This is a genomic window from Saccharibacter floricola DSM 15669, from assembly GCF_000378165.1.
GTDB classification, from domain to species: Bacteria; Pseudomonadota; Alphaproteobacteria; order Acetobacterales; family Acetobacteraceae; genus Saccharibacter; species Saccharibacter floricola.
The window spans coordinates 115,343-346,028 of the sequence record NZ_KB899333.1 but is presented as its reverse complement, the minus strand read 5'-3'; the positions used below and the strand labels follow the sequence as shown (position 1 = coordinate 346,028).

The window sequence follows — 230,686 nt, the reverse complement described above, 5'->3', positions numbered from 1 at the left end:
TCGGTGTTGCCGCAGTGGCATCAAGCTGGTCTGGCTATGGGGCCTCCTTGCTGAAAAGCTGGGGGATCATGCTTGACCCCCGGCTTCTCGCACCACCAATGACACCCGTTACATTACTGGACGGTCGCCATGCTCACGCTTGGTTTAACGTGCCAAGCGTCCTTATTCTTGCTTTTGTCACCCTTATGCTCATGCGCGGCATGACAGAATCATCACGCCTTAATACGATCGTCGTTGCCATTAAGACCTTTGTTATTATTGCTATGATTATAGCCTGTGTGCCGTTTGTCTCATCATCGCATTTCCACCCCTTTATTCCTGCGAACACTGGCACTTTTGGAAGCTTTGGTTTTAGTGGTGTGATGCGCGCTGCTGGTATGGCCTTTATGGCGTATATCGGTTTCGATATCGTCTCGACCGCTGCACAAGACACCAAAAACCCACAACGCACTATGCCCATCTGCATCCTCAGCAGCCAAGCTATTTGCGCTGTTATTTATGTGATCTTTTCTGCTGTTCTCATCGGTGTGGTGGACTATCGCACAATGGCTAATGACCCCAGTCCGGTCGCAACAGCGATGGATGCTGTGCATATTCCGTGGCTTGGAGCGCTCGTTAAAGCCGGTATTACCTTTGGTTACATCGCTGTCGTTTACGGCCTCCTCATGGGGCAAAGCCGCATCGTCATGGCCATGTCCAATGATGGGCTCTTACCGTCTTGCTTTGGTCGTCTCTCCAAACGCAGCAAAACACCAAACATGACCCACCTTCTGACCTTCTTAGTCGGTGCTCTCATGGCCGGCTGTCTGCCCATTGGGGTTCTCGCAAACATGGCGTCTATTGGTACACTTACAGCATTTGTCATTGTATGTGCTGGCGTGACAGCCCTGCGGCACAAAGCCCCAGAAGCATCACGTTATTTCCGTGTTCCTGGTGGGCCCTACGTTATCCCAGCGCTTGGGGTGCTCTCATGTGGTGGGGTGATGTTCTCCATGGGAGGGCTCACTTGGCTACGTCTTTTCATCTGGCTCGCCATCGGTGCTGTCATTTACGTCACCTACAGCATGCAGCATAGTCACCTTAGAGCGCACGATCACTCCTGATTAACCTTACCCTCATTAATCCTTCCATGGTGGAGACCGTCTCATGACAACGCCCTTCTGGCGCACAAAGCCAATCGCAGCCGAAGAAAAAAACCAAACTGGTTTGCGGCGTGTTCTGGGCCCTTGGCAACTGATTGCTCTTGGGATCGGGGTTACAATCGGGGCTGGCCTCTTCTCCGTAACCGGTGTTGCGGCTGGGCAATATGCTGGCCCTGCCGTAACATTGTCTTTTCTCATTGCAGCCCTCGCCTGTACCTTTGCTGGGCTCTGCTATGCGGAACTCGCGGGCATGATCCCTGCAGCTGGTTCCGCCTATACCTACGCTTATACCGCAATGGGCGAAGGCATTGCTTGGATCATCGGCTGGGACTTGATCTTAGAATATACCGTTAACGCATCAACAGTGGCCTCAAGCTGGTCGGGATATTTTGCCTCTCTTTTACAAGGCTGTGGGATAAGCCTTGATCCACGCCTCCTCTACGCAACAGGAACCCCTGTTACCCTTCCCGATGGGCACACAGCCTCTGCTTGGCTTAATGCACCAAGTATTTTTATTATGTTTGCCGTCACCTTTCTGCTGATGCGTGGAACGAGTGAATCTAGCAAAATTAATGCCATTGTCGTGGTGCTCAAACTTCTGATTATTGCTGGGGTTACGATTGTATGCCTGCCCCATATTCAGATGAGCCATTTCCATCCCTTTATTCCCCCCAATAACGGGACATTTGGTCATTTCGGCCCAAGTGGTGTTATGCGCGCTGCAGGGATGATTTTCTTTGCCTATATCGGCTTTGATATTGTCTCAACCGCCGCTCAAGATAGCCAAAACCCACAACGCAACATTCCGATTGGAATCCTTGGCAGTTTGGCCCTTTGCGCTGTGATCTACGCTATTTTCTCATGCGTTATTGTTGGCGTCGTGGATTACCGTCAGATGGCCCATGATGCCAATCCTGTCGCTACCGTTATGGACAGCATCCATCTTCCTTGGTTTTCAAGCCTCATTAAACTCGGCATCACCTTGGGGTATATGTCGGTCATTTATGGGCTGCTCATGGGGCAAAGCCGCGTCTCTCTTGCAATGGCTCAGGATGGTCTTATTCCCGCCTGTTTCAAACGCCTTAACCCGCGCTCTAAGACGCCTTGGATTTCCCATATTATTACCGCCATCATTGGGAGTGCACTGTCTGCCTGCTTACCAATTGATATTCTCGGGAAAATGACCTCTATCGGCACTCTCCTTGCCTTCATTCTTGTCTGTGCTGGAGTCATGGTGCTGCGCATTCGGGCTCCTCATGCCCCTCGGCGTTTCCGTGCCCCCGGGGGTATGGTGACTGTTCCTTTGCTCGGTATTCTCTCCTGTGGTGCCGTCATTCTTTCAATGGACGGAATGACATGGATCCGCCTGATTTGCTGGCTCATCATCGGTATGGTGATCTATGTGTTTTATGGTGCACGTCGGAGCACCCTCAATACGCAGAACCGCTCTTAAAGTCTTCTGCTCTGCTAGCTTTGTCCCTCCTTCTTTCTTAGGAGGGACAAAAAAACAGTTCACAAAACATTATCCATGCGTAAAAGTAATATCTGACATGATGTTTTCGCATTTATAGTCGAACTGTACACTCCCTCCAGCTAGCGGAGCCTTTTATATGACGACATCTTTTTGGCGCATTAAGCCCATTACAGCAGACACAAAACCAACAACAGGCCTCAAGCCGGTTATGGGGCCTTGGCAACTTATGGCTCTTGGCATTGGCGTCACGGTTGGTGCAGGGCTTTTTTCCCTCACAGGGGTCGCTGCAGGCCAGCATGCGGGCCCGGCTGTCGTTCTCTCCTTTATCATTGCTGCGATTGCCTGTGGTTTTGCAGGGCTTTGCTATGCTGAACTTGCGGGTATGCTTCCCGTTGCAGGCTCCGCCTATTCCTATGCCTATAGCTCAATGGGGGAGCTCGTAGCATGGATTATCGGATGGGATCTCATCTTAGAATACACCGTTGCTGCAGCTGCCGTGGCTTCCAGTTGGTCGGGATATTTCTCATCTCTTCTTCGCGGCTGGGGTCTTTATATTGACCCTCGTTTGTTAGCCCCTCCGATGACCCCCGTTACCTTGAGCGATGGGCAGGTCGTGCATGCGTGGTTTAATGCGCCAAGTGTATTTATCCTCTTTATTGTGACAGCTCTTCTCATGCGTGGAACGAGTGAGTCCAGTACTGTTAATGCCATCATTGTTGCTATTAAGCTTCTCATCGTTGCCATCGTCACGATCGTTTGCCTCCCGCATATCCATGCGACAAACTTTCAGCCTTTTGTGCCGCATAATACTGGGCATTTCGGACATTTTGGCTTCAGCGGCATCATGCAAGCCGCTAGCATGATTTTCTTTGCTTATATTGGGTTTGATACCGTCTCCACAGCGGCGCAGGATTCACGCAATCCCCAACGTGACCTCCCCATTAGCCTGATCGGTAGCTTACTCATCTGTGCTGTCATTTACGTGGTCTTCTCATCTGTTCTCGTCGGTGTTGTCAATTATAAAGACCTCGCCCATGACCCCAATCCAGTCGCTACTGTTATGGACAGCATCCATATGCCGGCTCTCTCTGCCTTCGTTAAGCTGGGGATCGCTCTTGGTTATATGTCCGTTATTTACGGCATGATGCTTGGGCAAAGCCGTGTATCGCTTGCTCTCGCCCATGACGGGCTTCTCCCGCCTTGTTTTGCCAAGCTGAATGCACGCTGCAAAACACCTTGGACTTCTCATATCATCACAGCTCTTGCGAGTTCTATACTCGCCGCCTGCCTTCCAATCGGTATCCTTGGGGCTATGACCTCCATTGGCACATTGTTGGCTTTTGTGATCGTCAGTGTGGGTGTCATGATCCTACGTTACAAAGCACCCAATGCCCCTCGTCGCTTTCGCGTTCCTGGTGGTAATATCTTGATCCCTTCACTCGGTGCCCTCGCTTGCCTGATTGTCATGCTCTCAATGGATGGGCTGACATGGGGCCGTCTCGTGATCTGGCTCCTCATTGGTGGGGTGGTCTATGGCCTGTATGGACGTCATCACAGTTTGTTGAAGAACAACACTCCACATTAACCACCCTCTGGTCAGAAAGACCGATGAGAGTCATGATGGGGAAATGATACATACGTCTTTCCCCACGACCCGCCTACGCCGCAATCGGCATGATGACTTTACCCGCCGTATGGTGGCCGAAAACCGCCTTCATGTTGATGACCTCATCTGGCCTATTTTTGTTTGTGAAGGGCACGACCAACGCCAAGCTGTCGATGCCATGCCGGGTGTTGAGCGTGCGAGTGTTGATCGGCTCATCCAGCATGTGCAGCCTGCTGTCGATCTTGGCATTCCTGCTGTTGCCATATTCCCCGTCACACCGATGGCCTTGCGCGATGAAAAAGGCACCGAAGCTCTCAACCCTGACAACCTCATGTGCAAAGCTGCACGCACACTAAAAAATGCTTTCCCTCAGCTGGGCCTTATCGGGGATGTTGCACTGGACCCCTACACCAATCATGGTCATGATGGTCTTGTCCAAGACGGAAAAATCCTCAATGACGACACGGTGCAAATCCTCTGTCAGCAGGCACTTAATCAAGCACGCGCTGGGATTGATATCATCGCACCATCGGACATGATGGATGGTCGGGTTCATGCTATTCGCACAATGTTGGATCAGCACGACTTTACCGAAACGCGCATTATGGCCTATGCCGCAAAATATGCTTCAGCTTTTTATGGCCCTTTCCGCGATGCACTGGGTTCTGACGCCCTACTCAGCGGGGATAAAAGCACATACCAGATGAGCGCCAGTAACTCCGATGAGGCATTGCGTGAAGTCGCTCATGACATCGCAGAAGGTGCAGATATGGTGATGGTTAAGCCAGGGATGCCTTATCTCGACATTATCCGCCGCGTTCGCGATGAATTCTCTATGCCGACCTTCGCTTATCAGGTCTCTGGTGAATATGCAATGATAATGGCCGCTATTCAAAATGGTTGGCTAGACCGTGAGAAGACCATTATGGAAAGTCTTATGGCTTTCAAACGAGCAGGCTGTAACGGCGTTTTAACGTATTTTGCTCTTGAAGCAGCACAGCTGCTCAGAAAATAGGGGTAAGAAATGACGCGCCCATCCCCGTCTCGTCGGAGACGGGGAAGCCATGCTTATCGCGATGGCCTTCACGCTGAAAAACTGGCTCTTTCATTCCTAACAGAGCAGGGCTTCAGCGCGTTTGCCCAACGCCTCAAAACACCTCACGGTGAGATTGATCTGATTGTTGGTAATGACGACTGGCTCATCGCTGTAGAAGTCAAATACCGACAACGCTCGGCAGACTGTGCATATGCACTGACCACGCGCCAATCCCAACGCCTACTCGCCGCTTTTTCTTATGTACTGGAGTGCTATCCTCACTGGCAAAAGCCTAATACACGCTTTGATGTGATCCTTACTGATCACGCTCAGCATATCCGGCATATAGAAGATGCTCTACGCTTAATGTAAGAAACTAGATGCCTTCCAGCCTCTAGCCAAAAGCTCCCCTAGTAGCTCCTGACTTGAACGCTCTTCCTACGACTTCGCTGAAAGCTACTTTTCTAAACGATCTAGATAATGACGTCCTGCAAAAAAAGCATCTTTAACATTGTAATATCCCTCTTCCATTACCAATTTCACGACCATAAAAGGTCCTTCTTTAGGACAAGAAATAAGGTAAGAGATATCTTCATGGTCAAGACGATGATCTGTATTTTCAATAATATAAGAAATAAAATCGGTAATTGTGTCAAAACCAGCTTTTCGAATTTCCTCTCCATGATGAGCTTCAATATATCGGCGGCCAAACCCATCTCCCTGTGCAGAATAAAGAGCACGAACCGCATTTTGCATACCATCGAAGAACGTAGTATAGGGGAAACATATATTTTCTTCGAGATGAACACAAAGAACATCATCACAAGAAAGGAATCCAATCACATGATGATTTAAATCAGTATCATTAAATTCAATCTCACACACATTATTCCTAAAATCAGGATAAGATAATATGCGATATGTAAAAAATTTCTGGTCTGTTGTCATATAAAAATCTCTTAGTCTCTCTGAAATTTCCTCTTAGAGTGTCCCCCAGAAATTACCCCCGGCGATGGTGGGTATTGCGCTTATGGCGCGAAATAACATGCCCACGGTAAGCCACCGTACGAATGGCAGTTCCTTTACGATGAAGACGTGCAAGACGCGTCGTCGTCGTTTTCTTACGTTTTTGCGTTGCGTGATAATAATGCGAAGGTGGAGCGATAAGAGCACTAAATGTCAATTTACTGGCTTCATAATCCGTCAGCACACGGTCAGCACGCGCTGAAGAACCAACAACACAGGCGATCCCCATCATACCGAGGAACACCCCCCCTTTCCAGTAACGCGACATTTACACCCCTCCAGCCACTACGGGACAGCTTTATTCGGATAGCCCCTTCTATAAAACAGGATTTTCCTCCCATGACCAGAGGAAACAGCCTAAAAAACAAAAAGAGGGGATTCCCCCTTCATAGGAGCATCCCCTCTTCGCTTCTGATAAAAGCAACGAATGTCGTTAATCAGTATTTTTCACAATATTTTTTTCGGCCAAAAGACTCTCTAGCTCACCGCTTTGATACATATCGGTGATAATGTCACAACCACCAACAAATTCACCCTTCACATACAATTGGGGAACCGTTGGCCATTGTGAGAAGTCTTTAATCCCTTGGCGCAGCTCGGGGCTTTCTAACACATTGGCCGTTTCAAACGGTGCGTCCAAATGGGTTAAAATCTGCACAACACGCGCAGAAAAGCCGCATTGTGGGAAGAGTTTATCGCCCTTCATAAACAGCATCACAGGATGCGTGTCGATCAGGCTTTGAATGGTTTGGAAGATTTCGTCACTCATTTGACAGATCCTTCTGACTCCTCATGAAAGAGAAGCACGTATAAAAAGGGGAAGATATCTCGCATACAAATGGGCTCACCATCTGCAATGTCAAGAGAACCACCCCTTGGTCATCATAGGAGGTTACTCAGGCGTGCGCGTTTTAACAGCGAGCGCGTGTAGCTCTGTGCCAACACGTCCACCAAAAGCCGCGTAAACCATCTGATGCTGCTTTACACGTGGCACACCACGGAAAGCCTCACTAACAACCTCACAGGCATAGTGATCACCATCACCCGCTAGATCCTGCACAGTAATCTGCGCATCCGGAAACGCGTCGCGAATGGTGCGCTCAATTTCAGTTGCGGGCATGGGCATGATCAGCCTTCTCCCATAAAACGTGAAAAGAAAGCGTTGTTAAGCGCTTTTAAATGACTCACGTCAAGACGGGTACCATAAGCAAAGCGAAGGTCAGAACCACCAATATGTCCCAAACGGCGGATCGGCACACCTGCTTTTTCAGCCTCTTCCATCAGTTTTTCGGCGTGAGACGTCGCAATCACATACCGTGCTTGGTCTTCTCCGAACCAGTAAGCATGCAGTGACAGCTCACGTGGATGCGACTGTAAGTGACACCCAACGCCACTCGCCATAGCCATTTCAGCGATGGCCACAAGCAACCCACCGTCTGACACATCATGGCACGCTTTAATCGCCCCTTGACGAATCTTCTGGCGGACAAAGTCCCCATTCCGGCGCTCGGCAACGAGGTTAATCCGTGGTGGCGCCCCTTCTTCGCGACCGCAAATTTCACGCAGCCACAAAGACTGACCAAGCTCACCCCATGTCTCACCGACAAGAAGCAGCTCACCCTCTTCAGGCATCGCTAAACCAACGGCCTGCGCGATATCATCCAGCACACCCACAGCACCGATCACTGGTGAGGGAAGAATAGCCGATGTCAGCCCTGTATCAGAGCGTGTCTCGTTATAAAGCGAGACGTTGCCGCTCACGATGGGGAAATCAAGCGCACGGCCCCCTTCGCCCATCCCTTTAATCGCTTGGACAAACTGCCCCATGATATAAGGATTTTCAGGGCTACCGAAATTCAGGTTATCGGTCATCGCTAGAGGCTGTGCTCCGGTTGCCGTCACATTGCGCCATGCTTCAACAACCGCCTGCAAACCACCCACATACGGGTCAGCCTGCCCATAACGTGGAGTGCAGTCCGTGGTCATCGCAAGACCGCGAGATGTGCCTTCAACGCGAACAATCGCCGCATCAGCTGCCCCAGGCCGCTTCACCGTTTGCCCTAGAACCGTACTGTCATACTGATTCCAGATCCATGACCGTGATGCGAGGTCTGGCGACGCAATCAGTGTTTCAAGCGCCTTTTCAATCCCAACTGGGTCTGCCGGCGGTGTCAGATACGCGGGGGGTTCTTTATTGAGCGCTGGACGATCATAGATCGGCGCTTCGTCGGCTAACGGACCAAGCGGAATATCAGCCTCAACGTTCCCCTTATGGCGCACGGTAATCCGCCCAGTATCGCTCAGATGACCGATAACAGCGAAGTCTAGCTCCCATTTCTCGAAAATCTTGCGAGCCTGCTCTGTCCGATCAGGACGCAGGACCATCAACATCCGCTCCTGACTTTCCGACAGCATCATCTCATAGGCAAGCATATTCGCTTCACGCTGCGGAACTTCGTCAAGCTCCAGATCAATCCCGACCTCGCCCTTACTGGCCATTTCCACAGCCGAAGAAGTCAGCCCAGCGGCCCCCATATCTTGGATGGAGATCACCGCATCTGTCGCCATTAGCTCCAAGCATGCTTCCACCAACAGCTTTTCAGTGAACGGGTCGCCTACTTGGACGGTTGGCCGTTTGGAGCTTGATTCATCATCAAACTCAGCCGAAGACATCGTCGCACCGTGGATCCCGTCTCGCCCGGTCTTCGACCCGACATAGACAACAGGATTACCAATCCCTGCCGCTGCTGAAAGGAAGATACGGTCTTTCTGAGCGATCCCCACCGTCATCGCATTAACAAGCGGATTGCCGTTATACGCACGGTGGAAGTTGGTTTCTCCCCCAACGGTCGGCACGCCCATGCAGTTCCCATAACCGCCAATACCACGCACAACGCCATCAACAACGCGCCGTGTATCGACATTTTCCGCATCCCCAAAACGCAAAGCATTAAGGTTTGCAACAGGACGGGCCCCCATCGTGAAGACATCACGCATGATGCCGCCCACGCCTGTGGCTGCCCCTTGGTACGGCTCAATAAAGGATGGGTGATTGTGGCTTTCCATCTTAAAGACGGCAGCCAACCCATCACCAATATCAATCACACCGGCATTTTCACCGGGCCCATGAATAACCCAAGGCGCCTTAGTTGGGAGGGTTTTAAGATGCTTCCGTGATGATTTGTAAGAGCAATGCTCCGACCACATCACCGAGAAAATCCCGAGTTCTGTTAGACTTGGTGTCCGCCCCATAATGGCCAGCACCTTGTCATATTCCTCTGCCGTCAGCCCGAAGGAGCGCGCCAGTTCACCATCAACGGTCAGACTCATACGCCAAAAGCCTCCACAATCGCTTTAAAGAGGGGCAAACCATCCGTTCCCCCGATGGCCGGGTCCGTCAGATTTTCAGGATGAGGCATCATACCGCAAATACGGCGATTCTCGCTCAACACACCCGCAATCGCCCGTGCACTACCATTGAGGTTAATGTGCGGATCATCAGCCTGCACATGGCCGTCTTCACGGCAATAACGGAACGCAACGCGCCCCTCGCCTTCTAAGCGATCCAGCATCTCAGGACTCGCCGTATAATTACCATCGCCATGAGCCATCGGCGTGCGGAACACATCTCCAGCGGACCAACCTTTGGTATAGATGCTATCGCGCCCTTCTACCTTGAGATGACAGTCTTGGGACAGGAACCGCATCCCTGCATTACGCAATAAAGCGCCGGGAAGAAGCTGCGCCTCCGTCAAAATCTGAAAGCCGTTACACACTCCGAGAATATACCCACCTTTTTCAGCAAAACGCCGAACAGCGGTCATAATGGGGGAATGAGCCGCCATCGCACCGCTGCGTAGATAATCCCCAAAGCTGAAACCACCGGGAATGATGACAAGATCCAACCCATCAACGCTCTCCTCCTGATGCCACAGCATCTTAGGAGCTTGGCCAGAAGCCAGCGTCAGGGCATGGGCCATGTCGCGTTCCCGGTTTGTCCCTGGGAAGACAACGACACCTGCTTTCATTTCTTCCCTCCTGACGTCGCCGGTGTGTTCACAGTAGAACCACACGGATAATTCTCATGAAGGGCGCGATAAACGCCTTTTCCCGCAGGCTGGGACAGAGCATCTGTATGCGCTCCCAACCACGCCACAACAACATTCCGCACCTGCGGGGTCTTCTGCTCTTTAGGCACGCAGAATGCTGTTGGTGCACCGTCATGGTTGAGCGCAGCATAGTCATGAGACCACACTTCACTATCCATCACGCCAGAAAGATACGCATCACACAGGGCAACGCCCTTCTTCTGTGAGCACATCGCCCCAAGCGTTTTTCCCGTCACGGTAGAGACACGCTGTGCATGTGCCGCCTGCCCTAAAGAGAAGAACGCAACACCGGACGCCAAAAAGAGGCCCGCACGGGTCATCTTACTCATGCGACCACCTCTACCTTAAAGTCCTCAATGACCTCATTAGCCAGCAGAGCCTTGGCCATTGCTTCGCCTTCTTTACGGGCTTCATCGGCTGTTTCTGCTGCCACGTCGAGATCAACAACGCGACTAATACGCACATCACCAACATTCTTAAAGCCAAGCGACGCCAATGCATGGCCAACAGCTTTGCCCTGCGGGTCCAGAACGCCTTCCTTCAAGGACACAAAAACCCGAACCTTCATTGCATGCTCTCCACTGTCACATTCTCTCCGTTGCCCGTTTCTGGCAAAATGCCCAAACGACGCGCCACATCTTGATAGGCTTCTTCTACGCGTCCCATGTCACGGCGAAAACGGTCTTTATCCATCTTCTCATTCGTCCGTGCATCCCACAGACGGCAATTATCGGGAGAAATTTCATCTGCCAACACAAGCCGCATCTCATCGCCTTCCCACTGACGACCAAACTCCAGCTTAAAGTCCACCAAGGTAATACCCACGGCAGCGAACAACCCACACAGAAAGTCATTCACGCGCAAAGCAAGAGCCTGCATATCCTCTAATTCCTGAGGATGAGCCCACTGGAATGTCTCAATATGATTCTCAGAGACAAGTGGATCATTAAGCTCATCATTCTTGTAGTAATATTCCACCAAAGTGCGTGGAAGACGTTCCCCTTCTGGGAGACCAAAACGTTTGGATAAGGAGCCTGCCACGACGTTGCGAACCACAACTTCCAAGGGCACAATTTCAACTTCTTTAACCAACTGCTCACGCATATTGAGGCGGCGGATAAAGTGCGTTGGAATGCCAACATCCTTCAAGCGCAGCATAAGATGCTCGCTAATCCGGTTATTAAGCACACCTTTGCCAATAATTGTGCCACTCTTCGCACCATTACCAGCTGTAGCGTCATCCTTAAAATACTGGACGACAGTTCCGGGCTCGGGGCCTTCGAAGATAATCTTCGCTTTTCCCTCATAAATCTGACGACGGCGGGCCATGATGGGTTCCATCCTTACTTGAGATGCAGTCAGAAATGACCTGCCCATTCTAAAAGAAAATGAGCAGGTGCAACAACGCGATAATTTAAGAGAGGCGAACAACCCCAAACTTATTCAGCAAAAACGCGATCGAAAATTTGATCAACAGCGCGAAGGTGCCGTGCCGGGTCAAGCGCATCATCCAGCACTTTCTTATCAATTCGCCCAGCGATATCAGGATCAGCTTCCAGATTCTCACGGAAGGTCTTCCCTTCCTCTGTCCCAAGCTTCGTCCATGTGGCCATCGCGGTGCGCTGAACGATCTTATACGCATCTTCACGCGAGATACCGGCACGTGCGAGCACCAGCAGCACCTCGCCTGAATGAACAACCCCACCGAGGCTCTCTACATTGGCGAGCATCTGGTCGGGATAGATCACCAATTTTTCCATCATGGAAGCAAGGCGGCCCAACGCAAAATCCAGCGTGACCGTGCCATCTGGGCAGATATTACGCTCAACGGAAGAATGGCTGATGTCACGCTCATGCCATAGAGCCACGTTCTCCAGTGCTGGCGTCACATATGAGCGAATCAAACGAGCCAAACCGGTCAGATTTTCAGACAAAACCGGGTTCCGCTTATGCGGCATGGCTGAGCTTCCCTTTTGCCCAGCATGGAAGAACTCTTCCGCTTCACGCACCTCTGAACGCTGAAGATGGCGCACTTCCACAGCCAAACGCTCAATGCTGCTTGCAATCACACCAAGTGTGCAGAAAAAGGCGGCATGACGGTCACGTGGGATGACCTGCGATGAAATCGTTTCCGCCTTCACACCCAAATGCTCAGCAACATACTGCTCAATTTCGGGATCAATATGAGCGTATGTGCCTACCGCACCAGAAATGGCACAAACGGCAATCTCTTCACGCGCTGCAACAAGGCGGCGGCGATTACGTGCAAATTCAGCGTAATGTCCTGCCAATTTCAAACCAAAGCTCGTAGGCTCTGCATGGATGGCGTGACTACGGCCAATCGTAACCGTCTGCTTATGCTCATAGGCCCGCTTCTTCAGCGCTGCCAACACCGTGTCCATATCCTCAAGGAGGATATCAGCAGCCTGCGTCAACTGAACAGCAAGGCAGCTATCAAGCACATCCGATGACGTCATGCCCAAATGAACAAAGCGGCTTTCAGGCCCGACTTTCTCAGCAAGCCATGTCAAAAACGCGATGACATCATGACGTGTTTCAGCTTCGATCTCGTCAATGCGCGCAAGGTCAGCATCGGAAAAGGCAGCAAGGGCAGCATCACCTTTTGTGCGGATAATTTCCGCAGCTTCTTTGGGGATATCTCCCCGACGGGCCATCGCTTCACAGGCAAGAGCTTCAATCTCAAACCAAATGCGATAGCGATTAACAGGCGACCAAATGGCCGTCATCCGGGGGCGAGAATAGCGGGGAACCATGAGTAACTCCGGCAGAAAAAGCGATCAACGTCTGCTTAACCAACTTACACTCTTTTGCCCAGAGCTTATCAAAAAACACATGCTTTGTTCGCTTTTTTTGCCACAGTTTTACGCTTTTTAACGCATAGGTTTTTACGGTAGGATTTTAGCGATATATCTATGTTATACGGCCCCGTAAGCGCTCTTTCGTCTTTCCTGAACCTCATCTTTGATGGGCAATGACAGCGCACGGTTCTACTGAGAGCAATCGCGATGAAAGGAACAGGTTGTGGCTCTTCCGATGTTTTTACAAGAGGGCCTCCGGCTCACTGGGACTATTCTCATCGACCTCGCTCTTGCCGGCAACAATGTTATTGTCATCGCTCTTGCCGCCCGAAACTTACCCTCTAAACAACAACGAGCCTTGGCAATCGCGTTCGGCATTGGCTTTGCCGCCATCATGCGAATAAGCCTTACGCTGATTGCGAGCCACCTCCTCACGACAATCGGCCTGACCCTCCTCGGGGGAATTCTGCTCTTATGGGTTTGCTGGAAGATTCTACGACGCCTCCAAAACCCCAATTACCTAGAAGGAGTAAGAGGCTCGGCTTACTTAGGCGAAGCTATTTTAAACATTGTCATTGCTGACTTTGCTGTAAGCTTCGACAACATCATCGCTATTGCAGGCGTATCCATTGAGCACCCGTGGATACTCTCCCTTGGAGTTGCGCTGTCTGTTCTCATTATGATCATCGCTTCCATTAGTGCGATCCGTCTTCTCAGACGTTTCCCTTGGCTCAGCTGGATGGGATTAGCCGTTCTTTTTTGCGTTAGCATCAGACTGATCGTCCATGGTTGCCATGCTCTTTGGCCTTATATTGCCCACTAAAAGCGTTGCCGACTACACCGGCAACGCTAAACGGCTTCAGCACTCAGCCAAAATGCTTCCGAATAGTGAAGAACACCATGCGTGGTGCTGCCGCTTGGAGAGTTTGAAAGGTTCCTTGAGGGTCACTATTGACAAAGCCATTGCTCCCAACAGTGGCCACATAGCGCTTGTTCAACAAGTTCGTAACATTCACTTGCAGCTCTAAACCACGCATCCATGGGACATTGCCGTGGAAACGATACCCCATATTCAAGTTAAACACGTAATTAGCAGGGACAGAACGGTCATTCGTATAGGTATAATAGCGCTTATCTTGAAACTGCATTAACGCATTGCCCCAGATGCTTCCATCGTCGTACCCAAGCTGCACATTTGCAAGGTTACGCGGGGTATTCACCACCTTCTTCCCTCGGATAGCAGCGCTCATCTGCCCATTTGCATAAACATTATTATCATAGCGTGAATCATTAAAAGCATAGGACATAAAGAGCGACCAATTATCCGCAAAACGCCAATTATAAGCCGCTTCAACTCCACGGGTTGTCACACCACCCGCATTTGTCAACACAGAAGCATTCCCCTGGATACCAACCCCTTGCGTGACAGAGAGAAGGCGGTTCTGAAATTCCACGTAATACCCTGTAATAGAGGCTTGTATTGTTTTATTTTGAAAACGATACCCCAGCTCTTCCGTGTGAGACATTTCAGGATGGATACGGTTCTTTAAATATGCGAACCCCGCTGCCGTTGTCGAAAAAGGCCCTGATGTTTGTGCACTATCATAGGAAGCCATATTTCGTGCATAATCAGCGAAAATTTCATGATGACGATTTAAACGATACCGCACGCCAATCTGCGGTAAAAAGCCATTAGAAGCACTCAATGATCCCGATGGGTACACTGTGCCTGTTGGTGTGCCACGATCATTCCCGCTCATCGCCTTCGCTTGGTTATCAACAATGAGGGACTTAAACCCATAGGTCAGGTTAAGCTTTTTGATAATCGTCCACACATCCCCCAAATGCACTTGGTATGTTTTGGTATTAAAACTACTTTCCCACTGCGTTTTAAAGGAATTACCGTTATACCAATGCAACGAAGATGGTGCACCCAGCTCTGACAACGGATAAAAACGGCGCGCTTGTTCAAAAGAGTTATTTTCAAACCAAAAACCACCTTCAATATGGTGATTAGCGATATGATACTGGAGCGAGCCAATAAAACCTGTGCGATGAATATCATATTCCGTCGTACGCGTTGACATAGACGAGCCACCAAGATCTGCAGGCGTTGCGACATAGGGCGTTGGCCATACACCCTCACCAGAGTTGATATGACCATAACCCGTGATGGAGCCTTTTAAACGTGAGGTAAAATCAATGTCTAACTTGCCATAACCCAACGCATCTTGACGCAACCCAGCAGAATTAAAATACGCATCGTCTTGGCTCCCAAACCCAACCGGAAATGATGTGCCATTTTGGTAAGCACGTGCGATATCCTGAGCGAGAGCATAATTCTTGGTGATATTATCCCACCGATAGCCATGCTTCTGGATCAACGATAATGATAAATCCTGATAGTCGTTTTCTTTCCGTTTAGACCAATCCCCAAAAAGCGTCAGCTTTACGTGATTACCCAGAGGCTGAATATATTTAACGTTAACCTGATCTTGTATCTGCTGACCATTCCCTTTCCATTTATTCGCACCCTGATGATTATATGAAACGTAGAACCGCCCTCCACCAGGTAAATCACCACTATTGACCCGCATAAAAGAACGCCATGTGGAGGCCGAACCAACAGAACCTGCAACATCGACACCAAATTTATGGGAAGGATCAATAGAGGTAAATTGCAACGCCCCACCAAGGTCATTCGAAGCCGCAACCGATACAGACCCAGCCCCTTGAGCAAGCGTTGACGGGCCGTTATTTTCTGTTTGCAGTGCCCGCCCAATGGAGAGCCCATTTGTGTTTCCATAAGCTTGGTTCCCCAGTGGTATCCCATCCATCGTGAAACCAAGGCGACTTTGGTCAAAACCGCGGATAACAATCTGCTGAGACCACTCATATGATCCTAGGGGATCTGAACTCGTAAACATCACACCTGGCAGCTTAGAAAGCGCCTTCATCGGATTTGTACCCGGTGGGTTTTCCGTCAATGCTAAACGCGACAATGTTTGTGTTTGACGCGCTTGCCCCCCACCCAAAACGAGAAGCGTTTCGTTATGATGAGCTTGCATAGAGCGCGGATGCCTAGGGCGTTTCGCTGGACGCTGCGTTTTTGTACGAGCGGTGTGCGCGGAAGCATAGGCATGCTGCTTCTCGACAACGGGTTGTGACAACGCTGAGAGAGGAAGGCAGCACGCACTAACGAGGCCTGTTGTGAAGGCCATCTTACCGTTTATAGACATCATAACCTTATCAAAAGATGAAGAAACGCAACGATCAGCACCGTAATCTTCATCAATGGAAAAGGGTGTGAACTTCTAATGAAGCTTCCATGACATACTTATGACAATGATAGTATTTAAAGAAATCACATTTTATATATCATTATTATGACAGTTTTGTACCTATCTTCCTTCCTAAATGCCTTCTGCCGATTAGTCAGGAATAGAGACAGTGAGCGATCTATCTCTGACCAACAATATCTTGCCTTGTCTATAAATGCGGACAGCTAGCTAACCGTCTGACTGACACCAGCTCTCCAATAGTCGCTCACACAAGCTGATGAAGAACTCTCATACAGGCTTCTGCCTTTGCTAAAACATCTTCAAAAACTTACGAAAGTCTCCAGCTCTCCCAGTCTAACCTTCTATGCTTTGACAAACATCTCATGCTATCTCTCAATAGTGAGTATTGGGGAAGGCTAAGAGTGAGGTCTCATCATCTATGTCCATTTTGATCTCTGGCCCTATAGCCGCTTTTGCTAGGCGCCATTTACCTCTCCTATTCTTAGGGGCATCTCTATCTCTCGTCCCCACGACCCAAGCGGCAGATACCGTTGATACCCAAACTATCGCCACACGACTGCACGAATGGCAACTTCTGACAGGTTCTGATGGCTCCAACCTTCCAGCCAAACGTTATGCCTCTTTTCTCCAAAACCCTCAGATCTGGCCTCTTCAAAACCGTCTATCATGGCGCTATCAAAATGCTCTGCTCAGTGATGACGCAGCCGCAGACCGCCCAGCTCTCTGCCCTTCTCTCCCCATCACTCAATGGCAAACGCTGACCGTTTGCGCTCCTTTTTTAAAAGACGTGACAGCACGCGCTCGCGCTTTATGGGTGTCCTCTGTCAATGGTAATGATGAACATGCTTTCCTCCACCAGTATGGCACATTATTGACCCCGTCCGATCAATGGAACCGCTACGTTCACCTTGAAACAAGCGGCCAAAAGACCAGCGCCCAACGGCAAATTGACCGTCTAACACCGTCCGAACAAAAGCAAGCACGCGCACGGTTTGCCCTACGTTTTAATCAAGACAACGCAGACGATTTATACGCCCAAGCGACACAATCTTATGAACCAACCTTATTGCTCTTACGGCTGAAATATCTTCGCCGTCAGAACCGCTATGATGAAGCTGTTCAGCTCTGGCAAAGCGTCGGTTTACTGATTGAGCAACAGCAAGCACTCGCAAAACACACAGCCTGGATCAATGAGCGATTGGCCCTAGCCCGGTGCCTTCTGCGCCAATCAGGCGGAAACAATCCCACTCAAGCTTTGCTCCTTATCTCAGCAGAAACACGCTCTGTTCCGACAGTCGCCGAGCAAGAAGAACATCTGTTAGGAGCCTATATCCACCTTGTTCTGCTTAATGAACCTGCGAGCGCCTCTACACTCTTGCAGCCACTTCTTAGCGCTCCGACACTCACAGCACGTGCAGCCGGCGCTTATTGGAGCGCACGGAGCGAGGAAGCTCTGCATCACGGACAAGCTGCCCAAAAGCTTTATGAAAAAGCAAGCGCATTCCCAACGACCTTTTACGGCCAGATTGCCCTAGCACGATTAACGCACTCCCCTTTTCTGAACCAATCCACACGCTCCGATGCCTTTCTCATTGCTCTTCAACAGCATCTAGACGCCCTTCCGACTGTCTCGACAGGGGAAATTATACGTCCCGACCTCGCTGAAGCCGCTCGCCTCTTGCATGACCAAGGCGATGATACACAATCCACGCTGTTTTTAAGCTTTCTTCAAGGACAAACACGAAAAGACGCTGATCAAAAAGCTGTTGCCGACCTCGCTCACGCTCTCCAACTTCCTCAGCCTGCTATTTTAGCAACGCGTGCCTTAGCCCGTCATGGGATAGCCCTGTACCCGACAGGGTATCCATCACCCGCCCAGCTCACATCACTCCCCTTTATACAACTTCCTTCTGGGCTAACAGCGGCACTTATCCGGCAAGAAAGTAGTGCGAACCCTACCGTCATGAGCCCACGCCAAGCTGTCGGCCTCATGCAACTCCTTCCCGGTACCGCCCGGCTGACAGCCCGCCGTCATAACATCAGCACCTCAGTAGTAACCGCACAAAGCCTTACGAACCCGTCACTTAATATGACATTGGGCCAATTTTATCTTCAGGAATTGCTCCAACGTTTCGACAATATCCTTCCCTATGCCCTTGCCGCTTATAATGCTGGGCCGGGTCGCGTTCATCAGTGGAATAATGACCCTATCATCCCCCTGCCCGAACACGAGCATACTGAGACAGATGACGACCAGTTACTACACTGGGTCATGTTAGTGCCTTATCAAGAAACACGTTTTTATATTGAGCATATTGAAACAGATATGGCGCTCTACGCCTTATCCTCTCGTCCTTAACTAAGCGAAGGACTCATCAAAAAAGGGCGGCTCCAAAGAACCGCCCTTTCTCTTCCTCTTCACGAAAATCGTAAAGATTAGTTCGCCTGTGGCGCCGCTGGCATGCTAGGAGCCTGTGGTGCAGCAGGAGCTGCTGGCGCGCTAGGAGCCTGTGGTGCTGAAGGTGTCTGAGCTTTCTGCAAAGAAGAAGCGTTCAGATCTTCAGAAGACTTGTTGTCACCCGCAGTGTTCTGAGCAGCCTTACCAGCACCCTTCTTACCATGATGCATCGCACATTTTTTGTGATGATGGTGACCATGGTGAGCAGCAAGAGCTGGAGCAGCAGCAGCGGTCAGACCCATCAGCGCAATAGCGGACAGAGATAGCTTTTTCATAAATCCTCCTCAATCATCTTCTTCTAACAAGACAGTTTCACCTTAAAGCGAGAACCTTATTAAAACAATAACCTAAAGCATTACATCCTAGACATGTTTAAGACAGCTCACTTTAAGATCTGCATTTATTTGCCCTCAGATCTGTTAAAATTTAGAGGATTACTGGTCTTTTCTATGTCTCACTAATAAGCACGGTGTGACCTACTACTTCTAGCGCAACCTAACCAGCTCCCTTGTTTTTGGCCAAAGCAGGAAAATCTAAGAATAAAACAGCTCTTCCCCATCCCTATAAACCCAATCATCTCCAGAGCCCAATATAATCTAGTGAGATGAAGAATCGGAGAAGATGCACCTGTGATAACGTCTGGACTAGCCGAAAAAAACCATGAACCCTTCTCCGCGCGAAGAGCCAAGTTCTTAACTCTCGCACCTTCCTCTTTGAGGGATACTTACCATTTCCTTAGCGCTTCCCGTCGAGAGAGCTCATGCTTCAGGAAGAGTGTTTCTTCTCTAAAGCGAGATCAAAGCATATTCTATATTCCCTGCTTCGGCCTACCTATGAACAACTACACGACCAACCACCATGCCCGCGGCCTTTGAGCCCATTTCCCATCATAGTTGTTGGATAGAAATAGTTGCCTCATTTCTGGAGTCCGCTTCTGCGTCTCGGACAATCTATCGTAACGCAATAAACACGTCACCTTCTCTGGGTAAAATTTCAAGCGCTACCTAGGAATGAACTATGATTTTACTGACCCGCATAGAACCATCATGTTTGGATTCTTTAAAATGCCGGCTAAAAACTAATTATCCTGACGCCTACTATGAGCACTGCTTACCTTCCTAATTGTTTTCAAAAGGTGATGGCCCATAAATAGCACGAGCGCGTGTAGTAAACGCTTTGACCATACGTTTCACGGCTTCACCAAAAACCATCCCAATCGCATTACGAAGCAAGAGCGAGCGGAACTCGAAAGTAACATGAAGCCCAACGCGGCACCCGCCCTCATCGGGCTCAAATATCCATTGATTACTCAGATATTTAAACGGCCCTCTCTCAGCACGCACAACGATGCGATGAGCCCGCTCTAAGGTGACGCGGCTTGTATACGTCTCACGAAAAGGGCCAAAACCTACGGTTAAATCAGCCAGCATTTCCTGCTCTGTGCGTAAACGGACAGACGCACGAATGCACCATGGCAGGAATTCTGGGTAACGTTCAATGTCAGCAACAAGATCAAAAAGCTGTTCTGGCGTGTAGGGAATAACACGCTTTTCGTTATGTGACGGCATTAATCCTGCCCTTTCAAGCGACGTAGCCGTGTCTCTCTCAATTCAGCAAAATCACGGTCAGCATGATAGGATGATCGTGTGAGTGGTGATGCACTAATCTGCAAAAAACCCTTTACCCGTGCCCATGCTGCATAATCTGCAAATTCATTGGGCGTCACAAAATGACGTACGGGTGCATGTTTCACAGAAGGCTGCAAATACTGCCCTAAGGTAATAAAATCGACATCCGCAATGCGGAAATCATCCATTACCTGTCCAACTTCTGCCTTTTCTTCCCCCAGCCCTAGCATAAGCCCTGACTTGGTAAATAAAGACGGATCAAGCCGCTTTGCTTCATCCAATAAGCGAATAGACTGATAATAACGTGCCCCAGGCCGAATACCGGGATAAAGCCGCGGCACGGTCTCGATGTTATGATTAAACACGTCCGGCCGCGCCTGAACGACAACCTCAAGAGCCCCATCTTTACGGAGAAAATCTGGGGTTAGAATTTCAATCGTCGTTCCTGGTGAGGTCTCTCTAATCGCCTCAATCACACGTGCAAAATGCTGTGCCCCACCATCAGGAAGATCATCACGATCAACAGATGTCAGCACAACATGCTTTAAGCCCAACGTCGCAACCGCTTCAGCAACGCGCTGCGGTTCATCATGATCAAGCGGATGAGGGCGCCCTGTCGTCACATTGCAGAACGCACAGGCCCGCGTGCAAATCTCCCCCATAATCATCATGGTGGCATGACGCTTAGACCAGCATTCCCCAATATTAGGGCAAGCCGCCTCTTCACACACTGTCGTCAATTTGTGCTCGCGCATCAACGCCCGCGTTTCGTGATAAGCGGGGTTCCCCCCCGGTGCCTTCACGCGTATCCAGTCCGGCTTCCGCTGGATAGGGTTATCGGGACGATGCGCCTTTTCAGGATGGCGCATCGCCGCTTCTCGCTCACGCTGATGGTTGATCACAATACGTTGGGCCATAAGACTTAGATGTGCAAAGCACCCTCATAGGCGGCAAGAACCGCTTCATGCATCGTTTCCGAGATCGTCGGATGGGGAAAAACGGTCTCACTCAACTCGGCTTCGGTCAACTCCCCCGTGCGAGCAATCACATAGCCTTGGATCATTTCCGTCACCTCAGGGCCGATCATATGCGCACCAAGCAGCTCGCCTGTTTCCGCATCGAACACCGTTTTGGTCATACCGTCAGGCTCACCCATCGCAACGGCTTTTCCGTTTGCAAGGAATGGGAAGCGTCCCACCTTAACGCGATAGCCTGCTGCACGAGCCTTCTCTTCACTCAGCCCAACAGACGCTACTTGTGGATGAGAATAAGTGCAGCCTGGAATATTGAGCGCATGCAGAGGCTCTGGAGAGCGGCCACTGATCTTTTCGACGCAAATAACCCCCTCATGGCTCGCTTTATGAGCCAACCATGGCGCCCCTGCGACATCACCAATCGCATAAAGACCCGGTTCATCCGTCCGACAGAACTCATCGGTGAGGATATGTGTGCGGTCAACCTTGGCCCGTGTTTTCTCAAGGCCTAGCTCTTCCACATTACCAACAATGCCCACAGCACAGATAACGCGATCCACTGTCAGATCAACCGTTCCATCAGGCGTTTCGAGCGTTGTCGAGACACTGTCCTCCCCCTTCTGTAGCGGCCCAACTTTCGTGTTGGTATGGATCGTCATTCCACGCTTTTCAAAGGCTTTGCGCGCTTGAGCACTGATCTCCGGGTCTTCTGCCACCATGATGCGATCAGCCACTTCGGCAATCGTGACCTCGCATCCGAGATCACGATAGAAAGACGCGAACTCAACACCAATAGCGCCCGAGCCAATAACCAAAAGCTTTTTAGGCAGCACATCAGGGGTCATCGCCTCACGCGCTCCCCAGATGTGCTTACCATCCGTTTCCAGCCCTGGGAGCTGACGCGCCCGCGCACCCGTTGCCAAAATAACATGAGGGGCCTGAATCTCTGCCGTTTTCTGGCCATCCTTCATGACAGCAACTTTATGAGCATCCCCCTGCCGGCCAGCGAGCTGAGCACGACCATCAAAAGTGCTAACTTTCGCTTTTTTGAGCAAGTGCGCCACACCACGGCCCATACGGGTCGCAACACCACGGGAACGCTTGACGACACTTGGCAGATCAAATGATGGGTTCTCAGCCGAAAGACCATAGTCCTTCAGATGATGCAGCGTATGGTAAAGGTCAGCCGAACGCAGCAGTGCCTTGGTCGGGATACATCCCCAATTAAGGCACACCCCCCCCATATGCGTGCTCTCAACCAGAGCGACATTCATACCAAGCTGGCTGGCGCGCAGAGCGGCCACATAGCCCCCCGGCCCACCACCAATCACAATCAGATCAAATAGGTCAGACATGGCTTAGATCACCAGGGAATAAGGGTTTTGAACAAGGTCGCGCAGCGTGTTGAGCCATTGTGCACCCAATGCCCCATCAACAGCACGATGATCGACAGACAAGGTAACGGTCATGACCGTTGCAATCGCCAGCTCACCATCACGCACGACAGGGCGTTTTTGACCAGAAGCGATCGCTAAAATAGCTGCCTGAGGTGGGTTGAGAATAGCTGCGAAATCCTTCACGCCAAACATGCCCATGTTGGAGATAGAGAATGTACCGCCTTGGAACTCTTCTGGAGCGAGCTTCCCTGCACGCGCACGTCCTGCTAAATCGCGTGCCTCCACACTAATTTGCCGCAACGACTTCTTATCCGCTTGCCGGATAATCGGTGTTACTAAGCCGTCTGGCACAGAAACGGCCATCGCAATATCTGCATCATCAAAATGCAGCATTTCCGTCTCAGTAAACTGCACATTAAGCCCCGGCTGCTTCTTAAGCGCTAAAGCAACCGCACGGATCATCATATCGTTCACTGATAGCTTGAGGCCTTCAGCCTCTAGGCTCGCATTCAGCTTGCTTCGCAGCGCCAACAGCGCATCCAGCTCAATATCAACCGAGACATAGAAATGCGGAACGTGTGTTTTCGATTCCGTCAGGCGGCGCGCAATGACCTTCCGCATGGTTGAATGGGACACCGACTGAACGGCCCCACTCTTGGCGGACGGCTCTTCCAACGCTGCCGGCGCAGGAGCCGGTGCTTTGACGGCTCCATTGTCGATATCACGACGGAGAATACGCCCATTGGGCCCCGTCCCCTTCAAGGTCGCAATATCAAGGCCGCGCTCTTTGGCCAGACGTCGTGCAAGCGGGGAAATGAAGATCCGCTTCCCCTTCTCCACCATCGGCGCGGCGGGGCTACTCTTCTCTTGAGCTGGTGCTGCCGGAGTTTCAGGAGCCGAGGCTTTTGGAGCAGGAGACGCCTCTGCTGAGGGCTCGCCTCCACCCACCGGCTTATCAGGCACGGCCTCACCCTCTTCAACCAAAATGGCGATCGGCGTGTTTACAGCAATATCAGGCGTGCCCTCAGAAACGAGCAAGCGACCGATGATCCCCTCATCAACCGCTTCCACTTCCATCGTTGCTTTGTCAGTCTCAATCTCAGCGATCAGGTCACCAGCTGCAACTGTCTCGCCTTCTTTCTTCAACCAACGCGCCAGCGTCCCCGTCTTCATTGTGGGGGACAGAGCGGGCATCAAAATATCAGTCGCCATGAAAGATCAGTCCCCTAATTGCTTGCGCACAGCATCAACCACCCATTCTGGTTTGGGCAGTGCCAGCTTTTCAAGATTAGCCGCATAAGGCAGTGGAATATCAAGCCCGCACACGCGAGACGGCGGTGCATCAAGCCAATCAAAGGCTTGCTCAACGGCAACCGTGCAAATTTCAGCACCGATTCCCGCAGCTGGCCAGCCTTCCTCAACAGAAACAATGCGATTCGTTTTCTTAACACTGTTCACAATGGTTTCTGTATCCAACGGACGCAGAGAGCGCAGATTGATGACTTCTGCCTCAATCCCCTGCTTGGAAAGCTCCTCGGCTGCCTCTAGCGCCACACCAACCATGATGGAGAACGCCACAAGCGTTACGTCACTTCCCTCACGCTCAATACGCGCTTTACCAATCGGAAGAACGAAATCATCTGCTACCGGGCATGGGAATTTCTGCCCGTAGAGAATCTCATTTTCCAACACAACAACTGGGTTCGGGTCACGGATAGCGGCCCGTAGAAGCCCCTTCGCGTCAGCGGAAGACCATGGTGCCACAACCTTCAAGCCCGGAATATGCGCGTACCAGCTTGCAAAACATTGTGAATGTTGCGCCCCAACGCGCGCTGCCGCCCCATTAGGGCCACGGAACACGATTGGGCAAGCCATCTGACCGCCTGACATATAACGCGTCTTCGCAGCAGAATTGATAATGTGATCCACGGCCTGAAGAGAGAAGTTCATGGTCATGAACTCGACAATCGGCTTTAATCCCGTTAGGGCCGCCCCGGTCGCCATCCCTGTAAAGCCATGTTCAGTAATGGGCATATCAATTACGCGTTTGCTGCCGAATTCATCCAGCAAACCTTGGCTGACCTTATAAGCCCCCTGATACTGAGCAACCTCTTCCCCCAGCAGGAAGACGTCACCATCACGGCGCATCTCGGCACCCATCGCATCACGCAATGCTTCACGCACAGTGATTTCTTCTGTCTCACCCCATTCTGGTTCTGCAACCGGAGAAGGCGCTGCAACAGGCGCTGTGGGCGCTGAAGAGGAGGACGTTTCTGAAGCGGGCGCGGTTTTATCGTCACCGCCCTCAGCAAGGTTCACAGTATCAGCCGCCGACGCATCCTCACCTTCTTCAAGCAAGACGCCGATTGGCGTATTCACCGCGACATGCTCAGCACCATCATGCACGAGGATACGACCAAGAACACCGTCCTCAATCGCCTCTAATTCCATCGTCGCTTTATCGGTTTCGATCTCCGCAAGAACGTCACCAGAGCTTACCTGATCACCTTCTTTTTTGATCCAGCGAGCGAGGGTTCCTTCTGTCATTGTGGGGGACAGAGCCGGCATTAAAATCGAAGAAGCCATGATGATTATTCCCCCACCAACACATCAGTCCATAGCTCAGATTCATCTGGCTCTGGGCTCGTTACGGCAAAGTCAGCGGCATCTTTCACAACCGCCTTCACATCGGCATCTACGGCCTTAAAGAAGGCATCATCAATCCCGTGCTTAGTCATTTCCGCTTTCAAAGTTTCAATGGGATCACGCGTGCGGCGCATCTCGTCCACTTCGGAACGCTGGCGATATTTAGCCGGATCCGACATGGAGTGCCCACGATAACGATAGGTCTCCATCTCCAACAAGAACGGCCCCTTGCCAGAGCGACAATGCTCAAGCGCTTCCTGGGCAGCCAGATACACAGCAGCAACATCCATGCCATCTACTTTGCGAGACGGAATGCCCCAAGGTGCCGCATTTTTGGAAAGGTCTTTGGATGCTGAAGCACGCTCAATCGCTGTCCCCATTCCGTAGCGATTATTTTCAATCACATACAGACATGGAAGCTTGTGCAACGCAGCTAGGTTAAAACTTTCAAAAGTCTGACCTTGGCTACTCGCCCCCTCACCCATATAGACGATCGAGACGCGGTCTTCATTACGATACGCACTTGCAAAGGCCAGCCCTGTTCCCAAAGAAACCTGCGCCCCCACAATACCGTGACCGCCATAGAATTCTTTCTCACGGGAGAACATATGCATGGAGCCACCCTTACCGTGAGAATAGCCGCCTGATCGTCCGGTGAGCTCTGCCATGACGCCACGGGCTGTCATGCCCGCAACAAGCATTTGGCCGTGGTCACGATATGACGTGATGGAAGGGTCACCCTCTTTCATCGCTAAGCCAATACCGACAACGACAGCCTCCTGTCCGATATAGAGATGGCAAAAACCGCCAATTTCCCCCATACCGTAAAGCTGTCCAGCCCTTTCTTCAAAACGACGGACAAGAAGCATCTCCCTGTAGGCACGCTCCATCTCTTCCTGTGATAGCGCCGGTCCATTCTGCGGAATAGGCGCATCCGCCGTGACACCCATGGCAGTCTCCTAGGGTTAGTAAACTCTGATAATGATGTAGTCTTACCTTCTGAGGTCATGGAATACTAGAGCACCGATATCCCATGACCACGACCAAACGGGCAGACCACTGCTTATGAAAATAGTAACGGTGGCTTAAAAACCAAGCAAACGTCGTGCTGCTGCGCCTGGGTCAACATCTTTCAACAAAGATTCTCCAACCAAGACGGCGCTGCATCCAGCCTCACCTACCTTCTCAAGGTCTTCTTGTACACGGATACCGCTTTCTGACACAACCAAACGATCCGGCGGAACATTAGGAGCGAGATCCAATGTCGTTTGAATGTCCGTTTTCAGTGTTTTGAGATCACGGTTATTAATGCCAATGAGGAAGCTATCATAAGCCAACGCACGTGTGAGTTCGTCTTCATTATGGACTTCCAACAGGACATCCATATCCAGACCACGTGCCAATGCAATAAGCTCAGCTGCCTGATTTTCCTCAAGAGCTGCCATAATGAGCAAAATGCAATCAGCCCCGATGAGGCGGCTCTCATGCACTTGCCATGGATGAAGGATGAAATCCTTCCGCAAAATCGGCAAGCTGCACGCCTCACGCACGGCCTTTAGATCATCCGTACTCCCGTGGAAGCAAGACCCTTCAGTTAGAACAGAGATGCAGCTCGCGCCAGCAGCTTGGTAGGATCTTGCAATTGCAGCAGGATCATAATCAGGCCGCAAAACACCGGCCGAAGGCGACGCCTTCTTTACCTCAGCAATCAACCCCACGCGCCGATCGGCAGTGATATGTTGAAGCGCCTGCCCAAACCCACGCGTCGGGGTCGTAACCTCGCGCGCTTTCGCGGCAATCTCTTTGAGTGACATCACCTGTAAGCGCTGCTCAACATCAAGAAGCGTCCGCGCACAAATGCGCTTAAGCACGTCAGGGGTTTTGTCACCCTCACCTTCAGCATTCTTTGAAGGCGCGTTTCCTTCATTGGAGCCGGCCTCGCCGTGATCGGCTGCAACCGTTTCGGCTTTCTCGGCTTCCGGTTTTTGCTCGGGAGCCGCATCAGAAACCGCAGACTGTCCGTCAGACTCTGATGGAGCAAAGGCAGTCATCGGCCGCTGTGGCAAGAAAATCATGATCGTCCTGAAACTCTAACTTGAAAACATGTAAGCGGGATACCGCCGTCACTGTGCCCTTACACCTCTTTGCGCGCGCGTCAAAGCCTCCAAAGCAAAACCATCGTCTAATGAGCGCGCAGCTTGGGCAATAAGGTGCTGCAATGATCGCGAGGAAACCTGCTCTCCGGCCCATAAAGAGCCACGCCCAGCGACGTGGAGAGCCACAGCTGCATTAAGCAACACAGTATCGCGATAACAGCTTTTTTCGCCTTTAAATAACGCTTCCATACGCTGTGCATTCTCTTGAGGCGCTCCTCCACGAACTTCACGCACAGGTTGCACAGAAAAACCCGCCATTTCCGGTGTGATCGTCACCTCACGTCTCTGGTCTTGTTCCCACACAGAAATATGACTTGGCCCAGCAAGGGTCAGCTCATCAATCGGGCCTTCATCAGTCTCGCCTTGAACAACCCAAATCGATTCTCCGCCAAGTTGCCCCAGCACATCCGCTACGGGAGCACACCAGCGTTGGTCAAAGACACCGACAAGCTGCCGCTTTACTCCTGCTGGGTTACAAAGAGGGCCTAGCAAATTAAATAAAGTCCGAAAGCCCAGATCCTTGCGCACGGAGGCCGCTTTTTTCATCGCTGTATGATGATACGGCGCAGCTAGAAAAGCCAGATGATCGCGTTGCAAGCGTTGTTCCTGACGCGCTACGTCCCCGTCTGCCGGAATACCCAGAGCCTCCAGCACGTCCGTCGCCCCTGCCTTTGATGACAAGGCACGCCCACCATGCTTGGCAACCTCCACCCCCAACCCAGCCAGCACGAAAGCTGTCGCTGTCGAGACATTTAACGTGCCAAGACCATCACCTCCCGTCCCGCACACATCAATCGCATTTGGTGGAACATGACGAAGAGGCGCCATATGACGCCGTACTGTACGGACAGCCCCGAGAAGCTCTTCAGGCGTTTCCCCCCGCATATGCAGAACTGTCAAAAAAGACGCCAGTTGAACCTCAGATACAGCGCCGCTCATAATCGCGTCAAAAGCTTCTTCTGCCTTTTCGGCCGACAACGAAGCCCCCGATAGCACCGTTTTCAACATGCTCGGGAAAGAAGATGCGCTGCCTTTCTCACTCGTCAAGTCAGCTAGAATAAGCTCTATACGTGAGAAACAAGACAGCGAACGAAAATCCTCACCTCTTCCCCCACGTACATAAAGAGCGGTTAGAAAGGCTACGCGTTGTGCATCAGATAAAGAGGGTTCACATACACCCCCTTCATCTAACGAACGTGCCTCTTCTGCTGAAAAGGGCTCAGCTGACACCGCCTTTCTCAACAAAGCTTTCACAGAAGGTATCTGCCCCTTCTCACCCATCAGGCTTTTTCCTTCACGACACCGGCAAGACGCAAGAAATTCGCGAGAAGTGCACGCCCAGAATCGGACGCAATGCTTTCTGGATGAAACTGCACACCATGAATCGGGTAATCACGATGCCGAAGCCCCATAACGACTCCATCTTCTGTGCGCGCATTAACAATGAGAGGTTCTGTAATGCTCTCCGGTTTTACCGTAAGACTGTGATAGCGCACCATATTCACAGGCTCCGGTAGCCCTTCAAACACACCGCTTCCATCATGATGCATCGCGCTAATTTTGCCGTGCATTGGCTCAGGAGCGCGCACAACATCAGCCCCGAAAACCTGTCCGATAGCCTGATGACCTAAACATACGCCTAAGACAGGGATCTTCCCCGCAGCCAAACGGATCACATCACAACAAATACCAGCCTCATCAGGAGAGCACGGCCCTGGAGACAGCACGATTGCTTCCGGCTTTAAAGCAATCGCCTCTTCCGCAGAGAGAGCGTCGTTACGTTTGACGAGGCATTCAATGCCCAGCGCCCCAAAATGATGGACGAGGTTAAAGGTAAAGCTATCGTAATTATCAATCAGAAGAATCATCAGACCTCTACCCCTTTTTCTCATCAGTTACTGACTGAGGATGGGCATTGTTCGTCGGCTTTCCAACCCGTATAGCCATTTCCACCGCATGTTCAGCCGCGGAGAAAAGGGCCCGTGCCTTCGCGCGCGTCTCCTGATATTCCGCTTCTGGCTCAGAATCAGCCACCACGCCACAGCCTGCCTGCACATACATCTGGCCGTCTTTTAACAGCGCCATCCGCAGACCAATGCACGTATCCATCTCACCATCAGCGCCAAAATACCCCACACAGCCCGCATAAGGCCCTCGGCGCGTTGGCTCAAGTTCGTCGATAATTTCCATGGTGCGGATTTTAGGAGCCCCCGTTAACGTCCCTGCTGGGAAGGCGGCCGAAAGAGCGTCTAACGCCCCAAGCTCCGGCTTAATCTGCCCCGTTACCGTGGAGGAAATATGCATCACATGGCTATAGCGCTCAATCACAAATTGGTCAGGCACCGCAACAGAGCCAGGCTGTGAGACACGCCCCACATCGTTCCGTCCCAGATCAATCAGCATTAAATGCTCAGCAAGCTCTTTTGCATCAGAAAGCAGTTCTTTCTCCAAAGCCTGATCCTGTGCACGATCCTTGCCGCGCGGCCTCGTGCCGGCCAATGGACGTACTGTTACCTGTCCCCGCCGCAAACGCACCAAGATCTCCGGTGATGAGCCCACGAGCGTAAAAGCCCCCAGCTCCATCAGAAACAAGAAAGGCGCTGGGTTAATGCGGCGCAAACTGCGATACAAAGCGAGAGGTGAGAGCGGAAAAGCCGTTTGAAAACGCTGACTAGGCACAACCTGGAACGCATCCCCAGCAGCAATATAGTCTTTCGCCCGCAACACATTCGATAGAAACTGATCAGGCGTTACATTGGACTGCGGTTCATGGAGCTGCGTTCCCTCTGGCAGCCCCTCAGCCTCGTAAGAGAGAGGCTGACGCAGTGCCTCACGCGCTTTTTCCAACAGCTCAGCAGCTGCTTCACGTCCATCCTTATGACGCACAGGAGCTGCCAGAATGAGCTCGTCGCGCACCGTATCAAAAACAGCAAAAAGACGTGGGCGAATCATCACGCCTTCTGGAAGGTCTAAGTCATTTTCTGGTGCATGAGGCAAAACCTCCATCTGACGCACCATATCGTAGCCCAACACCCCAAAGACCCCACCAATCATGGGTGGGAGCTCTTCAGGAAGCTCCATACGACTTTCCGTAATCAGCTTATTGAGCGAGGGAAGCGGCCCTTCTTCTTGCACAACGCCATCGCGCTTCGCCTGGCCATCCTGACAGACCCAAACCGTATCAGGCATCAACGCGATGATAGAATAACGACCGCGCGCCTCTCCACCCTCAACGCTTTCAAAAAACAGACGATAAGGGTCATCAGGCAATTCTGCCAACCGTAGAAACACGGATAACGGCGTCAGCAGGTCTGCTGCCTCAACACTATAAAGAATATCGTTCATTACTGACCTTGCCCTGCACCGCCAACAAGGCGGCCCAAAATTTGCTCACTGACTTGATGAAAAAGCTCTGTATTCAAAGCGCGATGGGACGTTTCGTGCTGATAGCTACTACCTAGGCTTTCGATAAGATCACCTTGCAACCCTTGGAGAAGCTGTTGTTCAACACGTTGGCGCACAGCCTCCTGCTCACCCGTGGCAGGAGCCGCACTTCCCGTCACCTGAACCAACCAAAAACTATTCCCCTCTTGGAGCATTGCCGTCTGGCCAACATTTTGGTTTAGAGCCGCACGATTGATGAGCTCAGGCATGTCGCTCCGCTTTTGCAAGCGAGAAAAACGCTCGTCCTTACGAAGACTTGCTTCTTCAGGCTGACCAGATAAGGCGTGCTGTAGCCCGTCTTTCTTTGCGCTCTGATATAAAGCAGTCGCACGTGCTTCCTGCGCGCGCTTTTGCTGCTCTCCCTGCCATGCAGTCGTTACATCCGCACGTACCGTATCAAACGCTTTTTGCTGTCCAGGCTGAACATTTGCCACCACAACAGCAAAGCCGCCTCCGTTAGGAAGAGAGACAACGTGCGGATAGTCCCCCTTTGCCTGTGAGAAAACCTGTTGCACAATCGCCTTGCGCGTTGCCTCATCCCCTGGGAGAGGAGCTGGGGAGCCCCCGGCCGTCATCCCCTGCGCATCAAGCGTGCCTTCGACGGGAACGGCGCCAATATCTGCTGGGATTTTATCAAGCTCTGTTGAGCCAGCAACAGCTTCCTGAAACGCCTGCATATGCTGAGACGGCACAACAGAAGGCTCAGCCTTCTGAACCTCTGCACGAATCTCCGGTGCTGCCTGCTCAAAACTAACCTGATGAGGTGCCGTAATGCTTGTGACATGCACAACACTCCACCCCATAGCCGTTTTAACCGGCGCCATAACTTGACCCGAATGCGCCAAAAAAGCCGCTTTCGACAACGCTTCATCGGGCAGATCCTCTGGGCGAGCATTGGGAAGCGTCGCCGGAATAGCCTGCGGGAAAGTTTTTTGAATACTCTCCCATGTCGCTCCATCCTGCCAGCTATGCGCTGCCTGCTGTGCTGTAGCCTCATTATCGAAGCCCAGCACCTCTACGCTGCGCGTTTCTGGCTGATTATAGTCACGTGCACGCTGCTTATAGATCGCGCGTACCACATCATCCGTGACCGCTACCTTACTCGGCAAAAGCACAACAATACGTGCATGACGGTATTCTGGCTCCTTAAACAACCATGGATGATTGTCATAAAAACGCTTCAACTGTGCGTCACTTGGTTGAGAGGAAACTTTCCCTGCAGAAAAGGGAAGCTGTATCAGATCAACTTTGCGAGCCTCAGTATAAAAGCGAACCATTTGGTCGAGTTCCGCTTTAGGCACTGTGACATTTTGAGCCAGCCCAAACATCGTTGCTTGAGCTGTTTTTGACTGGCGAACCTGCTCAATTAAATCCTGATGCTGCAATCCATTACTCTGGAGCAGCTGGTTCATTTTGTCCGCACTAAAATGCCCCTGAGCATCACGGAACTCCGGCATTGAAAAAACCGTTTGGCGGATTAGCTCATCGCTCGGTGTCACCCCGTTCCGCTCCCCGGCAAGCTGTGCACCTTTGAGCGTAAGAAGGTCACGTAAGGATTCAAAACTGACTTCCTGCTGGGCTGCTGGCGAGCGCAAGGCACTAAGAGGCACACCACTTTGTTGCAAATACCCCAAACGCTGCTGAATGCTACGAGCAAAGTCACGTGGTGTAATCTTATAGTGGCCAATTTGCGTTATATCGCCAGATGACATTCCTCCTAGGCCACCAGAAAGCCCCATAAAACTGCCACTAAGGCCAATAAACGCAACAAAGATAGCGAGGGCAATGACCCGACCTATCCAAGTGTCAACAACAAAATGACGCAGAGCAGTAATCATAGAATCGAATATCACTTAATCCGGAGGCAGGATGGTATTAACGGGCAAACCCCGCTAGAGTGTTTGGCAGCATAATGATGCTGAGACAAATTGACCAGCACCACCTCCCTTTCTAGGTGGAGGGGGAGATGTCGATGGGGGGAAAGCACTATGAGCACAGCACCCAAATTTGTGATTGGGAACTGGAAAATGCAGGCCCAACACGAGCGCGGCCTGACACTCGCTGGGGACGTTACAAAAGCCTTGGAGGAAAATCCTCCTCCCTCCCATATACGAACTGTTATCTGCCCGCCTTATACGCAGCTTTCAGGCGTCAATCACATTCTTCGCAAGCATGACTTGCCAGCAGAGCGTATCTCTCTTGGCGCGCAAGATTGTTATCCGGCTCCTTCCGGGCCCTTTACTGGTGACATATCTGCAAAAATGCTTACAGAGCTTGGCGCCCGTTACGTTATTCTCGGCCACTCAGAGCGCCGTCAAAATCATGGCGAGACAGATGCTGTTATTCGTCAAAAGGTTAAGGCAGCTACGGCTGCAGGGCTCATCCCGATCGTCTGTATTGGTGAGCATCTTGCAGAACGCAATGAAGGCCGCGCGGCAAGTGTTTTAGCCGGTCAAATTGAAGGCTCTCTTACGCGCGGATTTAGAGGAATCGTCGCGTATGAGCCTGTATGGGCCATTGGGAGCGGCATTACACCGTCCCATGAAGAGCTTCAAAGAAAGCTTTCTTTGATCCGTGCTTTATTGCCTATGCGCTTGATGACGGATGACATTCGTGTGCCGGTTCTGTATGGCGGGTCGGTCACTTCTGTCCAAACCCCTTCTCTTCTTTCTATTGACGGGTTAGATGGGGTTCTCGTTGGAAGTGCCAGTTTGGAAGCTCAGAGTTTCCTCGATATTATCCGGGCTGCAACGGAGGTTCCCTCCTCTTCGCCTTCATAAACTTATTGGACCCTTTTGTTCATGACCACTTTTTTGCTTGTCGTCACTGTCTTAGTTGCTCTTGCCTTGATCGGCATTATCCTGATCCAGCGCAGTGAAGGGGGTGGATTAGGTATAGGGAGCGGCCAAGGGGTCGGCGCTTTTATGACAGGACGGGGCACAGCTACTCTGCTTACCCGCGGAACTGGCGTTTTAGCTGCTCTGTTTATGATTCTGTGCCTTACGCTAGATGTCCTTAATCGCGGCGCATCAACAGGCGCTACGGGGCATGATATCCTCTCCCAACCTCCTGCTGCTGCGCAGGATACAGCGTCTTCGCACAAGGCAAATGCCCCTTCGGCACCAGCTCAGCACAAGCCATAAGGCCTCGCCTCGCCTTAGCTGCATCATCTCTTCCTCTACTTTATGTGAAAACATTGTAGAATTGATGCAGTTGCTGCTTCCCTCTGAAGGGGTCTTCAGTGTATGAAGACCTCCCATGACGCGCTTTGTATTTGTCACCGGTGGGGTAGTTTCCTCTCTCGGTAAAGGTATCGCCTCGGCGGCTTTGGCCGCCCTCCTTCAAGCCCGTGGGCACAAGGTCCGGATACGGAAGCTTGACCCCTACCTGAACGTTGATCCTGGCACGATGAGTCCGTATCAGCACGGTGAAGTTTTCATCACCGATGATGGCGCTGAGACGGACCTTGATCTTGGCCATTATGAACGTTTTACAGGGGTTCACGCTCGCCGTTCTGACAACACCACGACGGGACGACTCTATTCAGATGTTATCGCTCGCGAACGACGCGGTGACTATCTTGGGGCCACCGTGCAGGTCATCCCCCATATTACCGATGCGATCAAAGAGGCCGTGGTCTCTGAGACAGACGGCTATGATTTTGTCCTAGTCGAGATTGGTGGAACCGTTGGCGATATTGAAAGCCTTCCTTTCTTGGAAGCGATTCGTCAGCTACGTAATGACCTCGGTTACGACCAGACTATTTCCGTCCATCTTACTCTTCTTCCTTTCATCCCCTCCGCTGGGGAGCTCAAAACAAAACCAACCCAGCATTCTGTTAAAGAGCTCCAAAATGTTGGGCTCCAACCACAGATTCTTCTGTGCCGTTCAGATCGCCCTATTCCGCAAACTGAACGCCGCAAGATTGCTAGCTTCTGCAATGTACGCTCTGAAGCCGTTATTGCAGCAATGGATGTCGATACAATTTACGCGTGCCCTATCGCGTATCATCAGCAGGGAATGGATCGCGAAGTACTCCGTTATTTCGGCCTTCCTCATGACGATTCGCCGGATCTCTCACGTTGGGAGAATATTGTCCGAGGCATTCGTGAACCAAAGGGTGAAGTACGAGTCGCTGTCGTAGGAAAATATACGGCCCTTCTCGATAGCTACAAATCTCTTGCCGAAGCACTATTACATGGTGGAATCGCCAACAATGTCCGTGTTCGTATGGACTGGATCGATTCGGAAGAACTGGAGAAACCAGGACAAATTGATAAGCTCCTCCGCGGCGCAAACGCCATCTTAGTCCCCGGTGGATTTGGAGAACGTGGTGCGGAAGGCAAAATCAGCGCTGTTCGCTACGCGCGTGAAAATCATGTCCCCTTCCTTGGTATTTGCTTTGGTATGCAAATGGCTGTCATTGAATGTGCACGTTCGCTCGCAGGCCTGCCTAAAGCATCCTCCACAGAGTTTGGCCCAACAGATGAGCCTCTCGTTGGCCTCATGACAGAATGGGCCCAAGGGACGGAGCTCCTGCGCCGGCGTGAAGGGGGTGACCTTGGTGGAACCATGCGCCTTGGTGCTTACCCTGCGACACTCACACCTGGGTCTCGTGTCGCGGAGGTTTACGGACGCACCGACATTCGTGAGCGTCATCGCCATCGTTGGGAAGTTAACGTCCATTACCGCGAGGCACTTGAGAAAACGTCGTTGCGCTTCTCAGGTATGTCTCCTGACGGGGTTCTGCCGGAAGTTGTGGAATACCCAGATCATCCGTGGTTCATTGGGGTTCAATACCATCCAGAGCTTCTCTCGAAGCCTTTTGACCCTCATCCGCTTTTTGTTGGTTTGGTCAAAGCAGCCAAAGAGCAACAAAAACATGCACAACAGGATGCCGACGCGTGAGCTTCCAGCTGAGAGACCTGACGATTGGGCAAGACCAACCTTTCACCTTGATTGCTGGTCCATGCCAGATCGAGTCACGTGATCATGCTTTCTTTATGGCTGAGGCGCTTACGCGCCTCTGTCATGAGCTTGATATTGGCTTGATCTATAAAAGCAGCTTCGACAAAGCGAATCGCAGTTCTCTCCATAGTGCCCGCGGCGTGGGAATTGATGCAGGCCTCTCTATTTTGGCTGATATTCGGCAGGAATTTAATGTTCCTGTACTAACGGATGTTCACTCACCCGAGCAATGCGCCATTGCCGCTGAAGCCGTTGATGTCTTGCAGATCCCTGCCTTCCTATGTCGTCAAACGGATTTACTGCTCGCAGCAGGACGCACGGGCCGCGCGATCAATGTCAAAAAAGGACAGTTCCTCGCTCCTGGCGATATGCGCAATATCGTCGATAAAATCACGTCAACAGGGAATGAACGCATTCTTCTCTGTGATCGTGGAACCAGCTTTGGCTACAACACCCTCATCAACGATATGCGGGCCCTACCTATCATGGCCCAAACCGGTCACGCTGTGGTCTTTGATGCAACACATTCTGTGCAGCAACCAGGAGGCCTAGGAAATGCAACCGGTGGTCAACGCGAGTTCGTAGAGCCCCTCGCTCGTGCAGCGCTTGCTGTTGGCGTTGCTGCCCTCTTTATAGAAACGCACGAAGACCCCGACAATGCGCCAAGTGATGGCCCTACCATGGTGCCCTTAGACGAGATGAAAGCGTTACTTCAGCGCCTTAAAGCGATTGACAGTTTGGTTAAGTCCTATGCGGTTAAATAAGGAGTAGATGAGAAGAAACTTAACATTCTTCTCATCCTTTTTATGGGAAATCCTTTGATAAAAATTGCCTTCTCAAAGGATTTAATAAATACTCCCCATCTAAGAGATTTATATTGGCAGAGACGTTTTATTTCACCTGGATATTATGAAAGATTTCAAGTGAAACACAATAAATATTATTTATATTGAATGAGTATAATTATACAATACACAGGATATATCAAAAGTAATTCCTTATTCCTCTATCTATACTATTTTCTTCCTGAAAATACGCACGTCTATTAGGGCGTAAGTAAGAGAAAAAACCATCCTCACTGTTCATCATGAACATGATACAGTCAGTTTTTTCTGATCACATTGAATTTTTCTGGGAGCTACTCATTGAGGCAGTCCGTCCAAAAAAAAATGCCCTCGCCAAAACAGCTGAGACGGACGATGTTCGCTATTTTCTGGCGTCATCACAGAACGCGGTGCGACATGTGACGCCCCTACCTTCTGAGTGTAACCTTTAGTGTATGGAAACACCTTTTTGACTTGGTCAGCAAGGACACGACCCTAGGTATGGTCTTTCTTGAGAACACAACGATCCGCACCCATCACAAGGAAACAGGAATAACCAGAACACCCATGAAGCTCTTGGCTGCTCACGTAGGATACCGCTGACGGGCACGGTAGGGATCAGACACCGTGGATCGGCATCCTATCATGTCATCACGGCGAAACGATCCTGAAGTCACTTGCCCAATATGAACTTACAGGCACCGTCATCTAGTTGAAAATCTATAGGCAAGGCTCAAGGGAGAGCGAACTGTCGCAACCTGATACGATAAAACCGTATCATCCTTTCTCCCTCACCCTCGTCGTCACTAACAGTAAACACTTTCCAAATCTAACAGACCACAGGCATCCCACCTACAGACATGGCAGTGAATCTGCTCACAAAACGATGTAGACTTTAAAAGAGAATGCTATCACTGTTTTGGCTAAACACGTTCAGCAAAGTCGCACCCCAAAAGTGGCACCATCAAGACGCCGCTTTTTCAGAAAATACGACTTTGCGCTGATCGTTAGAAATGCCCCTGTGGGGACATCAAAGCGGCTAGGAAGCCTAAGATGACCAAAGTGGTTAGAACACCCTTAATCAGCAAGAAACCCTGAGGCAATTCACCACGACGTGCTGCGACTCGTTCGAGAGAAAATCCACCGATAAACCCGATGATGATCATCGCGTAACCGCTTTGTATTGTGCATAGCAGACCTACGCACAGCGCAACCCACCCCCAAAGGAAAAAAGCGAGTCCCAGGAAGATACGTCGCCTCTCAACAGCGCCAGTCCCCTGAGGAGGAATAATCTCTGGTTTCTCAACCGTTAATCCCCAATGAACAGCCCCCTGAAACGCAAGAAGACAACCGCCATAAAGCAGCATCACCACACTAAGATGAGGCAATGGGACAAGAACACCAGCCAGAAATAGCCACCCTCCCATTAAAAAGCAAAAAATACCGCCCAGCAAAAGAAACATGGCAGCTACAACAGGAAAAGGCTTCATATCAATTGACCTCGGGCTCCGATTTTGAGACTGAAATATAGTGTTAGCGGGGTAACCCGGGCCTAATCATAGGCCGGGCGAACCTCCCCGCATAGAGTCAGGAGAATTCCCTTGAGCGCTATTGTTGATATTACCGCCCGTGAAATCGTAGACAGCCGTGGCAATCCAACGGTTGAAGTGGATGTCGAACTGGCTTCCGGTGTAACGGGTCGCGCTGCTGTTCCGTCTGGTGCTTCTACCGGCGTTCATGAAGCCGTCGAATTGCGTGACGGTGACAAGAAACGCTTCCTCGGTAAAGGGGTTCTAAAAGCTGTTAACGCCGTCAACACGGAAATTGTTGAAAAACTGCGTGGCATGGAATCTGAAGAACAGATCGCCATTGACCAAGCAATGATTGATCTTGACGGCACCCCTAACAAGGGCCGCTTGGGTGCAAATGCTATCTTGGGTGTGTCCCTCGCTGTAGCACGCGCTACTGCCGAAGAGCTGGATCTGCCACTATACCGTTATGTTGGCGGCACGTTCGCCCATGTCATGCCTGTCCCAATGATGAACATCATCAATGGTGGTGAGCATGCTGATAACGGGATCGACTTCCAAGAATTCATGATTCAGCCAGTCGGTGCATCCACCATTGCTGAAGCCATCCGTATGGGTTCCGAAATCTTCCACCACCTGAAAAAAGACCTTGCTGCTAACGGTCTGAGCACGGGTGTTGGTGATGAAGGTGGCTTTGCCCCTAACCTGAAAACGACCGAAGAAGGCCTAGAATACATTTCTAAGGCTGTTAAGGATGCAGGCTATCGCTTGGGTGAAGACATCACCTTCGCGCTCGACTGTGCCTCTTCAGAGTTCTACAAGAACGGCCGTTATGAAATGACAGGCGAAGGCAAGAGCTTCTCCTCCAGCGAGATGATTTCTTACCTTGATGACCTGAGCCAGCGCTTCCCGATCGTGTCCATCGAAGATGGTCTGAGCGAAGATGACTGGGAAGGTTGGGCTGAGCTGACGAAGCGTCTGGGCCATCGTCTGCAACTAGTCGGTGACGATCTGTTTGTGACGAACCCAACACGTCTGGAACGCGGCATTAAGAACCATGTTGCAAACTCCCTGCTCGTGAAGGTGAACCAGATCGGCACATTGACCGAAACACTGCGTGCTGTCGAAATGGCACAACGTGCTGGTTACACAACAGTGATGAGCCATCGTTCTGGTGAAACAGAAGACACCACGATTGCTGATCTTGCTGTTGCTGTGAACACAGGGCAGATTAAAACGGGGTCTATGTCCCGCTCTGACCGGATGGCAAAATACAACCAGTTGATCCGTATTGAGCAGAACTTGGGTGCCAGTGCTGAATATGCTGGTCGTAGCATTCTGAAAGCCTAAGTGACGTAGATAGTTTCTATCTATTCTCTTAGCGAAAGCCTTCGTCTCTTTTCCTAGGGGCGGAGGCTTTTTCTTTGGTAAAAATTCCGATAGGGTACTTCCCTGCCATTTCTCTATACGCATAGAGGCACCACGGGAGGACGGAAGAATGAGTGCTACCAGCCTAATGCAACGCGGGCTTCGGGCTACGCTGCCTCCTTGCATATTTCTTGCACTCACTGCTTATTTCATATGGAACGCTCTCCATGGAGCACATGGTATAGAAGCCTACCAACAGCGCAGCTCGCTGTTCTCTCAGGCTCAGCAGGCTCTACACGACGCTCATCAAGAACAAGACATCTGGCATCGCCGTGTCACAGCTTTAGGCGAGCAAGCTCTTGATCCTGATATGCTCGATGAACGCAGCCGCACAATGCTCAACAACACGCGTGAGGGTGATATTGTGGTTCCTTACGGCGATCATGAGCATCTTTACTAATTTATAGCTTAGTCCCCCAAAAACTCATTGAGCGCGCATAAAAAAAGCGGCCTTAAGGCCGCTTTTTTTAATCACGTCAGCAAAGTGATTACTTGATCTTTGCTTCACGGAAAAGAACGTGTTTACGAGCCACTGGGTCGTATTTACGTACTTCCATTTTCCCTGTCGCAGAGCGTGCATTCTTCTTCGTGACGTAGAAATAACCCGTATCTGCGGAAGAAACGAGACGAATCTTGATAACGTTTGTCTTGGCCATAATACCCTTCGGACTGCTGCCGTGTTAAGGGACACCGCTTTTTTGTCCAAGCAGCATACCCCACCTTTGGGTGGGAACAATGATGTGTTGTGCTCTTCAGGTCAAGTCTTTCTCTTCCTTGAAGAGGTTTCTATCACTAAAAAAATGCAATCCCGTTATATTATGTGCCCAAAAGCTTGTGATGATGCTTCTTGTGAGCAGAATGTTTGTGATTCTCACGCTTCTTCTTCGACGAAGCATCGCTATGTTTATGGCGCTTCTTATGATGTGCTGTATCAGCATGCTTCTTAGACGGCACAGCTGAGTGCTGAGAGGGATGCTGCATCGCTACTGTAGGATCACCCCGGACAACACGCACAGTGCCATCAGGCCCCACTAATGTGGTCGTACCATCGCCATTTGGAATAGCAACACTCTTCCGGTTAGGCCCCTCTAAATAGTTTTTGGCACGATCAGGAACATGAGAAGGCAAACTCCCAGGTTCTGAAGCACTACTCCGACGTTGCACCCCTTTTTCGGTCGCGACATTCTCACCAAGAGCCAATGTTTCACCATTAGCCAGCTGTTGCTGGTCAAGATCGCTATTAAGCCCTTTGATTGAACGCTGAAAGGAGCGACTAAAGCGACTGTTAGGATTATTCATATCCTTGACGGTTGGTACAGCATCAGGCTGCCCCGGCCATACATCCCCTTGCTGAGCCACAAGAGGCTGTTCCGCTACATACTCACCACGAACACGGCGAAAGTTTTCACTCTCACTTTTAGGAGCATTTGGATCGCCAAAAGGCCAGAAAGTATCTTCTGAATGTTTCTTGAGGCCCGCACATCCGCTCGCCGCAAGACACAGCATCAGAACGGCGACCTTTTTCATTCAACCTCTCTCTTGCCTTAATTAGGGCCTCAAAGCATACGTTGTCATAACATAGCCACACAAACGGCTCGACACGCCCCGGGAATGACCTTGGCGCAACTCTTCCATCAAGGATAGAGCTCCTTCGCACATCACTCATTCGATGCGACATATTTATAACAGAAAAAACAAATGACTGTCCTCTCTGCAGATTCTCATACTCCCATACGAGAGAAGCCGGCACGAAGATACCCCCAACCGCTCACAAGAGTAGGCACCACAGAGACCCATAGCAGAACACTCCCTATGATCGTTAGTGGTAACCAAGAAAGATGGAGCATCGCCCCCCCTTTGTCGCCCAAAACGAGAAAACCAATTGCAAACATCTGTATGGCGGTTTTCCACTTCGCAAGGCGCGTAGACGGCACTGTTTCACGACGAGATGCCATAAACTCTCTCAAACCGCTAATGGCAATTTCACGCAGCATAATGATAATCGCTGCATAAAGAGCACAAAGCCGCAATTGCTGTGTACCCGCAAGCACTAGCAACATAGCTCCAACCAGAAGCTTATCAGCGATAGGATCCATCATACGCCCTAGATCCGACGTTTGCTTACGTGATCGCGCCAAAGCACCATCGAAGTAATCTGTAATACATGCTGCAATATAGAGACCAAAAGCCACAACGCAGGCTACTTGATTCTGAGTAGCCACAAGCCCCACTAAAGCGGGGATGGCGGCAATCCGCAGAAGCGTCAAAAGATTGGGAAGATCTGTCAGCATCTGCTTACATCCAAGAGGGAAAAATAATGGTCATCATCTCGTCAAAGGAGCTCTCTTACAACCGACAATGTTTTTAATCATGCAGCTCCTTCAGGGCACTCTGCTGTCTTACCCATTCTGGATGAAAATATCCATAAATGACCTGCGCCATTTCGTGATTAATTCCAGGCACATGCCCTAATTCTTCTATCGACGCCAACTTAATATTCCTTAACGAGCCAAAACGCGTCATGAGCGCTTTCTTCCGCACAGCTCCAATGCCCGGCACGTCATCAAGCCCAGACTTCACCAATTTTTTAGAACGTCCTGCCCGATGCGTTGTAATCGCGAAGCGGTGGGATTCGTCACGCAACCGTTGAAGATAATAGAGAACAGGATCCTGCGGAGGCAGCTGAAATGGCTCTTTCCCCTGCACTAAAAACCATTCTCGCCCTGCGTTACGGTCTTCCCCCTTGGCTATCCCAACAATCGGTACATCCGTGACGCCCAGCTCTTCAAGAATTTCACGAACAGCGCTGACCTGCCCTTTTCCCCCGTCAATCAGCAACAAATCAGGCCATTGGTCACGCTCCCCTTCCAAGCCCTCTTTTTGACGCGCTGGGGAGAAACGCCGCGTCATAACCTCACGCATCATCCCAAAATCATCCCCCGGTGTGACGGGCCCCCGAATAGCGTATTTACGGTATGCCCGTTTCACGAACCCCTCTGGGCCACCAACAACCATAACACCATAAGGACATTGCCCCATGATGTGAGAGTTATCGTACACCTCAATCCGTGACGGTGGTTTTGGAAGGTCAAACAGCTCAGCAACACCTTCTAGAAGCTTCTTCTGCCCGGCGCTTTCCGCAAGCTTACGCTCAAGTGCCTCTTTCGCGTTCAGAAGTGCGTGGTCTAATACCGCCTTCTTGTCCCCGCGTTGTGGTTGCAAAATCTGAACTTTCCGCCCTTTTTGAAGCGATAATGCCTCTTCAAGCAGCTCCTGCTCTGACAAGGAAACATGAGTAATTATCTGCGCTGGCGGTGGCTTATCGTCATAAAACTGGATCAAAAACGCACTCAACACCGATTCGGCTGTTTCATCCTGATCGTGCTGCGGATAAAAGGCGCGATTACCGTTATTACGCCCGCCACGGATGAAAAAGACCTGTATCCCTGTGCGCCCTGCCTCTTGCCACAACGCAATCACATCTGCTTCATCAATAGTGGCAGGGTTAATGACATTCGAGGAACGAAGATTAGCAAATCCGCGAATACGATCACGAATCAGTGCGGCTCGCTCAAAGGCCATCGCTTCTGCTGCCTCTTCCATTTCTTGGGTGAGCTGCTGCTGTAGCTCACGGCCGCCTCCGGCTAAGAAAGCCCGAGCTTGGGTAACAAGATCCGCATAGTCGCCACGTGAGATACGATCTACACACGGAGCCGAACAGCGCTTTATTTGATATTGCAAACAGGGGCGTGTGCGCGACGCGAAGTCAGAATCACTACATGTCCTGAGTAAAAAAGCCCGTTGAAGCACCTGCATCGTCTGCTCAACGGCCTTAGACGACGCGAATGGCCCCCAATAGACAGCATTTTTTTGCGGCTTCCCACGCTGACGCGTTAACCGTGGGAAGTTATGATTTCCAGTAAGAAGTAGCCATGGGTAGCTCTTATCGTCACGAAGTAGAATATTAAACCGCGGTTGCATCCGCCGAATATAATTAGCCTCCAGCAGCAGAGCTTCAGCCTCCGTCTGCGTCACAACGATTTCCATATCCGCCGTCAATGACACCATAAGGCGCAAACGCTCAGGCAAACGAGCAACATGCGTATAGGACACAACACGCTTTTTAAGGTTCAGAGCCTTTCCAACGTATAGAACCTCTCCTTTAGCTCCTAACATGCGATAGACACCGGGGCGGTCAGGAATCAATTTAAGAGTCTTCCTAATGACCGCTACACCTTTAACGGTGCCCGCTTCCTCTCCATCGCTATGATTTTCCATCGTTTCATTCCCTCGACACGGCACTCTGTGCACTCATCCACTATTCCTGTGGATAACCCTGTGAATACAACGAGAGCAAACGCCCGCACAGCAGGAGTTCTCTTCTCTGCCTTCAAATTGCCTATTTTTTAATCAATTCATATAACATGCTGAAAAATAAAGTTTCCTTCTGCTTTTAAGTTTCCTCAAGAAATCATAGATGGCTTTTAAAGAGAAGCATTATGTCAATCCCTTATGGTGAAAAAATAGTGGACAATTTTGATCATTATTACACAAAAGCCCGTACATTTCCCCTTGACACCCTATTGCAATGCAACATTTTCAGCCTGTTTTAAAAGGCGCATCATATTCTCACCACATAGAGCACGCCGTTCACTCTCATCGAAACCAGCATGTTTAAGACGCTCAATAACAGAAGCTGTTTGAGAGGCATCTTCCCAGCCATCTATCCCGCCTCCACCATCAAAGTCTGACGAAAATCCAACATGCTCCACTCCTATGCGCTCCACCGTATAGGTAATATGGTCAATCAGCGTCTCTAGCGTTCCACCTCCGCCTCGTTTTAGGAACGCCCCCATCGCCGTGACTTGAAGCAACCCACCCGTATCACGCAAACGATCCAGCTGCTCATCGTCCAAATTGCGCGGATGATCGCATAAAGCGCGCACGCATGAATGACTCGCCAACACAGGAGCGCGCGACAGCTCCGTTGCCTGCATCATGCTTTGCTTGGACGTATGAGACACATCAACCACCATTGCATGACGGTTCATCTCCGCGATCACCTCTCGCCCCAGCGTAGAAAGTCCTCCATATTTTTTCTCGGCCTCTCCCCGCGCCACAGCCGCATCAGCAAGCTGATTATGGCCATTATGAGTGAGCGTCATATAACGCACCCCATACTGCTGGGCGAGCCAGGCAATACGTGAGGGGTCCTCTCCAATCGCGTAACCATTCTCAACCACAGGGACGATCGCCACCATCCCCTTCTCAACGGCTTCACGGATTTCATGTTCCGTTACGCACAGACGTGCCTGATTCTTTTTTGGAGCAGACGCAACACTTGTGTGAATGGCCTCTAACATTGCCTGAACACGCTTCCACGCGGCTTCATACCCTTCTGGGGTCAGCAAAAATTGCGGAATATAGGCGGCCAAACAAGCGGCAGTTAGCTTCCCCTCTTGCGCTTTTGGCACGGTAAAGCGACGCGTTGTCTCTCGCTTCCACAGATCCTCTTGCGTGTCTCCCACCCATGCGGGCAGCCCTTCTGCCGTCCGCTCAGGCCACGGAATATCAATATGCGTATCAAATGTGATAAGAGGCTTCTGTGTCATGATCTTCCCTGAATGCTTGATATCCTTTACATCGCGATGTCAGAGCATAGTCACAAGACCCCTCCACCAAAAAGCCCACTGAAGGATCGACATTGCATGCGCCTCATCACTTGGAACATGAATTCTCTCCGCTTGCGTTTACCTCTCCTTCAACGTCTTGCAGAAGAGCATTCTCCTGATGTTATTTGCGTGCAAGAGACAAAAGTTCCTGATCCGCTTTTCCCTAAGGAAGCCCTCGCAGAACTTGGCTTTACCCATCAACTCTACAAAGGCATGAAAAGCTATAATGGCGTGGCTATTCTTTCACGCCTTCCGCTCCGCCTCCGCGAAGATACACCGCGCTGGTGCGAACGCGATGATTGCCGCCATGTTGCCGCTTTTGTAGAGACTGAGAGCGGGCCTGTTCAGATACATAACTTCTACGTACCTGCAGGCGGCGACATCCCTGATCCAGATGAGAATGATAAATTTGCTCATAAGCTGTCATTTGTTGATGAAGCGACCCAATGGTTTCGTCAACACCCTCCAACACGCAGCATTTTAGTTGGTGATCTCAACATTGCTCCGTTTGAGAATGACGTGTGGAGCCATAAACAACTCTTAAAGATCGTCAGCCACACACCTGCCGAAACCTCTCGTTTACAGGACTGGTGCCACGCCGGCTTTCAAGACGCTATGCGCCATCAAACCCCCGAACCCGAAAAACTCTATACATGGTGGTCGTACCGCAACCGCGACTGGAAAAAATCCAATCGTGGCCGCCGCCTTGATCATATTTGGCTCACGGCAGACATCCTTCCTTGCCTCCAAAACATCACAGTCCTAAAAGAAGCGCGCGACTGGGAGCGTCCATCTGATCACGTGCCTGTCATGGCCGATATTTTACTTTAAGAGTTCATTGGAGAAGTAGCATGCGTTATTTAGTGACCGGCGGAGCGGGCTTTGTTGGGAGCCATCTTGTTCTTGCGTTACGTGACCGCGGACATGAAGTCGTCGTTCTAGATAATCTCAGCACAGGCCATCATCAGGCTATACCTGATGGTGTGACCCTCCGTCAGGTTGACCTTATGGACCTCTCCGCGACGCAGAAGTGTGTTGTAGATGGCCCTTGGGATGGCGTGTTTCACTTTGCTGCTCTCTCCCTCGTGGGGGACAGTATGCGCAATCCCTTGCATTATATTCATTACAACACGCAAACCGCACTAAACCTCATACAAGCATGTATTGAACACAATGTTCGTAAGATTGTTTTTTCGTCCACAGCTGCCTTATTCGGTGGGCCCGAACGCAGCACACCAATCCCTGATGACGCTTTAATCCAACCCGGTTCTCCCTACGGAGAAAGCAAACTCATGATTGAGCGTACGCTGTATTGGGCAGACCAAATCCACCAACTTCGCAGTGGCTGTTTGCGCTATTTCAACGCCGCCGGCTCCGATCCGCAGGGTAGAGCCGGCGAGGATCATCGCCCAGAGACGCACCTCATCCCCCTCACTATTGACGCGGCCCTCGGACGGCGACCTGCATTGCAACTCTTTGGAACAGACTATCCGACAGCGGACGGGTCATGCATTCGCGACTACATCCATGTAACAGACCTTGCTGATGCGCATATCCGTCTGCTTGACCAGATTGATAATCGCAGTGTCCGTTACAATGTTGGCACAGGGCACGGCTACTCTAACCTAGAGGTTATCCGAAGCGTAGAACGCGTCACGGGTCACACGGTGCCTTGGGAAGCCGCACCAAGACGCGCTGGAGACCCCGCAATGCTCGTTGCTGATGCTTCAACACTACGACGCGACACAGGATGGACGCCGCAATTTACAGACTTAGACGTAATTATTGAGACAGTCTTTAAATGGCGCTCTGCCCATCCTCACGGTTACAGCGACTAAACTAACGTGACAATGCTGGCATTATGACTGTACCGCCTCTTAGCGATGCTCCGAAACCGGAGCATACGCATTGAGGCGATACCCACCCCCTTCCGTCACCACAAGAGCATTACGCTGTGCGTTCGGCTCAATCTTTTGGCGAAGACGGTAAATATGCGTCTCAAGCGTATGGGTCGTCACGCCCGCATTATAGCCCCAGACTTCATTAAGAAGCACTTCACGGCTCACAGACTTGTGCCCCACACGGTAAAGATACTTCAAAATAGACGTTTCTTTTTCTGTCAAATGAATCCGCCGCCCCCGGCCAGGGTCTACCAACTGCTTATGTGCAGGCCTAAAAATATAAGGGCCGACATCCAGCATGACATCTTCACTATTCTCAAACGTGCGCAATTGGGCCCGAAGACGCGCCATAAGTTCCCGAGCACGAAGCGGCTTGATGACATAATCATTCGCCCCTGCATCCAGCCCAGTGACAATAACCTCTTCTTCTTGAGACGTCGTCATCATCAAAATCGGTATTTTGATCTTTCGCTGCCGTAATTCCATGCAAAATTCAACGCTGTCGCCATCTGGGAGCGCCTCATCAAGAAGAAGCGCATCAACGCGCATATCACCGGCCGTCACCTTCTGCCGTGCTTCACTTAATGCAGTAGCCTCAATAACGTCCAACGACGGTTCACGATGAATATGCTCAGCCAGCTCACGCCGCACGTCTGCATCATTATCCACAACTAAAACGAAGTGGTGCCCCGTCATACGCTTGTACCCTCATATATCACAGTATGTATTACCATATTAACGTGCTCTTATCCTGAAAATGCCTCAGCTGGGATCTCCACTGTCGGTTCTTTCTCTTCACTTTGTGGAGCAGCGGGCTTCATTCCCACAATGAGATCACCAACCATGGGTGCAACCCGCGTCGCATCTTCGACAGAACGAATGAAAATACCCTGCCCTTTCCTGACAAGCAGGAGATCGAGCCGGTTATCATCTTTGCCAAAAACAGCGTCGTCCTCATTCTCAACGCGCCGGCTCACAAAACGCCATCCCCGGCTAAAGAGCGTATCAAAAAACGAATAGTTCCACGATGGTTCACCCAACACTTTACCACGCGCATCACGTGACAACCCACGGTAAAGATCAAGCCGCGCGACACCGGGACTTACTTGAAAAACACGCTGCCGCCCCATATCAGGCGCAAGATGGCCGCATACCATCCCATTATAAATGCCATCACCTGTTGTAGCGATAAAGTAATCGGCCGGCCGCTCCTCTAGAAGCTCCTTCCCATGCTCCGAAAGAAGCTCAGCCTTCATCACCGGCACACCCTCGCGGGCTCCAGCCATTAAGTCCCGTGCCCGTTGATCGATCAACACGACCGGAACCTTGGCGCGATGTAAGCAAACCGCCAAATCGGTAGACCAAGAGCTCGCCCCTAAAATCGCCATGGCCGATTCATCAGAAAGCGTAAGCTTCAGTTTCTTTGCCAGCGGCCCTAGGGAGAAACCATGACAGAGCATCGTTACTGCAATAACAGCGAAAACAGCGGGCATCACCATATCTGCTGACGTATAGCCCGCAGCACTCAATCGAATTCCCGCAGCACCGGCAACAGCAGCGGCCACAATCCCGCGCGGCGCAATCCACCCTACAAATAAACGCTCTTGCCAAGACATTGTCGTACCGAGCGTGGACAGAAAGATACCCAACGGGCGCACAACAAACATGACAACCAAAGTGAGTAAGACGATCGGGATCGTCAAACGGGCCAGAACGGCACGATGAAGGTCTGCCGTTAGTAAGATAAACAGCACAGACACCATGAGAACGACGAGTGATTCTTTCGTCCGTCGTAGATCGTTCAATCCAGGAATATGAAGGTTCGTCAGTGCCATCCCAAAGACGGTCACCGCAATAAGACCAGCCCCTTCCATCTCCAAATTACACAACTCGAAAATGACCAAAGCCAGCGTGAGAAGAACCGGCACTTTCAACAGTTCCGGCATCAGATCACGCGTAAAAAGATAACGGATCAGATAGGCTGGTAAAATTCCTGCAGCTGTTGACGCAGCCCCCGCAACAAGTAGATCAGGAAGCGTTTTTGTAAAAAACAATGTCGTGTGAAGGTTCACATGCAGGATCATCACCTGCATCACCACAGCCGCTAAGATAGCACCCAGCGGATCGTTAACAATCGCTTCCCACCGCAAAAAAGCAGCAACACGCGGCCTTAATTTTGCACTGCGCAAAAGGGGCAACACCACCGTTGGGCCTGTCACAACGATAATTGCCCCAAACAGAAACGACGTCCCCCACTCAAAATGGGCAACATAATGCGCGGCAAGGGCCCCAAGCACCCAATTGATCGGCAAGGCCAGCATCGTCAGCCGCGCTACACCCTCGCCAGCTTCACGCAACTGGCGAATATCAAGCGCCATCCCGCCTTCAAAAACGATTAAAGCCACCAGCATGGAAACAAGTGGGCGAAATATCCAACCCAATGTTTCAGAAGGATGAAGCCAGCCAAGAACCGGGCCTAAAAGAAGACCAAGTGCAAAAAGCAAAACAATGGCCGGAAGTTTCAGACGCCACGCAATCCACTGAGCCAACATCCCTGCACCAAAAGTCGATGCGACCCCAAAAAGAATGTCATATTGCTGCATAGAAGCGCCTCACTCTCCTTATGACCAAAACTACATCCCTCTTTTCGCACGCCGCACTGATGTCGATACTTCTTTTAGTGCATCGACAGTGCAGCAATGTGCCTAGCTAACATTAGCGTGAACTTTAAAACTTAAAAGCGGCAGAAAAGCGAACAAATCTGGTCTGTCTAAGCATTTTACATACACTCTCCCAAAAAGAAAGGAACACCGACCTATCAGTGTTCCTTTTCTTAAAGGCAGTATTGTCAGGCTTTTCTCTGTAGCACAGCAATAAAGAACCCATCCGTTCCATCACTATGTGGGGTCAACGCAAAACAGGACTCATGACGTAGCTTTTGAGGAAGCAACTCAGAGCGCTCTTCAGGGGCAATCAGAGCATAGTCAGGATGACGCTCTAAAAACTTCTCAACCTGCTGACGATTTTCCACACTCAATAACGAACATGTCGCATAGACAAAGCGCCCACCTGGACGAACAAGCCGCGCAGCAATATCCATAATATGCGCCTGCTTGGGAAGAAGCTCGTCAATATCCCGTTGGTTAAGCCGAAGGCGAGCATCAGGATTACGGCGCCATGTTCCCGTCCCTGAGCAGGGCGCATCAACGAGCACTGTATCAAAACGTCCTTCACGACGTTTGGCCCATTTATCCCCTGCGACCAAAAGATGACGCGTTACATTATGTACCCCCGCACGCCGCAAGCGCTTAACAGCACCCTCTAAACGAGAACGTGAGACATCGCAGGCCGTGACTTGCCCGCGATTTTCCATCGTCATCGCCAAAGCAAGCGTTTTACCCGCTGCTCCCGCACAATAATCCAACAGACGCTGCCCTGGGCGCGCATCAACTGCCGCCGCGATAAGCTGACTACCTTCATCTTGGATTTCCACCAAACCATTACGAAACGCCTCGGACGCCATAATAGGCTGACGACCTTCCAGTCTCAGGCCCCATGGAGATAACGCTGTTTCAGCCGGTTCAAACCCTTCACGGCGGAGGGCTCTGATCGCCTCAACACGGGTCGCTTTTAAAAGATTGACCCGCAGATCCAAGGTCGGCTGCCCCAATAAAGCCGCCATCTCCTCCTCAAGCCGATCCCCAAAATCAGCCTCAAGATGGGGCATAATCCAGTCGGGGATTTCTAGCCGGATCGCAAGAGGTTGCTTCTCTGTGCTGAGAGTGTGCCCCTCCAGAAGCTCCAACATCGCGCCTTCTCGTTGGCTTAATGGCGACGGGCTATAACGTTCTCCACTAAAAAGCGCGTGAATCTGATCAAGCGTTTGACCGGCAAAGAACAGCATAGACGCACATAGAAGGCGCGGTGAGATATCACTATGGCGTTCTTTAAGGTCAGTCCGCAAATGCCAATGGAGGCGTCGCCAACAACGCAGCACATCCCATGTAATGTTTGAAATGGCGCGCCGGTCACCGCCGCCTATGTAGCGACGTTCACGAAAGAAACTATTAGCAACCGCATCAGCGGGACGATGGGGCGCGTTTTGGATCGCACAGAGCAGATCAATCGCGCCAGAAAGACGAGCAGCGGGGGTCATATCCCCCCGCCTAGCCCGTTTCCCGTTGCGAGAAAAGAGAAAAACTTAATTAAAGACGATAGTTTGGCGCTTCACGCGTAATCGTCACATCATGCACATGACTTTCACGCAGACCCGCATTGGTAATACGGCGGAATTGCGTTCTCGTCTGCAAGTCAGCAATCGTTGCAGAGCCTGTATACCCCATACCTGCACGCAAACCACCGACAAGCTGATGTACTACAGCCGCCATACTCCCTTTATACGGCACTTGTCCTTCGATACCTTCTGGCACTAGCTTTAGGGCATCACGCACTTCAGCTTGGAAGTAACGATCCGCTGACCCTTGAGCCATCGCACCCATGGAGCCCATGCCGCGATACGCTTTATACGAACGCCCTTGATAGAGGAACGTCTCACCAGGGCTTTCTTCCGACCCTGCAAGCAGGGAGCCAACCATGACCGCATCGGCGCCTGCACCAATAGCCTTCACGATATCACCGGAAGTACGAATACCCCCGTCCGCAATCGCAGGGACATCCAGCTCATGACACGCAGCGGCTGTCTCCAGCACGGCAGAGAACTGTGGCACACCCACACCAGCCACAACACGCGTTGTGCAAATAGATCCCGGCCCAATTCCGATTTTAATGCAGTCAGCACCGGCCTTAATCAACGCCTTTGCAGCTTCTGGAGTAGCCACATTACCAGCGATTAACTGGACATGAGGATACAGCTCGCGCAGTCGAGAAACGGTTGTTAAAACACCACGAGAATGTCCGTGAGCCGTATCAACGACCAAGACATCCACCCCAGCTCCAGCCAACGCTTCAGCTCGGCGGAAACCGTCCTCTCCTACACCAATAGCAGCAGCACAAAGCAACCGCCCTTGAGAATCCTTCACGGCTAGCGGGTATGTCGTGGCCTTTTCCATATCCTTGACGGTGACCAGCCCGACGCAACGCCCATCATCATCCACAACGAGCAGCTTCTCAATGCGGTGGCGATGCAAAAGCTCACGCGCTTCAGCAGGGGATGCTCCATGCCGCACCGTAATAAGCTTCTCATGTGTCATTAAATCACGCACGCGCTGCTTTGGATCATCAGCAAAGCGCATATCACGATTGGTGAGGATCCCCACCAAGTGGCCCGTTTTTTCAACAACAGGAAGGCCAGAAATACCGTGATGAGCCATGATAGCATGCACATCAGCCAGTGTCTGGTCTGGCCCAACAGTCACAGGGTTAACGACCATCCCTGATTCAAAGCGCTTAACACGCCGCACCTGCTCGGCTTGCTCTTCCAAGGTCAGGTTTTTATGAATGACACCAAGGCCACCCTGCTGAGCCATAGCAATCGCCATACGCTCCTCAGTGACGGTATCCATCGCTGAAGAAAGCAAAGGGATATTAAGCCCAAGCTTACGCGTTAGGCGTGTCGTGGTCTTCACCTGTGCGGGAAGAACAGAGGATTCAGCTGGCTGCACCAGAACATCATCAAATGCCAAAGCATCCCGGACGCGCCCATAGAGCGTATTACTGTTGTGAAATTCTGTCATGAGCGAGGCCCCCGTTCCTGCAATCCCGTGGTGAAGAGTGGACGAACCAGAGGCCAAAGGCCCTCTGGCCATTGACAGGGCCTCATAACGCATAAAGCCCCTTCGAGGAAAGAGAATTCTTATGATTATTTGCAGAAAGGTTTTTTTGGCTGGGAGACCTGGATTCGAACCAGGGCTGACCGGGTCAGAGCCGGTAGTTCTACCGCTAAACTATCTCCCAAGAAGGAAGGCTCCATAATAGAGAGCCGTCTTCTCCAAACGCGCTTGGTAGATTGGCTGGGAGACCTGGATTCGAACCAGGGCTGACCGGGTCAGAGCCGGTAGTTCTACCGCTAAACTATCTCCCAAGCGGCGCGTTCGTTGGGGTTTTTAACGATCTCTACAAAAAAGTGCAAGACGTTTTTTATATTTTATCCTGAGTTTTGATCTTTCTCATTGCGCTTTATCACACAACCCTTCACTCTTTCCTCACCCGATGGGCGAAAGGTCGCTTATGTACACATTAACACCCTCATCAGCTTTAACGCTTCAATCCGATAAGAGCTGCACACCAATCTATGCTGCCATTGACCTTGGCACGACAAGTTGCCGATTGCTTGTTGCGCGCTATTCCTCGCGTGGTATCCATATTATTGAACGCTGTAGCCGCCCTGTTTTGCTCGGCGAAGGCCTAAGACACACAGGACGCCTTGCTGAAAGCGCTATCACACGCACACTTGATGCCCTAAAACATTACGCGCATCGCCTCAGCCGCCATTCACTCTCTGGTTTGCAAGTCGTCACGACAGAAGCTTGCCGTTACGCGACAAACGCTCAGGATTTCATACAACGCACCAAACGTGAAACTGGGTTAGATATACGCATCATTACAAGCCGAGAAGAAGCAGAGCTGGCTGTTGAAAGCTGCTCCTCTCTTCTTGGTCTCTCACCACAGCTGACACACCCAACCTCCCCAACGGCCCTCGCTAGTGCCGCACGTTTCCTGCCTAGCCGTACGCTTCTGTTTGATATTGGTGGAGGCTCAACGGAATTATCCTGGATCCGTCTTGACCATCAAGCCGACCGCCATCACCTCACTGGAACGACCAGCTTAAAGCTGGGTATTATGTCTTTGTTTGAACATTTTAGTCATTTGCCCAAACAATGCGCCTATGACGCAATGTTTGACTATGCCTATCAAAAACTTAAAACCTTTGAGGCGGTTCATTGCATTCGGAAAGATATTGAGCGCCAAAATGTTCGTATGGTCGGCACCTCAGGTATTGTGACCACCCTCGCCAGTATCGCACTTGAGCTTGACCGCTATCGCCGCTCCTCCATAGACGGGCTATGCCTTGGCCGTCAGACGCTGATGCATGCTCTCCATAAGTTAAAAAAAATGAGTCATAGCGATATGGGCCGCCATCCGTGCATTGGCCGACATCGTGCAACATTAATTCTATCAGGCTGTGCCATTTTTGATGCTATACAGTCTTTATGGCCTGTTGAGCGTATCATGATCGCTGATCGTGGCTTGCGTGATGGCATGATCGTGCGTATGGCCCGTGAACATCGTCGTTCTATTGGTCGCGCACGTCCTGCGCAGCGCTCTCATCGCGCCTCTTCACATTTGCCCGTAGGAGCTTTAGCTATTCCGCTATGAGTTCATCTCGTAAGCCCCCCTCTTCGTCCACGCCTCCGCGTATTCCCGGCAAGCCGCTCCGTCAGTCCCGCACCCCTGGAATGCGCGACCCACGTGATGACGCTGCCACGTCTAAAACGCAACGTAGCCAGCATGTAAAGCTGAAAAAGTCACGTGGCCGCACCCCTGCACAACAACGCTGGCTTAACCGGCAATTAAACGATCCTTACGTTGCTGCTGCTCGCCATCAAGGCTGGCGGTCTCGTGCGGCTTTTAAGCTCATTGAGATTGATGACCGTTTCCAAGTGATACGCCCGGGCTCTCGCGTGGTAGACCTTGGCGCAGCCCCTGGTGGGTGGAGCCAGATTGCCGTCAAACGTCAAGCTAGTGCTGTTGTCGGTGTGGATTTGCTCCCAGTTGATCCCGTCGAAGGGGCGGAGATCATAGAAGGCGACTTCATGGATGACGCCATGCCTGAGCGCCTAAAAACCATGCTGGGCGGCCCGGCTGATCTTGTGATGTCTGACATGGCACCAAACACAACGGGCCATGCTGCAACCGATCATATTCGTATTATGGGCCTCGCGGAAAATGCTCTGGATTTTGCGCTCCAAATCCTCGCAAAAGATGGCGCTTTTATTGCAAAGGTTTTCCAAGGCGGGTCTGAAAAACATATGCTCGACCTTATGAAACGATGCTTTGACACAGTCCGCCACGTAAAGCCGCCCGCCTCACGTAAAGAATCAAGCGAACTTTACGTTGTTGCCCAAGGGTTCCGCGGTCTTCCTACTGATGAGAACCCCTAATCATCAAGGGCTTCTGTATCGTCGATCATCGCCTGCACGCTCTGCATTAAAACGCGACGTTCGTGTTTGGCGGTGACATCGGCTAGTGTTACGTCATCGAGCACATCCATAAAAGCATGCTGCGCTTTAATCAGTGTCTGTTTCAGGCGGCACCCACCCACCAAAATACAACCAGACTGCGATTCGTTTGCCTGCATACACCCAACGAGCGCTAAGTCATCTTCTGTGCAACGCACCACATCGCCCAGCCGTATATCTTGGGCTGCACGCCCTAGGCGCAATCCTCCTTTGCGTCCCCGCATTGTATGGATAAACCCTGCCTTCCCAAGGCGATGCACCACCTTAACTAGGTGATTTTCAGACGCTCCATAAATACGTGCAACCTCACTGATAGACACAAGTCGATCTTTTTGCGTCTCAAGGTAAATAAGCGTTCTGAAGGAATAATCAGTATAAAGCGTCAGCCGCACGTGTCTCGCTCCTAGTATCGGGGGAGCCGTTGACTCCTAACAAGTGACTCTACTCGCTACCCTGCTCGTTGGGTGCGGTCAATCACGCATGATTGACAAAAGCCTCTCCCTCTGATTAAAGATGCATATAAAATATATCTTTTAGGATTCTCATCATGCCAACCCCTCTTTCAGAGAAAACACGATCAATCGTCACCGCCTGCGTTCCTGCATTAGAAGCGCATGGCCTCGACATTACGCGGGAAATGTACAAGCGCCTCCTTGCCGACAAAGCCATTGCTGATCTGTTCAATATGTCCCACCAAAAAGACGGTGAGCAGCCTAAAGCGCTGGCTTTTGCGGTGCTCGCTTATGCGCGGCATATCCAAAACCCCGCCCCTCTCCAAACAATGATTGAACGCATTGCTGAAAAGCATGTTGGGCTGAATATCCTCCCTGAACATTATCCTTTTGTTGGGGAAGCGCTCCTTGGAGCCATCGCTCATGTTTTGGGGGATGCCGCCACGCCTGACATTATGGAAGCATGGAAAGAAGCCTATTGGTTCCTTGCTGATGTGCTCATTGAACGTGAACAAACCCTTTATCAAGAGGATGCTGAGCAAGAAGGCGGTTGGGTCGGTTGGCGTCCCTTCCAAGTGGCTGAACGTCACGAAGAAAGCGCTGACGTTACCTCCTTTATCCTCCGTCCAACAGACAATCAGCCTGTGATGACCCATAAGCCGGGGCAATATCTCAGCTTCCGCTTTAACGTGCCAGGCGCGGGTGCAGAGCGCCGCAATTACAGCATTTCTTCAGCCCCATCGAATGCGTATTACCGCATTACAGTAAAACGTCAGAATCACGGTGTGGTCTCTAACTGGCTGCATGATACGGTTCGCGTTGGTGATGTCTTGGATGTTTCAGCCCCGGCCGGAGAATTCACCTTGCACCATGACACTGACCGCCCTGTCACCTTGGTGAGCCTTGGCATTGGTCTCACGCCAATGATCTCCATCGTGGAATCCCTCACCGCACAGACTTCCTCTCGTAAGTTTCACTACGTGCATGGCACACATAGCCCGCAGAGTGACGTTTTTGGTGATGTCATTCGTTCACTCGCCCGCAAAGGCAGCTTGAAAGCAGATGTTTTTTACAGCCATGACGCTCCAACTCAGGAAGAAAGCCCTGTGGAGATCCACAAGGGGCATCTCTCTTCTGAATGGCTCATTGGTCATCTCCTCCCTGAGAGCGATATTTATCTATGTGGCCCCTCTGCTTTCATGACCGAGACCATCAAAGCCCTGCGAGCCGCTGGCATTCCGCAAGAGCGTATTCATTACGACATCTTCGGTTCTGCCTCTGACCCGTTCCTCGCTACAGCAGCCTAACTCAGACTCCTTCAATAAAAGATGTGGGGATATTCCCCCACATCTTTATGAGGCTTCTTTTTCAGTCGCTTTAGGCGCCGCTTTTTTCTCACCTTTTTTGAGAAGCTTGCACAAAGACGTTAGCACCTTACGGGCCATACTGATCCGCACCGCATTAGTCATTTCCCGCACAATCGCCAATTTTTGGTCTGGGCGAATCTTCACCCCAGCGCGCTGATTCCTCGTCGCCCAGCGGATAAGCCCTTCAGCATTGGCGAATTTATTGCCACGGAATTGCAACACCATCCCTTTTGGCCCCGCTTCTACGCGTTCCACGCCAGCTTCACGCGAAAGCTTTTTGATCATGACCACATCAAGGAGGTTTTGCACCTCTTGTGGGAGAGAGCCAAAGCGATCCACCAACTCAACACGCATAGCTTCAACATCTGTCTCATCTTTAAGGGATGCAATCCGGCGGTAGAGCCCTAGACGTACAGACAAATCCTTGACGTATTCTTCTGGCAGCAAGACCGGCAATCCAAGAATAATGGATGGTGTCCAGCTTTCATGCTCAAGCTCGCCCTTACCGCGCATCTGTCTTAGGTCTGTGACAGCCTCTTGCAACATCTGCTGATAAAGCTCGATCCCCACTTCACGAATATGGCCGGACTGCTCATCCCCTAGAAGGTTCCCAGCGCCGCGCATATCCAGATCGTGAGAGGCTAAGGTGAACCCTGCTCCCAGGGAATCTAACGTCTGCATAATTTCCAGACGTTTGACCGATGTTGCTGAAAGTGTGCGATTTTGCGGCCAGGTAAGGTACGCATAACCGCGCTGTTTTGCACGCCCTACGCGCCCACGAAGTTGATAAAGCTGCCCAAGCCCAAACATATCGGCTCGATGGATAATGATCGTATTCACCGCAGGCATATCCAGCCCACTTTCTACAATATTAGTGGACAGAAGGATGTCATATTTCCCCTCTGAGAACTCTGCCATGACATTTTCAAGCTCGGCAGGTGTCAGCCGGCCATGCGCCTCCGTCACGCGCGCGTCAGGGACAATTTCCTTCAAACGATCGGCCATATGGCGAATATCGGTCAGGCGTGGCACCACGCAGAAGATCTGACCACCACGGAAGCGCTCTCGCTGGATCGCTTCACGGATCATGACGCGGTCAAAAGGCGTAATAAACGTGCGCACAGCCAAACGATCCGTCGGCGGGGTGGCAATCAGGCTCATTTCCCGCACACCAGTCAGAGAAAGCTGCAATGTACGGGGCAATGGCGTAGCCGACAGCGTGAGAACATGCACGTCCTCTCGTAACGCTTTAAGCTTCTCTTTATGAGACACACCGAAATGCTGCTCTTCATCAATAATCAGCATTCCCAGCCGATTAAAAGAGACCGTCTTAGCCAGCAAGGCATGCGTGCCGATCACAATATCAATAGAGCCTTCTGCAATCCCTTCACGCACCTTCGTGGCTTCTTTGGCCGTCACCATGCGAGATAATTGGGCAATTTTAACCGGCAGCCCCTCAAAACGCTTGGTAAAGCCAATATAATGCTGACGGGCAAGTAACGTCGTTGGCACAATAAGCGCTACCTGCATTCCCGACATGGCCGCGACAAAAGCCGCTCGCATGGCCACTTCAGTTTTCCCAAAACCAACATCACCACAGACGAGGCGATCCATCGGGCGGCCGCTATTCATATCTTCCAGAACATCGGCAATCGCGCGTGCTTGGTCGTCCGTCTCCACATATGGGAAGCGCGCGCAAAATTCATCCCACACGCCTTCTTCTGGCACCATCAATGGGGCCTGCTTCATCGCCCGTGCTGCTGCCGTACGGATCAACTCGCCAGCCATTTCACGCAAGCGCGTTTTCATCTTAGCCTTGCGCGCTTGCCAAGACGTGCCGCCTAAACGGTCTAACTGCACCCCGTCTTGTTCAGAACCAAAACGACTCAGCAGATCAATATTTTCAACAGGAAGGAGAAGGCGCTGCTCACCATCATACAAAACTGAGAGATAATCATGAGCAACCCGCCCTTCTCGAACGGTTTCCAGTCCAACATAGCGCCCAATGCCGTATTCTTCATGGACGACCAAATCACCTTCAGAAATCTCACCAATCTGGGTGATAAAGTCGCCCGTCTTTCGCTTTTTGCGTGGTGGCCGTGAGAGACGTTCCCCCAGTAAATCTTGCTCAGAAACAAACGCGTAACGGTCGCTTACAAAACCACGTTCAAGCCCCAAAACAACGAGTCCAGCTTGGGCTTTAGGCATCCCCGCTGCACTCTTCCAGTCCTGATAAACGCCTGCCTCTACACCATGTTCTTTCAACAAATGCGCAATACGTTCTTGAGAGCCACGGCTCCAGGCCGTCACATAGGTGCGGCGCCCTTCCTTAGCCCAATCTGCAACCTGACGACCAAAATGCTCAAACACGCCTTCACGCGCAGCACCACCTAAACTTGAGAACATAGGCCCTGGACGGTAGCCCGCATCAATTCCATCAGCCCCTTCTGGCTGTGCAAAAGGCGACAGCATAACCGATGGATGGCCCTTCACCATCGCTCCCCACCCATGTTGGGTGAGGTAAAGCCGATGTGGAGGGAGCGGACGATACGGCATTTCCCCATCTTGTGTAGCCGCACAACGCGCCTGATAATGATCGGCAATCATTTCTAAACGTGTGCTGAGGATGTCAGGCGTATCGCGTTCAAAACTCAGCGCGACGTTGGGCACATAATCCAGCAATGTTTCCATATGCTGGCCATCGCCATCGTGAAAAAGCGGCACGTAATGCTCTGCTCCTGCGGCATGAATCCCTTCTGAGATCTGCCGATACAACACATCTTGCTGCGCACTAACGCCAAACACCTCTCGCCAGCCCGTCTGAAAACGACTGATACTGGCTTTATCCAGCGCATATTCAGAGACAGGTGAGAGGCTAAATGTTGCCAACTCACGCGTAGAACGCTGAGACGCCACATCAAAAGCACGAATATGGTCGACCTCATCGCCAAAGAGATCCAACCGCACAGGTTCACTTGCATCAGCGGGGAAAACATCAAAAATTCCCCCCCGCGTCGCAAACTCACCGCGCTCCATCACTGTATCAACGCGCGTGTAGCCATTTCCTACCAGCAGCTCTGCCAGCATGGCCGCATCCAGCGTCTCACCCGCTTTTACCGTTACTGACTGCCCCGCGAATACCGCACGTGGTGGGACGCGCTGCACCAACGCATGCACGGTGCTCAAGACAATCCGCCCAGCTTTAGGAGCAGGCTCCAGCAATTGGCTTAACGTTGCGGAACGTTCAGCAACAATCGCCGGATTGGGGGAAATACGGTCATAGGGCAAACAGTCCCACGCAGGGAAACGTAACACGTCTACCTCTGGCACGAGCCAAGCCAGCATATCCGCCAGTGCCGCCATTGATGCATCATCACGCGCAACGTGGAGAAGAGGCCCATTATGCTCACTCAACCGACGCCGCAACAATAATGCCACAGACCCATCGGGTACTCCCCAAACAGTCGGACCAAAAGACGCAATCAGGGACGTATCGACAGACATCAGCAGGGCCTCTTCTTTACAGGAGTTCCGTTTTAAGGTGTGCACGTGCTATCCTATAGCTTCCCTGCTCCTCTCTGTCAGCCCAGAGGCTTCTTACAGCGATCCATGCCTATCTTGCCGCCTCCTGCCCTTTTGGAACCTCTTCTGGCTCCTCTGGCCTCCCTAGCGTCTATCGGGCCACGTCACAGCACCTTATTAAGCAAGATTAGTGAGGGAAAACGGGTGATTGACCTGCTCTTCACCTTGCCTGAAAAACTCATTGACCGCCGCGAGATTCTGACCGTCGCTCAAGGACATGACCTCGTCCATGGCGACATTCTCACCAGCCGTGTGAGGGTTGTCAGCGTGCGGCGCCCACAACGCCCCTCACAGCCCACCACACTCATCACGGAAGATGAGACAGGGCCGCTTGAAATCGTCTTTTTCCAGAAGAACAATCTTTTCCTACCCCCTCCCGGCACAGAGCTTCTCGTTTCTGGGAAAGTCAGCTTTTACCGCGAACGTATTTCGCTTTCTCGTCCAGACCATATCCATCTCTGGGAAAGACGCGAGAGCTTCCCTTGGCTTGAGCCCGTCTGGCCTCTCACCGCTGGGCTTTTCCCCTCCACCGTACGACGCGCTATGAATGCCGCCCTTGCCTGTATTCCAGACCTTCCTGAATGGCAAAGCCCACAGCTCATGGCCAAACAATCTTGGCCGAGCTTTCATGAAGCCCTCACTTGGGTACAGCAACCCACCTCCCTCCCACGCGATACTGATCCAGCTCCCCTTCTAGAACGTGCACGCGCTCGCCTTGCAGCCGACGAAGTGCTGGCTGATCAGCTCTGTTTAGGTCTCGCACGCCGCCAAGCCCAACATCGCCCGGGCCGTGCTCTCAAAGGCGATGGCACATTACGCGCTCAACTCCGTGAACGCTTCGGCTTTCCTCCAACCGATGCGCAAGAACGCGCCATGGCAGAAATCGCCGCTGATATGGAAAAAGAAACCCCTATGGTGCGCCTGCTGCAAGGTGATGTGGGGTCGGGCAAAACATTTGTCGCTATGATGGCCATGCTTCACGCTGTTGAGGCAGGCACGCAAGCCGCTCTCATGGCCCCGACAGAAATCCTCGCTCAACAACATGCAGAAACCCTCTCGCGCCTCATGGGTGTTCCCTGCGTGTTCCTCAGCGGGAGCGTCAAGGGCAAGGCCCGGCGTGCCGTACTCACACACATTGCAGAAGGCTCTGCAAAAATTATCATCGGCACTCATGCCCTTTTTCAAGATGGCGTTAGTTTTGCCAATCTTGGCCTCGCTGTCATTGATGAGCAGCACCGTTTTGGTGTGGAACAACGCATGAAGCTCAGCGCAAAAGGCACAGCCACAGACCTACTGGTTATGACCGCTACACCTATTCCACGCACGGTTCAGCTTATGGAATGGGGAGAAATGGGCGTCAGCCGCCTTGATAGCAAACCGGCGGGTCGTCAGCCCATCCACACCACCGTTCATGACATGGCAAAAATGGACGATATTCTAGCAGGCATCCAACGCGCTCTGGATCGCGGACAGCAGATCTTTTGGGTCTGTCCTCTCATTGAAAATAGCGAGACCCAAAGTGCCGCTGCTGCCGAAGAACGCTGGGCGAGTCTTACCCAACATTTCGGGCCTATTGTTGGTCTCGCCCACGGACGACAAGACCATGCCGTACGTCACGACGCATTAGATCGCTTTAAAGAAGGCCAAACCCGCTTGCTTGTCGCCACAACTGTTATTGAAGTGGGGGTGGATATTCCCAACGCCACGATCATGGTGATCGAACAAGCCGAACGCTTTGGGCTCGCCCAGCTTCACCAGCTTCGTGGACGTGTGGGCCGTGGAAGCGCCCGTTCCTTCTGCCTGCTTCTCCATAGCGCGGAAACCACACCGAATGGTCAGAGGCGGCTAAGTCTCCTGCGCGATACAGAGGATGGTTTTCTTATTGCTGATGAAGATTTTCGTATTCGCGGTGGCGGTGATTTAGCAGGTCATCGCCAGTCAGGCTTACCGGGCTTTCGGTTATCAAGTGATATACGGCTCTCACTTTATGCCAATATGATGGCAAAAGACAGTCAAAGCGAGTTAGAGCGCAATCCAGATCTCAGCGGAGATCGCGGCGAAGCCCTGCAAACACTTCTTTATCTTTTTGATCGTGCCCAACCCGAGCGGCTTCTTGTTTCTGGATAAAGAGTTTATCAAGCTTTTACTTACATATTATTCTGCAATAATAAATTTACGATATACCATTTTGTGAAATGCCGAATATAATCAATGCGAGAATATGTATTTTTTTTATTTTCTTCTAGAAGTTTTAAATGAAGTCGTGTAGCGTCTTCCTTGAGCCCTTCGCTATCATAGCAAGGGACATTACAGACCCCGGAGGTCGTAGCATAGCGCTGCGCCCTTCTATTTGACCCAGTATTCCGGGACGAGACCGTTGAGAAATAATAGAACCGACCGCAGCTCATTCTCCTCACGCCGCGGCGGATTTGACCGCGACTTTGGCAGTCAACCTTCCTACTTCGATGATAATAGTGGCTTCGGCGCCCCTCGTGGCGGCGGCGGATTTGGCGGCGGACCACGCCGCTCCGGCGGTGGCCGTGGTGGCCCACAAGTCGCTGCGACAGGCCCTGAAATCAGCGCTACTGTTAAATGGTTCAACACAGAACGTGGCTTCGGCTTCGTTGGCTTGAGCGATGGTAGCGGTGATGTCTTCCTTCACGCGAACACATTAAACGATGCTGGCCACGCAGACCCAGCCCCAGGCACAACGCTGGTTGTCCGCATTGGTCAGGGCCCTAAGGGACGTCAGGTTGCAGAGATCGTCTCGCTTGATGCAAGCACGGCTGAACCTGAAGGTTTTGCTCCGCAACGCCCTCCACGTCCGCAGCAGCCACGTTTCTCACCAGCACCTGACATGTCTTCTGCTGAAGATGTACGTGGAACTGTGAAATGGTATAATGCAACCAAAGGCTTTGGCTTCATTACACCAGACGATGGCGGCAAGGACATCTTTGTTCATGCATCAGCGCTCGGTCGCTCTGGCCTTGAGACGTTGATGGATGGCCAAACCACCAATATGAAGGTCATTCAGGGCCGTAAAGGTCCAGAAGCTGTTCAGCTTACCTCTGAATAAGACCTAAAAAAGGGCCCCTCGTCACAAAGACGATGGGGCCCTTTTTGTATCAAAAACATCAAAAAACCAGTCTTAGGCATTAGATCCACCGTCAAATAAGCTTAGGGAAATATATTCCCTATTAATATATGTATTTATTCTCCCTCCTACCTCTCAAAAATGAGACATGCTCCCTCCTTAGGTTTGTTAGGCTCAGGATCCATTGATTAAAACCATAAGTGACTGATGCAGCGAACGCGATAACGAAGAAGAAAATTGTTGGGTCTTTCTCGCAGTGAGTCGCAACACAGCTCTAGTCCTTGAGGCGTCCAAACATGATCTCGATGCAGTTGCGCCGCTTTTGTAGCGTCGCTTACCTTATAGACGACCTTGTTCCGGGATTTTCGGCCCATGATGCAGGGCTTGAGCAACTCATCAAGCAGAGCAGAAACACCGATATAATCCACTGACCTGGCCGACGGTCATAAAGATGCTCAAAAGGTGGCCTTCAGATGGGTTCGTCGATCATAACCGTTTTGCGCTCGGAGCCCTAAGGCTTAGCCAGGCCCTCCATCATTCGCAGGAAAATACCCTTGTCTCTCCAACGCTTCCAGCAATTATAGAGCGTTTGATGTGGCCCATACTCTTTTGGAAGCATCTCACCAACGCAGCCCATGGTGATTGACGAAGATAATGCCGCTCAGCACCCGACGATCAGCCATGGAAAATAGGCTCAAGCCGCGCCATATGCTCTGCTGCTGTCAGCCAATCTATTTTGCTCGTTCCTCCATAAAACCCTGAACCATATCAGCTCTATAAATTCAATGAGCCCTAAGCCTAAACAAACAGAATAAAGCTCGGCGGCATTTTAGTTTAGAGTCTGTTCGGCCTTACAGCCTTGGTTCTAAAGCCTCCACGTAAGTAAGCGGCCAAGAGCCGCACGATCCCTACGACGTTTTCTATATCACCCTATTTTAGCCACCCCAGCCTCTGTGTGAGAAACGCAGATTGTCGTACCATCAGTGAAGGTCATGCCCAGTGACGAGGGCTTACTCCTAACCATCTCAAAAAGACGCTGCCATACGCACCATTTCGACCATCGGAATGAACATTGAGCTGTAATCCACCAAAGGCCAAACTCAGAAGGAAGGAAACGCCATAACGCCATTTCGCACCATTCTGGTGCCGGCCAAAAATCGCGGGTACCGCAAGGTCTTCCCCCCTTCGGACGGACTTCCTTGATCAGAAGCCCCCAGAAAGAGCAGCTCTAGTCATAAAAAACTGACTGAAGCATACTCATCTCAAACCGTTACGTAGTTCGCGCTGCCATTCAAGGCCTAGCAACCTTTCCTACTTTGCCCCTTTAACAATGACCCGCCCAGCACTTTGAGACGATTAAAGGAAAGAGAGCTTCTCCTCCAATAACTATGCAAGACCTCTCTCCGACAATAGGAGAAGATCAAGACGATATAGACTCGTCCACTCTTCAAAAAAGAGTGCCCATATGGCTCTTCTTATCTCTGAGGTATGAGATCAGATATCAGGTTCTTCACGCCATCCTACAATAACCCTCATAGAGACAAATGTGGCGGCCAAACCCGACAAGCCTGTAAGGGGAACCCCAGCCACGGCGGAAGGAGAAAAGTTTCTCCTCCCTATCATGACCCCGCAGACAAGAGTTTAATAATCTCCACCCTTATTGCGTAGTAGCCGCGCTTTATCGCGCTGCCAGTCTCTATCCGCAATGGCCCGGCGCTTATCTTCTTTTTTACGCCCAAGCCCTAAACCGATCGTCACCTTTGCAACACCGCGTGCGTTAAAGTGAATATCGAGTGGCACCAATGTCGCCCCTGAACGGGTAATCGCCCCGATAAAATGCCTCACCTGCTTACGATGGAGCAGAAGCTTACGCGGTGCACGCGTATCAAAACGCGACAGCACACCACCCTGATATTCCGGAATATAGGAGTTGATCAGCCACAACTCACCATCACGCTCAATCGCGTATGCTTCCGTCAGAGCGGCACGCCCTAGGCGAAGGCTCTTAACCTCCGCCCCTTTAAGGACGAGGCCCGCTTCAACCGTTTCTTTGATCGTGTAGTTAAAGCGGCCTTTCCGATTTTGCGCGGCGATCCCATGCGAGATCATGCCGCTCTTTGCTTTTTTCTTTGCTGCCATAATGCTTTCTTAGTCTAAAAGACCCAGCGATCTAAGCGCTGCATCCACCTGTTTTTTCGTTTCTTCGCGTGGTTCCACCAACGGCAAACGCAATGTTGCCTCACAATGCCCCAAACGAGACAGCGCATATTTCACCGGAGCCGGGCTGCTTTCTGCAAAAAGAGCATCATGCAGCGGAACTAGGCGGTCTTGCAGCGCAATAGCCTCCTGCACCTTACCTTCCTGCCACAAACGATGCATCTGCGTGCACAACTCCGGCACCACATTTGACGTCACACTAATGCAGCCATGCCCACCAGCGGCAAGGAAGGAAAGCACCGTGCCATCTTCACCAGAAAGCTGATTGAACGCTGCACCCGCTAGACGACGCACTTCAATGGGGCGATCAAGGTTCGCCGTAGCGTCTTTTGTGCCTACAATATTCGGGTGTTTTGCAAGCCGTCCCACCGTTTCAGGGGTAAGGTCCACAACAGAGCGCCCTGGAATGCAATAAAGCCACAAAGGCAGAGACGTTGCATCAGCAACCGTCATGAAATGGCGATACAACCCTTCCTGCGTAGGTTTGTTGTAGTAAGGCACGACGACGAGAATCGAATCAGCGCCAACAGACTCCGCATGCCGAGCCATTTCCACCGCTTCACGCGTGCAATTAGAACCAGCACCCGCCATCACCTTCGCACGGCCATTAGCCACTTTGACGCAATGTTCCACCACAGCAAGATGCTCATGATGGGTTAAGGTCGGGCTTTCGCCGGTGGTTCCAGAAGGGATAAGCCCCGTTGTCCCGGCCAAAATCTGACGCTCAATCAAGCTAGTCGCAGCGTGCTCATCCAAACTGCCATCCGTTTTCATCGGTGTGACAAGAGCCGTTAATGAACCGCGATACTCGTTATTGATGATGTCCGCCATCTCTTCTCTCCGCCCAATCTCTCTATTCTTTCTGGTCTCATAACACTGAAACCATTTTGGCTATCTTAGACACTCTCTTTCCATTGGTAGAGAGTGATTTATCGTTTACATGGCCTTACGAAACTCACTGCGTCGATAGACACCGAGTACCCGGCTCTCATGATGCTCGTCTGCAAGCGCTGCTAACGCGCCTTTAAGCGCTTGCGCTTGAGGATGCCCCTCGACATCCACCAGAAACTGAGACGCCGCAAAAGAACCATCTAACATATAGCTCTCAATACGCGTCATGTTGACCCCATAGCGCGCAAAACACCCTAAAACACCATAAAGTGCACCAGGCTCATTCGTCACCTTCACCAACAAAGTCGTCATTGCTGCTTCTGGGAGAATATCATCTACCGGGGTTTCTTGGCGTGTAACCCGGTAAAAACGGGTCGTATTATGAGCGGCATCTTCCACGTTGCGTGCCAACACCTCAAGCCCGTTAAGCTCCCCAGCTAAAGAAGAAGCAACAGCAGCCTCTTCAGGCTTCCCCCAGCGCGCGACCATTTCCGCCGCTCCAGCCGTATCGAACTCCGTCACCGCGTCAAATTTATATGTCGCAAGTAAGGAGCGCACCTGCGCCATCGCTACTGGGTGTGTATGCACGCGCTTGATCGTCTCCAGAGTCGTCCCTTTGACGCCAAGCAGGCAATGTTCAATCCGCTGGAAATGCTCACCAATTATTTTTAACCCTGATTGAGGCAAAAGTGCGTGAATTTCGGCGACCCGTCCCGCGAGCGAATTTTCACACGGCAGTAACGCCTCGTCAGCTTTCCCGTCCCGCACCGCATCAATCGCATCCGCAAAGCTGCGGCATGGATAGGTCTCCCACCCCGGGCGCACGATACGGCATGCAAGGTCTGAATACGCCCCCGGCCTTCCCTGAAACGCGATCACACTCATGCTATTATGGCCCTTACTTGTTCGAGGTCTTCTAACGTATCTACTCCAAGCGGAGCATGAGCGATTCGGCTACAGCCAATCGCCATCCCCGCTTCTAGTGCACGCAACTGCTCCAGTTTCTCACGCTGTTCTAACAGAGATGGAGGGAGGGAGACAAAACGCGCTAATGCCTCTCTCCGCCACGCATAAATCCCTACATGATGCCATAAAGGGCCTTCACCCCACGGCACAGCATGGCGTGAAAAATAGAGCGCCCGCGCACTCTTCTGCTCGTCTCCAAAAGCGCAAACTGCTTTCACCACCGACTCGACAGAACGCTCACGCTCGGTATCAATCAACGTTACCAATGTCGCTAAATCATAAACGCGGCTATCAGCAAGAGGGCGTAAAACGGCGCTTAAGTCGCCTCTCCGAATAAGGGGCAAATCCCCTTGGAGATTAATCACCACATTATAGTCACCCTGCGGATCTACCTGCTCTAACGCTGCCTGCACCCTGTCTGAGCCACTGGGGAGGTCAGGGTCTGTAAGCACAACGCACACACCCTCTATGGGAGCCACGGCCTCGGCAATCTCTTTGTCACCTGCGGCCACCACAACAGGGCCAAGACGAGCTTTCAGGGCCTGTTCGACCACTCTAACGATCATAGGACGCCCAGCAATATCAGCGAGGGCCTTGCGCGGAAGGCGCGTGGAGGCAAGTCTGGAGGGAATAACAATAATAGGACGCATAGCTTTCTTGATGCCGTTCCTCTAACAGAACGTCAATTCAGCGCTTGTAAAAAGGATGAGATTTCCACGCCATGACCCAATCTTCTCTCGCTCATTACCTCACAATCGCTGAACGCTGTGCCGATATCGCCCGCCAGACCGTTATGCCCTATTTCCGTTCCCCTCTTAATGTCGATTCTAAGGGGGATGACAGCCCTGTCACCTTGGCGGATCAACAGGCAGAAGAAAAAATGCGAGCCCTTTTGAGTGATCATTTCCCACAACACAGCATTTTGGGTGAAGAAGGCGGGCAAAATGGCACCCTTGATGATGAATGGCTCTGGGTGCTTGACCCGATTGATGGCACGCGTGCTTTTGTGACAGGACGTCCGACATTCTGCACACTCATCGCCTTGCTCCATCGGGGGAAACCTGTTCTCGGTGTGATTGACCAACCTGCAACAGAAGAACGCTGGACCGGGATAGAAGGGCAGAAAACGCGCTACCATAGCGCGCGCTTCCCCGGAAAAATTAATCCACGCGCCTGCCCTTCTCTCTCGGAAGCGGAGCTTTCATGCACAGCTCCCGAGATCATCCGCCCTATCATGCGCCCAGCTTTTGAGCGTCTCCAAGCTGCTACACGCCGCACCTCTTGGGGGGGAGATGCCTATGCTTTCGGCCTGCTCACACTGGGCAGTATTGACCTCATTACAGAAGATACGATGAAACCGTGGGATTGGGCCGCCCTTGTTCCCGTCGTTCAAGGAGCGGGCGGCAGCATGACAGACTGGCACGGGAACCCGCTTCGCCTTGAAGGGGACGGCTCCGTCCTCGCCTGTGGCAACCCTGCTCTTCTTTCGGATGTCATTCGCACCCTTTCCTGAACCTTCCAAATTCGTTACAGCTTTATAAAGAAACCCTCTCTTCAGACCTAGAAGGGCTTTCGGGCCCTGATAAGGATACGCGCTATGAGCTCTTCTCGTCGGCTTTCTCTCCCTAAAAACAAAATCCGCATTCTGCTGCTCGAAGGCATCCATGACAGTGCTGTGAACTATCTTGAGCGCCACGGTTACGCTCAGGTCACACGCCTTAAAGGAGCTCTCGAAGGAGATGCCCTTAAAGAAGCATTACAAGGCGTGCATATGGTGGGCATTCGTAGCCGCACACGCCTAACAGCCGATATTATCAATTCTGCTAACCGCCTCATGACGATTGGCTGCTTTTGTATCGGTACTAATCAAGTCGATCTTGATGCAGCCCGTATGGCGGGGATCCCCGTCTTTAATGCCCCCTTCAGCAACACCCGCTCTGTTGCTGAACTCGTGATGGGCGAGATTGTGATGCTGCTTCGCCGCATTCCGTCTCGTTCTGATGCCTGCCATCAAGGTGGTTGGGAAAAATCAGCCATTAACGCATGGGAGGTACGCGGTAAAACGATTGGTATCGTTGGCTATGGCTCTATCGGCTCTCAGCTTTCTGTGCTGGCCGAATCCTTCGGGCTCACCGTTCTTTACTATGACATTGCGCCACGCCTTCCACATGGGAATGCGATAGCCGTCGGCAGCCTTGAAGAACTTCTCGCAAAGTCAGACATCGTGACGTTGCATGTGCCAGAAACACCAGACACAAAGAACATGATCGGGGAAGCCGAAATTCGCGCTATGAAGCCGAACTCCATCTTCCTCAACAATGCTCGTGGCACAGTGGTGGATCTCGACGCACTCGCTGGCGCTTTGAAAGATGGCCACCTGATGGGAGCCGCTATTGACGTCTTCCCTGTTGAGCCAAAAAGCGCACAAGAACGCTTCTCCACACCTCTTCAGGGCCTCGAAAATGTCCTGCTGACCCCTCATATCGGGGGCTCCACCATGGAGGCTCAAGAGCGTATCGGTGTCGAAGTCGCTACAAAATTTGTGGAGTATTCCGACATTGGCTCCACCATCGGCGCTGTCAACTTCCCACAGGTTCAGCTTGCCGAACGTCCCGGTGGTATGCGCTTTATGCATGTGCACGAAAACCGCCCGGGCCTCTTGCGGCAGATCAACGATATTTTCGCAGAAGCTGACTGTAACCTCACAGCACAATTCCTACAGACGGATGGTGAGCTCGGCTATGTCGTCGCTGAAGCTGAGCCGCATGAAGGCAGGGATGTAAGCGCACTTGAAAACGAGCTGCTCACCAAGCTGCGTTCCTTAGAAGGCACCTTGCGTGCTCGTTTGATCCATCCTGTCTCCCAACAGGATTAACATCTACTAAAAAAGGAAACCCGCAGACACATGACCACATCGCCGCCGCCCACCGCCCCTCAACTTGCCCGTATTCAAAGCTTTGCTTTTGTCGGGATTGATGCGGTTCCGGTGACCGTAGAGGTTCATGTCGCCAGCGGGTTACCCTCCTTTTTAGTCGTCGGCATGGCCGATAAAGCGGTTGGAGAGGCCCGCGAACGTGTGCGTGCCGCTCTTTCCTCTATGGGCCTGGCCCTTCCGCCAAAGCGGATCTTGGTCAATCTAACCCCTGCTGATCTCCCCAAGGAAGGCGCACATTTTGATCTTCCTATTGCGATCGGCCTCCTTGTCGCGATGGGGGTACTCTCCATTGATAGCGTTGCTCACTATGCTGCTATTGGTGAAGTCTCTCTTGATGGGAAGATCAACGCAACACATGGCGCTCTTTGTGCCGCCATTACGGCGGCCTCGATGGAACTTGGGCTTATCTGCCCACCGACACAGGGAGCTGAAGCCCGGTGGGGGCACCCTGATATTGATATCATCACGCCACCTTCCCTCAGCGCTCTGATCGCTCATTGCCGCGGCGAGCAAGTCCTTACCCCTATCTCAGACCCTGTCGTGCATGAGCCCGATTACGGGCCTGATCTCATCGATATTAAAGGGATGGAAACCGGACGACGTGTCCTTGAGATCGTCGCTGCTGGCGGGCACTCCCTTCTCATGAGCGGGCCACCGGGTGCCGGCAAGTCCATGCTCGCGAGCCGATTGCCCAGCATTCTTCCTGACCTTACACATCGGGAAATGCTTGAAGCCAGCCAAATTCATAGCATTAGCGGCCTCCTCCATAATGGACGCCTCATCTCTCGTCCGCCTTATCGCGCACCACATCATAGTGCGAGCCTTCCCGCCTTAGTGGGTGGTGGGCAAAAAGCGCGCCCCGGAGAAATCAGCCTCGCCCATCATGGGGTTCTCTTCCTAGACGAACTCCCCGAATTTTCACGCTCATGCCTCGAATCACTCCGTCAACCACTGGAAACGGGGCAGATTACGATTTCACGGGCGGCCCATCACACGCAATATCCAGCACGTTTCCAGTTTATCGCGGCGATGAATCCCTGCAAATGCGGCTATCTAGGCGATTCAGAGCGCGCCTGCCGTAAAGCGCCGCGCTGCGCAGATGATTACACCGCCCGCATCTCTGGCCCTATGCTTGACCGCATCGACCTCCGTGTTGAGATCACCCCTCTCTCACCGATTGAACTGAACCGCTCCCCCAAGGGAGAAGCGAGCGAGATTGTGCGTGCACGCGTAACAAAAGCACGCGCCCGTCAGCTCAAGCGTCAGGACTGCTGTAACGCCCAAGCCGCACCGGAAGATTTTTCTATTGATGAAGACGCTTTGTCATTGACGGAACAAGCGGCAACCCGTTTACGGTTATCCAACCGTGGAATGATTCGTCTTCTTCGTGTGTCACGCACTATTGCTGATTTAGAAGGCAGCAAGACGGTGCAACGTCATCACGCAGCCGAAGCTCTCAGCTATCGGCTCTAAAACACAGCAACGACGCTGGGGATGCTCTGCCTATGCATTTTACCCATACATTTGACCCACAATCTTTTCTCGATACGTTCGGAAGTTACCTCTCAGCCTTCACCTTCGGCGCCCTTATTGGCGTCGAACGCCAGCTTCGCCAACGTACGGCTGGCCTGCGCACCCATGCCCTCGTTGCCCTTGGCGCATCAGCTTTTGTTGACCTTGCCCAGCATCTGGGGGATGCCAACTCGGCCATACGGGTTATTTCTTACGTCGTTTCAGGCGTCGGCTTTTTAGGCGCTGGTGTTATTATGAAAGATGGCGGCACAATCAGCGGGCTTAACACGGCCGCCACTCTATGGTGCTCCGCCGCCATTGGCGCCTGTGCCGGCTCCGACATGATTGCCGAAGCCGCATTACTGACCGTCTTCATCCTTCTCGCCAACACATTACTTCGTTACGTCGTGCGGTGGCTAAACCAACATGCTCCTGCTGCCTCGGCCAACGCACAGGACGAAAGCGAATGACGCGCTGCTACACTGTTAGATGATGGAACGCCTGCTCAAGGTCACGCGTTAAGTCAGCAACATTTTCCAACCCGATATGAATACGGAAGGCCGCGCCCTCTGGCAGGCCACCCGTATCATTACGCGTTACCCCGCCCGTTGTTGGGAGGATTAAGCTTTCATAGCCGCCCCAGCTCGCACCAATACCAAACAGCGTCAGCCTATCCATCATCCGCTGCATCGCCTCCACCGTGATGTCGGAGCGCAGCTCAACACCAAACAGTCCGCTAGCCCCCGTGAAGTCTCGCTTCCAAAATTCATGACCGGGACATTCAGGAAAAGCAGGATGGCGCACACGTACCACTTCAGGTCGGTTTTTAAACCAGTGCGCCACCTCTAAAGCAGAGACCGCTTGCCGCTCCAACCGCAGCGCCATCGTGCGTAAACCCCGTAAGGTAAGCCAGCAATCATCACTACTCGCACATTCGCCCATTTCAATGGCAGCATGACGTAACGGCAGCCAGTCTTCCTCCTTCGCCACCGTCACTGCTCCGATAATGACGTCGGAATGACCAGACGGATATTTCGTTAGCGCTTGGATAGACACATCCACACCATGCTCAAATGGCTTAAAGGCCCCAATCCCCCAGGTATTATCCAGCAAAAGCCGAGCTCCATGCTCGTGAGCGACACGCGCAATCATGGGAATGTCCTGCACTTCAAACGTATGGCTGCCGGGGCTTTCCGCAAAAATAATCGCTGTCTTGGACGTTACCAGCCCTTGTAACGTTTGTTCATCAGCCATGGGTGGATAGAACGTCGTCTCAACCCCAAACCGCGTCAAAAAACGCCGGGCAAAACGCCGCGTTGGCCCATATACCGAATCTGGGAGGAGTAAATGATCTCCAGCGTTTAAAAACGCAAGTAAAGGCACTGTGCACGCCGCAAGCCCTGACCCCACAACCTGTGTATGCGTTCCCCCTTCAAGCTCAGCGAGCAGCTTTTCAAGCTCATGCTGAATGGGGTTTCCCATCGCACCATAAACAAGCTGATGGTTATGCGCTTTATCTCCATCATTATTGAGGTCAGCAATAGTCGGGAATAAAACGGTCGAACCGCGTTCCACCCCATAATTGACAAACCGCCCTTCAGCTGTCGGCTCGGGCCGTGCTGTATGGGTTAAAAATGTCGCCAATTCACGCCAACCAGCCCCAATAGTATGCGAGAGGGCGTTGTGTTGCGCACCGGTGCGGCCTTCTTCTTGCGCCATAAACAAAGAACTCTTTCGTGCTGGTCATCAGTGTTAAGTGGACTTTTTTCTTTGCGCTTCATTGAGAAACGGCCCATATTCTCCGATAATCTATCGTTCTTATTCCCGCAACAGGCCATTAATCACTCTATGAACGCCCTTCCTGATTTATCACCGTCATTACGTCTTGTGAGCTGGAATCTTTTTCATGAAGATGGCGCTACACTGGAAGATATTCGCCTGCTTCTCCGCATGACACAGCCTGATATTTTATTGATGCAGGAAGCCCGCGTATTAATGGATCGACTGCCTGACCTCGTCGGTGGTTATTATTCTCGAGTGGCTCTCCCCGGACGAGTCCACGGTACGGCATGTTGGAGTCGCTTGCCTTTCTCAACGGCACCACAACTCTATCCGCTTCCACCGGGTTTGATTATCCAACGCTCAGCACAGCTTATGACATTTGAAGGCCGCTTTGGCCCTTTCTCTATAGCAAATGTTCATCTTTCCCACGGGCAACTTCTTAACCGCCGGCAACTTCGCCTTATTGGTGACCATCAACACCATCGCGCCGTCATTATGGGGGACTTTAACATTGTTGGGCCGGCGCTTTTACCGACCTTTCATGATGTTGGCCCACGCGAAACCACTCATCATATGCTCAATTATGTCCCGTTCCGACTGGATCGTTGCCTAGTGCGCGGCTTTACACCATTAAAAACGCGTGCCTATCCCCGCTTCGGCTCTGATCACCACCCTATTTCTGTCCATCTCTCGCCTATTCCCATTCTTTAGAGATAAGGCAAAAAGAGCCGCAACGCCGCATCGCGCAGGCGCTTCCATAAAGGCCACGCGACAATTTCATCCAATGTAACGCGATGATGGTGGTGTTGCTCCATGAACGCTTCAAGATACTGGGCTGTTTTAGGGTCATGTACCTCAACATTGATCTCAAAGTTCAAGCGTAGAGAACGTCGATCGAGATTCGCACTCCCAACGAAGCTCCATTGCCCATCTACCGTCATCAGCTTGGAGTGGTTAAAGGGCGGCTCCCCCATCCATACATGACATCCAACTTCAACGAGACGTTGCAACCCTGCGTCACGCGCATGATCAATCGGGGGATGATTACTACGGCGCGGTACAACAATGTCCACCTGAACACCGCGCAGAGCTGCTAAGCCAAGTTCCATCGTAAAACGGCTGTCAGGAACAAAATAAGGCGTCATGAAACATACATGATGCCGCGCGAGAATAATCGCTTGTAGGATCGTATATTCGATCTTCTCATCATCATTATCAGGGCCTGATGTCACTACGCGGATCGGGACATCTCCCTCAACAACCGGCTCGGGAAAATAATAACGGCCCTTGAGGTCTTCATCCGTCGTGAAAGACCAATCCCGCGCAAATGTCTCTGTCAGTTGAGAGACGACAGGGCCTGAAAGGCGGAAATGTGTATCGGAGACAGGGATACGACGGCCCGGCTTTTGTTTGAGAAGATTTTCCTCCCCAATATTAAGCCCTCCCATAAAGCCAATTTGCCCATCGACCACTAAAATCTTGCGGTGATTGCGTAAATTGATAAATGGCGTGCGCCATGGCCAAAATGAATGCATAAACCGCGCGCAAGGCACATCATTACGACGGAGGCGATTATAGATCTTACTGACAAGATACCCACTGCCGACACCGTCAACCAAAACACGTACTTCAACCCCACGACGATGGGCCTCTATTAAAGCCGCCGCGAAGCGTTCGCCTATCGCATCATCCCGAAAGATATATGAGCAGAGCAGCACGGAGTGCTTCGCGTGATTAATCGCCTGAAGCATCAAGGGATAAACGTCGTCTCCATCATGAAGACAGCTCACCTTATTCCCGCGCAGTAAAGGTTGCTCTGTTAGACGATCCAACATACGGACGAGCGGCTTAAAGTTCACCTGCCCTTCATGATGAAACTGCATGAGTCTCCCCGAGAACTCCTGCGTCTCATCATCCATGAGCTGCCGTGCGCGCCGGTGAACACGGTTAATGCCCAAGAGCCAATAGAGCAAACTACCCATATAGGGCATGAACCAACAAATACCGATCCATCCCGTTGCTGCAGCCGTATCTCGCTTTGTCAGAAGAACATGCAGCGTAACCGTAATCGAGAGTGCAACATGCACAGCCCCCAACAAAAAGGCCCACGAGAATAAATGGTGCATGCAGCTCCCCTTACTGTCTCAATAATACCGAACAACCGCCTTACTTGCGCAGCATCCATTGTGGAGCAACGCGGCCCGTTGTTCCGCGGCGGGCCACTAACGGCTCAAGATCTGTTAGTGCGCGCTTACGCTGTCCCTCACGCCAAATAAGCCCCTCCTCTAGGGAAAAGAGACGTACCTGTTTGAGTGTGCTTCCGCTCAGTTTTTGCAGCACAACACCGCTCCCACGATTAACCTCACTGACCTGATCCAGCGGGAAAATCAACGCGCGTTTATGAGCAGTGAGGCATAGAACATGCGTCCCAACCGCTGGTATGCAGAAGCTAACCTGCTCTCCGTCTTTAAGGTTAAAGACTTGCCGTCCCGTACGCTTTTCGGCCAGCAAGCTCTTTACGGGGACGATCATCCCGCGCCCAGCTGAATTTACCAAAAAACACCGCCCAGTTTCATCGCCGGCCGCGAACAATGCGACTGGATGATCCTCCTGCGTAAGGTCAGCAAGGGTTCGTACAGGCTGGCCAAATCCACGCCCACGCGGCAGGTCAGCCACTTTCAGCGTAAAAGCTCGTCCTCCACTGGCCATCAAGCACAAGCGGTCTGTACTCTGACATTCCACGATAAAGTCTGCCCCATCGCCTTCCTTAAAGCGCAGCCCTGCCGGATCAAGCCCATGCCCCTTCATAGCTCTGATCCATCCTTTACGAGACAGCAGAACCGTCAGCGGCTCACGCTCTACCTCCAGAGCGGCTGACGTATCCACAGCCACGGGTGCATCTGCAATCGTCGTGCGTCGCGCGCTATAAGGCCCCTCACTAAATGTCGCTTCCATACGTGTCAGATCATCACTGATACGCTTCCAACGCCTCTTTTCCGACCCGAGAAGGCGCTCCAGCGATGCTTGCTCTTTACCAAGACCATCACGCTCACGCCGAATTTCCATTTCTTCCAACCGGCGCAAAGAACGCAAACGCATGTTGAGCACATACTCAGCCTGAAGGTCACTCAGGTCAAAGGCTTTCATCAGGCCTATTTTCGGCTCATCATGATCGCGAACAATACGAATGACCTCATCAAGATTCAGATAAACCTTGAGAAACCCATCTAATATCTCCAACCGCTTCAACACGGCATCCAAACGATGCTGTGAACGACGGATCAGCACCTCATGCACATGCTCAAGCCAAGCCTGCAAAACGCTTTTAAGCGAGAGTACGCCCGGTACACGACCTTGGCTTAACACATTCATGTTCAGGCTAAAGCGGTTTTCCAACGGCGTATTGCGGAAGAGCGTTTCCATCAACACGTCAGGGTCTGTATTACGGCTCTTAGGCTCCAAAACAAGCCGAATATCGGTGGTGCTTTCATCACGCACATCAGCAAGCAACGGCAATTTACGCTGCTCCATCGCTGTAGCGATCTGCTCAATGAGCTTGCTTTTCTGCACCTGATACGGAATTTCCGTAACAATAATGCTCCACGTTCCAGCGCGGCCTTTTTCAATCTCCCACCGTGCCCTCGTGCGAAAGCTCCCACGCCCTGTCTCATACGCTTTTAAGACAGCCGCACGATCTTCAACCAAGATTCCACCGGTTGGGAAATCAGGCCCGGGCATCAATTCCACCAAAGCAGCGGTATCGCTCTCTGGTTTCTCGATCAATAAACGCGCGGCGCGGTAAATCTCTGCGGCATTATGAGGGGGAATATTGGTTGCCATCCCCACAGCAATCCCCGCTGCGCCATTAGCAAGAAGATTGGGAAATAAACCCGGCAAAACGAGCGGTTCTTGATCTTCATTGTCATAGGTTGGGCGAAAATCAACCGCATTATCTTTCAGTCCGTCCAGCATAATGCGGGCCGTCTCGGTCAAACGGCTTTCAGTGTACCGCATAGCCGCTGCGCCATCGCCATCAACCGAGCCGAAATTACCTTGTCCTTCCACCAACGGATAACGCACAGCAAAACCCTGCGCTAGACGCACGAGCGCATCGTAAACAGAAGCATCACCATGAGGGTGGAATTTACCGATCACATCACCGACAACGCGTGCGCATTTCTTAAACCCAGACGTTGGGTCTAAACGCAACTGCTGCATCGCGTACAGTAAACGTCGATGGACAGGCTTCAAGCCATCACGCACATCGGGCAAAGAGCGCGATGTAATGGTCGACATAGCATAAGCGATGTACCGCTCACTGAGCGCTTCTGCTAATCTCGTATCTTCCACATGCCCGGCCAAATCGCCCGCCATAGGATCTCCTACTTACTGTCGGTGGAAACATGCCTAATTAGCCATGTTCTGGTAACGTCTGTCCAGTTCTTCCCGTAACCTCTTCATGCCTTTCTAACAAGGTAACAAACCGTTCCCGCGCAGATGGGAGCGGCTTGTGATGCGATGCAAAAGCGGCACGTTCTAGGAAATAGCCTGTTAGACGCACTCCTTCGCACCACTGCATAGGGTCTCCCTCGCTGTCATCACGCAAAAAAGGCGGTAATGGCAGCAGGCGATCACGCCACTCTCCTGCACCATTCTCACTCACCGCACGCCCCGTTCGTGGCGAGACAAATACAAGCTTCTCCCGCTCTCCCGTCACCGCACAGCGTGTTAAATCAAGACCATAACCTAGGGCCTGCAATAAAAAAGCTTCCCACCGTATATAAGAGGCAATAGGCGGCGCTTCAGGTGACACACTCACCTCGCTTAACAAACGCACAAGTTCAGAAAACAAAGCAGGATGCGCTTCTTTCTCCGCCAATGCCTCACTGCACAGGGCACATGCACTACTCAGCAATACAAGCCCTAGAGGGGATTCCATCAAGGAAGCAGCGCAAGACCGCACCGCTTCGCCAGTAAACGTACCTAAATTTTCAGGAAGACGCGCTTTCCATCGTGCTGCCAGAATCGTCCCAACCTGCCATATCGCACTTTGACGGCGTGACATCCCCCCACGCACAAGGCCACGCCATACACCATGCTCTTGAGTGAGGAGATGAACAAGAAGACTGGTCTCTCCATAAGGTACAGTGCGCAACACGATTGCTGCATCTTCCCACTCCACCATAGAAAGCCCCCTTCCTTTCTTGTGCAACAGTCACAATAAAAAAGGCCCTCGCAAAACGCGAGAGCCCTTTTCATAAAGATCATAAAACCAGCGGTCTTATTTCTTCTGGCCGGAAGCCTTTGCCACTTCTTCAGCAAAGTCGCTTTCCTGCTTCTCAATCCCCTCACCGAGATGGAAGCGCACGAAATCCACCAGCTTTGCACCAGCTTTTTCGATAACCTTCTTCACGCGGCTTTCACCGTCATGAACCCAAACCTGCTCCAGAAGAACCACTTCTTCATAGAACTTACGAATGCGGCCATCGACCATCTTCTCGATGATATTTTCAGGCTTACCAGAAGCACGAGCCTGCTCAACCAGAACGGAACGCTCACGCTCAAGAGCGTCGGCATCCACGCCATCAACATCGAGTGAAGTCGGACGGGTTGCTGCGACATGCATGCCAACCTGACGACCCAGCGTCACCAGCGCATCTGTTTCAGAAGGGGCTTCAATAGCAGCCAACACACCGATACGACCAACACCTGGGCGCAGCGCACCATGAACGTAGCTTGCCACCACACCAGATGGAACCGTCAGCACGCGTGCACGACGCAGCGTCATGTTCTCACCAATGGTTGCAACCAAGTGGGTCAGCTCATCAGCAACCGTACGACCAGATGGCAGTTTTGCTGCCTTCAGCGTGTCGAGATCTTCACCAACTTCCAGAGCGGCTTCAGCAATCTGCTGCACAGCTGCCTGGAAAGCTTCGTTACGGGCCACGAAGTCTGTCTCAGCGTTCACTTCAACAACAGCGGCTTTGTTGGTTGCTGTCGCAACAGCAACCAAGCCTTCTGCGGCAACGCGGCTGGACTTCTTAGCAGCCTGTGACAGGCCCTTCTTACGCAACCAATCAATCGCGGCTTCTTTGTCGCCATTGGTTTCGGTCAGCGCTTTTTTACAATCCATCATGCCAGCGCCGGTTGCTTCGCGCATTTCACGCACGAGTGCTGCAGTGATCTCTGCCATCTCTGTCACCCCTTAAAAAATCCATGCGGTTGAGCCTTCCGCCCAACCGCATGGTCAATAATACTACAGACATTCTGACATAGTCATGTCAGACGCCCGAAAGGCTTTTACGCCTCTGCTTTAGCTTTCTCAGCATCACCCTCAGCTGGGAGGCTTTCAGCTGGAACTTCCTCAGAAGCACCCAGATCCTGCCCAGATGCTGCGAGTTCAGCGGAAATACCATCCAGAACAGCAGAAGAAACCAGATCGCAATAGGTTGTGATCGCACGGATCGCGTCATCATTCCCCGGGATTGGGAACGTCACGCCCTTTGGATCTGAGTTGCTGTCAAGCACAGCAATCACAGGAATGCCCAGCTTGTTAGCTTCTTCAACAGCCAGCTTCTCTTTGTTTGTGTCGATCACAAAAAGAAGGTCTGGCAGGCCGCCCATGTCCTTGATCCCACCGAGGGAGCGTTCCAGCTTCTCACGATCACGGGTGATGTCCAGAATTTCTTTCTTTGTCAGACCAGTCGTATCACCAGCGAGCATCTCATCAATGCCACGCAGACGCTTGATGGAGCCTGTGATGGTCTTCCAGTTTGTCAGCATACCGCCGAGCCAACGATGGTTGACGTAGTACTGACCGCAACGCTGCGCTGCTTCTGCCACATGCTCTGCAGCAGCACGCTTTGTGCCAACGAACAACACGCGACCGCCAGAAGCAACGGTGCTGCGCACCTGGTTCAGCGCACGATCCAGCAAAGGAACGGTCTGCTGAAGGTCGATAATGTGGACTTGGTTACGCACACCGAAAAGGTAAGGCGCCATTGCTGGGTTCCAGCGGCGTGTGTGGTGACCGAAATGCACACCAGCTTCGAGCAGCTGACGCATTGTGAACTGAGGCATTGCCATAATAAGCAACCTTTATTCTCTGGTTTGTCCTCCGCACGGCAACGCCCTCTTTTACAAAAGGACACCAGGATATCCGGGCCGTGCGTGCGAAATACTCCCCTCCAACGAATTGGAGGAGAAACTGGGTCATACTTACGAAAAAATCCGCACAAAAACAAGCTTATTCTGCTGTCTTTAAGCTCTCTTGATGCTCGTGCAAAAAGCGCGCCATCGCCTGACGCGCCCGCGATGCATCCTTCCCCAAACTCATGAGTGCAGGGATTTGCTTAGGATGGCGCACAATAGACCGTATAAGCGCAGCACATTTGACGCGGCCTTTGTCCATCGCCTCCCCTGCCGCTGGCGGCAAGTCACGCGCAACGTCATCACACACGACACGCAACACAGCGAACGGCAAGCCAGAACAGGCCACAACGCCACTTTCCATATCAACAGCTAAACAGTGCGTCTCTTGATACAACTGACGTTTCTGCTGTGCTTGAGCAACCATCTCACGGCTATGGAGCACGCCACCCGATAGGGCTGCATCACGCCCACACAGGCGGCTCAACGCCGCATCTGTGCTATAATCCCGGCTACCAACATGCACATGGTCAGCCACAATAATCGTCCCCGGTTCCACTGAAGGCGATAGACCTCCCGCGCAACCAAACGATAAGACTTTTGTGACCCCAGCTTCTTGAAGCCGACCCATTGCTTCAACAGCCCCTTGTTCCGACGCGTAGCTCAGTTCAACAGGGCTATGAGGGAAAACGCGACGGATAAGGACAGCTTCTTGCTGAAGCCCTGTCAGAACTCCAAGCATTAGAACCCGTATTCCACATGACCTGAATTGCTCGTGCCCAAATTGCGATACCGTGACAGAGCCGTCAGCGGGAAAAACTGCTTATAGCCATGGTAACGCAGGTAAAAGACTTTCGGGAATCCAACGGCATTATAAGGCTCTTCATGCCACTCACCGTGCTCATCCTGAGCCTGAGCAAGATAGGCCATGCCTTTCTCTACAGCCTCTGTGTCACGTCGCCCTACCGCCATAAGCGCTAAAGTCGCCCAAGCTGTTTGCGTTGGCAGGCTTTCCTTATACCGCCCCGGCTCAGCCCCTTCATAGCTGGCGCAATCTTCACCCCAGCCGCCATCAGGATTCTGCACGCTTTCTAGCCACCGTACCGCACGCTTTACCATCGCATCATCATGCGGCACACCGGCAATATTCAGCGCACACAAAACAGACCATGTGCCGTAAATATAGTTCGTTCCCCAACGCCCAAACCAGCTTCCATTTTTCTCCTGCTCTGCGCGCAGATACGCCAACCCCTTCTCAATCACAGGACGATCTTCAGGATGGCCAAGCTGAGATAGGAAAGACACACACCGTGCAGACACATCAGCCGTTGGCGGGTCTAGCAACGCTCCATGATCGGAAAATGGAATATGGTTGAGGGCTTCAAGATCATTATCAATATCGAACGCCCCCCAGCCACCATTGCTGCTCTGCATTCCGATAATCCACTCACGCGCACGCTCAATGGCTTCGTGATTTTCTTCCGGATCAATGCGCTGAAGGAGCATTCCGACCACAGCCGTATCATCCACATCGGGATAATAATCGTTTTCGTATTGAAAGGCCCAACCACCAGGACGCAAAGATGGCGCATTAATCGCCCAATCACCTTTAACGTCCAAAATCTGCCTCTCACGCAACCATGCTGCTGCTTTACGAAGCGCTTTCATCGTTTCTGGCGTTTTTGTGCCTTTGGGCCCTGAGGCCGCCTCCATCATCGCTAGACCTGAAAGGCCTGTATCCCACACTGGAGATACGCAAGGCTGGCAATAGATCTCCCCGTCTTTTTCAACCATCAAATCTTGCAACGCTTGCCATGCTTGAACCGCCCGCGGGTCATCATCAGGAACACCCAATGTGCGATACATCATCACGACATTAGCCATAGCGGGGTAAATAGCCCCAAGCCCACCGGCACTGAGGCGTTCTTCGATAAAAGAGATCGCTACCGCAATGGCCTTTTCATGCGTCACTTTAGGCAAATGCGGCACAATCGGGCGGAGCAATGTATCAAGCCCTTTAAACGCACGCCCCCAAATAGACCGGTATGGCCCACGAATCCAATCTTTTACGTGAGCAGGCGGGGTTTTGAAAAGCTCCTGCACATGCACATTCTGTGGATTAATGGCCTTGGGCTTACGCGCACTCAACACCAACAGCGGCGCAATGACCGTGCGTGACCAGTAAGACATGTTCCAAACAGAGAAGAATGCTTTGCGTGGAAGCAGCATCAACTCAACGGGCATAACAGGCACCGCATCCCACGGCACTTCACCAAAAAGAGCAAGCTGAATACGGGTGAAAACGTTACTCCGCTCTGCCCCGCCTCGCTGTAAGATCGCCGCGCGCGCCCGGCGCATATGCAGCGCCTCGGGATCATCCCCAATCGCTTTCAACGCAAAGTAAGCTTTCACGGTCGCTGAAATATCAAAGCCGCCATCTTGATAGAGCGGCCACCCCCCATGATCACCTTGAATACGACGCAAATATACGCCGATCTTTTGTTGTCTATCCGCATCAATGCGATCAAGGAAATGCTCTAGCAGCACATATTCAGCAGGAATCGTCGCATCGGCTTCCAACTCAAAAACCCAATGCCCATCATCATTCTGACGACGACCTAGAGCAGCATGAGATCCCTCAATCGCCTGCTCAATCGCAGTGGCCCCTAATTTTTGACGGAACGACGTCTCACTCACTGAACTCTCCTTAATCCCTTAGTCATGCATCAATACAGACAGATTTAGATTGGCGCGCTCTCAAACACGAAGATTTTGGCAATATTATGCCGCTTTTACTCTGGTTCTTTCTGAACGAAAACCCAATAAAGCAACAGCATCAAGCCCCGACTGAAGGGCTCCTTCAATCGTGGCGGGTAAGCCAGTATCAGTCCAATCCCCTGCAAGAGCAAGGTTGATATAAGGGGTAGCGGCTCCCGGACGACGGCGATTTTGCTCAGGTGTTGCAGCAAAAGTCGCTCGCTTTTCACGAATGAGACGCGCTGTTGGCATCAGTTGCGGCAATGGCTCTTCCAAAATGGGATTTAATGCCTGCAAAAGCTCGCTCCAAATAGTCTCGAGCATCTCTGTTTGTGAACGATCTGCATAACGATTTGCTGCACTGACGGTGACAGACAAAACATCGTCATGAACAAACACCCACTCCGCAATACCGCCAATAAGACCGACAAAGCGTGCCTGTGCCACAACACCACGGGGTTTTAAGTGGAAAGGCAGACGGAAATGCGCATTGGCAATACTCTCGAACTGATCAGGCCCATCAAGCCCTGGCAACAAAGACGTGGCAACCGGTGCAGGCACAGCCATAATCACCGAATCTTCTGCCCCCAACGCAACCTCCCCTGACGAGGTCTCAAGCGCCACAACGCGTCCACGCTCATAACGAAGCGCCGCCACGCGTGTACCTGTGTGAACAGACGCATGATACTGCTCAAGATAAGCCAGTGCAGGCGTCACGAAACTCTCAGAAAGCCCGTGAGCAGCCATCCACGGACAACAGGCTTGTCCACCTTGAGCGAGCGTGCGGCGCACAACATTGCCAAGCAAGGCAGCACTACTCTCATTGCTCGGCGTATTCATAACCGAGACCGCAAACGGCTCGAGCAAACGCCGCGCAAGTGCCCCCTCTGCAAGGCAATCAGAGACAACTGTATCGTCATCAGCACGCATCAGGCGCACCAGAGCTGTCGTTTCTTTCAACGTCATCCCCGGCACCCGTCGGCGCTTACTCAACAACCAAAAAGGGATCTTCCCAGGAGAGAGCCGCACAGTCCAACCGCGTTGCTCATTCAAATCAAACCACGGAAAGATAGGCTCCCCAGGCCCTTGGAGAGTATGACGCGCCCCCAACAGGTCGAGATAACGGAATGTACAAGGATTAGCCGACAGCATGAGGTGATTGCCATTATCAATCACCGTATCAAGCGCTTTATCATGGAAAGAACGCGCCCGGCCTCCACATACAGGCCCGGCCTCATACAGCTCAACCTGAGCCTGAGGCGCGAGTTCTACTGCGGCTGACAAACCCGCAAGCCCCCCTCCAATAATATGGACGCGGCTCATACAGACACCCCAAAATAAGCGAGCAGCATACCCAGCTTTTTCCGCACGGAACATACATGTAACGGGGCGTTTGGATGGTGCCAGCCGCGTTTTTTCAGAGCAGCTAGGGTCACTTTATACGAGGCCGCCATAATCCGCGCTGGGCGCACAGCCTCTTTTGCTCCCTGATCCATAATGCGTTCCGCTGCTCGGAAATGGTCTGAAGCCCGCATGGCCATGATGCGACACAAACCATCAAGCTCCGGCGCATAAAGAGCCTTTGAAGGCTCTTTCGGCACAGAAAAACGCTGAAGAAGCTCTGAGGGCAAATAAAGCCGACCACGCCGCGCATCTTCCCCAAGATCACGCAAAATATTCGTGAGCTGTAGGGCTCGCCCTAGATGATAAGCAAGCCGGTCACCCTCTGGTTCACCCATCCCGAAAATCCGGCTTGAAAGACGCCCAACCGCTGAAGCGACACAATCACAATAATGATCCAACGTCTTTTCATCAGGCGCAACGATCGGCTTGCCGCAATCCATCGCCATACCATCAATAACGGCAGTAAAATCTTCCTGACGTAGATGATACCGTTCAATCGTTGTCAATAACACACGATCCAACGCGTCAGAGGTCTTGCCTTCATACAAAGCAGCGATACGCGTACGCCACACGTCGAGAGCCTGTATGGGATCGGAATGGTCGGTATCGCCATCGGCAATATCATCGACCAATCGACAAAACGCATAAACGGCGAACATGCCTTGCCGACGCGCCGGCGGTAATATTTTCATACCCCGTGCAAAAGACGTTCCTGAGCGCGTGACGATGTCTTCCACATGACGCAGGTCAGACGGGGCGCACACCAACCCTGCGGATGTTGTCTTGCTGTCAGACATTCTCTTTTTCCTCATTTATAGATCCGCGCCACGCGGCTTTTTTCTATCGTGATCCCTATTCGTGTTGCTCTATCACATATACCGCATGGCTGCAGAAAGAGCTTTGACACCATCAAACTTCGTCAAAGCAACACGCTCTGCTAGCGGGTCTTGCCGATGAAGACGCTCTGTTAAGCGCCGGCACAGCCCTACGACGACGGCAGCTTCTAAACGCATACGACGATCTCGGATCAAAAGCGGCAATGTTTGCGCATAATGATTAAGCCCGTCAACTTGGACGAGCATCCGCTCAAAAACACGCTTCACCCCTGCCGAACTCTGAGGTGCGGTCAATTCTTGCAGTGATACACCTTCAGTAGCCAGCCAAGGCAGAGGCACATAACAGCGATTCAATGTTTTAAGATCTTTAGACACATCTTGTAGATGGTTCACGATCTGCAATGCCGTGCATAACGCATCAGATGGCCCAGAGCTGGCCTCATCCTCACCATGAAGCGTCAAAAGAAAACGCCCAACTGGGTTCGCTGAATAACGACAATAATGCAGCAACTCATCCCAGCTTTGATAACGGTTTTTCTCTGCATCAAGGCAAAAAGCCTCAATCAAGTCGGACGCTACCTCAAAAGGAAGCTGTCGCTCTAAAAAGACCTGACGGAGCTTAACAGCTGTTTGTGCATCAGCGCGCTTCGGTGCTTTTTCTTCACCCAGAAGCACCGCTCGTAACGCCTTTAGGCGACGGAGCTTTTGCTCTGATGAGAGGGAAATATTGTCCACCATATCATCAGCGACACGTGCGAAATGGTAGTAAGCATGCACAGCAGGACGCAATGTAGGCGCAATCAGGAACGACCCGACGGGAAAATTCTCATCCCCCATTTTTTTATCCGAGGTCACATCATCAGCGCCCCACACATCATCAATCGCCATCGTTTGTTTGGTGCCTTTCATGTTTCATCCCCGTAGAAACGGCCACGCCATTTCACCCCTGCGCCACTATAATGATTGACTGCCGAGCCAATCGTTGCACAGCTATAAAAACTCGCCACTAATGGCAAAGGGAGAACGCGCCATAAAGAGAGGTTGAACCAGCGTAACGTTGGCACAAAACTAACACAGCTCATAGTGTAGGCAGTAGCACCGATCCAGCGTTTCTTCCCTCGTGCAAACAAAAACAGCCCAATTGGCAGTAGCCACACCAACAACATTCCCAACAGCGCCCCCAAAAGCCGCCACGGTGAGTAACGCAACTGCACATAAGCGTTACGAGCAATCATGTGCCAAATATCACCTAAACGCTGATAGGTGCGAATAGACCATGCCTGCTCACTCAGCCCCAAATAAAGCCGTCCGCCTGCTTTTTTTACATGAGCTCCAAGCGTACAGTCATCAATGAGCGCATGACGTAACGAGCGAATACCGCCAATCTTTTCCAGCATGGGCCGCTTTAATAAGATCGTCCCACCAGCCGCACCAGCAATCGGTGAGCGTGGGTCAGCCACCTGACGAAATGGGTAAAGAAGCGCAAAGAAATAGACAAAAGCAGGCACCAAAGCACGTTCCCAAAAGGTCACGCAATTAAGCTTTACCATCTCCGAGACCATATCCAGCTTATCGCGCTGAGCACGCGCAACCAAAGAGGATAGATGATCTGGTGCATGCACAATATCGGCATCGGTGAGCAGCACGTAACCATCAGGAGAGAGTGTGCGCAACGCCTCCTCTTCCCCTTGGTTGACGGCCCATAATTTGCCACTCCACCCTGAAGGATGCGGTTTTCCTTGCACAATGGTTAAACGCTGATGGGGGTCAGGTAACGAATGGGCAATATGTGCTGTGCTATCTTCGCTTTCATCATCCACCAAGATAACGCGAAACCGTCCCTTATAGTCCTGCTCCAGCAGTGATGTTAGGCTAGAGGCAATTGAACCCGCTTCATCACGCGCAGGCACGATGATAGTAACATCAGGGGAAAGATGAGCCCCCCTCGAAAGGCCGAACCCCTCACTAAGCCACGGCCCTCCTACCCAAAACCGTCCGTGAAAAAAAATTAGACCTACCCAGGCACAAACAGACAGGACGGCACCAATCAATAACATAGAACGTTTACCCCACCCTTAAGACATACGCTTATGCTGCCGAAACCACGCGACAGCATCCTCCACCGCCTCTTGAGCAGGGCGTGCTTGGTAGCCCAAGGCTTTCTCAGCTTTTGCTGAGGAGAAGTACATCAACTTTTTCGACATAGCGAGCATTTCACGCGTTACACGGGGTTCAATGCCGACCGTGCGCGCAAGAATTTCGGAGATCAGCGCAACAGGATACAACCAAGACTGCTTCAGCTTAATTGTCGGGGCTTTCCCGCCTGCACAACGTGTTACAATCCTAAATAAATCACCCAGCATCATATTCTGCCCACCCAGAATATATTTCTCGCCGACCACACCTTTCTCCAGCGCCAAGACATGTCCTTCTGCCACATCATCAACATGAACAATATTAAGGCCAGTTTCGACATAAGCAGGCATTCGCCCTGTCGCACAGTCAAGGATCATCTGCCCTGTCGGGGTTGGCTTAATATCACGCGGCCCAACAGGCGTAGAGGGATTCACAATAACTGCCGGAAGCCCTTGCTCACGCACCAAACGTAGAACTTCCTGCTCAGCACGAAATTTTGACTTCTTATAAACACCCACAATCTGCGCTTCCGTAATCGGATCCGCTTCTGTCGCGGGAATCCCATTATGCGCGGTGGCGAGGGCTGCGACAGATGAGCAATAAACGATCTTTTTCACACCTGCCTGCTGGGCAGCCAACATAAGACGGCGCGTACCGTCCACATTCGCCTGCATCATGCTTTCAGGGTTCGGTACCCAGAGCCTATAATCAGCCGCAACATGAAAGAGGTACGTCACCCCCTTCAGGGCTTCTTCCATATCATCTGGACGTGCAAGATCGCCCTCTACATACTCAACAGACAAATCTTCTAAATTGCTACGATCTGAGGTCGGGCGAACCAGCACACGCAGCCGATGCCCTCGCTTAAGCAGAACACGCGCCACAGCTGACCCGACAAAGCCCGTCGCTCCTGTAACAAGAGTAATATCCTCTGCCATGTCGCCTTCCCTTCCTAATCCATATATAGCGTACGGATATACCTACCCTGCTCTCATTGGGAAAGAGGAAGCCTGAATAAGGCGTCTGACAATCTATTGGACGCCCTACACAGAGTAGCCTAAAAGAGCGGGGTATTTTTACGGCATGCGGTGGCTCATCTTGAAGAAAACACTTCCCTTTATTCTCACTCTCATCGGTGTCGTGTTGTTCTGCTTTCTCACGCTGAGAACAGGATTACATTCCATTCTTCTTGCTCTCGGCAAAGTGGGGATCGGTGGTTTTATCCTGCTTATTGCCGTCCAATTCGTCGTTAACCTCATCCTCGGGGTCGCATGGAAGGGAAGTATTGCCGATATCAGTTTGGCACGCCTCACGGCCGCTCGTTTCGTGCGTGACGCCGCTGCAGCTTGCCTGCCTTTCTCCCAACTTGGTGGAATGATTATTGGCATCCGTGCAACCACGGCAGGCCACCCACGCCGCACGACAGACAACACTCACCTAGGTTGGCCTGAGGGAGTCGCCGCTAATCTTATCGACATTACCACGGAAGTTTTAGGACAGATCGCTTTTATTGTTCTCGCTCTTCTCTGCCTCATTGGCCATCAAGACGCTGGACGTTTTATCTGGCCTTTGTCCATCGCGATGGTTTTGCTCAGCCTTGGCATGGCAGGCTTTATCTGGACACAGCAGCATGGAGGTAACCTCCTTAAACGGCTCGCCTATTTTTTAGCCAAGCATATTTCTGCCGACTGGGGCGACACCCTTACAGGCAATACAACAAACTTCCAGAACTATTTGGATAGCCTGTGGAGCCGTCCTTCTCGCATCGCCTGTGGTGCAGCCCTTCATCTCGCTTGTTGGCTGGGCAGTGCCTTTATGACATGGCTTTCCCTACGGTTATTGGGTGTCACCCTCACTTTCTTTGATGCCACAGCGATTGAAGGCGTCGTGTGCGGCATTATGTCTGCCGGCTTCCTCGTCCCCGGTGCGCTTGGTGTGCAGGAGGGGGCTTATGTCGCTCTCGGACTGATTTTTGGCATCCCATCTGATATTGCCTTTAGCCTCTCTCTACTCCGTCGTGGACGTGATATTGTAATCGGGATCCCTACCCTGCTGCTTTGGCAATATTATGAGTTCCATCAGCTCCGCCGCGCTCAAAAAACTTCCACATCTTCCTCCTGAGTATCCGCTCCCATGTCTTCGCCGTCCCCGCTTTTTCATACGCTTGCTGTTATCGGCCCAGGCTTGATTGGCTCTTCTCTCCTCCGCCGAGCCCAACAAAACCCAGCCATTGCCCAACGGCTGATTGCCATTGACCAGTCTGCTGACGTTCTGGAACGTGTGAAGAGCCTAGGGATTGCCGATCAGGTAACGACATCTCTCGCTGAAGGTGTGCAGGAGGCTGATATCGTTGTTTCCTGCATTCCGACAGGGGCCGTAGCTTCCGTTGCGCAGCAGGCTTTACCCCATATGAAATCGGGAAGTATTTTAAGCGACGTTGCGTCAGTCCGCAGCACGATCACCCAAGAAATCGTGCCTCACCTTCCCAGTGATATCACTTATGTGCCTGTCCATCCCATGGCAGGAACAGAATATTCAGGCCCTGATGCGGGCTTCTCAACCCTTTTTGAAGAGCGCTGGTGCCTTCTTATCCCCCCTGAAAGCACCTCTTCTTCTGCCATTGAGCGTGTTGAAACACTATGGCAGCTCTGCGGTGCACGAACACGGCGTGTCGAGGCCCATTATCACGACCAGATTTGTGCAATGGTCAGTCACCTTCCCCATCTACTCGCCTTTACCATTTGCGATACAGCAGACCGTCTTTCTACCGACTTACGCGCAGATGTCTTAGATTATGCCGCTTCTGGCTTCCGTGATTTTACCAGAATTGCTGGATCAGACCCGGTGATGTGGCGTGATATTTTCCTCGCCAATCGTGACATTATCCTCCAAACGCTTGAGCGCTTCCAAGGGGAGACGGCCAAAATGGCTGAAGCGATCCGCACAGGAGATCGCGATGCCATCACTGAACGTATTGAGCGTGGGCGGCGCATTCGCTTAAGCCTGCTCGAAAATCGTCAAGCGTAACGACGCTTCCCCTCATTAAAAAAACCCCGAGAGCCAGCTGGCATCTCGGGGTTTTTTATGCGCCCTTTCAGCTTCTTACACGAAGCTGAAAGACACCGTTATCATGATCTAATGGATTAGACCTTCACAACGCTCAGCGCTTTGCTGCTGTCAAGCAGAACAACATGGTCACCGCTCTTCACGACAGGAGAAGACGCAATCTCGCTCTTGTCAGAAGTTGCTTTCGCGAAGACACCCCAAACCACGCTCAGACGACGTGCTGTTGTTTCGTTTGTCAGAGCAACAATAGGCTGATGTGGGCGTTCACGGGACACGAGAACAGCACTACGGCCATCTTCTGTCTGCACAGCTAGAGCCGAAGCACCCGCATGACGTGCAACATCACCAGCAGATTTTGCCTGAGAGCCCTGAATGCTGCGCTCAGCAACCGGACGCATATTGTCCATACGAGCACGCCAGTCAGCATCACGCTCAACACGGGAAACCGTGCGTGCCATGATGCTCACAGCATCCAGACCATAGCCACCAGCAGCACTCTCAGCAGAAAGCATCACAGCATCCGCACCGTCATACACGGCGTTTGCAACGTCAGACACTTCAGCGCGGGTTGGTGATGGGCTGTCGATCATGCTCTCCAGCATCTGTGTTGCCACGATAACTGGACGGCCCTGACGACGAGCTTCCTTGATCGCACGCTTCTGAACGACCGGCACATCCTCAGCTGGCAGTTCCACGCCCAGATCACCACGAGCAACCATCAGCGCATCAGACAGACGGATGATTTCTTCGAGCTGTTCCACAGCTTGTGGTTTTTCCAGCTTGGTGACGATCCAAGCTTGGCCCTTCGCAATATCGCGAGCTTCCTGAATGTCTTCTGGCTTCTGAACAAAGGACAGAGCCACGATATCAACACCAAGAGACAGAGCAAACTTGAAGTCTTTGTGGTCTTTTTCAGTCAATGCTGGAATAGGCAGCGCAACGTCAGGAACGTTCACCCCCTTACGTTCAGAGAGCTTACCACCCACCAGAACTTCAGTTTCCAGACCATTTTTATTCTTGCTCAGCACCTTAAGGGCCATCTTACCATCGTCCAGAAGCAGACGGTGGCCAACATCAATCGCTGAGATAATTTCTGGATGTGGCAGATTAACGCGCTTTTCGTTGCCTGGTGTTTTATCCAGATCCAAGCCGAATTTCTGACCTTTTTTAAGTACCACTGGGCCATTTTCAAATACGCCAACGCGCAGCTTTGGCCCTTGGAAGTCAGCCAAAACAGCAAGTGGATGACCCACTTTTGCTTCCGCTTCGCGGACCGCTTTATGACGGGCTGCATGCTCATCGTGCGTACCGTGAGAGAAGTTCAGACGGAAAACATTCACACCTGCTTTAGCAAGATTAACAATCTGCTCAGGTGTTGACGATGCAGGCCCGAGGGTCGCAACAATCCGTGTGCGGCGATGATGGTTGTTGGCTGTCATAACATTCCTCGACTTTCTGTGTTCAGTCAGGCTGAATGATTTCACCGGGTTGCACCCCCCACAATGACTGGCGTTCAAGCCAACCATCGTAGCCCCTGACTGTGACATGACACCATGATGACCCTTTTGGGCAGGCTTTGATAGTGCCTACTGTGCCGGGTTCTAGCGCAGCGACCACTTTTTGGTTCGCCTCTTGTGAGCTCATCAATGGGACATCATGATTCTGACCACGCAACATGTCCTGTTCTGGCACATAAGCCACAATACGTGGATCTGCATGTTGTGCAGTCGGAAGGCTCGTTCCATCCCCAGCTGGGGACGGCGGGCCGGGTATAACAAAAGATCGACCGCCTCGTAGCGTGACCTGATGCACCCAGCCTTTCTGGCCGTCTAGGTCTTCAACAAGACGCCAGACGCCAAACTCTCTCTCAATCTTCACGGGATATCCGCGGCGATGATACACCCAATCAATTGGGTACCGTTCCCCCGGCCCACGCCGCATATACACACGGTCTGCCCGCAAAGCGGCAAAGCGCGGCAATGGGAGACCCGTTTCACTCCCCTTATTATCAGCAGAAGCCTCTGAGGGCAGCGCAGCACCCGCCTGCGAAGCAGGGGGAGCAATCGGCCTCTCCTTAATCGCTGCTGAGCCAACAGCTCCAGCAGCGGCGCCCACCGCAGCGGCCTTAGCGACCTTATGTTTCTTATGATGAGAAACATGGTGGCGATGCCCTGCTTCTTCCGCACTATGCTGGGCATAATGTGCGTGATGATGGGCTTTCCCGTGATGATGAGTATGATGGGTTGATTTTTGTGACGCTCCCTCTTGCCCGTACGCAGACACCGCACTGGTCATCAGACCAACACTCGCCATCAGCAAAACGCTAGGCGACACTATACAGCAATAAGAGGCAATCGGCAGCTTCATGCTCTATCCCTGCCAAGGGATGACGTTTTGAGCAAGCCACCTTTCCGCTTTCAGAGCAAAAAAATGCTTTTGAGGAAGCAACCCTGCCCTTCAAGAAAAGCGTAGCAGAAGAGGTTTGAGTGGTTTGACACCGTCTTTAGCGTAGCAAAGCAGCAAGGTTCTAAAAAATCTTTAAGAAATCTTTTCCCGCGCACCATTAATAAATCACCGAGAAATGATCCAAAACGGAAGGATCTTCCAACGTACTGATATCTTGTGCCTCTTTTTCCCCCTGCGCAAAGGAACGCAATAAACGCCGCATCACCTTCCCGCTCCGGGTTTTAGGGAGATTCGACCCAAATCGGATAAATTTCGGCTTCGCAATTGGGCTAATATCTCGTGCAACCTGTTGCCTCAACTCTTGTGCAATCTGGCGGGCTACCTCTTCTCCGTAGTCAGATTTTTTGAGCACGACAAAAGCACACACAGCCTCACCTGTGCTTGGGTCAGGCTGCCCTACAACAGCAACCTCTGCGACCGCATGATCTAAACGACTCAGGGCAGACTCGATCTCTGTTGTTCCTAGGCGATGGCCCGAGACGTTCAACACATCATCTATCCGGCCTGTAATCCGAAAATAGCCCGTATCTTCATCTCGCACCGCACCATCACCTGCCAGATACAAAGTGCCACCCAACTCCTCGGGGAAATAACTCTGCCGGTAGCGTTCATCATCACGCCAAAGAGTGCGCGCCATCGCAGGCCATGGCGACGCGATCACTAACAGACCGCCTTGCCCCCATGGGCGTGGCTCTCCTGCTTCATCAACAATCACCACATCCATCCCTGGGAGAGGCAACGTGCAAGAACCCGGAACAAGCGGTGTCACACCGGGGATAGGCGTAATAACGTGACCACCTGTTTCTGTTTGAAAAAATGTATCAACGTAAGGGCAGCGCCCGTGCCCAACATGTTCGTAAAACCAGCGCCATGCGGTTGCATCAATCGGCTCTCCAACGCTGCTTAATAGCCTCAGTGAGGACAGATCATACGACTCTGGGGCATACACATCCTCCTGCGCAGCAGCCTTGATAAGCGCACGAATGAGCGTTGGCGCTGTGTAGAAGGTCGTAACAGCATGGCGCTGGATGGTCTTCCATACCCGACTCGCGTCTGGATAAAGCGGCACGCCTTCCATAATCACTTGCGTCGCGCCAGCAGCCAATGGGCCATACGTGACGTAAGTATGACCGGTAATCCACCCAATATCGGCTGTGCACCAAAAAACATCGCTCGGCTGGATGTCGTAAGACCACAACATGGTCAGTTTCGCCCAAAGGAGATACCCCGCCGTTGTGTGCACAACGCCTTTCGGCTTTCCTGTAGAGCCCGACGTGTAGAGAATGAAGAGAGGATGCTCCGCAGAAACTGATACGGGTGCACACTCTGTTGGCTGTTGCGACACAAGCTCAGCGTAGGAAAAATCACGCCCTTCCTGACGCGGCCATGCTGTTGCTGTCCGCTCATATACCAAGATTGTGCCCACATGCTCACAGCCACCTAAAGCGATAGCGTCATCGACCCCTGCTTTAAGGGGTAATTCGCGCCCAGAGCGGCATTGCACATTGGCCGTAATGACGGCCACAGCACCTGTATCTTGAAGGCGCTCATGCAGTGCTATTGCTGAAAACCCAGCAAACACCACAACATGAATGGCCCCAATACGCGCGCACGCCAGCATCGCAACCACGCCTTCATCCCCCATCGGAAGATAAATCAGCACGCGGTCACCTTTCTCTACGCCTCTTTCTTTTAGGGCATTGGCGAGCTGACACACACGCTCGTACAACGTGCGATACGTCACTGACGTGACCTTTCCATCCACTGTCTCAAAATGGATCGCCACTTTGTGCTCACACTCAGTTCCTAGATGACGGTCAAGGCAATTTACACTCGCGTTAAGAGCGCCATCATCGAACCACCGGTAAAAGGGTGCGTGGCTTTTATCGAGAACATGGGAAAATGGGTGATCCCATTGCAAATGCTCTTGTGCAAGACGCGACCAGAAAAGCTCCGGCTCTTTCTGCGCCTCCTTACATAAGGCCTCATAAGACGTCATATCTTTAAAAACAGACTGTGACGCATGCTGAAGTGGTGAGTTTATAAGGCGGTCTAACAATAAACCCTGAGCTCTCTCATTACTCACCGCGCCACACTCCTTAGGGATAGTATCATTTTGAATGTCGTTACTAAATCACCTCTTCATTAAGTAGACAACCACCCTAATAGATACAAAATTTATTCGGCCTATACTTTTGCTTTATAGAAATATTGTTTTCTTTTTTTACAGATGGTTATAATGACCTCTTTATGAAATCCAATCTTTGGAAACATGCCCTACAATAAAATAAGGTGCGCTTAATAGGACAAATAGTCGCAACAACGACCATCCTTAAACTCTACAAGCAATTGAACGCTCCAGTGCCCATAAAGGAAAGGCCCGTATCGCTACCTACGGGCCTTTCCAAGACGCTCTGTCATACAAAGCTGATCGGGTTTATTCCCACTCAATCGTACCCGGTGGCTTAGACGTAATGTCGTACGTCACGCGGTTAATGCCCCGGATCTCATTGACAATACGACCGGACACGCGAGAGAGGAAGTCAAAGCTGAACGGATACACTTCAGCGGTCATGCCGTCCGTGCTTGTCACCGCACGCAGAGCACAGGCTTGGTCGTAGGTGCGGCCATCACCCATGACCCCAACCGTACGAACGGGGAGCAATACTGCAAAAGCCTGCCAGATTTCGTCATAAAGACCAGCTTTTCTGATCTCTTCCAGATAAACACTGTCAACCTTCCGCAATAAATCCAGTTTTTCACGCGTGAGTGCGCCAGGGATACGAATCGCAAGCCCTGGCCCTGGGAAAGGATGGCGGCTCACGATCGCCTCAGGCACACCTATTTCCCGCCCAAGAGCACGCACCTCGTCTTTAAACAGCTCACGCAGTGGCTCCACGAGCTCCATATTCATGCGCTCTGGCAAACCACCTACATTATGGTGGGACTTGATGGTCACCGAAGGCCCGCCATTAAAGCTTACACTCTCAATAACATCTGGATAAAGAGTGCCCTGTGCGAGGAATTGTGCTCCGCCAAGCTTCGCGGCTTCTTGCTCAAAGACCTCAATAAACAAGCGACCAATGGTTTTACGCTTCACCTCTGGGTCTGTCACACCCTCTAACTCACCCAAGAACAGATCAGACGCATCGCGATGAACGAGCTTAATATTGAAGCGATCACGGAAAGTTTTCACCACCTCATCCGCTTCCCCAGCACGCAAAATGCCGGGATCGACAAAGATACAGGTCAGCTGATCACCGATCGCATCATGAATAAGTTTCGCAGCAACAGAGCTATCCACGCCCCCGGACAAACCGCAAATCACCTTACCATCACCAACCTGACGGCGGATGCGCTCAATTTCCAGATCACGGAAGCCTGCCATTGTCCATGTTCCTGAGCAACCCGCAACATCATGTGTGAAGTTACGAATCAACGCTGCACCGTGCGGGGTATGCACCACTTCTGGATGGAACTGCACACCGTAGAACTTGCGCTTTTCATCAGCGATGATGGCAAAAGGAGCGCCTTCTGAATACGCCACCGCTTTAAAGCCTTCTGGAATTGCCGCCACACGATCACCGTGGCTCATCCACACCTGCTCTTGCGTGCCCTGCGCCCACACACCGTGAAACAACGAACATTCTTCAGCCACATCAATGGTGGCACGCCCAAATTCACGATGATCATGCGTTTCAACACGACCACCCAAATTGTGGCACATGACCTGCTGACCGTAGCAGATTCCTAGAATCGGGCGCCCCATTGTGAAAATATCTTCAGGAACCTTTGGCGCTTTCTCATCATGAACACTCGCCGGGCTCCCAGAAAGGATAATCCCACGCGGGTTAAAGTCGCGAATCTTATCGCTGCTCACCGTGAAGGGCCAAATTTCGCAGTAAACGCCACTTTCACGGACACGACGTGCAATAAGTTGTGTGACCTGACTTCCAAAATCGAGGATCAGAATCCTGTCTTCATGGAGGGTCTCATCAAGCTGTTGAAGGGAATTCGCATGCTGTTGCGTCAAGATTCTGACCTCGCCTTTAAGATGTGGCATGATAGAGTAAGTTGATAACGCCCTTTATAGAACGGCTCATAGGGTGTCGTCATCCTTAACTATCACAGCATTCTCTCATTTTAGGGGTTCTCATGCGTCTGGCAGTGCTTCCTTCCCTCCTCGCCCTTGGCCTTCTCACATCCTGTGAGACACCAACCGCAGCGTCAGACCCTTACGGCACATGGGTTGGAAAGCTCGTTACCGATGAAGGGCAATGCCCCACAGACGAACTCTCAGCTTTTAGAGTGCGCGGCAACAGCATCGTTTTTAACCCAGGCCTAAACTCTTCTGTTCTGCGCGGCTCTTATAAAGAGGGAGACCAACACTATCATGCCGAGCTCGTTGATAAGGGCATGAACAATACGCCCTACCGTCAGGTTTTTGATGGCTACCCCGTAGGCCAAGGGATTGGCGGAACATTACAAACACCACGTTGCCGCGCCCACATTACCCTTGTCCGCCGCTAAAGAGCGCAAAAATTTAAAAAACTTTATCAAAGGGGGTTGCGCACCCCCGCTAGAATAGCTAGAAACCGCCTCAACAACGCAACGCACTCGTAGCTCAACTGGATAGAGCACCAGACTACGAATCTGGGGGTTGGGGGTTCGAGTCCTCCCGAGTGCACCATTTCCCTGTATAATTTATCCTTAATACGACGCTATGATGTGGTCGGATTCTGTCGCTATTTTTGCGCTCATTCAAGCGATAAACCTGACAGTGAGAGCCTTCCCTTTAAGCAACGGGAACGGTAGTCTAGCTCTATGAGTCTTTCACATTCTGATCCCACCTATAATGACCTTCTTCGCACCCATCCGGCTGTGACTGCAGACCCACAAAAAGGGCTGATGGTCGGTTCGGTTGCTCTTAGCACTCTTGCTGAGGAGGTTGGCACCCCATGTTGGGTCATCAATGCCGAAACGCTGCGCCTCAGAGCGCAGTTGATGCAACAAGCTTTTACGGATGCTTCCCTCCCTGTTACCTGCCATTTTGCGGTTAAATCCCAAGATAATCAGGCCTGTTTGACTGTTTTAGGGCAAGCAGGATGGGGCGCTGACGTTGTCAGTGGTGGAGAGCTTGAACGCGCTCTTGCTGCAGGTATTCCTGCCGATAAAATTGTTTTCTCGGGTGTGGGCAAAACGGACGACGAGCTCAAACTCGCCATCACGCACGATATTGCCCAAGTAAATGTTGAAAGCGCTGAAGAGCTACACCGCCTCAACGGGCTTGCTCAACAGATGGAGCGAACAATACGTGTCTCACTGCGCGTTAATCCTGACGTTGATGCCAAAACACATAGTAAAATTACAACAGGTCGTGCCGAGGATAAGTTCGGCATTGCTTACACAGATATTCCCTCTCTTTACCGCACCGCACAGCGAGATATGCAAGGCCTCAATGTCCGTGGGCTTGCCGTGCATCTTGGGAGCCAAATTTCAACGGAAGAGCCGTTCCGTCAAGGCTATACGCAGCTTGCTAAAATGGTCACAACTCTCCGTCAGGATGGGCTGAGCGTTGAGGATATTGATTGCGGTGGTGGATTAGGAATTACCTACCGGAATGAAATCGCCCCCGCTCCCGCTATGCTCGCTCAGGTCATGGCCGATATTTTTGGAGCTCTTGACGTCAATTTGCGTGTTGAACCGGGCCGCTGGCTTTCCGCCCCAGCAGGTGTGCTTCTTTCCCGTGTCATTGATACTAAACAAGGCACCCATCAATTTGTTATCCTTGATGCTGCCATGAGCGAGCTTGTGCGGCCTGCTATGTATGATTCATGGCATGGTATTCTCCCCGTTCACCTTCCTGATGCCGAGGCCGCAACAAGTCCTGTTGACGTTGTTGGGCCTGTTTGTGAAAGTAGCGATACTTTCGCCAAACAGCGCATGTTACCACCATTAAAGCGTAACGATCTCGTCGCAATTCTAGACGCAGGCGCCTATGGCTCAACAATGAGCTCAACCTACAATTCTCGGCCATTTGCCGCACAAATTATGGTGGATGGGGATCAATGGGCTGTCATTCGCCCTCGCCAAACGCTTGAAGACCTTCTAGCATGCGAGAAAACTCCCCACTGGTTCACACAAGGCGCGTGATAAAGGCAGCATGAAGGCACGTTCCCTCTCCCGACTGGCAGCACTTCGCCGTAAGGCGCACCGTGTACTCCGCCTTGAGCAACTTTGGAGCGAGCTGCGCTGGCCGCTCTTGCTGCTCATCATATGGGTGGGAACGTCTCTTCTTCACATTCCACAGTCATTGCCTGATAGCCTTCACGCCCTCTTAGAGGGGGGCGTGCTCGTCGTCATCCTCTGCATTCTCCATCGCCGTATTCAGGGCCTTCCGCCTCTCACCCCACAACGCGTTGATGCACGAATCGAAACTGATTCCGCTCTTCCCTTTCAGCCCCTCAGCACTTTGGGTGATAAGCCTGTGGGAGCAGCGCATAATGACCATCATCAGCTGATATGGGCTCATCACCAATCGCGCGCTTTAGACGCCTCACAAGAGCTCCGTGTCCATTGGCCGCGGTTTTTCCCGAATTATCGCGCTAAATCTATTGCTGCTTTAATTCTTCTCGCTCTAGGCGGGATTTTCTACATCAGCAATCCCCACTGTCTCTCACGTCTACGAGCCGGCTTCTTACCCGGCACCGACGATGACAGTATTGCCCTTCCGCATGTCCAAGCGTGGGTCGATAGCCCAACCTATGCCCCATCAGCTCCCCTCTTTTTAGGGCAAGACGTCCATCCCAGCAAAAACCCGCTTGCTGCCGGGGCTATGTTGCATGTTGTCATAACAGACAGTAACGGCCCTCCTGTCTTACACGGAGCTTCCGTCCAGCATCTGCAAAAACTGTCTTCTCAAAGCTGGCAATTAGAAGCCTCTTTGCAACATTCAGGCGTCGTCTCTCTGCATGTGCGTGGGCGTACATTATCCCGCTGGCAATTCTCTGTTACAGAGGATCGTCCCCCACAACTCAGCTGGACCGGGAAACCTGGCGCACAAAATAATGGCTGGCAAACGCGTTTCCCATGGAAAGCAGAACAAAACTACGGGCTCCGTTCTCTTGAGGTTGAGCTTTCCCTCTCACCACGTCAGCATAGCAAGCTCCATACGCAAAAGAGCCTCCGTGTCCCCCTTCCACTTGATGGCACGCCCACACATGCTACCTCCCAAACAACGCTAGATTTATCTGACAGTCCCTTCGCTGGCATGAAAGTTCAAGGCACACTGCATGCCCGTAGTCTTTCAGGACTAGAAGGAACATCTCCAACTGTGACATTCACCCTTGGAGCGCGCCATTTTACCGATCCACTCGCACGAGCACTCGTGACCCTCCGCCAGCAGATCGCTCTGGGGTCAGAAGACATGCTTGACGGACAACGCGACCTCGCCTTGCTCACCGCACTTCCCGCGCCACGCGATGTACAGGTGCCCCTAACCGTCATTAATACGCTCTTTCAAGCGCATGCATCGCTTCCCTCTTTGGAAGAGCAACTCTGGTTCTTAGCTCTTTATGTAGAAGATCGTGCCCAAAATGGTCTCGTAATGGCTGCCTCAATGGCTGAAGTTCGCGCAGCCCAACAGGACGCGCAACAGCAAATCACGGCCATGGGAGCTGCGCATCCACCAACGGAAGAACAACAGCAGGAACTGCATAAGCGTCTGAAGCGCGTTGAAACGGCCCTCACCGACCATATGCAGTTGATGATCCAAAAGGCGAACCAAAGCGGCATTGTTATGCCTTTGCCCAATGGTAAAAACGCTCCTTGGACACGTTTATCCAAACATATTGAACGCGATACACGGCATAACAAAACGGCACGTGCTTCAGCCAGATTACGCGAAATGGTAGAAATGGCCGAGCAAATTCGCCAAGCCAATATGGGCGATATGCAGTCTCTGGCCCAGCAAATGGCCGCGCGTGCTGAAGCAACCGCGCAAAAGGCAGCGTTGAGTGACCTCATTAAGCGTGAAACTCAGCTCCTTAACCAAACGCAAGCACGCCTCGCTATCATACACCAAAAGATCGCGGCCATGCAGGAAACCAATGATGTCGGCCAAATGTCCACATCAGACCTTCTCCGCCAACTCGGGATGACGGGCTCTCCCAGCGCGTCACCTTCCTCATCGTCTGAGGACGCTGCCCAACTCGACGATGTAACGCGTCAACGCTTTGCTCAGGAGCGCCAAAATAATCATGGCGTGCAATATGCACTTCGCGTTCTAGACGATATTTTGGCCAAGCGCGGGAAAGATGTAACAGGAAAAGAGAATAAAAGCCTGAACAAAGCGTCAACTGATATGGGAACGGTTCTTCAGGAATTAGCTCAGCGCCATGACGACAACGCTGCCGTTGCCGAACGTAAAGTGCTGGAAGACCTCTCTCAAGCTCGCGATGAGATGAAAAAGAATCAGAGTTCTTCTCAAAAAAATCACCAAGGACGTTTGGGCTTTATTCCTCCGCCTCAACCTAATCAGGGCCAAGGCCAAGATCAGGGACAAAGCGATGAGCAAGAGGGCGGATCGCAAGGTTCGGGCTCTCTTCAGCAAGGGCAAGAAGATCAAGACCAAGATCTTGATGATCAATCAGACGATGGTTCTGATGACAGCCAAGGTGATGAGGACAAATCTGAGAAGAAAAATCATGATCCTTTAGGGCGCAAAATGCCCAATGGGCCCGAAACAGACGCCCATATTCCAGACCATGATCAAGACCGCACTCGGGCTATTCAACGAGAGCTTGAACGCCGTGCAGCTGACCGCACACGTCCGCAAAGCGAGCTGGATTATCTCAACCGTCTCCTCGCTCCTTTGCGTCAAACACCGTAAGCTCACGAACAAAGGCTTTTGAACCCTTAGGGTTCAACAGCCTCTCTTGGGCACTGGCCTATCATGCCCTTCACGCAAAGCCTGACGCCTTCATCAGACAAAAGACCAATATGTTCCTATCTTACCGCCTCTCTGAGAGAGCAAGAATAAAAGATCTGGGGAGAATGCCATTGTTTGAAGAGAAATTTTAAGCCAAAACCGCTCAGACTTTCCCACCTTCTATGAATGGACTTAGTGCCCCCTCTCAAGGAATATAATAATAAGGGTTGGGTAAACGATAACGATGCAATGCGTGGCCTCCGTTGAGATCACTCTCTTGATCACCAAGGTTCGCAAGTATCGTATAGCCCTGTTGTTCGATCTCAGCACGTAGGGGCGTTTTATACGCCGCTGCTGGTTGATGATCTCCGATGGCGCGCATGTAAAGATGCTTCCAACCGGAAATCCCTTCTTTATGAAGGTTCTCCTCCGTTGCACGACGGAACTTCTCTGAGCGTCCCGTTACAAAGAAAACCGCCACATTATGAGCCTGTGCCTGCTTGATCAGTGCCTGCGTTTCTGCAAAAGCTGGCGCTTCCGCACGCTCTTCCCACGCATCCTCACCACAAGGGCCCTTAGGCAGATGATCACAGGCACCCTCTGATACATAACCAAGATGGTTCGCCTTCATGGCCGGCCAGTTCGAAAGTGTTGTTTCATCAATATCCAACACAATCGCGGGATTCTTCACATAAAGGCGCTCACGCTCAACATCCTGCTGCGCACGTTGTACGATTGCATCAAAATCATGCTGATACGCCCCTGTATCATGATAGGCCTGCGCTGCTTGAACCGCGATATCTACATTAGGAGGCGCTTCGGCCTGCGCAATAGGAGGCACAAAGGCCCCTCCTGTCATCAGCAAGGTTCCAACAAATCTATACGACAATCGGATCATCTTTTTTGTCTCTTTCATCGAATATTCCCCTCACACACCATCAACGGCTTTCCGTCCCAAAGCAGGATCATCCGTGAAAAAGCCATCTAAGCCTAGCGTCAAATAACGCTGAACCTCCGCAATCATACCTGCTGGATTACGCTCTGCAGGCACGCCGCTCGTCCTTAACTGCCGAGGCAGGAACGTATTTTCTGGCCGTGCTGTGTAGGAATGCACTAACAGGCCAACTTTATGAGCGTCTTCAATCAGCGATGTTGGTGCACCCCATGATCCATCAGCTGTGCGAGCAATCAGATCTGTATGAGAGGGGCCAATCACATCGGCATACTGTTTTATCTCTTTTAGCCCCTCTGGGGTCATCAACTCGCCAAAGGTCATTGTCTTCCCCGCAGCTAATAAGTCCGGCACTTTGTCTGCACGCTCTCCCATTAAAAGCATCAAACGCGCTTGCGAATTAATCGCCAGAACAGAGGCACGAATACGTTTGAGCGTACCGACTTCAAAAGACTGCACCTCTAAAGGAGCATATTGTGTATAGCGATGCCGGGCGATACTATTCAAAAACACAGTTTCAGGGTTCAAACCGAGCTGCTGAAAATGCGTCGAATGTTTAATCTCGGGAATAAGTCCAAAGACCTTCCCACAAGCTGATGATTGTGCCGCAACAGCGTCAATGACCTCATCAAAGGTCGGTATCTCAAACCATCCATCATAGCGCGTATTATGAGCACGAATAGACGGCAAACGTTCACGCGCACGCAATGTTTTAAGTTCAGCTAACGTGAAGTCCGTTGTAAACCACCCCGTTTGTGTCTCTCCATCAATCACACAGCTCCGATAACGATTGGCAAACTCAGGATGGCTCGCCACATCTGTCGTGTCTGCGATATTGCTTTCATGCCGCACAACAAGATGACCGTCCTTGCTCATCGCAAGGTCAGGCTCAATATAATCTGCCCCATCTACCATCGCTTTGGCATAGGCCCCTAACGTATGTTCAGGCCGCCAAGCGGACGCCCCACGATGCGCAAGAACCAAAGGCTTCGGCGCAAGAGAGGGAGACGCATAGGCAGAACGCCAGTTTAAAAGAGCTGGGGCACCACCACCCAACAGGCCTAGCATGTAACGCCGTGTCAGCATGAATTGGCGCTCCTATGATAAAGGAGCCTCCACTCACACGAAGAAATGCGTCTTTCAATAAGAGCCCAGCTCTTTTGCACTTTATTTCGTTTATTCATTAATCTTTTAACCACACACAACATTGCACAAAAAAGCGTTATGGAACCCGATTACTCTCAGCTATCTGTCAAAACAGACGCTAAAGCTGATGCAGAAGAGCATTCAGATCGGAAGATATTGAGCCGCAATGATAATCACGATCGTCAGCAAGTCACCGGGCAGACGCAAACCCGATTGAAGGCTCTTCCTCATTTTTGACAAAGGCCCGCTTGCCTGAAAACACATCACATGCTGCCTCATAACCTCACTCCTGCAATAAAGAGCGCCTAGAGCAATCACGTTTCAGCACTCTCGTTCAACAGCTCTAAAGGGACTTCTGTGTACACGTAGCGCTCTCACTGTGACGGCACATTGTCGCCTCTTCAGATAGAGGGATGATAGTCGGCCTGAAGGCTATTGTGTGTGAAGTTCAGGTGACTCTCTTATGACAGATAAGTGACATGAGCCTTCGTTCGTCTTCTCAATCAATGACGGCAACCAGAGCAGAAAAATAGTGCCCTCTCCTACAGTGCTTTGTATCCGAAAACGCCCACCGTGGCGGTCTATAATATGCTTAACAATAGAGAGCCCTAGGCCACTTCCTGTCTTCTCCGCTTGTTGTTGACGCACACGATAAAAACGCTCTGTTAGGCGTGGCACATGCTGAGGCTCAATCCCACAACCATTATCCTGCACACCTAAAACCACCCCCTGTGTCCCCGGCCATAGAGGGTCATCAGGCGTAACAGTTCGCCCAAAAAGTCGAATATGGAGCGTTTGCTGAGGTTGCTCTCCGTACTTTAGTGCATTTTCGATCAAGTTTAGAAAGACTTGGATCATCTCATCTTCATCCGCTTGGATGAGAAGCCCCTCCTCTACGTCCAGCGTCAGACGGGCTCGCCCGTTCTCAAAGCGATGGGCAACATCTCCCACCACCAGAGCCATCACGTCGTCAACATCAACGTCCTGAGAGGGGCGCTGATGAGCACGGGCTTGCACCCGTGATAAATAGAGCAAACGATCAATTAAACGCCGCATCCGCTCTGCTTGTTGAGACATCATTGAAAGCGACCGGCCATGATGTGCCTCAAAAGCATCATCATGGCGCAACATGTCGATAAAACCACTTAAGGCAGCAAGGGGTGTGCGAAGTTCATGGCTGGCGTGTGAAACAAAATCCACGCGCATACGATCCACTGCCTGTGCCTCGCTACGGTCAGATAACACAGCAACTAGGAAAGGCTCTTTCGCATAAGGTAATTTAACATAGCGAACCGCCACATGGGCTGTCCATGTCATGGGAACATCAAGCGTAATACTTGCCGAGCAGACCGGATAATGCACGGCTTTATCAGCTTTACGTATGCGTAACGCCGCATCAAGCAGTGACTGCATCGTTGGATGACGCAACACGACACCCAACCGATCCCCAAACTGAGCGTGTGTTTCTGGATTAAGCCCCAACACCTCTCCCATAGGGCTCAGAATCACCACATCAGCTGGAAGAGCGGTAAAACATTCCATAAGGGCATCATCAGACAGCCGTGCGGTAGGAGCGCTTTTACGGACGGGCGCTGCTTTGTTCTGTTGCCGTCGTAGAAGCCAATATGTGCAGCTCCAGCCGATCATCATCAGCACCGTTACACAGGCCAACAGGGCACCCATCCACCAAGGCATCTCAGCCCCCTATTCGCTGAACAGTCCGCTAATGACCAAGGGCCCCATCATCAAGCGCATAACCTGCTGACCGCACCGTTCGAACCAAATCAACCTGCTCTGATTGATTAATCGCCTTCCGTAAGCGCCGAATATGCACATCAATCGTTCGTGGCTCTACATGCACATTCTCTCCCCACACCCGCTTGAGGAGGTCTTCACGTGAAAAAACTTTACGCGGGTGGCGCATAAGCACATCTAAGATACGATATTCTGTCGGCCCAAGAGAGAGCAAAACATGGTCGCGCTCTACACGATGGGTTTCAGGGTCTAAGCTCAAATTCGCAAAAACGAGCTTCTTGTTCGACACACGATGCCGCCTGAGCAAGGCTCTTAACCGAGCATCCAGCGTATCCATGCTGCAAGGCTTTACGAGATGGTCATCAGCGCCTGTATCTAAAGACTGGATCACATCACACTCATCAGAACGTGCTGTTAGAAACAAAATAGGTACGTCACGCAACGCCGCTTTTTGCCGGATAAAACGACAAATCTCTAGACCGGACATCCCTGGAAGCATCCAGTCAAGGATAACGGCATCAGGGCGTGAGACTTCTAAAAAGCGGCAAGCATCCTCCCCAGAAGGCGCTGTATTCACCCGATAGCCACGCTGCTCAAGGTTACCTTTAATCATACAGAGTAAAGAAGGATCATCCTCTACGATCAAAATCCAGCCTTTCGACTGGGACACTGTTTGAACCGTCACGCCTTAAACTTCTCCCCCATGACTTTTCAGCGCGACCTTATGCTGCGCTGGTGCAGGAATCGTTTCGCCTTTCACAACGAAAAATGCTCGCTCGGCGATATTGGTGGCATGGTCGCCAATACATTCCAAGTTTTTAACAATAAAGAGCAACGACGTGCAGGCACGTATTTTACGAGGATCTTCCACCATAGACCCCATCACATCACGAAAAAGGGTCATATAATACGCATCCACTGTTGTGTCGGCATGCCATACCTCCAAAGCGGCATGGAGGTCTTTCTGCAAAAGCGCGTCTAACGACCGCCTTAAATGATCTTGCACCAACAAGCCCATTCGCTGGAAAACAGCAAAAGAAAGCCCATATCCTTCTTTACGGATGTCGGCTGCCCGTAGCGCCATAGACGTTGCATAATCACCGATACGCTCTAAATCACCAGCGATTTTCATCGTTGCAACCACTTCACGCAGATCATTCGCCATGGGCGCTCGTAGCGCTAAAAGGCGGATCACATGTGCTTCGATCGTCTGGGCCAGCCCATCAACATGACGCTCGTATGTCAGAACATTGTCAGTCGCTTCCGTATCGCCATCCACGAGAGCAGAGAGTGCTAGGGTAAGCTGATACTCAACAATTCCCCCCATCCGCGCCATCATCGCGCGAAGGTGCACGAGCTCCTGCTCATAGCGTGTTGCAATACGAGAACGATCAGGCATTCTTCCCACCTCTCAGCCAGAGCCCGCTATTCATCAATGGATACAGAGCCTTATCGTGTCATATCTGCCTATTTTCTCACGTTAAAACAAGCGAGCTTCGGCCTTTCCATAGGGAATGACCTCAACTTTCATGAATCTGACATAAAAGTCCCATTGCACCAGCCAACCGCTCTAGCCGGCGCTTCACGGCCCCACCAGCCGCTCGTAAACTATCGGCGCCCATATACAGCACCAAAACGTCATCTTCTATCTTCAGCTCACAAGGCTTGAGAAGTACCTCTGTGCCCGCACATAACGTATAAGCCAGTCGTAGCGTCATCCCCAGCTGAACCGCACGGGCAAAAGTAGCTTCGTCTAATAAAATACGCGAAGGCTCTAATACAGGATGATCCAGTTCAATTTCGTAACGAACTGCTGTTACAAGCGCGACAAAGGCACGCAAGATATGATCAAACCCGACACCATGACTGTAAAGGATACGATGGTAGGTCTGCTCTGCACGATATTGTGGGTGATCATACGAGCCAATATCAGACACCATGCAAGCGAAACGGTGCTGCTCCAACTCATACGGTGAAAGCTCCCATTTTCCATCACGTCTAAAAAGCGGTGTCGTCCAGCTAATCAATGCATCAGGGAGCTGAGCATTCCGCCCTAACCGCCCAGCCATCTCACTCGCCAACGCCTGCATCGGGTCTTGCGCTACCACAGAAGACGCGGCGTGGCGCATATACCATCCTTCACGCAGACCCTCTGCGCTAAAGATAATCTCGGACGGCTGCATGCGTTTTATCAATCTTGACAATGCTGCTGCTGCAAAAGGAGCATCCCCTAAACGCTTGCGTGGCGCATTACCGACTTTTTCAAGATGTTTCCGCGTCGCTTTGGAAATCCAAGCTGTCATATCACGGGCTTCATCGCAGGACAGCTTAAACAGATGAACCATATTGATGGGATATTTCGACTTCGCAATATGCAACCGCGCCAAGGCTCTAAAAGCACCACCAACAAGATAGAGCGGCCGCCCCTTCATCTCGGGCAACCAAGACACGTCGGCTAAAACCTGTTTAGCGATATGCTCAGCGCGGTCGACCTCACCCTCTGCCCGTTCACGTAGGCGAATGACGCCCAGCGGTGTACTCACTGAGTCCACAACGCTTTTGTCACCAATACTAATGAGTTCTAGAGAACCTCCACCAATATCGGCCACTAACCCTTCAGCATGTGGAAGGGCGCATAAAACACCATTGGCTGAATAATCGGCCTCTTCCCCTCCTTTTAAGACGCGCACACGAGCATTGGGAACGCACGTTTTGGCAGCCTCAATAAACTCCTGTCCATTGCGGGCATCACGTACAGCGGCCGTTGCTAAAATATCAAACGGCTCGGCCCCCATAACACGGGCAATTGTCCCAAAACGTTTGAGAACATCCATCGCCTTACGAACACCCTCAGGATTAAGCTCGCCTGTTTCTTCTAGGCCTTTCCCGAGACGTAAGGTCGCTTTCTCATTAAAAATGGGGACAGGATTGCGCACAACACCTTCAAACACCACCATGCGCACAGAGTTTGATCCAAGATCAACAACCGCAGCGCGCTGCGTCTCTGACGAAATAGCACCATCAGAAGCCATCATAATGTTAGTTCTCCCGCCCAATCTCTGTGCCTGTATAGGGCTCAAGTAAGGTCGTTGCTGGACGAGCAGAGCCCCGTCCTGAAAGCGAAGGATTGTTCATAAAATACTCATGAGCCGAAAATTTCCGACGCCGTGCTGCGACACGCTCCCACGTTCCTTCAGGCTTCATCTGCCAGCTTTGCAGGGTATCACGGAAATTGACAGTCATAATCTGCCCAAGGATCTGAGCATGAACGGTTGGATTGGTAATGGGAACCATCGCCTCAACGCGACGATCCATATTACGCTGCATCCAATCCGCTGATGAAATAAAGAGTTTCGCCTGACGTGACGGCAAATGCCGCCCATTGCCAAAGGCAAAAATACGAGAATGTTCCAAAAAGCGCCCCACAATAGACCGAATTTGAATACGTTCAGACAGCCCCGGCACCCCTGGACGTAGGCAGCACATCCCACGCACAACCGCGTTAATGCGCACCCCTTTTTGGGAAGCTTCATAGAGCAGGTCAATCAAATGCGGATCCACAAGACTGTTCATCTTTAGCCAAATATGGCCCGCACGTCCGGCCTCCACATGGGAAATTTCATCACGAATGAGGCGTTCTAGATCATCACGCAGCGTGATCGGTGCAAAGCTTAGTGCTTGCACCTCAGGCACAGCGCAACCTGTCACATAATTAAAGAGCCGCGCTGAATCCGCGACCAAAACAGGATCACACGTAAAGAAAGAGAGATCGGTATAAATACGCGCAGTGACGGGATGATAGTTCCCCGTTCCAAAATGAGCGTAAGAGCGCAACACAGACCCTTCTCGTCTCACGACAAGGCTTAACTTAGCGTGTGTTTTATAATGTGCCAGACCAAACACCACCTGCACACCGGCTGCTTCTAAAGAACGCGACAAGCGAATATTCGCTTCTTCATCAAAGCGAGCGCGTAATTCAACAACGGCTGTAACGGATTTCCCCGCTTCCGCAGCTTCAATCAATGCCTGCACGATCGGGCTATCGCGTGACGTGCGATAAAGAGTTTGTTTAATGGCTAAGACATTGGGGTCCAGCACCGCTTGCTGTAAGAACTGTACAACAACGTCAAAGCTTTCAAATGGATGATGAACGACGAGGTCTTTTGCACGAATAGCGGCAAAACAATCACCGTCATAATCCAATACGCGTTGGGGGAAACGCGGCTTATAGGGTGGGAAAATAAGATCAGGCCGGTCACTCACCACCAGCTGACTAACATCAGACATGCCGACCATATCCTGCAAGACGACGACATTTTCCGTGCCGACGCCCAGCTCCTCACCAATTTCACGCCCTAAGCGTTCGGGAAGGCTACCCTCAATATCAAGGTGAATCCCCACCCCGCGACGACGACGCTTTAAGGCTGTCTCGTACGAACGAACAAGGTCTTCTGCCTCATCTTCAAACTCAACATCCGTATCACGAATAATCCGCAATAATCCGGCATTTGTCGGTGTCATACCCGGGAAAAGACGAGACGCAAAGCAGGTAATCAGGTCTTCTAATCGCACAAAACGCAGCTCTTTCCCCTGTTGGGGAAGACGAAGAAAGCGAGGAATTTGCGCTGGCAGAAGCACAATTCCATCCATCATACGACGACCATTTTTGGGGTCATTCAAGCACAGAACCAGCGCCAACCCTTTATTGGGAATGAAAGGCAACGGATGAGACGGATCCACCGCAAGCGGCGTCAAAACAGGAAAAACCTGCTCATCAAAAAAACGCGACATCCATTGCCGGTCATCATCACCGAGCTCAGAGGCGGACACGATACTAATCGCTTCATCCGCCAGTTCATGACATAATTGATGCCACACACGCTGTTGGCTATATTTCAGATCACGCGTTTTAAGACGCACGGCTTCCAACTGCTGCGCGGGAGTCGCACCATCGGGACTTAAAACCGTGGTTTTTTCCCGAACTTGTCCGACCAACCCAGCCACACGGACGGAATAGAACTCATCAAGATTGCTCGCGCTAATCGACAAAAAGCGCACACGCTCCAAAAGAGGGTTACGCTCATTTTCCGCCTCTTCTAGAACGCGAAAATTAAAGTCTAGCCACGATAGCTCTCGGTTAACGAACCGTTCAGGCGAATGGCGTAACTCCTCTAAGCAGGAAGACGAAGCGGACGAAAAGACATCGCGTTCTGCAATCACGGCATACCCCTTGGCTTGGTTTATCTGAAAGAATGTTGCCTTTCGCCTGCCCTGTCAAACGCTTGATTAATCCAGCAACTCACCCAGCACGTCTTGAGCGAGCTGCCGCGTAATCGGACTACCTCTTTCCAGCGCTGCTTTATCAAGAAGTTCTACAGCTTGCACCAAGGCTTCCCCCGTACGAGGGAGATGACGCCAGAGCCAATCTGTTACAGGTTGCGCAACGACAAGCTGCCGCTCAGCGAGAAGCGATAAAAGCAGCGTCGCCCTTAACGCATCTTCTGGCTCTTCAATCGCTGCTGTCATCGTCGCACGAAGGCGGCTCGCAAGGTCAGGCACACGAAAAGCATGGCGGGCCGGCGGGTACCGTGCGGCTAACAGAACCCTAATCTGAGCCGCATGAGCACGATTAAGCAAATGCAAGAGCGCCACTTCATCGTCAAGCTGGTCTAGATGATCAATCGCCACGAGCTTATGAGCTAGCTGAAGGGGTGCTTCTCCCGCTAAAAGTGTCCCATGTTCATCACGCCCTAACGAGGCCGCCTCCCAAACAGGGATACCATGACGTATGGCCCAAATGCGCATGAGATGGGTCTTCCCCGTTCCCGCTCCGCCCCAAAGCCATAAGCGCCCCTCTGGCCAGCGATCACGAGAAAGCCAAGCGCGTGCTGCCGCGTTAGACGCACCAGAAATAAAATGTTCTGCTGAAAAACGGCTTTCTCGCCGCAAATCAAGCGCCATTTGGGTGTGGCTTCCTACCATTCTTTTCCCTATTTCTACGTCAGAGCCATTCTCATGGTGCTTCATCCATTCCGTACAGGATCAAGATGCTCTAGAATGGCCAAAGCATCAACCAGCATGGAGACGGTCCCTCATGGCCAAGACATCCGCCTCGTCCAACGGAGCCAGCTACGCCGAAGCCGGCGTCGATATTACAGCAGGGGATGCCCTGGTCGAGTCCATTAAACCTGCCGCTAAAGCCACCCATCGCCCCGGTGTTATGGGCGGGATTGGCGGCTTTGGCGCCCTTTTTGACCCCAAGGCCGCCGGGTTTAAAGACCCCGTGCTGGTCAGCTGCACCGATGGTGTGGGCACAAAACTGCTCCTCGCTATTGAAAGCGGCCTTCATGATGAGATCGGCATTGATCTCGTCGCGATGTGCGTCAATGACCTCATCGTTCAAGGCGCACGTCCGCTGTTTTTCCTTGATTATATGGCCACTGGCGCTCTTTCTGTGCCTGTCGCCGAGCGTATTGTTCGCGGGATCGCGAAAGCCTGCCAAGAAAGTGACTGCGCCCTTGTCGGTGGGGAAACAGCCGAAATGCCAGGGCTCTACGGCAAAGGGCATTATGACCTTGCCGGCTTCAGCGTCGGTGCGGCCGAGCGTGACGCTCTCCTCCCCGCCCATATTGCCGAGGGTGACACATTGATTGCCCTGCCGTCCTCCGGTGTGCACTCCAATGGCTTTTCTCTCGTTCGCCGTATTGTCGAACGTGCTGGCCTTAACTGGAACGATCCCGCTCCTTTCTCCCCCAGCCAGAGCTTAGCCGAAGCCTTCCTGACCCCAACGCGTCTTTATGTCCGCACAGTCTTAGCCCTACATGACAAAGGACTGCTGCATGGATGCGCTCATATTACAGGCGGGGGCCTTCCGGGGAACCTTCCACGCGTTCTGCCAGAAGGTTTGGGCGTTCGTGTTGACGGTGATAGCTGGCCTGTGCCGGGTATTTTTGAATGGCTGGCCGAGCAAGGCCCTGTGGAGCATGACGAAATGCTCAAAGTCTTTAACTGCGGGATTGGCATGGTGCTCGTCACCGATAAGCCTGATGAGGTGATGGCAGAGCTCGATAAGGCGGGCGAAGAAGCCATACGCATCGGTGAGGTTGTCCGCAGCGATGAGCCTTTTACACTGACTTCTCCTCTCAACCTCTAAGACAGGAGTTGCTTCATGGTTGACAAAACACCCGTCGCCATCCTCATCAGTGGGCGAGGCAGTAATATGACCTCGCTCATTAAAGCGTGCGAAAATCCAGACTTCCCAGCGCGCATCGTGCTTGTCTTGAGTAATCGTCCCGATGCACCGGGGCTAGAAAAAGCACAGGAAGCCGGGGTCAAAACGCTCTGCATTGACCATAAACCCTTCGGCAAGGATCGCGCCGCGCATGAAAAAGCGGTGGATGAAGCGGTGCGTGCCGCAGGCGCTCAGTATATCTGTCTCGCTGGCTATATGCGTGTGCTCACGCCTTATCTGGTGAAGCGTTGGGAAAACCGGATGCTCAACATCCATCCGAGCCTCCTGCCGAAATTTCCGGGCCTTCATACGCATGAGGCGGCCATTAAAGCGGGTGCGCGCGAGCATGGCTGCACAACACATTTCGTCACCGATGGCGTGGATGAAGGGCCGATTTTAGCGCAGGCAAAAGTCCCCATTCACCCCCATGATACACCCGAAACACTTGCTGCACGTGTGCTGAAAGAAGAGCATCTCCTCTATCCAGCCACGTTAGCAACCGTCATTTTAGCCTCTTAGGCTATAAAAAAAAGGAGGCCAAAGCGGCCTCCCTTTTTTTTATTCTCTGCTTAGAGTAAAGAACCGACTCACGGCAGGATTTCTGTTTCAGCAAAGAAGAACGCAATTTCACGCTCTGCATTTTCTAGGCTGTCAGACCCATGCACAGAGTTCTCACCAATGCTCTGCGCATACAGTTTACGCACGGTGCCTTCTGCAGCTTCTTCAGGATTGGTTGCCCCCATCAGTTCACGATGGCGCGCCACAGCATTCTCGCCTTCCAGAACCTGCACCACAACAGGAGCGGATGTCATGAACGTCACCAACTCGTTGTAAAATGGGCGATCTTTGTGCACTTCATAGAAAGCACCGGCTTGTTTTGTCGTCAGTTGAATGCGCTTTTGCCCCACCACACGCAGGCCACCAACTTCAAACACCGTGTTGATCTTACCGGTAATGTTGCGACGTGTTGCATCGGGCTTAATGATAGATAGAGTGCGTTCTACCGTCATGATGTTCTCCTTATTAACATGACAATTGGTTCCTGCTCCCCTAGAGGAAAAAGGACCGCTCTGATAGAGTATCAGAGTGTTTTTTTAGCTTTCAATAGTTTGAGGCCCGGCTTTGAGTCTTCTCACCATTACTGACCTGACCCTTCGTATCGCCGGACGCCCTCTTCTAGAAGGCGCTTCTCTTACCATTGAGCCGGGCCGTCGCATCGGCCTTATCGGCCGCAATGGCACAGGGAAATCCACCCTCCTTGCTGCTATTGCGGGGGATATTGCCCCTGACAGCGGGTCTATCACCTTTTCCAGCCGCGCCACGATGGGGCGCGTCAAGCAGGAAACACCCTCAGGTGAGCTTTCCCTCATTGAAGCTGTCCTCGCCAGTGATGAAGAACGCGCCCGCCTCCTTCATGACGTGGAAACGACGGAAGACCCCACGCGCATCGCTGATATTCATGAGCGTCTTCTCGCCATTGACGCCCATAGCGCCCCAGCCCGAGCTAGCACCATTCTAGCCGGGCTAGGTTTTGACCAAGAGGCTCAACAACGCCCTGTTTCAGACTTTTCTGGCGGGTGGCGGATGCGTGTTGCCCTCGCCAGTGCGCTCTTTTTAGCGCCAGACCTGCTCTTGCTGGATGAGCCGACCAACCATCTTGATATCGAAGCGACCTTATGGCTCGAAGGATGGTTATCGCGCTTTGCAGGCGCTGTGCTTGTTGTCAGTCATGACCGCTCTCTGCTTGATAATACAGTACAAGCGATCGCCCATCTGGAGAATGGTCGTCTATCACTCACCCCTGGTGGGTATGACCGCTTCGTCCAAATTCGTACCGAGCAAGCTCTTCAACAAAACCGCGCAGCTCAGAAAGTGGCTGATCAGCGCGCAAAGATGGAATCCTTTGTTGCGCGCTTCCGGGCAAAAGCGACAAAAGCACGCCAAGCGCAAGCCCGCCTCAAGGCTCTTGAGCGCCTCCCCCAGATTGAAAGTGTGGTTGAAGCAACGCCCACACATTTCTCTTTTCCAGAACCCGGCACCCTACCCCCTCCCATGCTCAAACTCACGGATGTCTCTGTTGGGTATGGTGAGCGCGTTATTCTCAGCAAGCTTTCCCTTCGCATGGATATGGATGACCGAATTGCTCTTTTAGGCCGCAATGGCCATGGGAAATCAACATTCGCAAAGCTCCTTGCCGGCCAACTGGCCCCGATGGGTGGGGAGTTCGCACCAGCGAATAAACTGCGTGTTGGGTATTTTGCCCAGCACCAGAATGATGCGCTCATTTTAGACGATAGCCCTATTGACCATATGAGCCGCGCTCTCCCTGACGCAACACCACCTCAAGTTCGTGCTCAGCTTGCCCGCTTTGGGCTGGATGCCGAGCGCGCAGAAACAGCGGTTAAGCGGCTGTCGGGCGGAGAGAAGGCCCGCCTCCTCCTTGCTCTTGCAACCCGCCATGCCCCACATCTGCTGATTTTGGATGAACCCACCAACCATCTCGACCTTGATGCACGCGATGCGCTCATCCGCGCATTGTGCGAATTTGAAGGTGCCGTCATTCTTATCAGCCATGATAGCCATCTTGTCGAATCGGTTGCTGACCGTCTCTGGATTGCAGAAAAAGGAACGATCACGCCTTTTGACGGAGATATGAGCGAGTATCGGACGTGGCTTGATGAGCGAGCCCGCCTTGCACAATCAGAGCAGCAAGGCGGCACACGCGCCAAAGCACCTCCGAAAGCACAGCAACGTGCCCAGCGCAAAGAACAAACACGCCAACTCGCCCCGCTACGGCGCCAAATACGGCACGCCGAAGCCACACTTGAAAAGCTCGCGGCAAAGAAGAAAACCATTGAAGAAAAGCTTGCCGACCCCGCTCTTTACCAATCAGGCCATGCCAATGACATTGCGACATTAAACACACAGCTCGCAACGATAGAGCAAGATCAGCAAGAGATGGAGCTCCTCTGGCTTGACGCACAAGACAAACTCGAAAAAAGCATAGATTAGATCGTTGCTCCCCGCCCTTCACCTCACGCCTCTTATAGGTCGCTCTCATGGCCCTGTTTTTTTCACGCCCTCCTGCCCCATCTAACGACACACCAGCCCACGCTCTTGACCGGATGTTTATTCTCATCCGTACAGCCTTTATCTTGGCGCTAGTCATGCTGGCTATTTGGCTGGTTGGGGATGTCTTGGCCGTGCTCTTTGCTGCAGCCCTCATGGCTGTTGTCTTACATGGTTTGGCGCGCATGTTACGGCGGCACTTGCGGTTTATCCCCTACACCATTGCCGTTGCTTTGGTGGCCGTTGCCCTGCTCAGCTTGATTACAGGGCTCATCTGGAGCAATGGCCCAGCGATTGGGGAGCAGTTTTTAAGCCTAAAATCCGCACTGGTGGCTCAATCTGGCGATATTCACGACCACCTCTCACACTCATCCTTTGGGCGCATTATTCTAGACCATATTCCTTCAACAATCGGTGGGAATGATAAAAGCAGTAGCCTAGGCAGTTTTGGCTCTGGACTTGCGGGCTCGGTAACAGGTCTGTTGGGAAGTGCTTTCGGGTTATTGGGCACCATATTTGTTGTCCTGATGGCAGCTTTTTACTTCGCCGCCTCTCCTTCTATCTATATTAATGGCTTTCTGCGCCTTGTTCCCCCCCATCAACGCGCAACAGCCCGCAAGCTTCTTTTCGCAGCAGGCAATACTCTTTGGGCGTGGACGGCAGGACAAGCGCTAGACATGCTCGTTGTCGGGCTTCTCTCTGGACTGGGACTTTACCTCATCGGGGTACCGCTCGCTCTCGCACTTGGTGTGGTTGCTGGGCTTTGTAATTTTATTCCCTATATCGGGGCCATTTTAGGGGCTGTCCCCGCACTGCTCATTAGCCTTTCCCTTGGCACGCGCGAGGCCCTCTTTGTCGCCATCCTGTATAGTGTCATCCAGTTTTGTGAAGGAAATATCTTAGCACCCCTCATCCAGCGCCGCGCCGTTCATATGCCACCTGCGCTTGCGATCCTCTCTCAGACGGTGTTCGGCTCCATTTTAGGCGCTCCAGGGCTTGTGCTCGCCTCTCCGATCACAGCCGCTCTGTTAGTTGTCTTTGACCGCGCCCTACCACCGCTTGAAAATGCAGAGCAAACGCAGCTTGCGGTTGACGAAATTAATAATGAAGAGCTCGCCGCTCAACAGAAAGAACAAGCTGAGCAAGATAAGAAAAATGTAGGCGATACTCAGGCCAGCTCTCACACTGACATAAAAAAATAACGTCTTTCCCTCCTCCCTTGCCATTTTGCGGAAAGGGAGGAGAAGAGATAATATTACGGCGTTGGATGACTTTGCGAAGCAGGAAGAAGGGCCGCCACTTCCCCTGCCATACAAGAACGCATCCGGTAAGCTCCTTGAGGGGCTGTCTGAATCCCAACAACATCGTCACCGTGGCGGAAATGCCAAAGAGAAACAATCACCGGCAAACCCTGAGCGGTGCGTAACGTTACCACACGCTGTGCAGGCCCTGGTGTTTTTTCGCCGGACACACCCCACCCGGTCTTATGGGTTTGTACCCAATGATTAAACTGCTGAACCTCATCAGCTGTCAGCTCACGAGATTGAGGGGCGCTTTCATAGCCGGATAATGCAGGCGGCAACGGCCAAGGGCGTAAAATAGGCCACGCTGTGTACCACACCACGCTCACAGGTATGATAACGATAAGAGCAAAGCCCACAAGAAGTTTGTTATTCCGCGTCATAATATATGGGTGGCCCATTCCTTTAAAGTTGTGATGACATAATTCAGCTGGTTATTAGATAAATCCGGATGAATAGGAAGAGCGAGAACCTTTTCCCCCAGTTTTTCCGAGATCGGCAAAGCCGCACCATCATGATGCTTTGCATATGCAGGTTGCTGATGGAGTGGTTTTGGATAATACACGGCTGTCGGCACACCATGCTCTTTTAAAAAATCCTGAGCTGAATCACGCACTTTTTTAGAAGGTAGTGTCACACAGTAAATCGCCCAAGCACTGTCACTCTCCGCAACGCGTCGCGGTGCAATCACCCCCTTGGGAAGGCCTTCATCGTAGATGTGTGCAATATCAGCCCGGCGCGCAAGCTCTCGGTCAAATACCTCCATTTTAGCCAGCAAGACAGCGGCCTGTAACGTATCTAACCGTGCATTTAACCCAATACGCTGCACATCATAGCGCTGCACGCCCTCACCATGACTTCTTAAAGACCGATAAAGCGCAGCCCGTTCATCATCATTGGTAAGGATAGCACCACCATCACCGTAGCAGCCCAAGGGCTTTGACGGAAAGAAAGAGAGCGTCGTGGCTAAAGCTTCCCGTCCCAACTTGCGTCCGTGATAAGAAGCCCCAAAAGACTGGGCACAATCAGCGATAAGCGTCAGCCCATGCTGTTGAGCAAACTGATTTAACGCATCCCACGGCGCCGGCTGGCCAAACAGATCGACACCAATAATAGCCTGCGGACGATACTGGCCTGCACGCTGGACATCATGCAAGCGCTCTTCCAAGGATAAAAGAGACATTTGAAACGTCTCTTCATCACAATCCACGAAAACCGGCCGAGCCCCTAAAAGCAAGACGACTTCTGCCGTTGCGGTGTAGGTGAAAGCCGGAAGAAAAACGGCCATCCCCGGCCCAATCCCTTCGGCCATCAACACCGCAAGCAAGGCATCTGTCCCCGACGAGACTGCAACCGCATGACGCGCACCACTATACCGAGCCAATGCGCCTTCAAGTTCAGCAACTTCAGGGCCCATCACGAAACGACAATGATGAAACACCGCATCCAGACGCTGTCGAAGTCCCTCTCCTAACCGAGCCTGCTGTGCAGAAAGATCAAGAAAGGCAATATTTTTGGACATAGAACACTCCCACCGAAGCGCCTCTCTTACAATGGCGCTTCTTCCGCTCCCAATGGTCGTTTTGACACAAAATCAGGCACGGCCTCTTCTAAGAGAGCAAGAGCCTGCCTTATATGTCCATCATGACATGCTTGTTCCAGCCGATCCAGCAAGACCATAAAGGCCTCATCTTCTGGCACTTCAGGCGTAACGATCCACAAGCCTTCTGTGTCTGTTTTAAGGGGAGATTCACCCTTGTAAAATAACGTTTCTGTCAGTTTCTCGCCTTCACGCACGCCTGTAATACGAATAGCTATGTCGCGTTCAGGGCGTAATCCCGCCAAACGAATCATCTGACGTGCTAAATCCATAATCCGGACGGGCTCTCCCATATCGAGCACAAAAATACTACCGGATCGCAAGCGTTGTTCCAGCTCACTCTCATCACCCTCTGATCTATTCTGGGTTGTGCCACGCTGAGCAGCTTGCAGGACGAGCCCAACCGCTTCTGGGATCGTCATAAAATAGCGCGTCATGTCAGGATGAGTGACTGTCAGCGGCCCACCTCGTGCTAATTGCCGCTGGAAAAGGGGCACAACGGAGCCTGTTGACCCCAGCACATTACCAAACCGCACACTGACACAACGCAAACCACCCCTGCCCGCACGCGCCTGTCGGTCTAGCCGCTGCACATACATTTCAGCACAACGCTTGCTCGCCCCCATCACACTTGAAGGGTACACCGCTTTGTCCGTTGAAATAAACACCAGCGCTTCTGCGCCATAATCACGCGCGCATTCTGCCAGATAACGCGTACCAATACTGTTGGTCAGTATCCCTTCACAGGGGCTTTCCTCCACAAGAGGCACATGTTTTAAGGCAGCCGCGTGGAAAATGAGTTGAGGGCGAAATTCATCAAAAACATGCTCTAAAGATGATCGCTTTTGAATATCAGCAAGAATCTGATGTTGACGTAAATCGGAGTAACGCTCTGACAGGTCAAGGCTGATACTCCAAAGAGCATATTCATTATTATCAAGCAAAAGAATGGATGCTGGCGAAAAGGCTGCAATTTGTCGGACTAATTCACCACCAATACTTCCTCCAGCCCCCGTAACGAGCACGCTTTTCCCCTCAATGAGAGCCGCCATTTCCGCCTGACTATGTTGCGTCAGAGTGCGTGGAAAACGATTAAGTAAATCATCCACGCTGATTGGCTGAAGCAATGCTTTGGCTGTCGGCTGTACAGTTTCCAGAGCCGGCATACGCACAACACGAATATCATCATCAATCGCCGTCAGCAGCGCCATGAGCGCAGCCCCCTCTAATGCTGGGTCTGCGATAATAAGATGGGTTGGCCGCCTCCCTTGGCGCGATAACGACGCCAAAATAGACGCGATGTCGGCACTCTCACCTAAGATCGAATAGCCATGGATGCGTTGTCCTTTAAAGGCCCGCTGCGAACTCACAAGCCCTGTGATTGTATAATGTTGAGATGATCCACTCTTTAAAAGCCGGATCAGCAAATCAAGCCGTTCTTCCGACCCCAGCAGCAACACATCTTCGGATATTTTATCACACTGCTGATGGCGGCGTGTTGCACGCAACCGTACAATGACCCTCACTCCTCCCAAAGCGACAATCAACAATAAGGCATGAATAGCCGGAAACGTCGCCGTCGGTAGGCCAAAACCAGTTACCCACAACAAGAGTGCAAAAGAAGCAGCACTTAGCAGAGCCGCCATAGTGATCGTGCGCAAATCCAACACACTGCTATAGCGCCAATATTGCTGTGGCATACGCACGATAACGCCACAAATACAGAGCGTAATACCACCACCAACAATAAACCATAACGGGTGGAAAATACCGCTTGATGGGTCAGCCAGCCAACGAGCAAGCGGCGTTGCGATGGCAGAAACAAGACCATCAAGAAGCAGGTTTTTCGCAGCAAAAGACCACGGACGGCTCCAACCATGCGTCATAATAGCACGCCCCATCTATCCGTCATGGATGAGTTCTCACCAATTGCGCGCATTGTCTTCCTCTAGCCGATGACGGTGTGATCACGTATTGCTTCTCATTCAAGGGTTCTTCTAGCAGATGTTGGACAAGATCACGTGTTTTCTCTTCTTCACCTTACCCAGAATCTGAGCCTCGCACCACTTGCCGCTCTCTTACTCTGCTTCATCACGCTACGCCCGCTCATCCAGCTTGGTATTATGGATGTCCCCGTCCAACGCAGCGCGCACCATACCCCAACGCCCAAAGGAGGAGGACTGGCGATTATCGCTGCCTTCCTAGGGAGTATGGCGTTGCAAGCCTCTCTAGCACAGGCCCCCCTCACGCGCGCGCAGCTCTGCCTCATAGGGGGCGTTCTACTGTTATGTACGGTCTCATGGGTCGACGATATGCGTCCTTTCCCGGCCCGTTATAAACTCGCCGCGCAAAGTGCTGCAACAAGCCTCCTTCTTATTGGCATCATACCATCCCCCAATGCGATCATTCCGATGATCATCATGGGGCTCGTCTGCACCAATGCGCTTAATTTTATGGATGGCCTAAATGGCCTTGCTGCCGGCGTTATGTTCCTCAGCGCCGTCATAATGGCAGGCTTTGGAATTTCCCCTGCCATACTTCTTTTACTCACAAGCAGCCTTCTTGCCTTCTTGCCCTTTAACTTTCCCAAAGCCCGTATCTTCATGGGGGATGCAGGAAGCCAGCCTTGCGCCCTCATCCTCAGCTGGGGGTGGATGTCCACCCTTCCACATCACGAGCACTTGAGTGCCCTTCCCTCGCTTTTTTGGCTTTTCCCCTGCCTCATGGCCGGTATTTTCTGGGATGTCACCTTTACATTAGGCCGTCGGCTCTGCGCTGGAGAGCCTCTTGCTACCGCGCATCGCGGTCATCTTTACCAGCTCGCTGTCCGCACGGGCATTCCCAGCTCCGCAGTCACCCTATGCCATTGGGGGTTTACCCTCTGGGGTGGCGCGGCCTTTGCTTTATGTCACGGTCTCAGCTGTGTCATAGCCGTTATTGTTCCACAGCTTCTCTGGACCGTAACAATCGTGCAAAGAGCACGCACGCACCTCAGGGAGAGATGGTAAACCGCTTTAGAGCGTTAGCCGGCCCGACGGGAACGGAAAGCAGCCACATGAGAGCGTGGCTTCTTAGTTGAAGGAGCTGTTTGCTCCCCATGTCCTGCTTCACTCATGACATGACGCAGCTCGCGCAAATAAGCAGAGCCCTTTAATGTGCGCTGTACCAGCACAGAACGACGATCTAACGGATCAACCTTACGACGCGCCAGATCAAGCTCACTCAGACGATCCAAAGCCCGCGTAATAGCTGGCTTGGAGACATTTAAGATCTGTGCCAGTCCGCGTACCGTATGTGCCCCATCTTCAAGGTAACAGGTCAGGAAGACGGCAAGCTGACGCGCAGACAAGTCCGGCCCCTCACCCCGTACTGTAGCGACGATCGTGTCACGCAGCAGGGTCAGCATCTGGTCTTGTGTGTTGTAGTTCATCTCTCAATCCTTCCCATCTCAAAGGGTCTCCCCAGCATCCCCGGACATATCTCACTGAGGGAAAAACCCAATTACATGACTCTATGATGCTTCATCTGGAGCTTTTGGAACGGATGCGCAAGTATTTCCAAATTTGCATAAGAGAGTTGAATGCGTACAGCTCCCGTCTGATATACCCTTAGATTATAACTATACCGATACAAATGTCATAAAAAAGCCTTAAAGAGTGCCCTCAACGCCAATGTTTCCCCTCCTGCAGGGCGACCTGATTGGGCCACATCATTCCATCCAAATGTATCAATATGCGCCCATTTCTGCCCTTCTGGGACAAAACGCTGCAAATAAAGCGCTGCCGTAATGGCACCAGCCATTGGACGCGAGGACACATTGCTGCAATCAGCGACATCACTGTCGAGCCATGCATTATAGTCAGACCAGAGCGGCAACTGCCACAGAGGATCATGTACCTTTTTCCCTGCATTAAGCACAGATTCGGCCAGATCATCATCATTGCTAAACAACACAGGAAGATCAGGCCCCAAAGCAACACGGGCTGCTCCTGTCAGGGTTGCCGCATCAAGAAGAATATCAGGTTGCGTTTCAGAAGCTTCTGTAAGCAGGTCACACAAAACCAAACGCCCTTCTGCGTCCGTATTGCCAACTTCAACATGCAATCCTTTGCGCGTTGGCAAGACATCTCCTGGGCGCATAGCATGGCCAGAGACGCTGTTTTCCACACAGCCAAGACGCACCTCAATGTCCAGATCCGCACCCGCATCAATCAACGCGCAGGCTAAAGACAGCATCAGAGCCGCTCCGCCCATATCCTTCTTCATCTTCAGCATGGGCCCGCTTGGCTTAAGGTCATAGCCTCCGGTATCAAAGCAGACGCCTTTTCCCACCAAGGACAAGCGCTGTGCGCCCTCGCGAGCTTTCCAGCGCGCCACCACAACAGCAGGTGCCCGCTCAGAGCCAGCACCAACGGCTGAAAGACAAGGATAAGCCTGCTCCAGCGTCTCACCTGTCACGATATCGACCGCCGCACCACGGCTTTCCAACGCATAGCGTGCACGCTGTGCTAACTCTTGCGGCCCTAAAAGATTCGCTGGCGTATTGATCAGGTCACGTCCGAGCCAACAGGCCTCAGCCAAATGACGCACCTCAGATAAAACCGCTTCAGGAACGCACAGCCGTGCAGAATGTATCTTCTCTTTTTTACCAAGGCGGTAGCTATAGCTGCCTAAACAAAAGCCCAGCGCCGCATCATAAAGAACCGTTTCATGCGGCGTCCGATTCTCTAAACGCCACACACCTTCTGATAAAAGCGATGCCAACGCTCCATAGGGTAAAGGCCCGTGTTTTTTAGGAACGCAAAAAATTGCTCCGGCAACACCATCATCATCTGGAAGAAGGGTAAAGTCGCCCTCTTTACCTTTGAACCCTTGATGGCGGAAAAAATCCCCATACGTGCCGCATAGAGCCGCCAAAGTCTCTTCGTCCTGTGAACTTACAAGATAAAGAGGCCGTCTTTGCGCCTCATCGCTAAGCGGTACCAAAGGTAATGAACGCTGTTCTGTCATAAGAAACCTTTAAAACTCCAAAAAACAACCTTGCTTTTGTCGCACTCTCACCCAACCATTCCAGCCATGATGGGACATTCACACCAGACCTTACCAAATAGCTCGGCCATGCCAGCTCCGATTCATGCCGTACTCGGCCCCACTAATACGGGGAAGACCCATTATGCCCTCACACGCATGATGGCGCATAGTAGCGGCATGATCGGTTTCCCTCTCCGATTATTAGCGCGAGAGAATTACGAACGTCTCGTCAGCATAAAAGGTAAGGATTCTGTTGCGTTACTCACAGGGGAAGAAAAAATTATTCCCCCAAAAGCACGGTGGTTTTCCTGCACGGTCGAAGCCATGCCACTTGATCGAGTGGTCGATTTTGTAGGGATTGATGAAATCCAACTCGCTGCAGACCCCGACCGTGGCCATGTTTTTACAGATCGCCTGCTTCATGCACGTGGTCGAGGAGAAACGCTCTTTCTCGGTGCTGAAACCATTCGCGGCCTGCTTAAAAAGCTCATCCCCGGCATCACGATTGAAACGCGCGAACGTCTCTCTCAGCTCTCTAATCTCGGCCCCATTAATTTAACTCGTCTGCCAGCGCGCTCAGCCATTGTGGCCTTCTCTGTCACCGATGTGTACGCCATTGCTGAAGCGATTCGACAAAAACGCGGGGGCTGCGCCGTCATCATGGGCCGCCTCAGCCCACGAACACGCAACGCTCAGGTAGAGCTCTATCAAAATCGCGATGTGGACTACCTCGTTGCAACAGACGCCATCGGCATGGGCCTTAATATGGACGTCGACCATGTTGCCCTTGCCTCCCTACGCAAGTTCGACGGTCTGAACGCTCGCCCGCTTACCCCTCAAGAGGTCGCGCAGATTACCGGGCGCGCAGGCCGTGGCATGAAAGACGGCACCTTCGGCACCACAGGCACCTGCGCCCCCATGTCTGCTGAACTTATCGAAGCCGTTGAAGAGCACCGCTTCGACCCTGTTCGGCAGATTTATTGGCGGCAAACACAACTCGACTATAGTAGCCCAGAAGCCTTGCTTGAGAGCTTGATGAGCAAACCGCCTCAACCGGGGCTTGTTACCGGCCGTACCGCCTCTGACCTCGACGTTCTCACCACACTTATCCAAACGCCTGAAATCCGCCATGAGGCTCGTGGGAAACGCGCGACCTCCCTTTTATGGGAAACCTGCCAAATTCCTGACTTCCGCAAACTTGGGGATGGAAGCCATGCGCGCCTTTGCGGCCGTCTCTTTCTCGATCTCCTCCATCACGGGCGCATTCCTCCTACATGGCTTGACGGGCAGCTGCGTGGTCTCGACCGTATGGAGGGTGATATTGACACGCTCATGCACCGTCTCTCCGGTGTGCGTGTTTGCGCCTATGTCGCCGCACGCGCTGGCTGGATGCGTAATAACAGCCTTTGGCAAGAACGCAGCCGCGAGGTTGAAGACAGGCTCTCAGACACGCTTCATGAGCGTCTGACAAGCCGTTTTGTCAATAAACGTGCCACGGCTCTCCTGCGCCGCCCCACCCCTGGTGAGCATCACGATCTTCTTTATGCCGTAACGCCGCAGGATAAAATTGTCGTGGAAGGCCATGAAATTGGTCAGATCTCTGGCTTTTCTCTGCACATAACCGTCCCAACAGACCAAGCTGAAAATGCTCTCTTGCTCAAAGCAGGCAAACGCGCCCTACGTTATGCCCTGCCAGCTCGCATCCGAGCTTTTCTACGCGAAGAGAACTCCGCTTTTTCCATCACTCCAGAAGGCGTCATCACGTGGCAAGACGCACCGATTGCGCGCCTCACACGGGGGAAAGACTTTTTCCATCCTGATAGTCGCCTTCTCCCTGGAGAGTTCCAAGATGTCACCCAGATGACACGTGTCGGGAACCATGTACAAAATATTGTGCAGGCCCATATCGTCCGCCGCCTGAAACGTCTCTTCACTCTTTCGGAACAATCTGAGGATGACCCTTTCATCCGTGGGCTTATCCATCGCCTCCTTGAAGATGGAGGAATGACCACAACCCTTCCCGATGACATTAAAAACGGTATGCGCGTACGGAAACGCCTCAATAAAATGGGCATTACCATCGGATCACGCTTTATTTTCTGCGCGTTCCTTCTCAAGCCAGCTCTCATGCCATTGATGACCCTGCTTTATAATTTATGGCACGGAACAGACCTCGCAATTCCCCCAGCAGGACGTAAAACACTCCCAGCACCATCAGCAAAGGCCCTCCCAGGGTGGGTGCGTGTGGAACCGCTCATGATCCGCGCTGATACGCTTGAACATGTCTTACGACTACTGACACAGGGTCGCCAAAATGCGCGCAAACGCCCCGCCCCGCACAATCTTCCTTCCCTTTTAGGAACCAGCAAAAAACATCTTCCTGCCTTTCTGCGAAGCTTGAAGATTGCTCATCATGCACCTCAAACACTTTCGTCCACGCATTATGGCCCAGCCGCCCCTCTTATGCTGCTTGGCAAACCAAAGCGCCGTGCTTCCACATCACATCCCAAGCACCGCCTCTCTGCCAAGAAAGCACGGCGGCAGACAAAAAAGGCGTTCGAACGCCTCCAGCACTCGCCCTTTGCCGCTCTTTCTCAGTGGAAACCTGTACGTTAAAAACAAAGAATTATGACTGAACAGGATCATCAACGGCTTGATATGTGGCTTTATTATACCCGCTTAGCGAAAACACGCGCTCTTTGCGGGCAGTTCATTCGCAAGGGGCGTGTGCGCATTAACGGCCAGCACACTACTAAAGCGCATGCAAAAATTCATCTTGATGATGTGTTAACTTTTGTCTCCCCTCATCACCCCAATGATGTCTGCGTTTGGCAGGTGAAAAAGCTTGGATCACGCCGTGGCCCCGCATCTGAGGCAATGCAGCTTTATGAAACAATTCCATCATAATGTGACAATAGACTTGCCACACCCCCCTTATCTTCGGCATATCAGTGCTGAAATCTTTTATAGGGCCCCTTTGCTACGGCCTGAATAAGCAAATCGGAGACAGCAATAATGACCTATGTGGTCACAGAAAACTGCGTTCGCTGCAAGTTTATGGATTGTGTAGAGGTCTGCCCTGTCGACTGCTTCTACGCTGGTGAAAACTTCTTAGTTATTCATCCTGACGAATGCATCGATTGCGGCGTGTGCGAACCAGAATGCCCAGCTGAGGCTATCTTCCCTGACAGTGATGAACGCTCTGCCCCTTGGATGGAGATTAACGCCAAATACGCCAATATATGGCCGAATATGAGCCAAAAAGGTACCCCTCCAGCAGACAGCGAAGAGTGGAATGGCAAAACAGGCAAGATGGAGATGCTCTCTGAAGCACCTCATAAAGACTGATCTGCCGTCTTTCTGCAAAAAAAAGCCTCCCGATGCATTATCGCTCGGGAGGCTTTTTTTTATGCATTCTATCGACGCTCCAATAAACCGCCTCCAGTAGAAAACATATAAAAAGGGCCGGCAGCATATAGCTACCGGCCCTCTTACACTCCCTCAGGAATGAACGGCGCTTCTTAGCGCACCATCATATGTGCCTGGCTATTCCAGAGCACGAAGAGAGAGCCAACCACAACAATCATTACCATTGCCACGGTGACAGCGAAGGTCATAAGAATCCAACGCTGCTTAGAGCTCGTGTTCATATGCAAGAAGAACACAAGGTGAACAACGATCTGAACTACAGCAAGAATGCTGAGAACAACCAAAGCTGTCCAGTAAGAGAACGCCTTGCTCAAGACAGTCGCGAAAGACGCCACTGTCAGGATGACGGCTAGAACAAAGCCGATGACGTAGGAAGCGGCAGAGCCGTGGCTCTCCCCTTCCTGTGTAGTCGTATGGGTCTGGCTCATTACAGCACACTCCCCAGATAGACAAAGGTGAAGACGCAGATCCAGACGACATCCAAGAAGTGCCAGAATAGGCTCAAGCACGTTAATTTGGAGATCATACGGCTACCAAGCCCCTGCTTGCCTAAGATCTGAATGAAGGCGACCACCATCCAGATAAGACCACAGGTAACATGGAGACCATGCGTCCCAACCAATGTAAAGAATGCCGACAAAAATGCCGATCTGTCAGGACCTGCGCCATGAGCGATCAGATCCGTGAATTCGTTCACTTCCAAAAAGACGAAGGAGCAACCCAGCAGGAATGTAATGAACAACCAACCAAGAGTAGCTGCCTTCTTCTGAGCTTGAGCACCCAGCATGGCAAAGCCATAGGTAATGGAAGAGAACAGCAAGATAGCTGTTTCGATCTCAACATTCTTAAGATCGAAAAGCTCCTTACCGGTCGGGCCACCAGCAAACTGATGAGACAGGACTGCAAAAACGGTGAACAACGTCCCGAAGATGATGCAGTCCGTCATCAGGTAAACCCAGAAGCCGAACACGACAGGGCTTTCCTGGTGCTCATGCTCCTCGTGATGAGCTGGGGACGCGTGAGTGGTGTCATGAGACATAATAATCATCGCCTCCCTTATTCTGCTGCCTGAGGGGCATTAAGACGCTTGGCAAAGGCTTCCTCATCCGCACGAATTTCTTCGACAGGAACATAGTAGTCAATGTCAAGATCAGCGCTGCGCACCACAACGGCAATGAATGCACCAACCAAGCCAACAATCGCCAGCCACCAAATATGCCAGACCATAGCGAAGCCTAACAAGAAGGTGAAGAAACCAAGGATCGGCCCCAATGACGAATATTTAGGCATATGGATTGGCTGAAGCTCAGAAACAGGCTCAGGACGTCCTAATTCTTTCTCAGTTTCAAACGTATCCAAGCCGCGGATTACCGGCAAACGTGCAAAGTTATAGTGCGGTACTGGTGAAGGAATAGACCATTCCAGCGTACGACCAGAACCCCAGTTATCACCTGTTAGATCCTGCGCGTCATGCTTCTTGTTAACAGCGTCAACAATAGCGAAAACGAGCTGTCCAACCTGGCAAATCACACCAAGCGTCAACACGAACACACCGACACATGCAACCAGCAACCATGGGTGCCAGTTCGGATTGTCATAATGGTTCAGACGACGTGTCATGCCTTCGATACCCACAATGTAAAGCGGGATGAAGGAGAGGTAGAAACCAACAAACCAGAAACGGAATGCCCATTTACCCCAACTGTCACGAAGCTTGTAGCCGAACACTTTCGGAAACCAGTAGTTCATCCCAGCAATATAGCCGAAGAACACACCACCGATAATCACGTTATGGAAGTGAGCCACCAAGAACAAGGAGTTATGAAGCACCCAGTCCGCTGCTGGCATAGCCAACATCACACCTGTCATCCCACCGATGGAGAAGGTGATCATGAAGCCGACGATCCAGTTCATCGGACCTTCAAAGCGCACACGCCCCTTATACATGGTGAAGAGCCAGTTAAAGATTTTCACACCCGTTGGAACAGCAATGAACATTGTCATGATACCGAAGAAGGTATTGACGTCTGCCCCTGCGCCCATTGTGAAGAAGTGATGCACCCACACGATACTACCGAGAACGGTAATAGCGCCACTGGCATAAACCATCGTCTTATAGCCAAAGAGAGACTTGCCAGAGAAGGTCGCTGCAATCTCTGAGAACACACCAAATGCTGGGAGAATCAGAATATAGACCTCAGGATGTCCCCAAGCCCAAATCAGATTCAGATATAGCATCACGTTCCCACCACCATCGTTGGTGAAAAAGTGCATCCCAAGATAACGATCCAAACTCAACATAGAGATGGTCGCCGTCAAAATCGGGAATGTCGTCAAGATCATGATGTTGGTAAAAAACGCTGTCCATGTGAAGACAGGAAGATGCATCCATTTCATGCCAGGTGCACGCATCTTCACAATTGTTGTGAAGAAGTTAACGCCTGTGAGCAACGTTCCGATACCAGAAATCTGAACAGCCCAGATGTAGTAATCAACACCAACGCCAGGGTTGAACTGCAACTCTGATACAGGGGGATACCCCAACCAACCAACATTGGAAAACTCACCAATGAAGAGTGAAATATTGATCAGAACCGCCCCAACCAATGTCATGTAGAAGCTGACAGAGTTCAGGAATGGGAAAGCAACATCGCGTGCCCCGACTTGCAACGGCACGACAAAGTTAAACAGACCCGTCATAAACGCCATGGCCATGAAGAAAATCATGATCGTCCCATGGGCGGAGAAGACTTGGTCATAATGATGAGGCGGCAGGTAACCTGGGTTACCCTGATAAGACAGCGCAAGCTGTGTCCGCATCATAACCGCATCAGCAAAGCCACGCAGCAGCATGACAATAGCGAGAACGATATACATGACGCCGAGCTTTTTATGGTCAACGGTTGTTAACCACTCACGCCACAAATAGCCCCATTTGCGGAAATAGGTAATCGCTGCAAGAACAGCGAGCCCAATAACGGCCACACCAATGAAGGTGCCGACAAGAATCGGCACATCATACGGTATGGCTGATAAGGTAAGTTTTCCGAGCATCTTTAGGTAATTCCTTACATGCCGGTAGCGGAAGATGTGCCATTAGCACCGTTGTTCTGCATATCCATATGCATTACACCGTTGCCATTCGCATCACGCGCCATACCATTGTTGTATTTAGCAATAATATGCTGGAACAGAGCAGACTGGACATTTGAGAAATATGTCACAGGTGCTGGAGCCGGAGCGACTTCATTGCTAACTGCTGGGGGAGTTGCATAACGACGATATGTTTTTTCGTCCAATGCATCTTTCTCAGCAAACTGGCTGGTTCCGGTGCGAACATTCTCTACCCAAGAAGCGAACTGCTCTTGTGGCATAGCGATAGCGCGGAACTTCATGCCAGAGAAGCCTGGGCCGCTATACTGCGCTGCTTCACCACGATAGCTTCCTGGCTTACGAGCCAAGAGATGAAGACGCGTTTCCATACCAGCCATGCTGTAAATCTGAGAGCCAAGCTGCGGAATGAAGAACGATGTCATCACGCTATCTGACGTAATGTGGAGATCCAACGGAGTTTTCGTTGGGACGTCCAGCTCGTTAATCGTCGCAATACCCTGCTCAGGGTAGATAAACAGCCACTTCCAGTCCAGTGAAACAACCTGAACTTCAAGCGGTTTGGTGTTCTCAGCATGCTCACGTTTAAGCATGTCTTGTGCAAGGGGTTTGTACGGATCGTAATAATGCGTGCTCCAGAAGTTAATGCAACTGAGAACAGCAATAATCAAAACCGGAATACCCCAAATAAACACTTCGAGTACGTTCGAATGTGCCCATTTTGGTTTGTATTCAGCCTTAGTGTTGGCTGCCCGGTATTTCCAAGCAATGACCAAGGTTGCGATACAGGTAGGCACAACAACGCACATCATGACGGCGAACTCAAGCACCATCATGTCGCGGTTACCTTCGCCAATCGGCCCGCCCGGCTGAAGCAAGTCAACCGTGCAACCCGACAGCATTAACGCAGGCAACGCCGGGAAAAATCGCCAGAGTCTTTTCATGGGTCCTGCCTTTATCTGTCGCTTTGGCCGTCTAGGGCCAAAACACATTGTGACACAGCCAGGACCGCATCAATGCGACCGAACGTTACCATGATAGTATGCCTTTCTTCGCTCGTATCCTGACAAAAGAAGGTCTCCCTTCCTTACTCTACTCATATAGTTAGGGATTATAATCCCAGTGCCACCCACCGTAATCCGCCTGAATGGCATAGAATACAAGGGGAAATTGACAAAAATAAAGGGCACTAATCAAGTTCTAATTTAAAAAATAGCAGTTAGCAGCTGCCTCTGTGCTTTTTTAAAGAATAGCTCAAAAATTACCTCTTAGTAATTTTTGAGGATGATCGTTTCATAACTGCACAGATAAGATCATAATGATTCCACAAAAAAGGGGAAGTGCTTCCACTCCCCCTTCCCTTCATCAGCCCTCTTCTTCTCAGTTACGCCCACCGGTTCGCTGACCAAAGAACTGCAATAAATACTGGAACATATTAACAAAGTTGAGATACATCGACAGAGCATCATAAACGCTCATCTTCCCAACATCATCAGGGCCTAATGCACTCACATAGTACTGGTAGGACATTTTAATACGTTGAGTATCGTACGCTGTAAAACCAGTAAAAATGAGCACTCCAACAAAAGAGATAAGCATGCTCGCCTTATCTGAAGGAAAGAACATATTCACAAGCCCGGCAATGATTAAACCAATCAGGCCCATAAAAAGGAAAGACCCCATGCCAACAAGAGAGCGCTTCGTTACATAGCCCCATAAAGACACAGCCGCATAAAGACTTGCTGTGATCAAAAAGGTTCTAACAACCGATGTCCCTGTATAGAGCAACAGAATACTCGAAAGACTGACGCCCATAACGAGGCTGTAAACTAAGAAAAGCGCTTGTGCCACATTACGCGAAAGGCGATTTACCCCAAAGGATAGAACCAACACAAACGCAAGAGGGGCAAAAATTGCGACTATTCCTAGAAGTGTCGGCCCGACCGAAACCCGCCCATCACTAAGCATATGAGCGCTGTAGAAAAGCGTCTTCAATGACGTATTCACAACGGCATAGGCTGAAATTGATGTCAGCAAGAGCGCAACAGCCATCCAGTTAAAAACGCGCAACATGTAAGCCCGTAGGCCTGCATCGACCGCGCTCTGACCCTGTTGGGTTTCCGTGCCTTGAAAATCAGGATGAAAAGCCATGATACCTTTTTCCGGAAAATAATCGACGTTGGGCCGTCTTATGGAGACACTCTTCCCCAACCCAATCTTGAAGTAAGATGTGGCGTTTCCTACATGAGTGTCAAGACCGAACGCTTTTGCAGAAAGGTCAAGACCGATGAAACTGGCTCTCGGAGTGCCTCTTGCTCCGTTTTTAGATGATGATTTTTCTTTATTGCGGGGGACGCTTGATGATGTTCACTGGACCCCGCAGCTCAATAGCCACCTTATCCTGCGCTCGCTCGGCGATATCAATGCGCGCCCACTGTTGGACGAAGTTGATTATGAACTTCGGAAGCTCATATGGGAACCGTTTTCTATCTGTTTCCAGCAAGTTTATCATCGCCCTGGCTCGTATGATGATCGCCTTGTTACGTGCCCCTCGCCCAGCGACCCTCTATCGCAACTTCAACGAAACGTCGAAAAACGCCTAAGAGCAGCGACTTGCGCGCCTGTTCGCCAGCGCTTTCATCCAGAAACAACACTTGGCTATGTTTCGCCCGGTCGTGAGACGGATATTATCCCTTGGATACAACGTCATAACCTCTTCAAGAGCCAACCTCTCGTTGTTGATCGCCTAGAGTTGGTCGAGCTCTTCGGTCAGCATGAGACACTCTCCTGCCATGCTGTTGAGGCCTATGGATGCTACGGTCAGGAACTCCCTCTTCCCGCATTTAATGAGGCTTTCTAGGCAAAGCCTTTTTGCTTCAGCTGAACCATAAGAGAACTATAGTGCTCAATAGCACAAAAAAGGTACCACCCTTCTGCAAGCGGAAACGCACTTAGCCCTAAATCTTCATAAATAGAGGCTAAGGCGTCCCCTTGCTGTAAGAAGGCCAACCCGTATCCCTCCTGCAGGGCATAGTCGCGCATACGCCAAATCGCAGCGTCATAATAAGCCTCTCCCCCCACAGCACCATCTAGCGCCAGCAAATAAGGCTCCATCCGTACGAAAGCGATCCCCGCTCTATTGGTCTCGTCCCGTATAAACCCATCTGGAATAATCCGTGCACAGGACAGCACATTTCTAGGGGCCACATCATCAATAAGACACCCATAAGCGGCGGCACTCTGTGTAGTCCACGGGAACGGATGAATCTGCGTTCGTTTCACAGCGCGCCACAACGCGTAAATGCAGCACAGTGCCGACACACCCAGAAACCATCGTCCAGCAGCTGTATGCGCATCGTAAATCATCGCACGCCACCAAATGGGCCCAAGGTGACGCTGCACAGCGACCCAGCCCATCCCTGCAAGACCAAAGAGCCAGAGCGATAATGGCGCCAAAATGGCCGGCGATAATGGCTCTACACGCCAATGAGCTTGCCGGTAATATCCTCCACGAAAAGGAACCAGAACCATCAGAACAGCCGCCACGATGAGCCATGTGATCCAATGCGCTTGCCGAAACAACAACGCAATGAAGGTAGCACACAGCACGCCCACTGAAAGACGCCAAGCAAGCGCAACACGTTGGGAAAGTCCCAATGAAAGCCCAACAAGCATCACACCACACACACAAAGAGCAAAAACAGCCAACTGCGTTAATGTTGCATGAATTAATGAATGAAACTCAGGCAATGGCGCAATGAGGGCGTAGATAACCATACTCACACCCAAAAGCGCTTGCAGCCCTGTCGCGACAATCACCGAAAAATCAGCTTCTGATTCCCGCACGACTTCATTTGGCTTAAGCACCTGGCCGCGACTTCCTTCACGCGCAGAACGTGGTAGACCACGCAACAGAAGCTCATGCCCTGCGAACAGAAACCCCGCTACAAGAAGTGGAATGATATAATAAAATAGCCGGAAAACGAGTATCGCACTCATAATGCGCGACACGGGAAGCCATGGCGATAATGACAGAAGCATTGTGCTTTCAAACACGCCCAAACCGCCAGGAACGCTCGCCACAAGCCCCGCCGTGTAGGACACGATATAAATCGCCAAAAACCCACCAAAGGTCAGACCACAACTTTCCGGCAAAGGCCCAATCACGCACCAAGCAATCAGTGCTGTGACAGACATATCAGCCATACTGATAATGATTTGCCCCAGCGCAAGGCGCCACCCGGGGAGGTCAATCGTCCAACGGAAAAGACGTAATTCTTTCCGCCAGACCGATACCCCAACATACCCCAATAGAGCCACGTAACACGCACCTCCCACAAGGTAGGGCACCCATAGGGGAAGATGAACTAGAAGCGGGATCGCCCTTGGTTGCCAGAGCAACACAAAACCAACGAGCCCAAGCGTTCCCAGTAAGTAAGTAATGGAACAAAAGGCCACGATAGAAGCGACCTTACCGCCTGATACTCCCCAACTTCGATAAAGCCGATAACGCACTGCTGTGCCAGAAACCGCTGCACACCCAATATTGTGGGACAACACATAGGCACAGAAGGCCACGAAGGCCGAACGTCCCCACGAAACACCGGCCTTCACATGGCGGCAAGCAAGGCCATCATAAAAAGACAAAATCGCATAAGCGATCACCGTTGCCCCGGCTCCCTCCCATAAAGCTGAAGCAGGGATGCCATGAAGACTCAGAAAGATGTCATGAACAGAGAGGCAGCGAAGTTCACGCCAAATCACAAAAACAGCAACAATAAGAAGCACCAACCCAAAAAGCGCCGGTGCTCGCATCATGAGGCGCTGCCACCGCCTTTTACTGGGGGGTGGCACCTCTTCTTGCTGTGTTTTGTCAGACTGCAATGACACCTCGCCTCCAGCTACTTCTCTGTCACCTCTTCTGACAGAGGCTCAACAACGACAGGGCGAGCAAGGCCTTCCTCAATCAAGGAAACCGTTTCATTCAACCCAAAAAGAGCGGCAAAGATACCAAAACGTGGCCCTTCACTTTGCCCTAGAAGAACCTCATACAAGCAGCCGAACCAGGAACGTAGTTCTGATTTCTCAAAATACCGTTTACCTACTTCAAAGACGACATTTTGCACATCATCAGGAGACGTATCAGCAGGAAGTTCTTTCAGAGCCGCGGCAAGGTCTTCAAGCCCCTTCCGCTCCCGCTCATTAGGAGCACGATAGACCTTACGAGGGCGGACACGCTCGTTAAAATACGCTAAGGCATGTTCAACCAAGCGCGCTACATACGGATGTGTTTCTGGCGATAGCGACGAATCATAACGCTGCAAGAACTTCCATAGCGTCTCAGCTTCCTTAGCATTCGCCACGCTGGCCAAGTTCAACAATGCTGTAAATGAAACAGGGCTCGTATCCTGAGGGCGCAATGTACCGTTATGGAGAAACCATACGGGGTTAGCGAGGAATGTTTCCTCATCCTGCGTTTTGGCCTTCTGAACATGCGTGAGATAATCATCCGCCGCCCGTGGGATCATATCTGTGTAAAGACGTTTAGCGCGTGTCGGTTGCTGGAACATATACTGCCCCAAACTTTCAGCCGGCCCATAACGTAGCCATTCCTCAACAGACAGTCCGTTGCCTTTTGACTTACTGATTTTCTGCCCTTCAGAATCAAGGAACAGCTCATATGTCAGCCCAGCAGGTGGTTCTTTCCCCAATATCCGGCAAATCTTAGAAGAGAGCTTCACACTATCAATCAGGTCTTTTCCTGACATTTCATAGTCCACACCGAGCGCGTACCAACGCATCGCCCAGTCGGCTTTCCACTGCATTTTCGCCTGACCACCGTACACGGAGGTCTCAAACATCTCGCCAGTCTCGTCTTCCCAGCGCACTGTCCCGGCCTCTGGGTTTACAGCCAGAATAGGCACCTGCATCACTTGGCCCGTCTTAGGATGAATGGGCAAAACAGGCGAATAGGTTGCGCGGCGCTCTTTCCCCAAGGTTGGGGCAATCACAGCGATGATCTTATCATGTTCTTCTAAAACACGCTTTAGCGCAGCATCAAATGTGCCGTTCGTATAGTAATCGGTCGCGGACGCGAACTCGTATTCAAAGCCAAAGCTATCTAAAAACTGACGCAAACGCGCGTTGTTATGTGCAGCAAAACTTTCATGCGTGCCAAATGGATCAGGAATCCGTGACAGCGGTAAGCCTAGATGCTTCTCTAGCATCTCTTGCTGAGGCACATTCCCAGGCACTTTGCGCAAAGCATCCATATCATCAGAGAATGCAAGCAAACGTGTGGGGCGACCAGTCATCGCTTCGAACGCCTGACGCACCCATGTGGTACGGGCAACTTCCCCGAACGTTCCGATATGTGGCAAGCCAGACGGCCCATAACCCGTCTCTAACAAGACAGGTTTGCTGGGGTCTGCATTAGCCACACGTTTAGCAATTTTGCGGGCTTCCTCAAACGGCCAGAGTTTGGGAAAAGACGAATCAGGAAGTGGGGAAGAAGGGTTTTTCTGCATAAGGGGTGCAAAAATATGGGGCCGCGCCCTTCTGGTCAAGCAAGCTCTTTCTCTTCTGGTAAAAAAGAACCTCTCGGCAGGGGCTCATTTTCCCGCTAGACTACATGTAATGTCCAACCCGTTGCTCTCCCCTTTTGATGCCCCAGCGCTGATTGCCCGCCATGGTCAGTCATCCCTTTTGACACCAGACGGTGAGCTTCTGGCCCTATCACAACGAGAGATTCAAGAGCAGCTTCGCCTCTTTCCGCCGCCTTTATTGGTGCATGGCCCCGCTACACTAAAAATTCTGAATCTCCCGTCTGAGCCCCCTCCCGCCCCATGGTTTGACCTTCTTGAGCTTTTCCTCTTTGTCCATCCCGCACGTAGTGTCACCCCAACACCGCGCGGATTAGCCCTAGAGCTTGGTCTGATAGAGCCTAAGACCACCTCTTTTGGCGCGGATATGCTGTATCATATTTGCGAAAAGCTCCTCAGCGATTTTCAAGAAGCGCTTCATCTCAAGGGGCGCGATACCCTTGCCGCCCTTCTCTTTCCCCTAGAGCAAGCGCGCTGGAGCTGGGCTGGTTTTCTCAAGCATATGCTCTCTGAAGAGGGACTTTCCCCTTCAAGAAACGCCCCTCATGACGCGTTAAAAATTTGGCGTCGGCTCCCTCAATGGGAAGAACAAGCCCCTCGCCCAGCCCCCGGAGGTCAACCTGTCGCCCCCAAAGCAGCCCGTTTACGCCTGACAATGATGCTGGGCGACCATGCAGAGCCGCGCCCAGGACAAGCAGACTTTGCCTCTGCTGCCACGCAAGCCTTTGCCCCGCGCGACGTTCCCAACGCGCCGCATATTGTCTTAGCTGAAGCGGGAACCGGCACAGGTAAGACACTCGGCTATATTGCGCCAGCGAGCCTGTGGGCAGAAAAGAACGATGGGCCTGTTTGGATCAGCACCTATACGCGACATCTTCAACGACAAATTGAGCAAGAACTCACCCGCCTTTATCCCGAGCCGACCCAGCGCCGCCAAAAGGCGGTTATTCGCAAAGGGCGTGAGAATTATCTCTGCCTTCTCAACTTTGAAGACATCGTTAACATCGCCAAAAACCGCCCTCCACATGAGCGGCACATGCTCATTCCACTCGCTCTTCTCTCCCGTTGGGCAGATGCCACCTCAGATGGCGACGTTATGGGTGGCGATCTTCCCGGCTGGTTTGGGGAACTGTTTCATCACGGCTTGCTCAGCAGCATTGCCGACCGACGCGGTGAGTGCATTCATTCTGCCTGCCCGCATTATCAAAGCTGCTTTATTGAACATAGCATCCGCCGCGCGCGCCATGCGGATTTAGTGATTGCTAATCATGCCCTTGTTCTCTCCCAAGCTGCCTGGAATGCCCTTCTTCCCCAAGCTCTTGCTCCGGCTAACCTGTCTGATGAAAACGGCATCCCCACACGCTATGTCTTTGACGAAGGCCATCATATCCCAGCTGCAGCGGATAGTGCCTTCTCTCTCACCTTTTCAGGGCTTGAAACAGCCGAGCTCCGACGCTGGATTTTAGGCGCTGAAGGTGGTCGCTCCCGTGCACGCGGCCTACGCCGCCGTATGGATGATATTTTAGAACGCATCCCCGCCCTACAAGGCCCCTTCCAAGCCCTCATTCATGCGACACAACAAGGCCTCCCTCGCCCTTCATGGAGCGTCCGGCTGCAAGATGCTCGAACGCAGGCAGCCGCTTCTCCCCCCGAAGGACAGGGCACCCCTTCTATTGCGTTCCCAAACGTTCCTTCTGAAGCAGAAGCCGCCCTCGACCACCCCGCTGAAGCCTTTCTCTTTGCCCTAGACCGCCAACTTCAGGCGCGGGTAGAAGAAGAAAACACCCTCAAACGCGGCGAAACATCCGCTTATGATCGGCAGGAATGTGACCTCCACCCTACGCAAGACGCCCTTCTTCCCGTTACAGAAAAGGTTCTAAGCGCGTTACAAGCCATTGCCCAACCGCTTGACCGTATCATCACCTTATTATCCGAACAGCTTGAAGACCAAGACGACCTTGATGCTGCTTTCCAGCAACGACTAGAGGCCACCATTCGTAGCCTCCATCGTCGCGCTTTTTCACGCCTTCAAGGCTGGATCACCATGTTACGGGCGATTACGACACCCCCTAACCCTCATGAGCGCCCTCTCTATATTGATTTCATCCGCCGTGAACGCCTGCCTGCACTCCGTGGAATGGATGAAACGCACGACATAACGCTGAACCGGCATTGGGTAGACCCCACAATGCCTTTTGCCAGCACATTACAAAGCACGGCGCATGGGTTACTCGTCACATCTGCAACATTACGAGACCGCAGCCCCGACGAAACAGACGATGACCAATGGCGTAAAGCAGAAGAGCGGCTGGGAACCACGCATTTCCTCCAGCCCCCGTTTCGTGCTTCGCTCATGAGTCCTTTTGATTATGCACAACAAACACGGGCTTATATTATCACGGATCTTTCAGGGGAAATTGCCAGTCTGGCTCGAGCTTTTCAGCGCCTCTTTGAAACATCAGGCGGAGGAGCCTTGGGGCTTTTCACCGCCATTCGACGCCTCAAGGAAGTTCATAAACGCATCAACGAGCCCCTTGGCTTACAGGGCATTCCCCTCTTTGCACAGCATATAGATGCGATGGATAATGCCACCCTTGTCGATGTCTTCCGTACTGAACAACATAGCTGTCTTTTAGGCACTGACGCGATGCGCGATGGTGTCGATGTCCCCGGAGAGGCACTCCGTATGGTCGCTTTTGAACGCACCCCTTGGCCTCGTCCGGACATTCTTCATCGCGAACGACGTCGTCTTTTATCTGGGGGGCGGCCTCGTGCTTATGATGACCATATTACAAGGATGCGTTTGCGACAGGCCTTCGGTCGACTCATCCGCCGTACTGATGATTACGGCGTTTTTGTCATGCTGGATAATCGCATGCCTTCACGTCTTCTTTCTGCTTTCCCGGAAGGTGTCCCCGTCCAGCGGCTTGGCCTAGAGCAAGCTATTACCGATATTAAGATATTCCTCAAAGAGCGGGAAGCAACACAGCTTTGATAAAAGCGGAAATAAAAAAGGGAAAGAATGTGAACCCATTCTTTCCCTTCTCTCCATATCTCTTTTAAATAGCGCGACCTCCTCGAAAAATCGTACTATTCGTCATTCCCGTAAAGAATACACTCAAAAAAAAGCTCGGGGATACATCTTTAAAAATCCGTATCCCCGATAAGTTAAAAGAAAAATTTAATGCGCGTTAGAAAATAGAAGCATAATGTCGTCGTCGAACATACGCGACATCATCGCGTAACGCATGCCCCTGCTTACCAAAACACATACTTGGGTAAGATGCCGGAGCGAGATATCGCTCTGTCTCCGAGCGGGCACCAATAGATTGGGACACAGCCCGAAACGGAGTGATGAAAAATGAGACCAATTTTTTTTTAGTAGCCATAGTGCTACACTCCTAACGACTTTAGATTACTCTATGATAAGTAATCCTTGGATTGACGGGGCGTCGTTTCTTTCCCCGTAATTTCACGGTAAACAATCATCTTTCAAAAAAGCAATAGAAAAATTCTTTTTTTATTTGATGCCAATATTTTCAATGAGTTGTGCGTATAGAATCGCCTATTCATACGAAACAGTTTCATATCCTACTGAGTCATACATGACCTCACGGAACCGATGGCTCAAAAATGTCGGCATAATGAGAAGCGACCACACCGTTAGAGCGTCTCTTTAGATTAGCACCTGTTAGGCCTTAATCATATCTGTTGTAGCCGCAATGAGGATGACGGAGAGAAAGGATGATGCGGTTTTTTCGTATCTAGTTGCGACCGCAGGCCTATAGCCGTTCGTACGCCTTCCGGGTGAAAATGTAGAGGATCGTGCTTTGCCGCCTCCACCAGCGGCACGGAAGACTTTAAGTGCCTACCCCTCAGCAGCAGCAGTCAAGAGATAGATTCACGATGTTTCTGTCTCCCCCTTTTTAGCAGCTCCGACTACCTCGTGAGAGGCGCGGACTATTGCCCATCAAGAAAGACCAGCTCTGTCCTTGGATGTCACAGAACACGATACGTCTCACAAAAAAGGGAGAGGCTTATGCCCCTCCCTGTTCGCATCCCTAAAAAAGGCTAAGGGATTTTTAAAAAGCAAGCCCAGCCTGTAAGTAGAAGCTTCTACCCGCATAGAAGTTACTATAGAGAGAACCAAGCGAATTTTGGCCTCCATCAGCAACAAATGGAGGGCGCTTATTGGCGATATTTGTAATACCACCTTGGAAGTTCCACTTCTTCCACCGATAATTGAGTGTAATATCGTGCTCAAACATACCAGGCGTTGAATGACGCGGCCCATCAGCTGATGTCAGGTCACGTGTCGAATTATTCCATGTCATACCACCCATATATTGCATCATATAAGTGATCGAGAAGTTCTTATGACGCCATGTGGCCGTTGCATAATCACGGAATGTCGGCATACCTTGACCATTTTGGTACAGAAGTCGCCCATAGTAATTATACCATTGCCCGCCTGGTGTGTATTGCTGCTGGTAAGAGACCAACTGCTGAATATTATTTTCTACGGTGACAACATCATCAGGTGTCAAAGGAAGAGAATAGTTTAGGTCTAAATCTACGCCGCTCGTCCGCAATCCACCAATATTCATATTATTAGCGGTTACTTGTTGGAGCTGCCCTACCCCATTTCTTTGGATGAGGCCACACTCTTTCCCAGCTGTATAGCATTGATCAAGAATATACTGCGTTGGAAGAGAACCAACGGTGTTCGATACTGTTGTATGCCAAAACTCTGCGGACAAAGACAAACGCGGAATCCAGCGCGGTGTAAAAACAGCACCAAATGTATAGGTTCGGCTCGTCTCTGGGTTCAGTTTATTATTCCCTCCGCCCAAGGTCGGCACCTGTCCGCTCCCCTGTGCTGTAAAGGTTTTGGTATTAATTTTCTGCTGTGCACAACGCGATGCAACGACTGCCGACTGCGCCCCGTACGTGCCAACAGCTCCCATGTCGCAAGGGTCGTTCGCCTGATTATACGAAAGATTTTGCCCCTGATAGAGCTCATACACTGAAGGCTGACGATAGGATGTCCCAATCGTTCCACGGAACCTTACGTCACGCGTTGGCATCCAGTTGATGGACGCTTTCCAGTTTTTTGTCGTTCCAAACGTATTATAGGCAGACACACGTCCTTGAGCGTCAACGGTCAAATCTTTAGCAAGGAACGCATTATGCAACAGGTTAAAACTTGTCTCCGCATAACCTTCCGTCACATTAAACCCACCACCCGTATATTGGACGGAGTTTGTCATGCTCTGACCAGAAGAAATCAGCGGATCTGGCGTAGAAGACAGATGCTCGCCTCTATGCTCCATTCCCAAAGCGATCCCCAACGCTCCACCATGCTCCCACGGCATTGTCACAACGCGACTATTGTGAATTCGGAGGTTCCAGTCGCGTAACTGATAGTAGCTATGAGTGTTTGTTGTTGCATTCGCATAAGCTGCCGCTTTACCTGAAAGCGGATGAAACGGGCTAGCGCATCCTGATGACGGGCACAGAGAAGGATTATACGCTAATGCACTATTAGCATTCCCCCGCTGAACCTGCTGGAGACCATACCCGTTCAGCAAGTTCGTATAGCTTCCGATATTGAGATCATGCTCAAGATTTTGATTCCACCCATAGGTAAAGGAGGCATCATACATCCAGTGATCTATGATCTCCCCTTTCAACCCAGATTTCACCGTGTAAGTGTCGGATGAATTCTCGAAACGACGTGGGCCAAACTCCGTAAAACGGCGTGAAGCCATCGTAGCGTCTTGCCCAAAAGGGTTCCCTGGATAATTACCAGGAACCGTCAAATTAGACGGCAAGGTTGAAGGCGGAATACTCCCGTAAAAAGGCATGGGAGCCAGCTGTGATAACGAGTCACGATGGCTGTACAGAACATTTGAGTAAAGTGTTGCGTGACGATTAAAGTCGTAATGCGCATCACCATACAGCGTGCCGGTATTCACGCTATTAGTCAGCATCGAGTCTTGCCCGAACTGGTAACGTGATGGAGTAGAGCCTAGCGTATTTCCATTATTGTCCTGCCACAGAGGCTGAGAACTATACCCAGAACCAAAACGCTTTCCGCTCGTACCAATCTGAACAGGATTTGCCCAGCTGCGGCTCCGCTGCATAAGACCTTCTGTCGTATTATACGTCGCCCCTACGGTGATGTTCCCGCGTTCATGATCAAAGTTCCACCCCTTATAGGCGGAGAGCATGCCGGTCTTTCCGTCACCACGCCCTGTAATCCCACCACGAATCGTTACACCACCGGTATTAAGGTTATGGCGCAACTTAATATTCACCACACCAGACACAGCATCCGCACCGTAGAGCTCGGACCCTCCATCTTTCAAAATTTCGATATTATCAATCAACTGAATAGGAAGCGTGTTCGTATCAACACAATTCGACAATGCATCCATAGCCACGCGTTTACCATCAATCATGACCAAAACGCGCTGCTGCCCTAAATTACGCAAATCAATACAGGAAGCACCTCCGCCACCATTCGTATCAGAATTGCCCGTTCCACTCGACCCAATGGAAGGCATACGCTGCAAAATATCGCCTAAATTTGTCAAACCTGTTTGCGTCAGTTGCTTACTGCTAATTGTCTGCACAGGGTTAGCGTCAGAGTTACGTGACTTACTCAGCATAGAGCCTGTCACCATAATTTCTTCTGAACGACGCGCGCTGATGCCACGGAAAGCATTATTCCCATGGGTCGATTTTGTACGTTTTTTCGGCTTAGCATGATGCGAGCCCAGCTCTGACGCGTGAGAGCGTTCAGTTACTTGCCCCTTCTCCCCGCTAGAGACAAGGGATCCCGCCGCACATGCTAGGTGAGGAACAGAACCAGCAGAAAGAATTGACGCGCATAGCAGCCAATGGCGAGGAGAAATCGTCATACTTAATGTTCCATCATCGTTATTAATTTTACTTAATTCGATTCCAGAACAAAATGCCATAGCTATTTAGCGATCTGTGCCATTAGCGCTACTTATAAGCTCATAGCGTGTCATTTAAGACACATTTATGACACCTCCTCTGCCAATCAGCTCATAAAAAAAGCCCCACTTCCGAAGAAGTGAGGCTTTCTCAGCAGAGAACTGCGGTCTTTCCCCTTTCCTAACGAAAAGGGAAAGAGAAGGTTTGGGAGACTTAGAAGCCGCCCATGCCTCCCATACCGCCCATTCCACCCATGCCGCCCATTCCAGCAGCACCAGCATCATCACCGCCAGATTTCTTCTCTGGGCGTTCACCAACCATTGCTTCCGTTGTGATCAACAGACCAGCGACAGAGGCCGCATCCTGCAGAGCAGTACGAACAACCTTTGTTGGGTCGATGATACCATCAGCCACGAGGTCTTTATACTCACCTGTCTGAGCATCAAAGCCCTTCGTGTAGGTTGATTCTTCTAGAACCTTACCAGCGATCACGGCACCATCTTCACCCGCATTATGCGCGATCTGACGCAGTGGAGCTTGCAGAGCCTTACGGATAATCTCCGCACCAACGCGTTGGTCGTCATTAACGTGGGAAAGTTCTTCCAAAATCTGGCTTGCACGGGCCAGAGCCGTTCCACCACCTGGGACAATCCCTTCTTCCACTGCTGCGCGTGTTGCATGCAGAGCGTCATCAACGCGGTCTTTACGCTCTTTCACTTCCACTTCCGTGCTACCACCAACGCGGATGACAGCAACACCGCCAGCCAACTTAGCTAGGCGTTCTTGCAGTTTCTCACGGTCATAATCGGAAGAGGTCTCTTCAACCTGAGCGCGGATCTGGTTGCAACGTGCCTTAATGCCTTCAGCATCACCAGCACCCTCAACGATCGTGGTGTTCTCTTTGTCGATGTGGACTTTCTTTGCTGTGCCCAGCATATCCAACGTCACGGAGTCCAGCTTGATGCCGATATCATCGGACACAACCTGACCACCGGTCAGCACGGAGATGTCTTCCAGCATCGCTTTACGACGATCACCAAAGCCAGGAGCCTTCACAGCAGCAATCTTCAGACCACCACGCAGCTTGTTCACAACGAGAGTTGCCAGCGCTTCACCGTCAACTTCTTCAGCAATGATAAGCAGCGGACGACCGGACTGCACAACGCTCTCCAGAAGCGGCAGCATCGGCTGTAGGGAAGAAATCTTCTTCTCATGGATCAGGATATAAGGATTATCCAGATCAGCAACCATCTTCTCGGTGTTCGTCACGAAGTATGGGGAGATGTACCCGCGATCGAACTGCATTCCTTCAACGACATCCAGTTCTGTGTGCAGGCCCTTAGCCTCTTCCACAGTGATGACGCCTTCAGAACCGACTTTTTCCATCGCGTGAGCAATCATCTCACCGATTTCGGACTCACCATTCGCAGAAATCTTACCAACCTGAGCAATCTCAGCTTGAGAAGAAATCTTGCTTGTACGAGACTTTAGCTCTTCAACAACGCGAGCCACAGCTTTGTCGATACCGCGTTTCAGATCCATCGGGTTCATGCCAGCGGCAACAGCCTTGGCACCCTCACGGATAATTGCCTGAGCCAAAACGGTCGCTGTGGTTGTACCATCACCAGCAATATCGTTTGTTTTAGAGGCAACTTCACGCACCATCTGTGCGCCCATGTTTTCAAACTTATCAGCAAGTTCGATCTCTTTGGCGACAGACACACCGTCTTTTGTGATACGTGGCGCACCGAAGCTCTTATCAAGAACAACGTTGCGGCCTTTAGGGCCCAGTGTCACCTTCACGGCATTTGCGAGAATATCGACACCGCGCAGCATACGCTCACGAGCATCAGAACCGAATTTAACGTCTTTAGCAGCCATAACACATTTCTCCTTAGGAGGTTACTTTAAGAGATACAAAGTTAACGAGAGACAGGCGCCTTAGCCAATGATCCCCATAACGTCGCTCTCTTTCATAATCAGCAGTTCTTCGCCGCTAATCGTTACCTCAGTGCCTGACCATTTGCCGAACAGAATACGGTCACCGGCTTTAACATCCAGCGGCACAACCTGCCCCTGCTCGTTACGTGCACCAGGACCGACAGCGATAACTTCGCCTTCCATCGGTTTTTCTTTAGCTGTTTCCGGAATAATGATGCCACCAGCGGTTTTTGCTTCGCTTTCGAGGCGGCGGACCACTACGCGGTCATGAAGGGGACGAAAATTCGTCATGGATCGCTCCATTCTAGGCCAGCCCTTTTTCAAAGCAGCATGGCCGGGTTATCGCGCTCAAATTAGCAGCGCACCTATAAAGCCTCCTCTCTCAAAAGGAGGTGATTAAAAAATAGTGTTCCCCCCTGCAAGCGTCAAGAACCTCTGCTGTGAAGAAGCATATTTTTTAATCATCTCCTTCTAAAAAAATCTTCTCACCATAGAGCTTCCTAGAAAAGACAGAATCCCCTTCACGTTCCTCTCTCAAAGGCTCACACTCATGATGGCTAAAATATATGAGGAATTGGATATTTATTTATGGATATGCAGCTATCACAACGCTTTGCCATCATTATGGGAGGAAGCGCTGGCTTAGGCGCTGGCATCGCCCGTTCCCTCGCGGCAGAAGGCGTCCATGTGTGTCTTATAGCGCGCCGCGAACAGCCCTTGCGGAATATGGTAGAGATAATTGAAAATGCTAACGGAAAAGCCTCTTGGATCAGCGCTGATCTTTCCACCCTAGAAGGGGTGCAAAAAGCCATCACCCATATTCAACAGCACTATCCAAAAGCGCCTGATATTATCATTGGCAATGGAGGCGGCCCCCCTCCCGGGCCTGCGAGCGTTTTAGGTGCGCAGCTATGGCAGCACTATGCTGAAGCTATGCTTATGCCGACGATGGCCATGACGGATACTTTTCTACCCTCCATGCGTCAGCAAGAATTTGGACGCATTATCATGGTCTCATCCACAAGCATTAAGGAACCGATTCAGGGGCTCGTCCTCTCGAACGCGCTCCGCTCTGCTCTTGCAAGTTGGGGGAAAACACTCGCCCGTGAAGTGGGGCCGGATGGCATTACGGTAAATACCCTCATGCCGGGACGGTTTGATACAGACCGTGTCGCCAAACTGAACGCCTCACGCGCAGAACAACAACATATTTCTGTTGAGGAGCTCAAACGCCGAAAAGAACAGGAAATCCCTGTAGGACGTTACGGAGAGCCTGATGAATTTGGCGCAATGGCAACCTTCCTGGCCAGCCCTCGCGCTTCCTACATAACGGGGGCCTGTATTCCCGTAGATGGTGGGCTTTTACGGAGTTGGTAAAAAAGCGTCTCCCTGCAGGGTATTTCTTTTTCTGCAGGGAGATACAGCTCTTTACTGGTGGCTGAACAATACACGCCCTGCCACAGCATCAAGACGTGCTAATAGCCCGGAATCCCGCGCATCTGGCGGTGTGATAATCGCATTATCAAGAGCGCGTTCAGCTTGATCCAGCTCACGCTTATGCCCGAGTGACGCAATGGCATCTTTTACCAGCTCACGCGCGTGCGTGGCATTCTTTTTCATCGTCGTCACAACTGTATCGACGGTCACGCTGTCATGATCTTCATGCCAGCAGTCATAATCTGTTACCATACCAACGGTAACATAGTTCATTTCCGCCTCACGTGCGAGACGCGCTTCTGGCATGTTCGTCATCCCAATGACTGAACAACCCCATGAGCGATAAAGGTCACTTTCCGCACGTGTGGAGAATTGTGGCCCCTCAATCACGACATATGTCCCACCGCGCGTCACGGGAATATGAAGCTTTTCAGCCGTATCACCCAATGTCGTGAGCAAACGGTGCGACACAGGCTCTGCCATGCTGACATGAGCCACACACCCTTCCTCAAAGAAAGTGCGCTGGCGCCCTTGGGTGAGATCAATAAACTGATCAACCAGCACAAAGCGGCCAGGCTCAAGCTCTTCTTTCAAAGAACCAACAGCAGAAAGGGAGATAATATCTGTCACCCCTGCACGCTTTAGCGCATCAATATTCGCCCGATAATTGAGACGTGAGGGCGGAATAGGATGGCCACGCCCATGCCGAGGGAGGAAGACGCAACGGACACCAGAAATGCTTCCAAAAAGCAAGTCATCAGAAGGAGCACCCCATGGCGTTTCACAGCGACGCCACTCTTTATCCTTCAGCCCATCAATTTCATAGAGGCCAGACCCTCCGATAACACCGATAACGGGCTCAACGTGTTTTTCTGAAGCCATGCGGTTGTACTCCCAATGCCGTTTATAATCGTCTCAAACGCTAGAATCTTGAGTGTAGCCCAAGAATAACGCTTTTCCAAAGCCTCAAGAACAAAAGAACATCCTCTGCCTCTTTTTCCATCAGTGAACAAGAAAAATTATGTTCTCCCTATAATAACGACACGTATAAATAGTTATTCTAATTTAGAAACTCTGTGCTAGGGTTTCGCATGTCTCAGACAACGCAACTAGAGAGACGGAAGATAAATAATGAATTCATCCCCTCATTTTGGTGAGCTTATCCGTTCAGATGTTCCCCATGATTCTTTAAAAAAAGACGCTAAGGAATGGTTTGAAACACTGCGTGACCGCATCTGCGCGTCTTATGAAGCTCTTGAAGACGAAGCAGTCGCGAAGAATTCGCAGACACTTAATGGCCGCGAGAAAGCCGGACGCTTTGAGCGCACCGCTTGGGATCGTCCTGAAGGTGGCGGTGGCGTCATGTCGGTTATGCGCGGACGCGTTTTTGAAAAAGTGGGCGTTAATGTCTCCACCGTTTGGGGCGAATTCTCACCAGAATTCCGTAAACAAATCCCCGGTGCTGAAGAAGACCCACGCTTCTTCGCAACGGGTATTTCGCTCGTGGCGCATCCTTGTAACCCCCATGTCAGCGCGGCTCATTTTAATACGCGTATGATCATTACCTCTAAAGGGTGGTTTGGTGGCGGGGGTGACATTACACCCATGTTCCCCAACAGCGAGGAAGCCCAAGAGGACGCAGCCCAGTTCCATAAAAAATTTCAGGAAGCATGCGATAAGTATGACCCTGAGTATTACCCACGCTTCAAAAAATGGTGTGATGAATATTTCTTCCTCAAACACCGCAACGAGCCTCGTGGCTTAGGGGGCATTTTCTACGATTGGCTGCGCACAGGTGATCTGGAAAAAGATTTTGCCTTCACTAAAGACGTGGGGAATGCTTTTTACGAATCGTATCCTCAAGCCGTACGCAACCGCATGTTTACTCCTTGGACAGAGGAAGACCGCCAAGCGCAGCTTACGCGACGTGGCCGCTATGTTGAGTTTAACCTCATTTATGACCGAGGCACGATTTTCGGGCTAAAAACAGGCGGCAATACAGAGGCTATTCTTATGAGCATGCCTCCAGAAGCACATTGGCCCTGATATAGGCACATCGTTACTAGGTTCCCTTTTATATCGGGAGCCTAGTAACGCTGCTCCTCTTCAGAAGAATCCTCAACGACACCATCAACAAGCACATGTGGCAAACCACGAGGACAGACTTCGAGCCGTGTTCTCACCCCATAAACATCTGCTAAAATGTCTGGTGTGGTCACGTCCATCACGACCCCTTGCCCAATTAGACGTCCCTCGCGCATATACACAACGTCATCAGCACGTTGCAGAGCAATGTTAAGGTCATGTACCACAAGCAATGTGACGATCCCGCGCGCCTGCGTTTCGCGCCGCACAGCCTCCATAACAGCGAATTGATAGCGAAGATCTAACGCACTCAGAGGTTCATCAAGCAACAAAAGCTCCGGCTTTCGCACAAGAGCTTGCGCCAAGCCTACAAGCTGACGCTGCCCTCCGGAAAGCTCATCCAAATACCGTAGAGCTAAGTCGGCAATACCGAGCCCCTCCAAGACCTCCATAGCTTCAGAAAGCGCACATTCAGCAGAAACGCCTTCTCCCGCCCGGCGGGCCACCATGACGGCTTCCAGCACTTGGAGGTGAACCTCAGGTGGAAGGCTTTGCGGAAGATAGGCACCAATCCGTGCCCTCTCTCCTACAGGTAGCGTTGCAAGGTTACGTCCCTTCAGCACAACCTCCCCCTTAGAGGCCGTTAGGCCCGCAACCGCACGCAAGAACGTGGACTTTCCAGAGCCATTTGGCCCAAGCAAAGCGGTTACCCGACCGGGACGCATATTGTCGAGAGAAATCCCGTGTAAAATTTCGCGCTTCCCATAGCTCACAGTAAGGCCGTGAACCAGAAGACCTTCTTGAGACTGTGCGTTTGTCATATTCCCCGTCATTATCTGCCTCGTTTCAACACGACACCGAGGAAAAATGGTATCCCAACCAGAGCCGTCACAATCCCTACAGGAATAACCACGCCTGACATGATGTTCTTCGCGGCAATGGACGAAAGCGACATAATCAAACACCCGCATAGAGCTGACCCGGGCAGGTAAAAGCGGTGATCCTCCCCCAACAAGCGGCGGGCAATATGCGGTGCCACCAGTCCGACAAAGCCAATCGTACCTACAAAGGACACCGCTAGAGCTGACAAAATACTCACGCGCAGCAATGACATCATGCGTAGGCGATGCACGTCCACCCCGTAGCTCGCCGCACGATCTTCCCCCAGACGCAAGGCCGTCATCGCCGGTGCAGCACGCCAGCAAAAAGGCAACACGACTAAACAACCTGCTGCGAGTACAGCAATTTTTCCCCAACTCGCTCTGGTGAGGCTGCCCATTGTCCAAAAAACAAGCTCTTGTAAAGCGTCTTCATCAGCAACGAACTGCATCAGTGATACAAGCGCATGAAAGGTAAAAACGAGGGCAATCCCAAATAAGACAACCATCGTTGTAGAACGCGCTCTTACCCGCGCCACGAGCTCCAGCAACACAGCTGACCCAACGGCAAATATAAAGGCCTCAAGGGGAACCATCCATGTCTCTGGCATATAGGGCAAATGCCACTGCAAGACGATCGCCAACGACGCACCAAAAGCCGCTGCGGCTGAAACTCCTAGCGTAAAGGGACTCGCTAAAGGGTTATCCAAAATGGTCTGCATTTCCCCACCAGAAATGCCAAGCGCAAGCCCTACCAACACCGCCATCAAGGCATACGGCAAGCGAATATGCCAGACGATCACAGCATTCATGCCAGAAGATGGATTTAACAGGGCATGAACAAGCTGCATCGGTGATAACGCCGCCGGCCCAAGCGAAAAATCCAGCAGTAAAGACGCCAGAATAAGCACGCCCAAAACAAGCAGTACGACCACTCGATGATGGGTCAGTTTCGCATAAGACTGGCGCATCCCCGTCAAACGTTGCGCAATCTTTTCCCGTTTTTGGGCTTCTGTTGATGAAGAAACAGACGGCATTTCAGTGAACATCAGCTTTGATCCAGTAAGTGCCACTCACTGGTAGATTTGTGAAACGACTCTGGAGCTCACGGCGGTCTGCCTCAGGGTCAAGCTGAGGGAAAAGCTCTGGGTAAAACCATTTTGCCATGACTTCCACAGCGAGAATATTAAAGGGGCTATCATAGAAGGTATGCCAAATGCCGTACGTCCGCCCCGTTTGTACCGCCCGCAAACCGGAAATTTCTGGCGCCTCCAGTAAGCTGTTAAGCGACGCTTTGGCCTGCTCAGCCGTTACTTGAGAGCCCATTTTGAGCCCTGGCCCAGACCGCACCGGCCCGCGCGTTCCATCAAGCAACAGAATATCGGGGTCTAGCGCGATCAGCTTCTCAGCCGACACTTCTCCTAAATAGCCAGGGAGCAGTCCATCAGCGACATTACGCCCCCCTGCCGCTTCAATAAAAGCACCCATATTGCCATGCCCCGCAGTGTGACAGCAGCTCTGCCGTGCTCCTGCAAGCATATCAATAAAGACCCGAGGACGTTTGTTTTCTGGAATCTTATCAACAACGGATTGAATAGCCTTAAGCCGTTGTTCATAAAAATCCGTATAGGCCTTTGCTTCTTCCTCACGCCCTAAAACCTCACCGAGAATACGCATGCTCGGCACGGTTGTTTTGACCGGATCCTCACGGAAATCAACAAAAACCACAGGGATGTGAGCTGCCTTTAGGCGCTCTGTCACATCACCGGACTGCCCTGGCCCATGCCCTGTTGTACTAAAAATGGCCACATCGGGATGTAGATCAAGCAGCTTTTCAGGGCTGATGGTATCAGCCGAGCTACGCCCGATCACGGCAACCTGATCAGCCTTTGGGAAAGCGTGACGCATCTGCTCATAATTCTGCGCATCAGCATCACGGAACTCCCCCTGCCAACCGACGACGCGATCAAACAAATGCTCTTTTTCCAGAGGTTCCAGAGCGTAAATGAGGCGCCCTTCCCCCAAAACGAGACGCTGCGGATGGTCAGGAATGGACACAACATGGCCCGTAATATCCGTTATATCCTTAGCGTGACTGCTGGGACTCAGCGCAACGCATCCGCCAGCTAAGACAGAAACCGCACCTATTGCATGCATGACAGATTTCAGGGACACGTCTTTACTCTCCCGCCCCCCTCAAAACGGGGCCTTTCCCATATCGGTAGGTTTCTTAGCATGCTGGAATGGTCAGAAAGATCCTACGGTGCGATACAAGAAGTTAATAATCATTCGCGATTTCGTGTTATAACCGACCCAGCCGAGCAATCCAAGCTCTACGCGCTTGCAAAACTTTTAAAAAAGTAAGTACAATCCCTTACTTTTCTGGCAAGCGGCCCATCTATAACATTTTCATAAATATTGCTTATGATCGACGTCTTTTTAATAGAATACGCACAGCTCCTCGGTTGCTATTATGAGAATGCACAACCGCCAGAATCATGGGGCGCACGTCACTACGCTGTAACCACAAGGGCAATTCGCGGCGAATAGTACCCCCTCGTGCACCACTCCCCAAGCCTGTAACAATCTCAACACAACGCCACCGCATCCCTCGCGCACGATGCATAAAATGCAACAAAGCCTCAAAAGCATCTTGGACAATGTAACCATGCAAGTCGAGGCGTGCTTCAACACGCATCTCCCCCCGCGACAGGCGCCTCCATTGCGTATTATCAAGCCCGGGGGAACGCTCCCCAATAGCAAGCTCTTGAGCACGTTTGGGCCGCTCCTGGGCTACAGAAAGCGTTGTTTTAAACGCTTTTAAGGCCTTTGGCTGTACAGACTTCTTCCGATGTGCTTCTAAAGTTTTGTCAGGTTTAGCAGGAGATGGTGGCAGAGAAGACTGTGCATGAGAGGCCCTTAACGGCGCGACATCACGCATAGCCAAACGCCATAACGCTGCCTCACCATCTTGTACGCTCCGTTTCCCCACAGCCTATTTCCCTAATCATTCTGCTCGGTTGACGCTCGCACCATAATGGGCCTGCATCTTATTGTAAAAAGACGCGTTAATACCCTAGTTAAACACCGTTCTCGGCAAGCATCGCCCGCAAGCGCTCGCGAGCAACGCGTACATAGCTTGTATCTGCTTCAATCCCAATGCCTTGGAGACCTAGTTTTTCCGCAGCCAAAAGCGTTGTTCCTGTTCCCATAAAAGGATCAAGCACAACACTATCCCCGTCAAACCCATGCAATTGCAAGCAGCGCTCTGGTAATGCTCGTGGAAATGTCCCTGGATGGCTAAACTTCCCCTTGCGACTACGCACAGTTTCGTAAGGGATAAACCATGTATCCCCTCGACAACGACGATCAGCAGCATGCTGACGACGGGTGATATTGCTCTTATCGGTAAACGGCACACCCGCCTGTAACCGCTCAACCGGCACATCACCATTTTTCGTTAAATGAAAAACATGCTCGTGATTTCGGTTCACAAAACGTGGTGAATTGACGGGCTTGAAATGGCCATATGTCACATCCCCAACAGCGACAGATTTTATCCATGAAATATGGTTCTGCAACGTAAAGAGACGCCGCAAGCGAACCATAAGCTCAAAAGGCAACCACGGCTGAGACGATGAGCCCGCAATATTGAGGAAGAAGGAGCCATCGTCACGCATAACGCGTGAGATTTGTGCACAGACCCCTTCCATCCACGCTAAATAATCTTCCTCAGAAAGGCGATCTTTATAGCTACGATACGCTAAGCCTAGGTTATAAGGCGGAGACGTAATGACGACATCAACACTCTTTGATGGCAAGCGTTTTAACACACGAGCACAATCTGCACGGTATAAAATGTGCCGCCCTAACGTCTCCCGGCGTGTGCGAATCATTTGGATGGAAAGTCCAATGCTTCCGACGTTTCTTCTGATTGCGCTGACGGTCTGGGCAGCAATAAAATCATACGGCCAGGGCTTTTGAGGTCGCCGGCCATCGCTTCAGCACTCTCTCCCCATCCTGTGAAGAGATCCGCCCGTCCAGCACCTCTGATGTTTGTACCAACATCTTGCGCAAAGGTTAAATGCTCCCAAGGTGCCATTTGCCCTTGCTGGTCTTTCACAGAGGTTTCCACCCAAATAGGCGTCGCATACGGAACCAGTGCACGGTCAATTGCCAAAGAACGTTGGGGCGTCAGCGGTATACCAAGAGCGCCTCCCGGCCCTTCAAAGGGGGAGCGTTCCACCTTACGGAAGAAAACATAATTAGGATTCTTCTCCATAACGGAGCGCATGTCCTGCGGATGCGCCTGCAACCATTCCCGAATGCTTTCAGCTGTCACTTCTCCCGTCTTCAAGGCCCCACGCTCTACGAGCACGCGTCCAATCGGATTATAGGGCTGCCCATTTCGCCCATCATAAGCAACCCGCATCATTTTGCCATCGGGAAGGTGGAGTCGTCCGGCCCCTTGTAGCTGTAGGAAAAACACATCAACGGGGCTTTTTAGCCAAGCAATTTCAAGCCCTTTGCCATTCAACGCCCCCGCATTAATCGCCGCCCGATCATCATAAGGCTGGAAGACGGAATTAACCCAGTGACCAAAGACAACCGCGCCCGTATCCGTACGCCCACGCAGCAAATCAGCAGGACGCCGATAAAGAGGATATTGATAAGCCCCTTGGCGCTGTAAAGAAGCCTCAACTTGCGGCTCATAATAGCCTGTATAAAAGGCTGGATCTTGGATGAGATAAGGCTGAAACCATGTCTCAAAATATTGCCGAGCTTCTTCAGAGGTAGTTTGCTCAGACGATGGCAAAGCCCGACACGCTCCCGCCCAGTCACTGACCTTGCGCCCATAGGGCAATGACGTCGCCCCCCCTAAAGACGCATTGGGAGACAGCTGCGTTAAACGGCGACACTCAGTGCGCACTATACCCAACAACGGCTGATGCTGCTCTTGCTCCCAATGACTGAGATGAGAAAAGTCCACCTTGTGAATGTCCATATCTCCCGAAGGGACGCCTGGCATGCATGCCGAAAGCAGCACAACCAAAGCAAGCAGGGGCGAATAACGCATCATGTCAGCACTACCAAAACTCGGCCATTCCATCGCCAATAGCGCCCCCATTACTGGAGGCGTTAAATTATCAAAAGCAGCTTAAAGACTTTAAGCGACCGCAGTCTCCGCCAAGCGCCAATGCCCGTCAATCAGAGCAAGTCCCCACATATCACGGAATTCAGTGAGAGATTCAGTCCCCCCAACCATTTTCCCATGAGAGTTTTTTGCATAGCGAACCTGCCACGATGTAATCAGCACATTGATCTGGCAACTAGCGGCTTGCTCTTCAGGAAAGGTAATATCGGCAATTTCCAACCGTTCCATCCGTTTCACGTCAACGTGCAAACGATCGCCATCCTGCTCTCTCTGCCGCAATGCTTTTTGAAAAGCTGTAAAGACCTGAGGCGTCAGACGTTCTTCCAGCAGCAGGATATCGGTATGAGCAAATGCCTGCACGATTTTTTGGAACATCTCTTCAACCTGTTCCAAAAACGCCTTCCCCTGAAACTTGGAGGATAACGTCGCTACCTTGAGAAGCTTTTGCCCGAGCGGGCTATCCGCCTGCGGCACAACATACTCTGTCTGCTCCTCCGCAGCCTGAACACTCCCCGGCAATGGAGGGGGTTGCATCGTATTCGAAGCCGTCTTGCGACGCCCCATCTTTTCTACATGTGCCATGAGCCGATAATTCTCCTGCCTATCCCCTTGTGCGCCAATTTTACGCCCAAGCACGCGATATAACGTTGCACCTAAGATGAGCGCAATGACAGCCAATACAATAATATCCCAAGGGGGGTGAGCCATTATATATTCCAAGACTGGTTCCAAACCTTAAATTTGCCGGTCCGACAAAAGCTATCCCTAAAAATAGAATGCCCAGCCACTAATCTCAACCTCCCCCTCCCCTTCAATTCTGCTTAAAAAGCTTATCATATGCTCAAAACGTGCATTTTCATGGGCTGAAGCCCGTCTTCTTCTTGGCCCATTTAGCAATCCATGCTACCGGCTAGAGACTATTGTTTTGCACATAACTAGAAAAAGTTGGAAATATTATGTCCGCCAACGAAAACAACGCTCCATCTCAGGATAACACACCGCCCAGCATCCCGCTGGCGATTAACCTGCAATATACAAAAGACCTCTCTTTTGAGGTTCCACGGGGCGCTGAAACCTTCGCCTCATTACGCAGTGCTCCGCAGGTTGGTGTTAATATCGACGTGCAGGCAAATCGTATTGAAAAAGACCAGCCGGTTTTCGAAGTCTCTGTCATCATCCGCGCAGAAGCCACTGAGCCTGCCGCTGAAGGCAGCAATGAACCTGGTCGTATCGTCTTTATCGTTGAGCTCACCTATGCGGCGATCGTCACACTAGAAGGCGCCCCTGATGACCTCGTTGAGCCACTTCTGCTGGTCGAGGCCCCACGCCTTCTCTTCCCATTCGCTCGTGCGATTATCAGCGATGTTACCCGCGATGGTGGCTTCCCACCGATCGTGCTTCAGCCGATCGACTTTGCTGCTCTTTGGCAAGCAAAGCGGGAACAAAACTTCCCAGAACCAGAAGGCGAAGCATAAAATCCGCTTCAAAAAGGAGGGGCCTCGGCTCCTCCTTTTTTATGTCAGGGGCTCCCAAGCACCGCTACCGGATCGCCAAAACAGACCTCACGCCACACAATGTCTCGTGCTTCAGCGGCAATCGCCTCAGACAAGCACACAGCCCGCACGCTCCGCAAAGCGGCGGTCAGCGATGCTGGGCAAAGAGAAAGAAACGCACGCACCGTTTCTACCGAATAAAAACAGATCGCCTCAACATCTCGTTCACTCAACGCCTGCACAGCTTCCTTTGCCAAGCAAGATGTGCGTTGAACTTGATACCCCTTGACCCATCGGGCTCCAAGCTGGTCTGCAACCGCACGGCTATAAGCCTGACCGCGCCAGCCGCACCCGCACACAAAGCTCACACGTTCTCCTGACACACCATAGGCGCGACAAAGAGCGACCAGCCCCTCTCTCTTCCCTTGAGCCGCCTTTACCTGTGTAAAGCCCGCCTTCCGTGCGCGATCTGCTGTCTGCTTACCTACTGTAAGAAGAAGCCGCTCTTTAGGCTGCTCAGCTAGCGCAGGTAACGCCTGAGCACTCGTAATGACCAACGCATCTCCCTCAATAAACGGCAAAGGCGCTACAGGCTGTATCACCATGACAGGGCAAGACACAGCACGCCATCCCCCCTCCCGTAACCGAGCCAGCGTGTCCGACAAACCCGGCTCAGGGCGCGTCACTACGACCATACGAGAGGGAGCTTTGTTCATGATGGATTAATAATTTTTTCAAAGATATGCGGAGGCGTATTCGCACGCAGCTCAATCCCGAGCTCTCGCCCCATTTTAGCAGCGTCTGCTGGGCGTCCCTGCGCTTCACGACGCAGTAAAAACGTTCCATCCTCGCTCGCAACCAAACCGCTAAGATGAAGCACACCGTCTGTGAGACGCGCATAACCACCAATTGGCGTACGGCACGACCCATCCAGCTCTGCCAGCAAGCTGCGCTCTGCTGTGGCAACGGCGCGGGCCTCTGGGTCTTCAATCGCAGAAAGCAGCTCACGCAATTCGTAATTACTTTCTCGCAAGGTCACACCCACGATTCCCTGCCCCGCTGCAGGCAGCATGTGCTCTGGCTCTAAGGGGACATCAATGCGGTCTTCCATCCCCAAACGTTTCAACCCAGCATAAGCGAGCAACGTCGCGTCACACGCGCCTGCATTAAGCTTATCAAGGCGGGTCTGCACATTGCCACGCAATAAGCAAAAACGCAGGTCAGGACGTCTATGAAGCATTTGTGCCTGCCGCCTCACCGAAGCACACCCAACCAACGCCCCTTTAGGCAAACAGGCATAAGGGTCATTGGGGTCTACTTTAACGGTTCGATCTCGCAGAACGAGAACATCACGTGCATCTTCACGCTTCATTGTGCACGCTAAGACAAGACCAGGTGGAAGATTGGTTTCCAAATCTTTTAAACTATGCACGGCGAAATCAATCCCGCCTAACGCAAGAAGTTCGTGAATTTCTTTGGAGAAAAGACCCTTCCCACCAATTTCAGCCAAACGATCTTTCAAATTCAGATCGCCTGACGTATTCATCTGCTCTTCTTTAAAAGCGCCCATATCGCGCAAAACAGGGCAAAAGCGCGTCAGACGCGTTAGAAAATGGCGCGTTTGCACCAACGCCAGAGGAGAGGCACGCGTCCCAACCCGCAGCGGCAATTTATTACGCCGCGACGATGAGTTTGCGTGAGAGCGCTTTGCTGCCTCAGCAGCAATATGCTGAAGAGCATCAGAGGAAGGAAGAGATACAGTCATAGCGGTTTCTGTATCTGGGTTCATTAGGGGTGTCATGCAAGAAAATTATTCGGCATAATGAGATTATTATGCCCAGTCTTGCCTCTGTTACCCCTTTGCTTGCGATCGAAACATCGTGCGATGATACCGCGTGTGCGATCCTTGACGCCAACGGAACCGTCCTTTCTGAAGCCCTTTTGTCGCAGGAAAGTCATGCCGCTCTCGGTGGTGTTGTACCGGAAATTGCAGCCCGCGCACACCTTGATATTCTGCCAAATTTGGTTGATCTCACCCTCGAGCGCGCTGGCCTTACTTTAGGTGATATTGCCCACTTTGCTGCGACCACAGGCCCCGGTCTTATTGGAGGGCTCATCGTTGGGAGTAACTACGCAAAAGGGCTCGCTCTTTCACAGGGGAAACCTTTTATAGGCATCAATCATATCGAAGGACATATTTTGACGCCACGCCTTCCCAGCGCTCTTGCTGATGAGGGAATCACGCTCTCCTTCCCTTACCTTGCTATGCTCGTCTCTGGTGGGCATTGCCAATGCGTGAGTGTCGAAGAAACGGGGCATTATCGTCGTTTAGGTGGCACGATTGATGATTCAGCAGGTGAGGCTTTTGATAAAGTCGCCAAAATGCTCGGTCTCGGCTGGCCCGGCGGCCCTGCTTTGGAAAAATTGGCAACTGAAGGTGACGACACGGCCTACTCCCTTCCGCGCCCGCTCAAAGGGCGGGACGGATGTGATTTTTCCTTCTCTGGCCTTAAAACAGCCGTTTCTCGCTTGATTGAACCTTACGGGAAGGCCGCCCTCTCTCACCGCGTTGCCGCTGACCTTGCGGCCTCCTTCCAACGTGCTGTCGCAGATGTGATGGCAGACCGGGCCGAACATGCCCTCGCTCTAGCACCGCAAGCCACTGCCCTTGTCGTTGCGGGGGGCGTCGCCGCTAATCGTACCTTACGCGCACGACTGGAAAGCGTTGCCGAACGGCACGCTATCCCTTTCCTCGCCCCTCCATTAAGGCTTTGCACCGATAACGCGGTTATGATTGGCTGGGCTGCGTTAGAACGCCTTGCCCAAGGGGAAAGGCCTAACGATATTACCATAGCACCCCGTCCACGTTGGCCGCTTTCTGAGCGCCAACCCTATCGATCTTCTTCCGTGGAGACATTGCCATGACCCGGCTTCCTCATATCGCCGTGATCGGCGCTGGGGCATGGGGCACGGCCCTCGCTTGCAGCGCCGCTCAAATCGCCAACGTGTCCCTATGGACACGCAGCCCTGTTGCTCCGGACACACGCTCTATGCCGCGCCTGCCAGATGTGCGCTTGCCAGAACGTGTGTCTGTGACCAATAGCCTCCCTCATGAGGCCGATATTGTACTGCTAGTCGTCCCCACCCAAGCACTGCGCGATACGTCCCTAGCACTCGAAAAAAACCTTCCTGCTCATGTGCCGGTTATCACCTGCTGCAAAGGGATGGAACAAGGCACCTTTGCATTGCCGCTAGAGGTGCTGACGCAAACCATGCCAGACCATCCAGCTGCTGTTCTTTCTGGCCCCAACTTCGCCATTGAAATCGCTAAGGGCCTCCCTGCCGCTGCAACACTCGCAGCATCAGACCTGTCCTTTGCTCAAGACCTCGCAAAACGCCTTACCACCCCGACATTACGCCTTTATGCCAGCAATGATCCTTTTGGTGTGCAGATGGCCGGGGCGGCTAAAAATGTCATCGCCATTGGGGCTGGGATTACCGTTGGTGCAGAGATGGGAGAAAATGCCCGCGCTGCACTCATTACCCGCTCTTTAGCGGAACTTGGCCGCTTGATTGAAACAATGGGCGGACAAGCCCGCACCATCTATGGTTTAGCAGGCATGGGGGATCTCATTCTTACGGCCACGGGCCCGGGGTCTCGCAATTATAGCCTCGGGATCGCGCTTGGTCGGGGGGAAAGTCTGGATTCTATTCTTGCCCAACGCAGCACCGTCTCTGAAGGGGTGCTTACCGCGCCAACCCTCCAAAAGCTCGGGAAGCAACACGGAATTGAGACCCCTATCATAAACACCATCACACGCCTCCTGTCAGGAGAAGTCACACCTGAACGCGCTCGTGATGAGCTGCTCGACCGGCCTCCTGCTTTAGAATAACTCACCCTCTCTCTCCTCCCCTCGCTTATGACGGAATAAGACAATGACAACGGCCTATGATTTCCGCCTCCCCGCTCTTGAAGGGGGAGAGATTGACCTTTCCCAATGGAAGGGGCGCCCTCTCCTGATCGTCAATACAGCGTCTGAATGTGGGTTCACTCCCCAATATGAAGCTCTGCAATATCTCTGGCGTACCTTGGGCCATTCCACACCGAATGGTTTGATTATATTAGGGGTGCCGAGCAATGATTTTGGTAAGCAAGAACCCGGTTCAGCAGACGATATCCAAGGGTTCTGCCAGCGGCGTTATGGGGTGAGCTTCCCGCTCGCAGCAAAAAGTGCTGTGCGTGGCCCTCATGCGATCCCACTCTTCCGCTGGCTCGCAGATGAAGGAGGCTTCCTCTCACATCCACGCTGGAACTTCTACAAATATCTCATCAATCGTGAAGGTAAGCTTCAACGGTGGTTTACCCCGCTGACACGCCCTGATGCACCGCGTTTTCTCGAAGAAGTGCAGCGCACCACCTTTAAGTATTAACCCTTCTTCTCATGCCCTCTTTTCCCCAAGGCCTGTGCCGTGCTGCGTAATCTTTTAACCGTTGGCGGATGGACGATGCTCTCCCGCCTTCTCGGGCTTGTCCGAGATCAACTGCTCGCCATGTTCTTAGGGGCTGGCCCGGTTCAAGATGCGTATCAATTTGCCCTGCGCCTGCCCAATATGTTCCGCAGCCTTTTTGGGGAAGGCGCACTAAGCGCAGCCTTTGTGCCGCTCTTTACAGCACGCTATGAAAAAGAGGGCCGCCATAGTGCACTCGTCCTTGCTGGGCAGGCCTTCTCACTGCTTTTGACGTGGCTTATTTTGCTGACCGTCATTGCTGAACTCTGTATGCCGTGGCTCATTGACCTCACAGCGCCGGGCTTCCGCCATGGCGGCGCAGAGCGTTTCGCACTCGCTGTGCAGCTTACCCGCATCACCATGCCATACACCGTTCTGATTTGCGGAGCGGCACTCGTCGCCGGTGTGCTCAATGGGCGGAACCATTTTAGTGCAGCATCAGCGGCCTATGTCTCGTTTAATGTTGTCGGGATTACCGCCATTCTCCTTGGGGCGTTCTTCTGCCCACACAATGTCGCGCGCATCAGCGCGTGGGGCATTACAGTCTCTGGCATTGTGCAACTTGGCGGGCTGCTTTGGGCTGCAAAACGCGTCGGTGTCCTGCCCATCATTTCCCTCCCCATGCTGTCGCGCGACGTAAAACTTCTTATCAGACGGATGGTTCCCGGCTTAATCGGCTCTGGTGTCACACAGATCAACCTGACGATTGATACAATCATTGCTACCCTCTTACCGACGGGTTCTATTTCGTGGCTCTATTTCGCTGATCGCGTCAATCAACTCCCCCTTGGTGTCTTAGGCGCAGCATTAGGCACAACATTGTTGCCACTCCTGACCCGCCATGTGACCGATCAAGACCGTCCTGCTATGCAGGCAAGCCTCAATAAAGCGCTGGACTACGCGTTACTCCTTACCCTTCCGGCAACCATGGGGTTGCTCGCCTTAGCTCCTGCGATTATCGCTGGCTTGTTTGGCTATGGCCATTTCACCGCACGCGATGTCATCCATTCAGGTGAAGCGTTGCGCGCTTATGCGCTCGGCCTCCCCGCTTTTATTGTCGTCAAACTCTTAGCGCCGGCCTTTTTTGCTGAAGGCGATACCGCAACCCCCGTCCGTGTGGGGTTCCTCACACTCACGCTGAACCTTGTGTTGAACCTCCTGCTCTATCGCACTCTTGCCCATATCGCACCGCCGCTTGCCAGTACCATCGCCGCTTGTGTGAATATGCTCATTTTAGGGATTATGCTCTATAAACGCGAAGCCTTCCGCCCAACAGCACACAGTGTCAAACGCAGCTCGCTCATCGCTCTATCTGCTGTGCTGATGGCAGGATGGGCCTTTGGCGGAGAATGGCTCTTCGCCCCTACCCTTCCAACATGGCACGCTCTGCCGCGCTTAATGATGCTCAGCGCGCTGATTATATCCAGCGCGCTGATTTACGCTCTTTTGCTCATCTTCTTCCGAGTGCTCAGCCCTTCCGAGCTGAGCAAAATGGTCAAGCGCCGCCTACAGCGCCAGTAAAACAGCTTCAAGTAATTTAACGAGTGCAACGAGCTTCTGCTGATCATCCTCAGAAAAGCGATCTTTCCGTGGGCTATCAATATCCAACACCCCGTACACCGCGCCGTTCACTATGATGGGAATCACAATTTCCGATTCGGTCGCACCATCACACGCAATGTGACCATCAAATTGGTGCACATCCGCCACGCGCTGCACAGAATGTGACTGCGCCGCAACGCCACACACACCCCGTCCAACGGGAATGCGCGTGCAGGCTAACCGTCCCTGAAACGGGCCTAAAACAAGCTCTGCATCACGCATGATGTAGAACCCAACCCAGTTCACATCAGGCAACGCCTCGTAAAGCAGAGCTGAAAGATTGGCCATATTAGCAATAGGATCTGATTCTGCCTCCAAAAGCCCTTGGGCAACCGGAAAAACATCATCAAACGCGATAGACTGTTGGGGTGCTGTACTCATGCACCATAGATTAAAAGCTTTTCACCTTCTCGCAAGAGAGAGCAGACAAGACTAATTTTTTCCGTATAATGAAAATTTAATATCTCTGTCTCCACATCTGCACGGTTCTATGCCCGATATCAGCGCCTCACCGTCTCTGACGTCTTCAGTAAAAAAAGCCACACCCACCATGGCTCAATGGTTCACACTGAAGGCTCAGGAACCGGATGCGCTGCTTTTCTTTCGCATGGGTGATTTCTACGAGATGTTCTTTGGTGATGCCGAAACGGCCGCTACGGCACTCGACATTACTCTCACCCATCGCGGCACCCATGAAGACCAACCGATTCCTATGTGCGGTGTTCCCGTGGGAACTGCCCAAGCCTATCTCTCACGTCTAATCCGCCGTGGCTTTCGCGTGGCCGTTGCGGAACAAACAGAAACGCCCAAGAAGGGCCAAAAAGGCCCATTAAAGCGCGAAATTACACGCGTTATCACTCCCGGCACGCTGACTGAGGATGAACTGCTTGAGGCCGGGCGCCCTAATATTCTCCTCGCGATCACAGCTCCAGTAAAACGTCGCAAATCCCCTTTAGGGGCTGCTTGGATTGATATTTCAACCGGCTCTGTTGAAACTGTCTCCCAACCCACGGCTAATCTGACAGAACTTCTCGCCCGGCTTGATCCCTCAGAAATTTTGGCTGATCCCGCCCTTATTCCCGAAGAGCACCAAGAACGTCTCACACCATCCACCACACGCCTCTCTCTTGATAAAGCTGATGCCTTAATCGCAGAAGCCTATCATGTCGCTCATAGTGAAGCGCTGGGGGACTTCCCAGACGAGCAGCTCATCGCCTGCGCAACATTGCTGCATTATGTCCGCCGCAGCCAAGCAGGGCGTCTCCCCCGCCTTAGCCCGCCTATCCCCGAAGGGCATGGACAGATTATGGGGCTAGACCCCGCCACACGCGCCAGCCTAGACCTACTCCGCTCCCGCGATGGCGGAACAGAACACACGCTTTTTACCAGCGTAAACCACACCAATAGCGCTGCGGGAATGCGTCTTCTGGCACGGTGGATTTCCACCCCCGTTACAGACCTTCTTCGCATTGAACGACGACAAGAGGGTTGGCTTTGGCTGCATGCCCAAAAAGAGCTCACCCCACAGCTTCGTCAAACGCTTCGTCAGACACCGGACTGCTCTCGTGCCCTTGGGCGTATCTCCAGCGGGCGTCCACTCCCGCGGGATCTTGCCTCAGTCCGCGACACACTCCGTAGCGCTAACCATGTAACCGAACAGCTCGCGGCCTTTTCTTCTGACGATATGCCGCAGGCAATCCGGGCGATTGGTTCCGCCTTGTATGGACGAGCCGATACCCTGCTTGAGCGGCTCGATCATGGGCTGGCCCACGAACTCCCCGTGAAGATTGAAGATGGCGGTGTCATTGCGGCGGGCTTTGACACAGAGCTTGACCGCCTTCGCAGCCTGCGTGACGATAGCCGCCGCACACTCGCCCAGCTTCAAGTACGTTTATCGGAAGAGTATGGCGTCACCAATTTACGCATTCGCCATCATAACCAGCTCGGCTATGTCATTGAGGTGCCATCCTCCACAGGCGCGAAGCTTCGCCAACGGGACGATCTTTACGTTCGCCAAGGCACGGCCAGCCTCACGCGCTTTGCTAATGATGAGCTTATCGCTCTTGATAAAGCGATCCTCGATTCGTCCGAACAGGCCATGCAGCTTGAGCGGCACATCTTTAACACGCTCGTTGAGCATATTCTCCAAACACCTGAACTTGATGAGATCGCCAGCGCCCTTGCTGAACTAGACGTTCTCACCTCTTGTGCGGCCTTGTTAGACAAAGGCGGTTGGTGCCGCCCTATAGTTTCGGATAGTAAAGAATTCTCCATTCAAGCGGGGCGTCATCCCGTTGTTGAAGCAGCCCTTAAACGCAGCGCCTCACCAGAAGCGCGTTTCATCCCCAACCATTGCGCCCTACCGCCAGAAAAGCACGTCATGCTGCTCACCGGCCCTAATATGGCGGGGAAATCCACTTTTCTGCGCCAAACAGCCCTAGCCGTTATTCTCGCCCAAGCCGGCCTTCCCGTTGCCGCAGAAAGTGCTGAGATTGGCGTGGTCGACCGGCTTTTTTCCCGTGTCGGTGGCGCAGATGACCTCGCTCGTGGACGATCCACCTTCATGGTGGAAATGACGGAAACAGCCGCTATCTTAAACCAAGCAGGGCCGCGCTCTTTTGTTGTCGTTGATGAAATTGGCCGCGGCACCTCGACCTTAGATGGACTTTCGATCGCATGGGCCACATTGGAAGCACTGCACTCCCAACTTGGATCACGCACCATTTTTGCGACGCATTTCCACGAACTCAGCGGGCTGTTACACACACTTCCTAAGCTTGCGGCTTACACCATGGCTGTGCAAGAGTGGGACGGTCACGTTGTCTTCCAACATGAAGTCAAACCCGGAAGTGCTCATAAAAGCTGGGGCCTCCATGTTGCCCGTCTCGCCGGTATCCCTTCTTTTGTAATCCGACGGGCAAAGACGCTCCTCACTCGCCTAGAAGATGAGCAAAAAAATCTCGTCTCTCCTGATGAGACACAAGAACTTCCCCTCTTTGAGACATCCCCCCCCTCTGCCAAGCCAGACGAAGACGAACTCTTTCCCGAACCTTCAGCCCTCCATGCGGCTTTGGACGAGATTGACCCCGATGCGCTCTCTCCACGTGATGCACATGCGGCACTCTATCGGCTTAAAGATATGATGACGAAAGGTTTTTCTTGAACGTCATGATGAGACTGCGCAACACTGAAACGAAAACACCACGCTCCTTTCACCCCGACTCCGACAGATCTCACGGTATGCCCCAAGCCGACCAACAAAACGTAGCCACACGCCCTCCTGCTGCTCTGCATAACCTTCCGCGGGAAAAAGCAGTTAAGCGGCTCAGGCGGCATTTGGGTAATGAACGTAAACATATCCGTCATGAGTTTGAAAAACGACATCTGTCAGGGACTGAGGCTGCACGCGCCCTCGCCACACTCATGGATAAAATCGCCGTTGATCTTTGTGGTTACGCAGGCTTACCAAATGGCGATACAGACAAAGACGAAACATTTTGCCTGTGCGCAACAGGAGGGTACGGTGCAGGATTGCTCGCGCCCTTTAGTGATGTCGATTTGCTTTTTTTGACCGATGATACGCCGTCAGAAAATCTTCTACGCTGTATTGAATATGTTCTCTATACGTTATGGGATCTCGGCCTCCGCGTGGGGCATGCAACGCGCTCCCAAGCAACATGCCTTGAGAGTGCGCAAGAAGACCTCACCACCTGCACAGCCTTGCTTGATTTGCGCCCTCTCTACGGCAATAAAGAAAGCGCTGACGCTCTCCATCATGCCCTGCGCGCTTATCTTACCGGCCCCACGCTGGAGCATTTTGTAACAGAAGCCATCGCTCAACGCGAAGACCGCCATACCCATTACGGCGCAACGCCCTATCTCGTTGAACCCCATCTCAAAGCCGGCCGCGGGGGGCTTCGTGACCTCCAAGTGCTGAACTGGATTGGTCGTGCCTCCCTCGGCCTTCTAATCTCCCGCGCAACGCCGCTCCGTCGTGAGCTTGGCTTAGCTCCTGCATGCGTTCTGCTTGGTCTTTTTACAGAACGCGAAACCTATCGCGCCGAAAAAGTATGGGACTTTCTTTGGACAGTGCGGCTCCATCTTCATTACGTTACGGGACGAAATGAAGAACGTCTCACATTTGACGTACAGCCCATTATTGGCGCGCGTATGGGGTATGCTAGTCATGGGCGTCAACGCGGTGTTGAACGCTTTATGCGCCATTATTTCCTTATGGCGCGCTCCATCATGCGCCTAACGCATATTCTACAACCCGCCGTGCTTCTTTATTTACAAAACCAGCAGCGCGGTCGCCCACCTTATGTTGAAGAAGGGCCTGAAGAGTTCCGCCGAATTGATGGATGTCTAAGCCTCACAGACCCAACGGCTTTTGCGCGCAATCCTCAGACTCTTCTTCGATTATTGGATTGCGCCCGCCGCCATGAGCTTCCCCTTCACCCAGCCGCCGTTCAACAGCTCATTCGTTTCGAACGCCATATTACCCGCCTCAAGCATGATCCTGCCACGATTAGGATTTTTCTCAATCTTCTTTGTGCCCCCGCGCCAAAAGCACCATCTCCCCCCATACGCGACGATGAAAAAAATTTTTGGCTCCCTGTCCTGAGTGAAACCGGCCTTCTCGCGCGGTTCCTTCCGGGATGGTCCCGTATTTTAGGGCGCACGCAATTTGACGGGTACCATATTTACACCGTTGATGAGCATACCATCGAAGCTGTGCGAATTTTACGTCAGATCGAAAATGGCCATATGGCTGATGAAATTCCAGCTGTTTATGGGCTCACACGCAACCTTCAAGCACGGCAAGCTTTGTTCCTCGCGACTTTACTGCATGATATTGGCAAAGGACGCGGTGGAGGACATTCTGAAATTGGGGCACAGATTGCCGTCACGACATGCCAACAGCTCAATCTCTCAGCTGATGACACTGATACTGTTTCATGGCTTGTTCTTCATCATCTCCTCCTCTCACGCACTGCCTTTACGCGCGATATTGATGACCCGCATACGATCCTCGATCTTGCCGATATTATTCAATCCCCAGAGCGCCTCCGCCTGCTGCTTCTGCTCACGATCTCTGATATTCGTGCTGTCGGCCCGCGTGCGTGGAATGCTTGGAAAGCAACACTCCTTTATCGCCTCTACACGCGCATCGCTGATGTATTAGACGGCGGCATGCAAGCCAGCGAAAATGATGAGCGCGTTACCCAAACACGCGCCCTAACACGTGAGGCTCTGAGCACGTCATTACCTGAAGAGAGCGTTCAGCATTTTCTACAGCTTGGGCGACCGGGCTATTGGTTGGGGTTTGATACACAAACTCATCTGCGTCATGCCCATCTTGTGCACAACCATCTGAACAGAGCGGGCAATGACCGCATTACCGTCGATATCCACCCCCTCCCGTCACGCGGCATTACTGAGCTCACCATTATTTGTCCCGACCAACCTGGTGTGTTCTCAGAAATTGCTGGCGCTTTAGCACTCTGTGGCGCGTCTATTGCTGATGCACGTATCCACACATTGAGCAACGGCACCGTGCTCGACTCTTTTTGGATCCAAGATTCATATGGAGAAGCATTTGAAGAAGAAGACCATCTAGAACGCGTACGCCACTGTATTACAGCAGCCTTGAAGGGAGATCTTAACCTTAATGAAGCATTGGCTTCCGCAACACCGCCTCTCAGCCGTCGCCTAGAAGCACTGCCTATCCCCTCTCGAGTGATTGTCGATAATGACGCTTCCGAATGGTACAGTGTTGTCGAAGTCAATGGGCGTGACCGCCCCGCCCTGTTGCATGACCTCACGGCAACGTTAAACCGCGAAGGCGTGCAGATTTCTTCCGCTCATGTCACGACATACGGACTACGCGCTGTTGATGTGTTTTATCTCCATGATGAACAAGGCCTGAAATTGACCGATCCCACTCATTTAGAAAAGATTAGAAGGGCTTTGCTCCACGCTCTTACCAACCCTTCCATTGAGCACCTTTAACAGCCGAGCCTCTATCCGATCTCTAAAGAGACAGCGTTCTATCTTAGGCAAAGGAGATAGAACGTCACGCCCCATATAATACTGTTATACCCCCGCCTATAACAAAACCAAGCGACCAGCACACTTAGACGTGACACAAAAGGCGAGAACCAGGTTGAATCACTAATCTCATCCCCAACCTCCAGAGGAGGCGCCAATTGCACATCACCCGCAAAGCCTACCATGACAAACAGAAGGAGCGTTCAGACGGCTAGAATGACAGACTTTGCTATAATGCATTGAAGGCATCTTCATGTCCTTGTCACCCAACGTCTCCTTTCCGAGAAAGAAACGATACATATATCCATCATTCGGAAAAGAGACGTAAGATTATCCTCTATGCTTATAAATCCGTCGATAGAGAGAACTTGAAGGTTCTTGGCATCCCTTCAGTCAAATACCCTCCGTAAGCCGAGGCCCAATACCGCGTATTCGCCAAGTTTTCGACCCCAAATCGCATGGTCATCGGATGACGATGTGTGGCGAGGAACGTATAACGCGCACCAAGGTCAAAGCTCGTCCATGTTTTCACACGTTGCGTGTTGGTCGCATTCACCCATTGCGGCCCTGTATGGGTCACACGCCCCGTTAAAGTTCCACCTTTGATGAACGGCAGGTCATATTCTATATTCCCGTTGATCGTATAACTCGGAATACCAACCGCTTTTTTTCCCTGCGTCGCACTGCTTGATGTCCGCCGCTGCACGGCCTGCGTAATGGATGTTCCTCCATTAAAGCGTAGCCCCTTGATAATCTGACCATGTAGGCTGAACTCAATACCCTGATTCCGCTGACGCCCATCCATCGTGTACAGCGCTTGCCCGGTATTGCCGACAGGCACGCCATAAGCATTTGGCTGCGTCATCCGGTAAAACGCTAAAGACGTACTAAGCGTTCCGATGTCATATTTCGCGCCAATCTCATATTGCTCTGTTCGGTAAGGCGCAAAGATCTGCCCGGAATTAATATAAGTACTTCCAGCCTGTGGCCCCGGTGATAGCCCCTCAGTGCGGTTAAAGAAGAGAGCACTATGCTTCGTGGGATGCACAACGAGCCCTACAACAGGCGTAATCGCGTTTTGGTCGTACTGCGATTCAAGAGCGCGCGAATTATAGCCAAAGCTCTTTGTTCGAATATTTTGAAAACGAAAACCACCTGTAAGCGCAATACGGTCGTGCCAAACAGAAACAGTATCGGAGAAGAATAAACTATACAGACGAACGGTGTTTATCGTCTTCGGGTTTTTGACATCTCCGCCATACCAAGTAGGTGTTGGCTGTGCAAAATTCTGCGTGTTGTAAATATTGCTCGCCGTGGAGCTCGCGAATGAATACGCTGTTGCTGTATCTTCCCAAAGGCCAGAACCACCCGCATTCATCTCATGTTTGAGTGGCCCCGTCCGGAAATGTGCTCTTACCCCTGCATGCGTACTTTCGTTAGTTTGGCGATACGGAACATATAGAAACCCCGTTGTAGCATCACCAGTCTGAGCATTATTAACGGTTGGGGAGCCGTAATTCCCTTTCTCATCGCTGCTCATACCCCCAAAAGCACCGTAGAATGTTAGGTGCTTATTGAGATCATGCTCAACATTCAGCATCCCGAAAATATAATTAAGCTCTGTATAGGTCCAAGGCTGTCCGTAATTATGCGCAGGCGCGACAGGACGCGGCGTAGCCGTAAGACCAGAACCCAGCAATAGCCCTGGCCGCCCCTGCTGCACGCCTTGGTTTTGATAGTTCATATCTAAGGAAATACGCGTTTTATCGTCGTGCCAATCCGTATCAAAACCAAGGGCGGTTGAATGACGACGTTCGTGCTCAATGGATGTTTGACCACTCATGCCCGCCACATTCAGACGCACACCGAATGCTTTATGGTCTCCAAAACGGCGGCTCATATCAACACTGCCGCCACCCATAGCGCTACTGGTATAATCGCCCGTTAAGCGCAAAAGCGGGTCGTCATCAGCGTGCTTGAATTGTAGATTAATCGTCCCGCCAATCGACGTTCCCCCCGGTGCTGCACCATTTAAAAACGCACTCGCTCCCGTAAGTAATTGAACCTGATCATAAAGCTGCGGCGAGACAAGCTGACGCGGCGTGATGCCATAAAGGCCGTTGATAGACACATCATCGCCATAGACAGGGAAGCCACGGATGACAAACAATTCTGAAAAATTCCCATACCCGTAGGTCGTTCGAACCGCAGGATCATTTTGCAGGACTTGTCCCAGCGTTTGTGACTGCTGATTGAGAATCAAGCTTGAGGTATAGCTATGAATGCTAAAGGGGACATCAAGGCCCTTCTTATTCCCCAAAACACCCAGCTGTCCGCCTGATTTAACCAGCATTTGTTCGCGCCGACGCGCCTTAACAATAAGGTTTTCCTGCTTACTGGGGGCGACAGAAGCTTTTGGGGCCTCTTTTTTCTCTTTATGTGCCTCTTCAGACTGTACCGCGGTTTCAGCCAATGCCAGACTATCAGGCAAAAGACCTCCTCCCAACAAACAAAACAAACCTGCTGAGCAGCGTGTGAAGCGGAAGGAAACGGGCATATCGCGTGCTCTACCTTACGAATGAGATGGAAAACGCGCTCTCTATATGCCATTGAGAATTATTTGCAACAAAAAATTAAAATTTTCCTTCTCCCTCCCTCTCAAGAAGATCTCATCTCGTTCATGTCAGAAATCGTATTTATAGCTTTTTTTAGTTATATATCTTCTTACAAAATTATTAATCCTCCTCTCTACTTGATAAATAAATGTCTCACGGACAATCTCTGCTTGAAAGACCGGTTTTTGACCAAAACTCGCAAGCATAACAGCAGACCTAACTGAGCCAAAACCGTCAAAATCAAATGTTAAATTTCTTTTTTTAGCTATCTCAATCGCCTTCCATATGAGAAGCATATTTTTCCCTGCAACCCTTGATTCCATCGACCTTACAGATTGCCAATAATACAAAACGTTATCATCCCATATGAGCAAAGCAGCGGATACCAAACGGCCACCGTCAGACGCATAGAGAGCAACCGCCTGCCCCCTTTTATAGGCCTCATTAAAAAGCTTACGTAAGAGAGGAAAATCGTGAGTATTATAGCGCACTTCCCTACGTGACAGGGCAATAAATGCCTCTACCGTTCCCTCGTAACGAATCGTCAACTTTTTTTGTGCTGTTCGGATCAAATTACGTGTTTTTTGGTCACAATCCCGCCATACCTCATCTAATGGTTTGTGACGTGGAACCCGGAATGTAAAATCTTGATAGACTTTAAAACCAGCTAATTTAAATGCAAATGCTGACTCATTCTCCGGATCAATAAAAAACCTTACCCCATGCGTTTTAGGCAGACGAGACGTAAACTCATCTACAACATGGCGTATATTCTGCTGTCGCCGAAAAGTTTTTGAGGCAGGTAAGTCAAAATATGGCCCCAATGTCCTAGTATATTTTGGCATCTTGATAACGGAAAAACCAAAACGACTTTTTTTCAAAAAAGGGAGAACAGCAACGACCTTCCCACCCATTTCAACATTAATATAGGAAACCTTGCGACCTGTTGAACATTCCAACCACCAATCTTGGTGAAAAATAGACCGCTCTTTGCTGCACGATAAAAATTCCATCATGAATAGAAGATATTATTTTTTAATTCATTCATGAAATTAAAAAATATTAATCGTAAATTTTTATTTAATTTTTACTTGTTGCTTTTTGAATGAATTAGAAAAAAACAAATAACATACAAAATTTATATGATTTTTTACTCTTAATTATTAAATGAAGTTAACCTAATATTAGTGATAAAATCACTAATTTAATTATAAAATATTATTATCAACAAGAACTATAACCTTTATTGTTTTTTATACTCTCCCAAGGTCACAAATTTTAAACTCCCCCCTCATTAGGCGAAATAAATCTTGTATTTTTTATACATTATATATAGATGCAACTTATTATTAACAACAACCGCTCGAACATTGAAGGCAGCTTCTTATGTCTCCAGCTCTTCGCTCATGGATTGTATTTTTCCACCGCTGGACTGGTTTTCCCGTGGGAGTGGGGCTTTTCGTCCTCTTTGCCAGCGGTGCACTTGTTACGTTCAACCTCGAACTCCAACAATGGATGCAACCGCAAACAGCCATTCTGGCGCCAGAAACTACCAATGGTCTTACCCACGCAGAGAAGCTCCTCCTCCCTGAAGGAAAGAAGGATGAAAAAACCTCTAGTTTCCTCCGCCTGCCCTTCAATCGTGACCCGGTTTTCCGCCTTTGGCAGTATGATGGATATTTTTTCCACGGCCCCGCCCTCCATCCAGAAACGGGTCAGCCCCTACCGACACGCGATGTAGTGGGAAGCTCTTTTTTCAACACGCTTCACGCGTATTTTTTTCTGCCCAATTTATGGGGCCGTAGCTTAGTCTCTCTTTTAGGCGTTATTCTTCTTATCCCTCTGATAACGGGTGTTATTTTACATTGGCGGCGCTTTTTTAGCGACCTTATGCTCTTTCGTCCCCATGCATCGTCCCATCGCTCTTGGCTGGATTTTCACCTTCTGATCGGCACGCTTACCTTGCCATTGGTGTTCATCATTGGCCTTTCAGGAGGAATTTTACAGATACAAAACATACTCAGCAGCCTTGTCCCTTCCCCTGTGCATCGCTCCCTTCCCCCTACACACAGTCCCCCTCTCTCTTCAAAAAGCCTCTCGGCATTAGAGGCACAAGGGAAACATGTATGGGGAGAGACAGCAGGGGGATTTTTCATGCCAATCGGCAACGATATTTACCTCTACCGCCCAGACCAAGCGACGTTTTGCATCACCCGTGCTCACATCAGCACCACACATCCCATCCCTCGCACTCTCCCATACTGCCCTGACTTCCATAGTATTCTAACCGGCATTCATCTTATGCGCTGGGCTGGCCCTACAATGCGCTGGCTTTATTTCGGTCTCGGGATTATCGGCGCTTTTCTCATGGCTAGTGGTCTCATTCTTTTCTACAAAACAGAGCGCCGCCAGATAAAAGAAAGAAGTCCCAGCAGTTCTTGGGGGCTGCGTGTGATCTATGCCGTCAATACCGCTACGATTATTGGTTTCTCCATCGCAACGCTAGGCTTACTATGGAGCACTCGGTTGCCAGCACTGCCAGTCTTGCCGCCCCGCTCTTGGGAAACAGCCCTCTTTTTTGCTCTTTGGGCTGGCAGCCTCATACATGCTCTATGCTTCCGCAAGGCTGCACGATGTCAGTTATTGCTTCTGTGTATTATGGGGCTAGGCCTTCTTCCCGTAGATTTACTGACACGTCCTTTGGTTACAGATCGACCATTACTCTTCCTTAGTGTTGATGGCTGTGGAGTAGCTGTGGGTCTTCTCAGTCTCTTTGCCTATCGTAGAAGTTGTCTGTCATGATTGCTCTGTGTCTATCACTTCTCGGCTGGGCCGCTGCCTGCCTCTTCCATCTCAGCGTTCAGCCAAGCTATCGCCGCCGTGCACTCTATCGCTTTCCCTACTCTCTTTCAGTGCAGCGATTCTTACGCCTCCTATGCCCAACCATCGCCCTCTTCGGGAGCTGTCTGTATGAAGGTATCGTAGGGCTGTTTATCTGGAGCTTCTCTGCACCGTTCATCAGTATGGCCGTTACCTTCTTAAATACGTTCAGAATCTGGGAAACGCTTTTTCAACGCCACGACAAGGCGCTCAATCACTGAAGGCCAGGCTTCATAGGGCGGTGCAGCTTTGTCGGCTTGAAAGATCCTGACATTTTCATACCAATCATGAGGCCTCTTCCAGCGCCAATCTCCCCCATAACGATTCAACAACCATAAAGGACGGCCCTGCGCTCCTGCGAGATGAGCAACCAACGTGTCCACACTCACCACGAGTGAGCAACGACCAATTGTCTCTGCTAATTCCGTAAGCGATGACAGCGGAACACGCTCCATCCATTCCGGCACATCACCATTTTGCTGCAAACTTAAGAAGCGCACGCCTTTAACATGCCTTAGCGGTTCCAAAAGTGCGACAGGAATCGAACGGCGTCGGTTAAACCTATAAGACGCATTACCCGCCCAGCAAAGCCCAACAACACACGCCTCTTCCTCAGAGCCAGTGCTTAAATATGGCGATGAGGAAGGAGGGTTTTTCATACCCAAAGCATAGGGCACGCTTAAAAGACTTTGCTGCGCAATGACAAGCCCTTCACTCGACAAAAGCCGCTCTTGCGGAAGAGCAAAGCATTGCTCAACAAGGTCCATCAGCGGTTGGGGAAACTGCAGACGCACAGGCCGTCGCTTTATAACGTCAGGCAGAAACCGCAAAAACTGCACAGCATCACCTAACCCTTGCTCAGCATAGAGGGCGATCGGCTCTTCCCCTGCCTCTCCCTCCCAAAGAGGGCAATGCGGTAAAGGGCGCGTAAGCTGTAATGGCAAAAAATCACGGCGTTTTTCAAAAGCCTGCCAGCCTTCTCGCCACTGCCCTTTTTCCAAAAACAAGGCCGCCCGATTAAACTGGGCTTTCGCCGGTAACGTGCCATATTCCTTTTCAAAATGATCTAACAAAGCACAAGCGGCTGCACGATCGCCCTTATCATAGAGAGCAGCGTTCCAGTTCATCATAATAGCGGCGTCACTAGGGAGCTGATGCTGGGCTTTTTGGAAATAATCGCAGGCCTTATCCATATAGCCCAACGCACTTTGCACAAGCCCCATATTATTGAGCGTTTCCGCCGTATAGCAGCCTTGGTCTAAGGCCTCTTTTAGCGCAAAATTCGCCTTATCCCACTGTCCCGACGTAAAAAGTGCACCGCCATAATTCGCCCATGCAGCGCGATCTTTGGGAGCTAACTCCAAAAGCCTTTCCCATGACCGTAAAGCTTCCCCCAACGCCCCGCGCTTCTGCTGCGCTTGCGCGAGCAACCCCCATAAGGCGCCCTGTTGTGGCGCTAGACGCACAGCCCGCTTTAAAGAACGCACGGCCTTTCCGGCGTTTCCTAGAGCAAGATAAGCCTCCCCTAGTCCCGCCTGCGACGCCGCCTCCTCAGGGCATAACAGGACGGCGATTGAACATGCCGCCCGCGCAGCTTCAGGTTGATTTTCCGCCAATAACGCTCGCCCTAATGTTTGATGAATCCGTCCATTTAATGCATCAGAACAGGGCGCTTGCGGTTGTTGCATCAGACGCCCCAGCAGAGCCACAGCCGTTGCTGACTGCCCGCGCAACAAGGCAATAGAAGCGAGAATATGCACAGCCTCCGGCACCATCGCGTCACGTTGGGTGATCACGTCACGCGCTCTTCTTTCTGCTTCTGTAAAATGCCCCGCCTGCAGAGCGCTTAATGCCTCATGAAGAGGTGAGTCTTCCATAAAATCTCTCCCTCAAACGGTTTCTTTGGCTTTCATCAGCTCAAATAGTGCTTCTTATCTTGCCAAAAGCCCTTAGAATCACAAACATGCAGTTTATGACTATGCGTTTTTCTCGCCTGATTTCTTCGTGCTTTCTTGGAGCCTGTGCCTTACTGACAGGTGCCACGCAAGCTCATGCTGACCGGCCATGGCAAGACGCCCCCGTTCCAGCCCGTTTTATCTCCGACCATCCTCTGTCATCGCCTGTTGAAGGGTCGCTAACAGCCCTGCCCAGCGGCACGCTTTACAGTCTTGATTCCCACGGAACACCACAACGGATTGACCTTGTGGATGGGCAGCTGTATCCACTGAGCGGCCTTCCTCCTCTCACCACCCTCACTGCTAACAATCAAGGGCTTTGGGGCATTACCACTGGCTCTTCTGCAGAACTACTGTCCTTTGCTCCGTCATCAGGGACGATTGCCAGCCGTTTCCCCCTCAAAAGCGTCAGCCATTCTGGCAGTCGCTTCTCTGCCCTTCAAGTCACCGATCAACACGCTTATCTTGTTGATGATCCCAATCCCGCTTTCGTGGTCATTGATCTTGATAAAAAACAACCACGCCGCCTTCTTGAAGGCTCTCCCTCTCTCAGCTCTCACAGCCCTCTCCGTCGAGATGGGAAAGAAGTGACCACAGCAGACGGCACACCGCGCTCTGGTGGGAACGTGCGTTTTATGGTGATGGATCATAGCCGGCAATGGCTCTTCTACCAAACCCCAACAGGCCCTCTCTACCGCCTCGCAACGGCTTTGGTGACCGACCCAAGCGTTAGCCCTATTGAGCAACTTGAAGGCATGGCAAATTGGCGCCGCACCCCAAGCCTTGGAGGCCTAGCCATTAGCAAAAACGATACGCTCTATATGGTCGATATTGATCATGGCGATCTCCTCGCTTTCGGTGCTGACCGCATTCCTCTCCGTCTTCTTCATGACCCGCGCCTAACGCATACCCGTGATATTGCGCTCCTCCCGCGCAGTTCTCGAGCGAATGCCCGCATTGCGGTATTGCTTGAAGAAAACGCACCTTCTTCTTCCCAAAAGGCCTCCCATATCGCTGAGATTGGGCTGCCCTGATCTTCTTTTATGTTATAAGAGACATCATGCGTTACCGATCCACTCGCGGCACGGCCGAAGCCAGTGCCCCTAACTTCTCCGATATTCTCCTCAGTGGCCTTGCCAATGATGGAGGGCTCTATCTTCCCACGCACTGGCCGCATGTCTCCCGCGACACGCTGACCGCTTGGCGCTCACTGCCATATCCCGACCTCGCCGCTGAGGTTATTGGGCTCTTTACAGAAGGCAGTATTGATCGCGAAACGCTGCGCGAGATGTGCCGCGATGTGTATGGCCGCTTTGATCATACCGCCATTGCCCCCCTCGTGGAGGTTGAAGAAGGGCTGTTTTCCCTTGAGCTCTTCCATGGCCCAACGCTTGCGTTCAAAGATATGGCTATGCAGATGCTCGGTCGTTTGTTTGAGCATGTCCTGAAAGAACGCGACCGGCATGTAACGATTGTCGGTGCAACATCAGGCGACACGGGCTCTGCGGCGATTGAAGCATTTCGTGGGCGTGAGCGTGTATCCATCGTCATTTTGCACCCTCACGGCCGCACCTCTGACGTGCAGCGCCGGCAAATGACGACAGTGCATGACAAAAACGTGCTCAATATCGCCGTTGATGGGGACTTTGACACCTGTCAGGACATGGTAAAAGCCATGTTCGCCGATGAAACATTCCGTCAGGAATGTTCACTCTCTGCGGTGAACTCCATCAATTGGGCCCGTATTGCGGCGCAAATCCCCTATTATATCCGCGCAGCTCTTGCCCTTGGCGGGCCAGATCGCCCCGTTTCTTTTGCTGTGCCAACAGGGAACTTCGGCAATATCCTCGCCGCTTGGGCTGCAGGACAAATGGGCCTCCCGATCGAGAAGCTCTATGTTGGGTCGAACCGCAACGATATTCTCACGCGCTTCTTGCTCAATAATGATATGCGTGTGCGCTCTGTGGAACCAAGCCTGTCGCCGTCTATGGATATTCAGGTCTCCTCCAACTTCGAGCGTCTCCTCTTTGAGATGCTAGGCCGCGACCCCAACCGTTGCCGTGCTATCATGGAAGAATTCCGCCAGACGGGCTTTATGGCTGTCCCGCACGATGCGTGGGAAAATATTGGCCATGTCTTCCGTGGGCACGCTTTAGATGACGCCAAAACATCAGACGCTATGCGCCGCTTCCACAAAGAGAGCCATTATTTGGCTGATCCCCACAGCGCCATTGGCCTCGCCACCGGCTCTTATTACAAAGAAGCGGGTATTCCGATGGTCGCAGCGGCAACAGCCCACCCAGCAAAATTCCCCGATGCAGTGGAAGCTGCCACCGGTATTCACCCAGAACTGCCCCCACATTTGGCGGATCTGTTCGACCGTGAAGAACGGTATGACGTCCTCCCCAATGACCTTGCCCGTGTGAAAGAAGCCGTTCTGGCTCATCATCGCGCCCGCTAAACCGTCACTGAGTGACACATCAAGGCTCCCATGAGCGCGTTCTTGAAAGAATACGTCCATGGGAGCACCTTTTTCCCCATTCTTAGGAAACGCATAATTTATATGAGCGAAAAGATCGAACGTACGACTCTCGATAATGGCCTCACGATCGTCACTGAACGGATGGAGCATCTCGAGACCGTTTCTTTTGGTGCCTATGTCGCTACAGGAAGTCGTTTTGAAGACGCCTCCCATAATGGGGCCGCCCATTTCCTTGAACATATGGCTTTTAAGGGCACCAAACGCCGCTCTGCCGCTCAAATCGCAGAAGAAATTGAGAATGTCGGCGGTTATATTAACGCTTATACAGCCCGTGAAAGTACTGCCTATTACGTCAAGCTCCTTAAGCAGGATTTATCACTCGGCATTGATCTTATCGGTGACATCCTCACCCATAGCACGTTCCTTCCCGAAGAAGTCGAGCGTGAACGGGGCGTGATTTTACAAGAAATCGGCCAAGCAAACGATACACCTGACGATATTGTTTTTGACCATTTCCAAGAAACAGCCTTCCCCAACCAATCCATCGGCCGCCCTATTTTAGGCAGTGAAGAGCTTGTCTCTTCCATGACGCGTGAAACGCTGATGGAATATATGCACACCCATTACAGCACTAAGAACACCATCGTCGCTGCGGCAGGTAATCTCCGCCATGACGATGTCGTCAAACAAGTGCATGAGCATTTTGCAGACCTCCCCACCCATACGCCACCAACGGCAGACAAGGCCCATTATCACGGGGGGATCCACCAAACTCCACGCAAGCTTGACCAAGTGCATCTGCTGCTCGGCTTCCCGGCCCCGGGCTATCGTGACCGTAACGCTTATTGCACCATGATCCTTTCCACCATCCTTGGTGGCGGCATGTCATCACGTCTTTTCCAAGAAATTCGTGAACGGCGTGGGCTGGTCTATAGCGTCTATTCCTTCGCCAGTCCCTTCTCCGATAACGGTCTTTTTGGGCTTTATGCAGGCACGAGCCCTCAAAAAACCGATGAACTCATTCCCGCTATGCTCAACGAACTGACAGGGCTGCAAAAGGGTCTGCGAGAGGGCGAGCTTGAGCGGGCACGCACGCAGCTTAAAGCCTCGCTGCTAATGTCTCTTGAAAGCACAGGAAGCCGCTGCTCCCAGCTCGCCCGTCAGTTGCAAATTCACGGCCGCCTCATCTCCACCGAAGAGATGATCGCTAAAATTGACGCCGTCACCGAATCTGACGTGCTCGCGATGGCACGCACGCTCTTTGCCGGGGCTCCAACAGTCACCACAATGGGGCCTGCAGAAAACATCCCCTCACCTCAGCACATTCATGACATATTGGCCGCAGCATGAACGATTTTTCCTCTCTCCTGCAGCAAGCCTTACAGGCCGCCAAACGCAACGGGGCCGACCATGCCGATGTGGTTGCCACACGCAGCCATAGCCAGTCTGCTATGGTGCGCCAAGGCAAAGCAGAAGGCATTAAGCATGCTGACAATATCAGCCTAGGTTTACGTGTCTTTCGAGGGCAGCGCATCGCAACCGTATCAGGGAATGACGTATCGTCTAACGCGCTTGACCAATTGGCTGAACGCGCCTGCGCAATGGCTAAAATAGTGCCCCCTTCGCCCTATGATGGGTTAGCTGACCACCCCCTAGAGGCTCCAGACCAAGCGCTCATACGCTCGCTTGATATGTTTGATGACAGCCCAGCACCAGACACAGCCCGTCTCCTCGACAAAGCTCTAGAGATGGAACGAGCTGCGCTATCCCATAAAGGCATTACCAATAGCAGCGGGGCTTCCGCGAGCGCTGGTCGCACTGACATCGCCTTAGCTACAAGCGGCGGGTTTTACGGAGCCTACCAGCGCAGTCAGTTCGGTTTAGGGGTAAGTGTTCTGGCTGGTGAGGGCGATAAGATGGAACGTGATTACGCGTTTCACAGCACCCTCCATCAAACAGACCTCCGCACACCAGAGGCCCTTGGCCATGAGGCAGCAGAGCGCGCCCTCGCACGACTCAACCCAGGACGCCCCAAGACAGGCCATTATCCGGTGATTTTTGACCGTCGCATTTCTTCTTCATTGCTCGGTCATCTCGCCTCCGCCATCAATGGAGCAGCTATTGCACGGGGCAGCTCTTTCCTCAAAGACAAAATGGGCCAGAGTATTTTTGCAGATGGCATTACCATCACCGATGACCCGACCCTTGCCCGCCAAGCTGGTTCTCGCCCTTTTGATGGCGAAGGCTGTGCAACTAGTCGATTAAATATCGTGGAAAATGGCGTCCTCAACCATTGGCTCCTCGATAGTCGCTGTGCCCGGCAGCTCTCTCTCACCCCCAACGGGAGAGCCGTTCGTTCACTCGATGGATCGGTTCATCCAAGTAGCAGTAACCTCTTCCTCCAGACCGGCAGCGTTAGCGTTGAAGAACTTTGTCAGGACATCAAAGAAGGGGTGCTTATTACAGAATTAATGGGTAATGCTATCAATATGCTCACAGGGGATTACAGCCGCGGTGCTTCTGGGTTTATGATCCGCAATGGTCATAAAGCGGAAGCTGTGTCTGGTCTTACCATTGCTGGCAACCTACATGAGATGTTCACTCATCTTCGCCCCGCTGATGATCTTCAGTTTGACCAAGCCGTTAACGCACCAAGTATTCGACTCGATTCGATGACGATAGCAGGAGAGTAACCGAATTATGCGTCTCCGTTTTTTCTCTCTCTTTATGGCCCTTATGTGCCTGCCATTAGTCGCTTTTGCCCCACAGGCTGATGCGCGCGCAGGTAGTGGCCGTTCAATGGGAAGCCGCGGTTCTCACACATGGAGTGACGCACCGCGCACCTCCTTGACACCTAACTGGTCCCGCCCAATGGAGCGCAGCGTCACACCTCAAGCGCCGCCTTCCTCTATGGGCCGCGGCGGTATGGGGATGGGTGCTGGAATGGGTGCTTCTTCCTTCGGGAACCGCGCTATGGGCCAGGCACGCCCACCCTTTACAGCACGCCATCCGTTCCTCAGCGGTCTTGCTGGTGGTTTTATCGGAGCAGGGCTTTTCGGCATGCTGAGTGGCCACGGGTTCTTTAGCGGCTTCTCAGGTGGTGGAGGCTCTTTCTTTGGCTTCCTGTTCCAGGTTCTTATCATTGCCGGAATTATCAGCTTGCTCATCCGTTTGTGGAAAAAGCCGAGCCTTCCGAACACGGCAGGTCAGTCCGACAACTCCTCGTTTGGTGGCACTAGCACGAATGCTTTTGGCCCGTCTTCTCAGCCCAACAGCACCCCTGTTTCGCTCTCTCAAGAGGATTATACCGCGTTTCAGAATCTGCTCGTGAATGTGCAAGAAGCGTGGAGCAATCAAGACATTGCTGCGCTCCAACGTCTGGCAACACCTGAGATGGTCAGCTATTTCAACGAGCAGCTATCAAACCTCACCAGCCGCGGGGCTCGTAATGTTGTCTCTCAGGTTCAATTTCTCCGCGGAGATCTATCAGAATCTTGGCGTGAGAATGACATGACCTACGCCACAGTGGCACTGCGTTATTCGCTGATTGATGTCACGACAGACTCCATGGGCAATGTCATTGATGGCAGCCGCACAGAACCGCAAACAGTTACAGAACTCTGGACTTTTGCCCGCGCAGAAGGACGTGGAAACTGGATCCTCTCCGCTATCCAGCAAGCGGGATAAAAAGAGGCTCTTTTACACGATTCTATAAAGGAAACCCCCTAGGATTTATCCTCAGGGGGTTTCCTTTATAGTGCCCGCCTGACGTTACAGGCGATACAAAGCGATAATAAAAATCGATAAAGAAAGACAGAGCAGGCTCGTTACGATACCGCATAACCGGCTGCGCCGGCGCCGAGGGAAGAGATGGTCTGTCATGCCAAAAGAACCCTATCAATTAGAAGCCCACAGAAAAGGAGAAAAAGATACGCTAACGAATAACGAAAGGCCAAACGTGCTGGCTTGTCAGCTGTTTGACTAAATCCTTTTTCATCCTGACGGTCTCGTAACACCTTAACGGTAAAATAGAGAAAGCCAACATCTAATATGACTGCACTAGCCGTATAGAACCATCCGCACTGCCCTACAAAGCTAGGAACCAATGAGACAGCGGTTAGAATTATCGTATAAAAAACAATCTGTTGGCGTGTATATCGCGGCCCTTTAATGACCGGCAACATCGGAATTCCCGCTTTTTTATAATCTTTGCAGGCATATAAAGCGAGCGACCAAAAATGCGGCGGCGTCCACAAAAAGACAATTGCGAACATCGTAACGGGCAAGACGTCCAAAGAATCCATCGTCGCTGCCCAGCCAATCATAGGCGGGAAAGCCCCCGCAGCCCCACCAATGACGATATTTTGCGGCGTGTTCCTCTTCAACCACATCGTATACACAACGCCATAAAAGAAGATGGAAAAAGCAAGGATGCCCGCTGCTAAGGCATTTGTTGCAAGCCATAGCACAATGACGGAAATGACGGATAAAATGATAGCATAGATCAAAGCAGAGCTTGCCTGTACGCGTCCATCAGGCACAGGACGCACGCTGGTGCGTTTCATAATGGCGTCAATATCGCGGTCATACCACATATTGATCGCCCCAGCGGCCCCTGCACCAACGCAGATACAGCTGATCACGATCAACCCAATCGGAATGGATGGCCAGCGAGGGGCCACAGCCATACCGGCAAGCCCCGTAAAAACAACCAGTGAAATCACACGGGGCTTCAAAAGAAGAAGCCATTCTCTTAGGGCTGCGTCGCCATCACGCCCTTCTAGAGAAAATAACTCCCTAATTGGGGAGAGGGCACGAAAAGACAAGCGATGAGCCACCTTGTTATCCTCTTTTTACCACCACGCTAGAGGCAGCGCGCATATAATTTTGCAAGACACGCTTCCAGGCCGCCATGCCTAGATAGAAATACCCAACGAGACTCGCTGTCATTAAAGCAACAGCGAGCTCTTCCCATTGTGGAACAAGGGTGCAAAGAGCTCCAGCAAAGGTGAGCAGCGCATGAACGCTTCCAGCGCCTTCATACCATAAAGAGCCTACAGCCCGATCGCGCGCAAACCACGCATAAAAGGCCCCACTTAAAGCCAATAATGCACCAAAAACCGCCGCTTGATGACCAAACTCTTCACCCATCCCATGGCCCGCCATAAGCTCAGGGAAGAGAGCAACGCCCCAACCAACAGCGAGCAACGCCACAGCCCCCAAAGACCATAACACTGACGCCCTGTAACGAAGAGAATGAGACCAACTGTCGCGGCAAAGAGCGAATAGAATGCTCCCCCCTGGTACAACCTGCCCCACGATAAGTGCCAATGTTTCGTAATAACCTGGGACGCCCCCAAAGAGCGCATCAGCCCATAAAAGCGGCCCCACCAACCCCATGACAATAAACGCATAAGGAGCCACACGATGGGTAAGGCCGTGGCGAGATGCTGCTCCCCCAAAGAGGGTTTGCGCCACAATCCCTAGGGCTGGAATAAGCATCATGCTCATTTCTGGCACACGCAGCTTTTCCACAACCGTAATCGGGGCCACCCCCTTAACCAAGAGAGCCAATAAAACAGGTACGACGACAATAAGAGCCATAGACAGTGCAAGCAGAGACCAAGCAAGCGGTGCCAACTCACGGAAGCGTACCTGCCGACCTTCCAGCACCGTGGCGATGACATCCATAGCAACGCCCCCTATCCCCAGCGCCCATAGAGCCAAGCCAATGGCCGGAGAGACAGGAAGAGACAGAACACCACATGCTAAGAGTCCCCAGCCGATTACGGAAGCTGTCGGCAGCATCATGCGGTCTCCCCCAAGAAGCTTGGGCAAGGAGCAACAGGCGACGCCCCCCAAAACGGCAGGGCACATCACAAAAAATGTCATGAGAACAGCGTGCGCAACGACCATCCCTTCCGTCGGGGATGTGCGAAATACAGGCAGAGCAAGTGCACCACCTAAAATGCCTGAGAAAAGAGCCAATAATAAAAAACTTCCCCCTAAGACGGCTGTTTTAGAGGGGAAAATTGAAGAATTAGATTGGTCTACAGTCACGGCTTATGTCAGCTTTTGTTAAAATTCCGGGCCGAACGGTTGCCGGGCAGCCCCATACGCCCATCAGTCACGCTGACTCTGCCTCTAGCACGGCAGAGAGGTCAAAGCAGCGCACTATCACAACGAATAAAGCTGCGCTCTCTTATGTATCCTTGTTTTGCGGCAATGTCACGAGAGTAAACAAGCCAAGCGGCGGAACAGGTCTGATCGTCGCTCTTTGCATATCTTCTGGCGGAAGAAGTGTCTCAATCGCAAAGTCTGGATGCCACCCCAACGAGCGCGACGCACTCGCCATAGCGCGCTCAACTTTAAGGCGCAGGCCATCTTGAGCAAGAAAATGATTTACAAATAAAATATGCCCACCAGGACGGACAACACGTTTCAACTCTTTAAGCAACGCGTCAGGATGTGGCACGACAGAGGCAACAAACATCGCCACGGCAATATCAAAACTGTTATCTTCAAAGATAGTTGCTTCAGCATCCATCTCAGCAAGATCATCCACATTGCTCAAATGCTCACGGACGACTCGCTGACGTGCTCTCTCAAGCATATCCTCGGACAGGTCGATCCCTGTAATGCGCTTGTTTTTGTTATAAAGGGGTAAAGCAAGCCCCGTGCCAACACCAACCTCGAGAACTTTTTCACCAGGGAGAGCATTGACCGCTGTGACCGCTTGCCGGCGCCCAAAGGCTGACACTCCACCAAAAACGGAGTCATAAAAACGGGCCCATCGACGATACGCTAAACGGACGCTATCCGCGTCCAAAGCGGAACGGGGCTGGAAGGAAGACTTCATGGAACTACTGCAACCTCACTTTAACCGCCCCACCCAAAGGGAGCGCTTCCTGTGTTGGTGTTGAACCATGCTTCCTATACTCTCTTCAAGGGGCATATCTGGCAAAAGAGCAACAGCTATCAAAAAAAACATTTCTGACTATACTCATCAACCCAACGTCGCATAGGAGAAACACTCCATCATGCAGTATCTCAACATCGCTTTCGCGCTCCTTGCTGTTCTAGCATGGGGAGGCTTATTTTTCGTTTACTATCGGGAGCGCATTATTCCTTGGTTCGTTAATCGCTTTACGCGTGACAAGCCACCCAAGGCCAGTGAGGAAAATAGTCTTTTCGGCGGGGCCGCTCCCCTACCCTTTAAATATGAAACTGAAGAGCAAGCCAAAGAAAAGCGTGAAAAAGAAATCGCCCTTATCGAAGCTGCCCTTCAAGCTGAGAAGGAAGCAGCTATGAAAGAGGACGAAGAAGAAGCACCCCCCTCTTCTGCTGCACAGTCGAAGGAAGACAAGCCCTCTTCCCAAAAGACCTCTTCATAAGCAGTTGGCCAGCTTCTTTTCTCCCCGCGGCATTCCATTGCCTCGGGAGACGCTGGCCATGGCTCTTTTAGAGGTCGGTAACATTAGGCAAATGGTCGGCTTCTGCCCTCCTTCGCTTAAGAGGGCAGTCAGACGGCCAGAAATCTACGATCGCACATGAAGGATATATGAGCTTGCCAGACGGCTTGTTAAAGGCAGGAGATACCTTGAAGCAGGCTTTCTCTTCCCAATAAAAATTGCTCTCTCCATACACGCATAACAACTCTTCTACGCGCTGCGTGGTAATGAAGATGCTCTGGCCTGTTCCTGAGCTAAATTTTTACGAAAACAACCCTCATAACGTTTCTACTAAACTTAAACAGCGAGACGCTTTTCGATCGCTTCCCAGATCAAACCTGCACTATTGATCTGATCAAACCGATCCAGCTCTTGCAGGCCAGTTGGAGACGTCACGTTGATCTCTGTTAGCCAGTCACCGATCACGTCAATTCCGGTAAAGATCAGACCATGCTCTTTGAGGTAAGGCCCAATGGAAGCGCATATTTCCTGATCGCGCGGAGTTAAACGAACGCTTTCGGCTCGCCCTCCTACATGCATATTAGAGCGTGTATCTCCCTGAGCAGGCACACGGTTAATCGCCCCGATCGGTTCACCATCGACGAGGATGATACGTTTATCACCCAGTCTGACAGCTGGTTCATAACGCTGCACCATCAAAGGCTCACGCGAGCGCGAAAAATGCATTTCCAGCAAAGACGTGAAGTTCTCATCATCAGGTTTCACGCGGAAAATACCCGCACCGCCGTTCCCGTAAAGCGGTTTGAGAATAATATCTTGGTGCTTCTGCCGAAACTCGGCAATCATCTTTATATCCCATGTCACCAAAGTAGGCGGCATGAGGTGAGGAAAGTGCGTCACCAACAGCTTTTCAGGCGCATTCCGCACAGAAACAGGGTTATTGACCACAAGAGCCTTACCCTCTCCCACACCGTGAATATGCTCCAACAAATGGGTCGCGGTAATATAGCCCATATCAAAGGGTGGATCCTGACGCATCAAGATGACATCCATTGCACCAAGATCAAGTCGTTCCTCTAGGCCAAAAACCGCATGCTCTCCCTTCTTACGCTGGACATTCACCGGACGCACACGTGCTTGTAAGCGGCCAGAGGTTCCCTCCCCTTCCACAAGAGCGAGTGACGTTGGGTGATATACATACAGCGTATGCCCCCGGCGCTGTGCCTCCAACATCATGGCAAAGGTTGAATCGCCATCAATATTGACTTCCTCAAGTGGATCCATCTGCACCGCAACACGGCGTGGGGATGAGAGCGTCATTTCAGTACAGGCTCCTGTTCATCAGGGAGATTGAGGGTAAGAAATCGAAAGAACTTCAATGATCATAGGGCCGGAGGGCGTATGAAGAGTAACTTCATCTTCCACGCGTGCGCGCATCAAAGCCCGCGCTACCGGAGAGATAAGGCTCACCTCACCACGAGCAAGATCAGCTTCATCCGCACCAAGAATGGTTACCTTATACTCACGATCGTCCTCATCGGCATAACAGACGGTTGCACCAAAGAAGACACGATCACGATTCTTCTGAGCAGCCGGATCAACGATAACAGCTTGATCTAACCGACGCGTTAAAAAGCGCATACGACGGTCAATCTCTCGGAGGCGCCGCTTTCCATACTGATAATCAGCATTCTCAGAACGATCACCATTACTGGCCGCCCAGGAGACAACCTCCACCACTTTCGGTCGTTCTTCTTGGGCTAACTCGCGCAATTCCCGACGCATCAATGCGGCCCCATAGGGCGACAAATAGCGATTAAGTGCAATTTTCTCCGTTACCATAAGCGCTTCACGTCTCCTGATTATGCGTTTGAAGGAAGGACGGTGAAACGAATATTGCCCCCAAGGCGCTGGCCCGGTTTGAGCACATGCACACCGCGATCTGCAATATCAGGACGATTTAAGGCATCTGTCATGCTGGTCACAGGCTCTATCGCAACGAAAGAACCATTCTCGCGGGTAAAAACGGTTAGATGATCAAAAATAGCGTCTGCTTCAACACGAATGCCCCCCACTGGCCCCGCCTGTCGCAGCTCTGCTGCCCCGCCAAAGCCGGTAAAGCCATTATCTAACCCACGCTCATAGATTGGCTTAGGCGTTTGAAACGACCATTCCCCGTCACAAGGCTGCGCCTCAACAGGCAGGCCCTGCCCGTCCGTTATCCACACATCGCGCGCATCAAAAGAGAGCGAAGCCTCTTGCCCCGATGCTAAGAAAGGATGGAAACCGAAACCCACAGGCTGCTCAACCGTATCACGGTTTTCAACCACCAGCGCGACTTCCAACATCTCCCCTCGTAGGGCGTAAGACAGCACAGCACGATAGGCGAACGGCCAATGTAGGTCATTCACCCCATCACCGTTTTGAGGCTGATGGTCAAAAGCCAAGATTGCATGACTGTCGCTTTTATGAAGAACCGTCCACTCATTTTCCCACGCATTACCATGAATCGGGTGCGGGCATCCCTCCATATTCGGTGACATATGATACTCATGCCCCGCAAAGGAGAACTGGCCATGGGCCACACGATTGACATAGGGCACAAGAGGGTATGCCCCGACCGCCACGCCACGCTGTGCCGTAAGCTCTGCTGTCTGCACAGGGAGGAAGACATCATGCCCATCTACCTGCCACTGCCCAATCGCTCCCCCTGTCTCCGGAAGAAGTGTGAGGCGGTGCCGTCCTTTTGTCAGTTCAAGCATGGTTTAATCCTTCTTTTTCCGGGGACGTTTACGAAGCGATGAGGAGGATGTCGCCCCCTTCTCCGATGTCTGGCGTGTTGGCACAAGCCCTATTTCTTCCGCTTCTCGGCGTCTAATTTCATCACGCAATGTCGCTGCCTTTTCAAAGTCCAGCTCCGCTGCTGCTTCACGCATCTGCTTACGCAGCGCCTCAATGGGGAGTTGCGGATCCACCTTGGAAGAGGCTGCTTCCTTACCTGTAATTTCCTCTTGAATAAACAGCGTATCGTTAATCCGGCTTTTCACTGTCTGTGGCGTAATACCGTGCGCTTCATTCCACGCGATTTGTTTTTCACGCCGGCGGGCTGTTTCATCAATAGCGTAACGCAAGCTGTCGGTCATTTTATCTGCATAGAGCAGCACGCGCCCCTCCACATTACGCGCCGCACGCCCAATGGTTTGGATCAGCGATGTCCGTGACCGTAGAAAGCCTTCTTTATCCGCATCCAAGATGGCAACGAGAGAACATTCTGGAATGTCCAGCCCCTCTCGCAATAGGTTAATCCCCACCAACACATCAAAAGTCCCGAGGCGTAGATCACGGATAATCTCGATCCGCTCCAACGTATCCACGTCAGAATGCAGATAGCGGACGCGTATATCATGCTCTGAGAGATATTCCGTCAGGTCTTCAGCCATCCGCTTGGTCAGCGTCGTGACGAGGACACGACCGCCTTCTTTGATCGTCTCCCGCGCTTCATGCAGCAAGTCATCCACCTGCCCCTCAACAGGGCGTACAATCGTGACGGGATCAATCAAGCCAGTTGGGCGAATAATCTGCTCAGCAAACACGCCCTCTGTCTGTTCCATCTCCCATTTGCCCGGTGTGGCTGAGACAAACAAGCTTTGCGGACGGAAGCGCTCCCATTCTGCAAAGGAAAGAGGGCGGTTATCAACGCAGGACGGCAACCGGAAACCAAACTCCGAGAGCGTTTCCTTACGCGCTCTATCGCCCCGTTCCATCCCACCAATTTGCGGCACACCAACATGGCTTTCATCCACGATCAGCATCGCATCTTCAGGGAGATACTCAAACAAGGTTGGTGGAGGATCACCGGGTCGGCGCCCCGTCAGGTAGCGTGAATAGTTCTCAATCCCTTTACACGCCCCCGTTGTTTCCATCATTTCAAGGTCAAAGTCAGTTCGCTGCTTAATCCGCTCGGCTTCTAGCGGTTTATCTTGCGCTTTAAAGTCAGCCAATCGCTTCTCTAAATCTGTCGCAATAAGCCCCATGGCTTGGTTAAGCGTTGGACGCGGTGTGACATAATGGGAGTTCGCGTAAACTTTCACCGTCCCGAGATCAGACGTTTTATGACCTGTTAACGGGTCAAATTCGATCACTTCCTCAATCTCATCCCCAAAAAGACTGATCCGCCACGCGCGGTCTTCATTCTGCACAGGGAAAATATCAATCTGCTCCCCCCGCACACGAAATGTGCCGCGCTCAAACGCCATATCATTGCGCTGATATTGCAGCTCTACCAAAGAGCGGATGAGGTCATCACGATCAAGCGTGCCGCCTTCCTCAATCTGCACCATCATACGGGCGTAAGATTCAGGCGCTCCGATACCGTAAATACACGAGACAGACGCCACGATAATAACATCGTCGCGCTCTAAAAGCGCCTGCGTTGCTGCATGGCGCATACGGTCAATATGTTCGTTCCGCTGGCTGTCTTTTTCAATGAAGGTATCAGAGCGCGGAACATACGCTTCCGGCTGGTAATAATCATAGTAGGAAACAAAGTATTCCACCGCATTATCGGGGAAAAACTGTTTCATTTCACTATAAAGTTGAGCAGCCAGCGTTTTATTGGGCGCCATAATCAAGGTTGGCCGCTGCACGGCTTCAATCACCTTGGCCATCGTAAAGGTCTTGCCCGACCCCGTGACCCCTAAAAGCACCTGGTTCCGCTCGCCTTCTTTAAACCCGGTAGCAAGTTGCTCAATGGCCTTAGGCTGATCGCCTGACGGTTCATAGTCAGAACTCACCTTAAAGCGGTGCAATTTCGGCCGAACAGGCTGACGCACCGGCATAAAGGGAGACATAACAGGCTGAGCTGATGTGGTCGTTTCTTTAGAAGAATGTGATGCCATAGCCCCAAGATGGGAAGATTTCGTCTTTCCCGCAAGATAAAAGCATTTTTTCAAAGCCTTCTCTTAAGAAAAACCTGCTATAAGGACAGAAACCTTATGACATTCTGAGAAAGAAGCCTCTCTTATGGACATCGAGAAAATCGGCGAGACTTATACCAACTTCCGCAACACGGCTGAGGAAGCCTTCAAGCTGCTTGATGGCGTCATTGGCCATATGCAAAACGCCGCTGATAATGGTGACAGCCAAGCTGGGGAATGGGTCGGACAGCTCAAAAAAGTCGCCTCCACCTTCCAAGATGGCCAAGGCAGTGCGGACTCCTTGCTTCAGCAATTCCACGGTGTGCTCAGCCTGCTTGGCCAAAAGAACGAAGCAGAAAATAAAGAAGGCGGAGAAAATAGCGGTACCTCTGATATGATCTCCAGCCTTCTAAACTCTGATCTCGGCAAATCCCTCGAATCGGGTGCTATGCAAAATATTGGCAGCACCCTCCTCGGTAAGCTGTTTAAATAAGCTTAGATCATAGACCGTGCTGGTGTTACGCCCGCACGGTCGAGTGCCTCCTTCTGACGTTCAGCTAGAGCATCCACGCTGAAATCCTCAATCAGCTCTTGGAACAGCTCATGCCAATTCAGGCGCGCGCCAAGACGTAAGAAGGCACTGCCTAAACCAATCGCAGAACGATCCATCATTACAAACTCACGCGGCAACGTAACGCCGCCTGTGCGCTTAAGCCCCTCATATACACGTTCCAGCACTTCCCGGGCTTCGGCTGGGTCATTGCTTTCCTGCATGGTGCAAACACGGTCTGTCATAAGAGGACGGTAGAAGAAACGCGCCCATTCATTGAGCACAGACGCCGTCTCACGAGAGAGATCGCGAAAGCCCCAATCATGATAGGCTTGGTACGCGCCCTCCTCATCATCACGACGCAGAGCTTCAAATAAGGACACAACCCCTCCTACAAACCGAGGGGAAAACACACGTACCGCACCAAAATCCAGAAGATTTAACCCACCATCCTTACGGATCGTGAAATTCCCCATATGCGGGTCACCATGTATAACCCCATAGCGATAAACGGGACGATACCATGCTTGGAAAAGCGCCTTCGCAATCGCGTTACGCTCTTCTTGAGACAATTCTTCAGCCAGCACAGCCTTCATGGAACGCCCAGGCGTCCATTGCATCGTCAACAACCGTTCTGTTGTCAGCCCAGCCATTGGCTCTGGCACATGCACGCTCGGCGTATCGGCCAAAATTGCCCGGTAGAGGCGTAAATGGCTGGCCTCGCGCGTATAATCCAGCTCCTCACGCATCCGCTCTGCCAACTCAGCATAAACCTCATCTTGACGGATCGCGGAGCTAAAAAGGCCATACACGCCAAGGCCACGCTTCAGCTGGCGGAGGTCGCTGTCCATCGCTCCGGCCATGCCCGGATATTGCAGTTTACAAGCAACCTCACGGCCATCAGCCAGCTCGGCACGATGCACCTGCCCCAAAGAGGCTGCCGCAACAGCGTCATGGCTGAAAGAACGAAAATATTTCTGCCAGTCAGCCCCCAACTCCGTCTTCATGCGCCGCTGAACAAAGCTCCAGCCCATAGGAGGCGCATTGGCCTGCAAATGAGCCAGCTCTTCCGCATACTCATCAGGCAACGCACCGGGAATGGTAGAGAGCAGCTGAGCCCCCTTCATCAAGGGGCCTCGCAGATTACCCAGCACGGCACGCAACCCTTCTGCATGCTGGCTATGGTCAGAACGCAAGCCCAGCCTATGGCCGGCCATTCGCGCCGCCACCCCCCCAACAGCGCCGGATGTGCGAAACATACGCTGCATACTGTCCACAAAGCCCGTCTTATCGAGGTCGCTTTCGCGTGCCATGACCGTTTACCTTCCTCTCTTAGACGCTTTCAGATTCAAGCTGGTCAATCAGCCCGCTAATGACATCCAACCCACGATTCCAAAAAGCTGGATCACTGGCATTCAGTCCAAATGGAGCCAACAAATCCTGATGACGGAGCGTGCCACCCGCTTCAAGCATGGTTTTATACTTCTCAGCGAACCCTTCAGGCTGGTCGCGATACACGCCATACAGCGCGTTCACGAGGCAATCCCCAAAGGCATACGCATATACGTAGAACGGTACATGGATGAAATGCGGGATATACGACCAATAAAGGTCATAATCGGGGGTGAAGTTAAAGGCAGAGCCAAGGCTCCGCTCCTGCACCTCACGCCAAATCGTGCCGATCCGCTCGGCAGACACTTCGCCGCGGCGGCGCTCATCATGAAGGCGCACTTCAAACTGATAAAACGCAATCTGACGCACAACCGTATTGAGCATATCTTCCACCTTTGAGGCGAGAAGATGACGCTTACGCTGCGGTGATGGTTCGGCATCCACCAAAGACTGGAAAGTGAGCATCTCTCCAAAAACAGACGCCGTCTCGGCCAATGTCAGCGGTGTGGAGGAACGGAGATAGCCCTGCTTTTGTCCCGCAAGAAGCTGATGAATGCCGTGCCCCATCTCATGAGCCAGAGTCATCACATCGCGCGCTTTGCCCTGATAGTTCATCAGAATATAGGGATGAACCGACGGGACGACAGGATGGGCAAAGGCCCCCGAGGATTTCCCCGGCACGGCGGCCGCATCAATCCATGGATGGGTCAGGAACGTCTCTGCATGGCGCCCCATCTCCGGGTCAAACCCTGCGTAAGCCTTCTGCACAAGGGCCTTGCCCTCTTCCCAACTCAAACGCTTATCGTCCACGTCCGGTAATGGGGCATTACGATCCCAATGTTCGAGCTTGTCGAGGCCCAGCCATTTTGCTTTTAAGCTGTAATAGCGATGAGATAAACGCGGAAAGGACTGGTCAACCGCACTGACCAGCGCATCCACCACCTCATCTTCCACCATATTCGCCCGGTTACGGCTGCTGACAGGGCGTGGATAACCACGGAGCGCATCTGACGTGGCCTTATCTTTAGCCAATGTATTGGTGATGCTCACCAACAGATGCTGCTTTTCGGCCAGTGCCCGGCTAATCGCTTTTGCTGCGGCTTCACGCTTGGCACGATCTTTATCGGTCAGCTGTGTAAAGACCTCATTAATCGGGAGATCTTTCCCGTCAAGCGAGGCGGTCAGCCCAGCCATTGTTTCATCAAAGAGACGCACCCACGCATCACGTCCAGAGACAGATGTCTCCATCAACACACGCTCAACCTCATCGGAGAGCTGATACGGGCGGAACACACGTAAATCACGCAAATAAGGCTGCCAAGGCGCAAGGGCTGGGTCTTTAAGCGCTGTCGCGACAGCCTCATCGCTTAGCCGATTTAGCTCTAAGGAAAAGAACAGCAAATGCGTCGAAAGTGTCGTGATGCGCTCCCGCACCGCTTGGGCAAAGCGTCCACATTTTGGGTCTGTTGTATGAGCCGCAAATAACAGCTGAGCGTAGGAGCCAATCTTACCGAGGCCCTCCTCAATCTCCTCATACGCGCTGAGTGCTTGAGCAAGAGAGGCAGGCGATGCCTCTGAAAGCTGACCTTTCCAGCTCTTTTCAAAATCTTGTGCCGCCTTCTCCAGACGTGTGAAGTCCGCTTCTAAGGCTGGATCTTCAGGAGAGGCATAGAGGTCTGATAAGTCCCAACGCGGAGCAGACACCGCCCCTTCCTGGGCTGTGTCCGTCGGTTGATTGGGAGAAAATGAACGGGGAGAAGCAAATGGTACAGTCATCATCCCGTCAGACTAACCCGAACTGCGGATGGTGGGAACGCCCTTTCTTCACTGTTTTATGAGCGCTCCCCTCCACCATTAGGCTGAAAGACTGCTGAGATCCTCGTCCTCATAGCCGATAATCCGAGCGTAATCCTGAGGCACGACATGCCAGAATTGCGGCAAAATATCCTCCCAAGCATGGAGTAAGCTCGCGGCATAGGCACTGCCCGTTTCTGTCACATGCCGTTCTACCAAACGACGAAGCTCATCCGCCCAGCGCGATACGGTGACACGCTTCCACGTTAGCGTATCGCCATTGACACGGGAGGCGAACCCGCCATCAATATCCAGAACATAGGCCGTTCCACCAGTAAAGCCCGCACCGAAATTATCACCAACCTTACCCAAAACAACCACGGTGCCACCGGTCATATATTCGCAGCCATTAGACCCGCAGCCTTCCACGACCGCCACAGCACCGGAATTCCGAACCGCAAAGCGCTCGCCGGCCTGCCCTGCCGCAAACAGCGCCCCTGCCGTCGCACCATACAGAACTGTATTGCCGATAATGGAATTCTCAGACGACTCCCAATGCGCCGCTTGGCTTGGGCGCAACACCAACGTCGCCCCGGATAGTCCCTTACCGACATAGTCGTTTGCATCGCCTTCCACATCAATCCGCAGACCATGCACAGCAAAAGCGCCCAAAGACTGCCCTGCAGAGCCACGCAACGACAAGGTTAGATGCCCTTCAGGCAGGCTATTCATGCCAAATTTACGCGTAATCAACGACGAAATCCGAGTGCCTACAGCACGATGCGTGTTCCGCACATCATATTGCAGATGCAGCTTTTCACGCCGTTCAAAAAGCGGCCGTGCATCATTGATGATCTGTGCATCCAGCGTATCAGGCACGGCATTACGCCCCTCACGCGTGCAGTAGCGCGCATAACCGCCTGGATCTGCCTGCACGAGCAACGAGTTAAGATCCAAATCGTCCAAATATTCCGCACCACGATAAACCTGATGCAGCATATCCGTTCGTCCGATCACATCCGTCAGTGATCGCACACCGAGGCGAGCTAGAATGGTGCGAACGTCTTCGGCAATCAGCGTGAAGAGATTAATGACCTTCTCGGGTGATCCTTCGAACTTCTTACGTAGGTCTTCATCCTGTACACAAACACCAACCGGGCAGGTATTCGAGTGGCACTGCCGCACCATAATGCAGCCCATCGCGACAAGCGCTGCCGTCCCAATACCGAACTCCTCAGCCCCCAGCATGGCTGCGATCACCACATCACGCCCGCTCTTAATCCCGCCATCAACACGCAACACAAGGCGATGACGGAGGCGGTTGAGCATCAAGACCTGATGCGCTTCACTCAGCCCCATCTCCCACGGCAAACCTGCATGGTGAATGGAGGATTGAGAACTCGCCCCCGTGCCACCTGAATGGCCAGAAATCAAAATAGCGTCAGCTTTGGCTTTCGCCACACCCGCCGCAATCGTTCCAATCCCTGTGCGCGCCACAAGCTTGACGGTGACGGTTGCATCAGGGTTGATCTGCTTGAGGTCATAAATGAGCTGGGCAAGATCTTCGATCGAGTAAATATCATGATGCGGTGGGGGTGAGATCAACGTCACACCCGGCGTTGCATGACGCAAGCGGGCAATTAACTCCGTCACCTTAAAGCCGGGCAACTGCCCACCTTCACCTGGCTTGGCACCTTGTGCGACCTTAATCTCAATCTCACGACAATCATTGAGATATTCGGCAGTCACACCAAAACGCCCGGAAGCCACCTGCTTAATGGCCGATGAGGCATTATCACCGTTAGGGCGTGGATATGCCCGTGATGGGTCTTCTCCCCCCTCGCCCGAATCAGACTTCGCACCAATGCGGTTCATTGCAATCGCAAGCGTCTCATGTGCTTCGGGGCTGAGTGCCCCCAGCGAGATCCCCGGAGCGACCAAACGACGGCGGATTTGGGTAATCCCCTCTACATCGTCCACGTCGATTGAGCGAGCCGATGTGCGAAAATCCAGCAAATCACGCAGCGCAATTGGTGGTTGAGCCCGCAATGCCTCACTATAGCGACGATAAAGCTTCGAGCTATTGGCCGTCACGGCTGTTTGGAGCAAATGCACCACGGTAGCTGACAGGGAGTGCACCTCCCCTTTCGGGCGGATTTTATAGCGTCCGCCAACCGGCAGGGTGACAACACCCTCCTGACCCCATGCTTTTTTATGCGCATGCAGCACATGACGCGCGATCCCCGACAGACCAATGCCGGAAATACGCGAGGCCATACCGGGGAAGAACTCCGACACCAGGGCACGAGACAGCCCCACGGCTTCAAAGTTATACCCACCCCGATAAGAAGCCACGAGCGAAATCCCGGCCTTGGACATGATCTTGAGCAGACCCTTATCCACCGCTGTGCGGTAACGCTGCATCGCTTCGCCCATCGTCATGCTGCCCAGAAGGCCACGACGCACACGGTCTGCAATGCCATGCTGTGCAAGCCACGGATTAACCGTGGACGCCCCGACACCAATCGTCACCGCAATACCATGCACATCGAGCGTTTCGGATGTCCGCACATTGACCGATGTAAAGGTACGCAAGGACTGGTTGATGAGGTGACGATGCACCGCCGCTGTCGCCAAAATCATCGGCACAGCCACACGCTCAGCCCCGCTATGCTCATCAGTAAGGAAGAGATGGCTACAGCCCCCACGCACCGCATCTTCTGCCTGACGGCTCATCTCTGTCAGCGCGCGACGTAAACCGTTCTCGCCCCATTCAATAGGGAAGGTGCAATCAATCACCGCCCCTTGCGTATCGCATACCTGACGAAGTTTATCGAACTCACCATTGGTCAAAATAGGACTGGAAAGCTGAAGAAGGCGGCACTGGCTTGATGCTTCTTCCAAAATATTCCCAAGGTTCCCCATGCGTGTAATGAGGCTCATCACACGCGTTTCCCGCAAGCTATCAATTGGCGGGTTCGTCACCTGACTAAACCCTTGGCGGAAATAATGCGCCAAACCTCGATAATGACCCGACAACACCTGAAGTGGTGTATCATCCCCCATAGAGCCGATAGCTTCCGCCGCATTGGCAACCATAGGCTGAAGGATGGTTTCCATCTCTTCATAGGTCAGGCTTACCGCGAGCTGACGACGACGAAGCTCTTCAACCGCGAGTGCCCCTTTTTCATGAACATCGGCAAAAAGCGGACTGATGTCCTGAATTTGGTCAACCCAACGTTCAAAATCTTGCCGTGATGCCAGAAGCTCCATCACGTCATCAGGCGCGTAGAGCTGTCCTTCTTCCAAATCCAACGCCAATGTCTGCCCCGGCCCTAAGCGCCCGCGTTGCAGCACAGATTCATCAGGAACACGCACCATGCCGGTTTCAGAGCCAACAATCAGTAAGCGATCTTTGGTGATGCTATAGCGCAATGGCCGCAGCCCGGCACGATCTAGCCCCGCAATCACCCAGCGCCCATCAGTACCGCACAGCGCAGCCGGTCCATCCCACGGTTCAATCACTGCATTACAATAGCGGAAGAACGCCTTCACTTTTGGAGGCATAGACGAATTCGCACCTGCGGAAGCCGGCACGAGCAACGCCTTGGCCGCCGTAGCGTCACGCCCAGCGAACGTCAGAAGCTCGAAAATATTATCCAAGGCCGCCGTGTCAGACCCTGCGACTTGAACAACAGGTTTAAGCGCATCCATATACGGGTCAAGATCAGGGTGAGACAGACGCGTTTCATGCGCACGCATCCAGTTCACATTACCTGATAGCGTGTTGATCTCACCATTATGGGCAATTTTGCGGAAAGGCTGCGCTAATTTCCATGTTGGGAAAGTATTGGTCGAATAACGTTGATGATAAATCGCAAAACGCGACACAAAACGTTCATCCAGCAAATCTGGGTAAAAATCTGTTAGATTTTCAGCCAGAAACATCCCTTTATAAATCACAGAACGGCATGACAGCGAGCAGATATACACATCGACATGCGCATGAGCGGCGGCCTTCTCAATTCGCCGTCTGATGACATACAGATCACGCTCAAACGTTTTATCGTCACGCCCTAGCGTGTTGCGGATCATGATCTGTTCAATTTCTGGCCGTGTCTCATTGGCTTTTTCGCCAATATAAGACGTGTCGATAGGCACCTGACGCCAGCCATAAATCCCGTAACCGAATTTTAAAATCTCGGTTTCAATAATCTGACGACCACTCTCTTGCGCCCCTAAATCTGTACGCGGAAGAAAGACCATACCGACAGCAATGCGCCCTTCAACCACGACATCACCACCGCTATAAATAGCCGCAGCAAAGAAGTTTTGTGGGATCTCAACATGAATACCCGCACCATCTCCGGTCTTCCCGTCGGCATCCACAGCGCCGCGGTGCCAGAGATTCCCCAGCGCTTCGATCCCAGCCTTGACGACAGAACGTGTTGGCGCCCCATCAAGAGCAGCAACAACCCCAACACCACACGCATCATGCTCTTGAAGCGGATCATACACACCGCGCAGACGCTCAATATTGTCCTGATACTCACGAACAAACGTACGATCTGACATTATGCATTCTCCTGAACAGGCTGTGAGGGGGTTGTCTTATGAGATAGATGCGTGTGGATAGCCGCCGCCGCGTCACGACCATCACGGATCGCCCAGACCACTAAGCTGGCCCCACGCACAATATCGCCACCTGCAAACACACCAGAAAGGCTCGTCTCATACCCTCCTGTTGGCACTTTTAGCGTGCCCCATGGCGTCACCGCGAGCTCCGGCTCATGCCATTGACCTGGCAAATCTTCTGGCTCAAACCCTAGGGCGCAAATAACCATATCTGCCCGCAATGTATTATGCCCCCCAGATGGCTCGACCATACGCCGCCCCTGCTCATCAGCGGCACCAAGGCGCATCTCTTTGAGGCGCACGGCATGAACATGATCCTCACCAATAAATGCTTCAGGAGCAGCGAGCCACTGGAAGTAAGCCCCCTCTTCTTCTGCATTCGCGACCTCTTGGCGGGAGCCGGGCATATTGTCGCGATCCCGACGATAGGCGCAGGTAACTTTTTCCGCCCCTTGTCGAATGGCAGTGCGCATGCAGTCCATCGCGGTATCGCCCCCGCCAATAACAACCACATGCCGCCCTTTCGCGTTCAGCTCCTCTGAAGGACTATGGGACTCTTTAAGGTAATCCAGAGCATCAACGACCCCGTCCATCCCCACACCGGGAACCTTCACCTGACGGGAGCGATACACACCCGTTGCTAAAAAGACAGCATCATGACGTGAGCGGAGCGTCTCAAGAGATAACTCACCATCCTTAGAGCCAATAGCTTGGCCGAGATGGAACATAATCCCCTGCTCTTCAAGCAGACGCCATCGACGCTCAACGACCTCTTTGTCCAACTTAAAGCTAGGGATACCATACATCAGCAACCCGCCCGGCTTATTCTGACGCTCATAGACATGAACCTCATAGCCTTTCGCGCGCAAGCGCTCCGCGCATGCAAGCCCGGCGGGGCCTGAACCAACAATACCAATGCTCTGCCCACGGTCATGATGAGGGAGAGCAGGCTTCACCCACCCCTCTGCAAATGCTGTCTCTGTAATGAAGCGCTCGACAGCACCGATCGTTACGCTGCGAAACCCTTTATGGATCACGCAATTGCCTTCACACAGACGATCCTGCGGGCAGATACGGCCACAAATTTCTGGAAAGCTATTGGTAGATGAAGAAAGCTCATAAGCTTCTTCCAGTCGTCCACTCGCCGCTAAGCGCAACCATTCGGGAATGACATTCTCAAGTGGACAATGCACCGCACAAAAGGGAATTCCACATTGAGAGCACCGTGATGCCTGTTCTTCAGCCCGTTCTAGTGAAAAACCTTCATAAATTTCGCGACCATCATGCCGACGCTCCGATGCAGGACGTTTCTCTGGAGGATGCTGAGAGCAGCTTACAAAACGCAACATTTTCTCAGTCATGAGCGCAATCTCCTTCGCGACAACGCCCGCACTACCGACGGAACGCACAGCACATCTAACTATAAATCTATGAGGCAAAACCCTCGCTGGCTTCACGATATACGCTGAAATAAACAAATGAATAGGCAGCAATACTTACCTTTTTCATCAACAGAATATATCCATTGTTTATAAATGAGAATTATTCACAACAAAATAAGTCCGTTTTGGCCCTACTTCTTCTCCTGCTCTTTTTTAACCTTTCATGCATTTTGCATATTGACGGCCTCCCCTCAGATGCGTAGAAAGCACCTCACCAGCTCGATAGTCGTCACGACAAATCGAGAGCCTCTTTGCCCAGATGGCGGAATTGGTAGACGCGCAGGCTTCAGGTGCCTGTGTCCTTCGGGACGTGGAAGTTCGAGTCTTCTTCTGGGCACCATATAAGCCACCATAATTTTAGATGGCTTATCTTTCCTCTTTATTATTATCTGGTGACACCATGAACGATCCGCGTAACGTCGTCATTCATCTTCATGACGGAGACCTGCCGGACGCTCTAGACCTTGGGTCGGTGGTTGCCATTGATACTGAGACAATGGGGCTCAACCCTCATCGTGATCGGTTGTGTCTTGTTCAGCTTTCTTCAGGCAATGGAGAGGCCCATCTCGTCCAAATTAAGCCAACCCGCCTTGGTGGACGAGGCTATGATTGCCCCAACCTGAAAAAACTCCTCACAGATTCTTCTGTAACCAAGCTGATGCATTTCGCACGTTTCGATGTTGCCGTCTTACAGCATAATCTTGGCATTACGCTTACCTCTGTCGTCTGCACAAAAATTGCAGCGCGGCTTGTTTATACCTTTACCGATCGTCACGGCCTCGCTTATCTTTGCCGTGAGCTTCTCGGTATTGAACTCTCCAAACAGCAGCAAAGCTCTGATTGGGGAGCAGTAAACCTTACAGAAGACCAAAAGCGCTATGCTGCTGCCGATGTTCTTCACCTTCACGCATTATGGGGAAAACTTGAGGCGATGCTCATTCGTGAGGAACGCCGCGACCTCGCCCAAGACTGCTATAACTTCCTGCCGACACGTGCCAAGCTTGATTTGCTAGGCTATGATGTCTCGGACATTTTTGCACACCGCGCCTAACGCGGATTGTGGTTGTGTTATGACTGCTCAACCCCTCACAGCAGCCCGTAAAGCCCTCACCGTAGAGCGTGAAGGGCTAGAGCGCCTTGAACAGGCGCTTAATGGGCCTTTAGGTGTTGCGCTTGAGCACGCTGTTACACAGATTTTGGCTGCTCCCGGCCGCCTTATCATTACTGGTATCGGGAAATCGGGACATATTGGACGCAAGATTCAAGCAACATTAGCCTCTACAGGCACTCCCGCCCTTTTCCTCCACCCTGCTGAAGCCGCACATGGTGACCTAGGCATTATTCAGCCCGGCGATATTGTCTTAGCTCTCTCCAGCTCCGGTGAAAGTGTTGAGCTCGCCCCTCTCCTCGCTTTTGCCGCTCATAATGCTCTCCCTCTCATTGGGATAACGTCAGCAGCGGCATCTTCTCTGGGGCGTGCCTCTACAGTCTGCCTAACTCTCCCCCCTGCGCAAGAAGCGTGCCCTCTTAATCTCGCTCCAACAACATCATCGCTCCTGCAACTCGCTCTTGGCGATGCGCTTGCTATTGCTCTCATGGAGCACCGTCGTTTCACCGCGCATGATTTCAGCCGCCTTCATCCTGCAGGACAAATCGGGGCACGTTTACGTCCTGTCCGCGAGCTCATGCATACGGGAACATCCATGCCTCTTGGCTCCCCCACTTTACCGCTGCGTTCAGTCATTATCGAAATGACGCGCAAAGCATTCGGTTGTATGGGGGTTATTGACCATGACAGGCGGTTCTGCGGCCTCATCGCGGATGGTGACTTACGCCGTGCTTTGAAGCGTGATCTTGATCGCACCACCGCAGCGGACATCATGAATCCAAACCCGTTAACGACCAGTCCTGGAACGTTGATGCAAGATGCGCTTCATCAAATGCACGATCGCGCTGTACCTGTCAGTAGCCTGTTCGTGCTTGATGACCAACAGCGTCCGCTTGGTATTTTACATCTGCATGACTTTTTGCAAGCAGGTGTTCTATGACGGACAAACCCTCTCCACATCGTGAGGATTTCACTCATAAGCAGGGAAGCGAGCCCCTGCGCAAACTAGATGCACTCCGCAAAGCCGCATTCCAACGTGTGCGTCGCCCTCCAACACCCAAAGCGATGGCACGCCGCCGCTCGCGCCTTACTCTGGCGAAATGGGCGCTACCGTCACTCGCTGGGGTTTTGCTGGCCTCTATCGCCATTTGGCCAGAGCTTAACCATCTTGTTCATCAAGACCGCGCCATTCTTCGTGAAATGCGCCAGCTTCATATCGATAGTGGAGCTATGGAACATGCTGTCTATCGCGATATTGATTCGCATAATCACCCCTATACACTGACAGCACAGACCGCTCGCCAACTTGGCGATGATCGTATTAACCTTAATCATCCCGAAGCGGATATCATGCTGCCTCGTGGGGAATGGATGCATATCCGTGCCGATCGCGGCGTTTACCTACAGCATGAACAAACCCTCAACCTTGATGGGCACGTGGTCATGTACCGTAATGATGGCACGCTTTTAAACACCCCATCGGCTGATATGGATATGAAACAACAAGTCATCACAACCCATGAGTGGGTGCATGCCGAAGGGCCTTTTGGAACCCAAGACGCCCAGAGTGCGTTTCTTGACCAAGAAGAAAACATTGTTCAATTTATGGGACCGGGTTTAACCAACCGTTTTAATGATTTAACACCTCACCCCCCTTCTGTTTCGACGAATAAAAGGCCATAAAGGAGGCATGATGCGTTCTTCTTTTTCTCTCTTTCTGGCCTCCTGCACGGCGTTTGCGGCGCTTTGTTCCTCTGCATTCGCGGCGTCAACTGCTGTTGGGCCCAAAACGCCTGACCGCTCTCACGGTCAGGTGGTTCATCTCTATTGGAAAAAAGAAGAAATTTACGACCGGAATCAGCAAACCGTTACCCTGACAGGAGGGGCGCGGGCACAACGTGGCGACATTACCGTCGATGGTGATGTGCTGATCGGGTACCTTCGCCATAAAGCCGCTAACCCTGCAGCTCCTAAAAAAGACAACGCCTCAGGTGATTCTTCTATGGAGCTTTACCGCGTAGAGGCCCGTGGACATGTGCATGTGTACAATCTACGTGACCAAGGTTGGGGCGATCACGGGCTTTATGATGTGGATAAAGCCGTTATGATCATGACCGGTAAAAACATGAAGTTCACCACGCCACGCCAAACAATGACGGCTCGTGACTTAGTGGAGTATTACCCCAATACGCATGTCTCTATTGGACGTGGAGAGGCGACAGTCACCACGACAGATGGCCATCGCATTATTGCTGATGTGCTGGAGGCTATTGGACTTTCTAACCAACAGAAAGCGCAAAATGCCGCTGATGCCGCACGTTCTGGGCAGGCACCATCCAATTCGAGCCTTGACCGTGCTTATGGGTGGGGCCACGTCGTTATCCGCACCCGTAACCAAGTTGCTACGGGGGACCGTGGCGTTTATCTCTTCGGCCCTCAGCTCGCGCGTCTCATTGGCCATGTTCATGTGACACAAGGGCAGAACCAGAATAATGGGTCACAAGCGATTGTGGATATGAAGACCGGCATTTCCCACATGCTTCCCGGCACGGACTCCCCCATTCAGGGGCTTGTTGTTCCCAATGAGGCCAATCAATAATGGACACTGACCTCCCATCTTATCTCAATAAAGGGCTCGCTGCTCGTGGCATCGGCAAGAGCTATAAAAAGCGAGCCGTCGTGCAGAATGTCTCGCTCCATGTACAACGTGGCGAGGCTGTTGGCCTGCTTGGGCCTAATGGCGCTGGGAAGACTACAAGTTTCTACATGATTGTCGGCCTCGTTCCGGCTGACACAGGCAGTATCACCCTTGAAGGGTCTGATATCACACCGCTCCCTATGTACCAGCGCGCCCGCTTAGGGGTTGGCTACCTCCCACAAGAAGCAAGTATCTTCCGTGGACTGACGGTTGAGCAAAATATCATGGTTGCGCTGGAAGTGATCGAATCCGATCGTGATAAACGCCAAGAAATGCTTGACGGGCTCCTCGCTGAATTCGGGATTACGCGTTTGCGTCGCTCCCCAGCCCTTGCTCTCTCCGGTGGGGAACGACGCCGCCTTGAGATTGCCCGCGCTCTCGCAAGCCAGCCCAATTATATTCTATTAGATGAACCACTAGCTGGGATTGACCCCATTGCTGTGAGCGAGATTCGAGACCTTGTCTCTCACCTCAAAGACCGCGGGATCGGTGTGCTTATTACCGATCATAATGTGCGCGAAACACTTGAGATTATTGACCGTGCCTATATCCTCCATAGTGGAAAAGTCCTTATGGAGGGCACGCCTGAAGCCATCGTCGCTAACGAAGATGTACGCCGCGTTTATCTTGGCGAAGCCTTCAGCCTTAAATAAATCGCACAGCCTTTATAGGCATTCCCTCTGCGCTTCCTAATGCAAAAGCGCAGGGGTTAGCTCATTATCAACCATGGCTTGGAGAGCACTTGCTTCGTCTTCCATGATTGCCATAGGTGTTCCATCAGCAGCATGAATAGCGACCCGAAGAGCGCCGTCCTGTATGACAGAACGGCAATAAGCGACTTCGGATATTCCTAATGTGCGCAATTCCTGCCCGGTCATGGCCCGCGTACGGGCCAATAAAAACTCTAATGAAACAGTGGGTGTTTCTTTCTCATCGCTCAATATCAAACCCTCCTGCATATTCCGTAGGAAGCCCTAACTCTCGCACAGAACGCATACGCTCACTCGGTTCAGCAGAAGACGGAGCGGGAGGCTCTTTCCCCTGTTTACCTTGCGCAATAGCGATATGCCGAACACGCACTTCCGGCTCCGGGCGCAAAAGGTCAATATGAAGCAAGCCATTATCAAGCCATGCTCCAGCGACCTCAATGCCTTCAGCTAAGACAAAAGCCTTGTGGAATTGACGTGCTGCAATACCACGATGGAGGAACACACGTCCCTGACTATCGTCCGCTTGTCGGCCACGAATGACGAGCTGATTATCTTCTTGAGTAATCTGCAAATCATCCATCACAAAGCCTGCAACCGCGAGCGTAATGCGCAGCGCCGTGTGGCTGAGCTGTTCAATATTATAGGGTGGATACCCATCCGAAGTTGATTTTGACGCACGTTCAAGCATTTGTTCCAGATGGTCGAAGCCAAGAAACATGGGGGATGTAAATAAACGACTAGACACAGATAATACGCCTCCTCAAGGAGCGAGACCAACATGAGAGAACCCCAACATGGGCATTCCCTTGCTGATAAGCATATGTGGTTTTGTAACGACTTTTCAAGCAAACAACAGAAGCAGGTTGTTGAAAGGCTGGCATTCATCGCTCTGCCTCGCTAAAATCTCTCTCATGAATGATCTGGATTTTCTCAAAACGATTGAGGATGTAGACCCAACGTCCATCCTCGTCGCCCCCGCGCCTGTCTTGAGGCAACAAGCACGCGAGGTCACCCCTGATGACGTGCGCGCCGTGCGCGATGCACTCCCAGGCATGTTCTCTGCGATGTATAAAGCCCCGGGCATCGGTCTTGCCGCTCCCCAAGTTGGGATCAGCCAGCGCTTCGTACTCGTTGACGTTGCACGCGAAGACGAAGAACGCGCCCCTATGGTACTCATTAACCCGGAAATCATTGATGAGAGCGAAGACCTCGCCGCTCGTGAAGAAGGCTGTTTGTCTCTTCCCAATCAATATGCCGAGGTTGTCCGCCCCGACGCTGTCAAAGTGCGCTACCGCACGCTTGCTGGGGAGGTGATTGAGCAAGAAGTGGATGGGCTACTCGCCACCTGCATTCAACATGAGATTGACCATCTTGATGGCATTCTTTTTGTTGATTATCTCTCCAAACTCAAACGCAATATGATCTTGCGTCGCTTGGCCAAAGAACAAAAGCGGAGATAACGCGCCTTATGCGGCTCATCTTTATGGGCTCGCCAGATTTTTCTGTGCCAGCTCTGCATGCTCTTCGTGATGCCGGCCACGATATTGTGGCCGTATACACTCAGCCTCCTCGCCCAGCGGGACGCGGGAAAAGCCTGCGTCGCCAGCCCGTGCATGAAGCAGCCGATGCGCTCGGCTTATCGGTGCGCACCCCTGCTCGTCTTCGGAATAATCACGAAGAGCATGAAGCGTTTGCTGCCCTCAACGCAGATGCTGCGATTGTCGCCGCTTATGGTTTGATCTTGCCTCCGGCCATTCTTAACGCCCCCCGCAAAGGCTGTTTGAACATTCATGCAAGCCTTCTACCTCGCTGGCGTGGTGCCTCCCCCATTCAATCAGCCATCCGTGCAGGCGATCGCGAAAGCGGTGTGTCCATTATGCAGATGGATGAAGGGCTCGATACAGGTGCGGTGCTGCTAGAAGGCCGCACACCCATTACGCCAGACGATACAGCAGGCACCCTGCATGACCGCCTGTCAGAACTTGGCGCACAACTGGTCGTCAAAGCCCTCGCAGACTCTCCGACAGCCACTGCACAAGATGATAGTCAAAGCTGTTACGCCCCGCGCTTAAGTCGCACGGATGGACAGATTGACTGGACACGCTCTGCCCATGAGATTGACCAGCAGATCCGTGCGTTCACCCCTTGGCCTGGCAGCTTCACCCATTATAAGGGCCAAGTCCTCCGTATTGGGGCCGTTACACCCTTAGAGACCCCCTCTTCCGCTCTGGCCGGCACGATGATCAATCAAGAGCTACATGTTGCCTGTGGTAAAGGCGTTGTGCGTATTGACCGCCTGCAAAAGCCCGGCCGTGCCATGATGGATAGCGCCGCTTTTCTCCGTGGGAACAGTCTTTCGACGGGAGATCGCCTTGATTGACGATAGCGCGCCGCCCCATGTGCGCCGTTGGGCTATTCGCGTTGAGTTTGATGGCCGGCATTATGTCGGCTGGCAGCGCCAAAAAAGCGGTCTCTCTGTTCAACAACTCATTGAAGAAGCCGCCTACCGCGTGGCTGCGAACCGTCCTGTTAGCAGCATTACGGCTGGACGAACCGATTCAGGTGTTCACGCTGCCGGTCTCGTGGCGCATCTAGACTTCCCCGCAGAAGCCAATATCACCGCCAAAGCCGTGCGGGATGGGATCAATTATCACCTAAAACCCCACCCGATTGCTATTTTGGAAGCAGCACTCGTTCCGCCCCACTGGAATGCGCGTTTCTCAGCCACATGGCGGCGCTATTGCTACACCATTCTCAACCGCCCTGCACGACCGGCGCTCTTGGATGGCACTGTTTGGCATATTCGCCAGTCTCTTGATCTGGATGCCATGCAACAAGCCGCGAACTATTTGATCGGCTGGCATGATTTCTCTTCTTTCCGTGCAGCAGCATGCCAAGCGCGGGACGCTCTGCGTACATTGGACGAGCTGAGCATTACACGTCAAGACGATAAGATTCTGATCCATACGCAAGCACGGTCTTTTCTGCACCATCAAGTTCGCAATATGGTTGGTACACTGGCTCTTGTTGGTAGCGGCCAATGGCCAGCCGAACGCGTCAAACAGGCTCTTGAGGCAAAAGACCGTTGCAAAGCGGGCCCAACGGCTCCGGCTGATGGCTTATGTTTGATGGATGTCGGCTATCCTGAAAACCCGTTTGATCCCTCATAACGGGTTTTCATCCGCCTCTTAAACGCCAAAGCGTTCCATGAAATGTTGGTAAATCTGCGTCAGCTCTTCGAGCGACTGGACGCCAACATGTTCGTCACATTTATGCATTGTTTCCCCAACAAGGCCAAACTCTGCAACTGGTGCATAATGGGTCATAAAACGTGCATCTGACGTCCCGCCGCCTGTATCAAGCTTTGGCTCACGCCCCGTCACGTCTTTTACCGAAGCACTGAGCTGCTGGACGGCTTTTCCCGGCTCCGTCAAAAACGATTCCCCGCTCACAGCAATTGACACGGACGCTTTCGGCGCCCAGCGCGCAACGACTTCTTTAATCCAAGAAGCCAAACTCTCACCGCTATGGCGGTCATTAAAACGGATATTTAAGCGCGCCTGTGCCTCACCGGGGATGACATTCGTTGCTTTGTTGCCCACATCAACACTGACAACCTGAAGCGATGACGGTGCGAACCACTCGCTTCCTTCATCAAGACAGCGTGCCGTCAGCTCATGAAGAGCCGAGATGAGACGATGCACAGGATTATCGGCCAAATGCGGATAAGCCACATGTCCTTGCACACCCGGAACCGTAATCACGGCATTAAGACTGCCACGCCGGCCAATTTTAACCACATCCCCTAATGCGGAGGGATTAGTCGGCTCTCCCAACAGGAAGAAATCTGGGATTTTATCCTGCTCTTTCATCCATTGAAGCACAGGTTTTGTGCCAAAATGGGCAGGCCCCTCTTCGTCCCCTGTAATCAGGAACGACAGCGTGCCTTTGAGCGAATTTTGCTTAAGATGACGCGCCACAGCCGCGACGAAGCAGGCAATACCGCCCTTCATATCCGCTGTGCCGCGCCCGTAAATCCGCCCATCACGCACCACACCAGCAAAGGGATCATCCGACCATCCTTCACCCGGCGGCACGACATCTGTATGCCCAGCAAGACACAGAGACGGACGCCCCTGCCCCAGTTGAGCATAGAGATTAGGCGTTGGTGCCTCTTCTGGCCCGAAGTCCAGACGATGCACCTCAAACCCCATTCCCGCCAACGCGTCACTCACAACGCTCAGCGCCCCATCATCCGCGGGGGTTACCGAACGGCAACGGAGAAGCATTTGTAAAAACTGCAACGGGTCGGTCGGGAAAGAAGTCTCGCTCATGATCTTAGTCGCGCAACAGGTCGTTGATCGATGTTTTAGAACGTGTGCGCTCATCCACACGCTTCACGATCACCGCACATGCCAAAGCTGGACCACCGGGTGTCTTAGGAGGCAGCGTGCCCGGCACAACTACAGAGTACGCTGGAACACGACCCATATGGATGTCACCGGTTGCACGGTCGATAATCTTCGTCGATGCCCCAAGGAAAACCCCCATGGAGAGCACAGAACCACGCTCCACGATCACACCCTCTGCCACTTCAGAACGCGCACCGATAAAGCAATCATCTTCAATGATGACAGGAGCCGCCTGAAGAGGCTCTAGAACGCCACCAATACCGGCACCACCGCTGATATGGCAGTTCTTACCAATCTGCGCACAGGAGCCAACGGTTGCCCATGTGTCCACCATCGTGCCGCTTTCAACGCGGGCACCAAGATTAACAAAGCTTGGCATCAGCACCACACCCGGCGCGATATGCGCGGAACGACGCACAACCGCCCCAGGGACAGCACGGAAGCCTGCCTTAGCGAAGTCCTCTTTGCCCCAACCGGCAAATTTCAACGGAACTTTATCAAAGCCAGGCGCCCCACCGCAGGCATTAGCCATTGGCTCTGAGTCATAAAGACGGAAGGACATCAGAACAGCTTTTTTCAGCCATTCATGAACCACACGACCTTCTGACGTATTTTCTGCAACGCGGAACGTGCCGTTATCCAGTCCGGCAAGAGCGGCTTCAATCGTTTCGCGAGCGCTGCCCTCTGTCTTGGAGTTAAGGCTATCACGGTCTTCCCAAAGGGCGTCAATGCTGGCGCGAAGAGCATCATGCTGCATGAAAATAATCCAACTTCTTTAGATGAAAATAGCAGGCCGAACCATGCGCGGAGTTGAGGTGGAAGTCAACATGGACACCCACTCTCAACATCCTCCGATCCCCTCTTTAAGAGGCTTTGATCAATGTCCCCGGCCCAGCCCGCGTAAAGAGCTCCAGCAAGCAGGTGTGAGGCACACGACCATCCAAAATAACCGCCGCTTTTGCGCCTGCTTGTACAGCTTTCAGGCAGGTCTCAACTTTAGGGATCATTCCCCCCGTGATATGCCCTTCCCGGATGAGGCGCTTCGCATCGTCTGCGCTGAGTTCTTCGATGCGTTTACCGTTTTCGTCCAACACACCGGGCACATCCGTCAGCATTAACAAGCGTGATGCCTTAACCGCACCTGCAACAGCCCCGGCTGCTGTGTCAGCGTTAATATTATACGTTTCCCCGTTCGGCCCTGCCCCAACAGGCGCCACAACCGGAATAAGCCCAGCCCCGAGCAACGCATACAAGACGCGAGGATCAACCGTCTCCGGTGTTCCTACATAACCAAGATCAACGTCTTCTGCGTGCTCTCCCACACGACGTGTATGATGAAGCTTCCGTGCTTGAATGAGACGCCCATCACGCCCAGAAATCCCAGCAGCTAGAGCGCCAGCACGGCTAATTAAATCCGCCACACGCTTATTAACGGTGCCAGACAACACCATTTCGATCACCTCGACAACGGATTGATCCGTCACACGCAGCCCATCAATAAACTGCGATTCGATAGCAAGCTTTTTCAAAACAGCATTAATCTGCGGGCCGCCACCATGTACAATGATGGGATTGATACCGACCTGCTTCAGCAGCGCAACATCACGTCCAAATGTTGCTGCCAGACCATCCTCTACCATAGCGTGACCACCATATTTCACCACGATGGTATCACCCGCATATTGCCGCAAATAAGGCAGTGCACCCGCCAAAATAGCCGCCTGCTGCTGCTCGCCCAGTGCCTCGGCTGTTATGAGCTCTTCTGGTGCAGACATGGATTTATGAGAATCGGAAGAAGGCTCTGTCATGGTTCGAGGGGTCCTTACTGGCGGGGAGAAGCAGGCTCAGCAAAACGCGCCATCATCGCGCGCAAATCAGGTATTCCAAGCCCTGTTGTGCTGCTAGTCGGAAGAACATGGGGATAAGCAGCCGCATGGGCGGCCACGACGGCCTGCGCCTCTTCAACACGAGCGCGCAAGGCGGCTTCAGAGAGATAATCGCATTTCGTCAACACGATCTGGAAAACAACGGCAGCCTTATTGAGAAGCTCACACACCTCACGGTCTGACTTTTTCAACCCAATACGACCATCAATCAGTAACACGACACGCTCTAACGTTGGACGTCCACGTAGATACGCAAACATCGTGCGTTGCCAATCCTCTTTGACCGCCTTAGCAGCTTTTGCAAAGCCATAGCCGGGCATATCCACCAAGGTAAGACGCCCAGCTAGGTTAAAAAAGTTCAACTGTTTGGTGCGTCCAGGCTCAGAAGAGGCGCGCGCCAATGCACGACGGTTCGTCAGCGCATTGATAATGCTTGACTTGCCAACATTGGAACGCCCCGCAAAAGCAATTTCAGCACGGCCAATCTCCGGCAATTGCTCCAGTGATTGCGCACCGTAGAAGAAATCACACTCACCTGCGAAAAGGCGACGGCCCTCTTCCACCTCTTCTGCTGTCAGCTCTCCGGGGAGTTCCTTCACGTTGGTCATTCCTCTCAGCGCTTCACCGGCTTCGGCAGCTTGGTGTGATTTTGAATATAATACTGCTGCGCAAAGGTCAGCAGGTTATTCCATGTATAATACACCAAGAGGCTCGCCGGGAATCCCGACATAATAAATACGTAAACCAGCGGCATAAACTGCATGATACGTGCCTGAGCTGGATCCATACTCACCATGCTCTGACGCTGCATAAGCCAGAACGTCACACCCAACGCTGTGCCCCAGATGCTTACATGCAGGAAGGATGCAAGCTGGGTCGGGTCATAGGGAATGAGTCCCAACAAATTAAGCAGATTTGTCGGATCCGGCACGGACAAATCACGAATCCACCCAAAGAAAGGCGCATGGCGCTCATCAATGCTGATATTAAGCATTTTATAAAGACAGAAGAAGATCGGCATCTGGATCAAGATCGGCAAACAGCCACCCGCCGGATTAATCTTTTCCTCTTTATACAGCGCCATGATCTTCTGGTTCATCGCCATCGGATCATCTTTAAACTTCTCGCGTATTTCCGTCACTTTCGGAGCAACTAAGCGCATCCGCGCTGCAGAAGTTGCCGCTTTGGATGCAAGCGGGAAGAAGACAATCTTAACAATCAAGGTCAGTGCCATCAGAGCCAGACCGAAATTGCCGATATGCACATAAAGCCAATGCAGCAGATAAAGAATGGGGCGTGTAATAAAGCTAAACCAGCCAAAGTCGATCGCTTTATCAAAATCTGGCAGCTTTAACTTCTCTCCATAGGTCTGAAGCAAACTGGGAACTTTTGCACCGGTAAATAGATGACTTGCAAAGCCAAGCGTTGCACCCTGCTGAACCAACTGTGGGTCACGGCTTGCAAAGGTAACCTGATAAGAACCACCACGGCCTAGCTGTGGGTCATAAGCATAACGTGCTGAGACTTGGGCCCCCGCATCAGCACCAATCGCTGTTAGCCAGTATTTATCTGTAATGCCGCCCCAGCCACCTTGGCCTGTCGTTTGCCATGATACATGCTCAGGCGCATCGCTGCCTTTCCGCAGGTTTTTATATCCATTATCAGCCAATGTCCCATTCATGACCGCAATTGGCCCTTCATAGGCTGTTAAAGAGCCCGTATCAGCCGGAAGATAGTCACGTTGCACACGCTGGAACGGATAAACAGAAACAGGTTGGCCAGACTGGTTACTCACCTCCTGCTGCACATCAAACATGTAATGATCATCCAAACTCAGATGAATCTGGAAGGTCACCCCCGCTCCATTGTCCCAATGCAAGGTAACGGGCTTGCCAGGAGCAAGCTCTGTTGCCTCTGTTTGCCACTCTGTTGCCGCATCTGGAAGGCGCGTTGTATAGCCTGGCGCATTGTGCCAACCAATAACGAGATAGCTTGGGTGCTCGCTCGTTGCGCGATCCAGCAGACGCACGAGAGGGCTATCTTTAGCCAGTGTCTCACGATAACGCGTCAATACAAGGTCATCGAGCCGAGCGCCACGCAGATTAAGCGAGCCCTTTACATCAGCCCCTGCAATCGTCAGGCGACGAGCTGGCTTATCAGCCAAAGACGCATCATCCTGCTTTGCTTCTTGAGAGGTTGGCACCGGTGCTGGCGCAGATGTCTGCGCAGGCGTTGAACTATGGGAGGATTCTTGGTGCGGTGGTTTCGGCATAAAATAGTTGAAACCAACCAAAATTATGGCCGAGACAACAATGGCCAAAAGAGTGCGTTTGCTACTTTCCATCGGGCTAAGGCCGCTCTTTCATCTTACTGGAGGGCGAATTTCTCTCTTCAGTGACGGAAAAAAGCCCTCAAAACAATAGCTGACGTGATTTTCCTATAAGTTTTCATCATCACTCAGCACCACAATGCGCGATAGACCGCCACTCAAACGCTATTTTTCTTTAAGGAGGCGGATCAATGCCACCTTCATGAAAAGGATGACAGCGCATGAGTCGACATATAGTCAGCCATCCCCCTCGAAAAGGCCCATGCCGCTGGATCACCACCAAAGCATACGCGCTACAGGTTGGATGAAAACGACAGTTACGCCCTAACAAAGGACTAATCGCGAGGCGATAAAAACAGATGAGACTCAGAAGGACAAATGAGAGAATTCGCCTCACAGGAACGCTACTTGTGTGCGTCGCTCAATGCCAAAACAGCTTTTTGGACATCTTGCTTTAACTTCTCAAAAGGTCGACTCCGCGTCGCCGCACGCCCAATAAAAACGAGCTGCCCTCCTGAAAGACCATGCTCTTGGACGGTAAGACGCAAAGCCTCCCGTAACCGGCGCTTTGTCCGATTACGAATAACGGAATTACCGACTTTCTTCGTAACCGTAAAACCGACAGACGCCGCTTGCGCCCCCTGACATGGCAAAACTTGCGCAATCAAACCGGGGGTCACAATCTTGCGGCCCTTTCGGGCCACATATAGAAACTGCGACCGCTTCTGAAGGCGGTCAGGCTGTTTCATGATTAGGCAGACAGTTTCTTACGTCCTTTTGCGCGGCGGTTCGCTAGAACGCGACGGCCACCAACAGTTGCAGAACGCGTACGGAAGCCGTGACGACGCTTACGAACCAGGCGGGAAGGTTGATACGTGCGCTTCATGATTATTCATCCTCTAAACAACAAACACGCCCGCAAAAGCGCGTATAGGAACAGGGCGTGCTACACGACACCCTTCTACATTCGTGTGGAGCTTGTAAGGCTGCTCTTCAAGACTGTCAATCCTGTTCCCACGTTATACAGTCTTCTTCAATAATGTTCATGATATATCGCGTCTTGAGTACTGCAATTTTTCTTTGCAAAAGCGTCGCCTCCATCCCTTGTCGTACCCGTCCCTAATCCGCTAGGGGGCAAGGCTCCTGCTTTATCATTGAGCGCTTTTGACCGCTGCTGTCCTTTCATCCCCCCAGACCGAGGAAAGACGCGTGACACATTCCCCTTCGCCGCTTGCGTATATGCGCGACCATATTTCAACAATGGATCAATGGTTAAGCGAGAAGCTTCCTACGCTTCGCACGGCTCACGATATTATCACGCTTGGCCACGCTATTCTGCGCCAATGTGAGCAGGTTGATGCCCATCTTCAAGAAATCCGCCCTACCCCTCCTCTTGCATGCCGGGAGGGCTGCGGCACGTGCTGCCATAATCGCATCGAAGTCAATCCGCTGTGGGCTTTCGTAACATTAGACCACGCTCAAAAGACACTTTCAGAAGAAAAGTTACGCATCATTGAAGAGCGCTTGGACAATGAAGCTGCTTTCTGCCCTTTCCACTTTAATGGTGCTTGCTCCATTTATGAAAACCGTCCACCTGTCTGTCGTGGCTATTATAGCTTTGACTTAGCACTCTGTCTCAAGGGCCACTATTGCGAAGAGGAAAAAGGCTATCAGGGTGATGACGCTCACGCAGCTCATCAGAATATGATTTTCCTTTTCGTTTTGGAAGATCACCTCAAAAATGCCGAACAAGCACTCAACCTTGACGCTGGCCCGGTCTTTTTAGACGATGCCGTCGCTGCCCTATTAAAAACAGATGACAACACCCAAAAATGGCTTAAAGGCGATCGTCTCTTTTCTGACAACACCGCCTCATAACCCTCCATTATGTTTTGAGGGCGTCTTATCCATAAAAAAAGCCCAGCACCGTAATGGGCTGGGCTCTATTACATCGCTGACATCTCTACATTAGGCGTCAGGCTTTTCAATCAGCTCAATTTTATATCCGTCAGGATCTTCAACAAAGGCGATAATAATCGTCCCAAATTTCAAAGGCCCTGCCTCACGGGTAACCTTCCCGCCGCCTTGCCGTATCTCTTCAACGGTTGCAGCAACATTAGGAACGCCCACCGCAAAATGACCAAAGCCACTACCGATCGTATAATCTTCGGTCTGATCCCAATTATACGTCAACTCGATTTCTGCTTGACCGTGAGCATTATCGGTAAAGCCGATATAAATGAGCGTATAGCGGCCTTCACGCACCTCACTGCGACGCAGCTCCTTCATCCCCAAGAGGCGATAGAAAGCAAGGCTGCGGTCAATGTCACGAATACGAACCATCGTATGTAGATAACTACTCATACGCTTTTACATCCTTCCAAAACGATCATGATACACGCGGCGCGTAACCATATAAGAAGAGCCCTAAACGGTCTGCTTCTTTTACACATTCTTGTTTATTCATAAGGAGCGTGCCACCAGCCGCAAAAGCGATGCCACGCAGACCCGCTTCGGCCGCACGCCGTACTGTCTCCGCTCCTAACGCGGGCATATCAGCACGAAGTTCCTGACCCGTTTTAGGCATCTTTAGCAGGATACCACCGACGCCTTCTTGCTTCAACGCTCGACATCGTTGCAGCATACCATCGGTTCCTTCTAGAGCCTCTACGGCCAAGACAAGACCATTTTGCACAACACACCCTTGGCCAATATCAAGAGGGGCCATAACACGCAACACACGAGCAGCACGTTCCATATCACGATGCGCTTGCTCATCAGGCTCAATCCGGCCTAGCGCTCCTCTCGGCCCAAGCTCGTCATGAAGAAATTCATGCGCGCCCCGTACGGCAAATCCTTTTTCTTCTAATACCCGCACCACAGAGGCAAGCAATCCATCATCGCCGCTAAAAACAGCACGCCCTAACCGCATAAGGATACGCGCCCCTTCGGCATCAGGTTTAAGGTCACGCCATGCAGGCCGTTTAATCGGCCCAATCAGCACAAGCTCGCGGCAATGATGCGCACGAAACGCGTCCAAGATCTCACCAGCAGCGGCAAGACGACAGAAGCGATGAGGAAAAGGGGATAAAAGCTCAGGGTTCGCAAACCCCGCGATTCCGACAAGGAAGACTGCTCTCCCTTGCCGTTGCACAGCCTGGGCAAGCTGCGCAGGAAGAGGGCCTCCACCCGCAATAATGCCGACAGTTTCACGCGTCTTCACGAACGCACTCACCCGGCATCACGGTCAATTTGTTCCATAAGAGTACGGCTGGCAGCCCGTGTCAGCCCTCGTTGCGAAGGAGCCTCCATAAAAACAAGCATTTCGGCAACACGGTCAATATGACCATACCGCTCCCGCACATCATCCATACGCTGGCGCAAAACACGCCCCTCAACGCCCGCTCTTGGATAAAGATGGCGAAAGGCGCGACGCATCAGCTGAACTTCTTCAGCACTCACCCCTGAGCGCTTCAAACCAACCCAGTTAAGCCCAACAAGACGGGCGCGATTACCAAGGACACTCCCATAAGGCAGGACATCCATCTCTACCCCACAAAGCCCACCAACGACAGCGCCACGACCAATCCGCACAAATTGATGAATCGCTGCAGACCCCATAATACGCGCGCCATCTTCAATGGAGACGTGCCCACCCATGACAACATTATTCACGATAATGACGTGATCACCCAACACACAATCATGAGCGACATGAGCATTAGCCATCAGAAGGCAATCATGCCCAATACGCGTTTCCCCATGTGCCTGGGATGTCCCACGATGGACGGTGACACTTTCTCGTAAAATAGTCCGTGCGCCAATATGACAGCGGGTTGGTTCACCAGCATATTTCAGATCCTGCGGTGCAAGGCCAATCGTTGCAAAGGGATAAACCTCCACCCCATCGTCAAGGGTCGTATGCCCATCTACGATCACGGAAGCATGCAACCGCACACCGTCACCCAAACGAACATGAGGACCAATGCAACACCACGGACCAATTGCAACATGACGACCTAAAGAAGCATTTGGATCCACGATAGCTGTTGGATGTATCTCACATTGAACCGCTTGGTCCGCCATGTCCTCCATGAAATTAGTCCACGATCATCGCACTAAAAGATGCTTCCGCAACAGAGACGTCATCAACACGTGCAACACCACGGAACCGCCATACATTCCCGCGCGCACGTTCTTTCTTGACGTGGATACGAAGCTGATCTCCGGGCCCAACAGGACGACGGAACTTAGCATTCTCTACCGTCATGAAATAAACTAGCTTCCCTTCGAAAGCTTCCCCCAGCGTCAGCACAACCAACGTGGCCGCCGTCTGAGCCATCGCCTCAACAATCAAAACGCCCGGCATAACAGGGCGTGACGGGAAATGCCCTTGAAAGAACGGCTCATTCATGGTGACATTTTTAATGCCAACCGCTGATTCAGCCGCTTTAATTTCTTCCATCTTATCAACCAGAAGAAAAGGATAGCGATGCGGAATCGCTTTCATGATCTGCTGGATGTCAACGCTCTCGGGAACCTGATGCGTCAGCTCAGTCGCTTCGTCCACTACCTCTACCTTCCTACCATTCTCACCAGAAGCTTACCGCTCTCCGCTTAAGCAAGACGAACGGCATGTGAACGTTATCTATCAAAACTCGATAGAAAAAACCATCATGAAGGTTTCTTTCGCGAAAGTTTCCGTAGCGTCGCTACATTACGGAAAAATTCTCTAAAAGGCATTGCAGGGCTTCCAATAACATCAGCGCCCGCTTCAACGTCGGACATAACGCCACATTGGGCACCAACACGGGCTTTTTCGCCAATATGAATATGCCCAATAAGCCCAGCTTGTGCCGCAACTGTCACAAAGTCTTCAAGCTCCGTCGATCCAGAAATTCCTGCTTGCGCAACGACAATGCAACACCGTCCCAATGTTACATTATGGCCAATCTGAACGAGATTATCGATGCGGCTTCCCCCACCGATCACCGTATCTTTCATAGAGCCACGATCGATGGTTGAATTTGCACCAATTTCCACGCCGTCGCCCAACAGGACACGCCCTAACTGTGGAACAGTCTCAAACCCATCCGGCCCAACGGCAAATCCAAACCCATCTTGCCCAATACGCACGCCTGGGTAGAGAACAACCCGTTCTCCTAAAATCGCGTGAGAAACAGTAACATGAGAACCAATCCGGCACCCCGCTCCTATTTCTACGGCTGCGCCAATCGCCACGTGCCCCGCAATGACACAACCATCACCAATACGCGCCCCATCACCAATGGTCACGAATGGGCCAATCTCGACATTCTCACCGATCTCGACATTTTGCCCAATGATAGCACTTGGATGACGCACAGACCGTGAAGGAACGATAGGGTGGAACAAACGCGCTACGCGTGACCACGCTAAATAGGGACTCTCACACACCAAAGGAACGGTATCTGAAGGAACCGAATCAGCAAACGCACGGGAGACAACAATAGCCCCAGCGTGCGTCTCTTTTAAAAGAGGTAAATAGCGGCGGTTATCAAGAAAGCTGATATGCCGTTTAGTCGCTGTATGAAGAGGAGCTACCCCCTCATACTCAACCGCCTCCTCTGCGCCATGGTCTCGTGGAAGACCTATGGCCTGTTTGACATCCGCTAGGGAAAACGGCCCTCGTCTCTGGAAAAAAGCCCCCTCTCCGGGGAAAGACGCTGACATAGCCGCCTCCTCTAGCTTGTTATGTCTAACCTATTAATGTCGGCGCAGCACTGATGTTGACGCCTGAGGCTGAGCGGACGTACCGCTTTGTTGTGGTGCTGACGCAGCCTGACGCATCATGCTTTCTTCATCAGCCGTGGTGGCCATTTTCCCAGAACGCGCAAGCTCTTCTGGATCGGCACCATCATCGGGAATGAAAACATGTGGGAGCACTTGGTTCAAGTGGCTTGCCACTTCCTCGGTAATATCTTGGCCATCCACATGCAACACAGCTTGCTCGGCATGTAAGATTAAATTCATGCCGCGTGCGGCCGCTACACGGGAGACAATCCCATCATGTTGCTCCAGCACACGTTCGATCTGATGGAACGCAACCTGATACGCTTCCTGAATGATACGCGCCTGATTGCCAAAAACATGCTGGTCTTTAGCGCGGCGTTCCTGCAAATGCCGCACGCGAATCTGAAGCTGATCAGAGGTCAGAGAGCGCGCCTGCACTTGCAGCTTCTGCTGCTCTCCTCGCCAAGCGGCTTCCTCTTTCTGCACTTCATGCGCTAAACGATCGCGACGCGCGCCAAGAACCTGCTGAATTTCTTGCGCTGCTGTAGAAAGCTGCATAACGCCCTGCACACTAATAATACCAATCGCCGCAGCAGGCGGTGGTGCTTCTTTCGCGATAGCAGGAGCTGCCGGAACAGGAGGAAGAGGCAAAACGGGCGGAGGATTCTGACCTCCTGCCCCATTATCTACAGGGCCCCCATCTCCTCCTGAGCCATCATCATCCATAGGCTCTGGTTCGGGAGCAGCCACTGGCGCAGCATGCCGTGGAGGCGCTGCTGGTGCTTGCTGACTTTTAGGAACAAACCATCCACCATTCCCCCCTTGTGCATAAGCATGCGTTAATGGGAGCATGGTCAGGGCACTTAAAGCTGTCAGTGTTCGGGTCAAAGAAAAGCGCGGCATAATCAATCTCTCTGCAACTATACAAGAACAGTAAAAAGGGAATTACGACACAACACAGAATTAAAACTGCTGCCCGAACCCAAAACGAATAGGATAAACGCGGTCACCACGTTCCTTATGAATAGGCACGGCACCATCAATATTAACAAGACCAAATGGGCTCTGCCACGAAACCCCCAAACCGCCGGCAACACGCGGTGTAAAGGTATTCCCATTAATAGGAGTAAAGAGTGACCCGTCCTGGCTTTGACTGGTATAATGGCGACGGACACGTGTCCCGGCCAAGCTACCAGCATCAATAAACCCACGACCGGAAATACCAAAGGAATCCCCCATCGGCAGTGGGAAGTTCAGCTGAGCAGAGGCCGTGTACATAAAACGCCCCCCCAACAGATCTTCCTGCCCACCATAGCCCGGTATCCATTGGCCGTTAGCACCGCGAATATGGCCGGAACGTGGCCCAACACCCCCTTGGAGGAAGCCGCGTAAATTCTGACCACCGAGATAGAAGTTATCAATAATATTACGGTCACTATGGCGGCCGCCCCAGTCGCCCATATAGCCAACACCACCCTTTAATTGGATCGTCCAGCTATGGCTCCCGGTAATATCATCAAGGGGAATATAGTAAGCACCCGTAAACTTGCCACGGGCATATTTTTCATCCCCGCCTAAACCAGCAAAATCACCCGTCGCAGACAGCATAAAACCAGAATGTGGGTTCATACGGTTATCGCGGCGGTCATATGTCAACGTCGTACTGATCTGGGAAAGGAGCGACCAACCTGCTGACTGCAACACGTAAATGGAAGAAACGTCATCTCTGAATCCGGGATACTCTGTATGCGGGTACGAATTCCCGACATGACGATCAACCAGCGTATAAGTCCATGACTGCGAGAGATAGCGGTTATACGCATAACCTAAACGCAGTGAGAGACCATATTGTCCTTCATTATAGCTCTGATATGTCTGATAATTATTCTGCACGAAATAAATATCAGCACCCGCAACAAAGTTACGCCCAAGGAAATATGGGTCCGTCAATGATAAATCGGCTTGCTTTTCATAATAGGCCACCGTACCGGAGAACCCTGCATCAACCCCTGTTCCAAGCAAGTTATGTTGCTTCAACGCGAGGTTCCCAAGCACACCCACGTCGGTTGAATAACCACCACCGAGAGAGAATTCCCCCGTCGGTTTTTCAGTCACATTGGCGCTTAGATCCACTTTATCAGGCGCCGAACCTTGGTTTTGATCCACTGAAACACTGCTAAAATAGCCAAGATCCTGTAACGCCATACGCGCATACTTGCGGGTCGACGGCGTGTAAGCATCACCCTCGGCAACAGGTAAGTTCCGGCGGATGACCGAATCACGTGTGATCGTATTTCCGTTGACGTCTAAACGCTCGACATAAACATGAGGGCCTTCGACAATGTCATAGAGAAGATTAACAATCTTCTTTTCAGGGTTACGAGCGATTTCCGTCCGCACCATAGCGAATGGATGGCCATTACCCTGCAACCAATCCTGCATATCGGTTGAGTTATTTTGAATAGCCGTTCCGTCGTAATATTGGTTCTTATAGACCTCAATGTGAGGTCTCATCATTTTCGCTGTTACGTGATGGATATTAGACCGCACATCAATCTTACCTAGCCGGTAACGTGGGCCTTCCTTAAAGGTAAAGGTGATGTAGAACGTCTTATGATCTGGCGACAGTTCACCCGTCGCATCAATCATACGGAAATCAACAAACCCATTATGCAAGTAGAAACGACGCATAAGCTCCGCATCATACCGCACACGCTCTGGGTTATATTCATCTGAAGAAGAGAAAAAGCGATACCAGGAAGATTCTTTAGATGATACGACATTCGACAATGCCGCTTCGCTAAAAGAATGATTGCCGACGAAGACAATTTTCTTCACGAGGCTTTGACGTGCTTCATTGATATTAAAAATAACATCAACACGGTTATGCGATAGGCGAATAATCTGCGGTGTCACCGTTGCACCATAACGCGCCCGACCCGCATACATATTCAAAATCTTTTGACGATCAGCCGCAATAGTCTGTGTTGAAAACACAGCACGTGGACGAAGGTTTAGTTCCTTCATAATTTCAGCGTCTTTAAGGGCGTGATTTCCCTCAAAAACAATACGGTTCACAATAGGGTTTTCAACCAGCTGCACCAGCAATGTGGAGCCTTCACGACGAAAGGTCACATCGCGAAACAATCCCGTCGCATAAAGTGTTTTTAACGACCTATTTAAGGCATCCCTATTGAAACTGTCACCAGGCTGCACCACCATATAGGAAAGGACAGTGCTTGTCTCAATGCGCGTATTGCCTTTGACAACAATAGATTCGGCAACACCCCCTTCAGGCACTTGGGAGGTGTCCTGCTTACCCACAGCAACGCTATGACGTGCAGCGTTCTGGTGGTGCCTTTTTGTGTGATAAGAGGTCTGACGATGAACAGACGCCGCCTCTGCATCACAAAAATAGGCAGGAAACAAGCAGGCCGAGGCCAGCAGAGCTAATCGGACGGCTACAGGCCGAAGACCTTCTATGCGTATTCCTGACAAAACCGGTATTCCTCGTCCCAGATTCTTATAAAGACCCTATCGCGCCATGTCTTATGCGAGGTATCTGAAAACTCACCCTCTGCGCAAGAGATACATGCGAAAAGAAGCAAACACTAAGGCCTCATAATGACATTTTTCGCATATTCTCACATGTCATCTCTTACCATTGCACTAATGCTGTGAAAATACCCAATGAGAGATGCTTTCAATCTTGTGGAAAAAACCTAAATTTCTCAAGTCATTATATCCCGTAAATAAGAACAAGACTAAGACAAGGCTTAAACCAGCTTGCAGAGCATATCCCTGCACACGCTCAGATACAGGGCGCCCCATAATAGCCTCTGCCGCATAAAAAACCAGATGGCCACCATCAAGCATCGGGATCGGGAAAAGATTAAAGAGACCCAAACTCGTTGAAATAGCAGCAACGAACAGCAGCAAACTCACCCAACCATAATGGGCCACCTGTCCAGAGGCGTGGATAATACCAATCGTCCCCGAAAGCTGAGACGCGCTACGCTGGCCACTGATAATCTGCCACACGCTTTGTAAAACCTGCACACACAGATCCCACGTTTTTTCAAAAGCCATAGGGACGGCTTTATAGAACGGCAGCGCCTTACCGATAACAATGCTAAACCTAACACCCAGATAGCCCGTTTTATGACCAGTCTGCCCTTTTTCCCCTAGAGTAAGCGGCAACGCCAAGTCCTGCCCTTGGCGGCTCAAACCCAGTGTTACATTCTCTCCTGGATGAGCGCTAATCTGGGCCTGTAAATCAGCCACGCCCAAAAGCGTGCGACCATTAAGAGACGTCAGATGATCACCAACATGAAGGCCTGCTTTTTGAGCGACACTCCCTGGTTCAATCTCTCCAACATCTGGACGAACCTCAGAATGGCCATAAAAGCCAAATAATCCGATGAAAATGATAATCGTGAAAATGAAATTAAAGACTGGTCCCATGACCGTCACGATTGCGCGCGACAAGACCGGCTTTCTATGGAAAGCTTCATCATCGTCAACAGCCTCATCAGAAGAATCATCCCCTCCGAAGCCGTGCAGCTTTACGTATCCTCCCAAAGGAAGAGCGCTTAACTGCCAACGTGTTCCTGCACGATCATACCATGACGTAAGGGCCGGGCCGAAACCGATGGAAAAAACATCCACCTTAATATGCCGCCAGCGCGCCGCTAAATAATGCCCAAGCTCATGGACAAAAACGACCACGCTCAGCACTAAAATGCCTATAAGAATACTCTCAACCGTGTGCATCATGATCCCATCCGAGCGATCTGCTCACGCGCCAACTCACGCCCGCGCCGATCCCACTCATAAATATCGTCAAGTTCTTGTGGTTCTGGGTTGCTCGGCATCGCTTGCAATGATGCATCAATCAGCTCACCAATACCAAGGAAACGGATCCGTCCATCCAAGAACGCTTCAACAGCCACTTCATTCGCAGCAGAAAAAACCGTCGCTGCCATACCACCAGCGCGCAACACCTGTCGAGCAAGACGCAATGGAATAAAGCGCGTCTCATCAGCCTCTTCAAAGGTCATCGTCCCCATTTTTGCAAAATCTAAGCGTTCACAGGGTGTTTCCATACGCGTAGGCCACGCTAACGTGTGTGAGATGGGAATGCGCATATCTGCTGACCCCATCTGTGCCACAAAGCTTCCATCCTTATAGCGCACCATCCCATGCACGGCTGATTGTGGATGAACAAGCACGTCAATCTGCTGTTCATCAAGCCCAAATAGCCGGGCTGCTTCAATCACCTCAAGGCCTTTATTTGCCATAGAAGCCGAATCAATCGTGATTTTCGCTCCCATAGACCAAGTCGGGTGTTTCAGTGCTTGCTCTGGGGTTGCAACAGCCATTTCCTCACGCGTTGCCGTGCGGAAGGGCCCTCCAGAAGCCGTGAGGATAATTTTCTCGACAGAGGCTGGGTCATTATCGCCAAGGGATTGAGCAATGGCGTTATGTTCCGAATCAACCGGCAAAAGCGTAGCGCCCGCATCTTTCACGGCCTGCAGCATCACATCGCCCGCACACACAAGCGCCTCTTTGTTAGCAAGAGCGACAGCATTCCCGTTTTTGACAGCTTCCAGTGTTGGCGCGAGACCGGCCGCACCGGTAATGGCCGCCATCGTCCAATCTGCCTCCAAAGCACCTGCCTCAATCACAGCCTGACGCCCCGCCGCAACGCGCACACCACTCCCATCAAGAAGGGCTTTAAGCTCTTCATAACGGGTTTCATCATGGATCACCGCCCATTCGGCCTTTAGTTCACGCGCTTGCTGCGCCAAAAGCTGCGCATTTTGCCCACCAACTAAAGCACGCACCGTAATATCGTCCGCTATGCGTTTTAGCAGATCAACCGTTGACGTCCCGATGCTGCCAGTACTTCCCAATACGCTGATACGCCGCCGTCTAGGGCCATCTGTCATGAGACTACGCTCCTCACCTCACGTCATGTTTACGAAACATGTCGATCAAATACTGTTCACACTAACCATGATCGACTAACAAAACTTGGCTCTTCTTAGAGCAAGACTATCCAACCCCCAACAGCCATAAAGGCTTGTGGTGGCTCAAAAATGCAATCAATGCCGCTAAAGGTGCTGCCAAAAGAAGACCATCAAAACGATCTAATAAACCGCCATGCCCCGGGATAAGAGCACCAGAGTCCTTAACGCCAAGACGACGCTTAAACGCACTCTCGCCTAAATCCCCACATTGAGCGGCCACACCAACCACGGCTCCCCAAAGGAAAGCAGAGCCACACCAATGCCCCATGGCACAATAGGCAATCACGCCGCCCATAAGAGCAGCCCCTACCAACCCACCAATAGAGCCAGAAATCGTTTTCCCCGGAGAAATAGAGGGCGCCAACTTCGCTCCCCCTATAAGCCGTCCAACCGCATAGGCACTGCTATCACTTGCTACGACAACAGCCATAACGAATAAGGTTTCATACAACCCATCGGGGCGAGCACGCAAATAGAGTAACGCGCTTCCTCCGATAAGGGAGACGAGAACAGCCCCCCATAGACGCACACCAAAGAAAAGCGCCGCCAGAGCAAGATAGAGAACGCTTAACCATTGTTCTTTAATAGCCAAAACACCGGCACAAAATGGCCATAGTAAAAGCAAAGCGCCACGCAAACAGCGCATCTTCTGCCCAAGTAGCGTGGCTCCTTCCCAGACCATCCCCACCATAACGGCCAAGATAAGGGCGTCATACGCCCAGCGCCCATACCATAAGCAGGCCACCGCCACAGGAACCAAAACAGCACTCGACAACAGACGCTTCTGAAGTTCCGTCACGATGATGCTTTCTCCTCTCCTGAAGGTCTTCCGCCAAAACGACGCTGACGACGTGCATAACGCTTTATAATTTCTGAAAAGTCACTCTCCTGAAAATCAGGCCATAGTTTTTCTAAAAAAATAAGCTCAGCATAAGCCGATTGCCATAAAAGGAAATTGGACAGACGCTTCTCACCACTGGTTCGTACAATCACGTCAGGATCGGGAATATCATGTGTTTGCAGTGAGGCACTTAAGGCAGCTTCATCAATATCATCAGCATGAAGGAGGCCTGCTTCAACTTTACAGGCCAACGAGCGAGCAGCCCCGACCATCTCAGCACGACCACCATAAGACAACGCTAAAAGCATCGTTAAACGCTTATTTTGCGCTGTTTTTTCTTCCGCACGTTGGAGCTCCTGACATACAGCAGCACCGAAATGCTCCGGCTCTCCAATAATGCGCAACCGCACACCTTGGCGGTGCAAATCAGCGAGTTTGTGCTTGAGATAAAAACGCAGCAGAGACGTCAACTCTCCCACTTCCTCATGAGAGCGACGCCAGTTTTCGGAAGAAAAAGCGTACAGCGTGAGGAACGGCACCTCATTTTTCAGGGCCGCACGCACGCAACGCTGCACGGCCTCGCCGCCTTCCTTATGGCCCTGCGCTACAGGCACACCACGGCGCCGCGCCCAGCGCCCATTACCGTCCATAATGATGGCGATATGCCGCGGTGTCACCTCTGCCCCTAGCGTAGTAGAGGCAGAAGAGTGAGAAGAAGAAGTCAACGTCTTACCGCCATCAGACCTGCTTGATGTCGCGTTCTTTATCAGCAAGAATCGAATCAACCTTGCTAATATGCTCGTCTGTCAGCTTCTGAATAGCCGCTGTCCAGCTCTTCATATCATCCTGACTGATCTCGCTTTTCTTTTCCTGCGCCTTTGTCGTGTCCATACCATCACGACGCACGCCGCGCACAGCAATACGAGCATTCTCAGCATAACGAGCCGCAGCTTTGGCCATCTCTTTGCGGCGTTCTTCCGTCAACTGTGGGATCGGCACCCGAATGGTCTGCCCTTCAGCGGCAGGGTTTAGGCCTAAACCGCTATCGCGAATAGCACGCTCAACAGCCCCAACCAGAGCATTATCCCAAACAGAAACCGTCAACATCCGTGCTTCTGGCACGGCAATCGACCCCACCTGAGACATCGGCATGACAGAACCATACGCTTCAACACGAATAGGCTCGAGCAAATTTGGGCTTGCACGGCCTGAGCGTAACCCCGAAAGGTCACGGCGCAAACTCTCAAGAGCGCCTTCCATACGACGCTTTAGGTCTTCAAGGAGATCATTTAATTCGACACTCATGGATAATTCCTTTCGTTTAAGACAGTACTCTCTCGCAATAATGTCTTAATCTTAAGAGCCTGAAGGCTCTGTTCCCGTGCTCTTTTCGACAATCCGGGTAAAACGCCCTTCTCCACGCATCGCCGTCGCAAAAGCGCCTGGAGCATGAATGTTGAAGACGACGATAGGCAAGGAGTTCTCTCGTGCCAAGCTCACCGCCGCGGCATCCATCACCTGAAGATTACGAGCAAGCGCATCCATATAGGTTAGCTCATCATAACGCTCCGCATCAGGATGATGACGTGGGTCGGCGGCATAGACACCATCTACCTGCGTGCCTTTAAACAGAGCGTCACACTCCATTTCGTTAGCACGCAATGCGGCAGCTGTGTCGGTCGTGAAGAATGGGTTCCCTGTGCCTGCTGCAAAAATTACAACGCGCCCTTTTTCCATATGACGCACAGCACGACGGCGGATATACGGCTCCGCAATCGATTCCATCCGGATCGCTGTCATCACACGCGTTTCAATCTCACGCCGCTCAAGAGCATTCTGGAGCATCAGAGCATTGATGACCGTTGCGAGCATTCCGGCATAATCGCCTTGAACGCGATCCATTCCCTTAGCGGCAGCAGCTAATCCACGGAAGATATTTCCCCCGCCAACAACCAAGCAAACTTGCCCGCCTTTAGCCGCAACCGCAGCAATATCGGCGGCCACCATGTCCACCATTTCGGGATCTACACCAGAAGACCCCTTACCCATTAACGCTTCACCTGACACCTTGAGCAGGACGCGTTTATAGGGAAACTTCTGTTCTCGCGCAGCGGTGCTCATATCGTGCCGGCTCTCTTAACTCTGATGTCTTTGAAAAATACGGTTCCCTCTACATACAGAGCCACGCCTCTGGGAACAAGTC

195 protein-coding genes, 4 tRNA genes and 1 pseudogene (1 of these 200 only partly in view) are annotated in these 230,686 nt (G+C 51.8%); 68 read left to right on the top strand and 132 right to left on the bottom strand.

Annotation, left to right across the window (positions count from 1 at the left end):
• The 5 genes from F457_RS0101525 to F457_RS0101505 all read left to right on the top strand — a co-directional run.
• Positions 1 to 1,103 carry the 3' portion of an APC family permease gene (locus F457_RS0101525; protein ID WP_018979367.1) on the top strand. Its footprint begins 346 nt before the window's first position, so 1,103 of the gene's 1,449 nt are visible here — the last part of the coding sequence; its start codon lies off the left edge, out of view; its stop codon occupies positions 1,101 to 1,103.
• A 43-nt stretch (positions 1,104 to 1,146) separates the two neighbouring features.
• Positions 1,147 to 2,595, top strand: a complete 1,449-nt coding sequence (locus F457_RS0101520; RefSeq protein ID WP_018979366.1) for an amino acid permease — start codon at positions 1,147 to 1,149, stop codon at positions 2,593 to 2,595.
• A gap of 157 nt (positions 2,596 to 2,752) precedes the next feature.
• On the top strand, positions 2,753 to 4,201 hold the full coding sequence (locus tag F457_RS0101515; RefSeq protein ID WP_018979365.1) for an APC family permease: 1,449 nt from the start codon (positions 2,753 to 2,755) through the stop codon (positions 4,199 to 4,201).
• Positions 4,202 to 4,244: 43 nt separating this feature from the next.
• A complete protein-coding gene (gene hemB, locus F457_RS0101510) occupies positions 4,245 to 5,237 on the top strand; it encodes a porphobilinogen synthase (protein WP_018979364.1) in 993 nt (330 codons plus the stop codon).
• 9 nt (positions 5,238 to 5,246) lie between these two features.
• Complete coding sequence (locus F457_RS0101505; protein WP_018979363.1) at positions 5,247 to 5,630, top strand: YraN family protein; 384 nt, start codon at positions 5,247 to 5,249, stop codon at positions 5,628 to 5,630.
• Between the two features lie 84 nt (positions 5,631 to 5,714).
• Here F457_RS0101505 and F457_RS0101500 read toward each other — a convergent pair whose 3' ends face one another.
• From F457_RS0101500 to purB, 10 genes are all read right to left on the bottom strand, one after another.
• A complete protein-coding gene (locus F457_RS0101500) occupies positions 5,715 to 6,206 on the bottom strand; it encodes a hypothetical protein (protein WP_018979362.1) in 492 nt (163 codons plus the stop codon).
• Positions 6,207 to 6,258: 52 nt separating this feature from the next.
• Positions 6,259 to 6,552, bottom strand: coding sequence for a hypothetical protein (locus F457_RS0101495; RefSeq protein WP_018979361.1), 294 nt, complete (start codon positions 6,550 to 6,552; stop codon positions 6,259 to 6,261).
• A 165-nt stretch (positions 6,553 to 6,717) separates the two neighbouring features.
• Complete coding sequence (grxD, locus tag F457_RS0101490) at positions 6,718 to 7,053, bottom strand: Grx4 family monothiol glutaredoxin (protein ID WP_018979360.1); 336 nt, start codon at positions 7,051 to 7,053, stop codon at positions 6,718 to 6,720.
• Positions 7,054 to 7,176: 123 nt separating this feature from the next.
• Positions 7,177 to 7,410 (bottom strand): BolA family protein, encoded by a 234-nt coding sequence (locus tag F457_RS0101485; protein WP_018979359.1) that lies wholly within the window; start codon positions 7,408 to 7,410, stop codon positions 7,177 to 7,179.
• A gap of 2 nt (positions 7,411 to 7,412) precedes the next feature.
• On the bottom strand, positions 7,413 to 9,614 hold the full coding sequence (gene purL / locus F457_RS0101480) for a phosphoribosylformylglycinamidine synthase subunit PurL (RefSeq protein WP_018979358.1): 2,202 nt from the start codon (positions 9,612 to 9,614) through the stop codon (positions 7,413 to 7,415).
• Complete coding sequence (purQ, locus tag F457_RS0101475; protein WP_018979357.1) at positions 9,611 to 10,312, bottom strand: phosphoribosylformylglycinamidine synthase subunit PurQ; 702 nt, start codon at positions 10,310 to 10,312, stop codon at positions 9,611 to 9,613. The genes purL and purQ overlap by 4 nt, the downstream gene beginning before the upstream one ends.
• Positions 10,309 to 10,722: a Rap1a/Tai family immunity protein gene (locus F457_RS0101470; RefSeq protein ID WP_018979356.1), complete on the bottom strand. Its 414-nt coding sequence runs from the start codon at positions 10,720 to 10,722 to the stop codon at positions 10,309 to 10,311. The genes purQ and F457_RS0101470 overlap by 4 nt, the downstream gene beginning before the upstream one ends.
• Positions 10,719 to 10,961 (bottom strand): phosphoribosylformylglycinamidine synthase subunit PurS, encoded by a 243-nt coding sequence (gene purS, locus F457_RS0101465; protein WP_018979355.1) that lies wholly within the window; start codon positions 10,959 to 10,961, stop codon positions 10,719 to 10,721. Before purS ends, F457_RS0101470 begins: the two co-directional genes overlap by 4 nt.
• Positions 10,958 to 11,722: a phosphoribosylaminoimidazolesuccinocarboxamide synthase gene (gene purC, locus F457_RS0101460; RefSeq protein ID WP_018979354.1), complete on the bottom strand. Its 765-nt coding sequence runs from the start codon at positions 11,720 to 11,722 to the stop codon at positions 10,958 to 10,960. The genes purS and purC overlap by 4 nt, the downstream gene beginning before the upstream one ends.
• A gap of 110 nt (positions 11,723 to 11,832) precedes the next feature.
• Positions 11,833 to 13,167, bottom strand: a complete 1,335-nt coding sequence (gene purB, locus F457_RS0101455) for an adenylosuccinate lyase (RefSeq protein WP_018979353.1) — start codon at positions 13,165 to 13,167, stop codon at positions 11,833 to 11,835.
• A 268-nt stretch (positions 13,168 to 13,435) separates the two neighbouring features.
• On the opposite strand from purB, the gene F457_RS11860 reads away from it, so the two are divergent.
• Entirely contained in the window at positions 13,436 to 14,035 is a 600-nt protein-coding gene (locus tag F457_RS11860; protein WP_018979352.1) for a YjbE family putative metal transport protein, read from the top strand.
• Positions 14,036 to 14,078: 43 nt separating this feature from the next.
• On the opposite strand, the gene F457_RS0101445 is transcribed toward F457_RS11860, so the two are convergent.
• Complete coding sequence (locus F457_RS0101445) at positions 14,079 to 16,451, bottom strand: TonB-dependent receptor (RefSeq protein ID WP_018979351.1); 2,373 nt, start codon at positions 16,449 to 16,451, stop codon at positions 14,079 to 14,081.
• 481 nt (positions 16,452 to 16,932) lie between these two features.
• Here F457_RS0101445 and F457_RS11855 point away from each other — a divergent pair, with 481 nt between their 5' ends.
• Complete coding sequence (locus F457_RS11855) at positions 16,933 to 18,873, top strand: lytic transglycosylase domain-containing protein (protein WP_018979350.1); 1,941 nt, start codon at positions 16,933 to 16,935, stop codon at positions 18,871 to 18,873.
• 77 nt (positions 18,874 to 18,950) lie between these two features.
• Here the strand turns inward: F457_RS11855 and F457_RS0101435 are convergent, their stop codons facing one another.
• The 12 genes from F457_RS0101435 to F457_RS11840 all read right to left on the bottom strand — a co-directional run bounded on the left by F457_RS0101435 (position 18,951) and on the right by F457_RS11840 (position 33,055).
• Positions 18,951 to 19,247, bottom strand: a complete 297-nt coding sequence (locus F457_RS0101435) for a hypothetical protein (protein ID WP_018979349.1) — start codon at positions 19,245 to 19,247, stop codon at positions 18,951 to 18,953.
• An 843-nt stretch (positions 19,248 to 20,090) separates the two neighbouring features.
• Complete coding sequence (locus tag F457_RS0101430) at positions 20,091 to 20,540, bottom strand: type II toxin-antitoxin system RatA family toxin (RefSeq protein ID WP_018979348.1); 450 nt, start codon at positions 20,538 to 20,540, stop codon at positions 20,091 to 20,093.
• Complete coding sequence (lipA, locus tag F457_RS0101425; protein WP_018979347.1) at positions 20,540 to 21,517, bottom strand: lipoyl synthase; 978 nt, start codon at positions 21,515 to 21,517, stop codon at positions 20,540 to 20,542. Before lipA ends, F457_RS0101430 begins: the two co-directional genes overlap by 1 nt.
• A 5-nt stretch (positions 21,518 to 21,522) precedes the next feature.
• Positions 21,523 to 22,929 (bottom strand): dihydrolipoyl dehydrogenase, encoded by a 1,407-nt coding sequence (lpdA, locus tag F457_RS0101420; RefSeq protein ID WP_018979346.1) that lies wholly within the window; start codon positions 22,927 to 22,929, stop codon positions 21,523 to 21,525.
• 3 nt (positions 22,930 to 22,932) lie between these two features.
• Positions 22,933 to 24,183 (bottom strand): pyruvate dehydrogenase complex dihydrolipoamide acetyltransferase, encoded by a 1,251-nt coding sequence (locus F457_RS0101415; RefSeq protein ID WP_018979345.1) that lies wholly within the window; start codon positions 24,181 to 24,183, stop codon positions 22,933 to 22,935.
• A gap of 6 nt (positions 24,184 to 24,189) precedes the next feature.
• The gene (locus tag F457_RS0101410) at positions 24,190 to 25,557 is read right to left on the bottom strand and encodes a pyruvate dehydrogenase complex E1 component subunit beta (RefSeq protein ID WP_018979344.1); all 1,368 of its coding nucleotides are present in this window, start codon (positions 25,555 to 25,557) and stop codon (positions 24,190 to 24,192) included.
• A 5-nt stretch (positions 25,558 to 25,562) separates the two neighbouring features.
• Positions 25,563 to 26,567, bottom strand: coding sequence for a pyruvate dehydrogenase (acetyl-transferring) E1 component subunit alpha (gene pdhA, locus F457_RS0101405; RefSeq protein ID WP_018979343.1), 1,005 nt, complete (start codon positions 26,565 to 26,567; stop codon positions 25,563 to 25,565).
• 135 nt (positions 26,568 to 26,702) lie between these two features.
• Positions 26,703 to 27,692, bottom strand: a complete 990-nt coding sequence (gene trpC / locus F457_RS11850; protein ID WP_018979342.1) for an indole-3-glycerol phosphate synthase TrpC — start codon at positions 27,690 to 27,692, stop codon at positions 26,703 to 26,705.
• Between the two features lie 48 nt (positions 27,693 to 27,740).
• Positions 27,741 to 28,781, bottom strand: a complete 1,041-nt coding sequence (gene trpD / locus F457_RS0101395; RefSeq protein ID WP_169584101.1) for an anthranilate phosphoribosyltransferase — start codon at positions 28,779 to 28,781, stop codon at positions 27,741 to 27,743.
• Between the two features lie 272 nt (positions 28,782 to 29,053).
• A complete protein-coding gene (locus F457_RS0101390; protein WP_018979340.1) occupies positions 29,054 to 29,641 on the bottom strand; it encodes an anthranilate synthase component II in 588 nt (195 codons plus the stop codon).
• A 7-nt stretch (positions 29,642 to 29,648) separates the two neighbouring features.
• On the bottom strand, positions 29,649 to 31,118 hold the full coding sequence (trpE, locus tag F457_RS11845; protein ID WP_018979339.1) for an anthranilate synthase component I: 1,470 nt from the start codon (positions 31,116 to 31,118) through the stop codon (positions 29,649 to 29,651).
• Positions 31,118 to 33,055 carry a peptidylprolyl isomerase gene (locus F457_RS11840; RefSeq protein WP_018979338.1) on the bottom strand — a complete coding sequence of 646 codons (1,938 nt, stop codon included), beginning with the start codon at positions 33,053 to 33,055 and terminating at the stop codon, positions 31,118 to 31,120. Before F457_RS11840 ends, trpE begins: the two co-directional genes overlap by 1 nt.
• Before the next feature lie 150 nt (positions 33,056 to 33,205).
• On the opposite strand from F457_RS11840, the gene tpiA reads away from it, so the two are divergent.
• From tpiA to kdsA, 4 genes are all read left to right on the top strand, one after another.
• Positions 33,206 to 33,997: a triose-phosphate isomerase gene (gene tpiA / locus F457_RS0101375; protein WP_018979337.1), complete on the top strand. Its 792-nt coding sequence runs from the start codon at positions 33,206 to 33,208 to the stop codon at positions 33,995 to 33,997.
• Between the two features lie 21 nt (positions 33,998 to 34,018).
• Complete coding sequence (gene secG, locus F457_RS0101370) at positions 34,019 to 34,360, top strand: preprotein translocase subunit SecG (protein WP_018979336.1); 342 nt, start codon at positions 34,019 to 34,021, stop codon at positions 34,358 to 34,360.
• A gap of 115 nt (positions 34,361 to 34,475) precedes the next feature.
• Entirely contained in the window at positions 34,476 to 36,125 is a 1,650-nt protein-coding gene (locus F457_RS0101365) for a CTP synthase (RefSeq protein ID WP_018979335.1), read from the top strand.
• On the top strand, positions 36,122 to 36,949 hold the full coding sequence (kdsA, locus tag F457_RS0101360) for a 3-deoxy-8-phosphooctulonate synthase (protein ID WP_018979334.1): 828 nt from the start codon (positions 36,122 to 36,124) through the stop codon (positions 36,947 to 36,949). The genes F457_RS0101365 and kdsA overlap by 4 nt, the downstream gene beginning before the upstream one ends.
• Positions 36,950 to 38,016: 1,067 nt before the next feature.
• Here kdsA and F457_RS0101350 read toward each other — a convergent pair.
• Positions 38,017 to 38,499, bottom strand: a complete 483-nt coding sequence (locus F457_RS0101350; RefSeq protein ID WP_018979332.1) for a DUF3429 domain-containing protein — start codon at positions 38,497 to 38,499, stop codon at positions 38,017 to 38,019.
• Positions 38,500 to 38,610: 111 nt separating this feature from the next.
• On the opposite strand from F457_RS0101350, the gene eno reads away from it, so the two are divergent.
• Together eno and F457_RS0101340 are read left to right on the top strand one after the other, a co-directional pair.
• Positions 38,611 to 39,888, top strand: a complete 1,278-nt coding sequence (eno, locus tag F457_RS0101345) for a phosphopyruvate hydratase (protein WP_018979331.1) — start codon at positions 38,611 to 38,613, stop codon at positions 39,886 to 39,888.
• 148 nt (positions 39,889 to 40,036) lie between these two features.
• Positions 40,037 to 40,366: an FtsB family cell division protein gene (locus F457_RS0101340; RefSeq protein ID WP_018979330.1), complete on the top strand. Its 330-nt coding sequence runs from the start codon at positions 40,037 to 40,039 to the stop codon at positions 40,364 to 40,366.
• Between the two features lie 88 nt (positions 40,367 to 40,454).
• Here F457_RS0101340 and rpmG read toward each other — a convergent pair whose 3' ends face one another.
• From rpmG to F457_RS0101315, 5 genes are all read right to left on the bottom strand, one after another.
• Positions 40,455 to 40,622 carry a 50S ribosomal protein L33 gene (gene rpmG, locus F457_RS0101335; protein WP_018979329.1) on the bottom strand — a complete coding sequence of 56 codons (168 nt, stop codon included), beginning with the start codon at positions 40,620 to 40,622 and terminating at the stop codon, positions 40,455 to 40,457.
• 160 nt (positions 40,623 to 40,782) lie between these two features.
• Positions 40,783 to 41,493, bottom strand: a complete 711-nt coding sequence (locus tag F457_RS11835; RefSeq protein WP_018979328.1) for a hypothetical protein — start codon at positions 41,491 to 41,493, stop codon at positions 40,783 to 40,785.
• A 194-nt stretch (positions 41,494 to 41,687) separates the two neighbouring features.
• Positions 41,688 to 42,257 (bottom strand): CDP-diacylglycerol--glycerol-3-phosphate 3-phosphatidyltransferase, encoded by a 570-nt coding sequence (gene pgsA / locus F457_RS0101325; protein ID WP_018979327.1) that lies wholly within the window; start codon positions 42,255 to 42,257, stop codon positions 41,688 to 41,690.
• Positions 42,258 to 42,330: 73 nt separating this feature from the next.
• The gene (gene uvrC / locus F457_RS0101320) at positions 42,331 to 44,244 is read right to left on the bottom strand and encodes an excinuclease ABC subunit UvrC (protein ID WP_018979326.1); all 1,914 of its coding nucleotides are present in this window, start codon (positions 44,242 to 44,244) and stop codon (positions 42,331 to 42,333) included.
• A gap of 302 nt (positions 44,245 to 44,546) precedes the next feature.
• The gene (locus F457_RS0101315; RefSeq protein WP_018979325.1) at positions 44,547 to 45,578 is read right to left on the bottom strand and encodes a dipeptidase; all 1,032 of its coding nucleotides are present in this window, start codon (positions 45,576 to 45,578) and stop codon (positions 44,547 to 44,549) included.
• 96 nt (positions 45,579 to 45,674) lie between these two features.
• Between F457_RS0101315 and F457_RS0101310 the strand changes: the two genes are divergently transcribed.
• The gene (locus F457_RS0101310) at positions 45,675 to 46,469 is read left to right on the top strand and encodes an exodeoxyribonuclease III (RefSeq protein ID WP_018979324.1); all 795 of its coding nucleotides are present in this window, start codon (positions 45,675 to 45,677) and stop codon (positions 46,467 to 46,469) included.
• Positions 46,470 to 46,489: 20 nt separating this feature from the next.
• A complete protein-coding gene (galE, locus tag F457_RS0101305) occupies positions 46,490 to 47,476 on the top strand; it encodes a UDP-glucose 4-epimerase GalE (protein ID WP_018979323.1) in 987 nt (328 codons plus the stop codon).
• Between the two features lie 39 nt (positions 47,477 to 47,515).
• Here the strand turns inward: galE and F457_RS0101300 are convergent, their stop codons facing one another.
• From F457_RS0101300 to F457_RS0101275, 6 genes are all read right to left on the bottom strand, one after another.
• Entirely contained in the window at positions 47,516 to 48,235 is a 720-nt protein-coding gene (locus F457_RS0101300; protein ID WP_018979322.1) for a response regulator transcription factor, read from the bottom strand.
• A gap of 50 nt (positions 48,236 to 48,285) precedes the next feature.
• Positions 48,286 to 50,142 carry a cation:proton antiporter gene (locus tag F457_RS0101295; RefSeq protein ID WP_018979321.1) on the bottom strand — a complete coding sequence of 619 codons (1,857 nt, stop codon included), beginning with the start codon at positions 50,140 to 50,142 and terminating at the stop codon, positions 48,286 to 48,288.
• Between the two features lie 245 nt (positions 50,143 to 50,387).
• Positions 50,388 to 51,695 carry an RsmB/NOP family class I SAM-dependent RNA methyltransferase gene (locus tag F457_RS0101290; RefSeq protein WP_018979320.1) on the bottom strand — a complete coding sequence of 436 codons (1,308 nt, stop codon included), beginning with the start codon at positions 51,693 to 51,695 and terminating at the stop codon, positions 50,388 to 50,390.
• A 49-nt stretch (positions 51,696 to 51,744) separates the two neighbouring features.
• Positions 51,745 to 53,232, bottom strand: a complete 1,488-nt coding sequence (gene guaB / locus F457_RS0101285; RefSeq protein WP_026294076.1) for an IMP dehydrogenase — start codon at positions 53,230 to 53,232, stop codon at positions 51,745 to 51,747.
• Between the two features lie 146 nt (positions 53,233 to 53,378).
• A tRNA-Gln gene (locus F457_RS0101280) sits at positions 53,379 to 53,452 on the bottom strand.
• Between the two features lie 53 nt (positions 53,453 to 53,505).
• A tRNA-Gln gene (locus F457_RS0101275) sits at positions 53,506 to 53,579 on the bottom strand.
• Between the two features lie 146 nt (positions 53,580 to 53,725).
• On the opposite strand from F457_RS0101275, the gene F457_RS11830 reads away from it, so the two are divergent.
• Positions 53,726 to 54,874 carry a Ppx/GppA phosphatase family protein gene (locus F457_RS11830; RefSeq protein ID WP_018979318.1) on the top strand — a complete coding sequence of 383 codons (1,149 nt, stop codon included), beginning with the start codon at positions 53,726 to 53,728 and terminating at the stop codon, positions 54,872 to 54,874.
• Positions 54,871 to 55,659, top strand: coding sequence for an RlmE family RNA methyltransferase (locus F457_RS0101265; protein WP_018979317.1), 789 nt, complete (start codon positions 54,871 to 54,873; stop codon positions 55,657 to 55,659). The genes F457_RS11830 and F457_RS0101265 overlap by 4 nt, the downstream gene beginning before the upstream one ends.
• Here F457_RS0101265 and F457_RS0101260 read toward each other — a convergent pair.
• Complete coding sequence (locus F457_RS0101260; RefSeq protein WP_018979316.1) at positions 55,656 to 56,129, bottom strand: Rrf2 family transcriptional regulator; 474 nt, start codon at positions 56,127 to 56,129, stop codon at positions 55,656 to 55,658. The genes F457_RS0101265 and F457_RS0101260 overlap by 4 nt on opposite strands.
• A 155-nt stretch (positions 56,130 to 56,284) precedes the next feature.
• Here F457_RS0101260 and hmpA point away from each other — a divergent pair, with 155 nt between their 5' ends.
• The gene (gene hmpA / locus F457_RS0101255) at positions 56,285 to 57,496 is read left to right on the top strand and encodes an NO-inducible flavohemoprotein (protein WP_018979315.1); all 1,212 of its coding nucleotides are present in this window, start codon (positions 56,285 to 56,287) and stop codon (positions 57,494 to 57,496) included.
• Between the two features lie 45 nt (positions 57,497 to 57,541).
• Here hmpA and mfd read toward each other — a convergent pair whose 3' ends face one another.
• Positions 57,542 to 61,060: a transcription-repair coupling factor gene (gene mfd / locus F457_RS0101250; protein WP_018979314.1), complete on the bottom strand. Its 3,519-nt coding sequence runs from the start codon at positions 61,058 to 61,060 to the stop codon at positions 57,542 to 57,544.
• A 105-nt stretch (positions 61,061 to 61,165) separates the two neighbouring features.
• On the opposite strand from mfd, the gene recG reads away from it, so the two are divergent.
• Both recG and F457_RS14270 read left to right on the top strand, forming a co-directional pair.
• Positions 61,166 to 63,265, top strand: a complete 2,100-nt coding sequence (gene recG, locus F457_RS0101245; RefSeq protein ID WP_018979313.1) for an ATP-dependent DNA helicase RecG — start codon at positions 61,166 to 61,168, stop codon at positions 63,263 to 63,265.
• A 250-nt stretch (positions 63,266 to 63,515) separates the two neighbouring features.
• Positions 63,516 to 64,214, top strand: a complete 699-nt coding sequence (locus F457_RS14270) for a cold-shock protein (protein ID WP_018979312.1) — start codon at positions 63,516 to 63,518, stop codon at positions 64,212 to 64,214.
• Between the two features lie 538 nt (positions 64,215 to 64,752).
• Here F457_RS14270 and F457_RS14350 read toward each other — a convergent pair.
• The 5 genes and pseudogenes from F457_RS14350 to F457_RS0101210 form a co-directional block, all read right to left on the bottom strand.
• Positions 64,753 to 64,940: pseudogene (locus F457_RS14350) on the bottom strand (transposase); the annotation flags it as partial.
• Positions 64,941 to 65,873: 933 nt separating this feature from the next.
• Positions 65,874 to 66,371: an SsrA-binding protein SmpB gene (smpB, locus tag F457_RS0101225; protein ID WP_018979309.1), complete on the bottom strand. Its 498-nt coding sequence runs from the start codon at positions 66,369 to 66,371 to the stop codon at positions 65,874 to 65,876.
• A gap of 9 nt (positions 66,372 to 66,380) precedes the next feature.
• On the bottom strand, positions 66,381 to 67,280 hold the full coding sequence (dapA, locus tag F457_RS0101220) for a 4-hydroxy-tetrahydrodipicolinate synthase (RefSeq protein WP_018979308.1): 900 nt from the start codon (positions 67,278 to 67,280) through the stop codon (positions 66,381 to 66,383).
• Positions 67,281 to 67,385: 105 nt separating this feature from the next.
• On the bottom strand, positions 67,386 to 68,225 hold the full coding sequence (locus tag F457_RS0101215; protein WP_018979307.1) for a prephenate dehydratase: 840 nt from the start codon (positions 68,223 to 68,225) through the stop codon (positions 67,386 to 67,388).
• Positions 68,222 to 68,956 carry a 3-deoxy-manno-octulosonate cytidylyltransferase gene (locus F457_RS0101210; protein WP_018979306.1) on the bottom strand — a complete coding sequence of 245 codons (735 nt, stop codon included), beginning with the start codon at positions 68,954 to 68,956 and terminating at the stop codon, positions 68,222 to 68,224. The genes F457_RS0101215 and F457_RS0101210 overlap by 4 nt, the downstream gene beginning before the upstream one ends.
• 71 nt (positions 68,957 to 69,027) lie before the next feature.
• Between F457_RS0101210 and F457_RS0101205 the strand changes: the two genes are divergently transcribed.
• The 4 genes from F457_RS0101205 (at position 69,028) to F457_RS0101190 (ending at position 73,223) form a co-directional block, all read left to right on the top strand.
• Positions 69,028 to 69,819: an inositol monophosphatase family protein gene (locus F457_RS0101205; protein ID WP_018979305.1), complete on the top strand. Its 792-nt coding sequence runs from the start codon at positions 69,028 to 69,030 to the stop codon at positions 69,817 to 69,819.
• 84 nt (positions 69,820 to 69,903) lie between these two features.
• Entirely contained in the window at positions 69,904 to 71,181 is a 1,278-nt protein-coding gene (serA, locus tag F457_RS0101200; protein WP_018979304.1) for a phosphoglycerate dehydrogenase, read from the top strand.
• A gap of 30 nt (positions 71,182 to 71,211) precedes the next feature.
• Entirely contained in the window at positions 71,212 to 72,714 is a 1,503-nt protein-coding gene (locus tag F457_RS0101195) for a YifB family Mg chelatase-like AAA ATPase (RefSeq protein ID WP_018979303.1), read from the top strand.
• 32 nt (positions 72,715 to 72,746) lie between these two features.
• Positions 72,747 to 73,223 carry an MgtC/SapB family protein gene (locus F457_RS0101190; protein ID WP_018979302.1) on the top strand — a complete coding sequence of 159 codons (477 nt, stop codon included), beginning with the start codon at positions 72,747 to 72,749 and terminating at the stop codon, positions 73,221 to 73,223.
• Positions 73,224 to 73,230: 7 nt separating this feature from the next.
• On the opposite strand, the gene metC is transcribed toward F457_RS0101190, so the two are convergent.
• Complete coding sequence (gene metC, locus F457_RS0101185; RefSeq protein ID WP_018979301.1) at positions 73,231 to 74,472, bottom strand: cystathionine beta-lyase; 1,242 nt, start codon at positions 74,470 to 74,472, stop codon at positions 73,231 to 73,233.
• A 129-nt stretch (positions 74,473 to 74,601) separates the two neighbouring features.
• Between metC and F457_RS0101180 the strand changes: the two genes are divergently transcribed.
• Complete coding sequence (locus F457_RS0101180; RefSeq protein ID WP_018979300.1) at positions 74,602 to 75,246, top strand: endonuclease/exonuclease/phosphatase family protein; 645 nt, start codon at positions 74,602 to 74,604, stop codon at positions 75,244 to 75,246.
• On the opposite strand, the gene cls is transcribed toward F457_RS0101180, so the two are convergent.
• The 12 genes from cls to hpnA form a co-directional block, all read right to left on the bottom strand.
• Positions 75,243 to 76,661, bottom strand: coding sequence for a cardiolipin synthase (gene cls, locus F457_RS0101175; protein WP_018979299.1), 1,419 nt, complete (start codon positions 76,659 to 76,661; stop codon positions 75,243 to 75,245). The genes F457_RS0101180 and cls overlap by 4 nt on opposite strands.
• 40 nt (positions 76,662 to 76,701) lie before the next feature.
• The gene (gene parC / locus F457_RS0101170; RefSeq protein ID WP_018979298.1) at positions 76,702 to 78,909 is read right to left on the bottom strand and encodes a DNA topoisomerase IV subunit A; all 2,208 of its coding nucleotides are present in this window, start codon (positions 78,907 to 78,909) and stop codon (positions 76,702 to 76,704) included.
• A gap of 37 nt (positions 78,910 to 78,946) precedes the next feature.
• Positions 78,947 to 79,720, bottom strand: a complete 774-nt coding sequence (gene recO / locus F457_RS0101165) for a DNA repair protein RecO (RefSeq protein WP_018979297.1) — start codon at positions 79,718 to 79,720, stop codon at positions 78,947 to 78,949.
• Between the two features lie 96 nt (positions 79,721 to 79,816).
• Positions 79,817 to 80,728 carry a translation elongation factor Ts gene (tsf, locus tag F457_RS0101160; RefSeq protein WP_018979296.1) on the bottom strand — a complete coding sequence of 304 codons (912 nt, stop codon included), beginning with the start codon at positions 80,726 to 80,728 and terminating at the stop codon, positions 79,817 to 79,819.
• 107 nt (positions 80,729 to 80,835) lie between these two features.
• Positions 80,836 to 81,621 (bottom strand): 30S ribosomal protein S2, encoded by a 786-nt coding sequence (gene rpsB / locus F457_RS0101155; protein WP_018979295.1) that lies wholly within the window; start codon positions 81,619 to 81,621, stop codon positions 80,836 to 80,838.
• 160 nt (positions 81,622 to 81,781) lie between these two features.
• A complete protein-coding gene (locus tag F457_RS0101150) occupies positions 81,782 to 82,426 on the bottom strand; it encodes a phosphorylase family protein (protein ID WP_018979294.1) in 645 nt (214 codons plus the stop codon).
• Positions 82,426 to 84,381 (bottom strand): squalene--hopene cyclase, encoded by a 1,956-nt coding sequence (shc, locus tag F457_RS0101145; protein ID WP_018979293.1) that lies wholly within the window; start codon positions 84,379 to 84,381, stop codon positions 82,426 to 82,428. Before shc ends, F457_RS0101150 begins: the two co-directional genes overlap by 1 nt.
• Before the next feature lie 84 nt (positions 84,382 to 84,465).
• Positions 84,466 to 85,764: a hydroxysqualene dehydroxylase HpnE gene (hpnE, locus tag F457_RS0101140; protein ID WP_018979292.1), complete on the bottom strand. Its 1,299-nt coding sequence runs from the start codon at positions 85,762 to 85,764 to the stop codon at positions 84,466 to 84,468.
• Positions 85,761 to 86,642 carry a presqualene diphosphate synthase HpnD gene (gene hpnD, locus F457_RS11820; protein ID WP_018979291.1) on the bottom strand — a complete coding sequence of 294 codons (882 nt, stop codon included), beginning with the start codon at positions 86,640 to 86,642 and terminating at the stop codon, positions 85,761 to 85,763. Before hpnD ends, hpnE begins: the two co-directional genes overlap by 4 nt.
• A 72-nt stretch (positions 86,643 to 86,714) precedes the next feature.
• A complete protein-coding gene (gene hpnC, locus F457_RS0101130; protein WP_018979290.1) occupies positions 86,715 to 87,590 on the bottom strand; it encodes a squalene synthase HpnC in 876 nt (291 codons plus the stop codon).
• A complete protein-coding gene (locus F457_RS0101125) occupies positions 87,587 to 88,738 on the bottom strand; it encodes a glycosyltransferase (RefSeq protein WP_018979289.1) in 1,152 nt (383 codons plus the stop codon). The genes hpnC and F457_RS0101125 overlap by 4 nt, the downstream gene beginning before the upstream one ends.
• An 18-nt stretch (positions 88,739 to 88,756) precedes the next feature.
• Complete coding sequence (hpnA, locus tag F457_RS0101120; RefSeq protein ID WP_018979288.1) at positions 88,757 to 89,755, bottom strand: hopanoid-associated sugar epimerase; 999 nt, start codon at positions 89,753 to 89,755, stop codon at positions 88,757 to 88,759.
• Positions 89,756 to 89,900: 145 nt separating this feature from the next.
• Here hpnA and F457_RS0101115 point away from each other — a divergent pair, with 145 nt between their 5' ends.
• Both F457_RS0101115 and F457_RS0101110 read left to right on the top strand, forming a co-directional pair.
• Positions 89,901 to 90,938, top strand: a complete 1,038-nt coding sequence (locus F457_RS0101115) for a lysylphosphatidylglycerol synthase domain-containing protein (RefSeq protein ID WP_018979287.1) — start codon at positions 89,901 to 89,903, stop codon at positions 90,936 to 90,938.
• Positions 90,939 to 90,950: 12 nt separating this feature from the next.
• Positions 90,951 to 91,844 (top strand): prephenate dehydrogenase/arogenate dehydrogenase family protein, encoded by an 894-nt coding sequence (locus F457_RS0101110; protein ID WP_018979286.1) that lies wholly within the window; start codon positions 90,951 to 90,953, stop codon positions 91,842 to 91,844.
• Positions 91,845 to 91,960: 116 nt separating this feature from the next.
• On the opposite strand, the gene pyk is transcribed toward F457_RS0101110, so the two are convergent.
• From pyk to guaA, 4 genes are all read right to left on the bottom strand, one after another.
• Positions 91,961 to 93,322: a pyruvate kinase gene (gene pyk / locus F457_RS0101105; RefSeq protein ID WP_018979285.1), complete on the bottom strand. Its 1,362-nt coding sequence runs from the start codon at positions 93,320 to 93,322 to the stop codon at positions 91,961 to 91,963.
• A 22-nt stretch (positions 93,323 to 93,344) separates the two neighbouring features.
• Positions 93,345 to 94,250: an SH3 domain-containing protein gene (locus tag F457_RS11815; protein WP_018979284.1), complete on the bottom strand. Its 906-nt coding sequence runs from the start codon at positions 94,248 to 94,250 to the stop codon at positions 93,345 to 93,347.
• Positions 94,251 to 94,446: 196 nt separating this feature from the next.
• Positions 94,447 to 96,435, bottom strand: coding sequence for an acetate--CoA ligase (gene acs / locus F457_RS0101095; protein ID WP_018979283.1), 1,989 nt, complete (start codon positions 96,433 to 96,435; stop codon positions 94,447 to 94,449).
• Between the two features lie 351 nt (positions 96,436 to 96,786).
• Positions 96,787 to 98,412, bottom strand: a complete 1,626-nt coding sequence (gene guaA / locus F457_RS0101090) for a glutamine-hydrolyzing GMP synthase (RefSeq protein ID WP_018979282.1) — start codon at positions 98,410 to 98,412, stop codon at positions 96,787 to 96,789.
• A 92-nt stretch (positions 98,413 to 98,504) separates the two neighbouring features.
• Here guaA and F457_RS11810 point away from each other — a divergent pair, with 92 nt between their 5' ends.
• From F457_RS11810 to F457_RS0101070, 4 genes are all read left to right on the top strand, one after another.
• Positions 98,505 to 98,879: a hypothetical protein gene (locus F457_RS11810; RefSeq protein ID WP_018979281.1), complete on the top strand. Its 375-nt coding sequence runs from the start codon at positions 98,505 to 98,507 to the stop codon at positions 98,877 to 98,879.
• Between the two features lie 83 nt (positions 98,880 to 98,962).
• Positions 98,963 to 99,039, top strand: a tRNA-Arg gene (locus F457_RS0101080).
• A 134-nt stretch (positions 99,040 to 99,173) separates the two neighbouring features.
• Positions 99,174 to 100,502 carry a diaminopimelate decarboxylase gene (gene lysA / locus F457_RS0101075; RefSeq protein ID WP_018979280.1) on the top strand — a complete coding sequence of 443 codons (1,329 nt, stop codon included), beginning with the start codon at positions 99,174 to 99,176 and terminating at the stop codon, positions 100,500 to 100,502.
• A gap of 10 nt (positions 100,503 to 100,512) precedes the next feature.
• Complete coding sequence (locus F457_RS0101070; protein WP_018979279.1) at positions 100,513 to 103,239, top strand: DUF4175 family protein; 2,727 nt, start codon at positions 100,513 to 100,515, stop codon at positions 103,237 to 103,239.
• Between the two features lie 244 nt (positions 103,240 to 103,483).
• Here F457_RS0101070 and F457_RS0101065 read toward each other — a convergent pair whose 3' ends face one another.
• From F457_RS0101065 to F457_RS0101025, 9 genes are all read right to left on the bottom strand, one after another.
• Positions 103,484 to 104,194, bottom strand: a complete 711-nt coding sequence (locus tag F457_RS0101065; protein WP_018979278.1) for an HAD family acid phosphatase — start codon at positions 104,192 to 104,194, stop codon at positions 103,484 to 103,486.
• Positions 104,195 to 104,206: 12 nt separating this feature from the next.
• Positions 104,207 to 105,316, bottom strand: a complete 1,110-nt coding sequence (locus tag F457_RS0101060; RefSeq protein WP_018979277.1) for a glycerophosphodiester phosphodiesterase family protein — start codon at positions 105,314 to 105,316, stop codon at positions 104,207 to 104,209.
• Between the two features lie 201 nt (positions 105,317 to 105,517).
• Positions 105,518 to 105,655, bottom strand: a complete 138-nt coding sequence (locus F457_RS13910) for a hypothetical protein (protein ID WP_169584097.1) — start codon at positions 105,653 to 105,655, stop codon at positions 105,518 to 105,520.
• A gap of 153 nt (positions 105,656 to 105,808) precedes the next feature.
• The gene (locus F457_RS11805; RefSeq protein WP_018979275.1) at positions 105,809 to 107,071 is read right to left on the bottom strand and encodes a sensor histidine kinase; all 1,263 of its coding nucleotides are present in this window, start codon (positions 107,069 to 107,071) and stop codon (positions 105,809 to 105,811) included.
• A gap of 28 nt (positions 107,072 to 107,099) precedes the next feature.
• Positions 107,100 to 107,816 (bottom strand): response regulator, encoded by a 717-nt coding sequence (locus F457_RS0101045; protein ID WP_018979274.1) that lies wholly within the window; start codon positions 107,814 to 107,816, stop codon positions 107,100 to 107,102.
• Between the two features lie 3 nt (positions 107,817 to 107,819).
• Positions 107,820 to 108,530, bottom strand: a complete 711-nt coding sequence (gene phoU / locus F457_RS11800) for a phosphate signaling complex protein PhoU (RefSeq protein WP_018979273.1) — start codon at positions 108,528 to 108,530, stop codon at positions 107,820 to 107,822.
• A gap of 121 nt (positions 108,531 to 108,651) precedes the next feature.
• A complete protein-coding gene (locus tag F457_RS0101035) occupies positions 108,652 to 110,166 on the bottom strand; it encodes a Ppx/GppA family phosphatase (protein WP_018979272.1) in 1,515 nt (504 codons plus the stop codon).
• A gap of 4 nt (positions 110,167 to 110,170) precedes the next feature.
• The gene (locus F457_RS0101030) at positions 110,171 to 112,348 is read right to left on the bottom strand and encodes an RNA degradosome polyphosphate kinase (protein WP_156809317.1); all 2,178 of its coding nucleotides are present in this window, start codon (positions 112,346 to 112,348) and stop codon (positions 110,171 to 110,173) included.
• A gap of 69 nt (positions 112,349 to 112,417) precedes the next feature.
• Positions 112,418 to 113,113, bottom strand: a complete 696-nt coding sequence (locus tag F457_RS0101025; protein WP_245539080.1) for a P-loop NTPase family protein — start codon at positions 113,111 to 113,113, stop codon at positions 112,418 to 112,420.
• 112 nt (positions 113,114 to 113,225) lie between these two features.
• On the opposite strand from F457_RS0101025, the gene purM reads away from it, so the two are divergent.
• Together purM and purN are read left to right on the top strand one after the other, a co-directional pair.
• Positions 113,226 to 114,284 (top strand): phosphoribosylformylglycinamidine cyclo-ligase, encoded by a 1,059-nt coding sequence (gene purM, locus F457_RS0101020; protein WP_018979269.1) that lies wholly within the window; start codon positions 113,226 to 113,228, stop codon positions 114,282 to 114,284.
• Between the two features lie 15 nt (positions 114,285 to 114,299).
• Positions 114,300 to 114,881, top strand: a complete 582-nt coding sequence (gene purN, locus F457_RS0101015) for a phosphoribosylglycinamide formyltransferase (protein ID WP_018979268.1) — start codon at positions 114,300 to 114,302, stop codon at positions 114,879 to 114,881.
• 68 nt (positions 114,882 to 114,949) lie between these two features.
• Here the strand turns inward: purN and ndk are convergent, their stop codons facing one another.
• Positions 114,950 to 115,372: a nucleoside-diphosphate kinase gene (ndk, locus tag F457_RS0101010; RefSeq protein ID WP_018979267.1), complete on the bottom strand. Its 423-nt coding sequence runs from the start codon at positions 115,370 to 115,372 to the stop codon at positions 114,950 to 114,952.
• A 112-nt stretch (positions 115,373 to 115,484) separates the two neighbouring features.
• Between ndk and F457_RS0101005 the strand changes: the two genes are divergently transcribed.
• Complete coding sequence (locus tag F457_RS0101005; protein WP_018979266.1) at positions 115,485 to 117,374, top strand: ABC-F family ATP-binding cassette domain-containing protein; 1,890 nt, start codon at positions 115,485 to 115,487, stop codon at positions 117,372 to 117,374.
• Positions 117,375 to 117,421: 47 nt separating this feature from the next.
• Positions 117,422 to 118,633 carry an AI-2E family transporter gene (locus F457_RS0101000; RefSeq protein WP_018979265.1) on the top strand — a complete coding sequence of 404 codons (1,212 nt, stop codon included), beginning with the start codon at positions 117,422 to 117,424 and terminating at the stop codon, positions 118,631 to 118,633.
• A 53-nt stretch (positions 118,634 to 118,686) separates the two neighbouring features.
• Here the strand turns inward: F457_RS0101000 and F457_RS0100995 are convergent, their stop codons facing one another.
• The 3 genes from F457_RS0100995 to F457_RS0100985 are packed head-to-tail and all read right to left on the bottom strand — an operon-like array spanning position 118,687 to position 122,218.
• Positions 118,687 to 119,115 (bottom strand): hypothetical protein, encoded by a 429-nt coding sequence (locus F457_RS0100995; protein WP_018979264.1) that lies wholly within the window; start codon positions 119,113 to 119,115, stop codon positions 118,687 to 118,689.
• Positions 119,112 to 120,254 (bottom strand): DegT/DnrJ/EryC1/StrS family aminotransferase, encoded by a 1,143-nt coding sequence (locus tag F457_RS0100990; RefSeq protein ID WP_018979263.1) that lies wholly within the window; start codon positions 120,252 to 120,254, stop codon positions 119,112 to 119,114. Before F457_RS0100990 ends, F457_RS0100995 begins: the two co-directional genes overlap by 4 nt.
• 26 nt (positions 120,255 to 120,280) lie before the next feature.
• On the bottom strand, positions 120,281 to 122,218 hold the full coding sequence (locus F457_RS0100985; RefSeq protein ID WP_169584096.1) for a polysaccharide biosynthesis protein: 1,938 nt from the start codon (positions 122,216 to 122,218) through the stop codon (positions 120,281 to 120,283).
• A 135-nt stretch (positions 122,219 to 122,353) separates the two neighbouring features.
• Between F457_RS0100985 and F457_RS0100980 the strand changes: the two genes are divergently transcribed.
• Positions 122,354 to 123,340 carry an MraY family glycosyltransferase gene (locus F457_RS0100980; protein ID WP_018979261.1) on the top strand — a complete coding sequence of 329 codons (987 nt, stop codon included), beginning with the start codon at positions 122,354 to 122,356 and terminating at the stop codon, positions 123,338 to 123,340.
• Between the two features lie 14 nt (positions 123,341 to 123,354).
• On the opposite strand, the gene F457_RS0100975 is transcribed toward F457_RS0100980, so the two are convergent.
• Both F457_RS0100975 and F457_RS0100970 read right to left on the bottom strand, forming a co-directional pair.
• Positions 123,355 to 123,762, bottom strand: coding sequence for a MarR family transcriptional regulator (locus tag F457_RS0100975; protein ID WP_018979260.1), 408 nt, complete (start codon positions 123,760 to 123,762; stop codon positions 123,355 to 123,357).
• Positions 123,763 to 123,968: 206 nt separating this feature from the next.
• Positions 123,969 to 125,342 carry a leucyl aminopeptidase family protein gene (locus F457_RS0100970; protein ID WP_018979259.1) on the bottom strand — a complete coding sequence of 458 codons (1,374 nt, stop codon included), beginning with the start codon at positions 125,340 to 125,342 and terminating at the stop codon, positions 123,969 to 123,971.
• A 108-nt stretch (positions 125,343 to 125,450) separates the two neighbouring features.
• Here F457_RS0100970 and F457_RS0100965 point away from each other — a divergent pair, with 108 nt between their 5' ends.
• From F457_RS0100965 to fdxA, 3 genes are all read left to right on the top strand, one after another.
• A complete protein-coding gene (locus F457_RS0100965) occupies positions 125,451 to 127,979 on the top strand; it encodes a helicase-related protein (RefSeq protein ID WP_018979258.1) in 2,529 nt (842 codons plus the stop codon).
• 12 nt (positions 127,980 to 127,991) lie between these two features.
• Positions 127,992 to 128,270: an RNA-binding S4 domain-containing protein gene (locus F457_RS0100960; protein WP_018979257.1), complete on the top strand. Its 279-nt coding sequence runs from the start codon at positions 127,992 to 127,994 to the stop codon at positions 128,268 to 128,270.
• 108 nt (positions 128,271 to 128,378) lie between these two features.
• Positions 128,379 to 128,711 (top strand): ferredoxin FdxA, encoded by a 333-nt coding sequence (fdxA, locus tag F457_RS0100955; protein ID WP_018979256.1) that lies wholly within the window; start codon positions 128,379 to 128,381, stop codon positions 128,709 to 128,711.
• 173 nt (positions 128,712 to 128,884) lie between these two features.
• Here fdxA and cyoD read toward each other — a convergent pair whose 3' ends face one another.
• From cyoD to F457_RS0100930, 5 genes are all read right to left on the bottom strand, one after another.
• Positions 128,885 to 129,220, bottom strand: coding sequence for a cytochrome o ubiquinol oxidase subunit IV (cyoD, locus tag F457_RS0100950; RefSeq protein ID WP_018979255.1), 336 nt, complete (start codon positions 129,218 to 129,220; stop codon positions 128,885 to 128,887).
• Positions 129,220 to 129,831 carry a cytochrome o ubiquinol oxidase subunit III gene (gene cyoC, locus F457_RS0100945; RefSeq protein ID WP_026294062.1) on the bottom strand — a complete coding sequence of 204 codons (612 nt, stop codon included), beginning with the start codon at positions 129,829 to 129,831 and terminating at the stop codon, positions 129,220 to 129,222. The genes cyoD and cyoC overlap by 1 nt, the downstream gene beginning before the upstream one ends.
• Before the next feature lie 17 nt (positions 129,832 to 129,848).
• The gene (gene cyoB / locus F457_RS0100940) at positions 129,849 to 131,846 is read right to left on the bottom strand and encodes a cytochrome o ubiquinol oxidase subunit I (protein WP_018979253.1); all 1,998 of its coding nucleotides are present in this window, start codon (positions 131,844 to 131,846) and stop codon (positions 129,849 to 129,851) included.
• A 14-nt stretch (positions 131,847 to 131,860) separates the two neighbouring features.
• Positions 131,861 to 132,847, bottom strand: coding sequence for a ubiquinol oxidase subunit II (gene cyoA / locus F457_RS0100935; protein ID WP_245539079.1), 987 nt, complete (start codon positions 132,845 to 132,847; stop codon positions 131,861 to 131,863).
• Between the two features lie 436 nt (positions 132,848 to 133,283).
• On the bottom strand, positions 133,284 to 134,054 hold the full coding sequence (locus F457_RS0100930) for a Bax inhibitor-1/YccA family protein (protein WP_018979251.1): 771 nt from the start codon (positions 134,052 to 134,054) through the stop codon (positions 133,284 to 133,286).
• 136 nt (positions 134,055 to 134,190) lie between these two features.
• On the opposite strand from F457_RS0100930, the gene F457_RS0100925 reads away from it, so the two are divergent.
• Complete coding sequence (locus tag F457_RS0100925; RefSeq protein ID WP_018979250.1) at positions 134,191 to 134,763, top strand: 2'-5' RNA ligase family protein; 573 nt, start codon at positions 134,191 to 134,193, stop codon at positions 134,761 to 134,763.
• Here F457_RS0100925 and F457_RS0100920 read toward each other — a convergent pair.
• Both F457_RS0100920 and F457_RS11795 read right to left on the bottom strand, forming a co-directional pair.
• Positions 134,760 to 136,793, bottom strand: a complete 2,034-nt coding sequence (locus tag F457_RS0100920; RefSeq protein ID WP_156809301.1) for a lysylphosphatidylglycerol synthase domain-containing protein — start codon at positions 136,791 to 136,793, stop codon at positions 134,760 to 134,762. The two genes, F457_RS0100925 and F457_RS0100920, sit on opposite strands and share 4 nt — an antisense overlap.
• 11 nt (positions 136,794 to 136,804) lie before the next feature.
• On the bottom strand, positions 136,805 to 138,430 hold the full coding sequence (locus F457_RS11795) for a lysine--tRNA ligase (RefSeq protein ID WP_018979248.1): 1,626 nt from the start codon (positions 138,428 to 138,430) through the stop codon (positions 136,805 to 136,807).
• Positions 138,431 to 138,539: 109 nt separating this feature from the next.
• Here F457_RS11795 and F457_RS0100910 point away from each other — a divergent pair, with 109 nt between their 5' ends.
• Positions 138,540 to 141,500: an ATP-dependent DNA helicase gene (locus F457_RS0100910; RefSeq protein ID WP_018979247.1), complete on the top strand. Its 2,961-nt coding sequence runs from the start codon at positions 138,540 to 138,542 to the stop codon at positions 141,498 to 141,500.
• 1,087 nt (positions 141,501 to 142,587) lie between these two features.
• Here the strand turns inward: F457_RS0100910 and F457_RS0100905 are convergent.
• From F457_RS0100905 to F457_RS0100895, 3 genes are all read right to left on the bottom strand, one after another.
• Positions 142,588 to 145,431 carry a TonB-dependent receptor domain-containing protein gene (locus F457_RS0100905; protein ID WP_018979246.1) on the bottom strand — a complete coding sequence of 948 codons (2,844 nt, stop codon included), beginning with the start codon at positions 145,429 to 145,431 and terminating at the stop codon, positions 142,588 to 142,590.
• A 253-nt stretch (positions 145,432 to 145,684) separates the two neighbouring features.
• On the bottom strand, positions 145,685 to 147,352 hold the full coding sequence (gene groL / locus F457_RS0100900; RefSeq protein ID WP_018979245.1) for a chaperonin GroEL: 1,668 nt from the start codon (positions 147,350 to 147,352) through the stop codon (positions 145,685 to 145,687).
• 60 nt (positions 147,353 to 147,412) lie between these two features.
• Complete coding sequence (locus F457_RS0100895; RefSeq protein WP_018979244.1) at positions 147,413 to 147,703, bottom strand: co-chaperone GroES; 291 nt, start codon at positions 147,701 to 147,703, stop codon at positions 147,413 to 147,415.
• 297 nt (positions 147,704 to 148,000) lie between these two features.
• Here F457_RS0100895 and F457_RS0100885 point away from each other — a divergent pair, with 297 nt between their 5' ends.
• Positions 148,001 to 148,789, top strand: coding sequence for an SDR family oxidoreductase (locus F457_RS0100885; RefSeq protein WP_018979242.1), 789 nt, complete (start codon positions 148,001 to 148,003; stop codon positions 148,787 to 148,789).
• 51 nt (positions 148,790 to 148,840) lie between these two features.
• Here F457_RS0100885 and F457_RS0100880 read toward each other — a convergent pair whose 3' ends face one another.
• Entirely contained in the window at positions 148,841 to 149,731 is an 891-nt protein-coding gene (locus F457_RS0100880; protein ID WP_018979241.1) for an S-methyl-5'-thioadenosine phosphorylase, read from the bottom strand.
• Between the two features lie 249 nt (positions 149,732 to 149,980).
• On the opposite strand from F457_RS0100880, the gene hemF reads away from it, so the two are divergent.
• Positions 149,981 to 150,895, top strand: coding sequence for an oxygen-dependent coproporphyrinogen oxidase (gene hemF, locus F457_RS0100875; protein WP_018979240.1), 915 nt, complete (start codon positions 149,981 to 149,983; stop codon positions 150,893 to 150,895).
• A 41-nt stretch (positions 150,896 to 150,936) separates the two neighbouring features.
• Here the strand turns inward: hemF and F457_RS0100870 are convergent, their stop codons facing one another.
• From F457_RS0100870 to F457_RS0100840, 7 genes are all read right to left on the bottom strand, one after another.
• Entirely contained in the window at positions 150,937 to 151,755 is an 819-nt protein-coding gene (locus F457_RS0100870; protein ID WP_018979239.1) for an ABC transporter ATP-binding protein, read from the bottom strand.
• A gap of 11 nt (positions 151,756 to 151,766) precedes the next feature.
• Positions 151,767 to 152,861, bottom strand: coding sequence for a FecCD family ABC transporter permease (locus F457_RS0100865; protein ID WP_018979238.1), 1,095 nt, complete (start codon positions 152,859 to 152,861; stop codon positions 151,767 to 151,769).
• The gene (locus F457_RS0100860) at positions 152,851 to 153,987 is read right to left on the bottom strand and encodes an ABC transporter substrate-binding protein (protein WP_245539078.1); all 1,137 of its coding nucleotides are present in this window, start codon (positions 153,985 to 153,987) and stop codon (positions 152,851 to 152,853) included. Before F457_RS0100860 ends, F457_RS0100865 begins: the two co-directional genes overlap by 11 nt.
• Positions 153,988 to 154,234: 247 nt before the next feature.
• Positions 154,235 to 154,804: a Smr/MutS family protein gene (locus F457_RS0100855; RefSeq protein WP_018979236.1), complete on the bottom strand. Its 570-nt coding sequence runs from the start codon at positions 154,802 to 154,804 to the stop codon at positions 154,235 to 154,237.
• An 88-nt stretch (positions 154,805 to 154,892) separates the two neighbouring features.
• A complete protein-coding gene (locus F457_RS0100850; protein ID WP_018979235.1) occupies positions 154,893 to 155,708 on the bottom strand; it encodes a DNA-methyltransferase in 816 nt (271 codons plus the stop codon).
• Positions 155,705 to 156,922, bottom strand: coding sequence for a murein transglycosylase A (gene mltA, locus F457_RS0100845; protein WP_245539077.1), 1,218 nt, complete (start codon positions 156,920 to 156,922; stop codon positions 155,705 to 155,707). Before mltA ends, F457_RS0100850 begins: the two co-directional genes overlap by 4 nt.
• Positions 156,923 to 156,979: 57 nt before the next feature.
• Complete coding sequence (locus F457_RS0100840; RefSeq protein WP_018979233.1) at positions 156,980 to 157,675, bottom strand: Tim44/TimA family putative adaptor protein; 696 nt, start codon at positions 157,673 to 157,675, stop codon at positions 156,980 to 156,982.
• Positions 157,676 to 157,923: 248 nt separating this feature from the next.
• Here F457_RS0100840 and secB point away from each other — a divergent pair, with 248 nt between their 5' ends.
• A complete protein-coding gene (secB, locus tag F457_RS0100835) occupies positions 157,924 to 158,442 on the top strand; it encodes a protein-export chaperone SecB (RefSeq protein WP_018979232.1) in 519 nt (172 codons plus the stop codon).
• 44 nt (positions 158,443 to 158,486) lie between these two features.
• Here secB and F457_RS0100830 read toward each other — a convergent pair whose 3' ends face one another.
• Together F457_RS0100830 and hemC are read right to left on the bottom strand one after the other, a co-directional pair.
• Positions 158,487 to 159,176: a uroporphyrinogen-III synthase gene (locus F457_RS0100830; protein ID WP_018979231.1), complete on the bottom strand. Its 690-nt coding sequence runs from the start codon at positions 159,174 to 159,176 to the stop codon at positions 158,487 to 158,489.
• The gene (gene hemC / locus F457_RS0100825; RefSeq protein WP_018979230.1) at positions 159,173 to 160,249 is read right to left on the bottom strand and encodes a hydroxymethylbilane synthase; all 1,077 of its coding nucleotides are present in this window, start codon (positions 160,247 to 160,249) and stop codon (positions 159,173 to 159,175) included. The genes F457_RS0100830 and hemC overlap by 4 nt, the downstream gene beginning before the upstream one ends.
• A gap of 44 nt (positions 160,250 to 160,293) precedes the next feature.
• Between hemC and tsaD the strand changes: the two genes are divergently transcribed.
• From tsaD to murJ, 4 genes are read left to right on the top strand one after another with little or no spacing between them, the layout of a single operon-like run.
• Entirely contained in the window at positions 160,294 to 161,385 is a 1,092-nt protein-coding gene (gene tsaD / locus F457_RS0100820) for a tRNA (adenosine(37)-N6)-threonylcarbamoyltransferase complex transferase subunit TsaD (protein WP_018979229.1), read from the top strand.
• A complete protein-coding gene (locus tag F457_RS0100815) occupies positions 161,382 to 162,353 on the top strand; it encodes an NAD(P)H-dependent glycerol-3-phosphate dehydrogenase (RefSeq protein ID WP_018979228.1) in 972 nt (323 codons plus the stop codon). The genes tsaD and F457_RS0100815 overlap by 4 nt, the downstream gene beginning before the upstream one ends.
• Before the next feature lie 43 nt (positions 162,354 to 162,396).
• On the top strand, positions 162,397 to 162,891 hold the full coding sequence (locus tag F457_RS0100810) for a glutathione peroxidase (RefSeq protein ID WP_018979227.1): 495 nt from the start codon (positions 162,397 to 162,399) through the stop codon (positions 162,889 to 162,891).
• 39 nt (positions 162,892 to 162,930) lie between these two features.
• Positions 162,931 to 164,490 (top strand): murein biosynthesis integral membrane protein MurJ, encoded by a 1,560-nt coding sequence (murJ, locus tag F457_RS0100805; RefSeq protein ID WP_026294057.1) that lies wholly within the window; start codon positions 162,931 to 162,933, stop codon positions 164,488 to 164,490.
• On the opposite strand, the gene F457_RS0100800 is transcribed toward murJ, so the two are convergent.
• Positions 164,476 to 164,952: a GAF domain-containing protein gene (locus F457_RS0100800; RefSeq protein WP_018979225.1), complete on the bottom strand. Its 477-nt coding sequence runs from the start codon at positions 164,950 to 164,952 to the stop codon at positions 164,476 to 164,478. The two genes, murJ and F457_RS0100800, sit on opposite strands and share 15 nt — an antisense overlap.
• 109 nt (positions 164,953 to 165,061) lie before the next feature.
• Here F457_RS0100800 and mutS point away from each other — a divergent pair, with 109 nt between their 5' ends.
• Positions 165,062 to 167,734 carry a DNA mismatch repair protein MutS gene (gene mutS, locus F457_RS0100795; protein ID WP_018979224.1) on the top strand — a complete coding sequence of 891 codons (2,673 nt, stop codon included), beginning with the start codon at positions 165,062 to 165,064 and terminating at the stop codon, positions 167,732 to 167,734.
• 77 nt (positions 167,735 to 167,811) lie between these two features.
• Positions 167,812 to 170,583 (top strand): [protein-PII] uridylyltransferase, encoded by a 2,772-nt coding sequence (locus F457_RS0100790; protein WP_245539075.1) that lies wholly within the window; start codon positions 167,812 to 167,814, stop codon positions 170,581 to 170,583.
• Positions 170,584 to 170,965: 382 nt separating this feature from the next.
• Here F457_RS0100790 and F457_RS0100785 read toward each other — a convergent pair whose 3' ends face one another.
• Entirely contained in the window at positions 170,966 to 173,179 is a 2,214-nt protein-coding gene (locus F457_RS0100785; RefSeq protein WP_018979222.1) for a TonB-dependent receptor, read from the bottom strand.
• 126 nt (positions 173,180 to 173,305) lie between these two features.
• On the bottom strand, positions 173,306 to 174,253 hold the full coding sequence (locus F457_RS0100780) for a GNAT family N-acetyltransferase (protein ID WP_018979221.1): 948 nt from the start codon (positions 174,251 to 174,253) through the stop codon (positions 173,306 to 173,308).
• A gap of 370 nt (positions 174,254 to 174,623) precedes the next feature.
• Between F457_RS0100780 and F457_RS0100775 the strand changes: the two genes are divergently transcribed.
• The gene (locus tag F457_RS0100775) at positions 174,624 to 176,039 is read left to right on the top strand and encodes a PepSY-associated TM helix domain-containing protein (protein WP_018979220.1); all 1,416 of its coding nucleotides are present in this window, start codon (positions 174,624 to 174,626) and stop codon (positions 176,037 to 176,039) included.
• A 236-nt stretch (positions 176,040 to 176,275) separates the two neighbouring features.
• Here the strand turns inward: F457_RS0100775 and F457_RS11790 are convergent, their stop codons facing one another.
• On the bottom strand, positions 176,276 to 177,994 hold the full coding sequence (locus tag F457_RS11790) for a tetratricopeptide repeat protein (protein ID WP_018979219.1): 1,719 nt from the start codon (positions 177,992 to 177,994) through the stop codon (positions 176,276 to 176,278).
• 86 nt (positions 177,995 to 178,080) lie between these two features.
• Between F457_RS11790 and F457_RS11785 the strand changes: the two genes are divergently transcribed.
• From F457_RS11785 to F457_RS0100745, 5 genes are all read left to right on the top strand, one after another.
• A complete protein-coding gene (locus F457_RS11785) occupies positions 178,081 to 179,106 on the top strand; it encodes a hypothetical protein (protein ID WP_018979218.1) in 1,026 nt (341 codons plus the stop codon).
• Positions 179,107 to 179,132: 26 nt separating this feature from the next.
• On the top strand, positions 179,133 to 180,533 hold the full coding sequence (gene thrC / locus F457_RS0100760) for a threonine synthase (protein WP_018979217.1): 1,401 nt from the start codon (positions 179,133 to 179,135) through the stop codon (positions 180,531 to 180,533).
• A 102-nt stretch (positions 180,534 to 180,635) separates the two neighbouring features.
• Entirely contained in the window at positions 180,636 to 181,904 is a 1,269-nt protein-coding gene (locus F457_RS0100755) for a M16 family metallopeptidase (protein ID WP_026294054.1), read from the top strand.
• Positions 181,901 to 183,247, top strand: coding sequence for a TldD/PmbA family protein (locus F457_RS0100750; protein WP_018979215.1), 1,347 nt, complete (start codon positions 181,901 to 181,903; stop codon positions 183,245 to 183,247). Before F457_RS0100755 ends, F457_RS0100750 begins: the two co-directional genes overlap by 4 nt.
• Before the next feature lie 7 nt (positions 183,248 to 183,254).
• Positions 183,255 to 184,241: a Tim44 domain-containing protein gene (locus tag F457_RS0100745; RefSeq protein ID WP_018979214.1), complete on the top strand. Its 987-nt coding sequence runs from the start codon at positions 183,255 to 183,257 to the stop codon at positions 184,239 to 184,241.
• Between the two features lie 191 nt (positions 184,242 to 184,432).
• Here F457_RS0100745 and F457_RS0100740 read toward each other — a convergent pair whose 3' ends face one another.
• The 3 genes from F457_RS0100740 to F457_RS0100730 form a co-directional block, all read right to left on the bottom strand.
• Positions 184,433 to 185,356, bottom strand: a complete 924-nt coding sequence (locus F457_RS0100740) for a heme o synthase (protein WP_211209027.1) — start codon at positions 185,354 to 185,356, stop codon at positions 184,433 to 184,435.
• 40 nt (positions 185,357 to 185,396) lie between these two features.
• Positions 185,397 to 186,614 (bottom strand): heme-copper oxidase family protein, encoded by a 1,218-nt coding sequence (locus tag F457_RS11780; RefSeq protein WP_018979212.1) that lies wholly within the window; start codon positions 186,612 to 186,614, stop codon positions 185,397 to 185,399.
• Between the two features lie 142 nt (positions 186,615 to 186,756).
• Entirely contained in the window at positions 186,757 to 187,413 is a 657-nt protein-coding gene (locus tag F457_RS0100730; protein ID WP_018979211.1) for a class I SAM-dependent methyltransferase, read from the bottom strand.
• A 181-nt stretch (positions 187,414 to 187,594) separates the two neighbouring features.
• Between F457_RS0100730 and F457_RS11775 the strand changes: the two genes are divergently transcribed.
• Complete coding sequence (locus F457_RS11775) at positions 187,595 to 187,948, top strand: hypothetical protein (protein ID WP_018979210.1); 354 nt, start codon at positions 187,595 to 187,597, stop codon at positions 187,946 to 187,948.
• A 354-nt stretch (positions 187,949 to 188,302) separates the two neighbouring features.
• Here the strand turns inward: F457_RS11775 and gshB are convergent, their stop codons facing one another.
• The 4 genes from gshB to uvrB are packed head-to-tail and all read right to left on the bottom strand — an operon-like array spanning position 188,303 to position 192,816.
• A complete protein-coding gene (gene gshB / locus F457_RS0100720; protein WP_018979209.1) occupies positions 188,303 to 189,286 on the bottom strand; it encodes a glutathione synthase in 984 nt (327 codons plus the stop codon).
• Positions 189,287 to 189,307: 21 nt separating this feature from the next.
• Complete coding sequence (gene greB, locus F457_RS0100715) at positions 189,308 to 189,808, bottom strand: transcription elongation factor GreB (protein WP_018979208.1); 501 nt, start codon at positions 189,806 to 189,808, stop codon at positions 189,308 to 189,310.
• Between the two features lie 20 nt (positions 189,809 to 189,828).
• The gene (locus F457_RS0100710) at positions 189,829 to 190,728 is read right to left on the bottom strand and encodes an aldose 1-epimerase (protein ID WP_018979207.1); all 900 of its coding nucleotides are present in this window, start codon (positions 190,726 to 190,728) and stop codon (positions 189,829 to 189,831) included.
• Between the two features lie 3 nt (positions 190,729 to 190,731).
• A complete protein-coding gene (gene uvrB, locus F457_RS11770) occupies positions 190,732 to 192,816 on the bottom strand; it encodes an excinuclease ABC subunit UvrB (RefSeq protein ID WP_245539084.1) in 2,085 nt (694 codons plus the stop codon).
• A gap of 172 nt (positions 192,817 to 192,988) precedes the next feature.
• On the opposite strand from uvrB, the gene F457_RS0100700 reads away from it, so the two are divergent.
• Entirely contained in the window at positions 192,989 to 193,375 is a 387-nt protein-coding gene (locus F457_RS0100700) for a hypothetical protein (RefSeq protein WP_018979205.1), read from the top strand.
• A gap of 2 nt (positions 193,376 to 193,377) precedes the next feature.
• Here F457_RS0100700 and F457_RS0100695 read toward each other — a convergent pair whose 3' ends face one another.
• From F457_RS0100695 to F457_RS0100680, 4 genes are all read right to left on the bottom strand, one after another.
• A complete protein-coding gene (locus tag F457_RS0100695; RefSeq protein ID WP_018979204.1) occupies positions 193,378 to 194,745 on the bottom strand; it encodes an ABC1 kinase family protein in 1,368 nt (455 codons plus the stop codon).
• Between the two features lie 19 nt (positions 194,746 to 194,764).
• Entirely contained in the window at positions 194,765 to 196,600 is a 1,836-nt protein-coding gene (locus tag F457_RS0100690) for a M3 family oligoendopeptidase (RefSeq protein WP_018979203.1), read from the bottom strand.
• Positions 196,601 to 196,678: 78 nt separating this feature from the next.
• Positions 196,679 to 201,193 (bottom strand): glutamate synthase large subunit, encoded by a 4,515-nt coding sequence (gltB, locus tag F457_RS0100685; protein ID WP_018979202.1) that lies wholly within the window; start codon positions 201,191 to 201,193, stop codon positions 196,679 to 196,681.
• Positions 201,193 to 202,614, bottom strand: coding sequence for an NAD(P)-dependent oxidoreductase (locus F457_RS0100680; protein ID WP_018979201.1), 1,422 nt, complete (start codon positions 202,612 to 202,614; stop codon positions 201,193 to 201,195). Before F457_RS0100680 ends, gltB begins: the two co-directional genes overlap by 1 nt.
• Before the next feature lie 334 nt (positions 202,615 to 202,948).
• Between F457_RS0100680 and F457_RS0100675 the strand changes: the two genes are divergently transcribed.
• From F457_RS0100675 to lptB, 6 genes are all read left to right on the top strand, one after another.
• Positions 202,949 to 203,035: transfer RNA gene (locus F457_RS0100675), tRNA-Leu, on the top strand.
• 60 nt (positions 203,036 to 203,095) lie between these two features.
• Positions 203,096 to 203,746 (top strand): ribonuclease D, encoded by a 651-nt coding sequence (locus F457_RS0100670; RefSeq protein WP_026294051.1) that lies wholly within the window; start codon positions 203,096 to 203,098, stop codon positions 203,744 to 203,746.
• Positions 203,747 to 203,765: 19 nt separating this feature from the next.
• Positions 203,766 to 204,743, top strand: a complete 978-nt coding sequence (locus tag F457_RS0100665; RefSeq protein ID WP_018979199.1) for a KpsF/GutQ family sugar-phosphate isomerase — start codon at positions 203,766 to 203,768, stop codon at positions 204,741 to 204,743.
• Positions 204,740 to 205,486 carry an LPS export ABC transporter periplasmic protein LptC gene (gene lptC / locus F457_RS0100660; protein WP_018979198.1) on the top strand — a complete coding sequence of 249 codons (747 nt, stop codon included), beginning with the start codon at positions 204,740 to 204,742 and terminating at the stop codon, positions 205,484 to 205,486. The genes F457_RS0100665 and lptC overlap by 4 nt, the downstream gene beginning before the upstream one ends.
• Before the next feature lie 10 nt (positions 205,487 to 205,496).
• Complete coding sequence (locus F457_RS0100655) at positions 205,497 to 206,402, top strand: LptA/OstA family protein (RefSeq protein ID WP_018979197.1); 906 nt, start codon at positions 205,497 to 205,499, stop codon at positions 206,400 to 206,402.
• Positions 206,402 to 207,154 (top strand): LPS export ABC transporter ATP-binding protein, encoded by a 753-nt coding sequence (gene lptB, locus F457_RS0100650; RefSeq protein WP_018979196.1) that lies wholly within the window; start codon positions 206,402 to 206,404, stop codon positions 207,152 to 207,154. The genes F457_RS0100655 and lptB overlap by 1 nt, the downstream gene beginning before the upstream one ends.
• A 36-nt stretch (positions 207,155 to 207,190) precedes the next feature.
• On the opposite strand, the gene F457_RS0100645 is transcribed toward lptB, so the two are convergent.
• Complete coding sequence (locus F457_RS0100645) at positions 207,191 to 207,442, bottom strand: DUF1150 family protein (protein WP_018979195.1); 252 nt, start codon at positions 207,440 to 207,442, stop codon at positions 207,191 to 207,193.
• Positions 207,432 to 207,956, bottom strand: coding sequence for an Hsp20 family protein (locus tag F457_RS0100640; protein ID WP_018979194.1), 525 nt, complete (start codon positions 207,954 to 207,956; stop codon positions 207,432 to 207,434). Before F457_RS0100640 ends, F457_RS0100645 begins: the two co-directional genes overlap by 11 nt.
• Positions 207,957 to 208,122: 166 nt before the next feature.
• Between F457_RS0100640 and def the strand changes: the two genes are divergently transcribed.
• The 3 genes from def to truA are packed head-to-tail and all read left to right on the top strand — an operon-like array spanning position 208,123 to position 210,381.
• Positions 208,123 to 208,671 (top strand): peptide deformylase, encoded by a 549-nt coding sequence (gene def / locus F457_RS0100635; RefSeq protein ID WP_026294050.1) that lies wholly within the window; start codon positions 208,123 to 208,125, stop codon positions 208,669 to 208,671.
• 8 nt (positions 208,672 to 208,679) lie between these two features.
• Entirely contained in the window at positions 208,680 to 209,591 is a 912-nt protein-coding gene (gene fmt, locus F457_RS0100630; RefSeq protein WP_018979192.1) for a methionyl-tRNA formyltransferase, read from the top strand.
• Entirely contained in the window at positions 209,584 to 210,381 is a 798-nt protein-coding gene (gene truA, locus F457_RS0100625) for a tRNA pseudouridine(38-40) synthase TruA (protein WP_018979191.1), read from the top strand. Before fmt ends, truA begins: the two co-directional genes overlap by 8 nt.
• A gap of 18 nt (positions 210,382 to 210,399) precedes the next feature.
• Here the strand turns inward: truA and dapE are convergent, their stop codons facing one another.
• The 8 genes from dapE to rpmH form a co-directional block, all read right to left on the bottom strand.
• Positions 210,400 to 211,545 (bottom strand): succinyl-diaminopimelate desuccinylase, encoded by a 1,146-nt coding sequence (gene dapE / locus F457_RS0100620; protein ID WP_018979190.1) that lies wholly within the window; start codon positions 211,543 to 211,545, stop codon positions 210,400 to 210,402.
• A gap of 4 nt (positions 211,546 to 211,549) precedes the next feature.
• A complete protein-coding gene (dapD, locus tag F457_RS0100615) occupies positions 211,550 to 212,380 on the bottom strand; it encodes a 2,3,4,5-tetrahydropyridine-2,6-dicarboxylate N-succinyltransferase (protein WP_018979189.1) in 831 nt (276 codons plus the stop codon).
• 106 nt (positions 212,381 to 212,486) lie between these two features.
• Positions 212,487 to 213,431, bottom strand: coding sequence for an acetylglutamate kinase (gene argB / locus F457_RS0100610; RefSeq protein WP_018979188.1), 945 nt, complete (start codon positions 213,429 to 213,431; stop codon positions 212,487 to 212,489).
• 14 nt (positions 213,432 to 213,445) lie between these two features.
• A complete protein-coding gene (gene yihA / locus F457_RS0100605) occupies positions 213,446 to 214,117 on the bottom strand; it encodes a ribosome biogenesis GTP-binding protein YihA/YsxC (protein WP_018979187.1) in 672 nt (223 codons plus the stop codon).
• A 5-nt stretch (positions 214,118 to 214,122) separates the two neighbouring features.
• Positions 214,123 to 215,853 carry a membrane protein insertase YidC gene (gene yidC, locus F457_RS0100600; RefSeq protein ID WP_018979186.1) on the bottom strand — a complete coding sequence of 577 codons (1,731 nt, stop codon included), beginning with the start codon at positions 215,851 to 215,853 and terminating at the stop codon, positions 214,123 to 214,125.
• Between the two features lie 160 nt (positions 215,854 to 216,013).
• Positions 216,014 to 216,235 (bottom strand): membrane protein insertion efficiency factor YidD, encoded by a 222-nt coding sequence (yidD, locus tag F457_RS13470; protein WP_083912680.1) that lies wholly within the window; start codon positions 216,233 to 216,235, stop codon positions 216,014 to 216,016.
• A 7-nt stretch (positions 216,236 to 216,242) separates the two neighbouring features.
• Positions 216,243 to 216,590, bottom strand: coding sequence for a ribonuclease P protein component (gene rnpA / locus F457_RS0100595; RefSeq protein ID WP_373316375.1), 348 nt, complete (start codon positions 216,588 to 216,590; stop codon positions 216,243 to 216,245).
• Complete coding sequence (gene rpmH / locus F457_RS0100590) at positions 216,590 to 216,724, bottom strand: 50S ribosomal protein L34 (protein ID WP_018979184.1); 135 nt, start codon at positions 216,722 to 216,724, stop codon at positions 216,590 to 216,592. The genes rnpA and rpmH overlap by 1 nt, the downstream gene beginning before the upstream one ends.
• Positions 216,725 to 217,047: 323 nt before the next feature.
• On the opposite strand from rpmH, the gene F457_RS13195 reads away from it, so the two are divergent.
• Positions 217,048 to 217,716: a YkgJ family cysteine cluster protein gene (locus tag F457_RS13195; protein ID WP_156809299.1), complete on the top strand. Its 669-nt coding sequence runs from the start codon at positions 217,048 to 217,050 to the stop codon at positions 217,714 to 217,716.
• 90 nt (positions 217,717 to 217,806) lie between these two features.
• On the opposite strand, the gene gloA is transcribed toward F457_RS13195, so the two are convergent.
• The 13 genes from gloA to pyrH form a co-directional block, all read right to left on the bottom strand.
• On the bottom strand, positions 217,807 to 218,202 hold the full coding sequence (gene gloA / locus F457_RS0100580) for a lactoylglutathione lyase (protein ID WP_026294048.1): 396 nt from the start codon (positions 218,200 to 218,202) through the stop codon (positions 217,807 to 217,809).
• A gap of 25 nt (positions 218,203 to 218,227) precedes the next feature.
• Positions 218,228 to 219,061 carry an LpxI family protein gene (locus tag F457_RS0100575; RefSeq protein ID WP_040920571.1) on the bottom strand — a complete coding sequence of 278 codons (834 nt, stop codon included), beginning with the start codon at positions 219,059 to 219,061 and terminating at the stop codon, positions 218,228 to 218,230.
• Positions 219,062 to 219,069: 8 nt separating this feature from the next.
• A complete protein-coding gene (gene lpxA / locus F457_RS0100570; protein WP_026294047.1) occupies positions 219,070 to 219,933 on the bottom strand; it encodes an acyl-ACP--UDP-N-acetylglucosamine O-acyltransferase in 864 nt (287 codons plus the stop codon).
• Between the two features lie 4 nt (positions 219,934 to 219,937).
• Positions 219,938 to 220,408 (bottom strand): 3-hydroxyacyl-ACP dehydratase FabZ, encoded by a 471-nt coding sequence (gene fabZ / locus F457_RS0100565; RefSeq protein ID WP_018979179.1) that lies wholly within the window; start codon positions 220,406 to 220,408, stop codon positions 219,938 to 219,940.
• Positions 220,409 to 220,512: 104 nt separating this feature from the next.
• Positions 220,513 to 221,550, bottom strand: a complete 1,038-nt coding sequence (gene lpxD, locus F457_RS0100560; RefSeq protein WP_018979178.1) for a UDP-3-O-(3-hydroxymyristoyl)glucosamine N-acyltransferase — start codon at positions 221,548 to 221,550, stop codon at positions 220,513 to 220,515.
• A 33-nt stretch (positions 221,551 to 221,583) separates the two neighbouring features.
• The gene (locus F457_RS0100555) at positions 221,584 to 222,513 is read right to left on the bottom strand and encodes an OmpH family outer membrane protein (RefSeq protein ID WP_018979177.1); all 930 of its coding nucleotides are present in this window, start codon (positions 222,511 to 222,513) and stop codon (positions 221,584 to 221,586) included.
• Positions 222,514 to 222,573: 60 nt separating this feature from the next.
• Positions 222,574 to 225,108, bottom strand: coding sequence for an outer membrane protein assembly factor BamA (gene bamA, locus F457_RS0100550; RefSeq protein WP_018979176.1), 2,535 nt, complete (start codon positions 225,106 to 225,108; stop codon positions 222,574 to 222,576).
• A 171-nt stretch (positions 225,109 to 225,279) separates the two neighbouring features.
• On the bottom strand, positions 225,280 to 226,386 hold the full coding sequence (gene rseP, locus F457_RS0100545; protein ID WP_026294046.1) for an RIP metalloprotease RseP: 1,107 nt from the start codon (positions 226,384 to 226,386) through the stop codon (positions 225,280 to 225,282).
• Positions 226,383 to 227,561, bottom strand: coding sequence for a 1-deoxy-D-xylulose-5-phosphate reductoisomerase (gene dxr / locus F457_RS0100540; protein WP_018979174.1), 1,179 nt, complete (start codon positions 227,559 to 227,561; stop codon positions 226,383 to 226,385). Before dxr ends, rseP begins: the two co-directional genes overlap by 4 nt.
• A gap of 106 nt (positions 227,562 to 227,667) precedes the next feature.
• Positions 227,668 to 228,441 (bottom strand): phosphatidate cytidylyltransferase, encoded by a 774-nt coding sequence (locus F457_RS11760; protein WP_018979173.1) that lies wholly within the window; start codon positions 228,439 to 228,441, stop codon positions 227,668 to 227,670.
• A complete protein-coding gene (gene uppS / locus F457_RS0100530; protein WP_026294045.1) occupies positions 228,438 to 229,208 on the bottom strand; it encodes a polyprenyl diphosphate synthase in 771 nt (256 codons plus the stop codon). Before uppS ends, F457_RS11760 begins: the two co-directional genes overlap by 4 nt.
• A gap of 13 nt (positions 229,209 to 229,221) precedes the next feature.
• The gene (gene frr / locus F457_RS0100525) at positions 229,222 to 229,788 is read right to left on the bottom strand and encodes a ribosome recycling factor (RefSeq protein ID WP_018979171.1); all 567 of its coding nucleotides are present in this window, start codon (positions 229,786 to 229,788) and stop codon (positions 229,222 to 229,224) included.
• Positions 229,789 to 229,839: 51 nt separating this feature from the next.
• Entirely contained in the window at positions 229,840 to 230,604 is a 765-nt protein-coding gene (pyrH, locus tag F457_RS0100520; protein WP_018979170.1) for a UMP kinase, read from the bottom strand.
• Between the last annotated feature and the right edge of the window lie 82 nt (positions 230,605 to 230,686).

Excerpts from the sequence above, each read along its gene's own strand:
- F457_RS0101110 (WP_018979286.1), top strand. The coding sequence starts at position 90,951 with ATGTCTTCGCCGTCCCCGCTTTTTCATACGCTTGCTGTTATCGGCCCA.
- gloA (WP_026294048.1), bottom strand. The coding sequence starts at position 218,202 with ATGAGTAGTTATCTACATACGATGGTTCGTATTCGTGACATTGACCGC.
- F457_RS0101515 (WP_018979365.1), top strand. The coding sequence starts at position 2,753 with ATGACGACATCTTTTTGGCGCATTAAGCCCATTACAGCAGACACAAAA.
- lpdA (WP_018979346.1), bottom strand. The coding sequence starts at position 22,929 with ATGTCTGACCTATTTGATCTGATTGTGATTGGTGGTGGGCCGGGGGGC.
- F457_RS0101115 (WP_018979287.1), top strand. The coding sequence starts at position 89,901 with ATGCGGTGGCTCATCTTGAAGAAAACACTTCCCTTTATTCTCACTCTC.
- cyoC (WP_026294062.1), bottom strand. The coding sequence starts at position 129,831 with ATGTCTCATGACACCACTCACGCGTCCCCAGCTCATCACGAGGAGCAT.
- galE (WP_018979323.1), top strand. The coding sequence starts at position 46,490 with ATGCGTTATTTAGTGACCGGCGGAGCGGGCTTTGTTGGGAGCCATCTT.
- F457_RS0100810 (WP_018979227.1), top strand. The coding sequence starts at position 162,397 with ATGACAACGGCCTATGATTTCCGCCTCCCCGCTCTTGAAGGGGGAGAG.
- serA (WP_018979304.1), top strand. The coding sequence starts at position 69,904 with ATGAGCTCTTCTCGTCGGCTTTCTCTCCCTAAAAACAAAATCCGCATT.
- cyoD (WP_018979255.1), bottom strand. The coding sequence starts at position 129,220 with ATGAGCCAGACCCATACGACTACACAGGAAGGGGAGAGCCACGGCTCT.
- F457_RS0100655 (WP_018979197.1), top strand. The coding sequence starts at position 205,497 with ATGCGTTCTTCTTTTTCTCTCTTTCTGGCCTCCTGCACGGCGTTTGCG.
- F457_RS0100870 (WP_018979239.1), bottom strand. The coding sequence starts at position 151,755 with ATGACAAACGCACAGTCTCAAGAAGGTCTTCTGGTTCACGGCCTTACT.
- F457_RS0101000 (WP_018979265.1), top strand. The coding sequence starts at position 117,422 with ATGGCCCTGTTTTTTTCACGCCCTCCTGCCCCATCTAACGACACACCA.
- F457_RS0100690 (WP_018979203.1), bottom strand. The coding sequence starts at position 196,600 with ATGACTGTACCATTTGCTTCTCCCCGTTCATTTTCTCCCAATCAACCG.
- purQ (WP_018979357.1), bottom strand. The coding sequence starts at position 10,312 with ATGAAAGCAGGTGTCGTTGTCTTCCCAGGGACAAACCGGGAACGCGAC.
- F457_RS0101410 (WP_018979344.1), bottom strand. The coding sequence starts at position 25,557 with ATGGCTTCTTCGATTTTAATGCCGGCTCTGTCCCCCACAATGACAGAA.
- F457_RS0100910 (WP_018979247.1), top strand. The coding sequence starts at position 138,540 with ATGTCCAACCCGTTGCTCTCCCCTTTTGATGCCCCAGCGCTGATTGCC.
- fdxA (WP_018979256.1), top strand. The coding sequence starts at position 128,379 with ATGACCTATGTGGTCACAGAAAACTGCGTTCGCTGCAAGTTTATGGAT.
- uvrB (WP_245539084.1), bottom strand. The coding sequence starts at position 192,816 with ATGTCTCCCTTTATGCCGGTGCGTCAGCCTGTTCGGCCGAAATTGCAC.
- F457_RS11855 (WP_018979350.1), top strand. The coding sequence starts at position 16,933 with ATGTCCATTTTGATCTCTGGCCCTATAGCCGCTTTTGCTAGGCGCCAT.
- lipA (WP_018979347.1), bottom strand. The coding sequence starts at position 21,517 with ATGGCCCAACGTATTGTGATCAACCATCAGCGTGAGCGAGAAGCGGCG.
- F457_RS0100665 (WP_018979199.1), top strand. The coding sequence starts at position 203,766 with ATGACTGCTCAACCCCTCACAGCAGCCCGTAAAGCCCTCACCGTAGAG.
- grxD (WP_018979360.1), bottom strand. The coding sequence starts at position 7,053 with ATGAGTGACGAAATCTTCCAAACCATTCAAAGCCTGATCGACACGCAT.
- ndk (WP_018979267.1), bottom strand. The coding sequence starts at position 115,372 with ATGACGGTAGAACGCACTCTATCTATCATTAAGCCCGATGCAACACGT.
- fmt (WP_018979192.1), top strand. The coding sequence starts at position 208,680 with ATGCGGCTCATCTTTATGGGCTCGCCAGATTTTTCTGTGCCAGCTCTG.
- F457_RS11795 (WP_018979248.1), bottom strand. The coding sequence starts at position 138,430 with ATGCAGAAAAACCCTTCTTCCCCACTTCCTGATTCGTCTTTTCCCAAA.
- rpsB (WP_018979295.1), bottom strand. The coding sequence starts at position 81,621 with ATGGCAATGCCTCAGTTCACAATGCGTCAGCTGCTCGAAGCTGGTGTG.
- mutS (WP_018979224.1), top strand. The coding sequence starts at position 165,062 with ATGCCCGATATCAGCGCCTCACCGTCTCTGACGTCTTCAGTAAAAAAA.
- F457_RS0100745 (WP_018979214.1), top strand. The coding sequence starts at position 183,255 with ATGCGTCTCCGTTTTTTCTCTCTCTTTATGGCCCTTATGTGCCTGCCA.
- F457_RS11830 (WP_018979318.1), top strand. The coding sequence starts at position 53,726 with ATGTACACATTAACACCCTCATCAGCTTTAACGCTTCAATCCGATAAG.
- F457_RS0101365 (WP_018979335.1), top strand. The coding sequence starts at position 34,476 with ATGACGCGCTTTGTATTTGTCACCGGTGGGGTAGTTTCCTCTCTCGGT.
- F457_RS0100695 (WP_018979204.1), bottom strand. The coding sequence starts at position 194,745 with ATGGCACGCGAAAGCGACCTCGATAAGACGGGCTTTGTGGACAGTATG.
- cyoB (WP_018979253.1), bottom strand. The coding sequence starts at position 131,846 with ATGCTCGGAAAACTTACCTTATCAGCCATACCGTATGATGTGCCGATT.
- thrC (WP_018979217.1), top strand. The coding sequence starts at position 179,133 with ATGCGTTACCGATCCACTCGCGGCACGGCCGAAGCCAGTGCCCCTAAC.
- F457_RS0101290 (WP_018979320.1), bottom strand. The coding sequence starts at position 51,695 with ATGACCCCCGCTGCTCGTCTTTCTGGCGCGATTGATCTGCTCTGTGCG.
- hmpA (WP_018979315.1), top strand. The coding sequence starts at position 56,285 with ATGCCAACCCCTCTTTCAGAGAAAACACGATCAATCGTCACCGCCTGC.
- F457_RS0101430 (WP_018979348.1), bottom strand. The coding sequence starts at position 20,540 with ATGCCGTCACATAACGAAAAGCGTGTTATTCCCTACACGCCAGAACAG.
- F457_RS0101125 (WP_018979289.1), bottom strand. The coding sequence starts at position 88,738 with ATGTTATTGATTGGTGCCGTCCTGTCTGTTTGTGCCTGGGTAGGTCTA.
- yihA (WP_018979187.1), bottom strand. The coding sequence starts at position 214,117 with ATGACCAACGTGAAGGAACTCCCCGGAGAGCTGACAGCAGAAGAGGTG.
- trpD (WP_169584101.1), bottom strand. The coding sequence starts at position 28,781 with ATGTTGAAAACGGTGCTATCGGGGGCTTCGTTGTCGGCCGAAAAGGCA.
- groL (WP_018979245.1), bottom strand. The coding sequence starts at position 147,352 with ATGGCTGCTAAAGACGTTAAATTCGGTTCTGATGCTCGTGAGCGTATG.
- F457_RS0100700 (WP_018979205.1), top strand. The coding sequence starts at position 192,989 with ATGGACATCGAGAAAATCGGCGAGACTTATACCAACTTCCGCAACACG.
- F457_RS0101315 (WP_018979325.1), bottom strand. The coding sequence starts at position 45,578 with ATGACACAGAAGCCTCTTATCACATTTGATACGCATATTGATATTCCG.
- F457_RS11775 (WP_018979210.1), top strand. The coding sequence starts at position 187,595 with ATGCAGTATCTCAACATCGCTTTCGCGCTCCTTGCTGTTCTAGCATGG.
- greB (WP_018979208.1), bottom strand. The coding sequence starts at position 189,808 with ATGGTAACGGAGAAAATTGCACTTAATCGCTATTTGTCGCCCTATGGG.
- F457_RS0100885 (WP_018979242.1), top strand. The coding sequence starts at position 148,001 with ATGGATATGCAGCTATCACAACGCTTTGCCATCATTATGGGAGGAAGC.
- F457_RS0100895 (WP_018979244.1), bottom strand. The coding sequence starts at position 147,703 with ATGACGAATTTTCGTCCCCTTCATGACCGCGTAGTGGTCCGCCGCCTC.
- hpnD (WP_018979291.1), bottom strand. The coding sequence starts at position 86,642 with ATGTCTGACAGCAAGACAACATCCGCAGGGTTGGTGTGCGCCCCGTCT.
- recO (WP_018979297.1), bottom strand. The coding sequence starts at position 79,720 with ATGGTGGAGTGGGAAGATGCAGCAATCGTGTTGCGCACTGTACCTTAT.
- tsf (WP_018979296.1), bottom strand. The coding sequence starts at position 80,728 with ATGGCAGAGATCACTGCAGCACTCGTGCGTGAAATGCGCGAAGCAACC.
- hemC (WP_018979230.1), bottom strand. The coding sequence starts at position 160,249 with ATGAACCCAGATACAGAAACCGCTATGACTGTATCTCTTCCTTCCTCT.
- F457_RS0100730 (WP_018979211.1), bottom strand. The coding sequence starts at position 187,413 with ATGAAGTCTTCCTTCCAGCCCCGTTCCGCTTTGGACGCGGATAGCGTC.
- hemF (WP_018979240.1), top strand. The coding sequence starts at position 149,981 with ATGAATTCATCCCCTCATTTTGGTGAGCTTATCCGTTCAGATGTTCCC.
- lpxD (WP_018979178.1), bottom strand. The coding sequence starts at position 221,550 with ATGTCAGCGTCTTTCCCCGGAGAGGGGGCTTTTTTCCAGAGACGAGGG.
- guaB (WP_026294076.1), bottom strand. The coding sequence starts at position 53,232 with ATGACAGAATTTCACAACAGTAATACGCTCTATGGGCGCGTCCGGGAT.
- smpB (WP_018979309.1), bottom strand. The coding sequence starts at position 66,371 with ATGGCAGCAAAGAAAAAAGCAAAGAGCGGCATGATCTCGCATGGGATC.
- mfd (WP_018979314.1), bottom strand. The coding sequence starts at position 61,060 with ATGTCTGTCGATACGTCCCTGATTGCGTCTTTTGGTCCGACTGTTTGG.
- F457_RS0100710 (WP_018979207.1), bottom strand. The coding sequence starts at position 190,728 with ATGCTTGAACTGACAAAAGGACGGCACCGCCTCACACTTCTTCCGGAG.
- dxr (WP_018979174.1), bottom strand. The coding sequence starts at position 227,561 with ATGACAGATGGCCCTAGACGGCGGCGTATCAGCGTATTGGGAAGTACT.
- lptC (WP_018979198.1), top strand. The coding sequence starts at position 204,740 with ATGACGGACAAACCCTCTCCACATCGTGAGGATTTCACTCATAAGCAG.
- lpxA (WP_026294047.1), bottom strand. The coding sequence starts at position 219,933 with ATGGAGGACATGGCGGACCAAGCGGTTCAATGTGAGATACATCCAACA.
- F457_RS0100775 (WP_018979220.1), top strand. The coding sequence starts at position 174,624 with ATGTCTCCAGCTCTTCGCTCATGGATTGTATTTTTCCACCGCTGGACT.
- mltA (WP_245539077.1), bottom strand. The coding sequence starts at position 156,922 with ATGGAATGGCCGAGTTTTGGTAGTGCTGACATGATGCGTTATTCGCCC.
- F457_RS0100785 (WP_018979222.1), bottom strand. The coding sequence starts at position 173,179 with ATGCCCGTTTCCTTCCGCTTCACACGCTGCTCAGCAGGTTTGTTTTGT.
- F457_RS0100780 (WP_018979221.1), bottom strand. The coding sequence starts at position 174,253 with ATGATGGAATTTTTATCGTGCAGCAAAGAGCGGTCTATTTTTCACCAA.
- F457_RS0101470 (WP_018979356.1), bottom strand. The coding sequence starts at position 10,722 with ATGAGTAAGATGACCCGTGCGGGCCTCTTTTTGGCGTCCGGTGTTGCG.
- rpmH (WP_018979184.1), bottom strand. The coding sequence starts at position 216,724 with ATGAAGCGCACGTATCAACCTTCCCGCCTGGTTCGTAAGCGTCGTCAC.
- recG (WP_018979313.1), top strand. The coding sequence starts at position 61,166 with ATGCCTATCTTGCCGCCTCCTGCCCTTTTGGAACCTCTTCTGGCTCCT.
- F457_RS0101190 (WP_018979302.1), top strand. The coding sequence starts at position 72,747 with ATGCATTTTACCCATACATTTGACCCACAATCTTTTCTCGATACGTTC.
- F457_RS0100990 (WP_018979263.1), bottom strand. The coding sequence starts at position 120,254 with ATGTCCAAAAATATTGCCTTTCTTGATCTTTCTGCACAGCAGGCTCGG.
- F457_RS0100960 (WP_018979257.1), top strand. The coding sequence starts at position 127,992 with ATGACTGAACAGGATCATCAACGGCTTGATATGTGGCTTTATTATACC.
- F457_RS0101340 (WP_018979330.1), top strand. The coding sequence starts at position 40,037 with ATGAGTGCTACCAGCCTAATGCAACGCGGGCTTCGGGCTACGCTGCCT.
- lptB (WP_018979196.1), top strand. The coding sequence starts at position 206,402 with ATGGACACTGACCTCCCATCTTATCTCAATAAAGGGCTCGCTGCTCGT.
- cyoA (WP_245539079.1), bottom strand. The coding sequence starts at position 132,847 with ATGAAAAGACTCTGGCGATTTTTCCCGGCGTTGCCTGCGTTAATGCTG.
- F457_RS0100970 (WP_018979259.1), bottom strand. The coding sequence starts at position 125,342 with ATGACAGAACAGCGTTCATTACCTTTGGTACCGCTTAGCGATGAGGCG.
- F457_RS0100670 (WP_026294051.1), top strand. The coding sequence starts at position 203,096 with ATGAACGATCCGCGTAACGTCGTCATTCATCTTCATGACGGAGACCTG.
- F457_RS0100830 (WP_018979231.1), bottom strand. The coding sequence starts at position 159,176 with ATGAACAAAGCTCCCTCTCGTATGGTCGTAGTGACGCGCCCTGAGCCG.
- F457_RS11805 (WP_018979275.1), bottom strand. The coding sequence starts at position 107,071 with ATGCCTTGGTGGATGGGTGCCCTGTTGGCCTGTGTAACGGTGCTGATG.
- purM (WP_018979269.1), top strand. The coding sequence starts at position 113,226 with ATGGCCAAGACATCCGCCTCGTCCAACGGAGCCAGCTACGCCGAAGCC.
- trpE (WP_018979339.1), bottom strand. The coding sequence starts at position 31,118 with ATGAACGATATTCTTTATAGTGTTGAGGCAGCAGACCTGCTGACGCCG.
- F457_RS0100680 (WP_018979201.1), bottom strand. The coding sequence starts at position 202,614 with ATGACTGAGAAAATGTTGCGTTTTGTAAGCTGCTCTCAGCATCCTCCA.
- F457_RS0100985 (WP_169584096.1), bottom strand. The coding sequence starts at position 122,218 with ATGACGCATGGTTGGAGCCGTCCGTGGTCTTTTGCTGCGAAAAACCTG.
- rpmG (WP_018979329.1), bottom strand. The coding sequence starts at position 40,622 with ATGGCCAAGACAAACGTTATCAAGATTCGTCTCGTTTCTTCCGCAGAT.
- F457_RS0100995 (WP_018979264.1), bottom strand. The coding sequence starts at position 119,115 with ATGACGCGGAATAACAAACTTCTTGTGGGCTTTGCTCTTATCGTTATC.
- F457_RS0100975 (WP_018979260.1), bottom strand. The coding sequence starts at position 123,762 with ATGAACTACAACACACAAGACCAGATGCTGACCCTGCTGCGTGACACG.
- F457_RS0101180 (WP_018979300.1), top strand. The coding sequence starts at position 74,602 with ATGAACGCCCTTCCTGATTTATCACCGTCATTACGTCTTGTGAGCTGG.
- F457_RS0101495 (WP_018979361.1), bottom strand. The coding sequence starts at position 6,552 with ATGTCGCGTTACTGGAAAGGGGGGGTGTTCCTCGGTATGATGGGGATC.
- F457_RS0101435 (WP_018979349.1), bottom strand. The coding sequence starts at position 19,247 with ATGAAAAAGCTATCTCTGTCCGCTATTGCGCTGATGGGTCTGACCGCT.
- F457_RS11840 (WP_018979338.1), bottom strand. The coding sequence starts at position 33,055 with ATGATTACTGCTCTGCGTCATTTTGTTGTTGACACTTGGATAGGTCGG.
- F457_RS0100815 (WP_018979228.1), top strand. The coding sequence starts at position 161,382 with ATGACCCGGCTTCCTCATATCGCCGTGATCGGCGCTGGGGCATGGGGC.
- dapA (WP_018979308.1), bottom strand. The coding sequence starts at position 67,280 with ATGGCGGACATCATCAATAACGAGTATCGCGGTTCATTAACGGCTCTT.
- guaA (WP_018979282.1), bottom strand. The coding sequence starts at position 98,412 with ATGCCACATCTTAAAGGCGAGGTCAGAATCTTGACGCAACAGCATGCG.
- F457_RS0100755 (WP_026294054.1), top strand. The coding sequence starts at position 180,636 with ATGAGCGAAAAGATCGAACGTACGACTCTCGATAATGGCCTCACGATC.
- F457_RS0100880 (WP_018979241.1), bottom strand. The coding sequence starts at position 149,731 with ATGGCTTCAGAAAAACACGTTGAGCCCGTTATCGGTGTTATCGGAGGG.
- pgsA (WP_018979327.1), bottom strand. The coding sequence starts at position 42,257 with ATGCTGACAGATCTTCCCAATCTTTTGACGCTTCTGCGGATTGCCGCC.
- F457_RS0100930 (WP_018979251.1), bottom strand. The coding sequence starts at position 134,054 with ATGGCTTTTCATCCTGATTTTCAAGGCACGGAAACCCAACAGGGTCAG.
- F457_RS0101215 (WP_018979307.1), bottom strand. The coding sequence starts at position 68,225 with ATGAGTGTGATCGCGTTTCAGGGAAGGCCGGGGGCGTATTCAGACCTT.
- pdhA (WP_018979343.1), bottom strand. The coding sequence starts at position 26,567 with ATGGGTGTCACGGCGGATGCGCCTATTCCGCAGAATGGACCGGCGCTA.
- gshB (WP_018979209.1), bottom strand. The coding sequence starts at position 189,286 with ATGACGCTCTCATCCCCACGCCGTGTTGCGGTGCAGATGGATCCACTT.
- F457_RS11790 (WP_018979219.1), bottom strand. The coding sequence starts at position 177,994 with ATGGAAGACTCACCTCTTCATGAGGCATTAAGCGCTCTGCAGGCGGGG.
- F457_RS0101035 (WP_018979272.1), bottom strand. The coding sequence starts at position 110,166 with ATGATGGCTTCTGATGGTGCTATTTCGTCAGAGACGCAGCGCGCTGCG.
- F457_RS0101150 (WP_018979294.1), bottom strand. The coding sequence starts at position 82,426 with ATGCTTGGAGTTCTGACAGGGCTTCAGCAAGAAGCTGTCCTTATCCGT.
- F457_RS0101415 (WP_018979345.1), bottom strand. The coding sequence starts at position 24,183 with ATGGCGACTGATATTTTGATGCCCGCTCTGTCCCCCACAATGAAGACG.
- dapD (WP_018979189.1), bottom strand. The coding sequence starts at position 212,380 with ATGCAGCATGATGCTCTTCGCGCCAGCATTGACGCCCTTTGGGAAGAC.
- F457_RS0101295 (WP_018979321.1), bottom strand. The coding sequence starts at position 50,142 with ATGCAGCAATATGACATTCTTTTTGGGGTCGCATCGACTTTTGGTGCA.
- secB (WP_018979232.1), top strand. The coding sequence starts at position 157,924 with ATGTCCGCCAACGAAAACAACGCTCCATCTCAGGATAACACACCGCCC.
- F457_RS0101485 (WP_018979359.1), bottom strand. The coding sequence starts at position 7,410 with ATGCCCATGCCCGCAACTGAAATTGAGCGCACCATTCGCGACGCGTTT.
- cls (WP_018979299.1), bottom strand. The coding sequence starts at position 76,661 with ATGCACCATTTATTCTCGTGGGCCTTTTTGTTGGGGGCTGTGCATGTT.
- hemB (WP_018979364.1), top strand. The coding sequence starts at position 4,245 with ATGATACATACGTCTTTCCCCACGACCCGCCTACGCCGCAATCGGCAT.
- F457_RS0100865 (WP_018979238.1), bottom strand. The coding sequence starts at position 152,861 with ATGTTCACTGAAATGCCGTCTGTTTCTTCATCAACAGAAGCCCAAAAA.
- F457_RS0101065 (WP_018979278.1), bottom strand. The coding sequence starts at position 104,194 with ATGAAAGAGACAAAAAAGATGATCCGATTGTCGTATAGATTTGTTGGA.
- F457_RS0101390 (WP_018979340.1), bottom strand. The coding sequence starts at position 29,641 with ATGATTCTTCTGATTGATAATTACGATAGCTTTACCTTTAACCTCGTC.
- purC (WP_018979354.1), bottom strand. The coding sequence starts at position 11,722 with ATGGCCCGCCGTCGTCAGATTTATGAGGGAAAAGCGAAGATTATCTTC.
- F457_RS0100840 (WP_018979233.1), bottom strand. The coding sequence starts at position 157,675 with ATGGCTCACCCCCCTTGGGATATTATTGTATTGGCTGTCATTGCGCTC.
- F457_RS0100790 (WP_245539075.1), top strand. The coding sequence starts at position 167,812 with ATGCCCCAAGCCGACCAACAAAACGTAGCCACACGCCCTCCTGCTGCT.
- F457_RS0101070 (WP_018979279.1), top strand. The coding sequence starts at position 100,513 with ATGAAGGCACGTTCCCTCTCCCGACTGGCAGCACTTCGCCGTAAGGCG.
- F457_RS11785 (WP_018979218.1), top strand. The coding sequence starts at position 178,081 with ATGCAGTTTATGACTATGCGTTTTTCTCGCCTGATTTCTTCGTGCTTT.
- lysA (WP_018979280.1), top strand. The coding sequence starts at position 99,174 with ATGAGTCTTTCACATTCTGATCCCACCTATAATGACCTTCTTCGCACC.
- F457_RS0101265 (WP_018979317.1), top strand. The coding sequence starts at position 54,871 with ATGAGTTCATCTCGTAAGCCCCCCTCTTCGTCCACGCCTCCGCGTATT.
- F457_RS0101025 (WP_245539080.1), bottom strand. The coding sequence starts at position 113,113 with ATGGTAGGAAGCCACACCCAAATGGCGCTTGATTTGCGGCGAGAAAGC.
- phoU (WP_018979273.1), bottom strand. The coding sequence starts at position 108,530 with ATGCCTGATCGTTCTCGTATTGCAACACGCTATGAGCAGGAGCTCGTG.
- secG (WP_018979336.1), top strand. The coding sequence starts at position 34,019 with ATGACCACTTTTTTGCTTGTCGTCACTGTCTTAGTTGCTCTTGCCTTG.
- F457_RS0100850 (WP_018979235.1), bottom strand. The coding sequence starts at position 155,708 with ATGATTCGCACACGCCGGGAGACGTTAGGGCGGCACATTTTATACCGT.
- hpnC (WP_018979290.1), bottom strand. The coding sequence starts at position 87,590 with ATGAAAGGCACCAAACAAACGATGGCGATTGATGATGTGTGGGGCGCT.
- dapE (WP_018979190.1), bottom strand. The coding sequence starts at position 211,545 with ATGAGCGAGACTTCTTTCCCGACCGACCCGTTGCAGTTTTTACAAATG.
- F457_RS0101195 (WP_018979303.1), top strand. The coding sequence starts at position 71,212 with ATGACCACATCGCCGCCGCCCACCGCCCCTCAACTTGCCCGTATTCAA.
- F457_RS0101205 (WP_018979305.1), top strand. The coding sequence starts at position 69,028 with ATGACCCAATCTTCTCTCGCTCATTACCTCACAATCGCTGAACGCTGT.
- rseP (WP_026294046.1), bottom strand. The coding sequence starts at position 226,386 with ATGATGCACACGGTTGAGAGTATTCTTATAGGCATTTTAGTGCTGAGC.
- F457_RS0101520 (WP_018979366.1), top strand. The coding sequence starts at position 1,147 with ATGACAACGCCCTTCTGGCGCACAAAGCCAATCGCAGCCGAAGAAAAA.
- argB (WP_018979188.1), bottom strand. The coding sequence starts at position 213,431 with ATGACAGAGCCTTCTTCCGATTCTCATAAATCCATGTCTGCACCAGAA.
- frr (WP_018979171.1), bottom strand. The coding sequence starts at position 229,788 with ATGAGTGTCGAATTAAATGATCTCCTTGAAGACCTAAAGCGTCGTATG.
- F457_RS0101210 (WP_018979306.1), bottom strand. The coding sequence starts at position 68,956 with ATGCGTCCTATTATTGTTATTCCCTCCAGACTTGCCTCCACGCGCCTT.
- uvrC (WP_018979326.1), bottom strand. The coding sequence starts at position 44,244 with ATGGAAAATCATAGCGATGGAGAGGAAGCGGGCACCGTTAAAGGTGTA.
- hpnA (WP_018979288.1), bottom strand. The coding sequence starts at position 89,755 with ATGGCAGAGGATATTACTCTTGTTACAGGAGCGACGGGCTTTGTCGGG.
- purS (WP_018979355.1), bottom strand. The coding sequence starts at position 10,961 with ATGAAGGTTCGGGTTTTTGTGTCCTTGAAGGAAGGCGTTCTGGACCCG.
- F457_RS0101300 (WP_018979322.1), bottom strand. The coding sequence starts at position 48,235 with ATGACGGGGCACCACTTCGTTTTAGTTGTGGATAATGATGCAGACGTG.
- F457_RS13910 (WP_169584097.1), bottom strand. The coding sequence starts at position 105,655 with ATGAGGCAGCATGTGATGTGTTTTCAGGCAAGCGGGCCTTTGTCAAAA.
- purL (WP_018979358.1), bottom strand. The coding sequence starts at position 9,614 with ATGAGTCTGACCGTTGATGGTGAACTGGCGCGCTCCTTCGGGCTGACG.
- F457_RS0101445 (WP_018979351.1), bottom strand. The coding sequence starts at position 16,451 with ATGTCTATAAACGGTAAGATGGCCTTCACAACAGGCCTCGTTAGTGCG.
- pyrH (WP_018979170.1), bottom strand. The coding sequence starts at position 230,604 with ATGAGCACCGCTGCGCGAGAACAGAAGTTTCCCTATAAACGCGTCCTG.
- def (WP_026294050.1), top strand. The coding sequence starts at position 208,123 with ATGAATGATCTGGATTTTCTCAAAACGATTGAGGATGTAGACCCAACG.
- F457_RS0101060 (WP_018979277.1), bottom strand. The coding sequence starts at position 105,316 with ATGCTGACACGGCGTTACATGCTAGGCCTGTTGGGTGGTGGTGCCCCA.
- gltB (WP_018979202.1), bottom strand. The coding sequence starts at position 201,193 with ATGTCAGATCGTACGTTTGTTCGTGAGTATCAGGACAATATTGAGCGT.
- F457_RS0101500 (WP_018979362.1), bottom strand. The coding sequence starts at position 6,206 with ATGACAACAGACCAGAAATTTTTTACATATCGCATATTATCTTATCCT.
- trpC (WP_018979342.1), bottom strand. The coding sequence starts at position 27,692 with ATGATTTTCTTGCCACAGCGGCCGATGACTGCCTTTGCTCCATCAGAG.
- pyk (WP_018979285.1), bottom strand. The coding sequence starts at position 93,322 with ATGACAGCCAACAACCATCATCGCCGCACACGGATTGTTGCGACCCTC.
- F457_RS11835 (WP_018979328.1), bottom strand. The coding sequence starts at position 41,493 with ATGAAAAAGGTCGCCGTTCTGATGCTGTGTCTTGCGGCGAGCGGATGT.
- F457_RS0101505 (WP_018979363.1), top strand. The coding sequence starts at position 5,247 with ATGACGCGCCCATCCCCGTCTCGTCGGAGACGGGGAAGCCATGCTTAT.
- F457_RS0100925 (WP_018979250.1), top strand. The coding sequence starts at position 134,191 with ATGAAACTGGCTCTCGGAGTGCCTCTTGCTCCGTTTTTAGATGATGAT.
- F457_RS11810 (WP_018979281.1), top strand. The coding sequence starts at position 98,505 with ATGCGTCTGGCAGTGCTTCCTTCCCTCCTCGCCCTTGGCCTTCTCACA.
- yidC (WP_018979186.1), bottom strand. The coding sequence starts at position 215,853 with ATGGAAAGTAGCAAACGCACTCTTTTGGCCATTGTTGTCTCGGCCATA.
- purB (WP_018979353.1), bottom strand. The coding sequence starts at position 13,167 with ATGGTTCCCCGCTATTCTCGCCCCCGGATGACGGCCATTTGGTCGCCT.
- F457_RS0100750 (WP_018979215.1), top strand. The coding sequence starts at position 181,901 with ATGAACGATTTTTCCTCTCTCCTGCAGCAAGCCTTACAGGCCGCCAAA.
- metC (WP_018979301.1), bottom strand. The coding sequence starts at position 74,472 with ATGGCGCAAGAAGAAGGCCGCACCGGTGCGCAACACAACGCCCTCTCG.
- F457_RS0101350 (WP_018979332.1), bottom strand. The coding sequence starts at position 38,499 with ATGAAGCCTTTTCCTGTTGTAGCTGCCATGTTTCTTTTGCTGGGCGGT.
- F457_RS11815 (WP_018979284.1), bottom strand. The coding sequence starts at position 94,250 with ATGAAGCTGCCGATTGCCTCTTATTGCTGTATAGTGTCGCCTAGCGTT.
- hpnE (WP_018979292.1), bottom strand. The coding sequence starts at position 85,764 with ATGAGCCGCGTCCATATTATTGGAGGGGGGCTTGCGGGTTTGTCAGCC.
- F457_RS0100800 (WP_018979225.1), bottom strand. The coding sequence starts at position 164,952 with ATGAGTACAGCACCCCAACAGTCTATCGCGTTTGATGATGTTTTTCCG.
- tsaD (WP_018979229.1), top strand. The coding sequence starts at position 160,294 with ATGCCCAGTCTTGCCTCTGTTACCCCTTTGCTTGCGATCGAAACATCG.
- purN (WP_018979268.1), top strand. The coding sequence starts at position 114,300 with ATGGTTGACAAAACACCCGTCGCCATCCTCATCAGTGGGCGAGGCAGT.
- parC (WP_018979298.1), bottom strand. The coding sequence starts at position 78,909 with ATGGCGGGCGATTTGGCCGGGCATGTGGAAGATACGAGATTAGCAGAA.
- F457_RS0100965 (WP_018979258.1), top strand. The coding sequence starts at position 125,451 with ATGCCAGCTCCGATTCATGCCGTACTCGGCCCCACTAATACGGGGAAG.
- F457_RS0100905 (WP_018979246.1), bottom strand. The coding sequence starts at position 145,431 with ATGACGATTTCTCCTCGCCATTGGCTGCTATGCGCGTCAATTCTTTCT.
- F457_RS0101310 (WP_018979324.1), top strand. The coding sequence starts at position 45,675 with ATGCGCCTCATCACTTGGAACATGAATTCTCTCCGCTTGCGTTTACCT.
- tpiA (WP_018979337.1), top strand. The coding sequence starts at position 33,206 with ATGAGCACAGCACCCAAATTTGTGATTGGGAACTGGAAAATGCAGGCC.
- F457_RS0100555 (WP_018979177.1), bottom strand. The coding sequence starts at position 222,513 with ATGCCGCGCTTTTCTTTGACCCGAACACTGACAGCTTTAAGTGCCCTG.